The organism is Streptomyces changanensis, assembly GCF_024600715.1.
Taxonomy (GTDB): Bacteria; Actinomycetota; Actinomycetes; order Streptomycetales; family Streptomycetaceae; genus Streptomyces; species Streptomyces changanensis.
In genome coordinates this window covers 3491104-3717391 of sequence record NZ_CP102332.1, presented here as the reverse complement: position 1 = coordinate 3717391, position 226288 = coordinate 3491104, and the positions used below count along the sequence as shown (strand labels likewise).

Below are 226288 nucleotides of genomic sequence, written 5' to 3'. Positions count from 1 at the left end.
CGGCCGCGGCCGCCGACGTACGCCGCCCGCAGCCACAGCAGCGGGGCCGCCCTGCGGCGGGCCAGCAGCAGTCGCCCGTTGCGCACGGCGTCGGGACGCCAGTGGTGCTTGTACGGCTCGTCACCGCGCAGCAGGCTCAGCGTCGTGCGGCCGGTGCCGTCACCGAGCCGGGCGCTGTTGCGCAGCAGCAGCGTCGCGAGGTCCACCTTGAGGGAGCGCAGCATCGAGTCGGCGCCGTACAGGTAGCCCCCGGAGAGCCGCGGCGACAGCAGCGTGAGGTCCACGGCGACCACCTCGTCGCCGAGCAGGAACTCCGTCACGCACGCGTGCCCCGACGCCGCCATGCCCCGTACCGCCCGGCCCAGGTGCTCCGCGAAGCGGGACGTCAGGTGTTCGGCCGTCACACCGCGGCCGACCCACTGGCGGCGGTGCAGGTCCAGCAGGTGGTCCAGGGCTCCCGAGACCTCGTCCGCGGGGACGTGCCGGGCCGTGATGCCCTCCCGGTCGATCTTGCGGAGCTTCGCCCGGGCCCGCTGCGCCCGGGGGGACGGCAGCCGGCGCACCAGGTCGTCGACGGGTAGGCACGGCAGCTCCAGGCACGTGGAGTCCGGGTACCGCCTGCGGGGCCCGGGCCAGCGGGCCAGGAGCCGCTCCGCGGCGGCCCCGGGACGCACCTCCCGCAGGTCCACGACGGCGCCCCGGGTCAGCTCGGGGAGGTCGGCCAGCGCGGCGGCCAGCGCCGGCAGCGCGCCGGGACAGCCCTCGTCCACGAGGACGTCGCCGTAGTCGGTGAGGTCGCCGCCCAGGAATGCCACGGTCGGCGCGCGGCCTGGCGTGAGCCACAGGGGCGCGGCCGCGACGAGCCGCCCGTCGGTGACGCGGCGCACGAGGACGACCCGCAGCCGCCCCGGCACGCCGTAGGACAGCCACCAGGAGTGGAGCCAGGCGTGCGTCTGGAACGGGGTGACGGTGGCACAGCGGTCGTACAGGTCCGCCCAGTCGGTGGCGAGGGCGCCGAAGTGCTCGTCCTCCCGGCAGACGGTGGACGCGACAGCGACCGGGCCGGAGGACGCCGCCGCCGCAGACGTCCCGGAGGTCCCGGCCGTCCTGGTGGGGGTGGGCGCGGTGGTGCGCGTCGTGCTCACACGGCCTCCGGCTGCGGTGCGGGGGCTGCGGCGGTGCCGGAGCGCGGGCCGGGGCCGGGGCCGGGCACGGCGGCGGTGGCCGGGGCCGTACCGGTGGCCGGAGCCGTACCGGTGGCCTGGGCCGCGCCCGTCGCCTGGCCCGTGTCTGTCGCCTGGGTCGTACCGGTGGCCGGGGTGGCGCCGGGGGCCGGGGCCGCGGCGGCCTCGGCCGGCGGTCGGCCGGCGGCCGTGCGGCGGGGGCGGACCAGCAGCGCCAGCCCGCCCAGCAGCCCGCCCGCGCTGCCGCCGACGAGGACGGCGAGCGGCGCCGACGGCGAGACGGGCGCGGTCGGCTTGGTCGCGCGGGCGAACTGGACGACGTTCACGTGCGTACCGGCGCGGGCGTGCGCGCCCTTCTGCACCAGGGCCCTGGCCACGCCGTCCGCCATGGCGGCGGCCGTCCCGGCCCGCTCCGACCGGGCGGTGACGGAGATCATTGGCGCGTCGGGCGAGGTGGCCGCGGTGACGTTCGCGCGCAGCTCCCCCGGTGTCACGCGGGCCCACACGGCGGCGTCGCCGGCGACGGCGACGTCCGTGGCGACCCGCCCGTATGCCTGCGCCAGGCCCATCGCCCCGGCGGGGTCGGACCGCTCCTCGGGGACGACCACGACGTAGCTGGTGGCCGCGTACTCGGGCGTGGCGAGCAGCCCATATGCGCCGCCGGCCGCGGCGCCGGCCAGCACCGCCGCCGGCACGGTCCAGACGCGGCCGGGGCGCGGCGCGCGGGCGGAGGCCCGGCGGGCGAGCCGGACGAGCCGGCGCACTCCGGGGATGGTTCGCGGGGTCATCGGTCACTCGTTTCTCGGTAGAGGGCCATCAACTGCCGGGCGGTACGGGCGATGTCGTACCGGTACGCCGCCGGGGGCACCGGGCCGCGCGCGGCGCCCGCCCCGTGGGCGGCGCGGGTCGCGCGCACGGCGGCGGCCACGTCGGCGACGGTGCCGCCGATGCGGAGGGCCGTGGGCGCCTCCTCGGGCGGCAGGTCGTCGAGGGCGGGGCAGGCCACGTAGCGGACGGGCAGCCCGGCGGCCAGCGCCTCGACGACCGCGAGCCCGAACGCCTCGTCGGCGGACGGGGACACGAAGACGTCCATCGCGGAGAGCAGGGCCGGCAGGTCGCGGGTGACGGCGCCCGCCCACACCACCCGGTCGTCGATCCCGGACGCGCCTGCCAGCCGCTCCAGCCGGGTCCGCTGGCCTCCGTCACCGACGAGGAGGAGCCGTACGTCCGGCGGCAGTTCGGCCAGGGCGCGGACCAGGACGTCGAACCGCTTGCCCGGGACGAGCCGCCCCACCCCGCCGACGACGTACGCGTCCGGCGGGATGCCGAGCCGCCGCCTGGCGGTGGCGCGGGCCCGCTCGTCGTGGGCGAGGGCGGCGGCGTCGACGCCGTTGGGGACGACGTGGATGCGGTGCGGCCGGACGCCCCAGTCCGCGAGCCGCCGGGCCACGGTGTCGGAGACGGCGACGGTGGCGGAGCCGAGCCGCTCGGTCGCCAGGTACAGGGCGCGGGCGCCGGCGCTGAGGGGACGCCCCTCGATCTGCGCGGTGCCCAGCGAGTGCTCGGTCGCGACGACGTGCCGCACCCCGGCGAGGCGCGCGGCGATCCGCCCGTACACGCACGCCCGGTAGAGGTGGGTGTGGACGACGTCGTAGCGGCCGCGGCGGATGAGCCGGACGAGCCGGGGCAGCGCGGACAGGTCGCGGTTGCCGCGCATGCCGAGGTGGACGACGGGGACGCCGTCGGCGCGCAGGGCGGCGGCGACGGGGCCGGGGTCGGTGAGGGTGACGACGCCGCTGTGGACGGGGAGGTGGCGCAGGAGGAGCCGTAGTTGTTGTTCGGCGCCGCCGATGCCGAGGCCGGTGATGACGTGCAGGACCCTCATGACGCACGCGTCCGGACGGCCCGCAGGTCGACGGGGGCGGGTTCGGCGGTGGCCGGGGCGGTGGGAGCCGGGGCGGTGGGGGTCGTTGTGGCGGGGGCCGGGGCCCCTGTGGGAGCCCGTTCCCCGGCCGCGGGCGGCGTCCCGAAGAGGGGCGGCTCCACCGCGGCGGCGGGGCCCCTGGTGGCGGGCGCCCGGGCCGGGGCCGGTCGTCCGGTGGCGGCCGTCGGCTCCCCGGCGGTGGGGAGGCCCGCGGGTGCGCGGCGGCGCAGGGCGTGCAGCCGGTGCTTGGCGTACAGCCGGAGCCCGGTGTCGCGCTGCCCGACGTGGACGCGCGGCAGGGCGTACGGGCCGCTCAGGGCGCCCGGGTCGATGGCGCAGGCGTACGCGTAGCCCGCGTCCCGCGCGGCGGCGGCGACGCGCGGGTCGACGTGCCCGTACGGGTAGCAGAAGCCGGCCGGTGCCTCGCCGGTGAACACCCGCAGCAGCTCCCTGCTGCCGTGCAGTTCCTCGCGCAGGGTGGGGTCGTCGGCGGACGTCAGGGAGACGTGCCACAGCCCGTGCGAGGCGACCTCCATGCCGGCGTCGGCGCAGCGGCGCAGCCCGTCGGCGGTGAGGAGCGGTTTGCGCGGACCGCGCTCGTCCCACGCGTTGTCGCCGCCGAGGCGGCCGGGGAGGGCGAAGACGGTGGCGGTGCAGCCGTGGCGGCGCAGCAGCGGCACGGCCGCGTGCAGGAAGTCGGCGTACCCGTCGTCGAAGGTCAGCCCGACCAGGCCGGCCGCGGTGCCGCGGGCCGTGGCCGCGAGGAGTTCGCGCACGGCGACCCCGCGCAGGCCGCGGGCGCGCAGCCAGCGCAGCTGGGCGTCGAGCCGGGCGGGGGTGACGGTGACGCGGTACGGGTCATCCCGGTCGTCGTCGACCGAGTGGTACATCGCGATCCAGGGGGGCGGGGTCCGACGGAACATGGTGCTGCCTTCGCGGGAGGGGGCTGCGCGGTGCGGTGCCGCGCCGGAGGGGGGCGCGCAGCGCGGCGCGCGCCAGTGCGGGCACGAGCGGCGCGCGCAGCGCGTGGGCGGCGGCGGGGAAGACGGTGAGGACGGCGGCGGCCGCCAGGGCGGCGCCGGCGAGGGGGGCGTCGGGCCAGGAGGCGCAGATCCGGGCGGCGACGGCGGCGACGGCGGCCGCGGCCGTGAGCCGGGCGAGGCCGGCGGCGACCCCGGGGGCGTGGAGCGGTACGTTCCGGCGGCTCGCCCCGGCGAGGAGGAGGGCGGCGGTGAGGGTGATGCCCACGGCGTTGGCCAGGGCGATGCCGGGGGCGCCCCAGCGGTCGGCCCACAGGGCGCCGAGGGCGGTGTTGGCCGCGATGCCGAGGAGCATGGCGCCGGCCGGGAACCACAGGGGCCGGGACGCGGCGAAGTAGCAGCGCACGAGGGCGCCGACGAGGGTGTGGCCGAGCAGGCCGAGGGCGTACACGCGCATGACGGCGGCGGTGGCGGCGGTGTCGGCCGCGTCGAACGCGCCGCGCTGGAACAGCAGGTGCACGATCTGCGGGGCGGCCGCGGCGACGGTCGCGGCGCCGGCCAGGACGAGGGCGCCCGCCCCCAGCAGGTCGCGTTCGGCGCGGCGCCGGGCGGTGTCCCCGTCCCCGGCGGCGAGGGCGCGGGCGACGACGGGGAAGCTGACGGTGCACAGCATCAGCGACAGCACCATCGGCAGCTGGGCCACCTTCTGGGCGTAGTTGAGGTGCGAGATCGCCCCGGCGGGCAGCGGCGCGGCGAGGAAGCGTTCGACGAGGACCTGGCACTGGCGGCTGACGGCGAAGACGACGACCGGCAGGACCAGCGCGAGGGCCACGCCCGCGGCCGCCCCGCCCCCGCCCCGCGACCGCGCGGCCGCCCGCACCCGTGCCACCGCCCGTACCGGCCGCAGGGAACCACCGGCACGCGGCCGGCTGCCGGTGCGCGCCCGGCCACCGGCACGCGTCCGGCTGCGGGTGCGCGGGCGCGCCGGGCCGTCGGTACGGCCGGCTCGCAGCCGCCGTACCAGCGCGGGCGCCTGGACGAGCGCCATGAGCGCCCCGCCCGCCGCGACCCCGAGGGCCGCCGCCCGGACCCCGAGGGCCGGGCCCAGCAGCAGGACCGCGGCGATGATGCCGGCGTTGTGGACGACGTAGATCCCGGCGGGGGCGAGGAACCTGCCGTGCGCCCGCAGGACGGCGCTGACGTACCCGGCGAGCGCGAACGACAGGACGCAGGTGGCCGTGAGCCGGGTGCAGTCGACCGCGAGCCGCTGCTCCGGCAGGCCGGGAGCCAGCAGCGGTACGAGCAGGGGCGCCGCGGCGGCGACCAGCGCGGCGCCCGCGGCGGCGGCCAGGGCCGTCCCCGGGAGCGTCGCGCGGACCAGGCCCAGCACCGGGTCGGGGCCGGTGGCGGCGGCCCGCCGGGCGAGGGCACGGCTGAACGCCGGGACGAGGAGCAGCGCCATGGCGTCCTCGATGAGGAGCGTCGCGGCGAACTCGGGCACGGTCCACGCGATGAGGAACGCGTCGGTGTCCGGCCCCGCGCCGAAGGCGTGGGCGAGCAACTGGTCGCGTACGAGGCCGAGCAGCGCCCCGGCCGCGGTGAGCCCGGCGGTGAGGAGGGCGGCTCGGGCGAGGAACCGACCGGACGGCGCCCATGCCGCCCCGCCCGCCCCGGACTCCCGCCCGCCGGAACCACCGACTCCCGCCACGCCGGAGCCACCAGGCAGTCCCACCACGCCGGAGCCACCAGGCACTCCCGCCGCGCCGGCCGCCGAGGGCGTGCCCGCCCCGGAGCCACCGGCCGCCGCGGGGCCATCCGCCGCCGCAGGCCCGCCCGGGACCACCCGCGCACCGGTCACCGCGGGCGCGGCGGGCCGTTCGGCGGCCCGCCCCGGCCGGGCGCCGCTAGGCACGGGCGTCCCCCCGCGGCGCGTCCGGCCCCGCCAGCGCCCACCAGGCGGCCACGCCCAGGACGACGGCGGTCAGGACGGTCGACGGGCCCCCGATGTCGGCGTACAGGAAGTCGACGAGCTGCCATCCGAGGAGCCCCGTGGCGACGAGCGCGCAGTCCAGGTGGCGCCCCGTACGGCGGGCGGCGGGCAGGCGGCGGCAGGCGCACACGAGGAGGGCCAGCCAGCCGCCCGCGACCGTCAGGAGGCCCAGCAGGCCCTGCTCGCCGAGGATCAGCAGGTACATGTTGTGTGGGGAGAGCAGCGGCTGCCGCCGGAACCCGGCCCCGGCGCCGGCGGTGTCGCTGCCGGACGACAGGGCGAGGGAGGCGTGGCCGTCCCGGTAGTGCGGGAAGCCCTTGAGGCCGACACCGGTGAGGGGCCGTTCCCGCCACATCCCGGCGGCCGCGGCCCACAGGGTGTACCGGTCGGTGACCGACCGGTCGGGCGCGGCGGTGACCTGCGTGATGCTCGCGACGCGTTCCTGGACCATGGCGGAGCCGACGCCGAGCCCGCCGACGAGGACCACGCCGAGCGCCCCCGCCACGAGGGCCGCCGCGAGCACCCGCCGCACCCCGGTCAGGGCGAGTTGCGCCCCGCAGGCGAGGACGGTCGCGATCCACGCGCCCCGGCTGAACGACAGCACCAGCGGTACGACGAGCAGCGCGGCGCAGACCAGGGCGGCGGCCCGGGACCGGCCCCGCGGCGCGCCGAGCGCGAGGCCGACGGCGGCGACGATGCCGTACGAGACGACGGTCGCCATGCCCATCACGTCGCTCGCGCCGAAGGTCCCGACGGCCCGCACGTCCTCGCCCATGTACGAGGCGCCCGTCCCGGTGGCGTACTGCACGACGCCGATGGCGCCCTGGACGAGGGCGAGACCGACGAGGGCCCGGGCGACGGTGACGAGGTCGCGCCGGTCGCGCAGGGTCAGCACCACGGCGGCGGGGACGAGGACGAAGACCTGGAGGTGGCGGACGACTCCGGGCAGGCCGGCCACCGGGTCGTGGGAGGCGACGGCGGCGGCGCAGATCCCGACGACGGGCAGGCCGAGCACGGCGGCGGCGAGCCGCGTCAGGGGCCGTACGCGCGCGCGGGCCAGGCGTACCGCGCACCACACGACGAGGAGACCGGAGGCCGCGTCGGCGGGGGTGGCACCGCCCGGGCCGGAGCCGTCGGCTCCGGTCGGGGCGGCGAGCAGGGTGACGACCACCAGCAGCGGCACCAGGTGCGCCCACCCGCCGCGCGGCGCCGTACGGGCGGCGCGCACCAGCCGGTCGAGGGCGGCGGGACGGGCCCCCGGTGGCCGGGGGCGGGCGCCCCGCGGCGGTGCTTCCGGCGGCCCGGTGCGGGGCCCGTACGCCTCGGACGCGGCCCCGTCCGAGGCGGACCCGTCCGCAGGGCCCCCGCACACGACGCCGGCGCCGGCGCCGGACCCACCCGCGCCGGGCCCGTCCACGACGGCTCCGCCCACGACGGCCCCGCCCTCGGCGGACACGGGCGCGGCGAGGGTGGCGGGGCCGGCGGACGCGGCCATCAGCTGCCCGCCGGGCGGATCAGCGTGGCGGCGGTGCGCAGGAGGATGCGCACGTCCTGCCCGAGCGACCAGTGGTCGATGTAGTGGTTGTCGAAGCGGCACCGGTCCTCGATGGAGGTGTCGCCGCGCAGCCCGTGCACCTGCGCCAGCCCGGTCAGGCCGGCGGGCATGCGATGGCGGGCGGCGTAGTCGCCGTGGAGGCGGCTGAACCGGTCGACGAAGTACGGGCGTTCGGGACGCGGTCCGACGAGGCTCATGTCGCCCCGCAGCACGTTCCACAGCTGCGGCAGCTCGTCGAGCGAGGTGCGGCGGAGGAACGAGCCGACGGTGCCGAGCCGTTCGTCGTGGGCGACGCTCCAGCGGGTGGCGGCCTCGTGCTCGTCCGCGGGGCGCAGCGTGCGGAACTTCAGCAGGGTGAAGAGCCGGCCGCCCTCGCCGACGCGCTCCTGGCGGAAGAGGATCCCGGGCCCGTCGGCGAGGCGTACCGCGGCGGCGCACAGCAGCAGGAGGGGGGCGGCGGCCAGCAGCAGGAGCCCGGCGCCCGCCACGTCCAGGGCCCGCTTGGCGGCCCGCCCCGGGCGCGGCCCCGGGGCCTCCAGGAGGCGGAAGGCGTACCCCCACAGGTGCCGCCCCATGGGGTCGGGCGCCGCTCCGGGGGAAGGGGCCCCCACGCGCGCGGGGGGCCCGACGAGCCAGGTGGCGCACCCGTGCCGGCGCAGGAGGGCCAGTTGCTCGGCGCGGGGCGCGCCCTCGTCGCCGGGGACGAACAGGGCGTCTTGGACGCCGTTTTGGATGACGGCCCGCTGGACCTCCTCCGGGGAGGCCAGCAGCGGCAGCGCCGGCCCCGTCGACGGCTCGGCGCCCGCCGGCTGCGGGATGTCCTGCGCCGGGCCGACGAGCCCGACCGGCCGGACGCCGTACTCGGGGTGCTGCAGCAGCAGTGCGGCGAGGTGCTGCGCGGCCGGCACCGCGCCCACGACGAGCGCGGCGCACGGCTGGTCGCGGGCGACGCGGCGGCGCCGGTGGTGGACGGCCGCCCGGCCGGTGGCGACGACCGCCAGGTGCAGGGCGTACGCGCCGGCCAGCGTGCCCGGCACGAGGACCTGCTCCGGTGACCGGGCAGCGAGCAACGCGGCCGCCGCGCACCAGACGACGGCCAGCCGCCCGGCGAGCGCGGGGAGTTCGTCGAGGAGGCCGGCGTACCGCCCGGCGCGTACGGCGCCGAGCGCGGTCGGCCGGTACAGGCCCGCACACGCGTGCAGGGCGACGGCGCACGCGGTCAGCTGGAGCAGCAGCACGGCGGACCGCTGCCCGGGCGTGAGGACGGTCGCCGCGGGCAGCACGGCCGCGCACTCCACGGCCACGAGCGCGGCGACGAACGGCGCCTGCGGGACCGGGCGGGGCCGCGGCGCGGCGGTCCGCCCACGGGCGCCGCGCTGCGGGGCGAGGACGAGGCCCCCGGCGGCGGGAGCGGGGGCGGCCCGGGTGGTGTGGGCACCGGAGGTGCTGGTGCTTTCCGTGGTCACTGGGGGATCGGCTCTCTGAGCTCGCGGTGGCGCGGGGCGGCGGCCACCTCGCGGTACACGTCGGCGATGGCGGCGCCGGCCCGGCGTACGTCGAAGCGGGTGAGGACGTGCTGGTGCGCCTGGCGCCCGAGGGTCTGCCGGAGGATCGGCCGCTGGAGCAGCCGGACGAGCGCCGCCGCCAGCGCCCGCGCGTCCCCGGACGGTACGAGGCAGTGCGCGGCCTGGCCCGGCGGGAGGCTCTCGCGGGCGCCGTCGACGTCCGTGAGGAGGACCGGCCGGCCGGACGCCATGGCCTCCAGCGGGGCGAGCGCCATGCCCTCCCAGCGGGACGGCAGGACGACGAGGTCGGCGGCCCGGTACCAGGGCCGGACGTCCGCCACCGCCCCGGCGAGGACGACGGACGGCGGCGCCGCGGCGCGCAGGGCCCCGGCGGCGGGGCCGTCGCCGACGAGGACCAGCCGGGCGCCCGGTACGCGCGCGGTGACGGCGTCCCAGGCGCGCAGCAGGACGTCCTGCCCCTTCTGTCGGCACAGCCGCCCCACGCACACGACGACGGGCGCGGCCGGCGGGGTGCCCGGGACGAGCACCGTGCGGGCGACGGCCCGTTCGGCGCTCGTCGGGTAGGGGCCGAACCGGGTGGTGTCGACGCCGTTGTGGACGACCGTCCAGGCGGCGCGCACGCCGGCGCGCTCGCCCCGGCGGCGTTCGGCCTCGCTGACGCAGATCACGCGGTCGGTCCACCGGGCGGCCCACCGCTCCCAGCGCCGGGCCAGCGCGGCGGCCGCCCCGTCGACGGCCTCGAAAGACCAGGCGTGCGGCTGGTAGACGGTCGGCACCTGACCGCGTACGGCGATGCGGGCGGCGAGCCCGGCCTTGGCACTGTGCGCGTGGACGAGGTGCGGCCCCACCCGTTCGACGAGTTCGGCGACGCCGCGGCTCTCCGCGAGGACCCGCCGTCCCGGTTCGCGGGTGGCAGGCCAGGCGTGGAGCTCGGCACCGCGCGCGAGGACGGCGGCGGCGAGCGGGGTGCCGGGCGGGCAGGCGACGGCGACGCGCATGCCCTGCGCCACGTGGGCGCCGACCACGTCGGCGACGACCCGGGCGACCCCGCCGTCCCCGGGCTGGACGACGTGCAGTGCGGTGAGGGGAGGACGCACGCTTGGCCCTTTCTGACGAAGCGGTGGCGGGGTGGGAGGGATCAGCCGGGGGCGTCGGCCTCCAGGAACAGCGCGCCGAGCCAGACGTAGTCGCCGGCCGTGCCGACCCGCACGGAGACGTCGTCGGCACCGCCGACGAGCGCCGCGTCGAGGTCCAGGACGTCGGAGTCGTAGCCGAGGGTGTTGCGGTGGGCGGGCTCGCGGCGGATCCGCTCGGCGCCGGAGTCCGTGACGGTGGAGTTCAGGACGTCGTCCCGGGCGTTCGCGGAATCGTGCAGGGACACCGGGCGGCCGGTGCGCGGAGTGAAGGCGAGGGAATCGCCCGCCATACCGCGATCACCGTCGTAGGCGACGATCCCGAGGCGTCCCGATCCGCCCACGGGAACGCGCATGCGGCCGAGTTCCACGTCCACGGAACGCCGGTCGCGGGTGAGTGTCTCGAATCCGTCCCAGAGGGCGAGGTGGCGCAGCGGGGCGCCTTTCTTCGCGTACGCCACGACGAGCGTCCAACCACCCCAGGCGCCCACTCCCGAACGCCCCATGGCGACGTTGATCTGGGCGACGGTGTACATGCCGGGGCCGGAGCTCCGGACGAGTTCCGTGAGGTCCGCGGTGGCTTGGAAGGCGTCGGCCCCGTCGGCCGTGCGGTGGCCGATGACGGAATCGGCGAGGACGGCCTTGTAGGCGCCGCCGGGTTCCGCGACGAGGACCCGCCCGTTGTCCTCCGGCGGCTTCTGCTCGCCCACGCGGAGGTTGCCGCCCCAGTACAGCCGGGCGTACGTGACCTGGGCGTCCTTCGGCAGGACGAGCTCCGCGCGGCTGGAGTTGAAGGTGTTCGGGTCGTCGTCCACGTCCGTGTAGAACATGTCGAAGGCGTGGTTCGCGGCAGCGCTCTTGCCGCCCCGCGCGGAAAGGCAGGGGAGGTTCGCGGCACGGTCGTTCGCGGCGGATTCCCTACAGGTGATCGCCGAATTCGCGGCGCGCGCCAGACCGCCGTGCTGGACCGCGTGGTACCGCTGGGCGAACGGAATGCGCTGCTGCTCCTTCACGCGGGGCGCGGCGGTGGCGGGGAGTACGGCTGACAGGGCGGCACAAAAAAGGACGCAGACCAGCCCGCGCCGCACGGCGGGCACCACTGGATTCCGCATAGGGGTTCTCCGCGTTGAGGAGTGACGAAACGGATCCCACCGGGATGGATCGACGCAACAGCACGCACGTTATAACCCCATGAGCAAAACACGAAGCATTGAGAACATATAGGGAGCAACACGACCGTTTATCTGACACGTTCGCCACCACCCCGGTCACTCCACGGCATCCCTCGACACCACGCGGCACCCCTTGCATCACGCGGTACACACCCCGGCACCGCGCTCCCGGCCTGGCCCGGCACGTCCGCGTCACCCGTTCGGTGGCGGAACGGCGGGAGCGCTCATGCGTTGTTCATGCCGCCGGCCGCGTCGGCCGCACCGCTTCACCCGAAACCTAGGAGTTCTCCACCATGTCCCGTATCGCGAAGGCTGCCGTCCTGACCTCCGCCGTAGCCGCGTCCGTGGCGGGTGCCGCCGGCGTCGCGAACGCCGACGCCGACGCGCACGCCGCGGCCGTGGGCTCCCCCGGTGTCATCTCGGGCAACATCGTCCAGGTGCCGATCCACATCCCGATCAACCTCTGCGGCAACACCATCGACATCATCGGCCTGCTGAACCCGACCTTCGGCAACGTCTGCATCAACGACTGACGACCCCGCCGGGATCTCCCCCCACGCGATGGCGCCGCCCCGTGATCCTTGCCGGGGCGGCGCCGCCGTGTGTCCGGCCACCCTCTTGGCGGCGCGCCCGCACCGGCCGCCACGACCGGTGCGGCGGCGCGTCACCGCAGCTCAGGGCGGGTGCGTTCACCCGTGGGACGCAGTCACCCTCCGTGTCGTACGCGCTTGCGGGCGCCCGCCGGGCGGCGCACGGTGAGGACACCAGTCCGCCGTCCCACCCGGAAGGAAGAACTCGCGCATGCGCCTCCTGACATCCCGCCGCGTCGCGCTCGCCGCCGTCTGCGCCGCGCTCACCCTCGGCACCGCGGGCCCCGCCCTGGCCGACGCACCGCAGACCCGCCCGGACGCGCCCACCGCCGTCGCCGCCGACACCGACGCCACGGACGACGCCACCGCCGCCGTGCAGGCGGCGGTGGACGAGCTGATCGCCTCCATGACCAAGGACCAGGCGACGACCGGTATGCCCGAGAACCTCCCGGAGTCGGTGCAGAAGCTCATCGACGCCGTCCTCGGCACCGTCGGGGGCCTCACGGGCGTCTCGATGCCCGACCTCCCCGTCGACGTGCCGAGCACGCAGCTCCCGCAGGCCCCCGGCACCGACACGCCCGCGACCCAGGACCCCGCCGCGGGTACCACGACGCCGGGGATCGCCCTGCCGGAGATCACCGTCCCCGAGGTCGTGCGGCCGGACGTCCCGATCACGGGCGTCTCCAGCGACTGGTTCCCGGACGCGGACTTCTTCACCCCGCAGGCGCCCGTCACGCTCCCCCAGCCCCCGGCCGCCACCACGACCGGTTAGCGGTGGGTCCGCGCTCGGGCACGACGCCGTACCGGGCCGGGTCCCGTTCCGCCGAGACGGCGCGGGACCCGGCCCTCCGTTTCGTTTGACGTCCTTTCACACTGGTCGGATTATCCGACTGCCGCACTTCATTCGGGTGCAGTGGCGAGAAATAACCGCCGACGGAGTTTCCGGCGCGCCGAGGGCTCGTTACAGAGGGCAGAGAGCGCCGACCCGCCCCGGCCAAGTACCGGTTCGGCGGCGCGAGTTGCCACGCACGATGCCTTTCCAGGAAGGACTCTCCCGATGAAGCCCACGAAGGTTGCCGCGGTCGTCGCCGGCTCCGTGATGGCGATGGGCATGGCCGCCCCCGCCTTCGCCGCCGACACCCTCACGCCCTCCAGCCTCAACGGGGCGGTCGACACGCTGGGCAAGCGGGGTCTGACCGAGGCGGTTCCCTCCGGCGGGGTCGACAAGGTGGCCGACAACAAGGTCGTCGGCAAGGTGGCCGACACGGCCGGCGGCCTGAACGCCGCCGACAAGGCCGCACCGCTGTTGGGCGGCCTGCCGCTCGGCAAGTAACCCGAGGGAACGGGGGCCTGACGGGGACGACAACGTTTTCCGCCCGGCCCCCCGTTCCCGTGTTCCGGGCACTACTGCAAGCAGACGAATTCCACGCCCTTCCGCGGCGGTGCTCGCTACCGCAACGCAGAAACGAATTCCCGTTCACACGTCCGGGAAGGCGTACGCAGAAGATGAACGTGAAGTCTCAGGTCGGTGCGGGGATCCTCGCCACGTGCCTCGCCTCGGCGGCCGCCGCGGCACTGGCCACCCCCGCGGCCGCCGCGGAAGCGCCGGTGGATCTCCCGCTGCAGTCCCTGGGCGGCGTCCTCCCGGTCACCCCGCCGACCGTGAGCACCGCCATGCCGCTGCTCACGCCCGGCATGCCGCAGGACCTCGGCCACGTCGGCGAGGGCGGCCTCCCGGAGCTCACCCTGCTGCCGCGCACGCCGATCGGCAGCGAGTTCCCCGAGACCCGCGTCGGAGCGCCGATGCCGAGCCTCCTCGGCGGCCGCCCGCTCGGTACGGCCCTGCTGACCTCGCCGCGCTCCGATGTGGAGACGTCCGCGCCGGGCGCCTCCCTCGGCGAGCCGCTCTCCCTGCCGCGGGGAGGGGAGCCGGGCCTGCCGGGCGTCCGGCTGCCGAAGGCGGCCGCCCTCTCCCCCACCCTCTCCGGCGTCCTGGAGTCCGACCTCGGACTGTCCCCGCAGGAGGGGTGAACACGCCGGAGGGTGCGAGTGAAGAAAGCGTTCTTCCCGCCACCCGTCCGACCGCCGCTCGTTACACCCGACGGCTTGTCGCATGGTCACCGACCCGCGGCCCGTCCGCGGGCGCTCCGCACCAACCCGTTACGGTACGGAGAGCGAGCAAGCCGTTACCATACGTGAGAATCCGCGTTGAAGCGGGGTGACGCCCGCTGGTCCGCGGTCGTGTTCCCATCGACAAGGAGTTCCTGAATGTCTCGCATCGCGAAGGCTGCCGTCATCATCGCCGGCACGGGCGCTGTCGTCCTGAGCGGGGCCGGCATGGCCCTCGCCGACGCGGAGGCCAACGCCGCCGCCGTCAACTCGCCCGGTGTCCTGTCGGGCAACGTGCTCCAGGCGCCGATCCACATCCCGGTCAACATCTGCGGCAACACCATCAACGCCGTCGGTCTCCTCAACCCCGCGTTCGGCAACGTCTGCATCAACAACGGCGGCAAGGACCACAAGGAGAAGAGCGACGACGGCAAGGGCGGCCACCACGGCGGCCACTACGACGGCAAGGGCGAGAACGGCTACGGCAGCTGACGCTCCCGTTCCCTCCTGCTCCCCGTGCCGCTCCCCGGTACGGAAGTGGCCCCCGGCGCACCGCCGGGGGCCACTTCCGTACCCGCACCCGTCAGGCGTACCGGTACAGGCGGCTGTGGTCGGCCAGCTGGGCCGGCGTCACGTCCCACGGGGGCATCGGCTCGTTCCGCGCCACGACCCGCCCGTGCTGCGCCGACCCGCGCGGCGGCGGGGCGGCGGGCAGGTAGCGGGCGCCCGGGTTGCGGCGCTGCCAGCGCGACCAGACGGCGTCCACGAACGCGTGGTGCAGCCAGAACACCGGGTCGTTGACCGACGCCGCGCCCAGCATGAGTCCGCCCACCCAGCGGTGCACGCGGTTGTGGTTGCGCAGCCGGGCGCTGCCGCGGCCGGGCACCCACCCCTCCAGCCGGTTGCGGAAGCCACCGGGGCTGGTGGAGTCCCAGGGCGCCACGTCGTACACGGTCTCCCGAGTCGCCCACGCCAGCTCGTCGCGCGTGGGCAGCTCGACGGGGTCCTTGGGGTGGCCGAAGTCGCGCGTGAGGAACCGATCCTCGGTGACGCCGACGTTGACGGTCCAGTCGCCCGTGGCGTACGCGAAGGGGCCGGTCGTGACGCGGAGGTCGCCGCGCCGGCCGTTGCCGCCGAGGAAGTCCTCGCCCCACGGCTGGCCCACCGGGCTGCGGTCGCGGGTCCAGTCCCAGTACGGCACGGTCACGCCCGCGTCGACCTCCTGCAGGGCCCGCTCGAACTCCAGCAGGTACTGGCGGTGCCACGGCAGGAACGACGGCGCCATGTGCGCGGTCCGCAGCCCGCTCTCGCCGTCCGCGCCGTAGTACGCGATGTGCGTGCGGACGAAGTCGTCGTACCGGCCGGCGCGCTTCAGCTCCAGCACCGCGGCGACGAACCTGCGCCGCTCGGCCGCGCTCAGGTCGCGCTGGTCCTTACGCGTGTGCGCCATGGCCGCCCCCCTCCCGGCGCAGCGCCGCGCCGTGCCCGACGGACCGGGCCAGCCGCGCCCCGCCCAGCTCGTCGACGGCGGCGCGGGTCGCGGCGAGCGGCGTCGGGTACGTCTCGTAGTGGTTCACCAGGGTGAGATAGCCGCCGCCCGCGCAGCGCATCAGGTGCAGCGGCCGCCCGTCGACGAGCACCTCGAACTCCGGTACGGCCGCCGTGACGGGCCTGCCCTGGATGCGGCGGCCCCGGTACGTCTCGTCGAAGGCGCCGTGCACGGGCCGCCCGGCGCCCGGGGCCGGCGCGCGCCCGGGCCCGGAGCCGCCGGTCGGCGGCCCGCCTGGGCCGTCGTGCGGGGTGGTGGCGACACGCGCGAGCGCGCCACCGGTGAACGACGCGACGGCGGCGGTGAACAGCGCGCGCAGGACGCCCCGGCGCACCGGTCCCCCGCGCTGTGGTCCGCGGCGCAGGGGCCCCCGGCGCCTGAGGCGGGCGGCGAGGAGTGGCTGCGGGCTCTTGGCGATCATGGGCGATCTCCCGTACGGCTCGTGCGGACGGTGGACTCCCTCCCCCGGGGGACAACGACGCCATCCACGAACCGTTCCGAGCGCGAGGCCCCGAATCCCCGACACGTCAAGGTGAATCGAGCCGAACGGGTATCGGCCGAACGGGTGGATTGTGCCGGGAGTGAGCTCATTCGCCCCACTAGTATCCGGCGCCATGACCTCTTCCCCCGCCGTGACCCCGGACAGGCGACATTCCCCCCTGGGGACGCTCACCGTCATCCCCTGGTGCAGCGAGCCGACCGATGACGACCCGGGTGAGCCGATGCTCATGGTGTACTCGCTCGGCGACGGGCGGGACGGCCCGGAGGCCGGCGAGGAGGCGATGCGGGCGCAGCTGGAGCGGCTGGGCCTGTCGATCGGCGAGCGCCTCGTGGACCTCGGCCGCGACAGCCGGATCCCCATCACCCTGCTGGTGGAGGCCGAACAGGCCGTCCTGACACTGCCGTTCATGAAGGTGCAGTGCCCGGTGCCGCCGGAGTGGCAGCGCGCCGCGCACACCAAGGGCCAGGTCTACCTGATCTTCGCGGTGCGCCCGTGGCCGGAGGCGGTGCCGGGCGTCGAGGTGTCGGAGGAGCGGCTGCGCGCCTTCGTGACCGGCGACGGGCTCCTGGAGGGCAGCGCCCACTGCCTCGCCCCCGTGCTGCGGGTGCGGACCTGACACCGAGAGGACCGGTGAGCACCGTGGCGACCACGCGCGACACGAACACGGGATCCGTCCCCGCCCCCTCCCCCGCCCCGGACGGCGCTCCCGGCGCTCCCGGCGCCCCCACCGGCCGGGCGACCGTCCCCGCCTCCCGTCGCGGCACCGGCCCGGCCGCCGGGCCGCGTGACGCGGACGGGGCGACGGGAGCGGGGCGGGCGTTCGCCTGGCTGCTGGTGGTGACGGGCGCGGCGGGGGTGCTCGCGGCCTGGGTCATCACCCTCGACAAGTTCCGGCTCCTGGAGGACCCGCACTACACGCCGGGGTGCAGCCTGAACCCCGTCGTGTCGTGCGGCAGCGTCATGAAGAGCGCGCAGGCCACGGTCTTCGGATTCCCCAACCCCATGCTGGGCCTCGTCACGTACGGAATGGTCGTCGCGGTCGGCGCCGGCCTGCTCGCCGGGGCCCGCCACCGGCGCTGGTTCTGGCTGGGCCTCCAGGCCGGGACGCTGTTCGGCGTCGGCTTCTGCGCGTGGCTCGCGCAGCAGTCCCTGTACGTGATCAACGCCCTGTGCCTGTGGTGCTGCCTGGCCTGGGTGGCGACGGCCGTCATGTTCTGGGCCGTCACCGCGTACAACGTCGGCCGCGGCCACCTGCCCGCCCCGCGGGGGGTACGGCGCTTCTTCGGCGAGTTCCCGTGGATCCCCCCGGTGCTGCACCTCGGCGTCGTGGGGATGCTGGTGCTGACCCGCTGGTGGGACTTCTGGACCGGCTGACGGCCCCCGGCGGGACGAGGTACGCGAAGCGGGTTGTGGGACCGCTCGGCGTGTTGGGATGCTTCCGTCCATGCCGACCGGCCCCCTGCCTGACCACGCATCGCTCCTCGGGGAGGTGCGGGCCGTACGGCGCGCGGGCCTCGTCCGCCTCCGCGAGCTGGACCTGCCCGCGCTCTCCCGCGCCGCCGCCGCCTTCGACCGCGGCCCCGGCACCACTCCGGTGGAACGGCTGTTGCGCGCCGCGGTGTCCCGGCTGGACGCGGGGACGCTGCGGGACGCCGCCGCCTACGCCCTGGGCCTCGCCCAGGGCACCCGCGACTGGCCCGCCGCCGATCGGCGGCGCAGGGCCGCCGAGGTCTACGGCGTGAGCGTCGAACGCTTCCGCAAGCACCACGAACCCCTGGCGCTCGGTCAGGTCGCCGAGCAGATCGCGGCCGTGGCCGCCGAACGGGCCCCGGCCGCCGCGCCGACCGCGCACCCCGGGGCCACGCACCGCGTGCTGGCGGCGGGCGGGCACCGGGTCACGCTGCACGTCCACCCGGTGGACCTGCTCAACGACGTCGACGTCGTCGTGTCGCCGGCCAACGTGTGGCTCGCGCTGCCCGAGCCGTACAAGTCGTCCGTCCCCGCGTCGCTGCGGCGCGCCGGCGCGGTGCGCGGCCCGACCGGGGAGCTCGTCGAGGACCTGGTCCACGACGGGCTGCGGGCCTGGGCCGCCCGGCACGGCGCCGCCGGCCGGCCGGTCCAGCCGGCGACCGTCGCCGCCACGGAGGCGGGCGCGCTCGCCGCGCAGGGGGTCCGCCGGATCTACCACGCGGCGGTGGCCGTGCCGAGGGCGGGCACCAACGACTACGACGTCCTGCCCGCCGACGTGACCCGCGCGGTGACCCGGGTCTTCGCCCTGCTCCGGGAGGAGTCCGCGCGCTTCGACCCGCCGCTGCGATCGCTGTGCCTGCCCCTGCTCGGGGCCGGGCGGGGCGGACTGACCGCCGCGACCAGCGCCGCCGCCGTCTGGGCGGCCGTCGGGGCGGAACTGGCGCGCGGCGGCCGGTGGGAGGTGCACCTGGTGGTCCTGGACCCGGCTGACGCCGACGCGCTGGCGCGTGTGGTGGAGGGGGGCGGCGGGGCGTGAGTGGTGAGCTGTCGGTGGGGCCGGCGGGGGGCGGGTGGGGGGCGTGAGCGGTATGCCGCCAGTGGGGCCGGAGGGGGGCTCGGGTGGGGCGGGGCGAGAGCGGTCAGCCCCGGGTGGGGCCGCTGGAAGGGGTGCGGCATGAGCGGTGAGGAGCACCGGACCGCCGATCCGTACGAGGTGCTGGCGCGGGCGGCCGCCGAGTGGGACGACCTGGAGCCGCGGCTCGACGCCGCCGGCCGGGCACGACTGGGCGACGCGCTGCGGGGCCTGCGTGAGGGGCCCCGCCCGTGGGACGCGGCCCGCGACGCGGTGCGCGTACTGGCCGCCGCGCTGCCGGGCGGGGCGGGGGCGCGGTTCGTCGCCCCGACGGTGCCGGACGTGCCGCCGGTGCCGGGCCGGCCACCTGTGGAGGGCGGTTCGGGGGCGCCGGGGGGCTCCCCTGTGGAGGGCGGTTCGGGGGCACCGGGGGCCGGGGCCGGGGCGCCGTACTCCGCCTCGTACGCCGGGTTCCGTGCCGTGGACCTCGCCGCGCTGGTGCTCGACGGCACGCGGATGGTCGGTCCCGTGCTCGGGCCGGTGCGCGACCGGCTGCTGGCGGTGCCCGCGCTGTCGGAGGACGCGGTGCGGGAGCGGGGCGGCGACCCGTACGGGCCCGGGCTGGTCCGGCTGCGCGGGCCGGGGGGCGCGGTGCGGCTGCCGCGCTTCCAGTTCGCCGGGGACGCGCTGCCCTGGCCCGTGGTGCTGGAGGTCAACCGCCTGCTGGACGCCGACGACGACCCGTGGGCCGCCGCCGACTGGTGGCTGTCCCGCGACGCCTGGCTCGCCGCACCGCCCGCCGCGCTGCTCGGCACCGGTCGGGACGGCACGCTCGTGGACGCCGCCCGCGCCCTCGTGGACGGGGGGTGAGGGCCGTGCCCAACACGCCGCCGCCCGCCGCGCCCCCCGGTACGCCCGTGAAGGCCACGCTCCCCGCCGGCACCCCGCTGTTCCGGGTGCACCGGTCGGAGTGGGCCGCCACCTCCTTCAACCCCGTCCCCGCCGACCGGCTGTGGGGCGGTGGCCGGTTCGACGCGACCGAGGACGACCCGTACCGCTTCCTGTACGCCGGTGCCACGGCCGCCGCAGCGGTGTGCGAGTCGTTCCTTCGGTCGGTGCCGTACACCGACCCGGGACCCCGGATCGTGCCGCGCGCCGCGGTGCGCGGCCGCCGGCTGGCGTTCCTGCGGCTCGCCGTGGACGTGGACGTCGTGTCGCTGATGTCCGGGCGGGACCTGGCGGCGGTCGCGCAGGACTCCTGGCTGGTCCAGGCGGAGGCGCACGAGTACGCCTTCACGCGCGCGTGGGGGCACTGGATCCGGCGCCACACCGACCCGTGGGCGCGGGGCTTCGTGTGGCCGTCGAAGCGGGAGCCCGCCGACCGGGTCACGGTCCTCTTCGGCGACCGCTGCCCGCCCGGGGTGGTCGAGGAGACCGGTACGCCCGCCGTGGACCTCGCCGGGCGGGACGGCGAGGAGTGGCTGAACGGTCTCCTCGCCCCGTACCACGCCCGGGTCGGCGGCCCCCGCTGAACCGTGCCGGCGGCGGGCGGCCGGGACGGGCGGGACGGACGGCCGGGACGGGCGTCGGGGACGGGCGCCGATACGGGCGTCGGGGGCCGGATGCCACCGGGGACGACGGGCCGGGCTCGCCGCCGGGCGAGGGCGGGCCGGGTCTCAGGTGCCCCGGCCGGAGGGCCGTGGGACGACCGTGCGGACGGGCACGGTGGTCGTCCACCACTGGCCGGGCGCCGGACGCCGGGACGGCCCGGTGTCGCGCGCACCACCGGTACCGCCGGAACCGCCTCCGCCGGCCCCTGCGAGGTGGAGGACGCCGTCGACGGGCGGGCCGGAGGGCGCGTCGCGGGCGTCGGCGTGCGGGTCCCACGGGGGCAGGCGGAAGGGCGCGGTGTTGAGCTCCCCCTCGGCGACGATCAGCTTGAACCAGTCGCGGACCTCGGCGCCCGGGCGCTCGGGGCGGGTCGGCGGGAGGGACAGTTCGACCGGGTCGCCGTCGAAGACGTGGGCCGTGCCGTGCGGGCCGATGAAGTGTCCCTCGTACAGACCGGTGTGGGCGGCGTGGCTGTCGGTCAGGTCGACGAGCACCGCCCACAGCGGGCGGGGCCCGTGGTTGTGGACGCGGATCGCGACCTCGGGGCGGTGCCAGGCGCCCGGGCGGCCGGCGTAGTGGAGGACGAGCTCACCGGCCGCGTCGGGGGTGAGGGCGGGCGCGTACCGGCCTGGCGTCCACGGGCTGACCTCGACGCGGACGAGGCCGGCGAGGGGCGAGGCCGGGTTGTCCAGGGCGTGCAACTGGTGCCAGCGGGCGAGGTGGACGAGGCAGCGGGCGACCCGCCGGGCGTCGGCCGGGCCGGTCAGGGGCAGGGCGGCCACCACGGGCGTGCCGTCGCGACGCAGGACTCGCGCCTCGCCCCCTCCGGTGACGACACGGCGCAGTCCGTCGGGACGGGCCGCGGCGCCCGTGTGGAGGAGCGGCGACGCTCCGCCCCCCGGGCCGGCGGTGGCCAGCGCGGCGGCGACCACGGCCGCGTCGGGGCCCTCCAGCCGTACGGCGAGCGGCGGCAGGGCGAGGGAGGAGGGGGCCACGGGGTAGGCGCGGGTGCGGTCCGGGTGCCAGCCGTCGGGGGTCACGAGCGTACGGAGGGCCTGTACGCGCCGCGCCCGGACGACGGGACCGCCGCCGGTGCCGGTCACGCCGCCGCCGGTGCCGGTCACGCCACGGCCCGTGGGGGTGGCGTCGTGGCCGGTGAGTGTGGCGTCGCCCGTCACCATGAACGCGGTGGCGCCGGCGGTGTCCGTGCCCTCGCGCAGCCCGTGCGCGCCGCCGCAGTCCACCTCCCAGCCGTCCGTGCCGTACCGCAACAGGTGGGGGGCGGGCGGGCGGACCAGTCCGCCCAGCACCGGCCCGTCCGCCGGACCGCCGGGTTCGGCGGGAGCGAGGACGGGGTGCTGGCGCCGCTCGTCGCGCTGTACGCGCGCGTTGGCGGCTGCCAGGACCTCCCGGTACGTGGCTGCGGGCGGTGCCGCCCGCAGTGCGCCCAGCAGGGCGCGGGTGAAGACGCCGTGGCGGCGCCCGGCGAAGTCCCGTTCGTACGCGCGCTGGTCCAGCCTGCTGCCGGCGAGCAGGACGTGCCGGGGCGCCGCGGGGCCGGCGGTGTCACGGGCGACCGGGGCGGCGGGGGGCGCGGGGGCGGGCTCCCGCGTCCACTCGGGCAGCGGGGGCGCGTACCGGGCGACGGCGTCCGGTTCGCCGTCGGGGTCGCGCGTGGCCCCGCCGGAGTAGCAGCAGTCGAGGACGGCGAGGACGTGCGCGCCGCGGGCGGCCACCGCGTCGAGCAGCGCGCCGAGCCGCTTGTCGGGGAGGGGGCCGTCCGCGCAGACGAGGGCCTGGCACCGGCCGGTCGCCTCGACGAGGCGCTCCTGCGGGGTGACCGCCGCGTACTCGGTGCCGTGGCCGGAGAACCACAGGAGGGCCGTGTCGCCGGGGCCCGCCTGCCCCAGGTGCCCGGTGACGGCCGCGGTGACCGCGGCGATCGTCGCCGTACGGTCCGTCAGGGCCCGTACCGAGGGCGGCGCGCCCAGCCGCTCCATCAGCCAGCGGTGGCCGGCCTCGATGTCGTTGAGGCAGCCGGAGAGCCTCGGCCACCGGCCGGCCGGGTAGTCGTCGATGCCCACGAAGAGGGCGTACACCGTCGCCATGCCCGGAGTCTCGCAGGCCGGGTGGCGCCTTCCGGGTCGTTTCCCGGTACTCCTCCGGGCACGTGCGGGGCGCGGGCCGGGCGGGGACCGGGCGGGGACCGGGCGGGTGGGTGGTGGCGGTGCGGGGAGCCGGCAGGGGGACCGGGGCGCGGGAGCCGGGGCCGAGGGGTCGGGGCCGCGGTGGGGAGCGGGGCCGGGGGCCGACGGGCCGTGAGGACGGGGTCGGGGGCCGGGGAGGTCCGTCGGCGGTCGGGTGGTCAGCGTGCGGCGGCGCGCGGCGCGGTGGTGTCGACGGCCATGGTGACGGCGAGCCCGCCCAGCACGGCGCCCATGGCGTAGCGCTGGGTGCGCAGCCACGCCGGGTGGCGGGCGAGGAAGACGGCGACGCCCCCCGCGGCCGCCACGATCGCCGCGTTGACCCCGAGGCTCACGGCGACCTGCACCGAGCCGAGGACGAGCCCCTGGGCGAGGACGTGCCCCTCCTCGACGTCGACGAACTGCGGGATCAGCGACAGGTACATGATGGCGATCTTCGGGTTGAGCAGGCTCGTCATCAGTCCCATCGCGAAGAGCCGGCGGGGCGGATCCGGCGGTACGTCCCGTGGTGTGAACACCGACACGCCACCGGGCCTGAGCGCGCACCAGGCGAGCCAGCCGAGGTAGGCGGCGCCGGCCAGCTTCACGGCGAGGTACAGCTGCGGTACGGCGGTGAACAGCACAGACAGGCCGAGGTTGGTGGCGAGGAGGTACACGAGGAAGCCGACCGCGACACCGCCGAGCGAGACGATCCCCGCGCGGCGGCCCTGCGTGAGGGAGCGCGAGACGAGGTAGATCATGTTCGGTCCGGGCGTCAGCACCATCCCGAGCGCGATGACGAAGACCCCAGCCAGGGCGCTGCCCTCCACCATCGACGCCGTCCTCCCGTGTCGCCCGTTCCCACATCGGACTCCGAGCATATTGACGCGACTTCACTCGGTGCAATAAAAACATTGCTCTCGGTGCAATCCAAGCGGCGTGACGGGAGCGGGAGTTGAGGGAGTACCAGCGGGTGGCGGACGCCGTGGCCGGGGAGATCGCGGCCGGACGCCTGCGCCCCGGGGACCGGCTGCCGCCGCAGCGGCGCTTCGCCCGGGACCATGGCATCGCCGGCTCCACGGCCGCCCGGGTCTACCGCGAACTGGCCCGGCGCGGCCTGACCGTCGGCGAGGTGGGCCGCGGCACGTTCGTCCGCGCCACCGAGGGGCCGGCCGCCGGACCCGCCCTGAGCGACGACCCGGCGGGGCAGCGGGTGAACCTGGAGCTCAACCACCCCGTCGTACCGGAGCAGGCCGCCCTGCTCGCCGAGGGCCTGGGCGGGCTCCTGCGCGCCGACGTGCTGGACGCGGCGCTGCGGCCGGTCGGCCCGGCGGGCACGCCCCGGGCGCGTGCGGCCGCGGCGGCGCTGCTCGCCCGCGCCGGCTGGCGGCCGCGCCCCGAGCGGGTGCTCTTCACCGGCAACGGCCGGCAGGCCATCTCGGCCGCCGTCGCCGCGCTGGTGCCGCCCGGGGGGCGGCTGGGCGCGGAGGAGTTCACGTACCCGGTGCTGAAGTCGATCGCCGGCCGCCTGGGCGTCACCGTCGTGCCGCTGGCCGTGGACGGGGACGGGGTACGGCCCGACGCGGTCACCGCCGCCCACCGCACCGCGCGGCTGCACGCGGTCTACGTCCAGCCCACGCTGCACAACCCCCTCTCCCTCACCATGCCTCCCGCCCGCCGCGCCGAACTCGCCGCGACGCTGCGGCACCTGGACCTCACCGCGGTCGAGGACGCGGTCTGGGGGTTCCTGGACCGGGACACGCCACCGCTCGCCGCGCTGGCACCGGAGCGGACGGTGGTCGTGGACAGCCTGTCGAAGCGGGTCGCGCCCGGACTGACCGCCGGGTTCGCCGTGGTGCCCGACGCGCTGGTGGCCCCTGTCGAGGTGGCCGTCCGCTCCGGCGGCTGGACGCCCTCCGGCTTCGCCCTGGAGGCGGCGGTCCGCTGGCAGTCGGACGGCCGTCTGGACGCCCTCGTCGAGGCCAAGCGCGAGGAGGTCGCACGCCGCCAGGGCCTCGCCCGCCGCCACCTCGCGGGCTTCGCCCTGCGCACCGACCCGCGGTCCTGCTTCTGCTGGTGGAAGCTGCCACCGGCGTGGCGGGCGGACCTCTTCGTGGCCGCGGCGGCCCGGCGCGGCATCGCCGTGACCCCGGGGTCCGCCTTCGCCTCCGACCCGCGCCGCACACCGGACGCGGTCCGCCTGGGCCTGGCCTCACCCCCGCCCGACACCCTGGCGCGCGCCCTCACCACCCTCGCCACCCTCGCCCGCACGACCCCGGAGGACCACGTCCCGTCCTGACGGGCCCGCGCCCGGGGGGCGCCGGACCTCAGGGGCCGGGTGTGAGGGGTCGCGGGGCCAGGCCTCGGGGGGCTCTCCACCCCCCTCCGGCCACCGTCCACGCCCGTGCCCGGGCCCGCCCCCGGGCCAATGGCAGAGCATCGGCTGACGCCCCTGCCCGAGCCCTTCTCGCCCGCACTACGGTGCGCCGAAGGGCGGGCAGGCCGGACGGCAGGACTCGCACATGTGAGCCGCCGTCGGGATGCGAACCCGAGACCTACGCATGACGAGTGTCCGACCTCCTCCGCCAAGGAGCCCACGGGGATCCCCCTCACCACATACCGCGGCTCACACCGGAGCTCGTACGGTGGCGGACGCTGACGGACGGCTACGCACGATTCGCCTTCCGAGACCACGACCGAGACCGCCGAACGCCCCCACCGGCTCGGCGCCGCGCTCATCACCGGGGCGGCGGGGCGGCAACCCTTAACGGTCCTGGCCGGTCTGACAGGCAGCTGGGCAACGGGATGGCGAAGGGAACCGGCCGTGCGGAGAAGACAGTGGACATGGGCGCTGCTCGCCGTGGGCGTGAGTGTGCTTGCCGTGCCGGCGGGGAGCCGGCCCTCGGAGTTGTCGAGGGTGGAGGACACCAGGGGCTTCCGGCTGGATCCTCCTGTGGCCTTTGCCGACTTCCGGATGACTGAGCGGTACAAGGGCTCGTACGTCGGGGTGGTGGGCGGGGTGGTGGGATGCGCCGGCGAGGAATGGGACTGCCTGAAGGACTGGTCGTATGTGACGCGTCCTGGCATCACGCCCGAGGACGCCGACAGGATCGTCCGGAATGCCGTGGGAACGGGTGCCAACTACATACGGCGGAGTGATATCCCAGAAGCACAGAACAGACTGGTCTTCAGGGCTCTGCAGGGTGATGTCCCCGACCCCGAGGGGGCGGCCCGGCGCATGATGCGGTCGATCGAGCGGAACGAACAGGTCCCTTTCCAGCTGGGCCCGCACACGAAATGGGCATGGCCCGCCCAGCACTCCCGAATCGAGGGTGCCCCCGGCACTGCGATGATCTGCCGACACAGCCGCTACAGCGAGGTTGCGGGGACGGAGATCGCGTCATCCGTGGATGCGACCTGTGTCTGGGCGGATCACAGTACGGTGGCCGCGATCAAAGGCTACGACATGCCTCTCGACGATCTGGCGGACCTCGCCGCCGAACTCCACCGCACAGCACGGGTACGCGAGTGAGACACCGGGCCGGCATGGAGAACGGAGAACTGCCCCTGCGTTTCGAGCCGCGGCACGCACCGGAGGCGCGATGAGGACGAAGGCCGACAGCCGTCAAGGGGTGCCAACTGCCGCGGGCCTGCCAGTCGTGACCAATGCCGCAATTGACGAAGGTCCATTCACGCTGGAGCCGACCGTCCCGGCCACACGTACCTTTTCTCTCACCGCGAGCGCTGATTGCTGTAGCGCGCGGCACGGGCGCCGGACGGGCGGAGGCGGGCCGGCGAGAGGAGCGACTGGGCGGAGTTCAAGAAGCTCCTCGAGGAGGCGGGGATCGGTGACCGGAGCCTGTGCGACGGGAGTCGCCACACCTCCGGCACGATCCTGAACGAGCTGGGGGTGGGCATGCCGGCCATCATGGAGATCCTTCGGCACACGCTGATCAGCCGGACCCGCCGCTACGTGAAGGGCAGGTCGACCCTGTCGAAGGACGCGACACGGCGGGCCGGGGACGCCTTCCCGCCACAGCGGGGACCGTCCGAGACCAGAACCGAGACAGGGAGCCGCATCGATCGGGCGCGGCGACGGCGACGCTTCGCGGGAACAGGAAAGCCCAGGTCAGAAGAGTCTGACCTGGGCTTTCGACTGAGCCGCCTTCGGGATTCGAACCCGAGACCTACGCATTACGAGTGCGTTGCTCTGGCCAACTGAGCTAAGGCGGCACACCGCGCCGGACCCCTGGGGGTGCAGCAGCGAGCACAAGTCTACACAGGTGGAGAGGGTGCTCGTGCACGCCTGTTCCCGGGGCACCCGGGGGCCCCGGGGCCTCAGCGGCAGCGCTTCCCGGGGGGCGGGGGCGTGCCCCGCAGGAGGTAGGTGTTGATCGCGGTGTCGACGCAGTCGCTGCCCCGGCCGTACGCGGTGTGGCCGTCGCCGTCGTACGTCAGGAGCGTGCCGGAGGAGAGTTGCGCGGCGAGGGACCGCGCCCAGGCGTAGGGGGTGGCCGGGTCGCGGGTGGTGCCGACGACGACGATCGGGGCCGCGCCTTCGGCCCTGATGCGGTGCGCGGTGCCGGTGGCCTCGACCGGCCAGTACGCGCAGCCCAGGGACGCCCACGCCAGTCCGCGCCCGAAGACGGGCGACGCCTTCTCGAACGACGGTACGGCGGCGGCCACGGCGGCGGGGGTGGTGAAGGCGGAGGGCTGGTCGAGGCAGTTGACCGCGGCGTTGGCAGCCATGAGGTTGGAGTAGTCGCCGTCGGCCTCGCGCTCGTAGTAGCTGTCGGCGAGGGCGAGCAGGCCGGCGCCTTCGCCGTCCATCGCCCGGGTGAGCGCCCCGCGGAGCTGGGGCCAGGCGGCCTCGTCGTACATGGCGGTGATCACGCCGATCGTGGCGAGGGCCTCGCCGAGGGGCCGCCGTGGCTCGCCGGTCGGCACGGGCTTGCGGTCCAGTGCGGTGAGGAACGCCTTCATGCGGGCCGTGGCGTCCTGCACGGAGGCGTTGCCGAGGGGGCAGTCCGCCTGCCCGACGCAGTCGGCGGCGAAGGAGCGGAACGCGGTGTCGAAGCCGGCCGCCTGGTCGCGGTTGGTCTCGCGGGCCGTGCGGGAGGGGTCCATGGCACCGTCGAGGACGAGGCGGCCGGTGCGCTCGGGGAACAGTTCCGCGTAGGTGGCGCCGAGGAACGTGCCGTACGAGGCGCCGACGTAGTTGAGCTTCGCGTCGCCGAGCGCGGCCCGGACGATGTCCATGTCGCGGGCCGCCTCGACGGTGGAGACGTGTGGCAGGACGCGGGCGGAGCGTTCGGCGCAGGCCGCGGCGAACTTCTTGTACGCGGCGGTCAGCCTGTCGGTCTCGCGCCGGTCGTCGGGGGTCTGGTCGACCTGCGTGTAGGCGTCCATGGCGGGCCCGTCGAGGCAGCGGACGGGTGCGCTGCGGGCGACGCCGCGCGGGTCGACGGCGACCATGTCGTAGCGGGCGCGGACGGGGGCGGGGTAGCCGATGCCGGCGTACGCCTGGAGGTAGTCGACGGCGGAGCCGCCGGGGCCGCCCGGGTTGACCAGCAGCGAACCGATCCGCTTGCCCGGGCCGGTCGCCTTCGTGCGGGCCACCGCCAGCTTCACCTGGCCGTCGCCGGGGCGGGCGTAGTCCAGGGGCGCCTTCAGCGTGGCGCACTGGAAGTCGGGCACCCCGCAGTCGCGCCAGGCGGGCCGCTGGGCGTAGTAGGGGCGGAGCGCGGCCGTGGCCGAGGCGGACAGGGCCGCGGGCCCGGCGGCGTGCGACACCGGCTCGGCCGTGGGGGCGCCCCCGCCGGCGCAGCCCGCCGCGAGGAGCAGGGCGAGGGCGGCGGCCGGCGCGGGGGTACGGAACAGTCGGCGGGGATCCATCCACCTGAGCGTAGCCGTACGGTGACGGTCGGTCATACGGGTGACGCGTGGGGCGCCACCCGAACGGGCCAACCCCCGGCTAACCGGCGCGCAGCGCCATCATCATGGCCTCCACCGCGAGAAGCGGCGCGACGTTGCGGTCGAGCGCCTCGCGGCAGGCGAGGACGGCCTCCATGCGGCGCAGCGTGGACTCCGGAGTGCCGGCGCGGGCGATCCGGTCGAGGGCGTCGCGCACGTCCTCGTTGGACAGGGCGGTGGTGGTGCCGAGCTGGAGCGCGAGGACGTCACGGTAGAAGCCGGTCAGATCGCTGAGGGCGAGGTCGAGGGTGTCGCGCTGCGTGCGGGTCCTGCGGCGCTTCTGGCGGTCCTCCAGCTCCTTCATCGCGCCGGCGGTGCCGCGGGGCATGCGGCTGCCCTGACCGCCGCCGAGGGCGGTCTTCAGCTCCTCCGTCTCCTTGACGTCGGTCTCCTCCGCGAGCTCCTTGGCGTCCTCGCCGGCGGCGTCGACCAGCTCCTGCGCCGCCTTCAGGCAGCCTCCGACGTCCTGGACGCGGAGCGGCACGGTGAGGACGGCGGTGCGGCGGGCGCGGGCCCGCTCGTCGGTGGCGAGGCGGCGCGCCCGGTCGATGTGGCCCTGCGTGGCACGCGCGGCGAACGCCGCCGCGGCGGGCTCGACACCGTCGCGCCGGACGAGGACGTCGGCGACGGCGTCGACCGGCGGCGTGCGCAGCGTCAGGTGGCGGCAGCGGGAGCGGATGGTGGGCAGCACGTCCTCCAGGGACGGCGCGCACAGCAGCCAGACCGTCCGGGGCGCGGGCTCCTCGACGGCCTTCAGCAGGACGTTCCCCGCGCCTTCGGTGAGGCGGTCGGCGTCCTCCAGGACGATGACCTGCCAGCGGCCGACCGCCGGGGAGAGCTGCGCCCGGCGCACCAGCTCGCGGGTCTCCTTGACGCCGATGGACAGCAGGTCCGTCCGTACGACCTCGACGTCGGCGTGCGTCCCGACGAGTGCCGTGTGACAGCCGTCGCAGAAGCCGCAGCCGGGCTCGCCGCCGAGTGCCCGGTCGGGACTGACGCACTGGAGCGCGGCGGCGAAGGCCCGGGCGGCGGTGTCGCGGCCGGCCCCGGGCGGGCCGGTGAACAGCCAGGCGTGCGTCATCTTCGACTTGGTCGCGTCGAGCGGCTGGACGCCCTGCGCGTCGGCGGTGACCAGGGCGTCGGCGTCCCGGGCGGCTGCGGCGAGCTGCGCCTGCACACGGTCCTGGCCGACGAGGTCGTCCCATACGGGCACGGGGCACCACCTTCGTGGGGTCGGGGATCCCGCGCGTCGCGGGTCCTGGCGTGACGGGTCCCGTGGGGCGGGGCCCGTTGTGGCGGGTCCCGTGGGGCGGGACCTGGTGTGGCGGGTCCCGGTGGGGCAGGGCCCGTTGTGGCGGATCGCGGCTCCCTCGGGCGCCGGTGTCGGACCGGGACGCTGTCGGATGCCGGTGCCGGACCGGGGCTCCGGATCCGGACGTCGCGGCCCGCCGTACGGCCGCGGGTCCGGGCACCCGGGCCCGGGACCAGGGCTTCACGCCCGGGGCCCGGGGGCCCGACGGCTCGGCGCTCGGCGCTTGCGACCCGGACCGCGGGTCCTGGGCGGTACGGACTCCCGGTCGCGGGCGGTCACCCCTCGCGCCTCCATTGTGGCGGAGGGGTGTGACAGCGCCCGCCTCAGCGGCGGCCGCCGCGTCGGCCGCCCGACCGGCCGCCGTCGTCACCGTCGTCCGGGCGGCCGAGCAGTTCGTCGGCGAGGGAGGGCAGGTCGTCGAGCGGGGTCTCCTCGGCCCAGTCGGGGCGGCGGCGTGCGGCCCGGCCGTCGGGGTCGACCTGCGGGATCTCCCGCGTGCGGTCGTTCGCGCCGGGCGGCTCGGCGGCGGCACCCGGCCGGGCCTCGTCACGGAAGAAGCCCGGCGGTACGCGGTCGTCCGGCCGTTCGTCGCGTACGGGCGGCAGGACGGCCGTCTCCGCGAGGTCGACGGGCGGGCGGGCGGGCTGGTCGTCCTTGCGCATGTCGATGCGCTGCGTCTCCTCCTCCGGCCGGAGCGGGACGGGGTCGTCCTTACGCATGTCGATGCGCTGCGTCCGCTCCTCGGGCCCGGGGACGGCCGGGTCGGCGGCCGTCCCCGCGGCGGCACCGGCGGCGGGTTCGTCGTCCTTGCGGAGGTCGATGCGGGGTGTCGGCACGGTCTGGGTGATCTCGTCCGGCCGGACCACCGGCGTCGGCACCGTCACGTCGTGCGGCGACACCGCGGGCTTGGCGGCCGCGGCGGCAGCCGCTGCGGCCGCGGCGGCGGCTGCCGCCGCTGCCTCCTCCGCCGCCTGGCGGCGGGCCTCCTCGGCGCGCAGCAGCGCCTCCTCGGCCTTGCGCTGCTTCTCCCGGCGGCGCTCCTCGGCCTCGGCGCGCAGCCGCGCCTCCTCCTCGGCCCGCAGGCGCAGGCGCTCCTGCTCCTCGAACCGGGCCTTCTCCTCGGCCTCGCGTCGACGGCGCTCCTCCTCGGCGAGCCGCCGTGCCTCGGCCGCGCGCTGACGGGCCTCCTCGGCCTGCCGCTCGGCCTCGCGGCGGCGGGCCTCCTCCTCCTCGCGGCGCTTGCGCTCCTCCTCCTCGGCGCGCAGCCGGGCGAGCTGCTCCTGGCGCTCGCGCTCCAGGCGCTCCTCCTCGGCCTTGCGCCGCGCCTCCTCCTCGGCCCGGCGGCGGGCCTCCTCCTCGGCGGCCCGGCGCGCCTCCTCCCGGGCCCTCACCTCGGCCTCGGACAGCGGCAGGACCCGGTCGAGGCGGTGACGGATGACGGTGGTGACGGCCTCGGGCTCCTGGCCGGCGTCCACGACGAGGTACCGGGCGGGGTCGGCGGCGGCGAGGGCGAGGAACCCGGAGCGCACGCGCGCGTGGAACTCGGCGGGCTCGGACTCCAACCGGTCCGGGGCCTCCGTGAACCGCTCGCGGGCGGTCTCCGGCACCACGTCCAGCAGCACCGTCAGATGCGGTACGAGGCCACCGGTGGCCCAGCGGGAGATACGGGCGATCTCCGTCGGCGACAGGTCCCGGCCGGCGCCCTGGTACGCGACGGACGAGTCGATGTACCGGTCGGAGATGACGACCGCGCCGCGCTCCAGGGCCGGGCGGACCAGCGAGTCGACGTGCTCGGCGCGGTCGGCGGCGTACAGCAGGGCCTCCGCGCGGTTCGACAGGCCGGCGGACGACACGTCGAGGAGGATCGAGCGCAGCCGCTTGCCGATGGGCGTGGCGCCCGGCTCGCGGGTGACGACCACCTCGTGGCCCTTCGCCCTGATCCACTCGGCGAGGGCCGTGACCTGCGTGGACTTGCCGGCGCCGTCACCGCCCTCGACGGCGATGAAGAACCCGGTCGCCGCCGGGGCCTGGGCCGGGTCCGCGCCGCGCAGCGCGTCGCGCAGGTCCCGGCGGAGCGGTACGCCGGACCGGTCGTCGGTCTTGGCGAGGACGAGCGCGGCGACGGGCAGCAGCAGCGCGCCGACCAGCATGAGGGCGAACGCCGCGCCGCCGTGCGCGAAGACGGCGTCGTCCCCGGCCAGCCGGTGCGGGCCGACGGCGGCGGCGAACAGGGGCGCGGCGAGCGCGCCGAGCGCGATGGCGACGCGGACGACGGCCTGGAGGTGCTCGGTGAGGCGGGGGCGCCGCGGCTCCTCGGTCTCCTGGTCGATCAGGGTGTGGCCGGTGTTCGCGGCGACACCGGCCGAGAAGCCGGCGACGAGCGCGAGGAAGAGGACGGTCGCGGTGTCCGGCACGAGCCCCATGGCGAGCAGCGCGACACCGGTGACGGCGGTCGCGAGGGCGAGGAGCCGGCGGCGGGACAGGGCGGGCAGGACCGCGCGGGCGCCGCGGATGCCCAGGCCGGTGCCACCGGTCAGGGCGAGGACGAGCAGGGCGTACGTGACGGGGCCGCCGCTCAGCTCGGCGGCGTGCAGGACGGCGACGGCCGACGCTGAGGCGATGGCTCCGGCGACGGCGGCGCAGGCGAGGACGAGCAGCGGTATGGCGCCGGTGCGGCCCTTCTCCGGGCGCGAACCGGAAGTCTTCTGCGAGCCGGAACCGGAACCGGAGGCGGCGCCCGCGGCGGCGGAACCGGAGGCGGCGCCCGCGGCGGCGGAACCGGAGGCGGCCGGGCGGCGCAGACCCTCCAGCGGGGAGCGGGGGCGCGGCGACTGGCCGTCGGGCAGTTGGAGGGAGGAGAGGATCGCCAGGGAGGCGGCGAACAGGCCGGCGGCCGTGTACGCGCCGAGGGCCGCCTGGTGTTCGGAGAACCAGTCGACACCGAGGGCGAGCAGCTTCCCGACCAGCGTCGCGACCAGCAGCACCGCCGCCGCGGCCGGGATGGTGGCGAAGGCGGTGCGCAGCGAGAGCCGGCGCAGGGAGCCGAGGTGGTCGGGGAGGGGCCGGACGGCGGCGCCCTCCAGGGGCGGGGCGGGCAGCAGGGTGGGCGCCGCGCTGTCCTTGGCGATCGTCCAGAACCGCTCGGCGGCGCCCGCGAGGAAGGCCGTGACCAGGAGGAGAGTGACGGCGTGCGCGGGGGTCCAGATGATCCAGAGGGGGGCCACGACGAGCAGGGCGACCCGTACGCCGTCGGCCGCGACCATGGTCCAGCGGCGGTCGAGGGGGCCGCTCGCCGCGACCAGCCCGCTCATGGGGCCGAGCAGGACGGCGCCGAGGAGCAGCGTCGACACGGCACGGGCGGCGAACACGGCGGCGACCGCGAAGGCGGCGCCGCGGACGCCGCCGCCGAACGTCTCCGCCGTGACGGCCGCCCGCACGCTCAGCAGGACCAGGACGAGCAGGGCCAGCGCGTCTCCGGTGCCGCCGATGAGCGAGGCGCTCCACAACCGGCGCAGCGGCCGGCTGCGCAGCAGCGCGCGTACGGCTCGCTCGCGGGAGTCCGCGGCGAGTGCGGCGTCGGTGGCTTCGGTGTCCGAGGTGGGGCCCAGGACCGTTGGCTGCTCGGCTCGCGTCATCCCCTCAGCCTATCCGCCCAGGCCGACACTCAGTCTTCCCCGCCCGAACACACGACCGGGACCGGAAGCCAGGCCTCCGGGTCGGCCGGCGGGTCCGTACGGCGACCGGCCGTCGGCAGCCCTCGGTCCGGAGGGCGGGCCGACCGTTCGGCGGCCCGCGGGTCGGGCGGCGGGCCGGTCGGCAGCCGAGCGGCGGGCCCTGCAGCGGATCAGGCGGCGGGCGGACGGCGGACCGTTCGGCGGGCCGCGGGCCGGACAGCAGACCGTTCGGCGGGTCGTGAGGCAGGGCCCGGCAGCAGGCCGCCGTACAGCAGCGTGCCCATCCGGGCCCGCCGCCGCCGTGCGGCGGGGTGGGCCCGGATGGGCACAGGGCGCGGGGCGCCTACGCGTCGGGCGCGGCGGACTCCGCCGCCGTCTTCCTCGTCGTCGCCTTCTTCGCCGCCGCCTTCTTCGCCGTGGCCGTCCCGACCGCCGTCGATGTCGTGGCGGTCGCCTTCTTGGCGGTGGTCTTCTTCGCCGCCGTCTTCGCCGTGGTCGTCTTCTTCGCCGCGGTCTTCTTCGCCGTCGTCTTCTTGGCCGCCGTCTTCTTGGCGGTCTTCTTCGCCGGCGCCTTGGCCCGCTTCTCGGCGAGCAGCTCGAAGCCGCGCTCCGGCGTGATCGTCTCCACGCTGTCGTCGCTGCGGAGCGTCGCGTTCGTCTCGCCGTCCGTGACGTACGGGCCGAAGCGGCCGTCCTTGACGACGACGGGGCGCTCGCTCACCGGGTCGTTGCCCAGTTCCTTCAACGGCGGCTTGGCCGCCGCGCGACCGCGCGCCTTGGGCTGGGCGTAGATCGCGAGGGCCTCGTCCAGGGTGATGGTGAAGAGCTGGTCCTCGCTCTCCAGGGACCGCGAGTCCGTGCCCTTCTTCAGGTACGGGCCGTAGCGGCCGTTCTGCGCGGTGATCTCCACGCCCTCGGCGTCGGTGCCGACGACGCGCGGCAGCGACATCAGCTTGAGCGCGTCGTCCAGGGTCACCGTGTCGAGCGCCATCGACTTGAAGAGGGAGGCCGTGCGCGGCTTCACCGCGTTCTTGCCGGTCTTCGGGGTGCCCTCGGGGAGGATCTCGGTGACGTACGGGCCGTAGCGGCCGTCCTTCGCGACGATCATGTGCCCGGTCGCCGGGTCGTTGCCCAGCTCGAACTCGCCGCTGGGCTTCGCCAGCAGCTCCTCCGCGTGCTCCACGGTGAGCTCGTCGGGAGCGAGGTCGTCGGGGACGTCGGCCCGCTGGTGGCCCTCCTCGTCCTTCGTCCCGCGCTCGATGTAGGGGCCGTAACGGCCGACGCGCAGCACGATGCCGTCGCCGACCGGGAAGGAGGAGATCTCCCGGGCGTCGATGGCGCCGAGGTCCGTGACCAGCTCTTTCAGACCGCCGAGGTGGTCGCCGTCGCCGTTGCCCGCGTCGGCGGCCGCGCCGCCCTGGGCGAACCCGCCGCCGGGCACCGTCTCGCCGAAGTAGAAGCGCTTCAGCCACGGCACGGCCTGCGCCTCGCCGCGGGCGATCCGGTCGAGGTCGTCCTCCATCTTCGCGGTGAAGTCGTAGTCGACGAGCCGGCCGAAGTGCTTCTCCAGCAGGTTGACGACGGCGAAGGAGAGGAAGGACGGGACGAGCGCCGTGCCCTTCTTGAAGACGTAGCCGCGCTCCAGGATCGTGCCGAGGATCGACGCGTACGTCGAGGGGCGGCCGATCTCGCGCTCCTCCAGCTCCTTGACCAGCGACGCCTCGGTGTAGCGGGCGGGCGGCTTGGTGGCGTGGCCGTCGGCCGTGATCTCCTCGCCGGTCAGGGCGTCGCCCTCGGTGACCTGCGGGAGGCGGCGCTCTCGGTCGTCCAGCTCGGCGTTCGGGTCGTCGGCGCCCTCGACATACGCCTTCATGAACCCGTGGAAGGTGATCGTCTTGCCGGAGGCGCTGAACTCGGCGTCCCGGCCGTCCGAGGACCTGCCACCGATCCGGACGGTGACGGAGTTGCCGACGGCGTCCTTCATCTGGGAGGCGACGGTCCGCTTCCAGATCAGCTCGTACAGCCGGAACTGGTCGCCGGTCAGCCCGGTCTCGGCGGGCGTGCGGAAGCGGTCGCCGGAGGGGCGGATCGCCTCGTGCGCCTCCTGCGCGTTCTTCACCTTGCCCGCGTACGTCCGGGGCGCGGACGGCAGGTAGTCGGCGCCGTACAACTGCGTGACCTGCGCGCGGGCCGCGGCGACGGCCGTCTCGGAGAGCGTGGTGGAGTCCGTGCGCATGTAGGTGATGAAGCCGTTCTCGTACAGCTTCTGCGCGACCTGCATCGTCGCCTTCGCGCCGAAGCCGAGCTTGCGGCTCGCCTCCTGCTGGAGGGTCGTGGTGCGGAACGGCGCGTACGGGGAGCGGCGGTAGGGCTTGGACTCGACCGAACGGACGCTGAAGGCCGCGTCGGCGAGCCCGGCGGCCAGGGCGCGGGCGTTCGCCTCGTCGAGGTGCAGCACCTGGTCGCCCTTGAGGCGGCCGTCGGAGCCGAAGTCACGGCCCTGGGCGACGCGGCGGCCGTCGACCGAGGCCAGGCGGGCGGTGAGCGTCGAGGGGTCGGAGACGTCGCCGGGGCGGCCGGTACCGAAGGTGCCGGTGAGGTCCCAGTACTGGGCGGAGCGGAACGCGATGCGCTCGCGCTCCCGCTCGACGACGAGCCGGGTGGCGACGGACTGCACGCGGCCGGCGGACAGTCGGGGCATGACCTTCTTCCACAGGACCGGCGAGACCTCGTACCCGTACAGCCGGTCCAGGATCCTGCGGGTCTCCTGGGCGTCGACCATGCGCTTGTTCAGCTCGCGCGGGTTGGCGACGGCCTGCTGGATCGCGTCCTTGGTGATCTCGTGGAAGACCATCCGGTGGACGGGGACCTTGGGCTTGAGGACCTCCAGGAGGTGCCACGCGATGGCCTCGCCCTCGCGGTCCTCATCGGTGGCCAGGTAGAGCTCGTCCGACTCGGCGAGCTGCTCCTTCAACTTCCTGACCTGGGCTTTTTTGTCGGCGTTGACGACGTAGATCGGCTGGAAGTCGTGTTCGACGTCCACACCGAGGCGGCGCACCTCGCCGGTGTACTTCTCCGGCACCTCGGCGGCGCCGTTGGGGAGGTCGCGGATGTGCCCGACGCTCGCCTCGACTACGTAGCCGGGGCCGAGGTAGCTCTTGATCGTCTTCGCCTTGGCAGGCGACTCGACGATGACGAGTCGGCGGCCGCCCTCTGCGGTCTCGCGTGTCGGGGACAACTCTTCGCTCTTCTCTCCGGTCGGCGCTCGGTGGCATGTGCGGCGCGGCGCGGGACCCGCCTGGGTCGCACCACGGGCACTGCGGGCACTGCGCCACGGCTGTGGCGCTGCTGTCGCTGCGGAGTGTGACGGTACAACCCGCCCCCGTGTCAAACGGCAAAAGACCGCAACGGCCACTCGAACGGTAACCCGAGTTCTGGCATTCCTGCCGCCCGGACTCCCCTCATGACGCGGAGGCCCCCGTTCCGGCTGGTCGCGTCCCGCGGCCGGCGGCGGGGCGGGGCCCGGCCGTTCCGCCGGTCCTCCCGGCACAGCGGCGCGGGGTCGGTCCGCAGCGGCTGCGGCCCTGGTCCGGGCGCTCCGGCCGCTCCGGACGGCCGCCTGTGGGCGTCCGGAGCGCCTCCGGCGGTCGGCGGGTCGCGGGGTGGTGCCCGGCGTGGCCGCTCAGATACGGCCGAAACACCACACTCCGAGCGCGAGGAACGCGGCGCCGGCCACGGTCGCGAAGGCGACGGCTGTGGCCGGGCTCACTCCGTGGGCCACCGGCGCGCGGTGCGTCAGCCGGGCCGCCGTCCACACCAGCAGCCCCGCGCCGAAGACCGTGAACGCCGCGCCGGCGAAGATGGCCGGTCCGCTCTCCATGCCGTACCCCGTTCCGTCCGTACGCGCGTACGGATCCTCCGTCGACGCCACCTGCCGGCGGCGACCCGGCGGCTGCCGCTGGGTCGCGTCGTGGTGGCGGGGATGCGGGTATCCCCGGGGGTGAGGCTGACACCTCCGGACGTCGGGGGCGCGAATCACGGGTGAACGGCACGGGAGCCGGGGCCACCGTTCACCCGCCCGGCGCCGCACGCACCGCACGGCACCGCCAGGCACCGGGACACGGGACCCTGGACGGCAGGCCCCGGACGCCGGGCCCCGCGGGGCGAGCCAGGGGGCCAGGGGGCGGGGCCTCGGGGGCGGACCACGGAACGCCCGGCCCTGGGCCGCCCTCGTGCCACCTCCCGCGGCGCGCGTCACGCCGGTGCGTGGTCGGTCCCCGTACCCACTCGGCGCCGTCAGGACCTCGGGCCGCCCCGCCGTCCCCCGTACGACCGCGTCGCGGCGCCGGTCAGGCCGGCGCTGCCTCCTGTCCGGCGGGCTCCAGGAAGCCCTCCTCCACGAGGAGGCGGATCGCCTTCGGGGTGCGGTCGCGGAGGACGACCGGGTCCTCACCCATGAGCTGGGCGATGGCGTCCAGGATCCGTCCGGCGCTGAGCGACCCGTCACAGACGCCCGCGAAGCCCGCTCCGACCGTGTCGACCTTGGTCGCCCGCCGCATGCCGCGGTTCTGCCGGAGGATGACGTGCTCGGGGTCCTCCGCGCCCGGCAGGCCGACCTGCTCCTGCACCACCTCGGGGGCGAGCACGAAGCGGTCGGCGAGCAGGGCCGCGTCGTCGCGCGTCCGCAGGTAGTCCTGGCGGGCGAAGTGGGCGCGCACCGTCTCGCCGAGCGGCTGCTCGACCGGGTGCGGCCACTCCTCGACGACGACGGACGGCACGTCCGCGCCGGTCCTGCGCAGGGTGATCCAGCCGAACCCCACGGCCCTGGTGCCGCTCGCCTCGAACGCGTCGAGCCACTCCTCGTACCGCGCCGCGTACTCCTCCGGCGTCTCGCGGTGGTCCCCGGCGTCGCGCAGCCACAACTCCGCGTACTGCGTGACGTCCTGGACCTCGCGCTGCACGATCCAGGCGTCGCACCCGGCCGGGACCCAGGAGCGGACGCGTTCCTGCCACTCCTGCCCCTCGACGTGCTGCCAGTTGGCGAGGAAGTGGGCGTAGCCGCCGTCGTTGAGGCGCTCCCCCGCCTGCCGGACGAGCGTGCGGCACAGGTCGTCGCCGCCGCCCATCCCGCCGTCCCGGTAGGTGAGTCGGGCTCCGGGGGAGATGACGAACGGCGGGTTCGACACGATGAGGTCGTACCTCTCCGCCGCCACCGGCTCGAAGAGCGAGCCCGCCTTCAGGTCGACCTCCGGGGCAGCGGAGAGCGCGAGGGTCAGCCGGGTGAACTCCAGTGCGCGCGGGTTGAGATCGGTCGCCGTCACACGCGTGGCGTGCTGCGTGGCGTGCAGTGCCTGGATGCCGGAGCCGGTGCCGAGGTCGAGCGCGGAGGCGACCGGCGTGCGGACGGTGAGCCCGGCGAGCGTGGTGGAGGCACCGCCCACGCCGAGGACGACGCCCTCGCCCTTGCCGCCGGCCCCGCTCGCGCCGCCCACGGCGCAGCCGAGGTCGGAGACGATGAACCAGTCCTGACCTTCCGGTCCGCCGTACGGCCGGACGTCGACCACGGCCCGGACGTCGTCGCCGTCCCGTATCACCCAGCCGTCGGCGAGCGCCTCGTCCAACGGGAGGGCCTCGCCGGCCCGCTCGTACGGCACGGGCCGCTGGAGGAGGAACAGCCGCACGAGCGTGTCCAGGACCCCGTCCCCGCGGGTGGCGCGCAGGGCGGGCACCGTCTCGCTGCGGGCGAGGGCGGCGTAGGCGGTGGCCCCGAGCCGGTCGAGCAGCCCGTCGGCGGTGAAGTCGGCGGCCAGGAAGGCGGTGCGCAGACGGGAGGCGTGGTCCGGCACCGGGAGGCTGGTGGTCAGGCTGGTCGTACTCACATGCTCATTGTGAGGGGCGCCACGGACAAAGACGAACGGCCCGGCTTCCTTGTGGAAAACCGGGCCGGACGGGTGCGCCGGGTACCGCTGTTCGGACGCGCGCGTCCCTCTCGCGTACCGCTACTCGGACGCGCCGCTCGCCGTCGTCGAGGGCTTGGCGGACGCCGTCGAGGGCTTCGCGGACGCGGCCTGGGACGGGGTCGTGCCGCCGCCGGAGGGTGCCGTGGACGGGGACGCCGACGCGCCCGCGCCGGGCTTGGCGGCCGGGCCGCTCGTCTTCGTCGGCGCGACGGACGTCTTCGGCTTCTGGCAGCCCGGCTGCTTGGCCATGGCCTGGCCCAGTTCGCCCGACTGGAGCTTGGCCAGCGCGTCCTGGTCCATCTTCTCGATCCGCTTCAGCCCGTCGGCGACGCCCTGGAGGCCGTCGGCGAACTTCTGCTGGTCCTTCGGGTCGAGGGCGGAGACGCGCTTCTTCAGGTTCTCGTAGGCCGTCGCGGTGGAGTTGAGCTCCTTCACGGCGTCCTGCTGGAGCTTCTCGCCGTTCTCGACGGGCGGGACGCCCGCGTCCTGGACCGCCTTGGCGAGCGCCCGGTCCGTGTCGGCGATGTCCTGGAACGCCTTCGAGTCCGCCGCCTGGACGTCGGCGGGCTTGCCGTCGGCCGCCGTCGAGATGATGGTCTGCTGGGCGTCGGCCCGCTTCTGGATCTGCGGCTTCGCCTGGTCGCAGAACGTCTTGGCCCAGGCGTCCACCTTGCCGCGGTCGTCGTCACCGTCGTCGCTGCAGCCCGACAGCACCAGTACGAGCACCGCACCGCTGGACAGCGCGGCTACAAGCTTCTTGTTCACCGGATTGGTCCCTTCCAAGGCTCTCGGCCCCGGAACATACACGCCAAGTGGGCGACATCCGCGTGTCGTACGACCGCTACATACCTTTTGTAGCCGTTTGCACCAAGAGAGAGAAGGCTCACCGTGGCAGGCCGGCGCCCGGTGCCCGGGGCTCGTCGCACCCCGGGCACCGGGCGCCTGACCTGGTGTCGCACCGTGGACACGACGCCGTCAGCGGGCGGGCGTCACCTCGTCCGGCGGGTTCGCGACACGCCGAGGCGTGTCGTCGTCGTCGCCCCCGGCCACGGAGCGGCGCTTCGACGCGTACACCGCCGCGATGATCACGAGGATCGCCACCGTCGCGATCACGGCCCGCACTCCCGGGCTGGCGTCCGCCCCGTGGCCGAACTGCACGATGGCGGGCGCGATGAGCAGCGCCACGAGGTTCATGACCTTCAGGAGCGGGTTGATCGCCGGCCCCGCCGTGTCCTTGAAGGGGTCGCCGACCGTGTCGCCGATGACCGTCGCGGCGTGTGCCTCGCTGCCCTTGCCGCCGTGGTGCCCGTCCTCGACGAGCTTCTTGGCGTTGTCCCAGGCGCCGCCCGAATTCGCCAGGAAGACGGCCATCAGCAGGCCCGTACCGATCGCACCGGCGAGGTACGCGCCGAGCGCCCCGACGCCCAGGGTGAAGCCGACCGCGATGGGGGCCATCACGGCGAGCAGGCCCGGGGTCGCCAATTCCCGCAGCGCGTCCTTGGTGCAGATGTCCACGACCCGCCCGTACTCCGGCTTCTCGGAGTAGTCCATGATCCCCGGGTGCTCGCGGAACTGGCGCCGCACCTCGTAGACGACCGCTCCGGCCGATCGCGAGACGGCGTTGATCGCCAGGCCGGAGAAGAGGAAGACGACCGCGGCGCCCAGGATGAGGCCCACGAGGTTGTTGGGCTGCGAGATGTCCATGCTGAGCGTCAGCTCGGTCGCCCGGGCCCCGACGTCGGCGACGGCGGTGGCGATGGCGTCCCGGTACGACCCGAACAGCGCCGCGGCGGCCAGGACGGCCGTGGCGATGGCGATGCCCTTGGTGATGGCCTTGGTGGTGTTGCCGACGGCGTCGAGGTCGGTGAGGACCTGCGCGCCGGCGCCCTGGACGTCGCCGGACATCTCCGCGATGCCCTGCGCGTTGTCGGAGACGGGCCCGAAGGTGTCCATCGCGACGATCACGCCGACCGTGGTGAGCAGCCCGGTGCCGGCGAGTGCCACGGCGAACAGCGCCAGCATGATCGACGTACCGCCGAGGAGGAACGCCCCGTAGACGGAGAGGCCGATGAGCAGCGCCGTGTAGACGGCCGACTCCAGACCGATGGAGACGCCCGCGAGGATCACGGTGGCGGGGCCGGTCAGCGCGGACTTCCCGATGTCCTTCACGGGCCGCCTGTCGGTCTCGGTGAAGTACCCCGTGAGCTGCTGGATCAGCGCGGCCAGGACGATGCCGATCGCGACGGCGGCCAGCGCCAGCAGCCGCGGGTCGCCGTCGTGGGCCTGGACGGCGGCGTCGGTGACGCCCTTCAGCTCCGCGAAGGAGGAGGGCAGGTAGACGAACGCGGCGACGGCGACCAGGACGAGGGAGATCACCGCGGAGGCGAAGAACCCGCGGTTGATCGCCGACATCCCACTGCGGTCCGCGCGCCGCGGTGCGACCGCGAACACGCCGATCATGGCGGTGACGACGCCGATCGCCGGCACGATCAGCGGGAAGACGAGGCCGAGGTCGCCGAAGGCGGCCTTGCCGAGGATCAGCGCGGCGACCAGCGTGACGGCGTACGACTCGAAGAGGTCGGCGGCCATGCCCGCGCAGTCGCCGACGTTGTCCCCGACGTTGTCGGCGATGGTGGCGGCGTTGCGCGGGTCGTCCTCGGGGATGCCCTGCTCGACCTTGCCGACGAGGTCGGCGCCGACGTCGGCCGCCTTGGTGAAGATGCCGCCGCCGACACGCATGAACATGGCGATCAGGGCGGCGCCGAGGCCGAAGCCCTCCAGGACCTTGGGCGCGTCGGCCGCGTAGACGAGGACGACACAGGAGGCGCCGAGGAGGCCGAGGCCGACGGTGAACATGCCGACGACGCCGCCCGTACGGAAAGCGATCTTCATGGCCTTGTGCGAGACGGCCGTCAGATCCTTTTCCGACTCGCCGGGCGCGGGGGTCGCCTCACGCGCCGCCGCCGCGACCCGCACATTGGCGCGGACCGCGAGGCGCATGCCGATGTATCCGGTGACGGCGGAGAAAAGGGCGCCGACGAGGAAGAACAGGGAGCGCCCCGCCCGCTGCGACCAGTCGTCCGCCGGAAGGAGCAACAGGAGGAAGAACACGACGACCGCGAAGATCCCCACGGTCCTCAATTGCCGGGCCAGATAGGCGTTCGCGCCCTCCTGGACCGCGGCGGCGATCTTCTTCATGGATTCGGTGCCCTCGCCGGCGGCCAGCACCTGCCGAACCAGCAGCTGGGCGACGACCAGGGCGAGCAACGCCACGGCCGCGATCACGATCACGATGGTCCGGTTCCCATCGGTGAGAACCGCGGCGGCGAGAGAGATCGAGTCGTAGGACTGCTGTGGGTCGAAGAGCCCCGCCATTCGTCCTCCTTGACGTCAGAACTCAAGATGTGGACGGATTGTAGGGAGCGGAACCCGATCAAAACAGGGCGCCGAAGAAAAGAATTGTCCGGGGCTCACCCGTCGGCAAATGATCGAGTCCGAAAATCCACCCGAACGCAGTAATGGGGCGGGGGTGTGGAAAGTGGATCGCGGGGTGAGGGAAAAGGAAAAAGGCCCTGCTCAGCAGGGCCAGGGGAGGGGTTTTCCGGTGTGCCGGAAGGGTCAGGAGGGTTCCACCGAACCCGGCCGGGGCCAGCTCATCCGAATGAGTCCACCGTGTTCGCCGGCGGAGACCTCGACGTCGTCCACGAGCCCGCTGATCACGGCGAGGCCCATCTGGTCCTCGCCCTCCGCGTCGTCGAAGTCCTGCGTGGGCGCGCCCTCGCGCGAGCCGGGGACTCCCGCGGCGTCGGCCGCGGCGACCCCGGCACCGGGCACCTCGTCGCCGACCTCGATGGAGAAGGCCTTCTCCTCCTCGTTCAGGAGGACGCGCACGGGGGCCTCGACGCCGTTGCTGCGGTGCAGGCCGACGGCGCGGGAGCAGGCCTCGCCGACGGCGAGCCTGACCTCGTCCAGCACGGCTTCGTCGACCCCGGCCCGACGCGCCACGGCGGCCGCCACCAACCGGGCGGTCCTGACGTGCTCGGGCTGGGCGCTGAAGCGGAGTTCAACGGTGGCCATGCGGTCCCCCTCGGGCGTACGAGCGTGCGTCTCAGGGACCCCGCCGGGCCGGCTGCCCGGCATCCCTGCCCTTCCTCCGGATGCCCCGGGACCACCCGGTCCATCCCCACCGGCCGAGACTCGTCGGCCGACCTGTGACCCCGCTGATCCCGGGCCGGGCGTGTCCGCGCCCCGTCCGGGGCCGACCGCCGGCCCCGGGCACCCGCACCTCGGGTGCGCGTCCCTGGGCGGGCGCGCCTGCGGGCCTGCGCGCCCCGGGCAGGCGGACGCACCCGGCGGGCACCGGGTGTGGCGGTACGGACGGGGCCCTCGCGGGTCTCGCGCCGTGCCGCCCTCGCCGGGCCTACGGCTTGTCCTACCCGTGCGGGAGCGCTGCCTCACGGATGTGCCGACGAGTGGCCGTAACGCCTCCCCGACGCCCGGCCGAAGCCCGTGCCCGGTACGGCTCGGTCCGGAGCCACGGCCACAGCTGTGGCCGTGCCGCGGCCGCGCCCGGCCCGGAACCCGCGCCCCGCAGCCGGAGCCGAGGGCACCGCATCCGGGACCGGAGCCGCACCCCCGTGGCGGAGGTACGTGCCGGCCCGGGGCGAGTCCGAGGGCTAGCGCCCGGAACCGGGCGCCGAGGCCCTACGAGCCCCGCCTTCCGGCGGCCGGCACCGGGCGGTGACCCTGCCCCGGCAACGACCGGGGCGGGACCTGCCGTCAGGGCGTCAGTCGGTGGCGGCGACGGCCTCGTCGACCGTCGTGTGGATCGGGAACACCTTCGTCAGACCGGTGATCCGGAAAATCTTCAGAATGCGCTCCTGGTTGCAGACGAGGCGCAACGAACCCTCGTGGGCACGCACCCGCTTCAGGCCGCCCACCAGGACGCCGAGGCCGGTCGAGTCCAGGAAGTCCACGCCCTCCATGTCGACGACCAGGTGGTAGCTGCCGTCGTTCACCAACTCGACCAACTGCTCGCGCAGCTTGGGCGCGGTATACACATCAATCTCGCCACCGACCTCGACGACCGTACGGTCGCCACCAGGGCCGGACACATTGCGAGTCGACAGGGACAGGTCCACGGATCCTCCAGCACCTTGCTATCGAGCGGTCGCCCCCGGGTCTCCCCAGCGGAGCCAGGAGGCAGATCGCCAGCCGCGATGGCATTCAATCACTTACCAGCAGCCATGCACGACGCCTTGGGAGCATTGTCCGTCACGCCGGTGACACACTCGGTGTCGATGGCCAGGAATCACCGCCCCAGTCGTCCTCCCGAGAACGGGGACGCCCGCCCCTCTCCCGGAACGGTCCTCGACCGGCTCACCGCGAGGGCGAACCGGGCTGCGCGCATCACTCATACGGAGCACCTGCCCCCGAGGGAGGGGCGCCATGCCGTGTGGCCCGACCGCATCCGCCCGGAAGTGATCAACGCCATTCACCTGGCCGGTGTCGACCATCCGTGGGCGCACCAGGCGGTGGCCGCCGAGCACGCCCTGGACGGCGAGTCGGTCGTGATCGCCACGGGCACGGCGTCCGGCAAGTCCCTCGCGTACCTCGCTCCGGTCCTGTCCGCGCTCCTGGACGGCTCGGAGGCGGCGAACGGCCGGGGCGCCACCGCCCTGTACCTCTCCCCCACCAAGGCGCTCGCCGCCGACCAGCGGCGCGCCGTGAAGGCGCTCGCCGCCCCGCTCGGCACCCGCATCCGGCCGGCCGTGTACGACGGCGACACGCCGGTCGAGGAACGCGAGTGGGTCCGCCAGTACGCCAACTACGTCCTGACCAACCCCGACATGCTGCACCGGGGCATACTGCCGTCCCACCCCCGCTGGTCCTCCTTCCTGCGCGCCCTGCGCTACGTCGTCATCGACGAATGCCACACCTACCGCGGGGTCTTCGGGTCGCACGTCGCCCAGGTCCTGCGCCGTCTGCGCCGCCTGTGCGCCCGCTACGGCTCCGAGCCGGTCTTCCTCCTCGCCTCCGCCACCGCCGCCGAACCGGCCGCCGCCGCGTGCCGCCTCACCGGCCTTCCGGTGCGGGAGGTCGCCGACGACGCCTCCCCGCGGGGCGAGCTCGTCTTCGCCCTGTGGGAGCCGCCGTTGACCGAGCTCCGGGGTGAGCACGGCGCGCCGGTACGGCGCACCGCCACCGCGGAGACCGCCGACCTGCTGACCGACCTGACCGTGCAGGGCGTGCGCTCGGTGGCGTTCGTCCGGTCGCGGCGGGGCGCCGAACTGATCTCGGTGATCGCCCAGGAGCGGCTCGCCGAGGTGGACCGCTCCCTCGCCCGCCGGGTCGCCGCCTACCGGGGCGGCTATCTGCCCGAGGAGCGGCGCGCCCTGGAACAAGCGCTCCACTCCGGCGAGCTCCTCGGTCTGGCCGCGACCACCGCCCTGGAGCTCGGCATCGACGTCTCCGGCCTGGACGCGGTCGTCATCGCCGGGTACCCCGGGACGCGTGCGTCCCTGTGGCAGCAGGCCGGGCGCGCCGGACGGTCCGGCGAGGGCGCCCTGGCCGTGCTCGTCGCCCGTGACGACCCGCTGGACACCTACCTCGTCCACCATCCGGAGGCGCTGTTCCGGCGACCGGTGGAGTCGACCGTCCTCGACCCGGACAACCCGTACGTGCTCGCCCCCCACCTGTGCGCGGCGGCGGCGGAGGTCCCGCTGACCGACGGCGACCTGGAGCTGTTCGGTCCGTCCGCCCCCGGCCTGCTGCCCCAGCTGGAGGGCGCCGGCCTGCTGCGCCGCCGGGCGTCCGGCTGGTACTGGACCCGCCGTGAGCGGGCGGCCGACCTCGCCGACATCCGGGGCGCCGGCGGTACCCCCGTGCGGATCGTGGAAGCCGGTACCGGCCGCCTCCTCGGCACCGTCGACGCGGCGGCCGCCCACACCACCGTCCACGAGGGCGCCGTCCACCTCCACCAGGGCCGCACGTACCTCGTTCGGCGCCTCGACCTGCAGGACTCGGTCGCCCTCGTCGAGGAGGCCGACCCCCCGTACTCCACCACCGCACGCGACACCACCTCCATCTCCGTCCTGGAGACCGACACCCGGATCCCGTGGGGTGACGGCCGGCTCTGCTACGGCTCCGTCGAGGTCACGAACCAGGTGGTCTCCTTCCTCCGCCGCCGGGTCATCACCGGCGAGGTGCTCGGTGAGACGAAGCTCGACCTCCCGCCGCGCACCCTGCGCACCCGGGCCGTGTGGTGGACGGTCACCGAGGACCAGCTCGACGCGGCCCGCGTGAACCCCGAGCAGCTCGGCGGGGCCCTGCACGCGGCCGAGCACGCCTCGATCGGCCTGCTGCCGCTCTTCGCCACGTGCGACCGCTGGGACATCGGCGGTGTGTCGGTCCCCCTGCACCCGGACACGCTGCTGCCGACGGTCTTCGTGTACGACGGGCATCCGGGCGGGGCCGGCTTCGCCGAGCGTGCCTTCCACACCGCCCGGGCGTGGCTCGGCGCGACCCGCGAGGCGATCGCGTCCTGCGAGTGCGAGGCGGGCTGCCCGTCCTGCATCCAGTCACCCAAGTGCGGCAACGGCAACGAGCCCCTCCACAAGCGCGGTGCGGTGCGCCTGCTCACCGAGCTGCTGCGGGCTGCCCCCGAGGACCCGCCGAACCAGGCGGCTCCCTCGGAGGACCCGCCCGGTCCCGAGCACCCGCCGAGCCCGGCGAGTCCACCGAACCCGTCGAACCCGTCGAACCCGTCGAACCCGTCGAGCGAAGAGTGGCCACCGGGCCCGGCCACGCCTCCGGAGGGCCGGCCCGGGACCTGATCTCCGGTGCGTACGGGCCGAACCGCGCTCGGGCCGTCACCTCGGCGATCTCGCCGCGCACGTCGCACCACACCACTTCGGCGCGCTGCGCGCGGGCGGCCCGCGCCGCCGCGCGGCACGCCTCGTCCGCGCCCCGCAACGCCCGGTCGGCCGCCGCGAGGGCCGCCAGATCTGCGGCCCCGCCGGCCCGGTGCCGGGCGGTCACGGCCTGGCCCAGGGCCAGTACCGCCGCGAAGACGACGCACAGCGCTCCCGCCGCCAGGGCCGCCCACACGCTGGCGGAACCCCGGTCGCCACCGCGGGTCAGTTCGGCACGCTCCCGGCGGGAGCGGCCGCCACGGGGCCGGCCGGCGTGTCCTCCGCCAGGGCGACCGCCTCGGCGCGGAGGGTCATCGCCCAGGAGGCCGGTCCGGGCGCAGGGGCCTCCACCCGCACCCGCCACAGCTCCCCGTCCCGTCGCAGCACCACGTCCGCCCCCTGTGGAGCCGAGGCACGGGCGGTTGCCAGCACCGACTGTTCCGGCTCCGACCGGGCCGCCGCCCGGGCTCCCGCGCGGGCCGCGTCCACGCACTGGATCTGCGCGGCCCCCGCGACGATCCCCCACAGTAGGGTCAGGGTGAAGACGACCAGGGCGGGCATCGCCAGAGCCGCCTCGGCCGTCACGGAACCCCGGTCCGTGCCCCTCCCGACAGGTCCGGCGCGCCTCGGACCGGCACGCCTCGGGGCGGGGGGTCCGGGACGGGCGGGCTCTGGGTCGGATCCCGACGGAGCGTCCACCGGCAGGGCCGGCCCCGACAGGGGGTCCGCCGGAAGCGCGGGTCCCGGCCGGGCGTGGCTCAGAAGGGCGCATCGAGGGCCCTCTCGATCACCGACCGCAGCCCGGCCGAGACGGCGCCGCTCGTGACGACCTTGTACAGCACGGCCGCGAAGGCGCACGCGGCGATGGTCCCCATCGCGTACTCGGCCGTGCTCATGCCCGCGTCCCCACGGGCGCCGGCCCGGGCGGCCGACCAGCGCCGCCTCGTCCACTCGGTCCACTTCGTCCACTCCGTCATTCGTCGCCACACGGCGATCTCCCTTCGTCCGTCGTCGTCGTCACATGCCGCGCACCGGCACCGGTGCGGAGCGGGTGCCTCACAAAAGGCGTCCGGCGAGGCCGATGACGACCGGTGCGACACCGACCGCCAGGAAGGCGGGCAGGAAGCACAGGCCCACCGGGGCCGTGATCAGTACCTGGGTGCGCCGGGCACGGGCCGCCGCGGCCCGCGCCCGGTCGGCCCGCAGTCCGGCGGCGAGGCGCGAGACCGGCCCGGCCGCCGGGGCGCCCGTCGCCGCGGCGCGCTCCAGGCAGCGGGCCAATGGCCGTGCCCCCGGCACGTCACCGATCCGGCTCCACGCCTCGCCCGGGTCGCCGCCCAGTGCCAGTTCGGCGGCTGTCCGTCCGAGGCGTTCGCCGAGGGGGCCGCCCATCGAACGGCTCACCGCTTCGGCGGCTTCGCGGGGTCCTGCGCCGGCCGACAGGCAGGCGGCCAGCAGTTCCGCCGCCAGCGGCAGCCGGTGCGCCGCTTCCACGTCGTCGGTGGCCGGGCGTGGCCGCTGCTGCCATCGGTGGACGCCATAGGCCGCGGCAGTACCGACCGCGCAGCCCGCGATCCCTCCGACCAGCGCCCATCCGGCGGCCAGGACCGCCACCGGGGCCATCCATGGGGGGCGGGCCTGCCGGGCGCGTCCGGCGGGCCACCGCGCTGCGCGGGGGCTTCCTGGGCGTGCCGGCACCAGGACGGCCAGTCGTCGGCGGGCCCGCACGGTGCGTCGGGCTCGGGTCACCACCCACGCAGCGCACAGAGCACCGCCCAGGAGCGCCGCGGCTGTCCACAGGCGGTGGACAACCTCTGCGACGTCGGCCCTCACGGTTCCTCACCCGCCTCGACGATGCGCCGGGCCCACCACAGGCCGACCGCTTCCAGCGCACCGCCCAGCAGGAGGCAGGCCCAGCCCGCCGGGGTGTGCAGGAGGACCCGCAGTGGCTGGGCTCCGAGCGCGGCACCCATGGCGAGGGCGGCCACGGGCAGCAGCGCGAGCAGCACGACGGTCGCCCAGGCACCGGACAGTTCCGCCCGGAGGCGTTCCCGCTGCTCCCGCTGGTCGCGCAGGGCGGCCTCCAGCCGGTCCAGCCCGGCGGCCAACCCGGCGCCGCCGTCCACCGCCACCTGCCAGCACGCCGCGAGTCCGGCCAGCCCCTCCGCCCCGTCCGCGTCCGCCGCCCGTCTCAGCGCGTCCGGTACGTCGCCGCCGAACCGTGCGGCGGCCAGCACGGCCGCCTCCTGCTCGCCCAACTCCCCGGTGCTCCGGGCCGCGGAGAACAGGGCCTGTGCGGGCTGGCAGCCGGCGCGCAGTTCGCCCGCGACGGCGGCACACAGCGCGATCACTCCGTCGGTACGCCGGTCGCGCTCCTTGGCACGCGCCCTCGCCCTGAGTCGCCGCCGCACCAGCGGGACCGCGGCGGCACCGGCCGGCAGGGGCAGCGGCGACCCGCCCAGCAGGGCGAGCGCCGCCGCGGCGGGGAGGCACAACCACTCCGGCCCCAGCCGTGACCAGGGCTTGCCGATCGGCCGCCGACGCGCAGTCGCCGGTACGGTGGCGCACGCCCCGCCGGGGAACAGCAGCCTGCCGCGCCGCGCGCCGCGGCTGTGCCCCGCGTGGAGCCACACCGCCGTGCCCAGGCACAGCGCCGCCGCGTACACGGGAACGGTGGTCACCACCGCGCACCTCCGATCAGTGCGCGCAGCCGCTCCCAACCCCGCTCCTCGACGAACCCCGCCGGCGCCCACCGCAGGGCGGGTACCGTCACGACCAGTCCGTCGGCGCCGCGCCGGAGGACGTGGACCTCGGCGACGCGCCGCTGCCCGCCCGGCTCCCGGACGAGGTGCACGACGGCAGACAGTCCGGCGGCCAACTGGCTGTGCAGGGCGGCCCGGTCCAGCCCGGCGGTCGTCCCCAGGGCCTCCAGACGGGCGGGTACGTCTCCGGCCGTGTTGGCGTGCACAGTGCCGCAGCCGCCTTCGTGGCCGGTGTTGAGGGCGGCGAGGAGGTCGGCCACTTCGGCTCCCCGCACCTCGCCCACGACGAGCCGGTCCGGTCGCATCCGCAGCGCTTGGCGCACCAGGTCTCGCAGCGTCACCAGTCCGGCCCCCTCCTGGTTCGGTGGCCGCGCCTCCAGCCGGACCACGTGTGGGTGGTCGGGGCGCAACTCCGCCGAGTCCTCGGCCAGGACGATCCGCTCGCGCTCCCCCACGAGGCTCAGCAATGCCGCCAACAGCGTCGTCTTGCCGGTGCCCGTGCCGCCGCTGACGAGGTAGGACACCCGGTTCTCCACGAGCGCCCGCAGCACGTGGTCACCGCCCGGCGGTACCGTCCCGGCACGGGTGAGCTCGGCGAGCGAGAAGGCGCGCGGCCGTACGGCGCGCAGTGACAGGCACGTCGAGCCGACGGCGACCGGCGGCAGCACGGCGTGCATGCGGGTGCCGTCCGGCAAACGGGCGTCGACCCAAGGACGGGCGTCGTCGAGCCGTCGTCCGGCGACGGCCGCGAGGCGCTGGGCGAGCCGGCGCACGGCCGCCGCGTCGCGGAAGGAGACTCCGGAGAGTTCGAGTCCGTCGCCGCGGTCCACCCACACCCGGTCGGGTGCGGACACCAGCACGTCGGTCACGGCTGGGTCGGCGAGGAGGGGTTCCAGCGGTCCCGTGCCCACCAGTTCGCAGCGCAGTTCCTCGGCGCCCCCGAGCACCTGCGCGTCACCGAGGAGCCGCCCCTGGGCCCGCAGTGCCGCCGCCACACCGGCCGGTGTGGGTTCCGTGCCGCTCGCGGCCAGCCGCTGCCGGACCGCTTCCAGCAGCCCCGCCGTCACGGCCGGGCCTCCGCGGCGAGCGCGCGGTCCCAGAAGGCGGCGCAGAACCGGCCGAGCGGGCCGGAGGCACTGGCCCCCGGCGGGGCGCCCCCGTCCAGTGAGGCGAGGAGGCGCGGTTCGACGGGCACTTCCCCGGCGAGCGGCAGGTCGAGGACGCGGGCGATCCACGCCTCGTCGACCCCGGCGGCGTACGGGCCGCGCACGACCAACCGCAGGTCGTCGAGGACCATGCCGGCCATGGCCGCCACCCGTCTGGCCGCGGCGACCGCCCTCAGCTCACCGGGCACGACGAGCAGGCCCATGTCGAGTTGGGCGAGCGCCTCGACCGTGGCGTCGTCGACCCGGCGGGGCAGGTCGACGACCACGACGCCGCCACATCTGCGCGCCGCCGCGAGGACGGAGCGCATGGCCTCGGGCGGGACCGCGACGGTTTCGCCGCGGTCCCAGCTGAGGAGCCGCAGTCCGTGCAGGGACGGCAGCGACTCCTCCAGTGCGGCTCCGGCGACGCGCCCCTGCGAGGCGGCGAAATCCGGCCACCGGAGTCCTCGCTCGCGCTCGCCGCCGAGAAGGACGTCGAGCCCACCGCCGAGCGGGTCGCCGTCAACGAGCATCGTCCGGCGCCCGCCCCGGGCCGCGGCGACGGCCAGCGCGCACGCCAGGGTGGAAGCCCCCGCGCCGCCCCGGCCACCGATGACGCCGACCGTCAGGGCCTGCCGTCCCACCCCTTCGACGACGTCGGCGATACGGTCGACGAGCCAGCTCTCCGCGTCCGGCAGGCGCAGGACGCTGTCCGCCCCGATCTCCACGGCCCTCCGCCACACGTCCGGGTCGTCCTGGTCCCGGCCGACGAGGAGCACGCCCCGCCTGCGCGCGGCGCCCCGGCAGCGTGCCGCCGCGTCGTCGCCGACGAGGACGAGCGGCGCGGCGTCCCACACCGCTCTGCGTTCCGGAGGCCCGTGGTGCACCTCCGCCTGGGCGCCGGCCGCGGCGCACAGTCTCAGCAGGTCGTCGAGGAGTTCGGCGTCCTCGGTCACGATCAGCGGTTCGGCCCGGCGCCCCGCGCCGGTCTCTGCCCGATCGTGTGTCGTGAGTCCTGTCATGGTCTGTGCGCCCCCTCGTCTTGCCCCGCGCCTGTCCGGCGCCGTGTCCTCGCCGCGCCCCGCGCGTCCTGCACGCGTCCGCTGCGGCGTCGATCGGCGCGCGTCGGCGCCGGCTCGTGTGCCGCGTCGCACGACGGGAGATCGGTGATTCCCCGGTCGCGGCTTCGCGGTCGGATTCACCGTGGCGCGCTTCGGGAAATAATGTGGATCTTGCTCGAAAACTGTGGACAAGCCCCCGCTTGTGAATATCCCGGTCGCCCATACCAGCGACTTCCCCTGAGCAGCGATTCAGCTACTCTGAGTGACGAAATGGGGCCGGCTCAGTCCGGTGCCGTCGCACGGCGGAGGGAGCGAAGACGGGTGCGCACGCGAGGAATCGACACACGAAAACCCCTCCGGACATGCGACGACCCCCGCCGGGGGGGAGAGCGGGGGTCGTCTTCTCCGGCCGACTCGGGGGGGGGGAGGAGCCGGTCCGGGGTAGCACGGTCGCGAACGATCCGTGACTTCCATGGTGTACCCGAGAGCCTTCTCAGGCAAACCCACACGCCCCAGCGTACGCCGAATGGCGGGCACCTATGCTCGGGCTCGTGGAAAACCACTCCTTGCCCCGCACCGCAGCCTTCTTCGACCTGGACAAGACGGTCATTGCCAAGTCGTCGACGTTGACCTTCAGCCGGTCCTTCTACCAAGGAGGACTGATCAACCGCCGTGCCGCCCTGCGCACCGCGTACACCCAGTTCGTCTTCCTCGCGGGCGGCGCCGACCACGATCAGATGGAGCGCATGCGCGCGTACCTCTCCAGGCTCTGCAAGGGATGGAACGTCCAGCTGGTCAAGGAGCTGGTCGCGGAGACGCTGCACGAACTGATCGACCCGATCATCTACGACGAGGCCGCTTCCCTCATCGAGGAGCACCACGCCGCCGGCCGGGACGTGGTGATCGTCTCGACCTCCGGCGCCGAGGTGGTGGAGCCGATCGGCGAGCTGCTCGGCGCGGACCGCGTCGTCGCGACGCGGATGGTCGTCGGCGAGGACGGCTGCTTCACCGGGGAAGTGGAGTACTACGCGTACGGGCCGACCAAGGCGGAGGCCGTCCGGGAACTGGCCGCCTCGGAGGGGTACGACCTGTCCCGGTGCTGGGCGTACAGCGACTCGGCCACGGACCTGCCGATGCTGGAGGCCGTGGGGCACCCGCACGCGGTCAACCCCGACCGTGCGTTGCGCCGGGAGGCCGTGGCACGAGAATGGCCGATTCTCGTCTTCAACCGCCCTGTACGCCTCAAGCAGCGACTGCCCACCTTCCGGATGCCGCCACGCCCCGCCCTCGTCGCCGCTGCGGCGATCGGCGCGGCCGCCGCGACGGCCGGGCTCGTCTGGTACGCGAGCCGGCGCCGCCAGACGGTCGCCCCGCGGACGGTCACGACGGCCACCGCGACGGCGGCGACCACCTCGGCCGCCAGAACCGGATTCGCCCCTGTTTGAAGGGAAAAGTAAAGACCTCCGGCCAGGGCTTCCCTATCGCGGGTCTCGGGAGTACAAAGGAATTACGGCCCGCGAGACCAAGGCATCCGAGAGGATCACCTGTTGAGCAAGAAGGCCCCACGGACCGAACGCACCGAGGCCGAGCACCCACGCGACGTCGACCCGTCGATTACGGGCCAGCCGCACCAGGCGTAGGGCAGAGTTCCCCGCCTGATGGGCACATTTCGAGGACGCATGGTAACTCGGCGGAGGTGCCAGCGGCGGTACCGGATCCGGTACCGCCGCAACCCTGTGCGGGGGCCGGGTCCGGGTCCGATCGTGGGGCGCCGACTACTCTTGGCCGAGCCCGGGCCCGACGGAGAGACCCGTCCCACCCGGCCCACCGGAGAGCCGTGTCCCGCCCGGGCCCGCACCCAGAAGCGCGCCGTCCGGCCCGACGGAGACCGCGTCAGGCGGCGCCGCGCTGGAGGGCCTCGCAGACCGCTGTCGACTCGCGGACGCCGAGCTCAACCGCCCGCCCGCAGTGGGAGATCCAGCGCGCCATGCCCTCCGGCGTGCCGGACAGATAGCCCTCGAAGGCCGCGACGTACGCGGCGCGCCCCAGCTCGGCATGGCCCACCTCGGCCGGGCAGATCGCCTTCGGGTCGAGGCCGCTGCCGACGAGCACGAGACGCTCGGCCGCCCGGGCCACCAAACCGCTGTACGTGGTGAAGGGCCGCAGCGCCAGCAGCTCCCCGTGCACGATGGAGGCCGTGACCAGGGCCGGGGCCGAGCTGCCGGCCACGATCAGGTCGGACAGGCCGTCCAGTCGGGCGGCGACCTCTTCCGCGTCGGGCAGCGGCGCCTCGATCAGTGGCTCGTCCACCGCCTCGCCCCGCTGCCTTGGCCGCCCGACGGAGTCGGCGGACTCGCCCGCCGCCACCAGGTGCAGTCGCGCCAGCACGCGCAGGGGGGACTGCCGCCAGATGGACAGCAGCTGGCCCACCTCGACACCGAGCCGCAGGGCCGCACCGACGGTCCGGGCCTCGGCGTCCGCGCTGAAGTCGCTGCGCCGGCGGACCTCCTCCAGCGCCCAGTCGGCGCCCGCGAGAGCCGCCGAACCGCGCGCGCCACGCAGCGCCGCTTCCGAGGAGATCTCGTTGCTGCGACGCCGCATCACACGGTGGCCGTAGACCCGGTCGACGGCCTGGCGCACGGAGTCCACCGCCTCGGGGACGCCCGGCAGGGCGGCGAGGGCGGCCAGAGGGTCGGCGGCATGCGTACTCATAAGGAGCGAGGCTAACGCGCACCCGCGTCACCGCCCCACTCCGAGTGGTGTTACTCATACGGATCGCCGACGCGGCGCGATCGACCCACTACCCTAGGTGAACATGAAGATCGCTTTCGTTGGTAAGGGCGGCAGCGGCAAGACGACGCTGTCCTCCCTTTTCATCCGCCACCTGGCGAACGCCGCGGCCCCCGTGGTCGCGGTGGACGCCGACATCAACCAGCACCTGGGCGCCGCGCTCGGCCTCGACGAGGACGAGGCCGCCGCCCTGCCCGCGATGGGGGCGCACCTGCCGTCGATCAAGCAGTACCTCCGGGGCAGCAACCCCCGGATCGCCTCCGTCGACGCGATGATCAAAACGACCCCGCCCGGTGAGGGCTCCCGGCTGCTGCGCGTCCGCGAGGACAACCCCGTCCACGAGACGTGCGCACGTCCGCTGCGGCTGGACGGCGGCGAGGTGAGACTCATGGTGACGGGGACGTTCACCGAGGCCGACCTCGGGGTGGCCTGTTACCACTCGAAGGTCGGCGCGGTGGAGTTGTACCTCAACCACCTCGTCGACGGGCCGGACGAGTACGTGGTGGTCGACATGACGGCGGGCTCCGACTCGTTCGCCTCCGGCCTGTTCACCCGTTTCGACATGACGTTCCTGGTGGCCGAGCCGACCCGCAGGGGCGTCTCGGTCTACCGCCAGTACAAGGAGTACGCGCGGGACTTCGGCGTCGCCCTGCGGGTCGTCGGGAACAAGGCGCAGAGCCGGGACGACGTCGACTTCCTGCGCGACGAGGTCGGCGACGACCTGCTGGTGACGGTGGGCCACTCCGACTGGGTGCGCGCCATGGAGAAGGGGCGGACCGGGCCCTTCCACGAGCTGGAGCCGGAGAACCGGGCGGCCCTGCGCGCCCTGCGGGAGGCCGCCGACGCCACGTACGCCCACCGCGACTGGGACCGGTACACCCGCCAGATGGTGCACTTCCACCTCAGGAACGCGGAGAGCTGGGGCAACGCCAAGACGGGCGCCGACCTGGCGGCGCAGGTCGACCCGGACTTCGTCCTGTCGGAAGCGGCGTCCCGTCCTGCGACGCTGCCCCAGTCCGTCTAGCCGTCCCGACGGGTGCCGGACACCGCCGACACGCGGGCCGGGGCGTCGGCCCCGGATCCGCCGCGGGCCGACGCCGGCGCCGGGGACGCGCTCGCGGGCCGTGCGGTGAGGAAGCGGGCCCAGCCCTCGGCCGGGGCCTGCCCGACCTTCAGCGTCCGGAGCTTGGCGAGGACGGTCGGGTCCTGCACGTCGAGCCAGTCGGCGAGCTGACGGAACGACACACAGCGCACCTCGGGCTTGGTGCAGACGTGAGCAATCGTTTCTTCAATGGCACGCATGTACGTGCCGCCGTTCCAGGACTCGAAGTGGTTGCCGATGATCAGCGGCGCGCGGTTGCCCTGGTAGGAGCGGTTGAATGCCTGGATCAGCCCGTCCCGCATCTGGTTGCCCCAGTAGCGGTGCATGGAGGGGTCGCCCTTGCTGGTCCCGGACTGGTTGACCATGAAGTTGTAGTCCATGGAGAGCGTCTCGAAGTCCCGTCCGGGGACGGGCACGAGCTGCATGGACAGGTCCCACAGCTTCCCGTCCTTCTTGGGCCACACCTGGTCGTTGACGCCACTGGTGTCGTAGCGCCAGCCGAGTTCGCTCGCGGCCTTCTTGAAGTTCTCACGGCCTTCGAGGCAGGGCGTGCGGGCGCCGATGAGTTCCTTGTCGTAGTCGAAGGGCAGCGGTTTCTCGCCGGCGAGCCCGGCGTTCGTCCGCCAGTTCTTCACGAAGGACTTGGCCTGCTGGATCTCACTCTTCCAGTCCTCGACGGACCAGGTCCCGACGCCGCGCTCCGGGCCGCAGAAGTGGCCGTTGAAGTGCGTGCCGACCTCGTTGCCCTCCAGCCAGGCGGCGCGCAGCTCGCGGACGGTGTCGCGGATCCCCTCCGTGTCGTTGAAGCCGATGTCCGAGCGGCCCGGGGCATGGCCCGGCGGGTTGTAGAGCGCGGACTTCCCCTCCGGCAGCAGGTAGACCCCGCTGAGGAAGTACGTCATCGTCGCGCCGTGCTCCTTGCCGACGCGGCGGAAGTGGGAGAAGAGCTTCTGGCTGTCCTCGCCGGCCCCGTCCCAGGAGAAGACGACGAACTGCGGGGGTCGGCTGCCGGGCTGGAGCCGCTCTGGCTTGGCCAGCCCGGGCTGGGCGCCGGTGTACGCCGTGGAGCCGTCACCGATCAGCCGGACGGTGTTCCTCGGAGGGGCGCCGGCCTTCTCGGGGCCTCCCGCTCCGGGGCCGGGGGCGGGATCGCCGGAGCCTGCGCACCCCGCCAGCCCGGCGATCAGCGCCGCCGCGACGGCACCGACGGTGATCCTCTTCCTGACAGCCGTCATCGGCCCACCCTTCTGTGCTTCCGGTTGTGTGCGAGCGCCGTCAACGTCGCATCACGATCGGTAAGCGGGCGGCACGACGAGCCGCGATAGAACGATTAATCACCTTTGCGAGTGATTCACTGCACCATTTGCCGGGAAAGTAATGCCTCAATCTTTACTCTGCATTACGATCCGTTTACTGAGAGTTGGCAATCCCTCGATTCGACCCTCGCTTGTCGGCACTCTCCCCGACGGTCGGACCACCGTCCCGGTGCCCGGACGATGTCGACGTCACACATCGTGACCCAGCGACCACACGCTTCAGAGGAGGCGGGACCATGAGCTCTTGCACGCCCCAGCGCACGGACGACCCCGGCCCCGCCGGCGGGGCCCGGCGCTTCCCCCGGGAGCACAGTCCGCCACCGGGCGGGCGGCGGTTCCGGGTGGCGGGGTGCGACGTGTCCGCCTCGATCGCCGTCTTCCTGATCGCGCTGCCCCTCTCGCTCGGCATCGCCCTGGCCACGGGAGCACCCCTGCAGGCCGGCCTCGTGGCCGCAGCGGTCGGCGGCATCGTCGTCGGACTCCTGGGCGGGGCCCCCCTCCAGGTGAGCGGACCCGCCGCCGGACTGACCGTGGTCACGGCCGAGCTGATCCAGCGTTACGGCTGGCGGACCACCTGCGCCATCACCGCCCTCGCCGGCCTCACCCAACTCGCCCTGTCCACCCTGCGCGTGGCGCGGTCGGCACTCGCCGTCTCCCCCGCCATCGTGCACGGGATGCTCGCCGGCATCGGCGTGACGATCGCCCTGGCCCAGCTGCACATCGTCCTCGGCGGCACGCCGCAGAGTTCGGCCGTGGACAACGTCCTGGGGCTGCCGGGGCAGCTCGCCGACCCGCACCTCGCCGCCCTGTCGGTGAGCGCCCTCACGATCGTCGTCCTGCTCCTGTGGCCGCGGCTGCCCGGGCGGGGCGGACGGATCGCCCGGAAGGTGCCCGCCGCGCTGGCCTCGGTCGCCGCGGCCAGCGCGCTGGCCCTGACCGCCGGACTCGGCGTACCCCGGGTGGATCTGCCGTCGTGGAGCAGCCACGCCCTCCCGGGCATCCCGGACGGCCCCGTCCTCGGCATCCTCGCGGGCGTCCTGACCATCACGCTGGTCACAAGCGTGCAGTCGCTGCTGTCGGCCGTGGCGATCGACAAGCTGGTCGCGGCGCGCAAGAACCCCACGGCACGAGTGCCCCGCTCGGACCTCGACCGCGAGCTGGCGGGGCAGGGTGCGGCCAACATCGTCTCCGGCGCCCTGGGCGGCCTGCCCGTGGCGGGCGTGGCCGTGCGGAGCGTGGCGAATGTGTCGGCGGGCGCCGTCAGCCGCAACTCCACGGTCATGCACGGGGTGTGGGTCCTGCTCGCCGCGTTCCTGCTCGTACCGGTGCTGGACCTGATCCCGCTCCCCGCGCTGGCCGCGCTGGTCATGGCGGTCGGCATCCAAATGGTCAGCATCACCCACATCCGCAGCGTCACCCGGCACCGGGAGATGCTGGTGTACGCGGCGACCGTGACGGGGGTCGTCCTCGTCGGGATCCTCCAGGGTGTCGCCCTCGGCATCCTCGTGGCGACCGGGGTGGCCCTCCACCGGCTGGCGAGGACGCGGATCACCCGGGAGCAGCGGGACGGTACGGAGCACGTGCGGGTGCGGGGCCAGTTGACGTTCCTGGCCGTGCCCCGGCTGAGCCGGACGCTGCACCAGATCCCGGGCGACGCGCGGGTCCTCATCGAACTGGACGGGTCCTTCATGGACCACGCCGCCTACGAGACGCTGCACGACTGGCAGATGTCGCACCTCGCGCACGGCGGGGAAGTGGAGCTGACGGGTCGTGCCGGTACGCGTATCGCGGATCCGTCTGCGGGTACGCACACGTGCTGCCGGCCGTGGACCCCCTGGCGCAATCACCACTGCGGCGGGCACCCGGCGGAGCGCGGCCGGACGACGGGGCACCAGCTGGCTCGCGGGCTCAGCTCGTTCCAGCGCAACACCGCCCCGCACGTGCGGGACGAACTCGCGCGGCTGGCCCGCGAGGGGCAGAGCCCCTCGCAGCTCTTCCTGACCTGCGCGGACTCCCGCCTGGTGACCAGCATGATCACAGCGAGTGGGCCAGGCGACCTGTTCACCGTGCGGAACGTCGGCAACCTCGTGCCGCTGCCCGGTGCGGAGAGCGGCGACGACTCGGTCGCCGCCGCGATCGAGTACGCCGTGGACGTGCTGCAGGTGCGGTCGGTCACCGTGTGCGGGCACTCCGGCTGCGGTGCCATGCAGGCCCTGCTGAGCGGCGTCCCGGACGCCACGCTCGACACCCCGTCGGGTGGCCGGGAGCCACAGACGCCGCTGGGGCGGTGGCTGCGTCACGGGCAGCCGAGTCTGGAGCGGGGGCGGAGCGGGGGACGGGCGCGGCCGCGCCTGTCGGGGCGGCTCCCGGCCGACGCGGTGGAGCAACTGTGCCTGACCAATGTGGTGCAGCAGCTGGAGCACCTGAAGCGGCACGACGCGGTGGCCCGGCGTCTCGCCGACGGGTCGTTGCAGCTCCAGGGCATGTACTTCCACGTCGGCGAGGCGCAGGCGTACCTGCTCAGACGGGACGACGCAGGGGACGTCTTCCACCCCGTGTCGCCCCTCGACGGAAGGCGGTCCGACGGAGGCCCGTCCGACGGGAGCCCGTCCCGACACGCCGAGGCCAGGGCCTGACGGTAGGGCGGGCACCCGACGGGGGGGTGTGATCCCCGGAGGGGGCCAGGCCCCTCCCGCAGGGGGCGGGCCCCCGTTGCAAGGCCCCGTCGCCGCGAGCGCGGGCTCCGGCCGCACGGGTCGGGCCCCGCCGCAGCAGGCGAGCCCCCGACCGCAGTGAGCGCCGGCTCCGGCCGCAGGGGCGGGCTGCCGTCTCATGGAGCGGGCTCCCGCTTCAAGGGGGCGGCCCCCGTGGGAAGGAGCGCCCGGCTCCGGCCGCACCCCGCGGGCGCCCACGTCCGCACGGGCGCGCGTGGGGTCGCCACCCGCCGGCCCCGCAGGCCCAGCAGCTCTGCGCTGGGGCCGCGCGCCCCGGTTCGTCGGCTGGCGGCTGGCGGTTGGCGGCTGGCGCCCCGGGGGAAGGCCGGCGGACCAGGGGACTCCGGGCGACGTGGCGCCGCCGGCTTCTCCTCCGAGGCCGCCGGTGAACCGGGGGCCGTGCGGCGCCGTGGTGGTGGGTGGCCCCGTCGCCCGGTGCCCCGGCCCGGTGCGTTCGGGAGCCTCCGGGGGAAGGGGTCACAAGACCGCACAGTCCGTCCGTCCAGCCCCTCCTCACCATCGGCCGCAGAGGTCTAAACCAATCCCCGGGAAACCCTTGTCACCCGGGCATCGGACTGGTGAGCTATGGGCCGGGACACATCGGACGCCCTGGGAATGGGAGATGTCGTGAGCAACGAGAGCCTGGCCAACCTGTTGAAGGAGGAGCGGAGGTTCGCCCCGCCCGCCGAGCTGGCCGCGCAGGCCAACGTGACGGCGGCGGCGTACGAGCAGGCGGGGGCGGACCGGCTCGGCTTCTGGGCCGAGCAGGCGCGCCGGCTCAGCTGGGTCACCGAGCCCACCGAGACGCTCGACTGGTCGAACCCGCCCTTCGCCAAGTGGTTCGCCGACGGCACGCTCAACGTCGCGTACAACTGCGTCGACCGCCACGTGGAGGCCGGTCTCGGTGACCGCGTCGCCCTGCACTTCGAGGGCGAGCCGGGGGACAGCCGGGCGATCACGTACGCGGAGCTCAAGGACGAGGTGAGCCGCGCCGCCCACGCGCTGACCGAGCTCGGCGTCCGCAAGGGCGACCGCGTCGCCGTCTACATGCCGATGATCCCCGAGGCGGCCGTCGCGATGCTGGCGTGCGCCCGGATCGGTGCGGCGCACTCCGTGGTGTTCGGCGGCTTCTCGGCGGACGCCATCGCCGCCCGCATCCAGGACGCCGACGCCAAGCTGGTCATCACCGCGGACGGCGGGTACCGACGCGGCAAGCCCTCCGCCCTCAAGCCGGCCGTCGACGAGGCGCTGACCCGGGTGGAGGGCGTCGAGCGGGTCCTCGTGGTGCGCCGCACCGGGCAGGACGTGGCCTGGACGGAGGGCCGTGACGTCTGGTGGGACGAGATCGTCCAGCGGCAGAGCGCGGACCACACGCCGGAGGCGTTCGATGCCGAGCACCCGCTGTTCATCCTGTACACCTCCGGCACGACGGGGAAGCCGAAGGGCATTCTGCACACCTCGGGCGGCTACCTCACGCAGGCGGCGTACACACACCACGCGGTCTTCGACCTGAAGCCGGAGACGGACGTCTACTGGTGCACGGCCGACATCGGCTGGGTCACCGGCCACTCGTACATCGTCTACGGCCCGCTCGCCAACGGGGCGACGCAGGTCATGTACGAGGGCACCCCGGACACCCCGCACCAGGGCCGGTTCTGGGAGATCGTGCAGAAGTACGGCGTCACGATCCTCTACACGGCGCCGACCGCCATCCGCACGTTCATGAAGTGGGGCGATGACATCCCCGCCAAGTTCGACCTGTCCAGCCTGCGCATCCTGGGCTCGGTGGGCGAGCCGATCAACCCGGAGGCATGGATCTGGTACCGGGAGCACATCGGCGGCGGCCGCTGCCCGATCGTCGACACCTGGTGGCAGACCGAGACCGGCGCGATGATGATCTCGCCGCTGCCCGGTGTGACGGAGACGAAGCCCGGCTCCGCGCAGCGCGCGCTGCCCGGCATCGCGGCGACGGTCGTCGACGACGAGGCGAACGAGGTCCCCGACGGCGGTGGCGGCTACCTGGTCCTGACCGAGCCCTGGCCGTCGATGCTGCGCACCATCTGGGGCGACGACCAGCGGTTCATCGACACGTACTGGTCGCGTTTCGAGGGGCGGTACTTCGCGGGCGACGGTGCCAAGAAGGACGACGACGGCGACATCTGGCTGCTCGGCCGTGTCGACGACGTGATGCTGGTGTCCGGCCACAACATCTCCACCACCGAGGTCGAGTCGGCGCTCGTCTCGCACCCGAAGGTCGCCGAGGCGGCCGTCGTCGGCGCGGCCGACGAGACGACGGGGCAGGCCATCGTGGCGTTCGTGATCCTGCGGGGCACGGCGGCCGCCGAGGCGGAGACGGGCGGCGAGGCTCTCGTCGCGGAACTGCGCAACCACGTGGGTGCCACGCTCGGCCCGATCGCCAAGCCCCAGCGCGTCCTGCCGGTCGCGGAGCTGCCCAAGACCCGGTCCGGCAAGATCATGCGCCGCCTGCTGCGTGACGTCGCGGAGAACCGCCAGCTGGGTGACGTCACGACGCTCACGGACTCGTCCGTCATGGACCTGATCCAGGCGAAGCTGCCCGCCGCCCCGAGCGAGGACTGACCCGGACGGGACGGAGACCCCGGGAGGGCACCCGGCGCACCGTCGCCGGGTGTCCTTTTTGTACGTAAGGTGAGGATCATCGGACAAGTTCCGGCAGCCTCCCTGTAGGGTGGCCGTCGCATCGGAGATGCGACAAAGATCGACAAGAATCGAATGGGGCGCCGGGAAGTCTGGTCGGCATGTGTTTGCCATGTCCGCCTACCCGGAGGTCCCCGCACGTGAGCGCGCCCGAGAAGCCCGACCCCACCGGCACCACCAGCACCGCCGCCTCCGCCACACGCCGGTTCCTCGGCCGGCTGCCGCTCCCCGAGCGGACATTCGTGACCGACGCGCTGCGTGCCGAGACCGTCGGCGGCGTCCTCCTCCTGGTGGCCGCCATCGCCGCACTCGTCTGGGCGAACTCCCCCTTCAGCGCCGGCTACGAGACCGCCCGTGAGTTCCACATAGGGCCGGGGTCGCTGGGGCTGGACCTCTCCCTCCAGCACTGGGCCGCCGACGGACTGTTGGCGATCTTCTTCTTCGTCGCGGGCATCGAGCTCAAGCGCGAGCTCGTCGCCGGCGAGCTGCGCGACCCCCGCGCCGCGGCGCTCCCCGTCGTCGCCGCGCTCTGCGGCATGATCGCGCCGGCCCTCGTCTACGTCGTGGTCAACGTCCTGGGCGACGGCTCACTGAACGGCTGGGCCGTCCCCACCGCCACCGACATCGCCTTCGCGCTCGCCGTGCTGGCCGTCATCGGCACGTCGCTGCCGTCCGCGCTGCGCGCCTTCCTCCTCACCCTCGCCGTCGTCGACGACCTCTTCGCCATCCTGATCATCGCGGTCTTCTTCACCGGCGACCTGAACTTCGCGGCGCTCGGCGGCGCCGTCGCCGGGCTCGTCCTCTTCTGGTTCCTGCTGCGCTCGAACGTCCGCGGCTGGTACGTGTACGTGCCGCTGGCCCTGGTGATCTGGGCCCTCATGTACAACAGCGGCATCCACGCCACCATCGCCGGCGTCGCCATGGGCCTGATGCTGCGCTGCACGCGCCGCGAGGGCGAGGAGCACTCCCCCGGCGAGCACATCGAGCACCTGGTGCGTCCGCTGTCGGCCGGTTTCGCGGTGCCGGTGTTCGCCCTGTTCTCCGCCGGTGTGGCGGTGTCCGGCGGCGCCCTGGGCGACGTCTTCACCCGACCCGAGACGCTGGGCGTCGTCCTCGGCCTGGTGGTGGGCAAGACGGTCGGCATCTTCGGCGGCACCTGGCTGACCGCCCGCTTCACCCGGGCCGAGCTGAACGAGGACCTCGCCTGGGCCGACCTCTTCGCCGTGGCCTCCCTCGCCGGCATCGGCTTCACCGTCTCGCTGCTCATCGGCGAGCTGGCGTTCGAGGGTGACGCCGCGCTCACCGACGAGGTGAAGGCCGCGGTCCTCATCGGCTCCCTGATCGCCGCGGTGCTCGCGTCCGTCCTGCTGAAGCTCCGCGTCCGCCGGTACCGGGACCTGGTCGAGGCGGAGGAGCGCGACGAGGACCTCAGCGGCATCCCCGACGTGTACGAGGTGGACGACCCGGAGCACCACCTGCGCCTCGCGGCCATCTACGAGCGGAAGGCCGCGGAACACCGCCGCCGGGCCGAAGAAGCGGGGGCACCGCGCGGGAACGGCGACCGTCCGGCATGATCTGAGGTCGGACCGTACAGGAGAGAGGGAGCGACACGATGAGCGACCCCGCCGGGAGGACCGGTATCGCCGGGAACGGCGCAGAGCACAGCCTCGGCCAGCTGGTCGCCTCCGCGACCGCCGAGATGTCGGCGCTCGTGCACGACGAGATCGCCCTGGCCAAGGCCCAGCTGCGGCAGGACGTCAAGCGCGGCGCCGTCAGCGGCCTGGGTTTCTCGGCTGCCGGGCTGGTACTGATTTTCTCGCTGCCGATGCTGAGCTTCGCGCTGGCGTACGGCTTCCACGCCTGGACGGACTGGCACCTGTCCCTCTGCTTCCTGCTGTCCTTCGGCGTGAACGTCGTGGTCGCCGCCCTGCTGGCGCTGGTCGGCGCCGCCTTCGCGAAGAAGGCCAAGCGCGGCAAGGGCCCCCAGAAGACCGCCGCGTCCATGAAGCGGACCGCCGCCGTGCTCCAGAACGTCAAGCCGCACCCGCGGACCGCTGCCCCCGTGGTCCAGGAGAAGTCCGCGACTGTGGCACGCTCGTCCGCATGACGGTCCCTGACAGCAGTAGCGGTACCCCCGACCCCGGCCCCGTACGGATCGACGGCCCCTGGACGCACCGTCACGTCGCCGCGAACGGGGCCCGATTCCACATCGCGGAGCTGGGCGACGGCCCGCTCGTGCTGCTCCTGCACGGCTTCCCGCAGTTCTGGTGGACGTGGCGGCACCAGATGACCGCGCTCGCCGACGCCGGGTTCCGGGCCGTGGCCATGGACCTGCGGGGCGTCGGCGGCAGCGACCGCACGCCCCGCGGCTACGACCCGGCGAACCTCGCGCTCGACATCACGGGCGTCGTGCGGTCCCTGGGCGAGCCCGACGCGGCGCTCGTCGGCCACGACCTGGGCGGGTACCTGGCGTGGACGGCCGCGGTGATGCGCCCCAAGCTGGTGCGCCGCTTGGTCGTCTCATCGATGCCGCACCCGCGGCGGTGGCGTTCCGCGATGCTCTCGGACCCCGCGCAGACCCGCGCCGGGTCGTACGTGTGGGGCTTCCAGCGGCCGTGGCTGCCCGAGCGGCGCCTCGCCGCGGACGACGCGGCGCACGTCGGGCAGCTGATCCGGGACTGGTCCGGCGCCCGGGTGCCGGACGACGCGACGATCGACGTGTACCGGCGGGCGATGACGATCCCGTCGACGGCGCACTGCTCGATCGAGCCGTACCGCTGGATGGTCCGCTCGCTGGCGCGCCCTGACGGCCTGCAGTTCAACCGGCGCATGAAGCGCCCCGTCCGGGTGCCGACGCTGCACCTGCACGGCTCCGCCGACCCGGTGATGCGCACCCGCAGCGCGGCGGGGTCGGGCGAGTACGTCGAGGCCCCGTACCGCTGGCGGCTGTTCGACGGTCTCGGCCATTTCCCGCACGAGGAGGACCCGTTGGCCTTCTCGTCGGAACTCGTCAACTGGCTCAAGGATCCCGAACCGGACCGCTGAGCTCCGCAGGCCCGCGGGCCTTGCGGCCGGTCCGCCCCGCGGAAGCCACGGAAAACGCCCGGAAACGGTCGTCCTACGATCGGCCAAATGCCTGGCGCATAGGCCAATTGGCCGCCCGCCAGGCGGTTACCGACCATGGGCCCCGGGCACACGTCGGGGTATGGGCTGGACGCACGACCATGTTGACGCCGCACGCAACCGCCGCTCGGCCACGGCGCCGCCTCCCGAGAGGGCCGGCGGCCCCCGGGACGTGGCACTGGACGCCCGTCTCGGCATCCCGCACATCCTGCGCCGCCGGGCCCGCTGGGTCTCCGCGCGGCTGCGCCACCAGCGCGACTGACGGCACCGCGCCGGCCCGGCTGGGGTATCGGTTACCCGCTACCGGCGCGCGCATACGGACCCGGCCGCGGTACCCGGCTACCGGCTACCGGCTACCGGCTACCGGCTACCGGCTACCGGCTACCGGCTACCGGCTACCGGCGCGAAACGGCTGACGGCGCCCCGCGTGGCGGCACCAGGTCGGGTACCGCCCCGCGGGACGCCGTCAGGGCCCCCTTTCAGGGCACCGTGGTCAGAGCGCGCACCCCTGGCTGTCGACCTGCTGGTTGGCGCTGAGGCCGAGCGTGATGTCCTCGCGGATCTCGTCGACGGTCAGCGCGTACCCCGTGTTGGCGTCGTCCAGGGACCGCGCGAAGATCACGCCGTAGACCTTGCCGTCCGACGTGAGCAGGGGTCCGCCGGAGTTGCCCTGACGGACCGTCGCGAACAGCGAGTACACGTCGCGCCGGACCTCGCCGCGGTGGTAGATGTCGGGCCCGTCGGCGTTGATGCGGCCCCGGACGCGTGCCGAGCGGACGTCGTACGCGCCGTTCTCCGGGAAGCCCGCGACGATCGCGTCGTCGCCGCTGCGGGCGTCGGCCCCGGTGAACTCGAGGGGTGTGGCCCTGAGATCCGGCACGTCCAGGACGGCGATGTCGCGCTGCCAGTCGTACAGGACGACCGTCGCGTCGTAGAGCCTGCCCTCGCCGCCTATCTGGACGGTCGGCTCGTCGACGCCGCCCACCACGTGGGCGTTCGTCATGACGCGGCGCTCGCCGAAAACGAAGCCGGTGCCCTCCAGGACCTTGCCGCAGCTGCGGGCCGTGCCGACGACCTTCACGATGGAGTCCTTGGCGCGGGCGGCGACGGGGCTGTTCACCAGCGCCGGGTCCGGCGGGCGGACCTCGGTGATCGGCTCGTTCGCGAACGGGTTGAAGACCTGCGGGAAGCCGTTCTGCGCCAGTACCGCCGAGAAGTCCTTGAAGAGCGTCGACCCCTGTGCGGGCATGACCCGGGAGACCCCGAGAAGCACCTTGGAGCTGCGGACCTCCTTGCCGAAGGGCAGGGGCGTCTGGGCCAGGGCCGCGCCGATGAGCCAGGCGACGAGCAGCATCGCCACCACGTTGACCAGGGCGCCGCCCGTCGCGTCGAGGGCGCGGGCCGGTGACCAGGTGATGTGGCGGCGGAGCTTGTTGCCGAGGTGGGTGGTGAGTGTCTGCCCCACGGACGCGAAGACCAGGACGATCGCGATGGCGATGATGGCGGCGGTCGTGGAGACCTCCGCGTCACCCGTGAGCGGCCCCCACACGAGCGGCAGCAGGTAGACGGCGACGACTCCGCCGCCGAGGAAACCGATCACCGACAGGATGCCAACCACGAACCCCTGTCGGTACCCGACGATCGCGAACCACACGGCGGCGACCAGCAGCAGGATGTCCAGCACGTTCACCGTCATTAGCCTCGCAGATTCGTCTCCGGTCGCCCCGTACGGCCGCGGAGCCAGCAGTCAGCCTGTCATGCACGCCAGTCGAGCGGGACCTGCCTCCCCCGGTCCCAGGGCTCCTCCCAGCCGGCGAAGTGCAGGATCCGGTCGATCAGCCCCGCGGTGAACCCCCACACCAGGGTGGATTGGACCAGAAACGCCGGACCCCGGTAGCCGCTGGGGTGGATGGCCATCGCCCGGTTGGACGCGTCCGTGAGATCCGCCACGGGCACCGTGAAGACCCGCGCGGTCTCGGCCGGGTCCACGGCGCCGACCGGGCTCGGTTCCCTCCACCACCCGAGTACGGGCGTGACGACGAAGCCGCTCACCGGGATGAAGAGCCGGGGCAGCGCGGAGAAGACCTGGACGCCGGCGGGGTCGAGTCCGGTCTCCTCCTGCGCCTCGCGCAGCGCGGCGCGCAGCGGCCCCACCGACGCCGGGTCGCCGTCCTCCGGGTCGAGAGCGCCGCCGGGGAAGGACGGCTGGCCGGCGTGCGCGCGCAGGCTGCTGGACCGCTCCATGAGCAGCAGCTCCGGGCCGCGCTCCCCCTCGCCGAACAGGATCAGCACGGCGGCCTGCCGACCGCCCTGCGGGGGTGGCAGGAACCGGCTGAGCTGCTCGGGCGCGATCGTGTGCGCCGCCTTGGCGACGGGCTCCAGCCACCCGGGCAGCCCGTCGACGCTGACGGTGACCTGCGGGGGGACGCCTGAGGCGCCCGAGGGGCTGTGGGTGCCCAGGGCGCTGTGGGTGCCCAGGGCGCTGTGGGTGCCCAGGACGCTGTGAGTGCCCAGGACGCTGTGAGTGCCCGAGGCACCGGGGGTGTCGTGGGTCCCTGCGTCGCCGGGGGTGTCGTGGGCGCCGGGAACGCGGGCGGTGCGGGGGGCGCCCGGGGCCCCCACGGCCTCGGGGACCCCCGGTGCACCCACGGCACCCTGGGCCTCGGGGGGCTCCGGGGCCTCGGGGACCTCCGGGGCCTCGGATGCGGTCACCCGGCCGTCATCCGGGGCGTGCGTGGCCTTCGGGTCATCCTGGGCGTGCGCGGCCTCCAGGGCGTGCGAGGTGTCCGAAGCGGCCCCCCGCGCACCGGCCGGGGCACGCCCCGGCGTGTGGCCGGGCGCGCGCCGGGGCGCCACCGCCCCGCCGGGCGCCACCGCGCCCTCACGGCCGCGACCACGGCCGCCTTCGCGGTCCGGGCCGCCGTCCCCGGCGTCGTTCGTGTTCTGCTCCGCGCGCGTCACAGGCACCCCCGACTCACCCAACGCATTCCCGCCACTCGATCGTTCCGCCCGTCTCCGCCGCTCAGGCCCCGGTGGTGCCGGCCGCGGCACCGGGGTCGCCCTCGGGATCGGCCGTGGCCAGGGGCGCGGCGGGACGGCCCGGGTAGTCCGGGGGCGGGGCCAGACGCTGGCCGGGGTAGCCGCCCTTCTCGTACTTGAGCAGCTTCTTGGCCTTCTCCGGGTCGGTCTCCCCCTCGCCGTACGCCGGGCACAGCGGCGCGATGGGGCAGGCGCCGCAGGCGGGCTTGCGGGCGTGGCAGATGCGGCGGCCGTGGAAGATCACCCGGTGCGACAGCATCGTCCAGTCGGACTTGGGGAAGAGGGCGCAGACCTCCGCCTCCACCTTCTCGGGGTCCTCCTCGGCGGTCCACTTCCAGCGGCGGACGAGCCGCCCGAAGTGCGTGTCGACGGTGACGCCGGGGACGCCGAAGGCGTTGCCGAGGACCACGTTGGCCGTCTTGCGGCCCACGCCGGGGAGGGTCACCAGGTCGGCGAGGCGGCCGGGGACCTCGCCGCCGAAGTCGTCCCGCAGGGCCGTGGACAGGCCGATGAGGGACCTGGCCTTCGCCCGGAAGAACCCGGTCGGCCGGATGACCTCCTCCAGTTCCTCCGGCACCGCCGCCGCCAGGTCCTCGGGGGTGGGGTACTTCGCGAAGAGGGCGGGCGTCGTCTGGTTCACCCGCAGGTCGGTGGTCTGGGCGGAGAGGACCGTGGCGACCAGGAGCTCGAAGGGGTTGCGGAAGTCGAGCTCCGGGTGCGCGTACGGGTACACCTCGGCGAGCTCGCGGTTGATCCGCCGGGCGCGGCGGACCAGGGCGGTGCGGGATTCCGGGGCAGACGCCTTCTTTATCCCTTTTGGTCGCTTCTGGGCGTTTTTCTTTGCTGCATTGGACACTTGTTCGCCCACAGCGGAATTCTGCTCCCCGGTCACTCTTCCAGCCCCCTCGGTGTGCGCTCTCACCGGCGAATCGGACACCCGGCCAGCCTAAGCGCCAGGGCCGACATCCGCCCTGAGCACAGGGGATCACGACCCAATCGGGGCCCTGCCGCACGGACACGCACACCGGTACGTCAAACTTGTTGTGATTGATCGCACGACAATGAACCTGCGGGGGCCGACCCTCCGGGGTGCCGCGTCGAGCAGCGTCCCCCGGAAGAGCACCGCCCCGTCCGGCATCATGGGGACCAACGTCCTGAGCAGGTCGACATAGGAGAGAACTCGTGGACGACGTTCTGCGGCGCGCCCCGCTCTTCGCGGCGCTCGATGACGAGCAGGCCGCGGAGCTCCGCGCCTCGATGAGTGAGGTGACGCTCGCCCGCGGCGACGCCCTCTTCCACGAGGGCGACCCGGGCGACCGGCTCTACGTGGTGACCGAAGGCAAGGTCAAGCTCCACCGCACGTCCCCCGACGGCCGCGAGAACATGCTCGCCGTCCTCGGCCCGGGCGAGCTCATCGGTGAGCTGTCCCTGTTCGACCCGGGCCCGCGTACGGCCACGGCGACCGCGCTGACCGAGGTCAAGCTGCTCGGCCTGGGCCACGGCGACCTCCAGCCCTGGCTGAATGCCCGCCCCGAGGTGGCCTCGGCGCTGCTGCGCGCCGTCGCCCGGCGCCTGCGCAAGACCAACGACCAGATGTCCGACCTGGTCTTCTCCGACGTGCCGGGCCGTGTCGCCCGCGCGCTCCTCGACCTGTCGCGCCGCTTCGGCGTCCAGTCGGAGGAGGGCATCCACGTCGTGCACGACCTCACCCAGGAGGAGCTGGCCCAGCTCGTCGGCGCGTCGCGCGAGACGGTCAACAAGGCGCTGGCCGACTTCGCGGGCCGCGGCTGGCTGCGCCTGGAGGCGCGCGCCGTCATCCTGCTGGACGTGGAGCGCCTGGCGAAGCGCTCGCGCTGACCCACAGAGCACCCGCAGAGGGCCGTCCCGCGACACCGCGGGGCGGCCCTCCGGCGTACACCGTCCGGCGTACACCGTCGTCGGCCGTCACCCCGGGCCGCTGCCCCCCAGCCGCCGCCCCGGGCCGCCCTCCTCCGGACACCGACCCCCGGTCGCCGAGCCCCGGCCGCCGAGCCCCGGCCACCGCCGCGGGCCGGCCGGCCCCCGACCGTCGGCCGGCCCGGCGTGCCCCGCCCTCCGGGCCCGGGGCGCGCCGGCCGGACGGGTCAGCCCTTCTTGCCGTCCACGATCACCGGCGTGCCGCTGCCGCCGCCGCACGGCACGGCGTAGACCGGGTTCTTGGCCGCGGCGTCCCGGTAGGCGTCGATGCACTGGTTCATGAGGACCTTGTCGGTGAGCGAGTTGTTGAGGATCTTGTTCGCCCGGGCGATGCCCTCGGCCTCGATGCGGCGCCGCTCGGACTCCGCCGTCGCCGTGCGGGCGGCCTCCTGGGCCCGCTCGGTGGCCTGCTGCTGCTGGATCTTGCGGTCGATCTGGTCCTGGAGCTGGTCCGACGGCTTCACGTTCCGCAGGTTGACGGTCGTCACGTCGATGCCGCGCGGCGCCAGCCGCTCCTTGATCAGCACACCGATCTCGGCGTTGATCTTCTCGCGGGCGGAGGTGTAACCCTCCTCGCTGGTGTAGCGGGCGAAGACGTTGCGGACGATCTCCCGGCTGTCCGGGAAGACCAGCCGCTGCTGGATGGACGCCTCGTTGCCGGCGAGCCGGTACAGCTCCACGGCCTTCGACGGCTTGACCGCCCACTTCACGGTCAGCTCCGCGTACATCACGCCGCCCTGCGTGGAGCGGACCTCGACGACGTCCTTGTCGGAGAGGTTCAGGTCGACCGGGCGCGTGGAGAAGGTCGTCACGTGGGTGAACGGCGAGACGACGTTCACGCCCGGGTGCACCGGCGTACCGACCTTGCCGAACGTCACCGGCACGCCGACCTCGTACGCGCTGACGACGTGCAGGCAGCTGGCCAGCCCCGCGCACAGGGCCGCCAGCAGCGCACCCACCGCGCCCAGCCGGAAGGCCGGGCGTTCCTGGGCACGCCCGACGAAGAACAGCACCACCGCGGCGACGAGCAGCAGGATGGACAGGACGAACACGTGGGCCCCCCGGGGTCCGGACTACGGATGTAAAGGGAGCGTAAAGCACGGCGTGTCGGCTGTACTCGAGCGGGCTGTTGCGGATTCGTACCGACTTCGCGACGCAGCACGGTGTGCCGTACCGGCCACCGCCCGTGCGTCGTGCCGCCGCGACGGCAGGGCGTCAGATCAGGCCGTGCTCGGAGAGGTACTCCAGCTGCGCCCGCACGGACAGCTCCGCCGCGGGCCACAGGGACCGGTCGACGTCGGCGTAGACGTGCGCCACGACCTCGGCCGGGGTCGTGTAGCCGTCCTCGACGGCCGTCTCGACCTGGGCGAGCCGGCTGGCCCGGTGCGCGAGGTAGAACTCCACGGCGCCCTGGGCGTCGTCGAGGACCGGGCCGTGGCCGGGGAGCACCGTGTGCACGCCGTCGTCGACCGTCAGCGAGCGCAGCCGCCGCAGCGAGTCGAGGTAGTCGCCGAGCCGTCCGTCCGGATGGGCCACGAGGGTCGTGCCGCGGCCGAGGACGGTGTCCCCGGTCAGCACCGCGCGGTCGGCCGGCAGGTGGAAACTGAGCGAGTCCCCGGTGTGGCCGGGTGTCGCCACCACCCGCAGCTCCAGCCCGCCGACGGCGACGACCTGCCCGGCGGACAGCCCCTCGCCACCGAGGCGCAGCGCCGGGTCCAGGGCGCGTACGGGGGTGCGGGTCAGTTCGGCGAAGCGGGCGGCGCCCTCCGCGTGATCGGGGTGCCCATGGGTGAGCAGGGTCAGCGCGACGCGCTTGCCGAGGCTCTCGGCGGTGTCGCGCACGGCGCGGAGGTGGCCCTCGTCGAGGGGGCCGGGATCCACGACGACCGCGAGCGGCGAGTCGGGCTCGGAGAGGATCCAGGTGTTGGTGCCGTCCAGGGTCATCGCGGACGGGTTCGGCGCGAGGACGTTCACGGCGCGGTCGGTGGCGGGACCGGAGACCACGGCTCCGCGCGGCTGGCCCGGGAGGGCGGCGGCGTCGGTCACAGGTCACCTCCGGCGCCCGGCCCGGGCACGTGCCGGGTGAACTCGTCGTGGCCGGGCCAGCTCAGCACCACCTCGTCACCTTCCAGTCTGGCGCGCGCCAGCACCGGCGTCAGGTCCTGGCCGCGTGCCGCGTCGAGGGCGGCGAGCGGCGAGTCGTACGGCGCGAGGCTGCGCAGCGTCGCGATGGTGGGCGGCATCATCAGCAAGTCGCCCCGGTCGTACCCGGCCGCCGCGTCCGCCGGGCGGATCCAGACGGTCCGGTCGGCCTCGGTGGAGGCGTTGCGGGTGCGCTGGCCGGTGGGGAGGGCGGCGACGAAGAACCACGTGTCGTACCGGCGCGGCTCGAACTCCGGCGTGATCCAGCGCGCCCAGGCGCCCAGCAGGTCGGAGCGCAGGACGAGGTCGCGCGCGTCGAGGAACTCCGCGAACGACAGCTCCCGTGCCACCAGCGCCGCCCGGGCCTCCTCCCAGTCGTCGCCGGTGGTGTCGCCGACGACCGTGTCCGGCGTGGGCCCCGCGAGCAGGACCCCGGCCTCCTCGTATGTCTCCCGCACGGCCGCGCAGACGACGGCCTGGGCCTCGGCGGCCGTGGCGACGCCGAGACGGGCGGCCCACTCGGCGGGGCTCGGGCCGGCCCAGCGGACGGGGTGCTCGTCGCGCGGGTCGACGGAGCCGCCGGGGTAGGCGTACGCGCCGCCCGCGAAGGCCATGGAGGCGCGGCGGCGCAGCATGTGCACCTCGATGGCGGCGGCCCCACCGGCGTCGCGCAGGAGCAGCACGGTGGCGGCGCGGCGGGGCGCCACGGCCGTCAGCTCACCGGCCGCGAGGGCACGGATGCGGTCGGGCCATTCCGGTGGGTACCACTGACCATTCGGCATGGCCGGAGCCTATGACGATCTGTCCGGATGTTCGAGGGCCCATCGGTCCCCGATCCCGGCCCCGGCCACGCGGACCGGGGCGGTCGCCGGCCGGATCCGGGGCCGCGGACCGGGCGGAGGCCGCCAGCCGGGGCCGCCGGCGGAGAGCCCGCGGACCGAAGCCGGGCCCACGGACCGAAGCCGGGCCCACGGACCGAAGCCGGGCCCACGGACCGGAGCCGAGGCCCCACGCCCCACGGACCCGAGACCGGGCCCCCAGACCGAAGCCGGGGCCGCCGGGCGGCCCGACGGCGACGATCGGGGCCCGGCGGGGTTCAGTCCTCCGGCAGGAGCTCCACCTGGAGCTCGACCTCGACGGGCGCGTCCAGCGGCAGGACCGCCACGCCCACGGCGCTGCGCGCGTGGACGCCGCGGTCGCCGAGGACGTCGCCGAGCAGCTCGCTGGCACCGTTCAGCACGGCCGGCTGGCCGGTGAAGTCGGGTGCCGAGGCGACGAAGCCGACGACCTTCACGACCCGCGCGATGCGGTCGAGGTCGCCCGCCACGGACTTCACCGCGGCGAGGGCGTTCAGCGCGCAGACGCGGGCCAGGTCCTTGGCCTCCTCCGGCGTGACCTCGGCGCCCACCTTGCCGGTGACCGGAAGCTTCCCGTCCACCATGGGCAGCTGGCCCGCGGTGTACACGTACGCGCCGGACCGGACGGCCGGCTGGTACGCGGCCAGCGGCGGCACGACCTGCGGCAGCGTCAGGCCGCGCTCGGCGAGCGCCGCCTCGACGCGCCCGGTCACGCCTTCTCCCGCTTCAGGTACGCCACGAGCTGCTCGGGGTTGTTCGGGCCGGGGACGACCTGGACGAGCTCCCAGCCGTCCTCGCCCCAGGTGTCCAGGATCTGCTTGGTTGCGTGCACGAGAAGGGGCACGGTCGCGTATTCCCACTTGGTCATGGGGCCGACTGTATCCGCTCGCCGGCGCCGCCCCGGGGCAGCCTCCTGCGTGGGCTCCGACGGCACTCGTTACGCTCGCTGTGTGAGCAGGCTCCAGGTCGTCAGCGGCAAGGGCGGTACCGGTAAGACGACGGTCGCCGCCGCCCTCGCGCTCGCCCTCGCGACGGAGGGCAAACGGACCCTCCTCGTGGAGGTCGAAGGCAGACAGGGCATCGCACAGCTCTTCGAGACGGAGGCGCTTCCGTACGAGGAGCGCAAGATCGCCGTCGCACCGGGCGGCGGGGAGGTGTACGCCCTCGCCATCGACGCCGAACGGGCGCTGCTCGACTACCTCCAGATGTTCTACAAACTGGGGGCCGCGGGCCGCGCCCTGAAGAAGCTCGGGGCGATCGACTTCGCGACGACGGTGGCCCCGGGCGTCCGGGACGTCCTCCTCACCGGCAAGGCGTGCGAGGCGGTGCGCCGCAAGGACCGCGAGGGGCGCTTCGTCTACGACCACGTCGTCATGGACGCCCCGCCGACCGGCCGCGTGACGCGTTTCCTGAACGTCAACGACGAGGTGGCGGGGTTGGCCCGGATGGGCCCCATCCACCACCAGGCGCAGGCGGTGATGCGGGTCATCAAGTCCCCGCAGACGGCCGTCCACCTGGTGACCCTCCTGGAGGAGATGCCGGTGCAGGAGACCGCCGACGGCATCGCCGAGCTGCGCGCCGCGGAGCTGCCGGTCGGGGACGTCTTCGTGAACATGGTGCGCCCGCACCTCCTCGACGAGGACGCGGTACGGGCCGCCGCCGGCGACCACCGCGAGGGCGTCGCCCGGGCCCTGGCGGCGGCCGGGGTGGCCCACCCGGAGGAGCTGGTCGGGCCACTGCTCGGCCAGGCCGCGGAGCACGCCCAGCGGGTCGGGCTCGAACGGGAGCAGCGCGAGGTGCTGGCGAAGCAGCAGGTACCGACGTACGAACTGCCGCTGCTCGGCGAGGGCGTGGACCTCGCGGGGTTGTACCACCTGGCGAAGGAACTGCGGAGGAACCTCGGGGTGAGCGCATGACGGCCGCCGGAGCCACACCGACACCGACACCGGCCGGAACCGCGGTGCCGACCACGACACCGGCCGGGGCCTCGGCGCCGGCCACGGAACCGACCCCGACCCCGACCCCGCCGGCGCCCGCGCACCGGCGGCTTGAGGTCGACCGGCTGCTGGACGACCCCGCGACCCGCATCGTCGTGTGCTGCGGCGCCGGCGGCGTCGGGAAGACGACGACGGCGGCGGCGCTGGGGCTGCGGGCGGCCGAGCGGGGCCGCAGGGTGGTCGTGCTGACCATCGATCCCGCGCGCCGGCTGGCGCAGTCGATGGGCATCGAGGAGCTGGACAACGTCCCGCGCCGGGTGGCGGGCGTCGGGGCGGACGCCGGCGGCGAGCTGCACGCGATGATGCTGGACATGAAGCGCACCTTCGACGAGATCGTCGAAGCGCACGCGGATGCGGAGCGCGCCCGCGCGATCCTGGCGAACCCCTTCTACCAGTCCCTGTCGGCCGGCTTCGCGGGCACGCAGGAGTACATGGCGATGGAGAAGCTGGGCCAGCTGCGGGCGCGCGACGAGTGGGACCTGATCGTGGTGGACACGCCGCCGTCCCGGTCGGCGCTGGACTTCCTCGACGCGCCGAGGCGGCTCGGGTCGTTCCTGGACGGCAAGCTCATCAAGGCCCTCATGGCGCCGGCGAGGGTGGGCGGCCGGGCCGGTATGAAGTTCCTCAACGTCGGCATGTCGATGATGACGGGGACGCTGGGCAAGCTGCTGGGCGGTCAGCTGCTGCGGGACGTGCAGACGTTCGTCGCGGCGATGGACACGATGTTCGGCGGGTTCCGCACGCGCGCGGACGCCACGTACCGGCTCCTCCAGGCGCCCGGGACGGCGTTCCTGGTGGTCGCCGCGCCCGAGCGGGACGCACTGCGGGAGGCGGCGTACTTCGTGGAGCGGCTGGCCGCGGACGACATGCCCCTGGAGGGGCTCGTGCTGAACCGGGTGCACGGCAGCGCGGCCACCCGGCTCTCCGCCGAGCGGGCCCTCGCCGCCGCGGAAAATCTTGACGGCGGCCGCATTGTGGATCAGGGGGGCGGGCAGACTCGTCTCGGTGGCCCGACGGCCACCTCCCCCGAGGCCCCCACACCCGAACCGACACCCGGCGTTCCGCCTGCCGTGGCGGAGTTGACGTCCGGGCTCCTGCGCCTGCACGCGGAGCGGATGCAGGTGGTCGCCCGTGAGCAGCTGACGCGCGACCGCTTCACCTCGCTCCACCCGGACGTGCCCGTCGCCGAGGTGGCCGCCCTGCCCGGTGACGTCCACGACCTCGCCGGTCTGCGCGCCGTCGGCGACCGCCTCGCGGCGGAGGGCCCGGCGTCCGGCGACACGCCGGTCGACACGGTCACCTGACGCACCGGCAGCACCCCGAGCCACAGGGGATGACCGGACGGTCCGGCGCCACGACGGCACGGCGGCGACCGGGCGGTCCGGCGGTACGACGGCGTGACAGCGGCACGACGGCGGTACGACGACTGCGCGGCGTGGGCGCCTGGCCTGGGCGGCGCGGCGTGGGCGACGCGGCTCAGCCGACCGCCGCGTACGTCTCGTAGGTCTCGTCGTCGTCCAGTGCGACGGGCAGGATGCCCGCGCTGCGCTCGTACTCCGTGCGCGCGGTCTCCAGGAGCCGCCGCCACGACGTGACGGTCGGCCGGCGGCGCAGCAGGGCGCGGCGCTCGCGCTCCGTCATGCCGCCCCACACGCCGAACTCGACGCGGTTGTCCAGCGCGTCGGCCAGGCACTCGGTCCGCACCGGACACCCGGTGCACACCGCCTTGGCCCTGTTCTGCGCCGCTCCTTGTACGAACAGTTCATCCGGATCCGTAGTGCGGCAGGCCGCCTGCGCACTCCAGTCAGCTACCCAGCCCATGCCGGCGCCGTCCTCTCCCGAATCGAGGCTCCCCCACGGCGGCAGCGGCATATTCACCGCTGCCAGTTGAGGACGTTACGGAAGGTGGGGACGACGCAACACCCCCGTCGGGCCCAATCTTGAATGGCCCGAACGGACTATGCGTCAGCGGCAGATCACCCAGGGGAGTGACCGATAGACATACAAGATGGAATTCTCGAATCAGGGCATTTCCCCCACGCCGCGCAGGGCACAACCTGACACACATCGCGAAAACGGACAGTGACCGGCGCGGATGCTGAACGAGGGGGGTGGGCTCGGGCGTAGTACCAGGGGGTGGCGCCGTGCACGTGCGGAGGGGGTGAGGAGAGGATGCCCTGACCGCGTCACGCGACTGCTGTGACGGTTGTGACCAGCTTAGGCCAAGGCATATACACGTGTCCGGCGATTGAGAACGTAGGCTTCGTCCATGCCACAGAACCGCTCGGGCGGGGGTCTGACCGCGACCCAGCAGGCCGCCAAGTTCCTCGGTGTCAGCGTGCTCTCCGGAGTCGTCCTCGCCGGCATCGCCATGCCCGCGGCGGGTGCCCTGGGCCTCGCGGCCAAGGGGACGGTCCAGGGGTTCGACGAGATCCCGGCCAACATGAAGAGGCCACCGCTGAGCCAGCGCACCCAGATCCTCGACTCCGAGGGCGGGCTCATCGCGACGGTCTACTCGCGCGACCGCAAGGTGGTCCCGCTCGAGGACATCTCGCCGTACATGCAGAAGGCGATCGTCGCGATCGAGGACTCGCGCTTCTACGAACACGGCGCCGTCGACCTGAAGGGCGTCCTGCGCGCGGTCAACCGCAACGCCCAGGAGGGCGGGGTCGCCCAGGGCGCCTCCACCCTGACCCAGCAGTACGTCAAGAACGTCTTCGTCGAGGAGGCCGGCGACGACCGCGACAAGTTCGCGCAGGCCACCCAGCAGACCCTGGGCCGCAAGATCCAGGAGCTGAAGTACGCGATCCAGGTCGAGAAGGAGCTCGGGAAGAAGACGATCCTCGAGAACTACCTCAACATCACCTTCTTCGGGCAGCAGGCGTACGGCATCGAGTCCGCCTCGCAGCGCTACTTCTCCAAGCGCGCCAAGGACCTCACCCTGGGCGAGGCGGCCATGCTCGCCGGTCTCGTCCAGTCGCCGAGCCGGTACGACCCGGTCAACGACGCGCAGGAGGCCACCAAGCGCCGCAACACCGTCCTGGAGCGCATGGCCACCGTCGGCGACATCAGCCGCGCGGAGGCCGAGCGGGCGAAGGCCGAGCCGATCAAGCTGAACGTGACCCGGCCGAAGAACGGCTGCATCACCGCCCGCGACGGCGCCGGCTTCTTCTGCGACTACGTCCGCGAGGTCTTCCTCTCGAACCCGGTCTTCGGCAAGTCCCGCGAGGAGCGCGCCAAGGTCTGGAACCGCGGCGGCCTCACCATCCGGACCACGCTCGACCCGCAGGCGCAGAAGTCCGCCCAGGACTCGATCAAGGAGCACGTCCACCAGGACGACAAGGTCGCCACGGCCGTCACCATGGTCCAGCCCGGCACCGGCAAGATCCTGGCGATGGGCCAGTCGAAGCCCTACGGCTTCGACAAGAACGAGACGCAGATCAACTACTCGGTCAACAAGGGCATGGGCGGCTCCAACTACGGCTTCCCGACCGGCTCGACCTTCAAGCCGTTCGTCGCGGCGGCCGCCCTGGAGCAGGGCAAGCCGGCGTGGCAGGTCTACCCGTCGCCGTACAAGATGCCGTACCCGGACTCGGTGCAGTCGTGCAGCGGCACGCCCTGGCGGAACGTCGGCGGGGACACCGTCGAGAACGAGAACGAGTCGGAGGTCGGCCCGTACGACCTGCGGGACGCCATGGCGAAGTCGGTCAACACCTACTTCGTGCAGATGCTCGGCGAGATCGGCATGTGCCCGGTCGTGGAGATGACCGACAAGCTGGGCGTCGTCATGGGCGACGACGAGAAGCTGCCCGAGAAGCCGTCCGCGCTGACCCTGGGCTCCCAGGGCATGTCGCCGCTGACCATGGCCGGCGCGTACGCGACCTTCGCCAACCGCGGCACGTACTGCACGCCGACGGCCATCGAGTCGATCAGGACCACCGAGGGCAAGAACCTGCGGGTGCCGCGGTCCAAGTGCCAGCGGGCCATGAGCGAGCGGACCGCCGACACCATCAACACCCTGCTGCGCGGTGTGATCGACTCCGGTACGGGCCAGGAGGCCGGCCTGGAGTCGCGTGACAGCGCCGGCAAGACCGGTACGACGGACAGCCGGCGCAACGCCTGGTTCGTGGGCTACACGCCGAACCTCTCCGGCGCCGTCTGGGTGGGCAGCCCCACCCAGGAGGTGAAGATGGAGTACATCACCATCGGCGGCCGGTACCACGACAAGGTCTTCGGTGGCCGGGTCCCCGGCCCGATCTGGAAGGACGCCGTGGCGGGCGCCCTGGAGGGCCACCCCGCGCCGGACTTCGCCAGCGTCCCGATCGGCGGCCCGCAGCAGCCCCAGGTCCCGGGCAAGCCCGGCGACGACAAGCCGGGGCGCACGGGCGGCGGCGGCAACGAGCCCTTCCCCGGCATCTCCTTCCCGTCGGACCTGCTGAGCGGCGGGAACGGGAACGGCAACGGCAATGGCAACGGGAACGGCAACGGCAACGGCCGCCCGGGTGGCGGCGGCGACCGCTGACCCACCGACGTGGGTGAGGGCGTCCACCCCGCGGGGTGGACGCCCTCACCCATGTTCCGGCCACACACCCGGGCCGCGCGTCCCGGCACGGGCCGCGCGTCCCGGCGCACACCGGCTGGCGCGGCGGCACGGGCCACGGGCCCCTGGCCCGCATTCACCGAGCCACGGGCCCTGAGCCCGCAGGCCGGAGCGCCCGGAGCCCCGAGCCCGCAGAGACTGGGGTGCACCGGAGCTCTCAGCCCTCAGAGCCCACAAGGCCGCAGCGCCCGGAGTCCAGGCTCGTGGTCGAGCCCCTCAGCCGGCGAGGAGCTGCTTGACCGCCGTGGCCACCCGGCCGCCCTCGGCCCGGCCCGCCACCTTCGGGTTCACGATCTTCATCACGGCGCCCATCGCACGCGGCCCCTCGGCCCCGCCGGCCCTGGCCTCCTCGACGGCCTGCGCGACGATCTCCCGCAGCTCCTCGTCCGTCAGTTGCCTGGGCAGGTACGCGTCGAGGACGACACCCTCCGCCTGCTCCCGCTCGGCCTGCTCGGTACGACCGCCCGCGGTGAACGCCTCGGCCGCCTCACGGCGCTTCTTCGCCTCCTTGGCGATCACCTTCTGCACCTCGTCGTCGGAGAGTTCGCGCGCCTGCTTGCCCGCGACCTCCTCCTTCGTGATGGCGGCGAGCGTCAGCCGGAGGGTCGAGGAGCGGAGCTCGTCACGCGCCCTGATCGCCTCCGTGAGGTCTTCCTGCAACTTGGACTTGAGCGTGGTCATGCGGCAAGCATGACAGGTGCGCTCCCGCGCCCGCCCGCCCATTTCCCGGGCGTCGCGGCCCCTTCCGCGGTCTGCGACCATGGACCCATGCGCGCGCGATACGGAGTACCCCTCGGCATCACTGCACTGGGCGCGGCCGGCGTGGCCTACGCCGCCGGTTTCGAAGCCCGATCCTTCCGACTCCGACGGGTGTCCGTCCCCGTCCTGCCGCGCGGCGCGAACCCGTTGAGGGTCCTCCAGGTCTCCGACATCCACATGGTGTGCGGCCAGCGCAAGAAGCAGCGCTGGCTCCGGTCCCTGGCCGGGCTGCGCCCCGACCTCGTCGTCAACACCGGGGACAACCTCTCCGACCCGGACGGCGTGCCGGAGCTCCTGGACGCCCTCGGGCCGCTGATGGACTTCCCCGGGGTGTACGTCTTCGGCTCCAACGACTACTACGGTCCCAAGCTCCGCAACCCGGCCCGCTACCTCTTCGAGAAGCTCCAGGGCCGCCACGGCCTCAACGGCAACCCGCCGGCGGTCGGCGCCGTCCACAACCCGTGGGAGGGCATCCGCGACGCCTTCGACGCGGCGGGCTGGCTGGACCTGACCAATGCGCGCGGCCGGCTGAAGGTGGAGGGCCTGGAGCTCGCGTTCACCGGCCTGGACGACCCGCACATCAAGCGGGACCGGTACGAGAAGGTCGCGGGCGGCCCGGAGGCGGACGCCGACCTCTCCGTGGGCGTCGTCCACGCCCCGTACCTGCGCTCCCTGGACGCCTTCACCGCCGACGGCTACCCACTGGTACTCGCCGGCCACACCCACGGCGGCCAGCTGTGCGTCCCCTTCTACGGGGCGCTCGTCACCAACTGCGACATCGACACGGACCGCGCGAAGGGCCTCTCCACCCACCGCGCCGGCGGTCGCACGGCCTACCTCCACGTCTCGGCGGGCTGCGGCACCAACCGCTACACCCCGGTCCGCTTCGCCTGCCCCCCGGAGGCGACCCTGCTGACCCTGACCCCCCGCGACTGACCCCCGCGTCACCGCCCGCCGGCCCCGCCGAAACCGGATTTCGTCTCCGGGCGCCGGTGGGCTAAAGTAAACGACGTCGCCAGGACACCGGTGACATCGGGGTGTAGCGCAGCTTGGCAGCGCGCTTCGTTCGGGACGAAGAGGTCGTGGGTTCAAATCCCGCCACCCCGACAGCTGAAACACAGGTCAGGGGCCTGATCCGCGAGAGCGGGTCAGGCCCCTGAGTGTTTTCCGGGGTCGTCTTGGCCGTCTTCGTCGTCTGGGAGTCGCCGGCGAGCCGGTCGGTCGGGTCGAGGCCGGTGGCCCGTGCCGGAAGCCGGAGAGCGCCTTGCGAGGGAGTTCGTTCCGCCGGTGGCCGGTACGGCGACGCAGCCGGACCTCGCTCCGGGGTGGGTGGGCGGCCTGCCGCACGTGGCCACGTCGGATGGCCGGCCCTCGCCGTCGGGGTCAACCGCCGGGCGTCTGCCCCCGGCCCGGCAGCTGCGGCGTGCTCGCGGCCTCGGCCTCGGCCTTCGCGTCGCTCACTACGGCGGCGGCCTGCTTCGCGACCTCGTCAGCAGCCGCGGCAGCGTCGAGCGAGAGCGTCGAGCCCGCCTCGTGCCCCGGCGCCGCCCCGCCCTCGTCCGGCGCTCCGTCGGCTCGGGCGGTGCCCGCCTCCTCCGGCTGGCCGGCTCCGGGGAGGCCCATCGCCGACCGGTCGCCGAACGCGCTGGTGACGGTGCGAACGGCCTCGGTCAGCTCGCCTGGGATCACCCAGAACGTGTTGTTGTCGCTCTTCGCCAGGTGCGGGAGGGTCTCGAGGTACTTGTAGGCCAGGATCTTCGCGTCGGCGTTGTTGCGATGGACGGCTTGGAAGACGCGCTCCACCGCCTTCGCCTCGCCGTCCGCCCGCAGGATCATGGCTTGCTGCGTGCCCTGTGCTTCCAGGATGTCCTTCTGCTTCGTGCCCTCCGCAGTGAGGATCTTGGCCTGCCGCTCGCCTTCGGCGTGCAGGATGGCCGCGCGCTTGTCCCGCTCGGCCCGCATCTGCTTCTCCATCGCTTCCTTGATCGTGTGCGGTGGGTCGATGGCCTTGATCTCCACCCGGTTGACCCGGATCCCCCATTTGCCGGTGGCGTCGTCGAGGACGGTGCGGAGCCGGAAGTTGATCTCCTCGCGTGAGGTGAGCGTCTGCTCCAGGTCCATGGATCCGATGACGTTCCGCAGCGTGGTCACGGTGAGCTGGTCGATCGCCTGCAGGTAGTCGGCCACCTCGTAGGCCGCGGCCCGCGGGTCGGTGATCTGGTAATAGAGCACGGCGTCGATGTTCACCACGAGATTGTCCTCGGTGATCACCGGTTTGGGATCGGACGAATACACCTGCTCGCGCACATCGAGTTTGGTGTTGACTCGGTCCGCCACCGGCAGGACGAAATTCAGGCCGGGTTGCAGCGTCCGGCGATACCGGCCGAACCGCTCGATGTTGTAGCGACGCGCCTGCGGGACGATCCGCACCGTGGCGGCGACGAGAAAGACGACGACGATCGCCGCCACGAGAATCGGGATGACAACCGGATCCACAATTCCTCCGTCGGGACGTGTTCAGCCGTTCACGGAAGCAGCTCGCGCGGGTAGACCACAGCCGTGGCGCCCTCGATCTCCATGATGTCCACCAGCGTGCCCACCGGGATCACCTGGCTCTCGTCGAGGGCACGAGCGGTCCAATCCTCACCGGATACCCTGATCAGGCCGTGCGTCGCGGTCACCTCCTGCGTGACCTCGGCCCGCTTGCCGATCAGCGCGTCGCTGCCCTCGCTCGTGAGGGGCCCCTGTGCCATATGCCGCAGCGCCACGGGACGGACGAGGACGAGTCCCGCCGCCGCCGCCACCCCGAACGCGACGAGCTGGCCGAAAAGGCCGATGCCCACACCGGCGACCACGGCGGCGACCAGTGCGGCGCCCGCCAGCAACCCGAAAACCAGCGTCAGGGTAAAGAACTCCGCGGCACCGAGCGCCGCGGCGGCGAGCAGCCATACGAACCACGGCATCGAATCAGCCTCCCTCAGGGGACTTATCCACCAATGTACTCCGCGGAATCGGGGCAGTCTCGACTTGTCCTATCGGCTCCGCGCTCGCGGGCAAGCGACCCGTCAGCCGCGTCCGGTGCCTCCCGGCAATGCACCTGAGCTCGTGCCCATGAAGGGACAGCCGCACGACGAACCGGTCTTCATACGCTCCCGCGCTCACTACCACCACAACCGGCGGGACCCGGTCGGCAGGCTCATCGCGGCGGCGCTGTTCGCGTCGGGCTGGTCGCTCCACGACCAGTACGACGGGAGCTGCTGAAGCAAGGTGAGCTCCGCGGCGCGGTGCACGCGGCGGCCGAGGACATGGAGGCGAAGCCCATGAATGAGGCGTCCCTCGCCTTCCGGGGGTACGAGGGCCTGATCCGCGATGCCCTCCACGCCGGCGGCGGAGGCCCGGAGTTCGGTGCCGTCGTCACGGCGGGCGGCGAGGAAGGCGCCGGTGACGGCGCGGGATCCGACCGGTTCGATCTCGACACCGGACACCACCGCGGTCTATTGCATGTCCGTCTGCCCACCGCGCCCGGAGCGTTCCCCGGACCCCCGCTCGCCCGACCGCGAGATCGCCCTGGCCGCGGAGGTCGAGCAGGGCGGTTGCCGATGCGGACCCGGCCGTCACAAGGCCGCCCGCCCTCCGGGCTCCGGGCTCCGGGCTCCGGGCTCCGGGCTCCGGGCTCCGGACGCCCGGCTCGTGGCCGGGGCGGGCATCGGGTCCGGCCGGCCTATCGCGCCGCCCACTCCCGGCGGAGTGTCTGGGGGTGCGGGAGGCGGGCAGGCGGGGGTGATGGGCACTGACGTGTTGGCCAAGATCATGGACGCGGCGCAGGGACTGCTGGTCGACTTCGACGGGCCGGTGTGCGACGTCTTCGGCGGGCGGTCGGCGGCGGTCGCGGAGCGGCTGGTGGAGGTCGTCGCCCGGCGGGACCCCGCGCTGGCGGCGGAGCTGGCGGGGGTCGGGGACCCGGTCGAGGTCGTGCGGCGGGTGCACGCGGAGGACGCCGGGCTCGGGTGCGAGGTGGAGGAGGCGCTCACCGCGGCCGAGGTCGCGGCCGTGGAGGTCGCGGGTGATCCGACGCCGGGGGCGGTCGCCGTGCTGGAGGGGGCCCGGGACGCGGGGCGGCGGATCGCGGTCGTCGGCGACACCTCCGCCGCGTGCATGCGGGCCTTCCTCGACCGGCACGGGTTGTCGTCGTACGTGCTCCACGTCGTGGGCCGGCCGGAACGGCAGCCGGAGCTCACGAAGCCGAACCCGTACCCGCTCATCACGGCCGCGGAGCAGCTCGGCCTGGACGTGACCCTGTGCGCGCTGATCGGCGACTCCGTCACGGACGTCCGGGCCGCGCACGCGGTCGGTGCGGTCGCGGTCGGGTACGCGGACGGGCCGGATCGGCGGCAGGCGCTCGTCGACGCCGGGGCGGAGGCCGTCGTCGGGGAGATGCGGGTCATCGCGGAGGCCATGCCCGCCCCGTCCGACTAGGGGCGGAGGCGGTGGAGGCGGTGCCGGCGCCCGGGTAGCGGCACCGGGCCGGGGGTTGTCGCCCGGACGGGGGGCTTCGGGTCGCCGGGCGGTGGCGCGCGCCGCAGGCTGCTCGTACACGCGACCGGACGGTACGACGAGAGGGCACGGCGATGAGCGACTCAGCGGGTCACCGGCACGATGCGGCCCCGGGGCACCCCCGCGCCCGGCACCAGGGCGGCGCCCCGGCCGCGTCCGGGGGCGCCTGGGCGTCCGCGGGGACCATGTTCGCCGGGGTGCTCCTGCTCGTGCAGGGGGTGCTCGGGATGCTGCAGGGCATCGTGGGCATCGCCGAGGACGACGTGTACGGGGTCCTCGGCAACTACGTCTTCAAGTTCAACACCACCGCGTGGGGCTGGATCCACCTCGTCCTCGGGCTGCTCCTCGCGGTGATCGGCTGGGGCATCCTGCGCGGGGCTTCCTGGGCCAGGGTGGCTGGTGTGGCGCTCGCCTCGCTGGCCGTGATCGTCAACTTCGTCTGGCTGCCCTACCAGCCGGTCTGGGGCTTCATCAGCATCGCGATCGGGGTGTTCGTCATCTGGGCGCTGTGCTCGACGGACCCGGTACCCGGCACTCGCTGAACCGCGCTGGTGGCGGCCCTGTGGACAGGTTGTCCACAGGCCCGGCGGGATGTCGGCCGGACGGTCCATGATGGACGGCATGACTGAGCCGAGCGACGTACCGACGAAGCAGACCCCGCCCGCCGGCGGGCCCGACGTGCCGGACTGGGAGAAGCGGTTCCGCGCGCCGCGGCTCTCCCTGCCGGAGTGGGCGTTCGACGCGCCGCACCGGGCGCTCTTCGTGTCGAACGCGACCGGGACGTACGAGCTGTACGCCTGGGACCGGGAGACCGGCGGACAGCGGCAGGTGACGGACCGGGCGAACGGCACGACGGACGGCGTCCTCTCCCCGGACGGCGAGTGGATCTGGTGGTTCGCCGACACCGACGGCGACGAGTTCGGGGTGTGGATGCGGCAGCCGTTCGCCGGCGGGGCGGACGAACCGGCCGTGCCCGGGCTGGCGCCGTCGTATCCGGCGGGCCTGGCCGTCGGGCGGGACGGGACCACGGTCGTCGGCCGGTCCACGGAGGAGGAGGGCACCACCCTCCACGTGGTCCGCCCCGGGCAGGAGCCCGTGGAGATCTACCGGCACCGCGAGTCCGCCGGCGTCGGCGACCTGTCGCACGACGGGACGCTGGTCGCCATCGAGCACACAGAGCACGGCGACGCGACGCACGCGGCGCTGCGCGTGGTACGGCTCGCCGACGCCGCCGGCGCCTCGGGCGCCCCGCCCGTGACGCAGGTGGCGGAGCTCGACGACACCAAGGGCGGTACGCAGCCGCTGGGCCTGGCGGTGCTCGGCTTCGCACCGGTCGACGGGGACACCCGGCTGCTCGTGGGGCACCAGCGGCGCGGCCGGTGGGAGCCGATGGTCTGGGACGTGGCGTCCGGGGTGGAGACGGACCTCGACCTGGACCTGCCGGGCGACGTGAGTGCCGAGTGGTACCCGGACGGGTCGGGGCTGCTGGTCGTCCACAGCTTCGAGGCGCGCAGCGACCTGTGGCGGTACGACCTGGCGACGCGCCGGCTGTCGCGGGTCGACACTCCGACCGGTTCCGTGTCGGACGCGACGGCCCGCCCGGACGGCGAGGTCGAGTACCTGTGGTCGTCGGCCGCGACGCCGCCGGAGGTGAGGTCGACGTCGGGTGCGGTCGTGCTGGACCCGCCCGGGATGCGGGCGCCCGGGTCCGTCGCCGTGGAGGACGTGTGGGTGGAGGGCCCCGGTGGCCGCGTCCACGCGCTGGTCCATCGGCCGGCGGGGGTGGCCGGCCCGCTGCCGACGGTGTTCGACATCCACGGCGGCCCCACCTGGCACTACAGCGACGCGTTCGCCGCCGGCCCCGCCGCGTGGGTGGACCACGGGTACGCGGTGGTCCGGGTCAACTACCGCGGCTCCACCGGATACGGCCGGGAGTGGACGGACGCGCTCCGGCACCGGGTCGGGCTCATCGAGCTGGAGGACATCGCGGCCGTCCGGGAGTGGGCCGTCTCGTCGGGTCTCGCCGACCCGGAGCGGCTGGTGCTGGCCGGTGGTTCGTGGGGCGGCTACCTGACCCTGCTGGGTCTGGGCACACAGCCCGACGCGTGGGCGGTGGGCATCGCCGACGTGCCGGTCGCCGACTACGTCACGGCGTACCACGACCAGATGGAGGCGCTGCGGCCGCTCGACCGGACGCTCTTCGGCGGCTCCCCGGAGGAGGTGCCCGAGCGGTGGGCGGCGTCGAACCCGCTGAGTTACGTGGACGCGGTGCGGGCGCCCGTGTACATCGCGGCGGGCGTCAACGACCCGCGCTGCCCGATCCGGCAGGTGGAGAACTACGTGGACCGGCTCGCGGCCCGCGGCGCGGTCCACGAGGTGTACCGGTACGAGGCGGGGCACGGCTCGCTGGTGGTGGAGGAACGGATCAAGCAACTGCGCCAGGAGATCGAGTTCGCGGCCCGGCACCTGGCCACCGTGAGCGGGACCCGGCCGGACGGGGGGTGAGGTCGTTCCGTACCGTGGAGGGGTGTACCGGTTCCTGACGACCCCCCGCTGGTGGGGGATCAACGTCTTCGTGCTGCTGGCGATCCCGTTCTGCCTGTTCATGGGGATCTGGCAGCTGGGCAGGTTCGAGGACCGCGTCGACTCGCACCAGGAGGCCGAGAAGCGCCCGGCCGTCCAGGCGGCCGAGGCGCCGGCGCCGCTGGCGGAGTTGCTGCCGGTGGACAAGGAGACGTCGGGACGTCAGGCCGTGGTCAGCGGCCGGTACGGGAAGCAGTTCCTCGTGCCGGGGCGCGAGCTGGACGGCAGGACCGGTTCCTACGTGCTGACGTTGCTGCACACCTCCGAGGACAAGGCCCTGCCGGTGGTGCGGGGCTGGCTGCCGAAGGGTGCCGCCGCCCCGGCGCCGCCCGTCGGCGAGGTCACCGTGACGGGGGCGCTCCAGGCGTCGGAGAGCCCCGGCTCGAAGGGCGTCCACGCGGCGGGCGGGCTTCCGGAGGGCCAGCTCGGCATCATCAGCGCGGCGTCCCTCGTCAACCTGGTGCCGGACGAGGTGTACGACGCGTGGGTGACCCTCGCACGCTCCCCGTCCGGGCTCACCCCGGTGCCCGCGGCGGCGGCCACGGGCACGGGGCTGGACATCAAGGCGTTCCAGAATCTCGGCTACACGGGTGAGTGGTTCGTGTTCGCGGGGTTCGTGCTGTTCATGTGGTTCCGCCTCGTCCGCCGCGAGGCGGAGGCGGAACGGGACCGCGCGCTGGGCCTGGAACCGGAGAGCCAGGGCATCGGCTGATCCCGCCCGGGCCCGAGCCCGAGCTTCGGCGGGCGTTGGGTCACCTGGGCTGGGCGGGCGCTGGGTCGCCCGGGCTGGGCGGGCGTGGGGCCGGCCGGGGGCTGGCAGGCGTTGCGCTGACCGGGGCGTGGATGGGCGTCGGGTCGGCCGGGGCTCGAGGCATGGAGCCGGCCGGGACGCGGATGGTGGTCGGGGCGGCCGGGACGTGGATGGGCGTTGAGCCGGCGGCAGCGCGGCTGGGGGGTTGAGCTGGCGTCAGCGCGGCTGGGGGTTGAGCCGGCCCGAGCATGGGGGCGGCCGTCGCGTCTCCGGGCTGGGCGGGCGTCGGCGCGGGCCGGCGTCGCTCGGGCAGGGCCTGGGACGGGCGTCGGGGCGGTCGGGCCTCGGGCAGGCGACGGCGTTCGGGCCGGCCGGGGGTGTAGGGGCGTTGCCGACGGCTGCGGGCGGGGGCTGGGGCTTGGCCCTTGGTGCGACCGGGGCGGGGGTGGGCCGCTGGTGTGGGCCCACCCGTTTCCGTCCTGGGGGTTACTGGGCCGGGAGGAGACCGGTGCGGTAGATCGTGCCGGTGCAGGCGTCGGGGACGGTCGCCTCCGCCGTGGGGCCGCCCACGTCCGGGGTGTGCGTGACGCTCACGCTGCCGTCGGCCGTGCCCCCTTCGGAGACGAGCTGGGGCTCGGTGGCCGCGCCGGCGCCCGACTCCGCGCCGCCGCCCTCCGCCGCGCCCGTCCCGGTGCCACCGGTCGCGGGCGTGGGCTCCGTGGTCGGGGACGGGGTGGGGTCGGGCGTGTTCCCGCCGTCCGTGGGGCAGGTCTCGGCCGGTACCCAGGCGAACTTCACGTCGTACGCCGCCGACGGCTTCAGGGTCAGGTGGCTGACCGACGCGGAGGGGTCGGGCAGGCCGCCCGCCGCGTCACCGGACGTGTGGGTGACGACGCTGATGCGGTTCTGGTCGGCGGCCCCGTTCGCGCGGAAGCCGACCGTGCCCACGCCGTCGACGACGCAGTCGGTGCTGGAGACGTTGGAGATGCGGAAGGTGCCGTACACCGTGCCGTCGGAGCCGGGGGACCCGGCGTCGGCGGAGACCACGCCGAGCTGGCCCGGGTCGCAGACCGGGAGGGCCGCCGTGGCGGACGTGGACGGGTCCGCGGTGCCGTCGGCGCCGTCGGTCGCGCCGCTGGCGGCCGCCTGCGGCTTCTCCTTCGGGTCCTTGCCGCCCTTGGCCTTGCTCGCGGGCGTGCCCGAGGGGCCGCCGGTGGTCTCCTCGCCGGTGGCGCCCTTGATGGCGTCCCCGGTGCCGCCCTGGACCTGCTCGCCGTGGCCGGCGTTGACGGGGTTGGCATCGGAGGCGCTGTCCGACGCGGCGACGTGGACGAAGGCGGGGACGCCGGTACCCAGCAGGATCACCGCGGCTGCCGCGCCGACGATCGCCTGGCGCTTGCGTGCGCGTCGGGCGGGGACCGCCCTGCGGAGGTGGTCCAGCACGTCGTCGGAGGGCCGGATGTCGCCCACGGCGGTGTGGAGCATGCGCCGCAGCGCGAGCTCGTCGACCAGCAGGCCGTCCGCGTCGGCGTCCGTGGCGGGGGTGTCCCCGTCCCTGGCGTCCGCCCCCGTGCCGTCGGTGCCCGTGGCGTCCGGACCGGCCCCGAGCGCGCCGGCGGTGCCCGGGGCGTCCGTGGCGGGGGTGTCCCTGCCCGGGGCGTCCGCACCCCTGCCGTCGGTGCCGCTGGCGTCCGGGTCGGAGGTGTCCGGGCCGGTGGTGTCCGCGCCGCCGTTGTCCGGGCCGCTCGTGTCCGGCGTGGTGGTGTCCGGGGTGTGCGTTTCGGAGGAGTCCTGTCCGGCGGCGTGCAGATCGCCGTCGTGCCCGTTGTTCACAGTTCCGTTCCCAGTCCGGTCGTCCGACGGCCCGTCCGGCCCGTTGTGCTCGTGGCTGTCCGCGCGGTCGCTCATGCCGTGGCCCCCATGGTGACGCGCAGGGCGGCGATGCCGCGGGAGCCGTACGCCTTCACCGACCCGAGCGATATGCCCAGGGTCTCGGCGACCTGCGCCTCCGTCATGTCGGCGAAGTACCGGAGCACCAGCACTTCGCGCTGGCGGCGCTGGAGCCCGCGCATCGCCTTGATCAGCGCGTCGCGCTCCAACTGGTCGTACGCGCCCTCCTCCGCGCTCGCCATGTCGGGCATCGGCTTGGAGAGCAGCTTCAGCCCGAGTATTCGGCGGCGCAGGGCGGAGCGGGAGAGGTTGACGACGGTCTGGCGCAGATACGCCAGGGTCTTCTCGGGGTCGCGGACCCGGCGCCGCGCGGAGTGCACCCGGATGAACGCCTCCTGGACGACGTCTTCGCAGGAGGCGGTGTCGTCGAGGAGGAGCGCGGCGAGGCCCAGCAGCGAACGGTAGTGGGCGCGGTAGGTCTCGGTGAGGTGGTCGACGGTGGTGCCCGCGGTCATCGCGGCCCCGGTGTCGGTCCCGGCTCCGGCGCCCTCACGCGGGAACGGGACGCCGGCACGGCGCGTGGCGGGCGTGGGCGCGATCACCGGCATGCCGCCGCCGCGCCGACGGTCCCGCGGGGGCCGCTGAGGCGGTCGTACGAGCGGGAAGACCGCCGCGCCACCGCGAAGGGGGCCCGCTGATGTGATGTCGAGAACCTCTGCCACGCCAGTTGGACACGTCGACCCCCGTCAGGGTTGTACGCGCACGGCTCCGCTTTCGACGGTGCGTCGTTCGCCCTCATGCGTATCCGCTCTTCCCCTAAGCCCCGTTCACGCGGTCGCGCCATGGGGCGACCGCGTTCGGACGCTGCCGCCACCCACCGCCGGCGTGGGGGAGGAAGCGTCGTCTGACATGCCAGCGCCCCAGTTCCAGCGGTACGGACCGAAGACCTTTGCGCAGGGCGTTCACAGATCCTACAAAGGCGGGGCCGGGCGCACACCGGGTATCCGCGGTCAGGCCGGCGCCGCGCGTCCGGCGACCGGTTCCGCGGCGATGCCCTCCGCGATCTGCGCGGTGTTCAGCGCGGCCCCCTTGCGGAGGTTGTCGCCGCACACGAGGAACTCCAGGGCCCGTTCGTCGCCCGGGTGCCGGCGCGCCCGGCCCGCCCACGTGGGGTCGGTGCCGACGACGTCGGCGGGGGTGGGGAAGTCGCCGGTCTCGGGGTCGTCCTGGAGGACGACGCCCGGCGAGGTGGCGAGGATCTCATGGGTGCGCGTGACGGTGCCGCCCGTTCGAACCGCGCGTGCACGGCGACGGAGTGGGCGGTGACGACGGGGACGTGGACGCAGGTGGCGGCGGACCGCAGGGCGGGGGGCGAGGATCCGGCGCGTCTCGGCCCGTAGGCGCAGCTCCTCCGAGGACCAGCCGTCCTCCTCGCAGGTGCCGGACCAGGGGACGACGTCGAGGGTGAGCGGGGCCGCGAAGGGACCCGCGTCGTCACCGACGGCCCTGCGCACGTCGCCGGGTGCGGCGCCCTGCCCGGTGCCGGCGACGGCCGCCGACCTGCCCGCGCAGCACGTCGACCCCGGCCTGGTCGGCGCCGCTCGCCGCCTGGTACGCGGAGACGACCGGCTCGTCGAGGCCGAACTCCGCGCGGAGCGCCCCGACGGCCACGATCAGCGCGAGCGTGGTGCAGTCGGGGCTCGCGACGATGCGGCGCGGCCGGAGCCGGGTGGCGTGCGGGTCGACCTCGGGGACGACGAGCGGCACGTCGGGGTCGGCACGGAACGCCGGTGAGGCGACGACGACGGTGCCCCGGGCGGCGGCGATCGGCGCCCAGCGGGCGGCGACCTCCTCCGGGCCAGGAACACGGCGACGCCGGCGCCCCTGAGCGTCTCCTCGCCGAGCGCGAGGACCTCCGCCTCCGCCCCCGTACGGCCGGCCTGCGGCCGATGGGTCCGGCCGTCCCGCCATGACCGTCCCGCCGCCGGCCGTCCCCCCGCAGGTGGCGGGGGGAAGCGCGAGCAGGCGTATCTCGCCCCGGACGTCGGCGCGCTGCGGCAGGATCCGGAGCATCACCTCGCCGGCCGCTCCGGTCGCGCCGACGACCGCGAGCGCCGGCTTCCGGCGCGTCGCGACGTCACGACGTCACGACGTCCCGGCCGCAAGGGTTCGCGCGGTCCGGGTCCCTGCCGTCAGCGGCCCGTGCCGCCGTAGACGACGGCCTCGGCGGACTCGCTGTCCAGACCGAAGGCGGTGTGGACGGCACGGACCGCCTCGTTGACGTCGTCGGCGCGGGTGACGACCGAGATGCGGATCTCGGAGGTGGAGATCAGCTCGATGTTCACGCCGGCGTCGGACAGCGCCTCGAAGAAGGAGGCGGTGACGCCCGGGTTGGTCTTCATGCCTGCGCCGACCAGGGAGATCTTGCCGATTTGGTCGTCGTAGCGGAGGGACTCGAAGCCGATGGCGCCCTTCTGCTTCTCCAGGGCGTCGATGGCCTTGCGGCCCTCGGTCTTGGGGAGCGTGAAGGAGATGTCCGTCAGACCGGTGGACGCCGCGGAGACGTTCTGGACCACCATGTCGATGTTGATCTCGGCGTCCGCGATGGTACGGAAGATCGCGGCGGCCTCGCCCGGCTTGTCGGGCACGCCGACGACGGTGATCTTCGCCTCGGAGGTGTCGTGGGCGACACCGGAGATGATGGCCTGCTCCACCTTGCGGTCCCCTCGCGGTTCGTTGCTGACCCACGTGCCCTGGAGCCCCGAGAAGGACGAGCGGACGTGGATCGGGATGTTGTAACGGCGTGCGTACTCGACGCAGCGGTGCAGCAGCACCTTGGAGCCGGAGCTGGCGAGCTCCAGCATGTCCTCGAAGGAGATCCAGTCGATCTTCCGGGCCTTCTTCACGACCCGCGGGTCGGCGGTGAAGACGCCGTCGACGTCGGTGTAGATCTCGCAGACCTCGGCGTCCAGGGCGGCGGCGAGGGCCACGGCCGTGGTGTCGGAGCCGCCCCGGCCGAGGGTGGTGATGTCCTTCTTGTCCTGGGAAACGCCCTGGAAGCCCGCGACGATGGCGATGTTGCCCTCGTCCAGTGCGGTGCGGATCCGGCCCGGCGTGACATCGATGATGCGCGCTTTGTTGTGGACCGAGTCGGTGATGACGCCTGCCTGGCTGCCCGTGAACGACTGGGCCTCATGGCCCAGGTTCTTGATCGCCATGGCCAGCAGCGCCATGGAGATCCGCTCTCCGGCGGTCAGCAGCATGTCGAACTCACGCCCGGCAGGGATCGGGGATACCTGCTCGGCGAGATCGATCAACTCGTCCGTCGTGTCGCCCATCGCGGATACCACGACGACCACCTGGTGGCCGTTCTTCTTGGCATCGACGATTCGCTTGGCGACGCGCTTGATGCCCTCGGCATCGGCAACGGAGGAGCCTCCGTACTTCTGCACGACAAGGCCCACGTGCGCTCCTCGCTCAGTCCGTTTGCGGTCAGCTCAGTCTAACGAGCGACCGGAGAACGCCCCCGTGGTGCCACATCCTGAGATGTCCCGCTCAGGTGGTGATCATCCGCATCGGACGGGGACGCGGTCCGGTCGCTCCGAGCCGGTACCTGCCCGCCGGCCCGCCCGGTACGCGGAATGTGGGGCGGGTCACGTCGGGGAGGCCGCCGCGTGGACGTCGGTGGCGGCCGGTTCAGCCGCAGGGGACACGGTCGACCCGGCCGTACGGGGCCGGGGCGAGACGGAGCGGCCACCCGGCCGTACAGGGCCGGGGTGGGAGCGGCGGTCCGGGACGGGCCGCGGCGGGGCGCCCGCGCGGACGACGTGGACCCGACGGACCCCGACGGACCCCGGCGGACCCGGCGGGCGACGCGACCCGGCGGACGACGCGGACCCGGCGCGTGGACGAGCCGCGCGGCCGGGTCCGGGGGCGTCGGGGGCTACTTTCGGGAGGGGGAGTGCAGGCCCAGGGGTCCGGCGATCTCCTGCACCATGACGCGGCCGGCCTCCTCGGCGAGGTCGTCGTCGGGCAGGTCCTCGTCCGTGTCGAGGCCGTCCAGGGCTTCCAGGGGCTGGTCGAGGCGGACGTGCGAGACGAGGGACTGCAGGGCGCGGAGGGTGGCGGAGGCGGTGGGGCCCCAGTTGGAGAAGTACGAGAACTGCCACCACCACAGCGCCTCGGAGGTGCGGCCCGCCCGGTAGTGGGCCAGGCCGTGGCGCAGGTCGGTGATGATGTCGGCGAGGTTGTCCGAGATCCGGCACGGGACCGGCGCCTTGCGCGGCTCGTACGGGTCGAAGACCTCCGAGAAGACGTCCACCGGGTCCAACAGCTCGGCGAAGCGCAGGCGCAGCTCGTCCACGTCCACGTCCGGACCCGTGTCCGGTTCGTACGGCTCGTCGGGGACGATGTCCTCGTGCGCGCCCAGCCGGCCGCCGGCGAGGAGCAGCTGCGAGACCTCCAGCAGCAGGAAGGGGACGGCGCTGTCGGGCTCGTCGCCCTTCGCCACTTCCGTGGTGGCCACGATGAAGGACTCGATGGAGTCGGCGACCTGGACGGCGAAGCTGTCCGGGTCGAGCGAGTGGGCGTGGAGCGTGGCGTCAGACATCGAGGAGTCTTCTCCCTTCGAACGCGCGACCGAGCGTGACCTCGTCGGCGTATTCCAGGTCTCCGCCAACGGGCAGTCCGCTGGCGAGGCGCGTGACCTTCAGGCCCATGGGCTTGACCATCCGCGCGAGGTACGTCGCGGTGGCCTCCCCCTCCAGGTTGGGGTCGGTCGCCAGGATCAGCTCGGTGACCGTGCCGTCCGCCAGGCGGGCCAGCAGCTCCCTGATCCGCAGGTCGTCCGGGCCCACGCCCTCGATCGGGCTGATCGCCCCGCCGAGCACGTGGTACCGGCCCCGGAACTCGCGCGTCCGCTCGATCGCGACGACGTCCTTGGGCTCCTCGACCACGCAGATGACCGCGTCGTCCCGGCGGGCGTCACGACAGATGCCGCACCGCTCCTCCTGGGCGACGTTGCCGCACACCGCGCAGAACCGGACCTTCTCCTTGACCTCCAGCAGGGCGTGCGCCAGCCGCCGTACGTCGGTCGGCTCCGCCTGCAGGATGTGGAAGGCGATCCGCTGCGCGCTCTTGGGACCGACGCCGGGCAGTCTGCCCAGCTCGTCGATGAGGTCCTGGACCACGCCTTCGTACAACGGAACGCCTCTCCGGGAGTGCAGTCTTGGTCTTACGGTAGTTGCTGGGGGTGCGCCGCAGAAGCCTCGGCGTGGGTGACACCGTCGGGAAACGCGGCACGGGGGTGCCCACGGGGCGCCCGATGCCGGAGGGCGCCGGGCGGGATCGGCCCGAACCGCCCCGCAGTCCATCGGATCCGCTCGTAGCGGGCGGAACCAAGCAGACTGAGCGGAACCAAGCAGACCGAGCGGACCGAGCGGACCGGGCGGACCGGGCGGACCGGGCGGAACCGCGGGGAACCAGGTCGAGGGAGCCCGGACCGGTCGGTACTTCTCGTCACCCCGCGGCACCGCTGCCGCGGGGCCGGGCCGAAGGGGTCAGAAGGGCAGGCCAGGCATGCCGCCCAGGCCCTGCGCGAGCGGGCCGAGCTTCTCCTGCTGGAGCTGGTGCGCGTTCTCGTTCGCCGCGTGCACGGCCGCCACGACCAGGTCGGCGAGGGTCTCGGTGTCGTCCGGGTCGACCGCCTTCGGGTCGATGACCAGGGCCCGCAGGTCACCGGAGCCCGTGACCGTGGCCTTCACGAGGCCGCCGCCCGCCTGACCCTCGACCTCCGTGCGGGCCAGCTCCTCCTGGGCCTGGGCGAGGTCCTGCTGCATCTTCTGGGCCTGCTGGAGCAGCTGCTGCATGTTGGGCTGGCCACCACCGGGGATCACGGTCACTCCTGCGCGTCGACGAGGTCATCGGTCACGGCCGAGCCTACGTGGTCGCCGCTCGGCACGCCCCACGCACACCGCTGCACTCTTTGGAGTGAACGCCTGGCGCGCCCCCTACCTGATCACGCCGCTCATGCGGGCGGAAATCCACGGATGTCGCCCCCCTGGACCACCATTCGGCGGTAGGAAGGGCTCCGCGCGGCGCACACCCCGGACGCCCCCGACCAGGCGGTACCCGACCGGTACCACCAGCCCCACCGGCCACGACGGCCGTGCCATGCCCGCGCCCGACCCGTCCGCCACCTGCCCCGCCCGCCCCCGTCCCGTCCGTCCTCGCCGTCCGTGCCCCCCCCCGTCCGTGCTCCCCGTCCGTCCGCCCCTCCGGCCGCGCTCGACCCGGCAGCCCCAGTCCGCTCCCCGCCGTCACACCGACCCGCCGCCCGTCCCCTCGTCCCGCCCCGCTCGTCACCGCACCGCCGCCGCCGACCTCCCCCGTCCACCCGCCACGCACGCCACGGAACGTCCGTCACCGCACGTCACGCATTGTCACGCAGAGCGCAGAGGAGTGCCCCGGTGAGCCAGCCGGAGATGCAGCCCGGGGGGCCCGCCCGGGGCGAGGACCTGACGGGACGGCCGTTCCCGCTCGGCGACTGGGGCGAGCCGGCCGAGCGGCTGGACGAGCTGTACCGGTGGGTCGAGGGCAACGCCCTGCGCACCGCCGACTGGTACCTCGCCGACCGGACGTGGAAGCGCCGCGGCGCCCGCGCGCTGCGGGCCGGTACGGCGCTGGGCGCCGTGCTCGGGGCCGCGCTGCCCCTCCTGGACCTCACGGGCGCCCTGGACGGCGCCGCCGGCTGGGGGTACCTCTCCCTGCTGCTCGCCGCGGCGTGCATGGCGTGCGACCGGTACTTCGGGCTGACCTCCGGCTGGATGCGGGACGTGGCCACCGCCCAGGCCGTGCAGCGGCGCCTGGCGACGCTCCAGTTCGACTGGGCGTCGGAGAGCGTGCGGGAGGTGCTGGGGCCCACCGAGGGCACGGCGGGCGAGGCGGCGGAGCGCTGCCTCGGGGTGCTGCGGCGGTTCACCGACGACGTGACGGAACTGGTGCGCGCCGAGACGGCCGACTGGATGGTGGAGTTCCGGGCCGGGCCCGCGCCGCTCGTCACGCAGTCGCTGGGCGCGGCGGCGCACGCGCGCTCCGACGGCGGCGGGACGCAGCCGCAGGGCGGCCGCTTCCTGCTGCCTCCGGCCACCCGTCCCAACATGCCGCGCCAGCGGCCCCCGGAGCCGCGCTGACACCTGCCGCTCCCGGCCCTCCCGCCCCCGGAAATCCTCCCGCCCCCGGTCCCTTCCGGACACTCCTGGGCCCCAGCGGCTCTCCGGGACTCCCGGGGATCCCAACGGCTCTCCCGGGGCTCCCGGGTCTTCCAGCGGCTCCCCCGGGACGCGCGGCGGGCCGGCGGCGGCGCCCGGCCCGCGCGTCAACTGAAGATGATCATGGAGCCCTGGGCGAGGCTCCGCGTCGCCGCCGCGTGCAGCCCCAGCCACACGTGCCGCTCCCGGGCGAAGGGGCTGTCGTCGTACGGGATCGGCGCGGCCGGCTCCTCCAGCGACGTGGGGTGCCGCGGCGGCAGCGGCGCGGCCGGCGGGTTCCCCGGGTCGATGCCGATCGACGGGGCGACGTGCTCCAGCTCCCGCAGCAGCCCCTGCGCCGAGCCGAGCGGTCCGCCGCCGGACAGCAGCTCCTCCGTCGACAGCGGCGTCGGGAAGTCCACGGGCACGTAGGCGCCCGCGTGGTCGTAGTGCCAGACCAGGTGAGACTGCTGTGCCGTCGCCTCGAACATCTCCAGCAGCTGCTCGTAGTCCCCGCCCAGTTCGTCGACGGGCGTCACGGCGAGACCGCAGACCTGGAGCAGGTATGCCCTGCGCAGGAAGTGCAGGGCGTCGTAGTCGAACCCGGCGACCGGCGCGACGTCACCCGACAGGCCGGGCATGTACGCGAAGACCGGCACGGCCGGCATCCCGGCGCCGGTCAACGCCCGGTCGTAGGCGGCGATCTCCTCGGCGAACGGGTTGTCAGGGCTGTGGCACAGCACGTCGACCAGGGGGACCAGCCACAGGTCACAGGCCAAGGTTGACTCACTCTCGGGTCATCGGGGCAACGGATCGTTCGGAGCAACGGATCATTCGGGCCATCGGGTCGTTCGGGTCATCGGGCGTCCGGGACGACGGGCCGTGGGCGGTGGGCCGTTGCGGAGGTCCGGCACAGACTAGTCCGGCGCCGTCGGGTCCCGGCGTTCGGGCAGAGTGATACCCGGTGGCACCATTCGCGAAGCCGGGCGGCCCGCGCGCCGGGGGGAACACGGTGGCCGTGCGGGGAGTTGACCCGGCATGGCGATCATTCACCGGACGACGATGGAACCGACCAAGCTGGAGCTCCTGGCCGGTTGGCTGCCCGCGCAGCCGTGGTACGACGGCACGGGCGGGGAGCCGCGGCTCGACCGGATCGGCGGGTGGCGGCTGGACGACCCGGAGGGGGCGGTGGGCATCGAGTTCATGGTGGTCGGCGACACCTCCGGGGACGCGCCCCGCTCGTACCACGTGCCGCTCACCTACCGGGGCGCGCCGCTCGCCGGGGCCGAGGACGCCCTCGTCGGGACGTCCGAGCACGGGGTGCTGGGCACGCGCTGGGTGTACGACGGCGCCCATGATCCGGTGCTCGTCGCGCAGGTGCGGGCGCTCCTGCGGGGCGACGCCGCACCGCAGGCCCAGAGCGAGAGCGACACCCCCGACCCGACGGTCACCACCCGGTTGGCGGAGGGCGCCGACCCGGACGCGGCGGCGCTCGTCGTGGTCCGCGTCCCGGGGCAGGAGGACACCGCCGGTGCGCTCGGCGAGGTGACCGCGCCCTGGTGCCGCGCGGACGGCGAGTCGAGCCGGGCGCCGTACTTCGTCCTGCGCGACCCCTCCGGTACGGCGTAGCGAACCGGAGGGGGTGCGGGGTGACGTGAGGGAACGGCAGGTGCCATGAGGGCGCCGGGCCGGCCGCGTGCGGGGCCCTGCGAGGCCGTGCGCCGGCACTTCGGCCGATGCGGGGCACGGCCGGCCCGGTGAGGGCGCGTCAGGCGGGTGGGGTCACGTCGGGCGGATGTCGGCGCGTCAGGTGGTGGAGAGCGCGTCAGGCGGGTGGGGCGGGGCGCGGGGCCGGGAGGCGTTCCAGGTGGTCCGCCCAGCGCAGGGCGTGGGCGTTGTACGCGTCCAGGACGGCGCCGACCCGCGCCGGCGCCCCGGTGGCGACCGCGTCGACGAGCTCCTCGTGGCCGCTCCACAGCCAGTCGCCGGGGCGCGGGTCGGCGCGCAGGTGCGGCACGGCGAAGACCCACGCCTGGACGCGCAGCCGGTGGAGGAAGTCGGCGATGTAGTGGTTGGCGACGAGGCCGCCCAGCTCCCGCCAGAAGCGGACGTCGTAGCCGATCAGGATGTCGAGGTCGCCGGCGCGGGCGGCTCGGGCGGCGGCCTCGGCCCGACGGCGCACCGGCCCGAGCGCCTCCGCCGGCAGACAGGACCGCGTGGCCGCGCCGGGCGAGGGCGCGGGCGCCGATGCGGCCGCCGTGCCGGACGGAGCAGGGACGGTCGTCCCCGCGCCCGCCGCGGCCGGGGTCGCCGGCACCGCGCCGGGCGGGGTCGCGGCCGCGGTCGCGGCGCCGGCCGTGGCCGCGCGGGCACCGCCCCGGTGCGCCGCGTGCCGGGGATCGCGTCGCAGGACGCCGTCCACGACCAGGGCGCGGGCCTCCACCATGCCCCGGTAGTCGCCGACCGTGAACTGGTGCACGCGGAAACCTTTGTGCTGGTCGGAGTCGAGCAGTCCCTGCGCCGACAGGTCGACCAGCGCCTCCCGCACGGGCGTCGCGGAGACCCCGTACTGTTCGGCGATCTGTTTGACGGTGAACTCCTTGCCCGGCTGCAGCCGTCCGGCGAGCACCTCGTCACGCAGCGCGTCCGCGATCTGCTGGCGCAAAGTGCTGCGGGTGACAGGTCCGCTCGCGGGCATGGGCAGGTCCCCTCCGTCCGGTTTCGGACACCTTAAGCCAGTCGGAGGGGGTCACCCGTAGGGGTAGGGCGAGGGGGACGTCACACCGGCGGGCCGCACGGGTGGGGCACCGGCGGGTCACCCCGTGTGTTCGTCCGCCACGCACAGCGCCGCGTCGAGCGCCGCGAGACCCTCCTTCGCCTCGGCGTCGGTCAGGGTGCAGGCGGGGACGACGTGCGTCCGGTTCATGGTGACGAAGGGCCACAGTCCCCGCTCCCGGCAGGCGGCGGTGAACGCGGCCATGGGCGCGTTCGCCTCCCCGACCGCGCCGTACGGCACGAGCGGCTCGCGCGTCCGGCGGTCCCGTACGAGCTCCAGTGCCCAGAAGGCGCCGAGGCCGCGCACCTCGCCCACCGACGGGTGGCGTTCGGCGAGCTCCCGCAGCCCCGGGCCGAGGACCTCGGCGCCCAGCCGGTCGGCGGCCTCCACCACGCCCTCCTCCGCCATGGCCCGGATCGTCGCCACGGCCGCCGCGCAGGCCAGCGGGTGCCCGGAGTACGTCAGCCCGCCCGGATAGGGGCGCCGCTCGAAGGTCGCGGCGATCTCCGGGCCGATGGCGACGCCGCCCAGCGGCACGTACCCGGAGTTGACTCCCTTGGCGAAGGTGAGCAGGTCGGGGACGACGTCGTAGTGCTCGGCGGCGAACCAACGGCCGGTGCGGCCGAAGCCCGCCATGACCTCGTCCAGGATGAGGACGACGCCGTGCCGGTCGCAGAGCTCCCGCACGCCGGCGAGGTAGCCGGGGGGCGGGGGCATGATGCCGGCCGTGCCGGGGACCGTCTCCAGGACGATCGCCGCGACCGTACCGGGCCCCTCGAAGACGATCGTGTCCTCCAGGTGCGCCAGGGCGCGCTCGCACTCCTGTGCCTCGTCCGCGGAGTGGAACGGCGACCGGTAGAGGAAGGGCGCCCAGAAGTGGACAACCCCGGCGGCGCCGGTGTCCGAGGGCCAGCGGCGGGGGTCGCCGGTCAGGTGGATCGCCGTGGCGGTGGCGCCGTGGTACGAGCGGTACGCGCTGAGGACCTTGTGCCGGCCGGTGTGCAGCCGCGCCATGCGCACGGCGTTCTCGACGGCCTCGGCGCCGCCGTTGGTGAAGAAGATCCGGTCGAGGTCGCCGGGCGTGCGTTCGGCTATCAGCCGGGCGGCTTCGGAGCGCACGTCGACGGCGAAGCCCGGCGCGAAGGTCGCGAGCCGGCCGGCCTGCTCCTGCACGGCGGCGACGACCTTCGGGTGCTGGTAGCCGATGTTGCTGAAGACGAGGCCGCTCGTGAAGTCGAGGAAGCGGTTGCCGTCGTAGTCCCAGAAGTACGCGCCCTGGGCGCCGGCGACGGCCAGCGGGTCGATCAGCGCCTGGGCGGACCAGGAGTGGAACACGTGCGCGCGGTCGGCGGCCTTGACGGCCGCGCCCTTCCGCGGGTCGGGATGAGGGGTCATGCGGGTGAGCGTAGGCAGCGCCGACCGCGCCGGGACATGGCCACCTTGTCGGGGGCGGCGCCCGCCCGGGTCGGCAGGGTGTCGTGTCCGGGGTCGGCGGCGGGGCCGCGCGGGGAACTGTTGACAGCATGCTGCCTTGGTGACAGCCTTCTGCCATCAGGTGGATCCCGCCACAGCGCGCCCCAGGAGGTCGTCATGACCGGCACCACCGCATCCCCGCGGACCGTGCACCTCGCCGTGTACGACACGCTCGCCGACTGGGAGACCGGGCACGCCACGGCCTGGCTGGCCCGCGGCGGCCTCGCCGTCCGCACGGTCGGCCCGACGGCCCGCCCGGTCACCACGCTCGGCGGGCTGCGCGTCACCCCGGACCTCGCCCTCGCCGACCTGCGCCCCGACGACAGCGCCCTGCTGGTACTGCCCGGCGCCGACCTGTGGGACGGCGACGCGGAGCGGCTCGCGCCGTTCGCCGCCACCGCCCGTGCCTTCCTCGACGCGGGCGTGCCGGTCGCGGCGATCTGCGGGGCCACGGCCGGGCTGGCCCGCGAGGGCCTCCTCGACGACCGCCCCCACACCAGCTCGGCCGCCGGCTACCTGGCCGCGACCGGCTACCGCGGCGCTGCCCACTACACGGAGGCGGACGCCGTGACGGCCGGCGACCTGATCACTGCCGGGTCGACGGAGCCCGTCGCGTTCGCCCGCGAGGTGCTGGGCCGGCTCGGGGTGTTCGAGGGCGAGCTCCTCGACGCCTGGTACCGGCTGTTCCACGACTCGGACCCGGCCGCGTACGAGGTCCTCGCGGCGGCGCAGGGCACGGACGCGTGAGCCCGGACCGCGATGCCCATCACCGCGCCGAGCAGGCGCTGTTGAGCCGTACCGCGCTCGGCGTCTTCCGCCTCAACGGCCAGTTCCTCGCCGTCTCCGAGGAACTGGCCCGCCCCGCCGGGCTCACCGCCGCGTGGTGGCAGGTCCTCGGCGCCGTCCTGCGCGAGCCGCTGCCGGTCTCGGGGATCGCCCGCACGATGGGCATCACCCGCCAGAGCGTCCAGCGCGTCGCCGACCTGCTCGTGGAGCGGGGGCTCGCCGCGTACGCGCCGAACCCGGCCCACCGCCGCGCCAAGCTGCTGCGGCCCACCGAGGAGGGGCGCGCCGCCGTCGCCCGCATCGACCCCGGCCACGCCGACCTGGCGGCCCGGCTGGCGGCCGAGCTCGGGGAGGAGGCGTTCGCCGAGACGGCGCGCGTGCTGGAGCGCCTGTCCCGGGCGATGGACACGGTCGCCGGGCAGCGCGGCGCCAACGGGCCCGTGGGGTAGGGTCGTCCGGGTCGATCGCCGGGACGCGCACGAGCACGTGCACGCGCCGCGGCGGACGGCACAGGACGACAGGCGCAGGACGCCGGACGTCGGGCGCAGGACGCCGGGCGTCGGACCGAAGAGGTCGGGCGCCGGACGCCGGACCGACGACCGCGGAACGAGGAGGTGGGACCCATCAACGCCAGGCAAGGCAGGGCGCTCCCCTCCCACGGCGGTACGGCGACCACGCCGCGGCCGTAGAAGCACCGCCGGGAGCACCCGCGTACGCGGCTCCCGAAAGGCTCTTCCCATGTCCGTTCCCCACGACATCGTCACCACCCTCCGCGCCGCCGGGTGCGTCTTCGCCGAGGACGAGGCGGAGCTGCTGCTCGCCTCCGCCCGCTCCGCCGCCCACCTCGACGCGATGGTCGCCCGCCGCGTCCTCGGTCACCCCCTCGAACACGTCCTCGGCTGGGCGTGCTTCGGCGGCGTCCGCGTCGCCGTGGACGCGGGCGTGTTCGTACCGCGCCGCCGCACCGAGTTCCTCGTCGAGCGGGCCGCCGCGCTGGCCCCGCGCGGCGGCCGCGCCGTCGTCGTCGACCTGTGCTGCGGTACCGGCGCGCTGGGCGCCGCCCTCGTCACCGCCCTGGACGGCGGCGCCGCCGAACTGCACGCCGCCGACATCGACCCGGCCGCCGTGCGCTGCGCCCGCCGCAACGTCGCGCCGCTCGGCGGCCTCGTCCACGAGGGCGACCTGTACGCGGCCCTTCCGGCGGGGCTCCGCGGCCGCGTCGACGTACTGCTGGCCAACGTCCCGTACGTACCGACCGGCGAGGTCGGCCTCCTGCCGCAGGAGGCCCGCCTCCACGAGGCGCTGGTCGCGCTCGACGGCGGGGCGGACGGCCTCGACGTCCTGCGCCGCGTCGCGGCCGGGGCGGGGCGGTGGCTCGCGCCCTCGGGCGTCCTGCTGTCCGAGACGAGCGGGCGTCAGGCGGACGCCGCCGCGGGGGTCCTGGCCGACGCGGGGCTCACGGCGCGCGTCGAGACGGACGAGGAGCTGTACGCCACGGTGGTGACCGGCACCCGCACCGACTGAACGACGCGGCGGGGCGGGGCAGTCGGGCTCGACGGCGCGGGCGGGGGCGGGGCGGGGACGGGCGCGGCGGGCGCGGCGGGCGCGACCGGACGCGGGGGACCGGGCCCGGGCTGCGGGGACGGGCGCGGCGGGCGCGGGCCCCCGGACCCGGCGGGCGCGGGCTGGTCGGCGTGCCGGGCGCGGGCAAATCGGAGCGAACGGGCGGGCGGGGGCTTCGGGGTCGCCCGGGCGGGACCGCGCGCGGCGCCGTTGTGCGACGATGCGGGCCCGGCCCGGCGGCCCCGTCGATCCGCGGGCCCCGTCCAGCCGTTGACAGGAGGTCGGTCATGACAGTCACCGAGCGGTGGTCCGCGGCGGCCCGTGCGGGGCGGCGGTGAGAACCGTGATCGCCGGCCGGCTGGTGGAGCTGCCGGGCACCATCGCCGCGATCCGCGCGGCGCTGGACGAGGACCGGGCGCGTGAGTTCGACGCGGAGATCCCGCACGTGCCCGTGGCGGACCTGCCGGTGACGCTGGCCCGCTGGGCGCTGTCCACGACGGACGCGGACCGGGAGGACGCCGAGCTGTTCGAGCGGCTGGCGCGCGGCGAGGACGTACGGGAGTGACCGGCTACCGGCTCCAGTACGCGCCCCCGGCGGACCTCGCGCTGGAGTCCATGGACCCGTCCCTGCGCGCACGCTTCGACGCGGGGATGCGCACCTCGCTCGCCCCCGACCCGTACGGGCAGGGCTCCGCGCCGATGGGCAGTGACGAGGACCGGCGGGAGGCGACGGTGGCGGGCGTGGTGATCCGGTACTACGTGAGCCGGAGCGTCCTGACGGTCACCGTGGTCCGCGTCGTCTTCCTCTGAGCGGCCCGCCGCATCGGCGGGCGACGTCACCGGGCGCGCCCGTCCGGGCATCCGAGGCCGCGCGCCACGTGGGGCCCGGCTGCGGCTACCGCGTGGCGGGCGCCTTCGCCAGGACCTCGACCAGGCTGGAGGAGCTGTCCGCCCCGCGGCCCGCGTCCACGCCGCGGCGGAAGAGCGCGGCGACCGCGGCGGGCAGCGCGGTGTCGACGCCCGCGTCAGCCGCGGTGTGCAGCACGTGCTCGGTGCTCGCGAGGCCCATGGCGAGGCGGTCGACGTCCCCGCCGTGGTCGCCGGCGTCGACACGCGGCGTGTAGAACTCCACGAACCGGCCCAGGTCCAGGGCGTCCAGGGCGAGCGGCCGGATGTCGGCGGCCGTCAGCCCGTGTGCGCCGGCCAGTGCGAGGGCCTGCCAGTACCCGGACAGGGCGGTCCAGAACATGACCATGTTGAGCTGGTAGAGGAGTGCCGCCGTGCCGGGGTCCTCGCCCCGGTGGTCGATGCCCGTCAGGACCTCCAAGGTGGCGCGGTGGGTGTCGAAGACGTCGCGCGGGCCGCTGTAGAGGGTCGTGGAGGCCGGGTCGCCGATGCCCGCGGGCGGGGTCAGCACCCCGCCGGTGAGGTGCGCGGCACCGCGCTCGGCCGCCCACGCCGCACCGGCACGGGCCTCGGCCGGGGTGCCCGAGGTGAGGTTCACCAGGACGCGGCCCTCCAGGGCGACCGGCCCGACGCCGCCCAGCACGGCGTGGACGGCGTCGTAGCCGGTGAGGCTCAGCACCGTCAGCCCGGACGCGCCGACCGCCTCCTCGGCGGTGGCGGCGAGGCGGGCCCCGCGTCGTACGGGGCCGTCGGCACGGGAGGGGGTGCGGTTCCAGACGGTGACGGGGTGCCCGGCGGCGAGGAACGCGTCCACCATGGCGAGGCCCATGGGCCCGAGGCCGATGACGGAGACGGGAGCGGGGGCAGGGGCCGGGACGGAGGCCGGGGCGGGCGCAGGGGCAGGGGCAGGGGCAGGGGCAGGGGCGGAGGGAGCGGCGGGGGCGGCTTCGGGGTTGCTCACGGGGTTCACCTTTCGACGACACGCGCTAGAACGAACGCTCTACCCAGAGCGATGTCAGGACCGTAGCACGCACTAGAACGAGCGCTCTACCCACTTTGGCCGGTACGATCGGGCCCATGCAGACCGCCCCCGCCACCTCCGCCACCCCCGGCACCCGCGACCGGATCGTCACCACCGCGGCACGCCTCATCCAGCGCCAGGGGTACGTCGGTACGGGCATCAAGCAGATCGCCGGGGAGGCGCGGGCGACCCTCGGCTCCGTCTACCACTTCTTCCCCGGCGGCAAGGAGGCCGTGGCCGTGGAGGCCCTGCGGCACAGCGGCGCGGAGTTCGCCCGCTTCCTGCGCGAGACGCTGGCCCGCGAGGACGACGCGGCGGCCGCGGTGGAGGCGTGCGCGGTGCGACTCGCGGAGGAACTGCGGGCGTCGGGGTGGGTCGACGGGTGCCCGGTCACCGCGGCGGCCCTGGAGACGCTCGGCACGGACACGGACACGGGCATCCAGCAGGCGTGCGCGGACGCTCTGCGCGGCTGGGAGGCACTGGTCGCAGAGAAGCTGCTGACCTGCGGCTTCACGGCGGACGACGCGCGCGAGCTGGCGACGACCGTCATCGGGGCCCTGGAGGGCGCCGAGGTGACCGCCCAGGTCACCCGCAGCGAGGAGCCGCTGCGCGTGACGGGCCGCCACCTCGCCCGCCTGCTGCGCTCGTACGCCTGACGAGTCCGCGAACCGGCGGTGCCGGGAACCCGTTTGACGGCCGGTCCGCGACGCCGTTGGCTGCGGGGATGAGCGAACTGCGTTGCGAGCGGGTGAAGGGCGGATCGGGCGCCGAGGACTGGCGGCAGGTCCACAACGAGATCATTCCGACGCACCTCCTGTCCCCGCAGGACGTCCGCGAGCGCGCCGGGCGCCACCACCTGGAGGTCGCGTACCTCGGCGACGCCGTCGTCGGGTGCAGCACCGTACGGCCGCCGACGGCCGAGCGGCCGGACACGGCGACGGTGATCGCCCGCATCCTCCCGCCGTACCGGCGCCGGGGGTACGGCGGGGAGCTGTACGCGCGCGGGGTGGCGGTGGCCCGGGAGGCGGGGGCGGTGACGCTGGAGACGGCGGTGCCGGCGTCCAACGACGACGGTCTGCGCTTCGCCCTGGGGCACGGCTTCACCGAGGTCGAGCGGTACCTGCTGGACGGCGACACCATCCCCTGGATCGACCTGCGGCTGGGCTGAACCGCCGCGCCGCACGACGCCCCCCGCGAGCCGCCCCCGAAAAGGGATGCGGACGACCGGGGGGCGCGCTACGGTGTGACCCGCAAACGAGACGAGACGTCTCGTCTAGAACCCGTCAAGGGGGCAGCATGCACCAGCACCACGTCGACGTCGCGCCCGGCATCCGCCTGTGGGTGGAGGAGCGGGGCTCCGCGGCCGCCCCGCCACTGCTGCTGATCATGGGCGCGCAGGCGTCGGGCCTCGGCTGGCCCGACGAACTGGTGGACGCGCTCGCCGAGCACCACCGGGTGATCCGCTACGACCACCGCGACACCGGCAGGTCGTCCTGGGCGTACGAGGAGCGGCCCTACGCCATCACCGACCTCGCCGACGACGCGCTCGCCGTGCTGGACGCGCTCGACGTCCGGCGGGCCCACGTCGTCGGCATGTCCCTGGGCGGCATGCTGGCCCAACTCCTCCTGGCCGACCACCCCGACCGGCTGCTCAGCGCCACGCTCATCGGCACCAGCACGCTCAGCACCGCGCCGTACGTCCACCCGGACGGCACCACCACGCCGCCCGAGGAGCTGCCGGGCATCGACCCGAGGATCCTCGACATGTGGGCGAACCGCCCCACGGACCTGGACCCGGGACAGGAGCTGGAGTGGCGGACCGAGCACTGGCGGATGCTGAACGGCGACGGGATCCCGTTCGACGCCGAGGCGGCCCGCGCCATGGAGCGCAGGATCACCGAGCACACCGGTCACACCCGGATCAGCATGGCGCACGGCCGCGCGGACCACTCGGGCATGCTGCGCACCGACGAGCTGGCGCGGAACGAGGTGCCGACCCTCGTCGTCTCCGGCCCAGCCGAGCCGGTCTTCCCGCCGCCGCACGCCGAGCACCTGGCGCAGGTGATCCGGGGCGCGTCGCTGGTGGAGGTCCCCGGCATGGGGCACGCGCTGCCGCGCCAGGTCCTGGAGCCGCTGGCCAGGGCGATCCTCGCGCACACGGGGGCGTGAGGCCGGCGCCCCGCGCCTCCCGCCCGGGCCCGCACGTGCGGAGGGCGGCCACCGCACTCGGTGGCCGCCCCCGATCCGGGGTCCCGGGGCCCGGGGCCCTTCGTCAGCAGTACAGGTTGGCGCCCGGCGCGACGCCGAGGATCTGGGTGAACTGCTGGTACTTGCTCACCCGGCTCTGGACCTGCGCCGGGTTGCGCCCGTCGCACTCCAGGGCGCCGTTGATGGAGCGGATGGTCTGACCGAAGCCGGCACCGGTCACCATGGCGTTGTGGCCGGTCATGGTGCCGGGGCCGTTCTGGGTGTTCCAGTACCAGAGGGCGGTCTTCCAGGCGACCGCGGACTCGCGCTCGACGCGGTGGGGGTTGTTGAGCAGGTCGATGCCGAGGGCGTCACCGGCCGCCTTGTAGTTGAAGTTCCAGCTGAGCTGGATCGGGCCGCGGCCGTAGTACGCGGCCTGGCCGGCGGGACAGCCGTAGGGCTGGTTCCGGTCGCAGTAGTGGGGGTAGTTCGCGGTGTTCTGCTCCACGATGTGGACGAGGCCGCCGGTCTCGTGGCTGACGTTGGCGAGGAAGGCGGCCGCCTCCTGGCGGCTCACCGTGGCGCCGCCGGTGGTCGCGAACGCCGGATAGGCGCCGAGCGCCGCCTTCAGGCCGCTGTAGGTGTAGAAGGGGTTCCGGTTCGGGAACATCTGGTGGAACTGCGCCTCGGACACGACGAAGCCGGAGGGCGCGGGGTCCGTCGGACCCGGATCGGGGGCGCCGGAGCCGCAGGCCCCCTGGTCGGCCCAGACGGCGACCGCGCCCGGACGCTCGTTCTGGGTCCACCACTTGGCCTGCCAGTTGTGGCCGCCGTACGAGGCCGTGTTGCCGCCCACGTACACGGAGGTCGCGCTCCAGGGCGCCGCGCAGTCGGCCGCCGATGCGGAGGGGGCGGGGAGGAGGGCCGTCAGACCTATCGCCGTGGCGAAGGCGGCCAGCAGGGCACCGAGGCGTCGTGACACGTCATCACTCCTTCGGGTGGGGGGAAGCCGGTGGGTGCCGGACACTCTCGGCGATTGGTCTGGACCTGTCAAGAGGTCCAGACCAGACACACCCGCGGGCGCCGCCGCGCCGACACCACGCCGACGGCCGGGGGCGGCCGCCGACGGCCGGGAACGGCCGAGAACGACCCCTCCGTCACGGCACTCCGGCACGACCCCCACGCGTCGCCGGGAGCCGACTCCCGCGAGCCGACTCCGGAGAGCCGCTCCCGCGCCCCGCGCCGCCCCGGACGCCGGGCCGCCGCCCCGGACGCGCGGCCCGGGCGCGTTGCCGACCGTCGCCCCCGCCGCCCTAACCCCGCTCCCCCGCCTCTCCGTCCCCCACCTCCCGATCCGCGACCCCCGCACGGGGCCTGAGTGGACGACACCCGTGTGCGAGGTTCCGGGGCGTGGATCCGCTGACGCCCGACGACCCCGCCGCGATCGGCCCGTTCCGCCTCCTCGGCCGGCTGGGCACCGGCGGCATGGGCAGCGTGTACCTCGCCCGGTCAGCGGGCGGCCGTACCGTCGCCGTCAAGGTCGTCCACCCGGAGCTCGCGGCCCAGGAGGAGTTCCGGCGCCGCTTCACCCGCGAGGTGGCCGCGCTGGAACGGGTCGGCGGCGCCGGCACCGCCCCGGTGCTCGGCTCCGGCGCCGCCGCCGAGGCCCCCCTCCCGGAAGTGAGCCACGGCGAAGCCCCCCGCACCGAGTGGTGCGGGGGGCTTCGCCGTGCGGCCAGGGCCTGCCGGGCCCACCGGGCCTGCCGGGCCCACCGGGCCTGCCGGGCCTACAGGAAGGAGTTGATCTCGATCGTCTCGGTGCGGCCGGGGCCGACGCCGATGGCGGAGATCGGGGCGCCCGACATCTCCTCCAGCGCCTTCACGTAGGCCTGCGCGTTCTTCGGCAGGTCGGAGAAGGTCTTGGCCTTGGAGATGTCCTCGGACCAACCCGGCAGGTACTCGTAGACGGGCTTCGCGTGGTGGAAGTCGGTCTGCGAGTAGGGCAGCTCCTCGACGCGCCGGCCGTCGATCTCGTACGCGACGCAGACGGGGATCTGCTCCCAGCCGGTCAGGACGTCCAGCTTGGTGAGGAAGAAGTCCGTCAGGCCGTTCACACGGGTGGCGTACCGGGCGATGACCGCGTCGAACCAGCCGCAGCGGCGGTCGCGGCCGGTGGTGACGCCGCGCTCGCCGCCGATGCGGCGCAGCGCCTCGCCGTCCTCGTCGAACAGCTCCGTCGGGAACGGGCCGGCGCCGACGCGGGTCGTGTACGCCTTGAGGATGCCGATGACCCGGCTGATCTTCGTCGGGCCGACGCCCGCGCCGGTGCAGGCACCGCCGGCGGTCGGGTTGCTGGAGGTGACGAAGGGGTACGTGCCGTGGTCGACGTCGAGCAGCGTGCCCTGGCCGCCCTCGAAGAGGACGACCTTGCCGGCGTCGATGGCGTCGTTGAGGATCAGCGTCGTGTCGGCGACGTAGGGCCGGATCTGCTCCGCGTAGCCGAGCATCTCCTCGACGATCTTGTCGGCCTCGATCGCGCGGCGGTTGAAGACCTTGGCGAGGAGCTGGTTCTTCTGCTCCAGCGCCGCCTCGACCTTCTGGGCGAGGATCGACTCGTCGTAGAGGTCCTGGACGCGGATGCCGACGCGGTTGATCTTGTCGGCGTACGTCGGGCCGATGCCGCGGCCGGTCGTGCCGATCTTCCGCTTGCCGAGGAACCGTTCCGTCACCTTGTCGAGGGTGACGTTGTACGGCGTGATCAGGTGGGCGTTACCGCTGATCAGGAGCTTCGAGGTGTCGACGCCCCGATCGTTCAGCCCGCTCAGCTCGGAGAGCAGGACCGCCGGGTCGACGACGACACCGTTCCCGATCACCGGGGTGCATCCCGGGGAGAGGATTCCGGAGGGAAGGAGATGCAGCGCGTACTTCTGGTCGCCTACGACGACCGTGTGACCGGCGTTGTTGCCGCCCTGGTAACGCACCACGTAGTCGACGGATCCACCGAGGAGATCGGTGGCCTTCCCCTTGCCCTCGTCACCCCACTGAGCACCGAGCAGCACAAGTGCGGGCACAGGCGTACACCCCTTCCGGGCGGGGCATGTCCAAGGCCAGGGGCGGAGAACGTCGTACGGCGGTGTACGACGCGCAGCCTGAGCCGTTGGACCGGTGCCCCGGAATAGACGAAGCCCCTGGCGCAATAGCGCAAGGGGCTCTTGCACAAAGATGCTACCCGAGGAAGGACCGAGGTGTCGGCTCCCGACCAGCTGCTGGTGGTCATCGACCCGGTCGCGCGCCGCACCGACGGCGAGTCCGTACGGATCGCGAAGGACGTGCTGTGCGCCGGGGCGGCCGCCCGGGTGTGCCTCCCCGACACCCCGGACGAGTTCGCGAGGGCCCTGGCCCGGCGGGGTTCCCGGCGGCCCGTGGTGATCGGCGACGACCGGGCGCTGGTGCGTGCGGTGGGCCTGCTGCACGGGGCCGGCGAGGCGGGCGGGCCCGCCCTGTCGCTGGTGCCGGTGGGGCCGCGCGAGTCGGTGCGGCTGGCCGTGTCGCTCGGCGTGCCACCGGGGGCGGTGACCGCGGCGCGGGCGGTCCTCGACGGGGTGGAGCGACGGCTTGACCTGCTGGTGGACGACGGGGGCGGGGTGGTCGTGGGCGGGCTGCGCATCCCCGACGGGCCGCCGCGCCCCAGGCCGCCGGGGGCCCCGGAGTCGCGGTTCCGGCCCGGCGGCGGGGACCCGCTCGCGCCGACGGTGTGGGGCACGTGCCGGTCGCTGGTGCGGACCCTGGTGGGCCCGGTGCCGCCGCGGGTCCCGCAGACGCGGGGGCACCGGTTGCGGGTGGAGGCGGACGGGCGGCTGCTGCGTGACGTGGACGACCCGGTGGAGGGCGTCACTGTGGTGTCGCGGGACGGTTCGGCGGAGGTCGTGGTGCGTCCGCGGGCGGCGGAGCCCCTGCGGTGGGCGGCCCGTACGGTCACGGTGACGGGCGTGGCGGGGCAGGGCTTCCACTACCGGGCGGACGCCGAGCCCTCCGGCCCGGTACCCGAGCGGACGTGGACGGTCCGCCCGGCGGCCTGGGCCCTGCTCGTACCGGCCCCGGCCCCGGCGCCGGCGCGGGAGGGCCGGTAGGGCCCGGTACGGGGCCCGGCCGTCCCGGGCCGTCGCCACGGCGTGCGGGGACCGCGTCGGAGCGGTCCGGAGCGCGCACCCGCACAGCAGTGACGCCCACGGCTCGGGGCGCCCGTTGGCCGCGCCCGGGGGCCGCTGGGCGCGGCGGGCGCCCGGGGGGCCGCTCGGCCCGGGGGACGCCCGGGGCGCGCGCCCGGAGGCCGCCCGCGCTCGCGGGCCGCGGCCGCCGTCGCCCCGCCGGTCGGTCCGTCGGAGAGCCGGACGTCGGTCCGTCGGGGAGCCGGACGTCAGTCCGGTGGGGAGCCGGCCGACTGGCGCTGTCGCCACCGGGCCATGATCTGCGTCATCTCGTCGTGGAGGAACCGGAAGAACTCCGCCGTCTCCGCGATCCGCGCGCCCGCCGCCGTGTCGGCGCCGAGCGTCTCGGCGCCCTCACAGAGGGTCTTCCGCCAGCGGAGGAGGACCTCGTCGCGGCGGGTGAACACCTCGTACCACCCGCCCTCGTGGAGCACGTACCGCTCGCGGCGGGAGCCCGGGTCGCGTTCGCGGCCGATCATGTTGACCTGTGTCAGGTAGCGCACGGCGCCCGAGACGGCGGCGGGGCTGATCCTCAGCTGCTCGCCGAGTTCGGCGGCGGTCAGGGCCGCCTTGTCGGAGACGAGCAGCGCGGCGAACACCCTGGCCGCCATCCGCTGCATCCCGGCCTGCGTCAGCTCCCCGGCGAAGCGCTCGACGAAGCGGCTCACCGCCTCCTCGTCGCGCTCCGGCCGTTCCGCGAGCCGCTCGTCGGTCCCCATGCGCCCATCGTCTCCCGTCGTCCCTCGAACGGACCCGATTTTATACGCTTCCTTAACTTCACAATTTTGTGAACACCGGCGTAGCGTCGAAGCATGACGAACGCCATCAGCGTCGCCGGACTGCACAAGTCCTTCGGGCGCACCCACGCGCTCGCCGGCCTCGACCTGACCGTCGCGCCCGGTGAGGTACACGGCTTCCTCGGGCCCAACGGCTCCGGCAAGTCGACGACCATCCGCGTCCTCCTCGGGCTGCTCCGCGCCGACTCGGGCACCGCCCGGCTCCTCGGCCGCGACCCGTGGCAGGACGCCGTCGAGCTGCACCGCCGCGTGGCGTACGTCCCCGGCGACGTGACGCTCTGGCGGAACCTCTCCGGCGGCGAGGTGATCGACCTGTACGGCAGGCTCCGCGGCGGACTGGACCGGGCGCGCCGCGCCGAGCTGGTCGAGCGGTTCGAGCTGGACCCGACGAAGAAGGGCCGCACGTACTCCAAGGGCAACCGCCAGAAGGTGGCCCTCGTCGCCGCCTTCGCCTCCGACGTGGACGTGCTGGTCCTCGACGAGCCGACCAGCGGCCTCGACCCGCTGATGGAGGGCGTCTTCCAGCGGTGCGTGCGCGAGGAGCGCGACCGGGGCCGCACCGTCCTGCTGTCGTCGCACATCCTCAGCGAGGTGGAGAGCCTCTGCGACCGGGTGAGCATCATCCGCAAGGGCCGCACCGTCGAGTCCGGCTCCCTCGCCGAGCTGCGCCACCTGACCCGCACCAGCGTCGAGGCCGAGCTGGCCGCCCCGCCGAACGGCCTCGCGGACCTGCCGGGCGTCCACGACGTGCGCGCCGAGGGCACCCGCGTACGGCTCCAGGTCGACACCGACCGGCTCGGCCCGGTCCTGCGCGCCCTCACCGACGCCGGGGTGCGGACGCTGACCAGCACCCCGCCCACCCTGGAGGAGCTGTTCCTGCGCCACTACGGGAACGACGCGGACGAGGCGGTGACCCGGTGAACACGGCCACCACCGCCACCACCGCCACCTCCACCCCGGCCTCCGGGAACACCCGCGGCGACGGGGGCGCCCGCCACCTCGCCGGCACGGGGGCGCTGCTGCGGCTCGCCCTGCGCCGCGACCGGGTCATGCTGCCCGTGTGGGTACTCGTCCTCGGCACCATGGTCGTCAGCGGGGCCGGCTCGATCGAGGCCCTCTACGGCACGGCCGCCGAGCGCGCCGAGGTCGCCGCGTCGATGACCGCCAACAGCTCCCTGCGGTCGATGTACGGCCCGGTGTTCGGCGACTCGACGGGCGCGCTCGTCGCCTGGCGGTTCGGGGTGTTCGCGGCGGTCCTCGCGGCGGTGATGAGCCTGGTCGTCGTCGTCCGGCACACCCGCGAGGAGGAGGAGACCGGCCGCCAGGAACTGCTGTCGGCCGCCATGGTCGGGCGGCGGGCCCCGCTGACCGCCGCCCTGCTCGCCGCGCTCGTGGGCAACACCGCCCTCGCCCTCGTCATCACCGCGGGGCTGGCCGGGCGGGGCGCCGGCAGCGCCCTCGCGCTGGGCCTCGCGGTCGGGCTGACCGGCATGGTCTTCGCCACGACGGCGGCGATCACCGCGCAGCTCACGGAGGGCGCCCGGCTCGCGAAGGGCCTCGCGGCGGCCGTGCTGGGCGCCGCCTTCGTGCTGCGCGCGGCGGGTGACGCGGGCAGCGCCGACGGCGGGTCGGTCCTCACCTGGCTGTCGCCGGTCGGCTGGGCGGAGAACGTCCGGGCGTTCGCCGGGGACCGCTGGTGGGTGCTGCTGCTGCCGGTCGCCGCGGTCCTGGTCCAGGGCGCCGCCGCGTACGGGCTGACCGGGCGCCGCGACATCGGCATGAGCTTCCTGCCCTCCCGGCCCGGCCCCGCCGAGGGGCGGCTCGCCACGGCGGGCGCCCTGGCGTGGCGGCTCCAGCGTGGCGGGCTCGCCGGGTGGACGGTCGGCTTCCTCGTCGCCGGACTCGTCTTCGGCGGGATGGTCGAGGGCGCCGCCGACCTCGTCGGGGACAACGAGCAGGCACGGGCGATCTTCCAGCGGATGGGCGGCGCGCAGGCCGTGAGCGACGCCTTCCTCGCCGCGCTCCTCGGGATGTTCGGGATGGTCGCGTCGCTGTACGCGGTCGGGTCGGTGCTGCGGCTGCACGGCGAGGAGACCTCGCAGCGCGCCGAACCGGTGCTCGCGGGTGCGGTCGGGCGGCTGCGCTGGGCCGCCGGGCACCTGGTGGTCGCGTTCGCCGGTGCGGTCGTGCTGCTGTTCGCGGCCGGGCTCGGGATGTACCTCTCGTACGGGCGGGACTTCGGCGCCGTGATGGGCGCGGCGGCCGTCCAGCTGCCGGCGGTGTGGCTGCTGGGCGGGGTGGCGGTGCTGCTGTACGGCGCCGCGCCGAAGGCGGCCGTCGCGGCGTGGGGCGTGGCCGGGCTGTCGCTCGCGATCGGCTGGATCGGACCGGCGCTGGACCTGCCGCGGGCCGTGCTCGACCTGTCACCGTTCGGGCACCTGCCGAAGCTGCCGGGCGCCGACATGGCGTGGCCGCCGGTGCTGGTCCTGCTGGCCGGGGCGGCGCTGCTGGTCGCGGCGGGGCTCGCGGGGCTGCGGCGCCGGGATCTCGTCACGGGGTGACGGGCCCCGTCGCGGAGGGGGGCGGGCCCGGTCACGGGGGTGGCGGGCCCCCGTCACAGGGCGACGCGCAGCTCCTCCAGGCCCCGGATCACGTACCCGGGCCGCCACCGCGGCTCCTCCACCGGGCGCAGCCGCGGGGCCCGGCGCAGGAGCTCGCGGAAGGTGGCGGTGAGCTCCAGCCGGGCCAGCGGCGCGCCCAGGCAGTAGTGGACACCCGCCCCGAAGCTGACGTGCGGGTTGTCGGCGCGGCCCAGGTCGAGGCGGTCGGGGTGGTCGAAGCGGGCCGGGTCGCGGTTGGCGGAGCCGAAGAGCAGCGCCACCTCGGAGCCGCGCGGAACGGTCACGTCACCGATCTCGATGTCGTCCAGCACCCAGCGCTCGAACATCTGGAGCGGCGTGTCGTGGCGCAGCAGCTCCTCCACGGCCGTGGACAGCGCCACCCGGCCGGCGCGCAGCTCCGCGAGCCGGTCCGGGTGGCGGAACAGGGTCCACCAGCCGTTGACGGTGGTGTTGACGGTCGCCTCGTGGCCCGCGTTCAGCAGCAGCACGCACGTCGACACCATCTCCTGCGCGGTCAGCCGGTCGCCCTCGTCGTGGGCGGCGATCAGCGCGGACACCAGGTCGTCGCCGGGGTCCTGCCGCCGCCGGGCGATCAGCTCCCGCAGGTACGCCGAGAACTCGACGGACGCGGCGACCGCCCGGCGGGCCGTCTCCTCGTCGGGGTTCAGCTCGAACATGCCGCAGATCGCCGCCGACCAGGGGCGCAGCAGGGGGCGGTCCGCGACGGGGATGCCCAGCATCTCCGCGATGACCGCCACCGGCAGCGGCTCGGCGACGCGGGTGAGGAGGTCGCCGCCGCCGTCCGCGAGGAGGCCGTCCACGAGCTCCGCGGCGAGCCGCTCGACGACGGGCACCAGCCGCTCGACGGTGCGGGGCGTGAACGCCTTCGCCACCAGGCGGCGGATGCGGGTGTGGTCCGGCGCCTCCAGGTCGAGCAGACCGTGGCCGTTGAGCACGTGGAACGGCTCGTGCGCGGCGGGCGGCGGGGTCCGGCCGAACTCCTCGTGCGTGAAGCGGTGCAGGTACGTCCGCCCCAGGCGCCGGTCGCGCAGCAGGGCGGAGACGTCCGCGTGGTGCGGCACCAGGTACTGGCGGGTGGGCTCGTACCAGTGGACGCGCCCCCGGGCACGGAGCTCCGCGTACGCGGGGTACGGATCCGCGACGAACCCGGGCGCCAAGGGGTCGAACGACATGACCATGGCGGGACGCTACCCCACGGCCACCCCCCGGGCGAGACCCCCGGAGACCGGGCGAGACCCCCGGAGGCCGGGCGAGTCCTCCGGAGGCCGGGCGGGACCCCGCGGCGGCGACCCGTCCCGGCGCGTGGCCGGCGGGCGCGCGGACGGGCCCGGCCCGTGGCCGCCGACCGCGGCGCACGAGCCCCGGCGCCGCCCCCTGGGTCGTGTCTTCACGGATCTTGCCGGGCTCGCGGGGTCTGGCACGCACGCTCGCCGATCCGGCCTGATCCGAAAGACAGGCCCTAGCCCGGGGTGACCAGGCGGGCCTCGTAGGCGAAGACCGCCGCCTGGGTGCGGTCGCGCAGGCCGAGCTTCACCAGGATCCGGCTGACGTGCGTCTTGATCGTCGACTCCGCCACCACCAGGTGCGCGGCGATCTCCGCGTTGGACAGGCCCTGCGCGATCAGCACCAGGACCTCCGTCTCGCGTTCCGTCAGGTCGCCGACCTGGGACAGCGCGGCCGGTCGCGGCGACTCGGCGCGCTTGGCGAACTCGGTGATCAGCCGGCGGGTGACCGTCGGCGCGAGGAGCGCCTCGCCCTCCGCCACCACCCGCACTCCGTCCGCCAGTTGCCGGGCCGAGGCGTCCTTCAGCAGGAACCCGGACGCGCCGGCGCGCAGGGCCTGGTAGACGTACTCGTCGAGGTCGAAGGTGGTCAGGACGAGCACCTTCGCGTCACCGTCGGCGGCGACGATCTCCCGGGTCGCGTCGATGCCGTTCATCTCCGGCATGCGGATGTCCATGAGCACGACGTCCGGGCGCAGCGCCGCCACCTGGCGGATCGCCTCGCGGCCGTTCACGGCCTCGCCGACGACCTCGATGCCGGGCATCGCGTTCAGCAGGACCGAGAAGCCCTCGCGGACCATCACCTGGTCGTCCACCACCAGGACCCTGATCGTCACGCCGCCGCCTCGTCCTTCGTCACCGGCACGAACGCCGTCACCTCGTAGCCGCCGTCGTCCGTCGGCCCGGCGGTCAGCTCGCCGTTCAGCATCGCCACCCGCTCCCGCATGCCGGTGATGCCGTGGCCCGCGCCCGGGGAGGGCTTGACGAGGCCGCGCGGCGGGCCGTTCACGACCCGCAGGCCGAGCCCGCCCAGCACGTACGCGATCTCCACGCGCGCCGCCGCGCCCGGCGCGTGCCGCAGGACGTTGCTGAGCGCCTCCTGCACGATGCGGTACGCGGACAGCTCCACGCCCTGCGGCAGCTCGCGCGCGGCGCCGGTGACCGCCTTGTCGACGATCAGACCCGCGTCGCGGACATTGGCCAGCAGCCCGTCCAGGTCGGCGAGGGTCGGCTGCGGGGCGTCGGGGGCCTCGTAGTCCTCCGCGCGGACGACGCCCAGGACGCGCCGCAGCTCGGCCAGGGCGGCCACCGCGTTCTCGCGGATCGTCACGAACGCCTGCTCCAGCTCGGGCGGCGGGTTCTCCACCCGGTACGGGGCGGCCTCCGCCTGGATGGCGACGACCGACATGTGGTGGGCGACCACGTCGTGCAGCTCGCGCGCGATGGTGGTGCGCTCCTCCAGCAGGGTCCGCATGGACCGCTCGTGCGCGGTGACCGTGCGCTCCGCGGTCACCTCCTCCTTCGCCTCCCGCCGCACGTGCAGGACGGTCACCGTGAGGAGGACGAGCGCGGAGACGAAGAGCAGCGCCGCGGTGGTGGAACCGTCGTCCCCGCCGAGGACCGCGCCCGAGAAGAACCCGTACGCCCCGGTCACCACCCACATCCAGGCGGCCGTGCGCGGCTGGGTCCGCGCGGCGACGACGGTCAGCACGATGACGTGCGAGACGAGCGTGACGGGCGTCCACGGCCGGCCGTCCCACGGTCCGGCGATCACCGCGCACAAGGTCGCGGCGAAGAGCGACCCCCAGAACGCCGCCACCGGCCGCACCAGCGTCAGCAGGATGGCCGCCGCGGGGATGAAGCCGACGATGAACGGCCCGCGCTCGAACGCCACGCTGAGCACCAGCAGCGCCGCCGCGCAGACCGCCGCGTGCGGGAGCCACACCACGTACCGGCGTATCCCCTCCGGCAGCCTGCGCGTCACGGGGCCGTCGGGGGACATGGGCGGGAGGGGGCGGTAGCTCGTGGCGTCCTGGATGAGGTGTTCGCGCAGACCCCGGAGGATCCCCACGGCGTGGTGGAGCTCCGGGCTGCGGGCGCCCTGGATGCGCTGCGTCGTCTCGGTCACGTCAGCAACCGTACGGGGGGACCGCACCCGTGGCGTCGGCTGTGAGAGGGGTTCCGGCGGGTCCGTCTGGAGTACTACGCGGTGTCCTCCCGGTGGGGTCGGAACGCCGCCGCGTGCTCCCGGGCCCACTCGGCGAACGTCCGCGCCGGCCGGCCCGTGACGCGTTCCACCGTGTCCGTCACGGTCCGCCCCTCGGCCGGGGTGTCGCCGTAGACGTCCAGGAGGAAGGCGATCGTCTCCTCCGGGAGCCCCTCGGCCCGCCAGCGGGCGGTCGCCTCCCCGGGGTCCAGCTCCACCAGGCGCACCGCCCGGCCGCGGGCCGCCGCTATGGCCTCCACCCGTTCCCGCAGGGTCAGCGCCTGCGGGCCGGTGAGGAGGTACTCGTGCCCGGCGTGGCCGTCCTCGGTGAGCGCCGCCGCCACGACCGCGCCGATGTCCGCCTCGTGCACGAGGGCGCTGAGCCGGTCGGGGAACGGTTCGCGGACCTCGTCCCCGCGGCGGACGGGCTCGGCCCACTCCAGGGTGTTCGCCATGAACTCGACGGGCATGGCCACCGTCCAGGGCAGGCCGCTCGCGCGCACCGCCTCCTCGACGGGCGTGGGGCCGCCGCCGTGCAGGACGGTGAGGCGGCGCACCCCGGCGGCGCGGGCCAGCGCCACGAGGTCGGGCCCGGTCTCCAGCGGGGCCAGGGCGGCGCCCCCGAAGGTGATCAGGTGCAGGCCGGTGACGCCGTCGAGGGCGCCGGACGCGGCGAGCGAGGCCGGGTCGGTGAGGTCGCCGCGCACGACCTCGACGGTGCGGGGAAGGTCCGCGGCGGCGGGGTCGCGGGTCAGGGCGCGGACGGGCGCGCCGCGGCGCAGCAGCTCGGCCACGACGTGGCGGCCGACGGTTCCGGTGGCTCCGGTGACGAGGAAGGTCATACGGGCACGCTAGGAGCCATCGCGGACGATCACGGTCCGCGACCCCCGCCCCTCTCCCACGGCCGTCACCTCGGGTGCGGTGCCACCGGGCCCGGTCACCACGCCAGTTGGGCGATCTCCTCCGCGACGACCGCGCAGGCGTCCGCCGCCGGGTCGATCAGCGGGAAGTGGCCCACGTCGTCCAGGACGGTGAGGCCGACCGGCTCCCCGGCCCGCTCCGCCGCGTCGGCGTACGCCTCGGCGACGGACAGCGGCACGACGGTGTCCTCGCGGCCCTGTACGACGGTCGTGGCGATGCTCGTGGGCAGCAGCAGCGCGGGGTCCGCCGCGGCCGTCCGCTCCTTGGCGTGCGCGTCCCCGCCCAGCAGCTGGGTGACGGCGCCGCCGCACACGTCGAGCTCCACGGCCCGCGCGAAGTGCGCGATGGGGGCGAGGGCGACGACGCCGCGCAGCTCGGGCGGTCCGGGCAGCCGCCAGGGCGAGCCGGCGGGCAGGACGTGCCGGGCGGCGGCCCACAGGGCGAGGTGCCCGCCCGCCGAGTGGCCGGTGACGACCGTCCGGCGCGGGTCGGCCCGCGGCACGTGCTCGGCGGCGAGCGCGGGCAGCGCGTCGAGCGCCGCGGCCACGTCGTCGAACGTCTCCGGCCAGCGCCCGGCGACCGGCCCGGTTCCCCGCCCCCCGGTACCGCCCGGCCCGGCCCCGCGCGGTGCGGGGAGCCCGCCGCCCCGCCGGTACTCGACGCTCGCGACGGCGAACCCGCGCCGGGCCAGGAAGTCCGCGAAGGGCGAGACGTGCCGCCGGTCGTACGGCGCCCGCCACGCCCCGCCGTGCAGGACGACGACGAGGGGGACCCGGTCGTGCCGGCCCCGGGGCGCGTGGAAGTCCACGACCTGGTCGGGGTGCGGGCCGTACGGGGCGGTGGAGTCGGGGTCGACGGCCGGATGCGACAGGGCCGACGCCTCCTCGGCGGCGTCGCGCGCGGCGGGGTCGGGCATGGTGCTCAACCTTTCGGTGACGGGGCCGAATTGGCCTGACCTGCGGGGACCGTATCAGGCGTGACGGCCCCCGCAGATCGGCCCGAACGGCGGCGCTACCGGCCGGCACACACCTCCGCGAGCACGCGGGCGGCGCGCTCGGTGTCGGCGAACCCGACGTACAGCGGCGTGAAGCCGAAACGCAGCACGTCGGGGCGGCGCAGGTCACCCACGACACCGCGGGCGACCAGCTGTTCCATCACCGCGGGGGCGTCGTCGCACGAGAGGGCGACCTGGCTGCCGCGCTCGGCGTGCGCGGCCGGGGTGAGGCGGGTGAGGCGCCCCTCGGGGACGTACGCCCGGACGCACTCCAGGAAGAAGTCCGTCAGGGCGAGGCTCTTCGCCCGCACCTGCGGCACCGGCACCCCGTCCCACACGTCGAGGGACGCCTCCAGGGCCAGCATCGACAGGATGTCGGGCGTGCCGACCCGGCCGCGCCGCGCCCCGTCCGCCGCCGCGTACCCGGGGGTCATCGCGAAGGGGTCGGCGTGCGAGTTCCAGCCGGGCAGCGGGGAGTCGAAGCGCTCCTGGTGGCGTCGGGCGACGTACAGGTAAGCGGGCGAACCGGGGCCGCCGTTGAGGTACTTGTACGTGCAGCCGACGGCCAGGTCCACGCCGTGCGCGTCGAGGTCGACGGGGAGGGCGCCCGCGCTGTGGCACAGGTCCCACACCGCGACGGCGCCCGCGGCGTGCGCGGCGGCGGTGATGCCGGGCAGGTCGTGGAGCCGGCCGGTGCGGTAGTCGACGTGGTTGACGAGGACGGCGGCGGTGCGCGGGCCGACCGCGCCGGCGACGTCGCCCGGGGCGACCGGCACCAGGCGGCGGCCGGTCATGCGGGCGGCGGACTCGGCGATGTACCCGTCGGTGGGGAAGGTCGTCGCGTCGACGACGATCTCGTCCCGGCCGTCGTCGCCGGCCAGCCGGACCGCCCCGACCAGCGCCTTGAAGACGTTGACGCTGGTCGAGTCGCCGACCACGACCTGGCCGGGGGCGGCGCCGAGGAGCGGGGCGACGCGGTCACCGATCCGCTCGGGCGCGGTCCACCAGCCGCTCTCGTCCCAGGAGCGGATGCGCAGCTCGCCCCACTCGTGGCCGATGACGTGCGCCATCCGCGCGGGGACGTGGCGGGGCAGGGCGCCCAGCGAGTTCCCGTCGAGGTAGACGACGCCGTCGTCCAGGGCGAACAGGTCGCGGCGGTCGGCGAGCGGGTCGGCGGCGTCGAGTTCCGCGGCCCGCGCCTGAAGGGTCCGCGGGGGGAGGAGGGTCTCAGACATGGCTGCGCGCCGTCCACAGCTCGGGGAAGACGTGCTTGCCGGCGCGCTTCTCCAGCCAGGCCACCCCGGCGGAGCCGCCCGTGCCGGTCTTGGCGCCCATGGCCCGGCGGGTGGCGACGAGGTGGTCGTTGCGCCAGCGCCACACCAGTTCGGCGACGTCGGTGAGGGCCTCGCCGAGCTCGACCAGCTCGGCGTGGTCGCGGGGGGCGGCGTACAGCCCCGCCCAGACCTGCTCGACCGCCGGCGACGGCTCGTACCGCTGCGTGAGGTCGCGCTCCAGGACCTCGGCGGGGACGGGCAGGCCGCGGCGGGCCAGCAGCCGCAGCACCTCGTCGTACAGGCCGGGCTCGGCGAGGGCCTTCTCCAGCTCGGCGTGGACGCGCGGGGAGCCGCGGTGCGGGACGAGCATGGACGCCGACTTGTCGCCGAGGAGGAACTCCATGCGGCGGTACATCGCGGACTGGAAGCCGGAGCCCTCGCCGAGCATCTTGCGGTACGCGTTGAACTGCGCGGGCGTGAGGCGGGCGATCGGGTTCCAGGAGGCGTTCAGCGCCTCCAGCTCGTGCGTCGAGCGGCGCAGGGCGGTCAGCGCCTCGGGGATCCGGTCGTCGCGCAGGGCGCGGCCCGCGGTCTCCCACTCGTGGACGATGACGGTGAACCACAGCTCCATGACCTGGGTGGTGACCAGGAAGACCATCTCTCCCGGGTCGTCGGAGCGCAGGTGCTGCAGGTGGGTGAGGACGTCCGCCTGCACGTAGTCCTCGTAGGGAGTGGTGCCCGCGAAGTCCAGGTTCGGCATGTCCGAACCGGTCTCGTGCGCAGGGGGGGTAGTGGGCGAAGTAGACATCGCTGTCTCCGTCGGTGCGTGCTACCGGGTAGCGGTCTGCTCCTTCCGTTCGGCGGTGGAGCCCCGGTCCCCTCGGGACCGGGCGCAGTCGGCGCACGCGGTCCCGGTCGCATCATGGCACGATCGGACCGGTGATGTAACGGCCGTCCTCGTCATGGGGCCAGGCGTTGGAGACGCAACCGCGCAGCCCCTTGATCTGCTGCATCATCACGGGCGCGGGCTCGCCGGGGCCGGGGCACGTCATGTGGGAGCGCAGCCCGATCTCGTGGCCGATCTCGTGGTTGATGATCAGGTGGCGGTACTCGGCGGGGGTGCCGGTGAAGGTCGGGGAGCCGAGCAGCCACCGTTTGAGGTTGACCACGACGCCCTCGGTGGTCTCGCAGTTGTACTCGCCGCGGGTGTCGAGGCCCTGCGCGAGGCAGAGCCGGTCGGCGGTCTTCGGCGTGGCGATCCGGATGACGAAGTCGGCGTCCTCCGTGACCAGTTGGAACCTCCCTCGGCCGTGGGCGGCCCAGCCGCGCGGGTGGGCGAGGATCCGTTCGATCTCGTGCGCGGCGTCGGCGGCGGGGATGCCCGTGCCGTCCTCGACCTGCACGCGGTAGCGGCGGAGGGTGCCGGTGCCGACCTCGGCACCGGTGGCGCGCGCGGTGGTGAAGGTCCCGGCGCCCGTCAGCGGTACGGAACGGGGCGGCGCGGCGCGGCCGGGGCGGGAGGGGGACGGCGCGGCCGGCGGGGCGGCGGGCCGCGCGTCGGTCTCCGGCGGGGCCGGGGCGGCGGGTGACCGGTCCGCCCGCGGGGCCTGCGGGGCGGCGGGGGCGACGGCGGCGACGGGCTGCTCGTCGGCGTGCCAGTGGGCGAGGGCGGCGCCGGCGCCCAGGGAGAGGATCCCGAGGGCGAGGGTCACCGGTGCGATACGGCTCAGCGGCCCGCGGCTCCTGCCACGGCCGCGGCCGCTCGGGCGGCGCGCGCGTTTTCGCGGCGCGGCGGTTCCACGCTTGCCCACGGCAGAGCTCTCCCCGTGTCCTGGCCGGGTGGGGGGAGGTCCGGCGCCTGATTCGATGGTCTGTGCGATCGTACCGGCCGGTCACCACACGGTCCGGTCCCACCTCGCCGCCCGGTCCCGCGGCACCGGCGCGCCACCGCCCCCCGCGAGCCCGTGCCCCCGGCCCGGGCCCGGCCCGGAGGATCCCGTTCCGCCGGAGGACGGAAACGGGCCCCGCCTCCGGCGTGTCGCCGGGACCGGGGCCCATCGAAAGCGGGGCCCGCCAGGGCCGGGGCCCAGCGCCGCACCGGGGGCTGGACCCACCGGGCCTCAGGCGGTGTCGCGCGCGGCCCCGGTCCCCCTGGGCGGCGTCAGCCCAGCGTGTCCGCGGCGAGCGGCGACGAGTCGCGCAGGAACGTCGCGCAGCGCTCGTACTCCTCCTTCTCGCCGATCGCCTGCGCGGCCCGCGCCAGGGCGTGCAGGGCGCGCAGGAAGCCGCGGTTCGGCTCGTGCTCCCACGGCACGGGACCGTGGCCCTTCCAGCCGTTGCGGCGCAGGGCGTCCAGGCCCCGGTGGTAGCCGGTGCGGGCGTACGCGTACGACTCGACGACCCGGCCGCCCTCGTAGGCGGCGTCGGCGAGGCGCGCCCAGGCGAGCGAGGACGTCGGGTACTGCGCGGCGACCTCCTCCGGCGCGGTCCCGGCCTCCAGCAGCTCGCGCGGACCGGGCTCGTCGGGCAGGTGGGTGGGGGGCGGTCCCCCCAGCAGGTTCTCGTGAATGGCCATGGCCCCAGTGTCCTACGGCGGCCGGGTCACTCCGCGAGACGGGTCAGGGTGCGGACCAGCGCGTCGACGCCCCGCTCGGCCTTGGCGCGCGGGCAGCCGAGGTTGATCCGCACGAATCCGGCCGTGCCGTACACCGTGCCGCGCCGGACGGCGACCCGTTCGCGCCGGACCAGCTCCTCGTCGAGCGACCCGTCGTCCACGCCGAGCGGCCGCAGGTCGACCCAGGCGAGGTACCCGGCCTGCGGCGGCGCGTACAGGGCGCGGCCGGGGAAGGCATCCTCCAGCCGGTGGGCGAGCAGCCGCAGGTTCCCCGCGACGTACGCGCGCAGCTGGTCCAGCCAGGGCCCGCCGTGCCGGTAGGCGGCGGTGTGCGCGGTGAGGGAGAGCACGGACGGCGCGGTGAGGCCCTCGCCGTACTCCAGCCGGCGGTCGAACGCGGCCCGGTCGGCCGGGTCGCCGAGCACGCCGTACGCCCCGTTCAGCGCGGGGAAGTTGAACGCCTTCGACCCCGAGGTGAGCAACGCCCAACGACCCCCGACCGGCGCGACGGCCGGCCACGGCACGTGAGGGTGGCCGTCGTGGGCGAGGTCGCCGTGGATCTCGTCGCTGACGACGGCCACCCCGTGCGCGGCGGCGAGCACCGCGAACCGCTCCAGTTCGGCCCGGCTCCACACCCGGCCCGTCGGGTTGTGCGGCGAGCACAGCAGCAGCACCCGGCTGTCGGGGCGCGCCAGCTCCCGTTCCAGGGCCGCCCGGTCGCCGACCGGGACGCCCCGCGCCTCCCGTCCGAGCCCGGCGAGGGTCTTGGTGAAGCCGTCGTACGTCGGCACGTGCACCACGACGCCGTCACCCGGCCGGGTCCACATCCGCAGCAGCTGCGCCAGGCCGTTCACCACGGACGGGCCGAAGACGAGCGCCGCCGGGTCGAGCTCCAGGTCGTACCGCCGGCCGTACCACTCGCGCACGGCGTCCGGGAAGGCCGTGTACCGCCAGTCGGCATACCCGAACACCCCCTGCGCGACGCGTTCTCGGACAGCGTCGAGCACTTCCGGCGGTGAGCGGAAGTCCATGTCGGAGATGGTGAACGGGACCAGGTCCGGCACCCCGTACAGGTCCGGCAGCACGTCCCACTGGAACGAGCCGGTGCCGCGTAGCGGCACCTCCGTGTCGAAGTCGTACACCCGGTCCTGCGGCATGCTTCCCCTTCCGGCGCGCTTCCGGCGTTCCGGTGTCGCTCCCGGCCGGCGCGGCGTCGCTCCGGACCGGCGCGGCGTCGCTCCCGGCCGGCGCGGCGCTGCCTCCCACGGGTGCGGCGTCGCGTCCGCGCGGCCGGCCACGGGCACGGGCCCGGCACCGCGCGCTCGCGGTGCCGGGCCCGGCCGGTCGCCGTGGCGGCGACTACTTCAGCCTGGTGCCCGCCGAGCGGAGCGCCTGGCAGGCCTCGGCGACGCGCGCGGCCATGCCCGCCTCGGCCAGCTTGCCCCAGGTGCGCGGGTCGTACGTCTTCTTCGAGCCGACCTCGCCGTCGACCTTCAGGACGCCGTCGTAGTTCTTGAACATGTGGTCCGCGACCGGACGGGTGAAGGCGTACTGGGTGTCGGTGTCGAGGTTCATCTTCACGACGCCGTTCTCCAGCGCGGTGGCGATCTCCTCGGCGGTCGAGCCGGAGCCGCCGTGGAAGACGAAGTCGAACGGGTCGGCCTTGCCGAAGCGCTCGGCGACGCCCTGCTGGAGGTCCTTCAGCAGCTCGGGGCGGAGCACGACGTTGCCCGGCTTGTACACGCCGTGGACGTTGCCGAAGGAGGCGGCCAGCAGGTACCGGCCCTGCTCGCCCAGGCCGAGGGCCTCGGCGGTGCGGACGGCGTCGTCGACGGTGGTGTACAGCTCGTCGTTGATCTCGTGGGTGACGCCGTCCTCCTCGCCGCCGGTCGGGGTGATCTCGACCTCGAGGATGATCCGGGCGGCGGCGGCCTGCGCGAGGAGTTCGCGGCCGATGGCCAGGTTGTCGGCGAGGGTCTCCGCGGAGCCGTCCCACATGTGGGACTGGAACAGCGGGTTCTCGCCCTTGGCGACGCGCTCGGCGGAGACCGCGATCAGCGGGCGGACGTAGCCGTCGAGCTTGTCCTTCGGGCAGTGGTCGGTGTGGAGGGCGATGGTGACGTCGTACTTCGCGGCGACGATGTGGGCGAACTCGGCGAGCGCGACGGCGCCGGTCACCATGTCCTTGTTGTGCTGGCCGCCCAGGAACTCCGCGCCACCGGTCGAGATCTGGATGATGCCGTCGCTCTCGGCCTCGGCGAAGCCGCGCAGGGCGGCGTGCAGGGTCTGCGACGACGTCACGTTGATGGCCGGGTAGGCGAACTTGCCTGCCTTCGCCCGGTCGAGCATCTCGTTGTAGACCTCGGGGGTTGCGATGGGCATCTGTCCGCTCCTTGTGATCTGCGGTTGCGTAGCGTTGCTGATCCCTGACCTGGGGGCGACGTCATCGTCGCACCCATCTTCCCAGACGGCCCCGCGGGCTCCACCCCCCGGACGCCGCCGTGACGCACGACGCGTGCGCCGTTCCGGGGGAACGGCGCACGCGTCGAGGAAGCCGCAGGTCGAGCGGCCGGGAGTCAGCCGAGGCCCAGCTCGTCCAGGGCGAAGGCGTACCGGTAGGGCACCCCGGCGGTCCCGCTGATCTTCTCGCCGGCGCCGGTCGCCCGGTCCACGATCGTCGCGACGGCGACGACCTCGGCACCCGCCTCGCGGACCGCCTCGACGGCGGTCAGCGGGGAGCCGCCGGTGGTGGAGGTGTCCTCCACCACCAGGACGCGGCGGCCCTTGATGTCCGGGCCCTCGACGCGGCGCTGCATGCCGTGCGCCTTGGCGGCCTTGCGGACGACGAACGCGTCCAGGGCGCGGCCGCGGGCGGCGGCGGCGTGCAGCATCGACGTGGCGACGGGGTCGGCGCCGAGGGTCAGGCCGCCCACCGCGTCGAAGTCGAGGTCGGCGGTCAGATCGAGCATGACCTGACCCACGAGCGGCGCGGCGGCGCCGTCCAGCGTGATCCGGCGGAGGTCGACGTAGTAGTCGGCCTCCAGACCCGAGGAGAGGGTCACCTTGCCGTGCACCACGGCCTTGTCCTTGATCTGCCGGAGCAGATCGGCTCGTACGTCAGTCATGCCCACGAGCTTAAGCGGCACCGTCCGCACCGGGCACGACCGGCCGCTCGCACCCCCGTACCGGCCGGTCCTGTCCCGCACCGGCCGGTCCCGTTCGGGGCGGCCGGTCCCACCCCACCGCGCCGACCGCTCGCCTCCCGCACCGGCCGGTCCCGCCCCGTGGCGAGGCGGAGGCGGCGGAGGCGGCGGCGGCGGAGGCAGCGGCGGCGGCCCGAGCCGGAGGTGGCGCGGCCCGCGCGTCAGAGGCGGCGCCAGGTCCACGTGGTGGCGACCTCCAGCGGGTCGATGGGGGTGACGAGCCGCGGGTGGGTGTTCAGCCCGTTCGGCGGACCCGACTGCGGCTCGACGCAGACGGCGGCCTCCTGCTCGTCGTAGACGACGACCCACGGGGAGCGGCTCGCCACCTCGAGCTCCAGCACCCCGGGCCAGGTCAGCGTGGCGCTGACGCCGTCGGGCATGCCGAAGCAGTCGTCCCAGGGGCCGGGCCGGGGCTCGACGCGCCGGCCGGTGGGGAGGTGGTCGTCGCCGCGCTCCTCCTGCCAGGCGGGGGCGAAGTCGAGGGCCACCTCGCTGCCGTCGACGGTCCGGTTGAACCACGGGTGCCAGCCGGCCTGCGCGGGGAACGAGTCGTCGTACGTCTCGACGCCCAGCCGCAGCGTGAGCGAGGAGTCGGTCAGCTCGACGGTCTGCGTGACCCGGCCGGTGTACGGCCACGGGTCGGCCAGGTCGTACGTGAAGACCGCCTCCGTCGCGTCCGCGCGGGCCGTGCGCCACGCGGTGTCGCGGCCGGTGCCGTGGATGGCGTGCGGGGGCGCGTTGAGCGGCAGTCGGTGCCGGGTCGCGCCGTTGAGGAAGGCGCCCCGGTCGGTGCGCCCGCACCAGGGCACCATCGGGAAGCAGCCGTACCGCTCGCCCTGCCGCAGCAGTTCCGCGCCGGCCACGCGCAGGCTGCCCAACCGGCAGCCGTTGGCGGGCGTGATGGTCAACTCGACGTCTCCGGCGGCCAGCCGGACGTTCTCACTCATGCTCACCCCACCGACCCTAGGGGGTGACTCGTCCGTCGGGCCGGATCAGGGAGCGACTGTCCGGTGGCGTGGGCGACCGACGACGCCGCGCTGGGGCATGTCCCGTGCCCGAACGGCGCGGGAGAGCGTGCCGTGCCGGACGCGCGAGCCCGGCCTGACCGGCAGGACACCGCCCCGGAGGAGTCCGGGACCCTCAGCCGCGGCGGCGCAGGGCGCGGCCGACGACGACCGCCGAGGCGATGGCGAGCGCGGCGGCGGGGGCGAGCCAGCGCAGCGCGGCTGAACCGACACGGTGGTCGGGGCCGGGCACGGGGGCGTACCTGCCGCGGGGCGGGGAGTGGTCGACCTCCTCGGCGCTGCGGCCGATCATGGTCCGCCGGGCGTGCGCGGCCTCGACGGCGGGCTCGCCGGGGACCGTCTCGTCGAGCGGGAAGCCGTCGACGGCGAACGGGTCCAGGGCGGCCGGGTCCAGGGAGGGCGGCGGGACCGGCGTGTCGAAGACGGTGGGGCGCCGCCCGGCCTCGTCGTCGGCCGCGTCGTCACCGGCGGCGGTGTGGGCGGCGTCGGCGGCGTCGCCCGCGGCGGCGTCCGGGGCGGCGTCCGGGGCGGCGTCGACGGCGGTCGGCTCCACGGCGCCGTCGTCGACCCCGTCGTGGTCCACGTCGCCGGGACCGCCCGCGTCGTCCGCGTCGTCCGGACCGGTCACGCCGTCCTGCGGGCCCGCGGTGGCGGCCGGGGCGGCCGGAGCCGCCGCGCCGCGGGCGAGGGCCTCGCCGAGACGGTCCAGCAGGCGCTGGGCCGCCGCGGTGACCGCGTCGTCCGGCAGCTCGGCCAGGCGCCCCTCGGCGCCGGCGGAACCGGTGAACACCAGGGTGGTGCCGTCCTCCGCCGGGGTGAGCCGGGCGGTCAGCGCGACCTTCACCGCCCCGCCGCCGCGCACTTCGGAGCCCTCGCCCTCGACGGCGTACGCGCCGTCCTCCCGGGCGGTGAGGTGCAGCTCGCCGCGGTAGGTGATGGTGTGCCCGCCGACGCGCACCCGGAGGCGGCCGGACAGCGGCCCCGCGGCGCCGTCCGCGTCCTGTTGGAGCCCTGGGACGCAGCGGGCGACGCGGGCCGGGTCGGCCAGCAGGTCGCGGAGGGGCGGCTCGGCAACCGGAACGAACACCTCATGCTCCATGGGAGCGAGCCTACCCACGCCGGGCCGTCCCGTCCCCGCTCGCGCGCCACCGATCACCCGCCACCCGCACTCCCCCGGCGACCCGCCACCCGCGTCCCCGGCGACCCGCCGCCCGCGTCCCGGGCGACCCGGCGCCCGGGACGAGGCCGGTCCCACCGGCCCGGCCCGGCGGGCCGCCGGCCCCGTCCGGTCTCGGTCATCGGCCGTAGCGGGGGTGGGTCAGGGTCGACGGGGGCAGGGCCGGCACGCGGGTCCGTTCCGCGCGGCGTGCCGCGGCCGCCAGGACGTCCGGCGTCGGCGCGCCCCGCGCCGCTGCCCCCGGGGCGGGCGCGAGGGCGGGTGGGCCCGGAGCGCGGGACGAGGCGGGCGCGGCCAGGAGGAGGCCCCAGTCGTGCGCGGGGCGCGCGGACCCGCCGGACGCGCGGCCGGGGCCGCCGGCGGAACCGGTCGGCGGCCCCGTGACGGCGTACGGCCGGGTGGCGAAGCCCGCGGCGCGCAGCGTCGCCTCCACCGTCCAGTAGACGGAGGGCCGCGCGGCGACCGGCCCGGCGTGGACGGCGAGGCGGCCGCCGGCGGCGAGCACGCGCGCGGTCAGGCCGTAGAACTCCTGCGAGTACAGCTTCGCGCCGGCGGTGCTCCCCGGGTGCGGCAGGTCCGCGAGGACGACGTCGTACGACGCGGTGCGCGGCGCGGTCCTGAGCCAGCGGAACGCGTCGGCGTGGACGACCCGCAGCCGGGGGTCTTCGTACGCGTGGTCGTTCAGCCGGGCCAGGGCCGGATCGGTGCGGGCGAGTCGGACGACGCCCGGGTCCACCTCGACGACGGTCACGTGCGCCACGTCGGCGTAGCGGAGCACCTCGCGCGCGGCGAGCCCGTCGCCGCCGCCGAGGACGAGCACGCGCGTGTGGCGCCCGCGCATGGCGGGGTGGACCAGGGCCTGGTGGTGGCGGTACGCGCCGCCGCTGATCCGCAGCCGCCCGTCCAGGTACAGGTCGGGCGGTCCGTCCCGGGCGCCGGTCAGCACGACCTCCTGCACGGACGTGCGGACGGCGACGCGGACGTGCGCGCCGTAGACGGCGCGGCGGGCGGCCCGCTCGAAGTCCTCCACCAGCAGCGCGGCGACGGCGAGCAGGCCGAGGACGGCGGCGTTGACGCAGACGAGCAGCAGCCGTTCGCGGCCCGACAGGTCGCGGGCGAAGAGCCACAGCACGATGGCCCCGCCCACCACGGCGTTCACCACGCCGGTCAGGAGCGCGCCGGTGAGCTGACCGAGCCAGGGCAGCAGGACGAACGGGAAGGCGAGCCCGCCGACCAGCGCGCCCACGTAGTCGGCGGCGAACAGGTCCGCGACCGTGCCGTCGGCGTCCTGGCGGGCGCGCGGCGAGACGCGCTGGATCAGCGTCATCAGCAGCGGTATCTCGGCGCCGATCAGCACGCCGGTGGCGAGGGAGAGCACGACCAGCGTGTGCCGCGCGCCGCCCAGCCAGGCGAACGAGGCGTGCAGCGCGAGCCCGGAGCAGCCGCCGACCAGGGCGAGCAGCGCCTCCAGCAGCCCGAAGCCCACGGCGGCCCGGCGGCGCAGCCGTTTGGCGAGCAGGGAGCCGACGCCCATCGCGAAGACCATGACGGCCAGGACGACGGACGCCTGGGTGACGGAGTCGCCGATCAGGTACGAGGCGAGGGCGACCAGTTGGAGCTCGTAGACCAGTCCGCAGGCGGCGCAGACGAAGACGGCCGCGAGGACCAAGGGGCGGCCGGCGCGCGGCCCCGGCGGCCCGGGCGCCGCGTCCTCGCAGGAGGGCGGCGCCGCGGTCGGCGAGGCGGGCGCTTCGAGCATGCGCCCACGCTACGTCGCGCTCCGCTCACTCTTGGTCACCCACACGAGTGCTACCGGGGCGTCCGAGGCATGGAACGCCCACAGCCCGTGCGGACCGGCCCCGGGCCGCCACCGGAGCAGCCCCGGCCGGTCGGCAGCCGGCCCCCGCCGGTGGCGCCATCAGCAGGCCACCGACGGCGCCCCCGCGTACCGGTACCCCGTCAGCCACCGGCGGCCCCGCGTACCAGCGGGCCGTCGGACGCGGCACCGCCCTCGCGGCGCGGCCGGGCGGCCCCGTCGTCCGGGCGCCGGGCCCGGGGGGCGCGCCGCACGCTGGTCCGCGTCACCACGAGCTGTCCCTCCTGCGGGTAGGCGTGCCACGTGCGCCACCGCACCCCGCCGTCGTACCGCTGCGCCAGCATCGCGGTGAACGCGTGCGGCGAGCCGGGAAACGTCCCGGCCAGGCCGTGCGGGTGGTCGGCGACGAGCGCGAGCAGTTCCTGCGCGCGCCCGGCGAACGCGCCCCGCGACAGCGTCTCGACGCGCGCCGCGAACTCGTACTCCATACCGCCGATCCGCTCCGCCGCGCCCAGCGGCAGGGGCGTGCTGCCGCCGGGCATGCAGGCGACGGTCTCCGAGCATCTGGTGTCCCCTTCCTCCAGGAGGACCTGGTGGGACGCGCCGAGCAGTCTCAGTTGCAGCGTGGCGCCGGACAGTTCGAGGTCCAGGACGGCGAGGGCGGGCAGCGGCTCGCGCCCCAACGCCCAGGCCAGGTCGGCTGCGCGCGTGTCGGTGTACGCGGTCTGCAGGGTGGTGAGCATGAGTCAGCTCCGCAAGCACGGTGACGTGACGGGTGGACCGGGGGCGTCGTCCCGGAAGACGTTCAAAGGACGTTCAGGGGGCTGGAGGTACCGGCTCGGGGTCCACACGAGGTCCGAGGGCTCGATGTCTCGACAGCGAGGCAATCATGAACCCCGCGAGGCCCACAGCGTCTTTACCCAACTTTGCGCCGGTTCCATCCCCTCGGGGGCCTGACGGTTCAGGTGTTCACCAGAAACCGCGGGAAGAGGCGCGCAAACACACAACGGGGGCACGCCCGGCGGAAGTTCTCCCCGCCGGGCGCCCCGCCGCGGATGCGGACCGGCTGCCCCGTGTCAGCCGCCTCCGCACCCGCCCCCTCCTCCGCCCCCGTCGCAGGAGCCGCCGGACGAGCCGCCGCTCCCGCCGCCGTCGCACGACGGCGCGTCACCCCGGCCGCCGGTGCCGCCCCCCGGGCCGTCACCGCCGCCCGGGACGCCGCTCCCGGCGTCGAACCAGACGCCACCGCCGCTCGCCGTGTCGGACCGGACTCCCCCTGCGCCGGTGCTTCCGGCGCCGGTCCTCCCGGCGCCGGTGCCGGCGGTCCGGCGGCGGGCCGTCCGGCCCCCACCGGTGCCCCCGCCCCCCGTGGTGAGGGCCACGAACCCCACCGTCAGCAGCAGCAGCGCGCTGCCCACGACGACCATCCCGGTCATGTCGTCCGCCCCCCGCCGGTCAGGAACCGCCGCCGCAACCGCCGCCCCCGCCGCACGACGAGCCGCCGCCGCAGGAGTGGCCCCCACCGCCGTCCCACCAGCCGCCCGCGCCGCCGCCGGTCGACGACGAGCGCCGCCCCCGCCGGCTTCGCCGCGACGCGCCGCCGCGGGCGCCTCCCGCCGAGACGACGCGGATGATCACCGCCATCAGCGCCAGTCCCCCGAAGACCGCCATGAACTCCATGTCCGATCACCCTCCCCCGTGTGTGGTGTGCCTGGGGAATGCCCGTCCGCCACCCACGCCGAATCGCGAATTGAGCAACTCCAGAGGTTTCCGCACCGGACGCCGTACGGCCCGCGCGCGCCCTTGAGGCCGCCCGCGCTTCACCGCAGGATGGCGCCCATGACCAGAGCACCGCTCAACCGCCGTCTCGCCCCGTTCGGCACCACGATCTTCGCCGAGATGTCCGCGCTGGCGACCGCCACCGGCGCGATCAACCTCGGCCAGGGCTTCCCCGACACCGACGGCCCCGTGGAGATCCGCGAGGCGGCCGTCCGCGCCCTGCGCGAGGGCCGCGGCAACCAGTACCCGCCCGGCCCCGGCGTCCCGGAGCTACGCACCGCGATCACCGAGCACCAGCGGCGGCGGTACGGCCTCTCCTACGACCCCGACACGGAGGTCCTGGTCACCGTCGGGGCGACGGAGGCGGTCGCCGCGTCCCTGCTCGCGCTGGTCGAGCCGGGCGACGAGGTCATCGCCCTGGAGCCGTACTACGACTCGTACGCCGCGTGCGTCGCCATGGCCGGCGGCACCCGCGTCCCGGTGACCCTGCGCCCCGACCCGGCCGGCGGCCGTTTCGTCCTCGACCTGGACGAGCTGCGCGCCGCCGTCACCGACCGCACCCGGCTCATCCTGCTCAACACCCCGCACAACCCCACCGGCACCGTCCTCACCCGGGACGAGCTGGCCGCGGTGGCGGCGCTCGCGGTGGAGCGGGACCTGCTCGTCGTCACGGACGAGGTGTACGAGCACCTGGTCTTCGACGACGCGGAGCACGTGCCGATCGCGTCGTTCCCGGGGATGCGGGAGCGGACCGTGACGATCTCGTCGGCCGGCAAGACGTTCTCGTTCACCGGGTGGAAGGTCGGCTGGCTCACGGCGTCGCCCGAGCTGACGGCGGCGGTGCGGACGGCGAAGCAGTACCTGACCTTCGTGGCGTCGGGGCCGTTCCAGTACGCCGTCGCCGAGGCGCTGCGGCTGCCGGACGCGTTCTTCGCGTCGCTGCGCGCCGACCTCGCCGCCAAGCGGGACATCCTCACCGAGGGGCTGACGGCGGCGGGCTTCCGGGTGTACCGGCCGCGCGGCACGTACTTCGTGACGGCCGACGCCGCCCCGCTGGGCGCACAGGACGGGGTCGCCTTCTGCCGGTCGCTGCCGGAGCGGTGCGGGGTCGTCGCCATCCCGAACGCCGTCTTCTACGACCACCCGGAGACGGGGCGGACCCTGGTGCGGCTCGCCTTCTGCAAGGGCGAGGCCGTGCTGCGGGAGGCGGCCGAGCGCCTGGCCCGGCTGTGACGGCCACGGCGGGGCGCCCGGCCCGGCCCTGAACGGGTCCGGCCGGGGCCGCGGCCCGTCATGGGCCGCCGCCCCGGCCGGACCCGGGTACCGCGGGACGCCCGAGGGGGCGCGGGTGCTCAGACCTCGTCGCCCTCGGTGGGCGTGCCGGGCTCCAGGCCCAGCTGCTCCAGCAGCCACTTGTCGAACTCGATCGACGCGCGCACCCAGCTGACCGTGGACGACACGAAGTGCTCCAGGCTGACGCCCGTGCCGATCAGCATCTGGGCCTCGCCGATGAGCCGGACGGTGGCGCCGCCCTGCTCGTCCTCGTGGAGGTGCGTGTACACCTTGGGCCACAGGGTGCGGCGGTTCCAGTCGTCGATCGTCTCCAGGATCTTCGTACGGTCCTCGACCGGGTGCGGCCGGTCGTAGAACGTGCGGACGGAGAAGACCTGCTGCTCCGCCTCGCCGCGGAACATGAAGTAGGTGCGGAACTCCTCCCACGGCGCCGCGAGGTCACCCTCGTCGTCGACGACGTACTTGAGCTCCATCTGCTCCAGGAGCTGCTTCACCAGGTCCTGGTCGGGGACGATGGGGCCCGCCGGTCCTTCGGCCTGAGGCTGGGGCTGTCCCCCGAAATTCGGAATCGAGGACGGGTCGATGCTCACCGGGTAATTCCCTTCGTACGGATAGCCGCCATCCTCCCCCATCGTGGGCGGTCGGTGGCAAGCCCGACCGGCCCCGATCCGCTGCGGGCTGACACGGGCCCGCCCGGGCCACCCGTACGGGGGCGCCGGCCGCCCCCGTACGGCACGGGCCGTGGGGCCCGCGGTCAGCGGACCGGTTCCACCGACAGGCCGTCGTCCGTCCGGTCGACGCGGACCGTGTCGCCGTCCGTGATCGCGCCGGACAGGATGGCGCGGGCGAGGCGGTCGCCGATGGCGGTCTGCACCAGGCGGCGCAGCGGGCGCGCGCCGTAGGCCGGGTCGTTGCCCTCGACGGCGAGCCACTCCAGGGCGTCGGGCGTGACGTCCAGGGTGAGCCGCCGCTCGGCGAGGCGGCGGGCCAGGCGGCCGATCTGGAGGCGGGCGATCCGGGCCAGCTCGTCGCGGTTCAGCGCGGCGAAGACGACGATGTCGTCCAGCCGGTTGAGGAACTCGGGCTTGAAGGAGGCCCGCACGACCTCCAGCACCTGCTCCCGCTTCTCGGCCTCCGTCGTCGTCGGCTCGATCAGGTACTGGCTGCCCAGGTTGGAGGTGAGCACCAGGATGGCGTTGCGGAAGTCGACCGTGCGGCCCTGGCCGTCCGTGAGCCGCCCGTCGTCGAGGACCTGGAGCAGGACGTCGAAGACCTCCGGGTGGGCCTTCTCCACCTCGTCCAGCAGGACGACGCTGTACGGGCGGCGGCGCACCGCCTCGGTCAGCTGCCCGCCCTCCTCGTAGCCGACGTAGCCGGGGGGCGCGCCGACGAGGCGGGCGACGGAGTGCTTCTCGCCGTACTCCGACATGTCGATGCGGACCATGGCCCGCTCGTCGTCGAAGAGGAAGTCGGCGAGCGCCTTGGCCAGCTCGGTCTTGCCGACGCCTGTCGGGCCGAGGAAGAGGAACGAGCCGGTCGGCCGGTCGGGGTCGGCGATGCCGGCCCGCGTGCGGCGCACGGCGTCGGAGACGGCCCGGACGGCCTCGCTCTGGCCGATCAGGCGCCGGCCCAGCTCCTCCTCCATGCGCAGCAGCTTCTGCGTCTCGCCCTCCAGGAGACGGCCGGCGGGGATGCCGGTCCAGGAGCCGACGACGTCGGCGATGTCGTCCGGGCCGACCTCCTCCTTGACCATGGTGTCCTTGGCGGCCTCCTGCTCGGCCTCGCTGGCCTCCTCCAGCTCGCGCTCGACGGCCGGGATCTCGCCGTAGAGCAGCTTGGAGGCGGTGTCGAAGTCGCCGTCGCGCTGGGCCCGCTCGGCCTGGCCGCGCAGGTCGTCCAGCTTCTCCTTCAGCTCACCGACGCGGTTGAGGCCCTGCTTCTCCTTCTCCCAGCGGGCGGTCAGGCCGCGCAGCTCCTCCTCCTTGTCGGCGAGGTCGCGGCGCAGCTTCTCCAGCCGCTGCACGGAGGCCGGGTCGCTCTCGTTCTTCAGCGCCAGCTCTTCCATGCGCAGGCGGTCGACGGCGCGCTGGAGCTCGTCGATCTCGACGGGCGAGGAGTCGATCTCCATGCGGAGCCGGGATGCCGCCTCGTCGACGAGGTCGATGGCCTTGTCGGGGAGGAAACGGGAGGTGATGTACCGGTCGGAGAGGGTCGCGGCGGCGACGAGCGCGGAGTCCGCGATCTGTACCTTGTGGTGCGCCTCGTACCGGCCCTTGAGGCCGCGCAGGATGGCGATGGTGTCCTCGACGGTCGGCTCGGCGACCAGGACCTGCTGGAAGCGGCGCTCCAGCGCGGGGTCCTTCTCGATGCGCTCGCGGTACTCGTCGAGGGTGGTCGCGCCCACCATGCGCAGCTCGCCGCGGGCCAGCATGGGCTTGAGCATGTTGCCCGCGTCCATCGCGGAGTCGCCGCCGGCGCCCGCGCCGACGACCGTGTGCAGCTCGTCGATGAAGGTGACGACCTGGCCGTCGCTCTCCTTGATCTCCGACAGGACGGTCTTCAGCCGCTCCTCGAACTCGCCGCGGTACTTCGCGCCGGCGACCATGGCGCCCAGGTCGAGGGAGACCAGCCGCTTGTCGCGCAGCGACTCGGGGACGTCGCCCTTCACGATCCGCTGGGCGAGCCCCTCGACGACGGCGGTCTTGCCGACGCCGGGCTCACCGATGAGGACGGGGTTGTTCTTGGTGCGACGGGAGAGCACCTGCACGACGCGGCGGATCTCCTGGTCGCGGCCGATCACCGGGTCGAGCCGGCCCTCGCGGGCGGCGGCGGTGAGGTCCGTGCCGAACTTCTCCAGCGCCTTGTACTGCCCCTCGGGGTCCGGCGTGGTGACGCGGCGGCTGCCCCGCGCGCGGGTGAAGGCGGCCAGCAGCTTCCCGGCGGTCGCGCCCTGCCGCGTGAGGAGCTCACCCGCGGCGCCGCCCTTGGCCGCGACGCCGACGAGCAGGTGCTCCGTGGAGAGGTACTCGTCGCCGAGCTCGCGCGCCCGGGCCTGGGCGTCGGCGACCACGGCGAGCAGGTCGCGGTTGGGTTGCGGCGGGGCGACGGTCGACCCGGTGACGCTGGGGAGGCCGGCGAGCAGCCGCTCCGCCCCGGCGCGCACGGCCGCCTGGTCGGCGTCGACGGCGGCGAGCAGGTCGGTGAGGTTCTCGTTGTCCTGGCCGGAGAGCAGCGCCAGCAGCAGGTGCGCCGGCGTCAGGTCGGCGTGCCCGCCCGACACGGCGCGGTTGGTCGCGGCGTTCAGCGCGTCCCGGCTCTTGTTGGTCAGCTCGGCGTCCACGGGTACTGGGTCCTCCTCGGCTGCTGATGCGTCGTACCGGCCTTATGACTCAGCCAACGTCGACAAAGTTGAGTCTATTCCACTCAAGGTGGTGGGTGCCAGCAGCCGCCGGTAGGTTCCGGACATGGCCATCGACCTGCGGGACCCCGGCGCCTCCTACGTCAGCTTCTGGCGCGAGCGCCACATGTGCACCCTGACGACCCACCGTCCCGACGGTTCGCCGCACGTGGTGCCGGTCGGCGTCACCTACGACCCGGACGGCGGCGCGCGGGGCGTGGCCCGGGTGATCACCAACAAGCACAGCCGCAAGGTGGCGAACGTGCTGGCGGCGGGGTCCGACGGCGCCCGGGTCGCGGTGTGCCAGGTGGCCGCGGGCCGCTGGGCGACGCTGGAGGGCCTGGCCGTGGTCCGCACGGAACCGGACGTCGTCGCGGACGCCGTCGCGCGGTACGCGGAGCGGTACGGGCGCACCCCGACGCCGAACCCGGACCGGGTCGTGATCGAGATCACGCTCACCCGCGCGATGGGACGGGCCTAGACCGAGGGACGCGCGGGGCCCGGCGGGCGCGCGGGGCACACACCGCGGGGTGGGCGCCCGGGGCGCGCGGCGCGGGGTGGGCGCCCGGGGCGCGCGGGACGCGGCCGGATCGCGGGGCGCGCGGCGCGGGCCCGGATCGCGGGGCGCGCGGCGCGGGCCCGGATCGCGGGGCGCGCGGGACGCGGACAGCACAGCGGCGCCATCGTGTTTCAGGTCCACGATGGCGCCGCTGTGTGGGGGAAGCACCTGAGCGATCTACAACGACGGGGGAATCGCTCAGGCGCTGCGGGGGGTGGCGGTGGGGGCCTCGGCCTCGACCAGCTGATGGTCACGCTGGTCGAGGTTGACGAAGATCATTCCGTAGCGGATGGCGCAGCGGACGGGCTGCGGCGCACCGCGCGGCCGACGGAGGCACCGGTAGGCGCGGATGTCCTCGTCGTCGCCGCGGGTGATGACGATCGGCTCCCCGAAGAGGGTGACCATCAACGAATCGCCACCCTGGGGGACTGCGGTGACGAGGTCGATGAAGTGCCACCCGGAACGGTAGGCGGACGCCATCTCGCGGCGGAATCGGGAGTCGTCGGGGACGTTCATGCGGCGACACCCGTCGGCGTGGAGTCGGCGCTGTCCCAAGAGGGCTCCCCGAAGGTCGTCGGGGCGACCTCCCACGAAGGCTCAGGGATGCCCGCCGGCCCGACCTCCCACGCAGGCTCACCTGCGACGACGCTGTTCGCGGACACCGTGTCCCACGACGGCTCGCCGCTGAGGGCGGCGACACCGCACGCGGCCGCCGCGGCGACAGCTATGGCGCTAAGTGCACGAACCATCCTGGTCATGGACGATCTCCACCTCTTTTTGTCCTTACCTCCTCCCCCGCGTCTATGACGATGGCTCACTCCGAACGCTTCCACCAGCCAGTACAGGCATCATGTTCCTGAAATACAGGACCCTGAGGGGGGTGCAGATGCGGTCTAAGGTGGACAATCCGGAAACCGGGCACAGTCATGACGAGCTGTGCGAAGCCGGAAAGCACCTGTACGCGGCCGCCCTGCGCGCCGGCCGGATAGCCCGTACGGAGGTCGACGCGGCGCCCTGCCTCATCGACCTCGCCCTGCTGCATCCGGATCCGGACGATTCCCAGTGGCTGCGGCCCGTGCCTCCGTCCATCGCCCTCAACCAGCTGATACACCCCATCGAGCGGGAGATCCAGCAGCGCAGGCAGCGGGCCCTGTCGTTGGCCGATGCATTCGAGCCGTTCATGACGATCCCCGCGGCGGCCCCGTGCACCAGTGCGGCGATCAACGTCCTGGAGGGTCTGGCGGTCATCAACGCCGAACTGGACCGCGTGACGGACGAGTGCGCGGTCGAACTCCTCACCATCCAGCCGGGCAGCGGACGGAAACCCGAGACTGTCAAGGCCGCCTTGCGGCGGGTGGAGCCCCTGCTGGGCCGCGGTGTCCGAATGCGGACCCTCTACCAGCACACCGCGCGGCACCACTCGGCGACCATGGGGTACGTCGAGCGGATCACGCCGTACGGGCTGGAGGTCCGCACGCTGGAGGAGATCATCGACCGGTTGATCATCGTCGACCGCAAGGTCGCCTTCATACCGGCCCGCAGCGACCGCCAGGTGGCCCTGGAGCTGCGGCACGAGGGACTGGTGCAGTACCTCGTCGGCGTGTTCGAGCAGTTCTGGCTGCACGGCATCCCGTGGGAGGAGGAGGTCGTCTCGTACGCCCCCGCCCTCAACGGCATAAGCGGCATCCAGCGGTCCATCGCCAAGCTCCTCGTCGAGGGCCACGTCGACGAGGCCATCGCCCGCCGGCTCGGCATGAACGTCCGCACCTGCCGCGCCCACATCGCCAAGCTCGCCTCCACCCTGGGCAGCGGCAGCCGCGCCCAGCTCGGCTACCTCATCGCCCGCTCCGGCATCCTCGACCAGGACCAGGACCTCACCCCCCGCACCCCGGGACCGGAGGAGCCACCGCGCGGCCACGACTGACGCCCCGCCGGCCGCGGACACCCGCAGGGGGCGGGCACCCGCACCCGCACGGCCCCTGACTCGCACGAGGGCGGCCCTGACCCGCATGAGGGCCGCCCCCGGACCCGCATGGTCCGGGCCCCCCGCACGAGGGCGGCTCCTGACCCGCACGGCCCGGCCCCGGCACGCGGAAGGCCCCCTCCGGAGAGGGGGCCTTCGAAACGTCCACGGGCCGGACGCCGCACGCCGAACGCGCCGAACCGACCGCCGCACTGGGTGGCTACTCGCCGCCCCGGCGCGTACCCGGGCGCCACACGACCAGCGCGCCCGTCTGCTGCACCTCCTGGTACGGCACCAGGTCGCGCCGGTACGAGGCGTGGACCTGGGCCTCGCGCTGGCGTATCGCCGCCGCCGCACCCTCGACCGCCGCCGACAGCTCGGCCACCCGCGCCTGCAGCGCGGCGACCTGGTTCTCCAGCTCGATGATGCGCTTGATTCCGGCCAGGTTGATGCCCTCGTCCTGCGACAGCTGCTGCACCTGCCGGAGCAGCTCGATGTCGCGGGCCGAGTAGCGCCGTCCCCGCCCGGCCGTACGGTCCGGCGAGACGAGTCCCAGCCGGTCGTACTGGCGCAGCGTCTGCGGGTGCAACCCGCTGAGCTGGGCCGCCACCGAGATGACGTACACCGGAGTCTCGTCGGTCAGTTCGTACGGGTTGCGTCGGCGTGCGTCCATTGCGTCAAGCCCCCTTCGCGGCCTGGAAGAGCTCCGCCCGCGGGTCCTCGTCCGCGGTCACCCGACGGTACGCCTCCAGGGCCTCGCGCGCCTCGGCGCTCAGCCCCTCGGGCACGGCGACCTCGACGGTCACCAACAGGTCGCCCCGCGTGCCGTCCTTGCGGACGGCGCCCTTGCCGCGGGCGCGCATGGTCCGGCCGTTGGGCGTGCCGGCCGGGATCTTCAGCGTGACCGCGGGCCCGCCGAGGGTCGGCACCCTGATCTCGCCGCCCAGCGCCGCCTCGGCGAAGGAGACGGGGACCGTGACGGTGAGGTTGTCGCCCTTGCGGCCGAAGACGGGGTGGCTGTCGACGTGGACGATCACGTACAGGTCGCCGGCCGGTCCGCCCCGCTCGCCGGGGGCGCCCTTGCCGCGCAGCCTGATCCGCTGGCCGTCGGAGACGCCCGCCGGGATGCGCACCTGCATGGTGCGCGACGACTTGGCGCGGCCGCTGCCGTGGCAGACGTCGCACGGGTCCTGGGCGATGAGCCCGCGGCCCTTGCAGTCCACGCACGGGTCGGTCAGCGAGAACGAGCCGCTGCCGCCGCGCGAGACCTGGCCGGTGCCGACGCAGGTCGGGCAGACCCGCGGGGTGCCGTTCTTGTCGCCGGTGCCGGAGCACGCCTGGCAGGGCTGCTGGCTGGACATGCGCAGCGGGACCGTGGCCCCGTCCACCGCCTCGGTGAAGCTGAGCGTCACCTCGGACTCGATGTCCTGGCCGCGGCGCGGCTGTGTCCGCGTGCCCGGGCCGGCACCGGTGCCGCCCCGGTTGAACAGGCCGCCGAAGACGTCCCCGAGCCCGCCGCCGAAGCCGCCGGCGCCACCCGCGCCGCCCTGGGCACCGCCGAAGAGGTCACCCAGGTCGAAGTTGAACGAGCCGCCGGCGCCGCCGGGTCCGGGGCGGAAGCCGCCGTTGCCGAAGAGGGCGCGCGCCTCGTCGTACTCCTTGCGCTTCTTGGGGTCGCCGAGGACGTCGTTCGCCTCGGAGACCTCCTTGAAACGCGCCTCGGCCGCCACGTCGCCCTTGTTGGCGTCCGGGTGGAACTCCCGGGCGAGCTTGCGGTACGCCTTCTTGATCTCGGCCTCGGTGGCGTCCTTGGGGACGCCGAGGACCTTGTAGTAGTCCTTCTCGACGAAGTCCTTCGTGCTCATCGACGTCCCTCCTCCCGGACGATCACTGCGTCAGCCACCGGGCCGGCGGTCCGAAGACCGCCGGCCCGCCGGCTGTCAGCCCTCGTCGGGGCCACCGTTCTCCTCGTCGCCCGGCTGCTCGTCCTTCGCGGCCGGCGCCGCGCCCGGCTGGGGCTCGGCCACGGCGACGCGCGCGGGCCGGATGGTCCGCTCGCCGATGCGGTACCCGGGCTGCAGGATCGCCACGCAGGTCGTCTCGGTGACGTCCGGCGCGTACGAGTGCATGAGCGCCTCGTGCACCGTCGGGTCGAAGGGCTCGCCCTCCTTGCCGAACTGCTGGAGGCCCATCTTGGCGACGGTGGTCTCCAGCGACTCGGCGACCGACTTGAAGCCGCCCACCAGCTCGCCGTGCTCCCGGGCGCGGCCGATGTCGTCGAGCACGGGCAGCAGCTCGGTCAGGAGCGTCGCGACGGCGACCTCCTTGACCGCGGCCCGGTCCCGGTCGACGCGGCGGCGGTAGTTCTGGTACTCCGCCTGGAGCCGCTGGAGATCCGCGGTGCGCTCGGCGAGCGCACTGCGGGTCTGGTCCAGCTGGGCGGTCGCGCCGACCGACTGGTCCGTGTCGTTCGCGTCCCCGGCCGGGGCCGCCGCGCCCTCCTCCACGGGAGGGGTCTCGGCGGCCTCGGCGGCGTCGTCAGGGGTGGCGCCGGAGGGGACGTCGGGCTTCTCCTCGAATCCCGGGGTCTCCTCCGTCATGCGGCCCCACCCTTCGGCTTCTCGTCGTCGACGATCTCGGCGTCGATGACGTCGTCGTCGCCCTTGGCGCCGGTGTCGCCGGCGTCCGCCTGGGCGCCGCCGGCCGCCTGGCCGGCCTGGGCGTCGGCGTACATGGCCTGGCCGAGCTTCTGGGAGACGGCCGCGACCTTCTCGGTGGCGGTGCGGATCTCCGCGGTGTCCTCGCCCTTCAGCTTCTCCTTGAGCTCGCTCACCGCCGTCTCGACCTCGGTCTTGACGTCACCGGGCACCTTGTCGGCGTTGTCGGCGAGGAACTTCTCCGTCTGGTAGACGAGCTGCTCGCCCTGGTTGCGGGTCTCGGCGGCCTCGCGGCGGCGGTGGTCCTCCTCCGCGTACTGCTCGGCCTCCTGGCGCATCCGGTCGACCTCGTCCTTCGGCAGCGAGGAGCCGCCGGTGACGGTCATCTTCTGCTCCTTGCCCGTGCCCAGGTCCTTCGCGGTCACGTGCATGATGCCGTTGGCGTCGATGTCGAAGGCGACCTCGATCTGCGGGACGCCGCGCGGGGCCGGCGGGAGGCCGGTCAGCTCGAACATGCCGAGCTTCTTGTTGTACGCCGCGATCTCGCGCTCGCCCTGGTAGACCTGGATCTGCACGGACGGCTGGTTGTCCTCGGCCGTCGTGAAGATCTCGGACCGCTTGGTCGGGATCGTGGTGTTGCGCTCGATGAGCTTGGTCATGATGCCGCCCTTGGTCTCGATGCCGAGGGACAGCGGGGTGACGTCGAGGAGCAGGACGTCCTTGACCTCGCCCTTGAGGACGCCGGCCTGCAGGGCGGCACCGATGGCGACGACCTCGTCCGGGTTGACGCCCTTGTTGGCCTCGCGGCCACCGGTCAGCTCCTTGACGAGCTCGGCAACGGCCGGCATGCGGGTCGAGCCACCGACGAGGACGACGTGGTCGATCTCGGAGAGCTGGATGCCCGCGTCCTTGATCACGTTGTGGAACGGGATCTTGCAGCGCTCCAGCAGGTCCGCGGTGAGCTGCTGGAACTGGGCGCGCGTGAGCTTCTCGTCCAGGTGCAGCGGGCCCTCGGCGGACGCCGTGATGTAGGGCAGGTTGATCGAGGTCTCGGTGGACGAGGACAGCTCGATCTTGGCCTTCTCGGCGGCCTCGCGGAGGCGCTGGAGGGCCATCTTGTCCTTGGACAGGTCCACGCCGTGCCCGGAGTGGAACTGCTTGACCAGGTACTCGACGACGCGCTGGTCCCAGTCGTCACCACCGAGGTGGTTGTCGCCGTTGGTGGCCTTCACCTCGACGACGCCGTCGCCGATCTCCAGCAGCGAGACGTCGAAGGTGCCGCCACCGAGGTCGAAGACGAGGATCGTCTGGTCGTCCTTGTCGAGGCCGTACGCCAGGGCGGCGGCCGTCGGCTCGTTGACGATGCGCAGGACGTTCAGGCCCGCGATCTCGCCGGCCTCCTTGGTGGCCTGGCGCTCGGAGTCGTTGAAGTACGCCGGGACGGTGATGACCGCGTCCGTGACCTTCTCGCCCAGGTACGCCTCGGCGTCCCGCTTCAGCTTCTGCAGGATGAACGCGGAGATCTGCTGCGGGTTGAAGTTCTTCCCGTCGAGCTCGATCTTCCAGTCCGTGCCCATGTGGCGCTTGACCGAACGGATGGTCCGGTCGACGTTGGTGACGGCCTGCCGCTTGGCGACCTCGCCGACGAGGACCTCGCCGTTCTTGGCGAAGGCGACGACGGACGGCGTGGTCCTGGCGCCCTCGGCGTTGGTGATGACGGTGGGCTCGCCGCCTTCCAGAACGCTGACGACGGAGTTAGTCGTGCCCAGGTCGATGCCGACCGCACGTGCCATTTCGATTCCTCCAACTGACTTGAGTGGAACAGGCTCAAGGATGCACGACCCACGCACTCACGTCAACAGACCTGAGTCGAGCGCGCTCAACTTTTATCCAGCCCTTATGCGCAAGAGTCCCCCGACACGCGGCCCGGCGGGCCCGACGGACACCCCTACCCCGCCTATTGTTCAGCACACCGGCACTATCCGGACATAAGCCGTGAACCGATACGAACCCTGAGCAATGCGGAAAGACGAGGTGGCCACCATGCACCCCAAGCGCGTCCTGGACCTGGTCCTCGGCTCCGTCCTGCTGACGCTGGTCGCGCCGCTCCTGCTCGCCGCGGCGGGGGCCCGGGCGCTCGGCCGCCCCGCCGGCGGCCTCCTCGTCCACGAGACGGCCGTCGGCCTGCACGGCCGCCCGTTCACCCTGCGCACCCTGCCGGTGCGGCGACTGCGCCTCGACGCGCTCTCCCGGCTGGTCCACGTCGTGCGCGGCGAGATGTCCCTGGTCGGCCCCGCCCCGCTCCCGCCCGGCGCACCCGGCGCCGACGCACCCTGGCGCGGCGCGGTACGCCCCGGCCTGACCGGGCCGGCCCAGGTGAGGCGGGGTTCGCCGCTGCCCTGGGACGAGCCGCTGCTGCTCGACCAGCACTACGTGGAGCACCATGGGGTGGGAACGGACGTGGCGCTGCTCCTGCGGACCCCGGTCGCCCTGCTCACCGGCCCGCGACCCCGGGACTGAACGGACGGCGCCGGTCAGGCTCACCTGAGCGACGCAGATCACCGCGCACGCGGCTACAGTGCGGCGGAATATCTGGGTACGCTCAGCACCGAACCCAATAAGTTACCGCTTAGTAGTACCGGATCCCCCACCTCGCAGGCCCGAGGAGCCCCCATGCAACTCGCCGCGATCATTGTGTCGCTGACCCTGACCGTGGTCGGCGTTGCGCTCTTTGCCCGAGCGATCGCGCACATCTACCGGTTCGTGAGGCTCGGCCAGCCCGTGCCGGCGGGCCGCCGCACCGACGACTGGAAGGCCCGCACGGTCACCGTGGTCCGGGAGTTCCTCGGCCACACCCGGATGAACCGCTGGGGGATCGTCGGCTTCGCGCACTGGTTCGTCGCGGTCGGCTTCCTGACCCTGCCGCCGACGCTGGCGCAGGCGTACGGCCAGCTCTTCCAGGCCGACTGGATGCTGCCGGTCCTCGGCGGCTTCCTGCCGTTCGAGATGTACATCGAGGCCATCGGCCTGATGACGGTCCTCGGCATCGTCGTCCTGATGGTGATCCGCCTGCTGAGCCTGCCGTCCCGCGCCGGCCGCAAGTCGCGCTTCGCCGGCTCCAAGGCGTGGCAGGCGTACTTCGTCGAGTACGTCATCCTCACCATCGGCCTGGTCATCCTGGTCCTGCGCGGCCTCGAGGGCGCCCTCCACCACGTGGACTCCTACGAGGCGGCGTACTTCGTCTCGTACCCGCTCGTCCTCGCCTTCGACGGGCTGTCCACGGGCACGCTGCAGACCCTCGTCTACCTCGCCGCCATGGTGAAGATCAGCGTCTCCCTGATCTGGATGATCACGGTCTCGCTCAACACCAACATGGGCGTCGCCTGGCACCGTTTCCTCGGCTTCCCGAACATCTGGTTCAAGCGCAACGCCACCGGCGAGACCGCCCTGGGCGCCCTGCAGCCGATGACGTCCGGCGGCAAGGAGATCGACTTCGAGACGGTCTTCGACGACGAGGAGGGCGCCGAGGAGACCGTCTTCGGCGTCAGCCAGGTCGAGCACTTCTCCTGGAAGGGCATCCTCGACTTCGCGACCTGCACCGAGTGCGGCCGCTGCCAGTCGCAGTGCCCCGCCTGGAACACGGGCAAGCCGCTCTCCCCGAAGCTCCTCATCATGTCGCTGCGCGACCACGCCCACGCCAAGGCCCCGTACCTGCTGGCCGGCGGCGGCAAGACCGCGGACGGCGAGGAGAAGGCGTCCGCCGAGGCCCTGAAGGACGTCCCGGCCGCCGCCCTGGCCGAGGCCGAGCGCCCCCTCATCGGCACCGCCGAGGAGAACGGCGTCATCGACCCGGACGTGCTGTGGTCCTGCACCACCTGCGGCGCCTGCGTCGAGCAGTGCCCGGTCGACATCGAGCACATCGACCACATCGTCGACATGCGCCGCTACCAGGTCATGATCGAGTCGTCGTTCCCGTCCGAGGCGGGCACGATGCTCAAGAACCTGGAGAAGAAGGGCAACCCCTGGGGCCTGGCGAAGAAGCAGCGCGTCGAGTGGACCAAGGAGGTCGACTTCGAGGTCCCGATCGTCGGCAGGGACGTCGAGGACCTCTCCGAGGTCGACTACCTCTACTGGGTCGGCTGCGCCGGCGCCCTGGAGGACCGGGCCAAGAAGACCACCAAGGCCTTCGCCGAGCTGCTGCACATCGCGGGCGTCAAGTTCGCGATCATGGGCGGCGACGAGAAGTGCACCGGTGACTCCCCCCGCCGCCTCGGCAACGAGCCGCTGTTCCAGCAGCTCGGCCAGGAGAACGTCGCCATGCTGAACATGGCGTTCGGCGAGGATGACGAGGACGAGTCGACGAGGAAGCCCAAGTCGGCCAAGAAGATCGTCGCGACCTGCCCGCACTGCTTCAACACGATCGCGAACGAGTACCCGCAGCTGGGCGGCGAGTTCGAGGTCATCCACCACACGCAGCTGCTCCAGCACCTCATCGACGAGGGCCGGCTCACCCCGGTCACCCCGGTCGACGGGCTGATCACCTACCACGACCCGTGCTACCTGGGCCGCCACAACAAGGTCTACACGCCGCCGCGCGAGATCATGTCGGCCGTCCCGGGCCTGCGCCAGCAGGAGATGCACCGCCACAAGGAGCGCGGCTTCTGCTGCGGCGCCGGCGGCGCGCGGATGTGGATGGAGGAGCGCATCGGCAAGCGCATCAACACCGAGCGCGTCGACGAGGCCCTCTCCCTCAACCCGGACATCGTCTCCACCGCCTGCCCGTTCTGCCTGGTCATGCTCACGGACTCCGTGAACGGCAAGAAGAACGACGGCAAGGCGAAGGAGTCCCTCCAGGTCGTGGACGTCGCGCAGCTGCTGCTGGATTCGGTCAAGACGCCGGCCGCCCCCGAGACGGACGCCCCGGAGTCGGACCCGACGCAGGAGCCGCAGCCGGCGCAGTAGCCGCGCCGCGCACAGCCCACCACGAACGGCCGGGCCGCCCCCACGGGCGGACCCGGCCGTTCGGCGTACCGGCGTACCGGTGGCGGGCGGCGGGCGGGGGGCGGCGGGCGGCGGGCGGCGGGCGGCGGGCGGCGGGCGGCGGGCGGCGGGACAGGTGTACGGGGCCGGGGCGGCCGCGACGCCCCCGTGCCACCCGACCCCCGTGCCACCCTGGCCACCACGCCACCCCATCCCGCCCACCCCGCCCCCTCCCACGGCCGCCTGACGCCCCCTAGGGGATGTCACAGGTCGGCAGCAAACGGCCCCCCGGCGACCGGCCGTGTACGCCCGTACGCGCGGAACCGGGTACGTTCGTTGACGTGGCTGGATTCAGGATCGGACGCGGCCGGGACAACCGCACCCCGCACCAACGACCGCGGCAGGCGCCGCAGACGCGGCAGGGACCGCACGGCGGCGCGGCGGCGCCCCCTCCGTCGTACCCGTCCCCGTCGCCGTCCCCGCAGCAGCAGTGGTCGCAGGGAGGCCGCCCCTACGCCGGGCCGGGCGGGCCCGGCGGGACCCGCGGACACGGCGGCCAGCAGGGCGGCGAGCCGTACGGGGAGCCGGAGTACTTCGGCGACCCGTACCAGCAGCACGCGCCCCAGCAGCCGTACGGCTCCCACCCGCACGCCGCGAACAACCCGGGCCACACCCAGGTGTTCAGCGTCGGCGAGGACCCCTACGGCCCGGCGGACACCTACCAGGCGGGCTCCGCCGCGCCCTCGGGCCCGCGACTGCCGTGGAAGCAGCTGCTCAGTGGCATCGTCATGCGGCCCGGCCCGACGTTCTGGCAGATGCGCGACCACCCCGTGTGGCCGCCGGCGCTGATCGTGACGTTCCTGTACGGCCTGCTGGCCCTCTTCGGCTTCGACAAGGCCCGGGAGGAGGCGATCAGCGCGACGATCTCCACCGCGATCCCGTACGTCCTGCTGACCGGGGTCATGTTCGTGGTCGGCGGCCTCATCCTCGGCGCGGTCACGCACACGCTCGCCCGCCAGCTGGGCGGCAACGGCGCCTGGCAGCCGACCGTGGGCCTGTCGATGCTCATCATGGCGATGACGGACGCCCCGCGGCTGCTGTTCGCGCTCTTCCTGGGCGGTGAGAACTCGCTGGTCCAGGTCATCGGCTGGCTGTCCTGGCTGGCGGCGGGCGCGCTCTTCACGTCGATGGTGAGCAAGTCGCACGACCTGCACTGGCCGAAGGCCCTGGGCGCGTCGTCGATCCAGCTGGTGGCACTGCTGTCGCTGATCAAGCTGGGCACGCTGTAACGGACGCCGCCGCGGCGCGCCGCACGAACGGAAGAGGGCCCCGCATGGGGCCCTCTTCCGTGTGACGACCGTCCCTCAGGCGTCCAGGACCTGCCCGGACCGCCGCACGACGGGCTTCTCCACGCTCCACGGGAAGTTGATCCAGTCGTCCGTGCGCTTCCAGACGTACTCGCACTTCACCAGCGAGTGCGACTTCTCGTAGATGACGGCGGAGCGCACCTCGGCGACGTGCTCCAGGCAGAAGTCGTGCACGAGCTTCAGCGTCTTGCCGGTGTCGGCGACGTCGTCGGCGATCAGCACCTTCTTGTTGCTGAAGTCGATCGCGTTCGGCACGGGCGCGAGCATGACCGGCATCTCCAGCGTGGTGCCGACGCCGGTGTAGAACTCGACGTTCACCAGGTGGATGTTCTTGCAGTCCAGGGCGTAGGCGAGCCCTCCCGCGACGAACACGCCACCGCGCGCGATGGAGAGCACCACGTCGGGCTCGTAGCCGTCGTCCGCGACGGTCTGGGCGAGCTCGCGCACGGCGCGCCCGAACCCTTCGTAGGTGAGGTTCTCCCGTACACCACTCATGCTCACACCTGCGTCCGATGGAAGTTCTGGAAGGACCGCGAGGCCGTGGGCCCGCGCTGCCCCTGGTACCGGGACCCGTACCGCTCACTGCCGTACGGGAACTCGGCCGGCGAGCTGAGCCGGAACATGCACAGCTGGCCGATCTTCATCCCCGGCCACAGCTTGATCGGCAGGGTCGCGAGGTTCGACAGTTCCAGGGTCACATGTCCGGAGAACCCCGGATCGATGAACCCGGCCGTGGAGTGCGTGACGAGCCCCAGCCGGCCCAGCGAGCTCTTGCCCTCCAGACGGGAGGCGAGGTCGTCGGGGAGGGAGATGACCTCGTACGTCGAGGCCAGCACGAACTCCCCGGGGTGCAGGATGAACGCCTCGTCCCCCTCCGGCTCGACCAGCCGGGTGAGGTCGGCCTGCTCCACGGCGGGGTCGATGTGCGGGTAACGGTGATTCTCGAACACCCGGAAGTAGCGGTCGAGCCGCACGTCGATGCTCGAGGGCTGCACCATGGACACGTCGTACGGGTCGATGCGCACCCGGCCGGATTCGATCTCGGCCCGGATGTCCTTGTCTGAGAGAAGCACGCCCCGAGGATACGCAGAGCGCGCGGGCCCGCCCCAATCGGACGGACGCGCGCGCCCCGGACACGAACCGGCAGCCGGGGGCCACCCTGCCGATCACACCGGCCCGACCCCCGCGCCGCCCTACCCCTGCTCCACCTCGGCCCTACCCCTGCTGCACCTCGGCCCTACCTCTGCTCGGCGAGCCCCACCGGCACGGCATGCCGCAGCCGCGCGCACCGGGGACACCGGATGAGCCGTCCGGGCCCGATCCGCCCGGCGCCGAGGTTCTGCATCGGGAACGTCGCGGTACTGAACACATGCCCCTCGGCACAGCGGACGACGGTTCGCTCCATGGTGTCCATCAGGCCCTTTCCCCAAGACAAGCGGTGGACGAGAAGGCCACATTAGGGGATCAACAGGACACCACTCCACGCGGCACTCCGCCCCGCACCCTACGCCCCAACTCCCGCTCCCCGACCACCGGATCACCCCACCGCCCGACACGAGAACGACACGGCGCGATACATCGGGGGCCGGCAATGAGGTACAGTGAGCGACGATGCGGCACGGATCACCGGCCGCTGCGCGGGTGTAGTTTAATGGTAGAACATGAGCTTCCCAAGCTCAGAGCGCGGGTTCGATTCCCGTCACCCGCTCCACGCAGAAGGCCCAGGTCATCGACCCGGGCCTTTCTTGTTGTCCGGACTCTCGACGCCGCTCTAAGCGTCCGGTGCCGGATCCGTGCCAGAAGGGCCGCCGCCCTTCTCCGAGGCGCCAGGGCCACGCGTACGCAGGCGTCGATGCCGTCGGCGAGTTCCCGCTGATGCTCCAGTGGCGAGTGCTGATAGATCATCGCGGCCCGTACCGAGGACTGCCCCATGGACACCATGAGGTCCTTCAGCTTCGCCCCGGTGTCCCTTGAAATGACCGTTCCACGCGGTACTCGCGACACAGGGACGCGAGGCTGTCTCGAATCGCGAGACCCATTTCCCATGACCCGCGCCACTCCCCGTTATCTCGGCGTGCATTCCCGGGAAGCGACCTGGTGCCAAGCTCGGGGAAAGTAGGGTGCGTTGTCGGACCTGACGGGGGAGAGGGCGATGCAGTACTGCGAGCGCCATGAAATGCACAACTGTGCGGACTGCGCTCCGCGCGCACCTCGCAGGGGCGCGCCCACCAGCGAATGGGGCGAGTGGCCGACGGGCGCGATCATCATCCACGCCAGCGGTAAGGCCCACCTTCCCGGCTGCGGGCACATCGTCCCTGCCGACATCCGACCACCCGTCTATGGCTGGGTGCTCACCCCCTCACCCGGAGCATGGCGTCGCCTGGCGCCCTCCTACCCGCTCCACGCCACGCAGGGCAACACCGATCGGGCGGCCGTGAGCCGCTGCGAGACCTGCGACGCGACGCAGTAGGGACAACCGAGAGGACTGCTACGCATGGCCCACCAACCGGACCGGACCTGCGGGCGACCGACCCGTTCGGGCAACCCGTGCAAGATCCGGATATCAGGTTCGGACGTGGCGTGCGGCACACACGCCACCGAGCAGGACAAAGTCGTAGCCGAGGCCCACCGGCGCGGGTGGAGTGAGGGCTACGAGTCGGGAAGCGAAAGCAGCGCGAGCTTCTCCAAGTCCCGCATCGAGCGGCTGGAGCAGCGCGTCAAGGAGCTTGAGGAGCAACTGGACAGTACGCGGCGCGTGTACGAGGTCAACGGCTGCCAGGTCGTCGAGGTTGGCGGGTATGGATACCGCTGGCGCGGGAGCGACCCGCTCGAAGTCGGCGACCGCGTGCTGCTACCCGAAAATTACGTGAGCCGTCTCAAGAATGGCCCGGGCCCCACAGTAGGTGTGGTCAACAAGCTAGGCACCACCTACCGAGGTTCCCTGTCCGACATCGTGGGGCGGGCACCGGCAACCGGCGAGGCCAGCTGACGGAACCCCCTGCCACAACGTGTCAGCAGAGGCGGTGAACAGCGGTCAGCAGCGGGCACGGGAAGACAGCAAGAGCCTCACTGGCAGTGGACGTATCCGCAGTTAGCGGGTGCCGATACGGATCGGGGGCGGATCCCTCCCCCGATCCGTGGCGACGGCCCCCGGTCCGTGACGAAGGCCCCGGTCGGTGACCAGGGCCCCGTCGTGCGTCGTTCGGTCCCCCGCGGGACGGGGTCAGGCGGTCGGGGCCGCCTGTACCGGGACGAGCGTCGCTTCCGTCCTGGGTGGCGGGGCCGTGTCGGCGGCGCCACCTCGGCGGGTCGCGCGGCGCCACCACCCGGCCAGGGAACGGTAGAAGCCGTCCGGGAGGAAGACGGCGTCCGCGACGATCATCGCGGCGGAGAAGAGCGGGAGGCCCATGAGTACCGCGATGCTCACGTGCATGACGAGCAGCATGGCCAGCACGGGGTACTTGAGCCTGCCGAACAGGACGAAGGGGAAGGCCACTTGGAGCAACACCGTCAGGTAGCAGGCGGCGGTGATCAGTACCTCGTGCTCGTCCACCATGCCGGACAGCGCGGGCCACGGCTGGAACAGGTGGAGGTTGAGGGCGTAGTGCAGGGCGGTGCCGTTGCCCCACGTACCGCCCTGCACCTTGTACAGGCCCGCGGATCCGTAGAGGAAGCAGACCTGGGCGGCGATGACGAGCATCCCGCAGTTGTGCAGGACGGTGACCGCGGTCAGCCGGGCGTCGCGGACGTGGCACCGGAGCGCAGCCGCGCCCCGGGCGGGACGGTGTCCCTCCCCTTTCCCCGCGGCCGCTCGGAGCGCGGCCCTGCGGGCGTCGAGGGACCAGCGCCGGCCGCAGGCGGTGAAAACGAGGTAGACGGCCATGAGGAGGATGAGGTTGTCCCCGCCGTCCGTCATGAAGATCGCCCGGGCGTGGAACGACGCCACGACGGCGGCGAACAGCACGGACACCGCCCTGGTGCGCCAGCCCAGCATGAAGAGCGCGGACGTGGCCACGGCCGCCGCGTAGCAGAACTCGAAGTACGCCCGGCTGTCCGACAGCGTGAGGACGCTCGCCCACCCCGTCTGGTCGAACAGGGCCCTCGCCAGCGCGGGCGTCCACGGCGAGCCGGGGCCCCAGATCTCGTCGCGGTGCGGGAACTCGCGCAGCAGGAAGACGAGGTAGAGCAGGCCGTACCCGATGCGCAGCACCGCCGCGGCGTACAGGGACACGGGACGCCCGATCAGGAGGGCGTAGAGGGCGGGCACCCGGTCCAGCGCCCGTTGCGGTGCTCCGGCGCGGTGCTCCGACGGTGCGGGTGCCGGGGTGGGGGCCGAGGTGGGGGTCGGGGTCGGGGTCGGGTCAGTGAGCGTCACGGGGGGCCACCTCCCACCAGGGCAGATGACGGGTCTCCACCGGGGTGGGGGCGGTCGTACGGCCGTTCGCCGTCGCACCCGGGGGGGCGACGGGCACGGTGACGACCCGCAGCTGGACGGAGTCGAACCGCCCACCGCGGTGCTCGGCGACGCGCTCCGCCGCGATGTTGCGCAGGTACTGCTGGATCATCACTCCGCGCTCCGAGCGCGGCTGGTCGTCGCTGCCCAGCGTTTCGAGGTAGGAACTCCAGGCGCGGCGGAGCATGTTCTGCGTCGTGTGGCTCGGGAAGGGGTTGTGGGCGAGCGCGGAACGGTCGACACCGCTGAGGTCGAACCATCCGCTCACCCGCACGGTGCCGTCCGGGTCGGTGCGCATGGTCCGCACCGAGATCTGCCGGTTGACCGACTCCGGATCCGGGGCGAAGAGCCGCCAGTTCTGCTCGAAGACGGGGAAGACCCACGCCTCGACCTGCTTGGCGTACTGCCGCGAGATGGCGTTCGCGGGCGCCACGTGCAGGAACACCAGGGCCAGGTGGATGAGCGTCACCGCCAGGCACAGGACCACGACGGCCCCGGTCACCGCCTTCAGCACGCGGCCCACCGGCCCAGAGCCGTCAGGAGGACCAGGGGGAGCAGCGCTGCGGCCCCCCTCGGCCGGTCCGGCTCCCGGGCGTTCCGATGCCTTCGCGTCCGCGGCCGCGTCTGCTGACGCTGACGCTGACGCTGATTCCGACGGTGACTCCGACTCCGACTCTGGTTGTGACTCGACGCCGACCAGCACGGCCCCACCCGGCCTTCCCATCCCGACTGTTCCTGTCCGCTGACTGCTTCTTCCGGATTCCGTGCGTGGCGCGCGACGGGATCGAGGACGATCCGCCGCGCGCCACCTTCCCTCTCACGTCACGTGTACGGGCACCTGCGCAGGGGCCGACCCGCCACGGGAACGTGCGGGGGGTTCACTGCCGTGCTGCCGCGCACCGCGTGCGGGGTTCACCAGTCGCCGAACCCACGGGGGTTCTCGGGCTTGCCGGGCTTCCCGTCGTCGACGTGGCCGGGCTTGCCGGGCTTCCCGTCATGACCGTGGCCGGGCTTGCCGGGCTTCCCGTCGCCAGGCTTGCCGTCATGGCCGTGGCCGGGCTTGCCGTGCCCCGGCTTCCCGGGCTTGCCGTCATGGCCGTGACCCGGCTTCCCCGGCTTCCCCGGCTTTCCGGGCTTCCCGGGCTTCCCGGGCTTGGGGGGCTTCGGCGGCTTCGGTCCGCCGCCACCCGTGGTGCCGCCCTGGGTACCGCCGATCGTCGTGCCCGTCGTACCGCCCGTGGTGCCGGCGATGATGCCGCCCGTGGTGACTCCACCGAGGATGCCGCCGACGGTGCCGCCGGTACCGCCGGTCGTCCCACCGGTCGTCACGCCGCCGAGCACACCGCCCACGGTGCCGCCGGTGACGGTGCCGCCGTTGGCGGTGCCTCCGTTGGTCCCTCCGGTGGTGCCGGCGATCACGCCGCCCGTGGCGGTGCCGCCGTTCGTCCCGGCCGTGGTGCCGCCGTTCGTCCCGGCCGTGGTGCCGCCGTTCGTGCCCCCGGCGCAGGCGGGCCGGGTGATCGTGTTGGTGTCCAGCGTCACGGACCCGTTGCGGGCCAGCGCCCGACCGACGAGGTCGGCGCCCGTGGTGGCGGTGATGGACGTCATGGCCATGATGGTGCCCACGAAGTCGGAGTCGGTGCCGAGGGTGGCCGAACTACCGATCTGCCAGAACACGTTGCACGGGGACGCGCCGTTGACGAGGCTGACGTTGCTGGCGGAAGCCGTCGTCAGGCCCGAACCGACCTGGAAGACCCAGACGGAGGCGGGGTTGCCCTGGCCGTCCAGGGTGAGCGTCCCGGTGAGACCGAGCGTGGACGACGCCGTGTAGACGCCCGGGACCAGCGTCAGACCGCCGGCGTCCGGAGGAAGCGCGGCGTCGGAGGGCTGTCCGGCCGCGTTGTTGTACGCCGCCACGAGGTCGCTCTTGGCCCCGGCGGCCACGGCGTCCGCGGAGTGCAGCGTCCCGTTGACCAGTCCCGGCGGGAAGCCGGAGATGGCCGTTCCCGGGTGCACCCCCACGTCCCCTGTGATGACCGTGGGTCCGGTGTTGGTGACCGACTCACCGGCCAGGACGGCGAAGCTGTCCGCGGTACCCAGGGGTACGGGCTGGGCGATCGCGTTCGCCTGGGTCGGCGTCACCGCTACGACGACGGCGGCGACCAGGGCGGTGAGCACCGCCGTCGACCAGGCCGTCGTTCTGCGCCATTGCGGCGCGTCAGAGAAGTTCAGCGTCATGGGAAAGCCAGCTCCTGAAGGGATGGTGGCGCTTTCAGCGAATACCGGGTCGCCCAGATCGTCCAGAATGACCCGTTCTGTCGGTTGGCATATTACGCAGACACCTCATCCCCGTTACGAGCCGTGAGGGTGATGTCGCCGAAGCCCTCCATACGCATCGTGGAAGATATGACTAAATGCCTGGATGACTGGCGCCACGCTCTCGGCCACCGTCACGGTCGAGGTGGCGCCGACTGCGAGCGGACGCGCCGGCCGCCCCGACCGGCACCCGACGGCGTGTCATGCGACGCACCACGCCCGGGTGGCACCGGTGGTCGCGGTACCCGTCGGGCGATGGCGGCGGCCTCGGGGAGGGCGGTGGTGGCGGTGGCAGTCGGCTCGGCGCCGTCGGTGAAGGGGGCGGACTCGGCGACGCGGTGACCGCAGGGAAGGCGGCGAAGGCCGCGCGCTCGGCCGAATCGGCCGAGGGGAGCGGCGGGGGCCGCGGGGAGGGCGAGCGGGTCCGGCGTGGGTCGCGCGACGCGCGAGGGCCGGAAGGCTCGCCGCTCCCGGTCCTGGGGCGTTACCCGCGCGGGGGCGTTACCCGCGCGAGCCGGGTTCTACGGCGTGGGTCGCGCGCGTGCGACCGGTGCCGGTGTCCAGGAGGATCTGCGCGGCCTCCGTGACGTTGTCGGCCCGTACCGCTCTCGCCATCGCCGTACGGGCCGCCTCCGGGCTCGCGTGCGGCGGGACGACCAGCAGGGAGAAGTGGTCCCGGGGGCCCCGGGTGACGAGGACGGTGTCGTCGCCGACCGGGAAGGAGTCGATGTGCACGACGCGGTCGTCGACGATCAGCCGCGTGGGCAGTTCCTCCCAGGCGGCCGCGTCCAGGCCGACGCGCTCGACGGATCCGAGGTGTTCGACCAGTGCGGAGACCAGGCCGGGGAGCTCCGCCCCGACGTCCCGGGAGCGCGGCCACCAGGCGCCGTCGAGGATGCCCTCGCGCGCGTGCGTCGTCTCCAGCCGCAGCAGCACCGTTCCCGGCCGCACCGCGTGGTGGATCGCGTCGGGCAGCGACGGATGTGCGCGGGGTGTGTCGGAGTCGGCCATGGCGTGTGCGCCCGTCTTCGGGGGGTCCGGCGCGGCCGCCGAACGGTGTGACCTCGTCCTCTCACCGTACTCCGGCCGGTCACCGTGCTCCCGCCGGCCGGAGGGGAACGCCCGGCCGTGAGCCGGTCCGCGGGGCCGCCGACCGGAGTACGGTGGAGGTACCGGGAGTACTCCGCACGCCGGCTTCCGATGCCGGTGCCGTTCTCGGTGAGCGACAACACCGGGACGTCGTCGAGGACGCTTCCGGAGACGGGTCCGCGTCATGACCGCGACCATCGCACGTACGAATGCCGCCGGACGACGGCCCGCGCCCTCGTTGCCGGCCCGCCTGTCCCTCGCCCCGAAGAGCCCGGTCCCGGGCCTCCTGGACGGCGCCTGGTGGCCCCGCTCGCGTGACCTCTCCGATGAGCTCCGCGCCCTGACCGGCGCGCTGGACGGCCCCTGGGGCCGGGTCACCCGGGTCACGGTGAACCCCGCCCATTGGCCCGTCGTCCCGCACAAGGTGCCCGTGACCGGGCACACCGTGCACGTGGGCTGGTTCGCCGACGAGCAGGACCCGCACAAGCTGATCCTCCTGTCCTACACCCGCGGCCGTCTCGACCTGCTGGTGATCCCGCCGGAGACCGACCCGGCCATGGCCGTCCGGCTCATGAGCGCGGCCGCCACCCCGGGAGGACTCCTCACCGCGAGCCGGATGATGGCCGGCGAGGAATCGACCCGCGGAGCGGCGGAGGCCCGGGGCCGGGAGAAGACCCGGGGCCGGGAGGAGACCCGGGGCCGGGAGGAGGACTGGGACACCGACGGCGGCGCCGGGCCGGTGACCCGGCAACCGGCCAGCCCGCTCGGCTCCGTCCGGCCGGCCCCGCACGTCCCGCGGAGGTGAGGACATGGAGACCGCCATCGCCGCAGCCGTGATCATCATTCTCATCGGCATGGGGATGCTCCTGCTCCACCGGCTCACCGTCCGGCACGAAGAGCGGATCGCCGCCTTCCATTACAGCGACACGCTGCCGGGCATCGGCCGCCACCGCGGCAGGAACGACAGGGGCGTCAGGAACCGGGGCCAGGACCAGGACGGAGACAGGGACGGGGACGGGGACCGGCGAGACACCGGGCCCGCCGGACGGCCCACGCCTCCGGAGGGGGGCCGCGAGCCCGGCGCCGGGGGCCGCGCGTGACGCCGGCCCTCCCGACGCCGCCAGACAGCAGCCGGACCGGACGACGGGACCGTACGCGGGCGGGGGCGGGGGCGCAGACGGAAAGGCCCCGGATGCCGGAAATGCCCCTGCGGCCTACCCTGGAAGTGGGCCGGCGCACTCTCACGTGCGACCGACCCGGAAGGGCGGCCCCGGTGTGTATACGCCGGGGTCGTTGTGTCGATGTCATCCCGCCCTCAGGGAGCAGGACATGATCCAACCAGCCGACATCCGCGAGTGGCGCGGCCTCGACGTCATCGACCCGAAGGGGCACAAGATCGGCGAACTCGAAGCGGTCTACGTCGACACCACCACCGACGAACCCGCCATGGCCACCGTCCGCATCGGCCTCCCCTCCCGTCGGCGCCTGGTCTTCGTCCCCATCGGCGAGGCCGTCGTCGGGCCGGGGTACGTCCGGGTCGCCCACGCCAAGAGCCTGGTGAAGAACGCGCCCGCCATCGGCACCGACGACGTCCTGCCCGCCGAGGAGGAAGAGGCCGTCTTCAAGCACTACGACCTGACCTACCGGCCGGGCGTCGGCGGCGAACGCCAGCTCGCACGTCGCTGACCGCCCACCCCGGGCCCCGCGCCTTCGGGCGCCCCGCACCTTCGGAGGTGTCATCGGTATGGCCCTGCTCCTGTTCCTCCTCCTCGTGGCAGTCGCCCTCGGGCTCATCGGCGTGGTCGTGGAGGGGCTGTTCTACCTCCTGATCATCGGCATCGTGATCGTCGTGGCGGAGGTCGTCTACCTCGCCGTACGGACGAAGACCGCAGGACGCCGCCGCACCCGGTGACGTGCCCGGCGGTGACGGCCGAGGACGGGCCCAAGGGCTGCCGGCCGCCGGCTGCCGGGACGCCACGTCCTCCCGGGCCCGAGCGCATCCTCCCTGATCGGACCACAGGGGCCGGTACCGCGCACTACGCTCGTCGCGGGAAGACGTCGCGGGTCGCAACGCCGACAAGAGGGACGTCCGCATCGGAGGAGGGGCCGGCCCTTGCGCGCGCAGGAAATCACCTTTTTGAAGCTCGTCCAAGGGGAGAAGCAGTTCCAAGTACCGCTCTACCAGCGGACGTACAGCTGGACCCGGCCCCAACTGCAGCGGCTCTGGGACGATCTCGTGGACCTGGTGGAGCAGCAGCTCGAGGGCGGTAGCCCCGCCTCGCACTTCCTCGGCTCCGTCGTCCTCGCGCCCGGACAGCTGCAGGCGGGGGGCGTGCAGCGGTGGCTCGTGGTGGACGGCCAGCAGCGACTGACCACGATCATGCTGGCGTTCACGGCGCTGCGCGATCACATCCGGGACTCGTCCGTGGAGGGTTCCGCGCGCACCGCCGACCGCATCCACCGCCAGTACCTGGTCAACGAGTTCCTGGAAGGCGACGAGCACTTCCGACTGCTGCCCACGCAGGCCGACCGGCCGTCCTACGGCGCCTGCGTCTCCCACAGCCCGCGCTCGGGCGGAGCGGACAACGTCGGGGCCGCCCACCGCTTCTTCCGTGGCGTGCTGGCGAGCGGGCAGGAGCAGTACGGCGAAGGCTGGACCACGGCCGTGGAGATAGCCCTGCGGGACCTGCTGTCCATCGTGGAGATCACGGCGGAGCGCGGCGACAACGTCTACCGGATCTTCGAGTCCATCAACAACACCGGTGTCGGCCTCAGCCAGAGCGACCTCCTGCGCAACTACGTGTTCATGCTGCTCCCCGGCCGCGGCGAGCGGGTCTACGAGCAGCTGTGGCTGCCCATGCAGCAGCAGCTGGGCCCGAAGAACCTGGAGCTCCTCGTCTGGCTCGACCTCGTCGTGCGCGGCGAGAGCAAGACGAAGCAGACCGACATCTACCGCGTCCAGCAGCAGCGGCTCGAACCACTCGCGGGCAACGAGGAAGCGCTGGAGAAGGAGATCTCCGAACTCGCCCGACGCGCCGAGTTGCTGAGGCGGATCCTCGATCCCTCCCTCGAACCGAACGAGGCACTGCGCCGCCGGCTGCGGCACCTGGCCAGCTGGGGCGGGCGCATCCACTATCCGATCGCCCTCCACCTCCTCGACCTCGTCGACGCCGGGAACGCCGGCGCCGACGAGGCGGCCGAGGCCCTCGGCTACGTCGAGGGCTTCCTGGTGCGGCGGATGCTGTGCCAGGCGAGCACGCAGAGCCTCAACCGGCTCTTCATGTCGATGCCGGGAGACATGGAGCGCGACCGGCCCCCCGCCGAGGCGGTGCAGCGGTACCTGTCCAGCCGGCGTCGCGGCTGGCCCACCGACGCGGAGGTCGCCGAGGCGGTCCGCAGCAAGCCGTTCTACTGGAACGGGCAGGCGCAGCAGCGCGCGTACGTCCTGCAGCGGCTGGAGGAGAGCTACGGCTCGGCGGAGCCGGTGGACTACGGCAGGGCCAAGCTGACGGTCGAACATGTGCTGCCGCAGCGGCCGGCGCAGGCGTGGCTCGACATGCTCGCCGAGGACTCGGACGACGGCCAGACCCCTCAGGAACTCCACGACCTGCTCGTGCACACCCTCGGCAACCTGACGCTCTCCGCCGAGAACTCCAAGCTGTCGAACCACCCCTTCCAGCGCAAGCAGCAGATCCTGGAGGCGAGTTCCCTGCGGATGAACCAGGAGATCGCCGCGACGCCCCGGTGGGGACGCAAGGAGATCCTGGAGCGGGCCGACAACCTCGCCGCGCGCGCCGTCGCCCTGTGGCCCGGCCCGGAGGGAGAGCAGCACGCGGACAGCGCGGAGTGGAGTGGCTGGGCCGATCTGCGCGCCGCGCTCATCGCCATGCCCACCGGCACCTGGACCACGTACGGGGACATCGCCGAGCTGATCGGCAGCCATCCGGTCCCGGTCGGGAACTTCCTCGCCACGAAGGCCGGCGTGCACGGGGCGTACCGGGTGCTGACCGCCGCCGGGCGGGTTTCGGCGTCGTTCCGCTGGCCCAGCGACGAGCACGGTGGCAACCCGCTCGCGCTGCTGCACGCGGAGGGCGTCCCCTTCGACGCCAGCGGCAGGGCCCGCGGCTCCCACCGCCTGACCGCGGAGGACCTCGCCTCGCTCCTCGGCAAGGAAGTGCCGGAAGTCGGCTCGACGAACGGGTCCTCCGAGTCGGTGGCCGCCGGCCGGTCCGTGCAGGCGCGCGCCGCCCGCTTCGCCGAACTGCTGCGGGAGAACCGGCCGGACGCCGCCGACGCCATCCTGTCCTTCCTCCACTCGTGGGAGGAGCTCGCCCCCGGTTGCCACCTCGACTACGGCAAGGCGGCGGAGACCAGCTGCTTCCTGATGCTGCGCAGGGACACGGCGTCCCGCGCCGGCGCGATCTGGCCGTTCACCCTGTACCCGGTCTTCGGCACGGTGGAGGTCGTCTTCCAGTACATGCGGTCCCGGCCGCCCTTCGACGACAGCGGACTGCGTCGGGAGTTCATGTCCCGGCTGAACGCCGTCCCGGGCGTCGAACTGGCCGAGGCGAAGCTGGAGCTGCGCCCGTCGTTCCCGCTGGAGGTGCTGGCCGGCCACCCGGAGGACGTCCACGCCGCGCTGTCCTGGTTCGTACGGCAGGTCACGCTCCACGAACCGCAGGACGGTCACGGGGAGTGAGGCGCGGAGTCCCCGTGGGGCGGGGGGTGCCGGAGTAGGGTGTAGGGGAGTTCGCGGGCGGTTCGCCGGGAGCACCGTCGCGTTGTCGGCGGCCGGTTCGGCGGGGCAGGCACGAGGGTGCGGTGTCCTGGTGTCGGCCATGTTCATGAGCACACGGAGGCTTCAGGATGGACTCCTCGCAGAGCAGGCCCCCCGCCGGGCACGCCGAGGTGCGGATCGTCGCCGCGGAGCCCGAGGTGGCCCGGCGCGTCGCGGAGGTGCTGCGGCGGGCCTTCTCCGCCGGCGAGCAGCGCAGCTATCCGGCCGACGCCGAGGGTGGGACCCGGCTGCACCTCACGGTCGACACCACCCAGACGTCGGAGCCGGCCCGTTCGTGGCTGGCCGCCAGCGAGTCCACCGAGGGCCGCGCACAGTCCGACGAGGTGTGACGCGAACCCGGCCGTCGGAGCCGGAGGCGGGGCCCGGCCCCCGCGCCGGTCGGGTCAGGAGCCGGCGGGTCAGGGCCGGTCGAGTCGGCGCTTGGTGGGTCAGGGCCGGTCGGGTCGGGGCTTGGTGGGTCAGGACCTGGTGGGTCAGGGCCTGGTCGACAGGTGTCGGCGCCACCAGGTGACCGTGGAGCCCACCTGCGCGTCGAGCGGAGTGGCGCGGGTCGTGAAGGTCGCTTCGTAGGCCGTGGAGTCGACGGTGAACGGGCCGTCGAACTGGTGGCGGATCTCCTTCAGTTCCCGCAGCTGCGGGAAGAAGAGCGACGCGAGGGCCAGAGCCGTCGGAGGCAGCCCGCGCACCGGGACCGGGGCCGTGCCCGCCTCGCCGGCCAGGCGGTCGACCATGGCCCTGACGGAGAGCGGCGGCAGCGTCGGGACGTGCCAGGCGCGTCCCCAGGCCCGCTCGTCCGACGCCACCTCGACCAGGGCCGCGGCGACGTCGGGCAGGTACGTCCAGCTGTGTGGCGCGGCCGGGTCACCGAGGGCGGAGACCGGCTTCCCGCACAGCAGACGCGGCATGACCCGGGACGCCAGGTGGCCGCCGTCGGTCACGCCCGGGCCGAAGAAGTCCGACGCCCGTACCTCGACCGCCCTGATCCGGCCCCGCTCGTGGAGGTCCCGGGCGCGCTGCCAGGACTCCGCGCGCACCCGCCCCTTCGGGCCGGTCGCCGCGAGCGGGAGGTCCTCGGTGAGGGGGCCGTCGACGGGGCCGTAGCCGTAGAGGTTGCCCAGCATGACGAGGACGGCGCCGGTCGCCTCGGCCGTCGTGCGCAGGGACGCGGCGAGCGGCGGCCAACCGGTGGCCCAGCGGTGGTAGGGCGGGGCGGCGCAGCCGTAGAGGGCGGTCGCGCCCCGTACGGCCTCGACCAGCCGGGCTCCGCCCGCCGCGTCGAGCGCCACGTGCTCGATGCCCGGCTCCGGGGCGCGGCCCGACCTCGTGACGACCCGTACCGCATGCCCCCGCGCCGCGAGCAGGCGGGCGGTGGCCGCCCCCGCGGGCCCGAATCCGACGACGACGTGAAGGGTCACCCAGGCAGCCTAGGCGTTCTCGACGATCTTCGTGAGCGATTCGGGGAGGAGGGGGAGACCCCGGAGGCGAGGAGGGAGGGGAAGCAGGGAAGGGAGGGGCGCGGGGGTGGGAGGGGTGGGGTGGGGGCGGTTTCCGGGGCGGCGGGTTCGGGGCTCGATGGGCGGATGGGGAATATCTGTCATCGCGGTGCCAGAGTTTGCCGGACCGCGCGATGAGTATTTTCGGGAAAACACGGCGTGGGAAATATGGAACACCCGCCGGCCGTCGAAGCGTGCTACTGTCGATACCAGTTGCAGTTGTGGTTCCCAAACTTCAAGTGCCCCCGGCAGCCTTCGGGCAGCCGGGAGCGCTTTGTATTTCCGGTCATTTCCGGTGGGGTAATCATCGCGGCGACACGGAATCCGCGCAGTGTGGATCCCGATGTGCCCCAAAGGAGATATGACATGGCTACTGGCACCGTGAAGTGGTTCAACGCGGAAAAGGGCTTCGGCTTCATCGAGCAGGACGGTGGCGGCGCTGACGTGTTCGCCCACTACTCGAACATCTCGGCGCAGGGCTTCCGCGAGCTCAACGAGGGCCAGAAGGTCAGCTTCGACATCGCGCAGGGCCAGAAGGGCCCGACGGCCGAGAACATCGTCCTCGCCTGACACGCGACGAGCACGACGTAGCTGGGGCCCGCATCCTTCGGGGTGCGGGCCTCAGCTGCACGCATATCCCGCGGTGTCCACACCTGCGGGAAGATCATCGGTCGGTCCGCGCATCCCCATCGCGCCGGACCCGCCCCACAGAGCCGCCGAACGGCGGCCCGCGCACCGGACACCGTCCGCACGGCGTGTCACCAATTCAGCGCCCCCGACCTTCCGCCCGGCACTCCACCGGGCGTATTCGTCGCCGCGCTCACCCCGGCCCATTCTCGCTATTCTCCGTGCTGCTCCCATGCTGCGGGAATTCCTTGATATGTGCCGCATCGAGGAAGGTTCCGCATGAATCGCACACGTAGGAACGACCGTTTTTCCCGCACCCGTGACGGCGGTGTCGGCTCCGGCGGAGGCGCCCGGCGCTTCGGCCAGTCGGGCCGCTCCGGCGGCGAGGGCCGCACCGGCGGGCAGGGTCGCGGGGGCGGTCAGGGCCGCCGGCGCGCCACCGTCCACGGGGAGTTCGCGCTCCCCGAGACGATCACTCCCGCCCTGCCGTCGGTCGAGGCGTTCGCCGACCTGGACATGCCCGCGCAGCTGCTCGCCGCGCTCGGGACCCAGGGCGTGACCGTGCCGTTCCCGATCCAGGGCGCGACCCTGCCGAACAGCCTCGCCGGCCGGGACGTCCTCGGCCGCGGGCGCACCGGGTCCGGCAAGACGCTCGCCTTCGGGCTGGCGCTGCTGGCCCGTACCGCCGGGCAGCGCGCCGAGCCCCGCCAGCCGCTCGCCCTGGTCCTCGTGCCCACCCGCGAGCTGGCCCAGCAGGTGACCGACGCGCTCACCCCGTACGCCAGGTCGCTGCAGCTGCGGCTCGCCACGGTCGTCGGCGGCATGTCGATCGGCCGGCAGTCGAGCGCCCTGCGCGGCGGTGCCGAAGTGGTCGTCGCCACGCCCGGACGGCTCAAGGACCTGATCGGGCGCGGTGACTGCCGCCTCGACCAGGTGGGCATCACCGTGCTGGACGAGGCCGACCAGATGGCGGACATGGGCTTCATGCCGCAGGTCACCGCCCTGCTCGACCAGGTGCGTCCCGGCGGGCAGCGGATGCTGTTCTCCGCGACGCTCGACCGCAACGTCGACCTGCTGGTCCGCCGCTACCTGACCGACCCGGTCGTGCACTCCGTCGACCCGTCCGCCGGCGCCGTCACCACGATGGAGCACCACGTGCTCCACGTGCACCGCGCCGACAAGCAGGCCACCACGACGCACATCGCCGCGCGCGACGGCCGCGTGATCATGTTCCTGGACACCAAGCACGCCGTGGACCGGCTCACCCGCGACCTGCTGGGCAGCGGTGTACGGGCCGCCGCGCTGCACGGCGGGAAGTCGCAGCCGCAGCGCACCCGCACGCTGGCGCAGTTCAAGACCGGGCACGTCAGCGTGCTCGTCGCGACGAACGTCGCCGCCCGCGGCATCCACGTCGACAACCTCGACCTCGTCGTGAACGTCGACCCGCCGACCGACCACAAGGACTACCTGCACCGCGGCGGCCGCACCGCCCGCGCCGGCGAGTCCGGCAGCGTGGTCACCCTCGTCACCCCCGACCAGCGGGGCGGCATGGCCCGGCTCATGTCGGACGCCGGGATCCGCCCGCGGATCGCCGAGGTCCGCTCCGGTGAGGCCGAGCTGACCCGCATCACCGGCGCGCAGGCGCCGTCCGGCATCCCCGTGGTCATCACCGCGCCCGTGCCCGCCCGCTCCGAGCGCGACGCCGGGTCCCGCCCGCGGCGCAGCCGCCCCTCGCAGTCCTCGCGCCGGGCCGGTCGCCGCCGCACCGTCGCCGGACCGGCCGCCTGAGCCCCCGGCACGGCCGGCCCGACCCGCGGACCGGGTCCGGGCGGGCCCGTCCCGGTCGGCTCACGTCCGGGTCCGTCGGCGCAGGCCGACTGACCCCGGCGGGGCCGGCCGGCGCCCGCCCCCTTCCCGCAGGAGGTACTCCGTGACACCGGCTCCCCCGCTCCCGCTCCCCGCCCCCGGCGGCGCCGCGGCCTCCCGGACGGTGGTCGCGGCCCCGTACGAGGCCGGACCGCGGGTCTGGTACGACATGACCGTCGAGGTCGCCCTGTCGGTCATGGCCGGTGCCCGCTCCGGGTACCTGCTCCTCTGCGACGACGACGGCCGCTGCACCGGCGTGGTCACCCGGCGGCGGCTCGACGCCGTCCGCGACAGCCCCTCGTACACCGACCGGGTGCGTCTGCGTGACGTCCTCGGCGGACACGGACCGTCCACTTCGCCGGTCGCGACGAGGACCCCCCTCCCCCTCCTCTCCCTGTGAGGCTCCCGTGCGCTGTGTCATTGCCCGCTTCCCGTTCTACCTGACCAAGGCCGGCGTGCTGGAGACCATGAAGGGCATCAAGCCCGAACCGGTCACCGGTGAGTCCGTCACCATCGGACGCCGCCGCTACCCCGTCATGCAGGTGGGCGCCGTCATCACCCGCCAGGACCGGCGCGACTTCAGCGCCGGGGAGGTCGCCCGGGCCATGGCCCACCTCGGCTTCACCTGCCGGCCGGCCCCGGACCCCCAGGCGGAGCCCGACCTCGCCGCCGCCGGGCGGGTCGAGCGGGCCTCCGCCCTGCTCGGCGCTCCTCCCGCGGCGGTCTGACCGCCGGACAGGACCACACGCCCGTCGGCCCGTCCGGCCGACGGGTAGGACCCACACCCCCTTCGGCCCACCCGGCCGTCGGGCAGGACCCACACCCCCGTCCGCCGGCCCGGCCGGCGGGCGGAACCACAGCCCCACCGGCGCGTCCACCGCGCCGGTGGGGCTGTGGCCGTTCCCGGGCGGTCGTCCCCGGCTGACGGGCGATCACCCCCCGGGGCCTCGGGCGCCACCTCCCGTCACCGCCGTTCCGCAGCGGAGCGCGGGCGGGCACGGACCGGGGCGTGGATGGGCCGCCCGGCGGTGGCGCACCGGGCGGGGGCAGGGGTTACCGGGACGGCCCGGTGGAGCCGATCGGCGACCGCGGCGGCGACGTGGCCGGGGCGGGGGCGGCCCGGCCGGTCACCGGTGGTCGGGCACGTACTTGTAGCCGACGCGGCGGACGGTGACGATCCGGTCCCGGTGCGCGGGGCCGAGCTTGCGCCGCAGCCGGGCCACGTGGACGTCGACGGTGCGCCCGTCGCCGATGTACCCGTAGCCCCAGACCCCCGACACGAGGGACTCTCGCGAGTGGACCATGTGCGGGTGGGCGACGAGGTGGGCGAGGAGCCCGAACTCGAGGTAGGTCAGGTCCAGTTCGACACCGTCGACGTGGACGGTCCGCCGGTCGGGGTCGACGCGGACCGCGTCGTCCGCGTACACCTGCCCGGAACCGGTGACGGATCCGGCGGTGGGGCCGGCGGCGGATCCGGCGGTGGGGCCGGTGGTGGGGCCGGCGGTGGGACCGGGGACGGGCGGCCGGGCCGTGACCGGGGCCGCCCGGGGGGCGAGCCGGTGGACCTCCGGTCGTACGCCGTGGGTGGTCAGCAGCGCCATGGGGTCGACGCCGTCGGGCAGGAACACGAGGTAGCCGACGTGCGGTTCGGCGGGACGGGGCCCCACCAGGCGCAGACGGGGGGCGGTGGTCGGGTGGTCGGCGGCGAACGGTGCGGTGGTCACGGTGAACCCCTTCGGTCGGTCGGGGGTGATGCCACGTGGGCACCCACGGGCGGGGGGCGCTCGCGCTGGCGCACGGGTACCGGCCCCGGCCCCTGCGGTCCGACAGGACGCGGACCTACGGGACGGGGACGGCGTGGCGCCCGGGCGGGGCGAGGGCGGGACGTCGCCGCGGGCTGCGGAGGCGGTGGCGGTCGACGGGAAGCGCGGCGCGGCGACGGTGCCGCGGGCACGGGGAGGGGGCGGGGCGGACCCGGTTACGCGCAGCGGCAGATGGCACTGGCGACGCGACGGAGGTCGACATGCCTGCGGCGTACGAGCGGCTGCTGCGTCGAGGACATGGGGACATCCTCGGGCCGCCCGGCACCACCGTCAAGGCTTCCCTACCTTTTTCCTAGGGAATGAGAGGGCGTGACGGTCCACCCGACGCGTCCGGGCACGGCCGGCCTGGGCCGCGGCCCGGGTGGACGGCGGGCGGACGGGTGGGGGGCGAGCCGGCAGACGGGCGGGCGCCGCCAGACGGGCCGCCAGGCAGACGGGCAGGCCCCGCCGGGCGGACGTGCGGACGGACGGGCGGACGAACGGACGGGCGGGCGGGCGGGCGTACGGGCGGGCGGGCGGACGGGCGGACGGGCGGACGGGCGGACGGGATAATGGACCCATGCGAATCTCGGCCAAGGCGGACTACGCGGTGCGCGCCGCGCTGCTGCTCGCCACCGCCGGTCCGACGGCGCACCTGAAGGCCGAGGCCATCGCGGAGGCGCAGGACATCCCGCACAAGTTCCTCGAAGGCATCCTCAACGACATGCGCCGTGGCGGGCTCGTCGTCAGCCAGCGCGGTGTCAACGGCGGTTACCGGCTGGCGAGGCCCGCGCGGGACGTCAGCATCGCCGACGTGGTGCGGGCCGTCGACGGGCCCCTGGTCTCCGTACGCGGGGTCCGCCCGCCGGAGCTCTCCTACAGCGGCCCCGCCGAGTCGCTGCTGCCCCTGTGGATCGCCCTGCGGGCGAACGTGCGGAGCATCCTCGAAGGGGTCTCCCTCGCCGACGTGGCGGCGGGCGAGCTGCCCCCGTCCGTCGGCGCGTTGGCGGAGGACCCGGCCGCCTGGTCCAACCCCTGAGGCGCCACCCCGCCCCCGCGCCCCTTCCCCCAGGGCGTGGCGAGGGGGCACCGCCCGCCGGACGACCGCCCGGTTGCGTGGGCGGTGACGGCCCGTCAGTATTCCTACCCATCCGGTAGGGGACCGGGTGGTCTGGAGGCGGCCGTGAAGACGCTGGTCCTGCTGGCCCTGGCGGGGCTCGGCGCGCAACTCGTCGACGGTGCCCTGGGAATGGCCTACGGCGTCACGTCGACGAGCCTGCTGCTCGCCTTCGGTACGCACCCGGCCGGCGCCTCCGCGACCGTCCACCTCGCGGAGATCGGCACCACGCTCGCCTCCGGGGCGGCCCACTGGCGGTTCGGGAACGTCGACTGGAAGGTCGTCGCCCGGATCGGCGTTCCCGGCGCGGTCGGTGCCTTCGCCGGCGCGACCTTCCTGTCCGGCCTCTCCACCGCCCTCGCCGCGCCGCTGACGGCGCTGATCCTGCTGGGCCTCGGCCTCTACGTGCTCGGCCGCTTCACCCTGCTCGGCCTGCCCACCGGCAACGTCGGCAAGCCCCTGCGCAGACGCTTCCTCGCACCGCTCGGCGTGGCCGCCGGGTTCCTCGACGCGACGGGCGGCGGCGGGTGGGGCCCGGTCGGCACCCCGGCCCTCCTGGCCGGTGGCCGCCTGGAGCCGCGCAAGGTCATCGGCTCGGTCGACACCAGCGAGTTCCTGGTCGCGGTCGCCGCGAGCCTCGGCTTCCTCGTCGGGCTCGGCTCGCAGGGCATCGACCCCACCTGGGCCGCCGCCCTGCTCGCGGGCGGCCTCGTCGCCGCGCCGCTCGCCGCCTGGCTGGTACGCCACCTCCCGGCGCGCGTGCTCGGGGCGGCCGTGGGCGGTCTCATCGTCCTGACCAATGTCCGGACGCTGCTGCGCTCCGACGGCGTCTCGGCCGGGGGCGCCACGCAGGGAGCGGTGTACGCGCTGGTGTGCGCCGTGTGGGCGGCGGCCGTGGCCCACGCCGTCCGCGCACACCGCCGCCAGAACGCCCCCGACGCCGCTGCTGACATCGCCGACTCCGCCGCGGACATCGCCGCGGACGCGGATACAGATGTGGATGCGGATGCGGCCGGGACGCCCGTGGTGGCGGTGGGGGCAGTGGGGGCGCCCGAGCCGGAGGCCGCCGGCGCGGTGCACGCCCCCGACGCCGCCCGGCGCGGCCCCACCGGCCGGAGCGGACCCACCGCCCGGCGGGTCACCTCCGCCCGGCGGGTCACCTCCGCCCGGCGGGTCACCTTCGTCCGGCGGCTCCGCTCCGGCCGGGGGCCTGTTGCGTCCCGTGGGCTCCCTCCGGCCGGTGGGTCCGCTCCGGCCGGTGGGTCCGCTCCGGCCGGTGGGGGGTGATGACCGGTGCGGCGCCCGCCGCGCGGGCCGCGCGCAGCAGGCGGTCGACCGCCCCGGAGGGGACGAGCCGCAGCCGCCGCCGGTCCCGCTGCCACCACGCAACGACATCGAGGAGCGCCGAGTCGCAGAAGGTGACCGCCGTGGCGTCCAGGACGAGTCCGCGGTACCCGTAGACGACCGCCACCGTCAGCACCACCCTCAGCGGGGCGGCGCTGTACCGGTCGACTTCGCCGGCGAGCCGGATGGTGAGCGTGTCGGCGGCGGTCGTACAGGAGCGGACACCGGCGCCACCGGGCGCCGCGGGCCGGGCAGGCAGCGCATACGGGGCGACGGGCCCGGCGGGGGCGACGGGCGCGGGCGGCAGCGCGGATGCGGGACCGGGAGTGCCGGGCGTGCCGGCGAGGGGCGCGCGAGGCGCCAGGGAATCAAGGCCCTCAAGGGGCTCAAGGGGCTCAAGGGGCAGTATCGGGCAGGTCGTCGAGTCGTTCACGGGGTGATCAACACCGGTCGGGCGGGCTCCGGACACGGCTGCCGGGGCCGGTTCACCCCCGCGTGCCGCGACGAGGCAGGAGATCGCCCGGCGCGAACCGGCTGATCGACGCCGCCGCGTACCCGACGAGGTCCGGGGGGCGGGGGCCCGACGGGGTCGAACTCTCCCCGGAGGAGGGGTTCGAGGCGGTCGGCCAGGTCGTGTCCCGGCCTGGCCCGTGCGACCGCCGCACACCACGGGTGGGGCGACGGCTCGGGCCACCGGCAGGCGCCGACCCGGGGCGCCGTGCACACCGGGGACGACCGGCGCCGGCTGATGGCGGAGCGTGACGACGGGGGTACGGGGTGGGGTGCGGGCGGCGTCCCGGGCGGGCCGGGCGGAGCCGGCTTGGGTGCGGGGGCACCACTTCGCCGCCGGGGATTGTAGGTTCGGGGCATGACGAAGCCTGATGCACTGCTCGTGAACGTCGCGGCCACCGTGGAAACGGAGCAGTCCAATCAGATGTCCCTCACCGTCGTGGTCAACGGTGCGGTCATCACCGGGCGGCTCGCCCCCGAGGCCGCGTGGCGGCAGCGGGTGGCGGAGGTCCTGCGGGACTCGGAGCGACTCGGCGCGTTCGCCGCGGGGTTCGCGTCGCCGCCGGAAGAGGCGCGTCCCGAGAAGGACGCGGCCCCGACGTATCTGCACTTCCACGTGGCGCGGATTCTCCAGGGCACCCTGGGGATCCCGGAGACGGGCGGAATGTACCGCGTGGCCATCGCGGACGTGAACGCGTGGACGGTGGGTGACTTCAGCTACACGGACGACTGAGCGGCCGGGGCGGCCGGACCCCGGCCGCCCCCACCACGTCTCGTCCCCCGCGTCACGCGATGTCGTGCGGCGCGCGCCGCACGGTGCCGGAGGCATCACGCCGTACGCCTCCGCGTACGGGCACGCCGCGCACGCGGCCCGTCCGCGCACTCGGCCCCCGTCCGCACACGCGGCACGGCTGCGCACGCAACGTCCTCGCACACGGTACGGCTCCGCCACGGCACGCTTCGGCGTGCCCTGCGGCGCGGCACGCCATGTGCGACGCGTCACATGTCGACGTACGTCAAACCGGTCGGCCGGCACCGGGCCGGGGCCGCGGCGTGCGTGCGGTCAGCCCAGCGGGTCGGCGGAGGGCGTCGGGGCGGTGACGCAGGTGAAGCCGAGGCGTCGCAGGGCCCGGGTCACCTCGGCGGCGGTGAAGTCGCGCCGGTCCTGCCGGGTGATCACCTCACCGACCTGCTTGACCGGGTAGGTGTGGTCGCCGATGACCGCGCAGGGCCCCACGGCGGGCTCGGGCGTGACGCCGGCCATCAGCGTCTGCACCTCGCTTGGGACGAAGTCGAAGGGGAAGCTGGCGATCACACAGCGCATGGCGGCCTCGCAGGGTCGTGTCGTCGGTCGGTGGACGGGTCGGGACGTCCGGGTGGGGTGCGCGGCGGCGTGTGTGGGGTGCCGCCGCGCGGGGTCACCGCTGGGTGCTCGCTGCGCCACGCGCCGGGCGGCGGCCCCGCCGTGCCCCGCCGCGTCGTCCGCGGCCGGCGGCGGCGGGCTTCGCCGCCGTGGCAGGTGCGGGAGTGGGGACCGTGACGACGACCGGTATGCCGGACGGCGTACGGGCGCCGGTGATGCGGGTCAGCTCGGCCTCCCCGGAGCGGACGGAGGTGGTGCGCGGCTTGATGCCGGCGTGCACCATCAGGCGGTCGACGTCGCGCCGCTGGTGCGGGAGGACCAGCGTGACGACGCTGCCCGACTCGCCGGCGCGGGCGGTGCGGCCGCCGCGGTGCAGGTAGTCCTTGTGGTCGCCGGGCGGGTCGACGTTCACGACGAGGTCGAGGTCGTCGACGTGGATGCCGCGGGCGGCGACGTTCGTCGCGACCAGCACCGAGACGTGGCCCTCCTTGAACTGGGCGAGGGTCCTGGTGCGCTGCGGCTGGCTCTTGCCGCCGTGCAGCGCGGAGGCCCGCACGCCGCTCTTGAGGAGGTGCTTGGTGAACCGGTCGACGCCGTGCTTGGTGTCCAGGAACATGATCACGCGACCGTCACGGGCGGCGATCTCGGTCGCCGTCGCGTTCTTGTCGGTGTCGTGGACGTGCAGGACGTGGTGCTCCATCGAGGTGACCACACCCGCCGACGGGTCCACGGAGTGGACGACCGGGTCGGTGAGGTAGCGCCGCACGAGGGCGTCGACGTTGCGGTCGAGGGTGGCGGAGAAGAGCAGCCGCTGCCCGTCGGGCCGGGTCTGGTCGATCAGGCCGGTGATCTGCGGCAGGAAGCCCATGTCCGTCATCTGGTCGGCCTCGTCGAGGACGGTGACGCTGACGTCGTCCAGCTGGCAGTCGCCGCGCGTGACGAGGTCCTTGAGGCGGCCGGGGGTGGCGACGAGGACGTCCGTGCCACCGCGCAGGGCGGCGGTCTGGCGGCCGATCGACACGCCGCCGACGACGGTCGCCTGGCGCAGGCCGAGCGCGCGGGCGTACGGGGCGAGCGCGTCGGTCACCTGCTGGGCGAGTTCCCGCGTGGGGACGAGGACCAGCGCCGACGGCCGGCGGGGCTCGGCGCGGGTCCCGGCGAGCCGGCCGAGCACGGCGAGCCCGAAGGCGAGGGTCTTGCCGGAGCCGGTGCGGCCGCGGCCGAGGACGTCGCGGCCCGCCAGGGAGTTGGGGAGGGTCGCCGCCTGGATGGGGAACGGCGCGGTCACGCCTTCGGCTTCGAGCGCCCGCAGCAGCGGCGCGGGCAGGCCGAGGTCGGCGAAGGACTCGACGGGCGGCAGCGACGGCGTGTGGGTGACGGGCATGGCGAAATCGCCGGGCGGTGGCGGGGTGGAGCGGTTGCCGCCCCGCGTCCGCGCGCTTTTCGCGCCCTTCGGACTGTTGTCCGTCCGGTCATTCCGCACGCGTCCGGCGGGTGCCGGGGCAGCCTGGCGGGTTCCCGAGTGATTGCCCCGGGAGCGGGGAGTACGGGCCATGGAGACATTCCTCAAACAGGGGATCGAGGAATTCACGGCCCTCGATTCAGCCGGGCGGGCGGCACGCCGAGCCGAACGGCGGCGCCGGGGAACGGCGCGGGGCCCGCACCCATGGTGCGGGCCCCGGCGGCGTCGTAACGCCTACGTCGTCAGGCGGGGAGGATGTTCTCCGCCTGCGGGCCCTTCTGGCCCTGCGTGACGTCGAAGGTGACCTTCTGGCCTTCCTGCAGCTCGCGGAAGCCGGAGGTCGCGATGTTGGAGTAGTGGGCGAACACGTCGGCGCCGCCACCGTCCTGCTGGATGAAGCCGAAGCCCTTTTCAGCGTTGAACCACTTCACTACGCCAGTAGCCATGATTATCTCCTCAGGGGGATATTCGGACCCACACCGTGTGAGCCGCGCGTCGCCGCGATGATTACCCCGCCGGAAGAACCGGCCACACAAAAGTGCTCCTCCGCCCGTGGGGGGCGGGGGGGCACATGAAGCTCTGGGAACCACAACTGCAACTCCTTCGAGGCTAGCACGGCATTGCCGCACGGACCCATAATTCCCGGCGTCGAATTGTCTGCGGGAGAAAAGCTGCCGCCGCCCCGCCCGCGAATCTGCACCGGCCGGAACAGACATTCGCCACCCGCGGCGGTTACGGTTCGCGCGTGAGGGGGGTGCCGTCCCGGTGGCCGCCCGGCACGACGCCCGAGACGAAAGGCGCGCATGGCTCCAGGAGCGCGACGCAGCACCCCCGCCGACAACCTCGACGACGACGACTACCCCGCGTACAGCATGGGGCGCGCCGCGGAGCTGATCGGGACGTCCCCGGCCTTCCTCCGCGCACTCGGAGAGGCGGGGCTCATCACACCGCCGCGGTCCGGCGGCGGGCACCGCAGGTACTCACGGCGCCAGCTGCGCATGGCCGCTCGGGCCCGCGAGCTGGTGGACCAGGGCACGCCCGTCGAGGCGGCGTGCCGGATCATCGTCCTGGAGGACGACCTGGCCGAGGCCCTTCGCATCAACGACGAACTCCGTCGGGACGACCCCGAGGACACCGGGCCGGGAGACGGTGCCGGGCCGGGAGAGGGTGCCGGGCCCCCGGACGTCTCCGGATCCGGTGACGGCTCCGGCTCGTCGGGGGCCGGCCCGGGCGACTGAGCCGGCGGATCGGCCCGGCGAAGTGGCCCCGCTCGCGCCGGCTCGGGACGGGCGGCCCCGCACGGCGTGCGCCGCCGAGCCAGGGGACGTCAGGCCTGCGGAGACCGGGCCCCAGGGCCGACTCGCGGCTCTGTGGTACCTCGCCACCCGGCGGGCTCCGGCCGGAGACCACCTGAAGACCGGGGTCCGGCGGGCTGCGGGTCGGCGACGACTTGGCGGACCGGCCCGGCAGGAGCGGGCGTCGGGTCCGGCGGGACCGGAGCGGCAGGCGTGGTCAGACGCGCCGGTCGTGGTCAGACGTGCCGGGGGCGTCAGACGTGCCGGTCGTCGCGGTCAGACGCGCTGGTCGCTGTGGCCGCAGAGCCACGCCAGCGCGTCGTGCACCCCGCGGACGTACTCCCGTGCCTCGTGCGGGCACGCCGGGTCGTCGAGCAGGACCGCCGCCGCGTCGACCTCCGCCGTCAGCCGCCACACGTCAGGCACGTCGCGGCCCCGTACGCCCGTGATGGGCCCCTGCGGGGCGCGGGCCAGCGCCCACCGGTACGCCTCGGTGGCGCCCTCCCGCAGGGCGCGGGGCCTGTCGCTGTCCCGGAGCGCCCGGCCGCCGCCGGCGTCCCGCCCGGGCCCGGTCGCCTCCGCGGCGAGGGTCCGGTACGCGGACTCGACCTCGTCGACGGGGCGGACACCGATCCGGGGGGTTTCCGTTCGCACCGCATGGCGCGTCGTCATACGCGTACACCCCATCCTCCGTGCTTTCCCGCTCTTCCGTGCTTTCCCGCTCTTCTTCTCCGGGTCCCCGCCTTCGCCCGGGATATACGCGCCGATGCGCCGCGGCTGCGCGCGAGGGCCCTGGCTTTCCGGCGGGTGTCACCCGTTCGGGTCGACGCCGTCCGCCGACGAGCGCATGGTGGTTGCAGGACCCAGGCACGTCCCCGGCTGCACCGGGACCCGCCCGCAGGCGCCCGACCAGGGCCCCGGCCGGCGCCGCGTCCCGTGCCGCGGCGTGTTCGGCACGGCGAAAGGGGTGCGGCCATGACCGGCTGGGCTTCGTGGACGACGGTCAACGTGATCGCGGGAACGGGGGGCGTCCGCACGGAGGAACTGGGCGTCCTCACCGGGGACCTCACCGTGCACACGACGTGGTACGGCACCGAGGCGGACGTCGCGGTCCAGTACAGCGGCGGTTCGGAGTGGTACACGATGTCCGGCAGCCCGGTCCCGTGCCACTCCGAGGAGGAGAGCCGCTCCCTGCACCAGACGGCGGTCGAGGCGGTGCAGGAGGGCCACGGCGCCGTCGTGACCCGTCTGAAGCAGACACGACCGGGTTGACTGCGCCCGAAGACGCGAAGAGGGGAGGGACCCCGCGGCGTGGATGTGGGCCGGGGCGCGTGGGCGCGGCCCCGTGCGCGCGCGGGGCGCTTCTTCGCCCGCCTCCCGGAGCCGTCCGGCCGGCCCGGGTGGGTACGGATCCCCTGGGCCCCGGTTCCGGCCCCCGGCCCCCGGCCCCCGGCCACCCGCGTCACCAGGTCGCGCCGGCGGGTTCCCGGACCGTGGGCGTTCAGGCGGTTGAAGAAGGTCGTGGCGGCGATCATGGCGGCGATCATCAGGCTCAGGGCCGACATCTGCCGCTCGTCGAAGTGGTCGGCGGCCACGTCCAAGACGTCGTCCCGTACTGCCTGACCCTCGCGGTCGGCGAGGCGCGTGGCGGCCTCGGCGAGGGCCAGGGCCGCGCGCTCGCTGTCGTCGGTGAAGAACGGGGCCTCGCGCCAGGCGGCCACCTGGTGCAGCCGCTCATCGGTCTCCCCCGCCTTCCGCGCGCTCACGACGCCCCCCGTACTCGCAGGCGCCGCAACCGTTGATCTGGCTGGCGTTCACGGTCATCGAGGGGCGCGATACGCGCCTCGACCTCCTCATCGACCCCACCCGTCTCGCCGCCCTGGACGTGCCGGCCCTCACCGGCTGACGGCTGCGGGGCCCGGGACCGGGGGTTCGGGGGCCGGGGATTCCGGGGCCGGGGATTCCGGGTTCGGGGCTCGTCGGTCCGGCGGCCCGGCAGTCCGGCGGTTCGGCAGTCCGGCAGTCCGTCTCAAGTACCCCGTGGGCCCTTCCGGGTACGTCGCGGTGACGACGGGCGCACACCCGTGTAGCACTCAGGTATGACCCCTGACCAGCGCGGAGGGGGACTCGTGGAACCTCCCCGCCCTCATACCGTCTTGACCGGTAAGGAACGCACAGGGAAACGGGTGTGACAGTGGGTCAGACAACGCAGACGGTGGGGGCGGACCGGCGCGGAGCGGGGGCGGCCGGGCGGCCGCGGGGGAAGGCGTTCGCGCCCGAGTACCAGGGGGCGCTCGGGTCGCTGTCGGTGAACTCCTCGCTCACCGACGTCCTGGAGAAGGGCGTGCGGGAGCTCCGCGCCGCCGAGGCGGCCGGCGAACTGCGCGAGGTGGCGCGGTGCGGGCTCGCGGTGGCGGAGGCGTGCCGGCGGCTCGGGCGGATCGATGAGGCCGACGGGGCGTGGAAGGCCTCCTACCGGGCCGCGCGGGAGGCCGGCGACCTCGGCGCGATGGCCTGGGCGATGTGGAGCGGCGGCACGCTCGCCCGGCAGCGGGGCGCCCTGGCGCTGGCGTACCGGCTGCTGCGGCTCGCGGCCGAGCTGGGCGAGCGGGGCGGGGACGTCGTCGTCCGCGGCTACTCCCTCGCGGGGCTCGCCGAGACCGGGCGGATACAGGGTGACTACCAGGCCGTCGGCGAGCTGCACGAGCAGCTCCTCGCGGAGGCCCGCCGCCGCGGTGAGGCCCGGCACACCGTGTGGGCGCTGGAGGGCATCGCGCAGATGCACCGCAACACCGGCTCGTACGACCGGGCCCTGGAGCTGTTCGAGGAGGCCGCCGAGACGGCCGGCCGGGCCGACGACCGGCGGGGCCGGGCGTGGGCGCTGCGCGGCATAGCCGACGTCGTCTCGGTACGGGACGGGGACGTGGAGCGGGCGCTGGCGCTGCTCTCCGAGGCCGAGGTCGCCTGCCGTGAGATGGAGCTGTCGAGCGCGCTCGCGTACAACCACAAGATGCGCGGCAACGTCCTGTACCGGGCCGGTCGGTACGCCGAGGCGCGGGACAGGTACGCGGGGGCGCTGGAGGAGTTCCGCGCCATGGACGAGCCGCGCGGCACGGCGCTGTCCCGGCTGGGGCTCGCCAAGGCCCTCGCCCGGCTCGGCCGCGACACCGCGGAGACCGCCGCCGAGCTCGCCGAACTGCGCGACACGCTGAACCGCATCGGGCTGCGCCACGCCCGCGACATGGTCGAGAAGGCGGCCGCCGAACTGGGCGCCGGACCACTGCCGTCCGGCGAGGAGGAGGCCCCGCGATGACCTCCGTACCGGTGACCGCTTCGGCCCGCAGCGCCCCGCCTGCTCCCCCGCTGCCCCTCACGCCCTCCGCACGACGCGGCGGGGACGGGGACCGAGACGAAGACGGGAACGGAAGCAGGTGCCGGGGCGGGGGTGGGGACGGGGACGGGGTGTACGCGGACATGGTGGACGCTTCCGACGCGGTGGGCGCTGCGGCTGCGGCGGGGGTCCTGGCGCGCTGCCGTGCGCTGGTGCGGCCCGCCCTGGCCGACGCCGTGGGGGGACTCCACCCCTGGACCGGGGAGATGGCCGCGTTCTCGCTCGGGTGGAGCGATGTCGCCGGCACGCCCGACCCGGGGGCGTCGGAGGGCAAGGGCGTACGGCAGGCCCTCGCCGTGCTGGGGGCGGAGGCCGCCGGCGCCGACGGGCGCGTCGCGGTGGCCGGCGCGGTCGCGGTGGAGCTCGTGCACGCGTTCTCGCTGCTGCACGACGACATCATGGACGGCGACGCGATGCGCCGGCAGCGCGAGACGGTGTGGAAGGCGTACGGCACCGGGCCCGCCGTCCTCGCCGGCGACGCCCTGTTCGCGCTCGCCGTGCAGTCCCTCGCCGAGGCCCCCGGCGAGCACACCGGCGCCGCGGTGCGCCGTCTGTGCGACACCCTCACCGACCTGGTGCGCGGCCAGGCGGAGGACCTGTGCTTCGAGGACCGGCCCTGGACCGGGCCGGGCGCGGTGCGGCCCGACGAGTACCGCGCCATGGCCGAGCACAAGACCGGCGCCCTCCTCGGCTGCGCCGCCGCGCTGGGCGCGCTCCTGGGCGGGGCGCCCGAGGCGACCGTCACCGCGCTGGACCGGGCCGGGCGGCACCTGGGCGTGGCGTTCCAGGCGGTCGACGACCTGCTGGGGATCTGGGGCGACCCCGCCGTGACGGGCAAGCCGGTCCACGGCGACCTGCGGCGGCGCAAGAAGACGTACCCGGTGCTCTCCGCGCTCACCGCCGGGGGCCCCGCCGCCCGCGAACTGGCCGCGCTCCTGGAGACCCCGGGCGCCGCCGGCGACGGCCCGGACGCGGCCGGTACGCACGGGGACGGCACCGCCGCGCGCGCCGCGGAGCTGGTGGACCGGGCCGGTGGGCGTACCGCGACGCTGGAGGAGGCCCGGCATCACCTCGCCGCGGCCCGCGCCTGTCTGCACGACGCGCCCCTCACCCCGGGCGCCGCCGGTGACCTCGACGCTCTGGTGGCCTTCCTCCTGCACCGCGCGGTGTGAGACCGCCCCGCCCGGTCGCCGTCACGGGACCGGGCCGGGGCCCAGGCCCGGGGGGGCGGCGCGGGACGGTGCCCGGCGTGCGGCGCGCAAGGCGGTGCCCGGTGGGGCGGCGCGGGACAGGGCCCCCGTGGGGGCGGGCGGCGCGGGACGGGTGCCGACGGTGCGGGCGGGATACGAGGCGGGACCGGCTCGGGGGATAGGGGGCGGGGCGGGCGGCTGGACTGGGCGGACGGCGGGGTTGGGCCGGGCTGGGCGGCGGGGTTGGGCCGGGCTGGGCTGGACGGGGCGGGAGCCGTACGCGTCGGGTCGTCAGACGTCCACCGTCACGGCGCAGGACCAGCCGTGCGGGCCCGGTCCCATGCGGAGCACGTGCCACGACACGGCGCTCGGCACCGCTCCGGTGATCGGCACCCGCCGCAGCGCCGCCACGGCGAGCCGGACGTCGAGGCCGCCCTCGTCGGTCGTCTCCACCTCGACGTCCACGGGAACCTCACCGAACTCGTCCACCCGGAAGACCACCTCGTCCAGGAGGTCGGCCAGCAGGTCGTCGTCGGCCACCTCGTCCAACCGCACCCGCCGCACCGCGTCCGCGTGGGCCGCCGACACGTCGGCGAACGACTCCACCAGTGCGAGCACCGCCTCCCCGAGGCACTGCTCGCGGCTGGCGCCCCACGCCTCGATGCGCACGTCGGCCGTGTGCGGCAGCGCCCGGTGGCCGCCTCCGCCGGAACGCGGTACGGGGACCTCACCGTTCATGACGGCCGCCGGCAGGGACGGGGGCGGCGGACACCGCCATGACCGGAGCGGACACGGACAGGAGCGGGGCCGGACGCGCGATGCGGGCCGGACCTGCGAACCGGGTCGAGTGGGCGAACCGGGTCGGGGGTGCGTGCGCGCGCGCCGGTCGGCGCGCGGCGGGGCGGGGCGGCGGCGTGGTCGTCGGACGGGGCGTTCCTGGGAGCAGCGGTGCCGGGAGCCATGGGCCCGCAGTACCCGCAAGGGGTCCGGGTATGCCGGGGCGGAGCGGAAAAATCATGGTCTGAGGTGATGCACGTCACACGAACGGAGTTATCCTGACGCCGGACCCGTGAGTCGGACGGAACCCCGGCCGGAGCAGCCGGTTCCGGCGGGAGCCGGCAGCCATCGCCGGGGGCCGACTCCCGCGGTTCGCCCCGCCCCGGCCCCGGGCCCCTCCTCCCCGGGTACCGGGGCCCGTGCCTTCCGGACGGGCGGTGCCGTTGTCGTTGGCGACGCGCCGCCCGCGCGTCGTACCCGACCCGGAGGAGCCCCCCGTGCGCAGCAACCCCAGCCGCAGTACCCGCAGGACCGGCCGTCTCGTCACCGGCGCCGCCCTCGGTGCCGCCGCCGTCGCGCTGGCCGGTGCCGGTACCGCCCACGCCGACGCGACGGCGCAGGGCGTGGGCAGTGAGGCCATCCCGCTGGGCGCGGCCGGGACGGCCCTGCTCGGCCACACCGGCACCGTGACCGGCACCGGCATGAGCGGCGCCACCACGTACGCGCAGGGCCTGGGCCAGCTCGCGGGCGTCGCCGGCGGCATGAGCTGACGGCGCCACGGCGCCACGGCGTGGCAGGGGGGGGCCGGCTGCGGTACGGCGTGGCGGGGGTACCGCCCGGCGGAGGTACCGCGTCACCGGTACCGGTGACGGTGTGCGGCTGCCCGGAGGCCATGCCGGGCGGGAGGGCGGTTGCCCGGGTGCCACGCCGGGCGGCGGCGCCCCTCTGCCCCGCGCCCGGGTCTACGCGACGGGCTGGAGCGTCCAGCCGTGCGGTGCGGTCGGATCGGGGGCCTGGAGGCTCATCGCGGCGCCGTTCTCCGGTCCTGCCGGTGCCAGGACCAGCCCCCACCCCTTGAGGCTGAGGGTGTGCGTCGTCGCGTCGGCGGACGGGGCGGGCAGCCAGCGCTGGGCGTCGCTGTCGACACAGGGGCGCTGGACGACGGCGGCGCCCGCCCCGACCGGCTCGACCGGCTGGAGGCAGAGCCCCGAGTGGACCGCCTTGATCTGCACGTGCCCGTCGCCCAGGTCGGCCACGAGCCACTGCTGGTTGGCCTGGGCGTGGCGCTCCCAGACGATGACCGGGGCACCGTCGTTGGTGGCGGCGGCCGACACGTCGGCGGCCCGGCCGGTCGCCGCGTCGAACAGGACGAACTGTCCCGCCGGGACCGGCGGCCGCGACTCCGTCGCGGAGGCGGACGGCGTGGGAGCGGGCGTGGGAGCTGCCGGGGGCGCGGTGGCGGCGCCCGATCCTGCGGTCGCCGTACCGGCCGCGGCGGGCGCGGGGTCCCCGTCGCCGCCGCTGAGCACGGCTCCGATCCCCAGGCCCAGGACGGCGCACGCGGCGATGGCCGCACCGACGAGGACCACCCGCGACGGGCCGCGACGGCGGGCGTCGTCGGGCGCCGTACGGGATGTGGCGCGGGGCGTCGTTCGGGGCGTGTGGTGCGGGAGTTCGTCGACGACGCGCGGCAGGGGCCGCGTCGACTCCGCCGGGGGCGGCGGCCCGTATCCCTCCGCGCCGTAGGCGGGGGTGGGGGGCAGGACCTGCGTCGCGTCGGAGGCGGACGGGGCGTGGGCGGGGACGGGACGGAGGACCTGCGTGGCGTCGGAGACAGAGGTCTCGTACGCGGGGGTGGGTGGGAGGAGCTGTGTCGCGTCCGAGGCGGACGCGTCGTAGGCGGGGGTGGGGGGCAGGACCTGCGTCGCGTCGGAGACCGAGGCGGAGTCGGCGGTGGGGGCATACCCGGGTGCGTCGTATGCGGGTGCGTCGTATGCGGGTGCGTCGTATGCGGGTGCGTCGTATGCGGGTGCGTCGTATGCGGGTGCGTCGTATGCGGGTGCGTCATACGCCGGTACGTCGTACCCCGGTACGCCGTGGCCCGGGACGCCGTGGCCCGGGACGCCGTACCCCGGGACCCCGTACCCCCGGGCGTCGTACCCGCCGGGTACGTCGTGTCCCGGGACGTCGTGGACCGGGGTGTCATACCCCGGGGCCTCATGGCCCGGCTGCGGGTGGGGGTGGCCGGTCGGTGGAAGGTACCGCGTCGCCTCCGGGTCCCAGGTCCGCGGGTCGCCGCTGTCCGGTCGGTGGTTCACCATGCTCCTCAACCCATGCCAGGGCCCGCGCCGTCGGGCTCGCGCGCCGTCCGGCGAAGGTACAGTGCGACGATCGTACGAATCGATCCACGGGGGCTTCCATGGCACTGTTCGGCAACGCGCACACCGTCGACCCGGCGAGCGCCCAGCAGGAGTACGCGCGGCTCTTCGGCCCCGACGAGCGGGTGTACGCCGCGTTCCTGCTGATCCGGGACACGATCCTGTTCACCGACCGCCGACTGATCATGGTCGACAAGCAGGGCATCACCGGCAAGAAGGTCGAGTACCACTCGATCCCCTACCGCAGCATCACGCACTTCGCGGTCGAGACGGCCGGGACCTTCGACCTCGACGCCGAGCTGAAGATCTGGATCTCCGGCAGCCCCACGCCGGTCCAGAAGACCTTCACCAAGGGTGTCGACATCTACGAGGTGCAGGCCATCCTCACGCAGTTCGTGGCCCGTTAGGCCGGTCGGGTCGCCCCCACCCGGGGGAGAAGTCGCACGGTTGTCCGGCGCGCGGATCGCCGCTGCACGGTTCCGAGCGTCCCCCGTACGTACTCTGGCCGTCCAGCGTGAACGCGTGGACGGCGACGAGTAGGCGGGCGCGGTGATGGCGAACGATCAGCGGTGGCACATGAGGATCGGCGAGGTCGCGGAGCTGACCGGGCTGCCGCTGCGCAGCATCCGTCACTACGAGGACGCGGGCCTCGTCGCCCCGTCCGCGTGCAGCAGGGGCGGCCTGCACCTGTACACCCCGGCCGACGTGGAGCGGCTCGGGGTCGTGCGCCGCATGCGGCGGCTCGAGTTCACCCTGGACGAGATCCGCGAACTGCTGGGCATCGTCGACCGGATCGCGGTGGTCGACGACCCGCCCGGTGACGAGGAGCTGGAGACGCTGCGGGCGCGCCTGGAGGTGTACCGGCGGACCGTCGACACCCGGTGCGCGGTCCTCGGCGCCCGTCTGCGCGAGGCCGAGGACTTCGCGGCGACCCTCCGCGCGGTCGCCGACCACCTCGACCACGACCGCGTCGGCTGACGGCCCGTCGGTGAGGGGCGACCGCGTCGGGTGCCGTCCGCGTCGGTCGCCTCCCGCGGCGTCCGCGTCGGCGTCGGTCCTTCGTGGTGCCGACGCCGACGCGGGTGGGGTGCCGCCCCGCCGGGTCAGCCCAGGATCAACGCGCGGGCCGTGCTCACCGTCATACCGTCCGACGCCGCGTCGGCGCCCGTCGGCGCACCGTCGCCCGGCTGCGGCACGCTCGTCATCTCCACCCGCACGATCACGCTGTCACCGGCGCGGAAGGCGCCCGGACCGTCGGCCGTGACCGTGTCGGTGCGCGCGTGCCGCGCCCCGTCGCAGACCTGCGACTCCGGCACCCGGGTCACCGCCGACGCCGTCCCGCTGGTCCGGTCCTCCAGTCGCACGGCAAGGCGCACGGGCCCGGCCCCGGTCGGGCACGCGTACGTGTAGGCCACGTGCGCGGCGCGCTCCGACGCCGCCGCGACGGCCGCCTCGACGCGTACCCCGCCGCCCTGGGGCAGCGCCGCACCCGTCACCGCCAGCGCGCACACGACGGCCGGCCCGGCCGTGCCGGCGCTCCTCGCCCACCACTTCCGCGCCGCGGGCGTACCGGTCGTTCCCCTCATCACGATCTCCTTTCGCCTGTGCGGCGGAATGTACCGATATGAGGGTTGCTCGGTGAGGGTGGCGGCCTCGGTCGGTCACCCGTTCGGGGCCGGGGCGGACGGGACGGGACGGGCGGCCCAGCCGGATGGGTGAGCCGGCGGGGAGCGGGGTGGCCGGGCCCGGCAGGGGGGGCTCGGTGGGCGTGGGCAGGAGGCGGGAGGCGGGAGGGGAGAAGAGTGGGGGAGGGAGGGGCGGGGTCCGGCGGTCGTGGTCAGCTCTCGGCCGTGAGGGCGGGCATCTCGCCCTCCGTCCTGGTCACGTCGATCACCGAGAACGCCGCGCCCTGCGGGTCGAGCAGCGCCGCGAACCGGCCGAACGGGCTGTCCATCGGCCCGAACACCACCTTCCCGCCGTGCGTGGTGGCCCGGCCGATCGCCGCGTCGACGTCCTCGACGGTGAAGTAGACGTTGATGTACGGCGGCACCTCGGCCGGGAAGTCGCCGTCCATCCTCATACGGCCCAGGACTGGGGCGTCGTCGAGCTCGAAGACCTTGAAGTCCATGTGGGCGTCCTCCAGCCGCTTCACCGTGAAGGGGAAGACGGCCGGGAAGAAGGCGTCGGACGCCGCGACGTCGCGCGTGTAGACCTCGGCCCAGCAGTAGGCGCCGGGCACGGCCCGCACCTCGAACCCCTCGTGGGTACCGGCCTCCCAGACGCCGAAGGTGACACCGCCGGGGTCCCGGGCGAGCAGCATCGAGCCGAAGTCGCCCACGGCCATGGGTTCCATGAGCACCTCACCGCCGTTCTCGCGCACCTTGCGCGCGGTCGCCGCGACGTCCGGCGAGGCGAGGTACAGGCACCAGGCGGGCGGCGGTGTCCCGCCGTCCTGCCCCGGCATCGGCGGGACGACGGCGGCGACGGCCCGGCCGTCCGCGTACGCCTGGACGTAGTTGCCGTACTCGGTCTGGGCATGGCCGAACGTCCAGCCCAGCACGTCGGCGTAGAAGCGCTTCGCGCCCTCGACGTCGGTGAACATCGCGTCGGCCCAGCAGGGCATGCCCTCGGGTTGCACAGCCATGGCGGTCTCCTCGTGGTGCGCGGGCGGCGGCCCCCCGATTGCCACGTTAGCCACCGGCCGGACCGGACGCGCGCGGAGCCGCGGGGGCGGCGCCGGCCCGACCGGGCAAGGGTGCGGGTGCGGCGCGGGCACTGGCGCGGGCGCGGCGCGGGCACCGGTGCGGGCGCGGCACCGGACGCGGCCGGCGCGCGGCCGGCTGATCGGCTGGTCGGGCGGGCCTGCGGCCGGGTGGCGGCGGCAGGCGGGCCGGGAGCCGGGCCGGCAGGCGGGCAGGCAGGCATGCAGGCATGCAGGCATGCAGGCATGCAGGGTCAGTCGAGGCCCGGGGCGCCCCAGACGGGGAACCAACGGCCCAGGTCGGCCTCCACGCGCAGCTCGTCCGCCAGCACGGCCCGCACCTGGAGCTCCAGCGCCGTGTCCCGCCGCTCCCCCACGAGCGGCGCGAAGGGGTAGAACGACCCGCGCTTGTACAGGTACACGAGCGCCAGGCGCCGCCCGTCCCGCGGGTCGCGGAAGCCGACGAGGGAGCAGAGCAGGTGCGGCCCGAAACCGGCCTCCCGCAGCAGCGTGTTCACCGCGTGCAGGTCGGTGACCAGGGCGGGCAGCCCGTCCGGCGGGTGCCGGGCCAGCAGCCAGCCGTACCCGTACGCGTCACGGCTCGGCTCCACCGGCACGCCGCCGCGCCCGGTGTCCGCGTCGAGCAGCTCCCGCACCTCGTCGCGGACCCGCGCGAACGCCCCGCCCTCCACCCCGGCGAAGCAGACCGACCCGGCGCCCGTGGGCGTGAAGCCCGTCGCCGCCTCCAGCGTCAGCGCCGCGCCCGGCAGGGCGAACAGCCGGTCCAGGTCGGGCCGCGCCGGCCGGGAACGGCCCAGCAGCGCGTCGAGGAAGCCCATGGCGCCGCCGCCCGCGCCCTACCGGCCCAGCTGGGCGGAGATCCGCGCCAGCTGGTCGAGGCGCTGTTCGAGCGGCGGGTGGGAGGCGAGCAGCCGCCCGATGCTCTGGCGCGAGGAGAAGGCGGGCGCGAACCAGAAGGCGTTGTACGGCTCCGCCCGACGCAGGTCCCGGGTGGGGATCTGCCCCATCTGGCCGGTGACCTTCGTCAGCGCCGCGGCCAGCGCGGAGGGCCGCCCGGTCAGCAGAGCCGCGGCCCGGTCCGCGGAGAGCTCCCGGTACCGGGACAGCAGCCTGGTCAGCAGGAACCCCACCGCGTACACGACGGCGCTGACCACCGGCACCAGCAGTACGGCCACGGCGGCGCCCCCTTCACGGCCGTGCCCACCCCGCCCGAAGCCGCCCCACAGCGCGACCCGCGCCATCGCCCCGGCGACGACGCCCAGGAACGCCGCCACGGTCATCACCACCACGTCGCGGTGCGCGACGTGGGACAGCTCGTGCGCGAGGACGCCCTCCAGCTCCTCCGGCTCCAGCCGCCGCAGCAGGCCGGTCGTCACGCAGACCAGCGCGGTGTCCCGGCTGCGGCCGGTCGCGAACGCGTTCGGCACGTACGTCGGTGTCGGCTACCGCCACCCGCGGCTTCGGCATGTCGGCGAGCGCGCAGATCCGGTCGACGGCCCCGTGCAGCTCCGGCGCCTGCTCCGCGGTCACCTCGCGGGCGCCCATGCTGTACGCGGCGAGCCGGTCGCCGAACCAGAACTGGGCGACGAACAGCGCGCCCGCGATCACCACGACCACCGGCCACGAGCCGCGCAGGAACGCCACGAGCACCCCGACGACGACCACGTACAGCAGCCCGATCAGGAACATGGTCGTCACCATGCGGGTGGTGAGGCCCCGGTCGGCGACGTACCGGGAGTGGCTGCGGCCGTCGCTGCGGCCGCGGCTCCGCGACGCTGACATGGCACGCCTCTTTCCTCGCGCCGGCACCCCTCTTGTGAGGATTCTTCCCTTTTGCGGCTTCGCGAAGCGCGCAGAGGCGGCGTGGGCGGGAGGGGTGGGGCGAAAGAGGGCGGAGGGGTGGGGGGGAAGAGGGCGGAGGGGTGGGGGGAGCCGGGGGGCGGAGCGGGAGGGGTGGCGCGGCGCGGGTGGTGGGGTGGGTGGTGGGGGCGCGGCCCTCCGCTCCCTGGCCGCGCGAAAGGCCGCACCCGCGTCGCGCGCCGCCCGGGGCGCACGGGGCCCACCACGGACAAGGGACTCCCCTCGTGGCCCCCTGTCCGTGTTTTTTCGAGTTAACAGTGACGTAGAGTGTTTGCGCAAGCCCGATCCGCTCCTGAACCGCCCGGGGCGGGGTCGGTACAGTACGGGCCCGTTGACTTGACCGCGCAGGCGCGGCGGACGCGAACGTGGGGACCGGGATGGACGACGGCAACGGCGGGGAGCGCACGGCACCCGAGCTGAGAACGCTCCAGCAGAAGGTCGCGTACATGGTGGAGAAGACCTTCCCCGGCCAGAAGGTCTCCGGGCGGGCCTTCTCCGAGATCGTCAGGGAGCGCGGCGGCGCCCTCTCGCACAGCTACTTCTCCAACATCCTCGCGGGCAAGGTGACCCACCCGTCCGAGGAGATCCTCAAGGCGCTCGGCCTCGGTTTCGGCGTCGACTGGCGGTTCTTCAAGGAGGAGTCGGAGGTCGTCGACGACGTCGTGGCCGGGCTGCAGTTCCTGGCCAAGCGCCGCACCGGCGAGATCAGCGGCATCGCGGGCCGCGGCGTCGACGACGCCGGACTCCCCGCCGAGCTGCTGGAGTTCGCGCTCTCCCTCCTGAAGGAGGCGCGGGCCGACGGCCCCACCACCCCCGACGGCCCCACCAGCACCCCTGAACAGGGGGTCCATTGACGAACACGCGTCCCCACCACGTTCGTTAAACTCGCCGATCGCAGGTCACACCCACGTGACTCCGATCAAGAGGTCCCCATGTCCAAGCGGTCCATGCGCGCGCTGCGGAGAGAGTGCGAGGCCGGGCTGGCCGACCTCCCCATCCCCGCGCCGTTCGGCATCCCCGAGCTGGTCGCCAACATGGAGGCCGCCCGCGGCCGCCGCATCGTCCTCCAAGAGCTCCCTGAACGGCTCGCCCGCGTCAACTCCGCCTGCGGACTGCGCCTCACGTCCGGCGACACGAGCTTCGTCCTCTACCGGCGCCGGCCCACGACGTACCAGACGCACCACGTCATCCTGCACGAGCTGTGCCACGAGTGGTTCGACCACGGCACCTCGCTCGACGCCGAGCAGCTGCGCCGGCTGCTGCCCGTCTTCGACACCTCGCTGATCGACCGCGTGATGCGGTCCGGCACCACGGTCCAGGCCCGCGCCCAGTACGACACGCACGACGAGCGGGTCGCGGAGTTCGGCGCGTCACTGATCCCGCGGATGGCGCGCGAGGTCCCCGGCGACGACATGGTGGACCGGCTGGCCGACTCCCTGTCGAGACCCGTCGCCCACCGGCGCAGGGAGCTCCTCTCGCGCCGCCGGCCCTTCCCGCGGGGCCTCTTCCGGCGTTGACGCCGCCGGTACCCGCCCCCTCCCGCGCCGAGCCCGTACCCGACCCGCACCCCCGCGAGGACCGCATTGAGCCCCCTGGACCTGGCCGGCTACCTGATAGCCGGACTGATGACCGCCGTCGCGTTGTGGCGGATGCCGGCGGCCCTCTGGGGCGACGAGGAGGACCGGCGCCGCCGCGCCCTGTGGGGCTGCTACGCCGGGTTCGCCGCCGCCCTGTGGACCAAGACCCGCGTCGTGCGCACCGCCCTCAACAACAGCCCCGTCGTCGACCTGGCGGTGCTCATCAAGCACTACACCGCGACCATCGCCATCCTCGCCATCCTCGGGTACATCGTCGCCATCTACGGCACCTACCCGGAGGGCGGGCCGGTACCGCGCCACGTGCGCTTCGCCCGGCTGGTGCAGCGGCTCGCGGCCAAGGCGTCGGCCGCGACCCTCCTCCTGCTCACCGTCCTCTTCTTCACCGTGGTCGACCGGTCCGTCCCCTCCGACCGCTTCGTCTCCGACCACGCCGGCCAGTGGGGCGCGACGCTCTACATGACCGTCTTCTACCTGTACCTCGGCGCCGCGTCCGCGGTCTGCGCCTACCAGTGGGCGCTGGCCACCGCCCACGCCCGGCTGCGGCACCTGCGCGTCGGGCTCGGCATGATGACCGCCGCGATGTTCATCGGCGTCGGCTACACCGTCAGCCGCGCCCTCTTCCTGTGGGTCAGCGTCGCCGTCGAGCCGTCGGACGGCTTCGCGACCGCCTTCGACAAGACGACGGAGGCCGCGCAGGTCCTGCTGTTCGCGCTCTTCGCCGTCGGCGCGTCGATCCCGGCGTTCGGCACGGGATGGCGGCGGGCACGGCTGTGGCGGGCGCAGGTGGCGCTGCACCCGCTCTGGCGGGAGCTCATGGCGGCCTTCCCCGACCAGCCGTTCGCCCCGCCCGCCTCGCTGGCCCGTGAACTCACCCGCTTCGACACCCCCGCCGACCTGCGGGTCGACCGGTGGGCGGCCGACATCGCCGACGCGGTGGAGAAGCTCCGCCACTACGCCCCCGAGGACCTGCTGCGGGCCGCCCGCGAGGCCGCGGGCTCGGCGGGACCGGTGGCCGACGCGTACTGGATCAAGGCGGCGCTCGCGGCGAAGGCGTCCGGCGCCCCCGCGGGCGGCGCGGCCGACTTCGAGACCCGCCAGGCCGCGGACCAGGACGGCGAAGTGGCCTGGCTCGTGCGCGTGGCCGAGGCGTACCGGTCCGTGCCCGAGGAGAGCGCGAGGCGGTTGCTGGCATGAGCACCAGAGAGGGGAGCGGGGTGGAGGTTGCGGGGGAGAGCCCGGTCCAGGCTGTGGCGGGAGGTGCCGTGGGGGTTGCGGGGGAGAGCCCGGTGCAGGCTGTGGCGGGAGGTGCCGTGGGGGTTGCGGGGGAGAGCCCGGTGCAGGCTGTGGCGGGAGGTGCCGTGGGGGTTGCGGGGGAGAGCCCGGTGCAGGCTGTGGCGGGAGGTGCCGTGGGGGTTGCGGGGGAGAGCCCGGTGCAGGCTGTGGCGGGAGGTGCCGTGGGGGTTGCGGGGGAGAGCCCGGTCCAGGGTGAGGCGGCAGGCGCCGGGGTTGCCCGTGGGGTCACCGACGTCCTCCAGCCGCGCAACGTCCTGCTCGCCGGCATGACCGCCGTCGGCGCGGCGGCCGCCGGCCACTGGACGGGCGTCCTGTGGGGCCTGCTCGGCGCCCTGTGCGCGGGAATCGTCCCGGCGGCGTACATCGAATGGGAACGCGGCCGGGGCCGGTGGGGCGACCGGCACGTCGTGGACCGTACGAAACGGGCGCCCATCTTCTTCGTCATCCTCGGCTCCATCGGTACCGGCTCGGTCGCGATGCTCCTCGGCGGCGCGCCCGCCGGCATCCTCCTGGCGATGCTGGCGCTGTGGGTGATGACGGTCGGGCTCCTCGCCGTCAACACCGTGTGGAAGATCTCCGTCGACTCCGCGGTCGCCTCCTCGGTGGTCACGCTGCTGGGCTGCGTCCACTCCCCCTGGTGGCTCGCGGCGTACGCGATGACGGCGGCGGTGTGCTGGTCGCGGGTGGCGCTGCGGTACCACACGGTCGCGCAGACGGCGGCGGGTGCGGCGCTCGGGGCCGCTACGGGGCTGGCGTACCTCCTGACGTGAGCCCGTCCCGGTCGCTTCGGGTGGTTGTGGGGGGTCCGGGGGTGTCATCCGTGGGTGGGGCCGTGGGTCGGCGCGCCGGGCGCGCGCCCCTCGCACGGGGGACCCGCCGCATCGCGGCCCGTACCGGTGGGCAGCCATGGCCGCGACCCGAAGCCTCCTGGAAGCAGGTCCCACCCATGCGCCGTCGTCACACCGCCGCCCTCGCCGCCGCCCTCGCCGTGGCCGCGGCGTGCCTCCTGCCGACCACCGCGGCGGCCACCGCCGGACCCGGCCCCCTGCCCCCCGTCCTGCCCGCCGCCGAGTCCCTCGTCACGGAGGGCGTCTCCGTGGAGGGGCCGCTGATCAACAACGTCACCCTGCCGTTCGGCCTCTGACCCGGCCGGCTCAGCCGCAGAGCGCCGTACCGAGCGCGGCACCGGCGAAGGCGCCGCCGAGGGAGACGGCGGGGGTCACCGCGACGTTCGCGGTGGCAAGGCCCGCGGCGCCGCTCCGGGCGAGGCGCAGCGTCTCGTACGAGAAGGTCGAGTACGTGGTGAGGGCGCCGCACAGCCCCGTGCCCCAGAAGGCGTACGCGGGTGACGCGACGGCCGCGCCCGCGAGCACGCCCAGGCCCAGGGAACCCGCGAGATTGACCGCCAGCGTGCCCCACGGGAAGCCCGCGCCGTACCGGGCGCTCACGGCGCGGTCGGTCAGGTAGCGCAGGGGTGCCCCCAGGGCGCCGCCCGCCATGACCAGGAGCCACGTCATGCGGCCGGCCCCCGGTCGTCGGTCGGGCTCCTTCGCGCGAGCACCGCCCGTGTGGCCCACGCCGCCGCGGTCACGGCGAGCAGCGCGGCCACCAGCGTGCCTCCCAGGTACGCCAGGGCTGTCGCCGTCCGGCCGCTCTCCAGCAGGGCACGCGTCTCCAGGGCGTACGCCGAGACGGTGGTGAACCCGCCCAGCACGCCCGTCGCGAGCAGCGGGCGCAGCAGCCGGTGGGGGTGCGACCGCGGCGACGCGTCCAGCGCCGCCGTCAGCACGCCCATGAGGGCGCAGCCGGCGACGTTCGTCCACAGGGTCGCCCAGGGGAAGTCGCCGGGTGCCGTGGGCCACAGCAGCCACAGGCCGTACCGGGCCCCCGAGCCGAGCGCACCGCCCAGCGCCACGGCGCCGAGCAGCGGCCAGTCCGCGGTGGCCACCGCGCGTGGACGGGTCGGGAGCGGGTTCATGACCGACGAGCCTAGTCGCGGGAGCGTCGCGGTCCGGTGCGGCGCCGGTGTCGGTGCAGGGTCGCGGAGACCGGTGGGTGGGGCGGGACCGCGGCGGGTCACCTCCTCGGGGTCGGCGGCCTCGGGTACCGCCGAAGTGACCCCGCTGTCGCCGCCGACCCCTGCGGGGGCAACCCACCACGGCCCCGCCACTCGCCGTGGGCCGTTACCCGGCGTGGCCGCCCATCCGGGAGCCGCCGTTCGGGAGTCGGGGCCGGAGAGCCGTCACCCGGGCCGTGGCCGGGGCGTTCGTCCGGGGGCCGCTGTCCGGGGCGGCTCGGGGGTGGGTGCTGCGGGGCTTCTCGCGGGTCAGCCGGTGGCGAGGAGGCGGTCCACCAGCGCGTCGACGTCCAGCCGCTCCTCGCCCTCCGGCACCACCTCGTAGGTACGCTCCAGGAAGCGCGCCAGCGACTCCTCGCCCACCGTGAAGTCCGCCTCGCCGCACAGCTCTATGTGCACGCCGGGCCATATCCGCACGTCACCGTCGCCGACCTCGTGGCGCATGCCCTCGCGCAGCATCTCGCGGTCGAGCCGCCACTCCGCGTACACGTACTCGCCATCCGTGAACGCCACCCTGACCGCGTACGGGTCCTCCTCGTCGTAGGTCATGTGCGCCAGGACGGGCAGTTCGTGAAGGCGCATGAAGAGCTTGTCGTGCAGGACCGCGTTCATGGGTTCCTCCCGAGGTCGACGAGGCGGGCTCCGCCTCCCAAGTGCCCCGCAGGAGCGGCCCCTATCCCGTCACGCCCGATCCGGCCGTCCGCTCTGTGGCGGACGCACGTGAGATGCGTCGCATGTCGGCTTTGGGGCTCTTGCGGCCGCCGACGCACCGCCTACCGTGGGCGGGTGCCCCACCTGTCGCCCCTCTCCACCGTCACGACGTCCTACGCGCCGCGCCTCGCCGAGTTCGCCTTCGAGCCCGGCTTCGTCGCGGCCGTCGACCAGCACGTCGCCGCCCTGCGCGAGCGCATCGGCGCCGTGGGCCCCGAGCTGGTGCCCGGGGCGCCGGACCGGGAGGCGCTGTCCGACTACGCGCTCGGCTTCCTCGACGCCCTGGCCGAGACCGGTTGGGACGAGCCGGTCGGGCACGACTTCGCCGTGTGCCGGCTGACGGCCGTCTGCTGGCTGGTCCTGCGGTACGGCCTGATGGAGGACAGGGAGGCGGACGCGGCACGGGGCCGGCCCGCGCACGAGCCGACCCCTGACCTGGACGCGGACTGACCCGTCACATGGGGTCCATACCGGTCCCGCCCATGTCCCTGCTGCTCCCCTGGCGCTGGCGCTCCTGCTCGCGCTGCTGCGCCAGGGCGTCCTCGCGGCCGGCCATGTAGGCGCCGGCGCCCGTGCGGGCCTTCGCGGACTCCTGCTCGGCGGAGCTCATCCAGCGCTCCATCCGCTGCCGCATCGGGACGATCGCACCGCCGCCGACGCCGACGATCAGGATGCCGGCGGCCGCCGCGAGCACCGCGTACAGCACCGGCTGGGTCACGGACGTCGCGATGCCCGCCTGGCCCAGCGCCGCGATCACGCCGAGCGCGACGATCACGCCCCAGACGACGGTGGCGACGGTGTTGCCGTAGGAGACGCTCGACAGCACGCCGCGGACGACGTTGCGCACGGCGTTGGCGATGGCCATCGCGACGACGACCAGGACGAGCGCGACCAGGGCGCGCGGCAGCCAGGCGACGATACCGTCGATCATGCCGCTGATCGGGTTCGGGCCGAAGACGCCGAAGGCGAGTTGCAGCGTCACCAGCAGCAGCCCGTAGTAGACGACCTTGGCGATGATTCCCGTCGCGTCGTACTGCGAGTTCTCCAGCATGCGGTGGGAACCGGCGCGCTCGCTGAGCCGCTCGAAGCCGACCTTCCGCAGGACCTTGTCCACCACCTTCGCGATGAGCTTGGACACGATCCAGCCGATGGCCAGGATGACCAGGAACGCGATGAACTTGGGGACGAACTGGGCGACCCTCGACCAGGCGTCGGATATGCCCTGCTGGAAGTCCACCGCGAGGGTGGCGGTCGAGACGTTCTGGGACATGAGTGGCCCTCCACTCGACGAGCCCCCCGCGGACGCTTACTCCTCCGTGGATATCAGCGCGGTGGCCCGGCCGCCCGCCCCCGGGGGTCTGGTGCCCGCCATTCGGATGACGCGGGCGCCGTGTCCGGGCACGGCCCGGTGTGACGCGTAGGCGCCGGTACGCGTCCGTACGCGCCCGGGGACGTAGGCCGGTCGGCGCACGCCGGCGCGCGCGGGAGCCGTCCTCTCCCTACCTTGACTGAATGATCGTCAGTTCTTCGGCCCGCTTCACAGCAGGGGTGACCGCTCTCCTGCTGCTGTTCCTGCTGCTGCCGCTGCTCGTGATGTCCGCGGCCGCCTCCGTCGCCGCCCCCCGGCCCGAGGAGCCGATGCCGCCCCGGCCGAGCGCCCGCGTCGACGCCGCCGTCCTGCGCCGGCCCGGCACCCAGGTGCGGCTGCCGCCCGGCGGTACGGCCCCGCCGACCGTGTCCGCGCGCTCCTGGCTGGTCGCCGACGCGTCCACGGGCGACGTGCTGGCCGCCCGCGACGCCCACCGGCGGCTGCCGCCCGCCTCCACCCTCAAGGCGCTGTTCGCGCTCACCGTGCTGCCGAGGCTGGGGCGCGAGACCCGGCACACGGTGAGCGAGAAGGAGCTCGCCGGCATCGGCGACGGCAGCAGCCTCGTCGGCGTGAAGGAGAACCTGACGTACCGGGTCGCCGACCTGTGGCACGGGGTGTTCCTCCACTCCGGCAACGACGCGGTACGGGTCCTGGCCGGGATGAACGGCGGCTGGGAGAGGACCGCCCGGCAGATGGAGGCCACGGCGCGCTCGCTCGGCGCGCTCGACACGAAGGTCGTCTCGCCGGACGGCTACGACGCGCCGGGGCAGGTCTCCTCCGCGTACGACCTGGCCGTCTTCGGCCGCGAGGGGCTGCGTCACCCGGACTTCGCGCGGTACTGCGCCCTGCCGTACGCGTCGTTCCCCGCGGGCGGCTGGTCCTACGGCATCCGCAACACCAACCGGCTGCTGACCGGGGAGGACGGCGTCGCCCGCTACCCGGGCGTCATCGGCGTGAAGAACGGCTACACCAGCGGCGCCGGGCACACCCTCATCGCGGCGGCCCGCCGCGACGGGCGCACCCTGGTCGTGACGGTCATGAACCCGCGCGACGGCGGTGCCCAGGCGGTCTACGAGGAGGCCCGGAGACTGCTCGACTGGGGGTTCGGACCGGGCGGGAAGGTCCAGCCCGTGGGATCGCTGCTGCCGCCGGCCCTGCCCGTGACGATGGCGGCGGGCGCCACGCGGGCGGCGACCCCGGCGGCGCCGCCGGCCGCGGCGGGCCCGGCGGCGGGGTCGCGCACCCGCGCCCCGGCGCCGTCGGGCGCCGGACCGTCGGGCGCCGGACCGGCCGCCGGACCGGGGGGCGGGGCCTCACCGGTCGCGTCGCCCGCCCCGGCCGGCGCCGTGTCCCCGTCGGGGACGGGCGACGCCACCGGGCGGGCCGCAACGGGAGGACCGGCGGGTACGGCCGGCGTGGTGCCGGACGCGCTCCTGCCGGTCCTCGTGGTCGGTTCGGCCTGCGCGGCCGCCGCGACCCTGTGGATGGTGCGGCGGCGGGCCCTGCGCTGAACCGGCCGGGCTGCCGTTACGCCGCCGGCTCGGCGGGGCCGCTGCCGTACGGGCGGGTGATGATCTCCATGGCCTGGCGGGACGGGTCCATGAAGTACAGGCCCCGCCCGCCGTCGTTGCGGTTGATCTCGCCCGGCCGCTCCTGACGCGGATCCGCCCAGTAGGCGACGCCGGCCTCCTGGATCCGCGCGAACGCCGCGTCGAACTCGGCCTCCGAGATCAGGAACGCGTAGTGCTGGGTGGTGAGGTGCTCCTCGGGGACCGTCGCGAAGTCCAGGGTGACGCCGTTCGCGGTCTGCACCGGGAGGAAGGGGCCCATTTCCGGGCCGACCTCCAGGCCGAGGATGTGGGCGAGGAACTCGGCGGACTCGCGCTTGTCCCGCGCGGCGACGATGGTGTGGTTGAGCTCGACTGACACGTGAATGCTCCAGTGGGCATGTCACGGGCACCTCCATGCCTCACCCGGCCGGTGACCGACACGCGATGCCCTGTGGCGAGCCTAGGAAGATCGCCCGCTGCCCGTCGAGCGCTTTTCGGCCAGGCTCAGCGCCCGCCGCTGGAGCCCCTCCAGCGGGCCCGCGGCGAAGCGGCGCAGCCACAGCGTCGAGGCGACGAGGAGCAGCAGGGACACGCCGGCCCACAGGCCCATCACCCACCACGGCCGCCACGCGCCGTCCAGCCGCTCCGCGAGACCGAGGCCGAACCCGTACGCGACGAGCGCGCACAGCACGTTCTGCAGCACGTAGCCGGAGAGGGCCGTGCGACCCAGCGACGTCAGGCCGCGCGTCAGCGGGCCGGGCCGCCGCACCCGGTCCACGACCGCGCCGATCAGCCCGAGGTACCCCACCGCCACGAGCGGGGCCGCGCCGTACCGGCCCAGCAGGAACCAGTCCGGGCCGGCCGCCGCGCAGGCCACGTTGAGCGGCACGCCCAGCCCCAGTCCCCAGCGCAGCATCCGCCGCCGGATCCGGCGCCCCGCGTCGTCCCCGCCGAAGGCGCCCGCCCGCAGCAGCCGCACGCCCAGCAGGAACAGGAACAGCAGGAGCCCGAACGTCAGCACGGGCTCCATCCGCAGCGCGAGCGCGTTCTGCAGGCGGAACGCGACCTGGTCGCCCCAGCCGCCGTGCGCGTACAGGTCCACGACGCGCCGCGACACCCCGCCGTCCGTGCCGGAGCCGTCCGGCGCCGCGGCCGCCAGCGCCGCGGTCAGCAGGGCCATCAGCGCCAGGTGCACGCCGACCGCCCACCCCATGGCGCGGCGGCGGGCCCGGTCCGAGCGGGCCAGCAGCCAGGCGGTGAGCAGGGCCGTCACCGCGTACCCCATGAGCACGTCCCAGGCGAAGACCAGCACGAAGTGCACCGTGCCCTCGGCGAAGAGGAACAGCGCCCGCCACCGGTACCGGCCCGGCCAGGGCAGCCGGCGCCGCCGCGCCGAGTCGTACTGGATCGCCAGGCCCGCGCCGAACAGGATCGTCAGCAGGGACAGGAACTTCCCGTCCGCGACCAGCCGGAACACTCCCTCGGCGACCTCCCCGGCCGAGCCGGAGAAGGCCCCGCCGGAGGTGCCCCCGGACAGCACGGCCCACTCGCCACCCGGCTGGGTGAAGATCCACACGTTGGTCATCAGCGTGCCGATGATGGCGATGCCGCGCGCCACGTCCAACAGCGGCAGCCGCCGGCCGGCGGTCTTCTCCGGCGCCGTCGCCGCGCCGTTCCCCGTCGTCGTCATACCTCCCATCGTCGGGACGGGAGGGGACGTGTTCGTCGTGACCGGGGACGATCCCGCGCTGCACCGAAGGATGTAGCGGTGGGGCGGGGAGCGGCGGTCAGTACGGGGCCTTCCGGCCGGAGAGGTACGTCCGCAGGCGTCGCGTGTCCTGTTCCCCCCAGCCGTCGGGCGGGACGACGGCCGCCCACGCGTCCACGGCGGCCGACCCGTAGCGGTGGCCGTGCGGGGCCTGCACGCCGTAGCTGACGGCCATGTCGACGGTGGTCTGCCAGAACGCGACGAACGGGAACCAGTTGATCTCCGGCGTGATGTCGGGGCCCAGTGGCTCGTCCATCCACGCGGGCCGCTCGAACAGCAGGTCCGTCGACCACCAGACGACGGGGTCGGACGCGTTCTGGAGGTAGACCAGGCGCGGTCTCGCCCACGGCGCTCCGGCCGGGCGCCGCAGGTCGACCGCGGGGAACTGCGCGACCCGCACGTGCCGCCCGTCCCGGTACTGCGGCCGCCACACCGGGCTGCCCGGGTCGCGCTCCTCGCGCAGCCGGCGGGTGGCGGGCGAGAAGCCGGGCGTGCCGAGCAGCACCCCGCCGTCGGTGGCGGCCAGCAGCTCGTCGACGGAGCCGTACGACGCCTCGACGGCGTACGCGCCGAGGCTCTCGCCGGTGACGACGAGCCGCGGGCGCGCCCCGGCGGGCAGGGTGTCCAGCCGGGCGCGCACGGCGTCGACGAGCGCGCGGGTCGCCTTCCCGGCCTTCTCCTCGTCGACGAGGAGCGACAGCCACGACGGCAGGTACGAGTACTGGACGGCGACGATGGCGGTGTCGCCGCCGTGCAGGTACTCCAGCGCCTGGGCGACGTTCGAGTCGACCCAGCCGCTGCCCGTGGTGCCGGCGACGGCCAGTACCCGGCGTCGGAACGCGCCCGTCCGCTCCAGTTCGCGGACGGCCAGCCGGGCCTGCGCGCGGAACGGCTCGTCCTCGTCACCGCGGGCGGCGAACGCGCGCGGCAGCCGGGAGCTGACGTACACGCGCACCGGGTCCCGGGCCGGGCCGCCGGTGAAGGCGGCGAGGTCGCGGCGGGTCGGCACGGTGCCGGTGAAGTTGCGGCCCTGGTAGCCGAGGTCCTGCCAGCGCACCAGGGAGCCCGGTCCGCCGGAGACGTACGGGGAGCGGGGCCGGGTGACGCCCTCCTTGGTGCCGCGGTCGGTCGCCGCCGCGATCCGGTCGGCGACGTCGACGACGCCCCGGTCGAAGACGACGTCCCGGACGCCGACCGTCACGATCGCGCCGGCGAGGGCGAGGCCCACGGCCACCGCGACGGGCCGCGGCAGCCAGCCGCCCAGGGCCCGGATCAGCCGGCGCGTCCCCAGCCGGACGAGGCGGGCGGCGAGGAGGAGCAGCACGCACAGGGCGACCGCGACGAGGGCGATCATCACGCCGTGCCAGGTGACCGAGGGGGGCAGGCCCTGGAGGCGGCGCAGCCGGCGCTGCATGTCGGCGCTCTCCGAGAGGAGCCAGCCGGTGAGGGCCGGGGCGAGCAGCCAGTACGCCTGCGCGCCACGGAGGCGCACGGCCCGCCCTGACGCCGCGCGGGGCCGCCAGGGGAGCAGCCGCGCGAGGCCGGCGAGGGTCGCGCCGAGGGCGTAGCCGATGACGGCCGTGATGCCGCCGACGACTCCCTGGAGGATCCACGGGCGGGGGACCAGGGAGGGCGTCAGCGACAGCCAGAAGAAGACGGTGGCGACGCACAGCGCGGTGAGGTCCGGGCGGCGCCGCACGATCCGCCGCGGCCCGGCCCGCGCGCGGTGGGGGCCGGGGGGCTTCGAGGGCGAGTGGGGGTCGGCGGACGCGTGGGGGTCGGCGGGCTTCGGGTTCGGGGGCGGGTGGGGGTCGGCGGACGTGTGGCGGGGGGCGGTTCGCGTCCGGTGGGGGGCGTCGGGGGCGTCCGGTTCCGAGCGCGGGTCCGGGGCGGGGCCGGGGTCCGGGCCCGGGCGGCGGAGGCGGGGGCCGGCGGTCAGCGCCGCGGCGGCGTACCACCGCCGCGGCGCCGCCGCGGACCGCCCCCCGGCGCTCATGCGCCGAACGGCAGCCGCACGTTCGCGACGAACGCGAGGAGGTTGGCCCGCATCCGGTCGACCCGCTCCTCCACGGTCAGTGACTCCTCGACGGTGCGGGTCCGCAACGCGGGCTGCCGCCGGCCGCGCACGTACAGCGGGCAGGCGAGGTCGGCGCAGACGTACAGGCCCACCGTGTTGCCGTCGCGGCCCGCGGCGCCCGCGCGCGGGGCGGCGAGCAGGGTGACGCCGGACGAGGCGTGCGCGGTGAGGCAGACGCGGCAGAGGCTGGACTTCACCGCGCTGGTACGCGACCGCTCCGGCGCCCGCAGCGCCACGCCGACCGGATCGCCGTCGGGCGTCGCGGACGGCACGACGAGGTAGGCGCGCAGGGGCGCGCCGGGGTCGCGCCAGCCGAGGAAGTCCAGGTCGTCCCAGGGCAGGTCGCCGAAGTCGGCCGGCAGCTTGAGACGGGCGGCCTCGCCCTTCGAGCAGTTGACGAAGGACGCGCGGATCTGTTTGTCGGAGAGGGGTTCCACGTGTCCGGACCGTACGGGACCGCCGCCGCGGGCGCAGTCGAATTATCGTTTGAGGCACGCTCCGTGGGTACTCGGCGACCATGAGTACACACACCGCACCCAGCACCGGCGGCGGCCCCACCCGGTCCTCCGCCGCGTCCCAGCCCCTTCCCCTCTCCGGCGACGACCAGGGCCGGATCCGCACGTGCAGACCGGCCCGCGCGGACCGCGAGCCGGAGGACCCGGCGGCCCTGGAGTGGAACATCGTCCTGGGCGAGGACTGAACCCCCGGGGTACCGCCCCCATGAGCGGGGCTACTCCACCAGGTGGGCGTAGGAGCGCGGATGCTTCGCCAGGTACGCCCGCAGGGTCATGGGCGCGTGTCCCGCGAGCCGGCGCACGGTGTCGGCGACCGCGCCCAGCTCGCCCCGGGCGACGGCCTCGTACGAGGTGACCCAGCCGGTGACCCGCCACTCCTCGGCCCCGTACGCGGCGCGCGACGCGTACGCCTCGTCGCGGGTCTCGGGCAGGTAGCGGATCGTGCGGCCGGTGGCCCGCGACATCTCCTCGGCCGCCTCGGCGAGGGTGAACGCCTCGCCCCCGGTGACGTCGTAGGTGGCGCCGTCGTGCCGCCCCGGCGCGAGCAGTACCACCGCGGCCACGTCCGCCACGTCCTCATGGGCGACCGCGGCGACGCGGCCGTTCCCCGCGGGCCCGCGGATGACGCCGTCCCGCCCGGTCATCGCCGGGATGCCCGCCAGGTACCAGCTGTCGCGCAGCGACGTCCACGCCAGTCCCGCGTGGGCGCGCAGGTACTGCTCGGTGTGCCAGTGGTCGCGGGCGAAGGTGAACGTCGCGTCGGGCGCGGCACCCTGGAACGACAGGTACACGATCCGGCCGACGCCCGCGGCGACCGCCGCGTCGACCACCGTGCGGTGCTCGGCGACGCGGCCCGGGTTCTCGTGGCCGGATACGAGGAACAGCGTGTCGGCACCGTCCAGCGCGGCCCGCATGGCCGCGCCGTCCCCGTACGCGGCGGGCGGCGCCTTCACCGCCCCCGGCACGCCGTCGGGCAGCCGCGCCGGATCCCGCCCGACCAACCGCACCGGGACCCCGGCGGCCCCGAGCCGGTCGGCGACCCGCCGCCCGACCCGGCCGCTCGCCCCGGTGACGGCGATGACCCCGGTCCCACTGACTCCGTCCATGCCGGCAGTCTCCGCCACCCCCACCGACCCGGCACCCCCACCTGATCCGACCGGACGCACCGGTCGGACGGGTGCCCTCCGGTGTGTTCCGGTGCCTGCCGGTACGCACGGGTGGCCCTCCGGTGCGTGCCGGTGGCTTTCCGGTGCCTGCCGGTGCACACCGGTGGCCCTCCGGTGCCTGCCGGTGCGCACCGGTGGCCTTCCGGTGCCTGCCGTCCGTCGCGTGCGGTCGGTGCGGCGGGGTGGTTGGGAGGGGTCAGTCGTCGGTGAGGTGTTTGTGGAGGTGGACGTCCTCGTGGCCGCCGGGGACGCCCGGGGTGCGGCCCGTCTCGGTGTAGCCGAGCTTCCGGTAGAAGTCGGGGGCCTGGAAGGTGTACGACGACACCGCCACGTGGCGGCAGCCGCGCCGACGCGCCTCGGCCTCGGCGGCGCGGACCAGTCGGGTGCCGAGGCCGGTGCCGCGCTGGTCGTCGCGGACCCACAACATGTGGATCTCGCATCCGGTGCCCCAGGTCCAGCCGGTGACGCCGCCGACGACCGCGCCGGTGTCGTCGGTGGCCCGCACGGACAGCTCGCCCTCGTCCGCCACGCCGGTGGCGCGGGCGTTGAACTCCGTGAGGGCCCTGTCGAGCAGCTCCGACAGCTCCTTGTCCTCACCGCCGACGCTCAGCCTCACTCGTCGCCACCCCCTTCGAGGTCGCCCTCCGTCTCCAGGAACACCTGCTTCAGCCGCTCCAGGACCGCCGGGTCGGGCTTGGCCCACATACCGCGCGACTCGGCCTCCAGCAGCCGCTCGGCGATGCCGTGCAGCGCCCACGGGTTGGCCTCCTGGAGGAAGGCGCGGTTCTCCGGGTCGAGGACGTACGTCTCGGTGAGCTTGTCGTACATCCAGTCGGCGACGACGCCGGTCGTGGCGTCGTACCCGAAGAGGTAGTCGACCGTCGCGGCCAACTCGAACGCGCCCTTGTAGCCGTGGCGGCGCATCGCCTCGATCCAGCGCGGGTTCACCACGCGGGCGCGGAAGACGCGGGACGTCTCCTCGACGAGGGTGCGGGTGCGGACGGTCTCGGGGCGGGTCGAGTCGCCGATGTACGCCTCGGGCGCGGTGCCCTTGAGCGCGCGGACGGTGGCGACCATGCCGCCGTGGTACTGGAAGTAGTCGTCCGAGTCGGCGATGTCGTGCTCGCGCGTGTCGGTGTTCTTGGCCGCCACCGCGATGCGCTTGTACGCCGTCTCCATCTCGGTGCGGGCGGGCTTGCCCTCCAGGCCGCGCCCGTACGCGTAACCGCCCCACACCGTGTACACCTCGGCGAGGTCCGCGTCGGTGCGCCAGTCGCGGGAGTCGATCAGCTGGAGGATGCCCGCGCCGTACGTGCCGGGGCGGGAGCCGAAGATGCGGGTGGTGGCGCGGCGTTCGTCGCCGTGCTCGGCGAGGTCGGCCCGCGCGTGGGCGCGGACGAAGTTGTCGGCGGCCGGCTCGTCGAGGGAGGCGGCGAGGCGGACGGCGTCGTCGAGCAGCCCGATGGTGTGCGGGAACGCGTCGCGGAAGAAGCCCGAGATGCGCAGCGTCACGTCGATGCGGGGGCGGCCCAGCTCGGCGGTCGGGATGGCCTCCAGGCCGGTGACGCGGCGGGACGCGTCGTCCCAGACGGGCCGGATGCCGAGCAGGGCGAGCGCCTCGGCGACGTCGTCGCCCGCGGTGCGCATCGCGCTGGTGCCCCACAGGGACAGGCCGACGGAGGTGGGCCAGTCGCCGTTGTCGGCGCGGTACCGCTCCAGGAGGGAGTCGGCGAGCGCCTGACCCGTCTCCCACGCGAGGCGGGAGGGGACGGCCTTGGGGTCGACGGAGTAGAAGTTCCGGCCGGTCGGCAGGACGTTGACCAGGCCGCGGAGGGGGGAGCCGGACGGTCCGGCGGGGACGAACCCGCCGTTCAGGGCGTGGACGGCGTGGTCCAGCTCGTCGGTGGTGGCGGCGAGGCGCGGCACGACCTGGCGGGCGGCGAAGTCGAGGATGTCGGCGACGGCCCGGTCGTGGCCCTCGGCCACGGAGGCGACGGCGGCCGGGTCCCAGTCGGCGGCCTCCATCGCCTCGACCAGGGCGCGGGCCTTGGCCTCCGCCTCGTCGGCGGCTGTGCGGGTCGCGGCGGACTCGTCCAGGCCGAGCGCCTCGCGCAGGCCGGGCAGGGACTGCGTACCGCCCCAGATCTGGCGGGCGCGGAGGATCGACAGGACGAGGTTGACGCGCTCCGGGCCGGTCGGGGCGCCGCCGAGGACGTGCAGGCCGTCGCGGATCTGGGCGTCCTTGACCTCACAGAGCCAGCCGTCGACGTGGAGGAGGAAGTCGTCGAAGCCGTCGTCGTCCGGCCGGTCCTCCAGGCCCAGGTCGTGGTCGAGCTTCGCGGCCTGGATCAGCGTCCAGATCTGCGCGCGGATCGCCGGCAGCTTGGAGGGGTCCATGGAGGAGATCTGCGCGTACTCGTCGAGCAGCTGCTCCAGGCGCGTGATGTCGCCGTACGACTCGGCGCGCGCCATCGGCGGGACGAGGTGGTCGACGAGCGTGGCGTGGACGCGGCGCTTGGCCTGGGTGCCCTCGCCCGGGTCGTTGACGAGGAACGGGTAGATCAGCGGGACGTCGCCGAGGGCCGCGTCGGGGCCGCAGGCGGCGGACAGGCCGGCGTTCTTGCCCGGCAGCCACTCCAGGTTGCCGTGCTTGCCGAGGTGGACCATGGCGTCGGCGCCGAAGCCACCGTCGGCCTGGGGGGTGCCGATCCAGCGGTAGGCGGCCAGGTAGTGGTGCGAGGGCGGCAGGTCGGGGTCGTGGTAGATCGCGATCGGGTTCTCGCCGAAGCCGCGCGGCGGCTGGATGAGGATCAGCAGGTTCCCGCGCCGGAGGGCGGCGAGGACGATGTCGCCGTCGGCGTTGCGGGAGCGGTCGAGGAACATCTCGCCGGGCGGCGGGCCCCAGTGCTGCTCGACCTGCGCGCGCAGCTCCTCGGGGAGTGTGCCGTACCAGCGCTTGTAGTCGGCGGCCGGGATGCGGACCGGGTTCCTGGCCAGCTGCTCCTCGGTCAGCCACTCCTGGTCGTGGCCGCCGGCCTCGATGAGGGCGTAGATCAGCTCGTCGCCGTCACCGGAGGCGAGGCCCGGGACGTCCTCGTCGCCGAAGTCGTACCCCTCCTCCCGCAGCCGGCGCAGCAGCGCGACGGCGGAGGCGGGGGTGTCGAGGCCCACGGCGTTGCCGATGCGGGAGTGCTTGGTCGGGTACGCGGAGAGGACCAGCGCGAGGCGCTTCTCGGCGTTCGGGATGTGGCGGAGGCGCGCGTGGCGCACGGCGATCCCGGCGACGCGCGCGGCGCGCTCGGCGTCGGCGACGTACGCGGGCAGGCCGTCGGCGTCGATCTCCTTGAACGAGAACGGCACGGTGATGAGCCGGCCGTCGAACTCCGGCACCGCGACCTGGCTGGCGGCGTCGAGCGGCGAGAGGCCCTCGTCGTTCTCCTCCCAGGCGGCGCGCGAACCGGTCAGGCACAGGGCCTGGAGGATCGGCACGTCGAGGGCGGCGAGCGCGCCCGCGTCCCACGACTCGTCGTCGCCGCCCGCCTGTGCCTCGGCCGGCTTGGTGCCGCCGGCGGCGAGGACGGTGGTGACGACCGCGTCGGCCGTCCGCAGGCTCTCCAGGAGCTCCGGCTCGGGCGCGCGCAGGGACGCCACGTACAGCGGGAGGGCCTGGCCGCCCGCGTCCTCGATGGCGTCGCAGAGGGCGCCGACGAAGGCGGTGTTCCCGCTCATGTGGTGGGCGCGGTAGTACAGCACGGCGACCGTGGGGCCGGTGGTGCTCCGCGCGGTGCGCTCCAGCGGGCCCCAGGTGGGGGCGGCGGCCGGGGGCTCGAAGCCGTGGCCGGTGAGCAGGACGGTGTCGGAGAGGAAGCGGGCGAGCTGTTCGAGGTTGTCCGGGCCGCCGTGGGCGAGGTAGGCGTGCGCCTCGGCCGCGATGCCGATCGGGACGGTGGAGGTCTCCATCAGCTGGGCGTCGGGGGCCTGTTCGCCGGTGAGGACGACGAGCGGCTTGCCGGACTCGCGGAGGGTCTGCAGGCCCTCCTCCCAGGCGCGGATGCCGCCGAGGAGGCGCACGACGACGAGGTCGGCGCCGTCGAGGAGGCCGGGCAGGTCGTCGACGGGGAGGCGGGCGGGGTTGGCGAACCGGTACTCGACCGGGCCACCGGCCGCGCGGGCGCTCAGGAGGTCGGTGTCGGAGTGCGACAGCAGCAGGATCACGGCGTGCCGGGCCTTCCTCGGGGTGTCCTCGCCCCGGGTGGTCGTGGGTGGCGGGAGTTCCTGACTCGCGGAGCCCCTCGGGGCCCCGCTCACAGTGGCGGGACCGCGCCGGATTCGCACCGGGCTTCCTCCCTAGGGTCCTGGGACCCTGTGCCGTCTGCATAGTAGAGGCTGCGCGTATGCTCGCCGCCATGCCGCCCAGCTCATCAAAGCCCCGGAACGGGGGCGAAACCCACATACCGGAACGCGTCCGCGACCGCGGCGACGCGTGCCCCGGCGCGCTGCGGCTGCACCGCGCGGACGACGGCGGACTGGCCCGGCTGCGGCTCCCCGTCGGCGTCCTGACGAGTCATCAGATCACGGCCCTGGCCGACGCCGCCGACCGGTTGGGCGACGGCCACCTCGGCGTCACCTCGCGCGGCAACCTCGATCTGCGCGGACTGCCCGACGACTGCGGACTGGCCCTGGCGGAGCTGTTGGACGCTGCCGGGCTGCTGCCGTCCGCGGCGCACGAGCGGATCCGCAACATGGTCGTCTCGCCGCTCGCCGGGCTCGACGGGCGGGGGCACGCGGACGCGCAGGCGTGGGCCCGCGAGCTGGACGCGCTGCTGTGCGCCGAGGCGTGGACCACGGCCCTCTCGGGGCGCTTCCTGTTCGCCGTGGACGACGGGCGCGGTGACGTGGCGGGGCTGGGCGCCGATGTGACGTTGCTCGCAGAGCCGGACGGCCGCGCTGTACTGCGTGTCGGGGACGCGGGCGGGGCGGCTGCGGTCGGCGGGGCGGTCGGGGGCGGCGGGACGGCTGAGGGCGGCGGCGGGACGGCTGCGGCTGGCGGGGCGACGGCGGGCGGCGCGGTCGGCGGGACGTGGCGGGTGGCGGGCGCGGACGCCCCTCGGGCGGCGCTTGCCGTGGCGCGGGCGTTCCTCGCCGTCGCCCGGGAGGCCGGTACGGGTGCCTGGCGGGTGGCCGAACTGCCCGCGGACTGCGGCCTCGGCACCGCCGTGACCCGGCACCTGGCGGACGCGGGCGTGGTGGCGTGGCCGGAGGCGGCGTGGCCGGCGCCGGGGACGGCGACTGGGGCGACTGGGGCGATTGCGGGCACGGGTACGGGTACGGCTACGGACGCGGCGCCCGAGCCGGGGGTCGTCGGGGAGGGCGGAGCCGTGTCGGTCGTGGCGCCGCTGGGGCGGGTCACCACCGCGCAGTTCCGCGCCCTGGACCCGGGTCCGGCCGGCGAGGTGCGGGTCACGCCGTGGCGCGGCTTCGTCGTCACCGGGCTGCCCGGGCGGGCGGCGGCCGTGGAGCGCCTCGCGGCGCTGGAGGCGGCGGGGTACCTCGTGCGGGCCGGTTCGCCCTGGCTGTCGGTCAGCGCCTGCACCGGGCGGCCCGGTTGCGGCAAGGCCCTGGCCGACGTACGGGCCGACGCGCGGCCCCTGGAACACGGGCTGCCGGTCCACTGGTCCGGCTGCGCCCGGCGCTGCGGGCATCCGCAGGGCGACTGGGTGGACGCGCTGGCCACCAGTGACGGTACGTACGAGATCACCGTACGGACCGCCCCGGGCACCCGGCCACCAGCCCCGGCCGCAAGCCCCACAGACACCACCCACAACACCTGACCCACCAGGCAACCCAGGCACCACACGCACAACGCACACGCACAGGCACAGGCACAGGCACAGAGATGAGCGGGAGCACAGTGTTCGACTACGAGAAGGACGGCGCGGAGATCTACCGCCAGTCCTTTGCCACGATCCGCGCCGAGGCGGATCTCGCGGGGCTGCCCGCCGACGTCAGCCAGGTCGCCGTGCGGATGATCCACGCCTGCGGCATGGTCGACCTCGTCCGCGACCTGGCCTACACGCCCGAGGTCGTCTCCCGCGCCCGCGCCGCGCTGCGCGCCGGCGCGCCGATCCTGTGCGACGCGCAGATGGTCGCCAGCGGCGTCACCCGCAAGCGGCTTCCCGCCGCCAACGACGTCGTCTGCACCCTCTCCGACCCGTCCGTGCCGGACCTGGCCGCGAAGCTGGGCACGACCCGCAGCGCGGCCGCGCTGGAGCTGTGGCGCGACCGCCTGGACGGCGCGGTCGTCGCCATCGGCAACGCGCCGACCGCCCTGTTCCGCCTCCTGGAGATGATCCGCGAGGGCGCGCCCCGCCCGGCCGCCGTGCTCGGCATCCCCGTCGGCTTCATCGGCGCGGCCGAGTCGAAGGACGCGCTGGCGGCGTCGGACCTGGACCACATCGTCGTACGGGGCCGGCGCGGCGGCAGCGCCATGACCGCCGCGGCGGTCAACGCGATCGCGAGTGAGGTCGAATGAGCGGCAAGCTGTACGGCGTCGGGCTCGGCCCGGGCGACCCGTCGCTGATGACCCTCCGCGCGGTCGAGGTCATCGCGGAGGCGGACGTCGTGGCGTACCACTGCGCCCGGCACGGCCGCTCCATCGCCCGCTCCATCGCGGCGCGCCACATCCGCGAGGACCACGTCGAGGAGCGGCTGATGTACCCGCTCACGGTCGAGACGACGGACCACCCCGGCGGCTACCGCGGCGCGCTCGACGACTTCTACGAGGAGGCGTCCGCCCGGCTCGCCGCACACCTCGACGCGGGCCGGACCGTGGCGGTGCTCGCGGAGGGCGACCCGCTCTTCTACGGCTCGTACCAGCACATGCACAAGCGCCTCGCGCACCGCTACGAGACCGAGGTCGTGCCCGGCGTCACCTCCGTCAGCGCCGCAGCGGCGACGATCGGCAAGCCGCTGGTGGAGGCCGAGGAGGTGCTCACCATCATCCCGGGCACCCTGCCCGAGGAGGAGCTGACGGCCCGCCTGGCGGCGACCGACTCGGCGGTGGTCATGAAGCTGGGCCGGACGTTCCCCACGGTGCGCCGCGCCCTGGAGCGCGCGGACCGGCTGGCCGACGCCCACTACGTGGAGCGCGCCACCATGGAGGGCCGGCGCACGGCGCCGCTCGTCGAGGTGGACCCGGATACCGTGCCGTACTTCTCCGTCGCGGTGCTGCCGTCCCGCGTCGACACCGGCCCCGCCGCACCCGAGCGGGGCGAGGTGGTGGTCGTCGGCACCGGCCCGGCCGGCCCGCTGTGGCTGACCCCCCAGACGCGCGGCGCGCTGGCCTCGGCCACCGACCTGGTGGGGTACACGACGTACCTGGACCGGGTGCCGGAGCGCGCCGGGCAGCGGCGCCACGGCTCCGACAACAAGGTCGAGTCCGAGCGCGCCGAGTTCGCCCTCGACCTGGCGCGGCGCGGGCACCGCGTGGCGGTGGTGTCGGGCGGCGACCCGGGCGTCTTCGCCATGGCGACGGCCGTCCTTGAGGTCGCGTCGCAGGAGGGGTACGCGGACGTGCCGGTACGCGTCCTGCCCGGGGTGACCGCGGCCAACGCGGCGGCGGCGAAGGCGGGCGCTCCCCTCGGCCACGACTACGCCACCCTGTCCCTGTCCGACCGGCTCAAGCCGTGGGAGGTCATCGCGGAGCGACTGCGCGCCGCGGCCGCCGCCGACCTGGTGCTCGCCCTGTACAACCCGGGCTCCCGCAGCCGTAACTGGCAGGTCGCCAAGGCCCGTGAACTGCTCCTCGAACTGCGCGCCCCCGACACCCCGGTGGTCGTCGCCCGGGACGTGGGCGGCCCGGCGGAGTCCGTACGGGTGATCCCGCTCGCCGACCTGGACCCGACCGAGGTCGACATGCGCACCCTGCTGCTGATCGGCTCGTCGCAGACCCAGGCCGTACGGCGGGGCGATGGCGGCACGGTCGCGTGGACCCCCCGGCGGTACCCGGAGACGCCCCCCACCGGCGCCTGACCCCGTGCCCGCCCCGTCCGGCAGGCGACGCCGGCTCCACCGGTGTGCCGGGCGGGCGGCGCGGCCGGGTCCCGGCAGACACCACCCCGCCGGGACCGGGTCCCGGCAGACGCCACCCCGGCGGGTGTCGGCCGCCGCCGGCGCACCCCCGGCCGCCGTACCGGCCATACCCCCCGGCGACCGGTTCGGCGCGGGCTCAGCGCCCTGGGCGGTGCGCCCAGGCGGCTGCCTCCTCGACCGTCGCGGCCACCGGGACGCCGTCGGGCACCGGCGGGCGGCGCACGATCACGACGGGTATCCCGGCCTCGCGGGCGGCCGTGAGCTTGGGGGCGGTGGCCGCGCCGCCGCTGTCCTTGGTGACGAGCACGTCGATGGCGTACGCGCGCAGGACCTCCCGCTCCCCCTCCAGGGTGAAGGGACCCCGGTCCAGCAGGACCTCCGCCCGCGGCGGGAGCGGGGGCTCCGGCGGGTCCACCGACCGCACCAGGAACCAGGCGTCCGCCACCTCCGCGAACGCCGCCAGGCCCATGCGCCCGGTCGTCAGGAACACCCGCCGTCCCAGCTCCGGTACCGCCCCCGCCGCCGCCTCCAGGGAGTCGACCGGGTGCCAGTCGTCACCCTCCACGGGGGTCCACCCCGGGCGGCGCAGGGCGAGCAGGGGAACATGGGAGGTGGCGGCGGCCCTCGCCGCGTGGAAACTGATCGTCCCGGCGAAAGGGTGAGTGGCGTCGATGACCGCGTCCACCTGGTGCTCGCGCACCCAGCGGGCCAGGCCCTCGGCACCGCCGAACCCGCCCACCCGCACCTCCCCCGGCGGCAGCCTGGGGGCGGCCACCCGCCCGGCGAGCGAACTGGTCACCCGGACGCCGTCCGCGTCCAGCGTCTCCGCCAGGCGGCGGCCCTCGGTGGTACCGCCGAGGATCAGCACGTGCATCGGGAACCGTCCATGAGTGCGAGCGGGGGGCGCAGCGCCCAACTCAAGCACACCGGTCTCCGGTCCGGCTGGACGACCGGGGCGTGCGCGACCGCGGCGACGACCGCCGCGTACACCGCGCTCCTCACCGGCGAGTTCCCGGACCCCGTCACGATCACCCTGCCCAAGGGGCACACGCCCGCCTTCGCGCTCGCCGCGGAGGAGCACGGCGGCTCGTACGCCATGGCCGGGATCGTCAAGGACGCGGGCGACGACCCGGACGTGACGCACGGGGCGCTCGTCCGCTCGACGGTCCGGCTGCTGCCACCCGGCTCGGGGGTCGTCTTCCGCGCCGGTGCCGGGGTCGGCACGGTGACCCGGCCGGGGCTCCCCCTGGAGGTGGGCGAGCCGGCGATCAACCCGGTCCCGCGCCAGATGATCCGCGACCACGTGGCGCGGGCCGCCGCCCGCCACGGTGGGACGGGGGACGTGGAGGTCACCGTCTCCGTGGACCACGGCGAGGAGATCGCCCGCTCCACGTGGAACCCGCGCCTGGGCATCCTGGGCGGGCTTTCGATCCTCGGGACGACCGGGATCGTCGTGCCGTACTCCTGCTCCGCCTGGATCGACTCCATCCGGCGCGGGGTCGACGTGGCGCGGGCGGCGGGTCGCACCCATCTGGCGGGCTGTACCGGGTCGACGTCCGAGAAGACCGCCGTGTCCCTGTACGGCCTGCCCGAGGACGCGCTCCTCGACATGGGCGACTTCGCGGGGGCCGTGCTGAAGTACGTGCGCCGGCACCCGGTGGAGCGGCTGACGATCTGCGGCGGGTTCGCGAAGCTGTCCAAGCTGGCGGCGGGCCACATGGACCTGCACTCGGCGCGCTCGCAGGTCGACAAGGGGCTGCTCGCCGAGCTGGCGCGGTCGGCCGGCGCGGACGAGGCCCTCGCCGCCGAGGTGGCCGCGGCCAACACGGGGCTGGGCGCGCTCCACCTGTGCTCCGCCGCGGGCGTCCCGCTGGGCGACCGGGTCGCCGAGGTCGCCCGGGACCAGGCGCTGGCGGTGCTGCGGGGCGCGCCGGTCATGGTGGACGTGGTGTGCATCGACCGGGCGGGAACGGTGGTGGGCCGCAGCACGCCCCGCTAGCCCGGAAGGGGATGGGGCGGCGGCTGTCCGTGCGCCCGGCGAGACTCCCGGCGCCCTGTCAGTGGGCTCTGCGACGATCGAGCCGAGTGATCGCACGATGCCGGAGAACCCCGACTCAAGGAGCCGAGCGATGTCGACCGCCCCCGCTGACAGCCACGACGTGATCCAGGTCCGTGGAGCCCGCGAGAACAACCTCAAGAACGTGTCGGTGGACCTGCCCAAGCGTCGGCTGTGCGTCTTCACCGGCGTCTCCGGATCCGGCAAGTCGTCGCTGGTGTTCGGCACGATCGCCGCCGAGTCGCGGCGGCTCATCAACGAGACGTACACGGCGTTCCTCCAGTCCTTCATGCCCAGCAGCGGGCGGCCCGACGTCGACCGGTTGGAGAACCTGAGCGCGGCGATCATCCTGGACCAGGAGCGCATGGGCGCCAACGCCCGCTCGACCGTCGGCACGGCGACGGACGCGTACGCGATGCTGCGGATCGTCTTCAGCCGGCTCGGCACGCCGCACGTGGGTGGCGCCGGGGCGTTCAGCTTCAACCTGCCCGACGGGATGTGCCCGCGCTGCGAGGGCATGGGCCAGGTGTCGGACATCGACGTCGACCGGCTCGTGGACCGGGACCGGTCCCTCAACGAGGGCGCGATCACCGTGCCGAACTTCGCGGTGGACTCCTGGTACTGGCAGGTGATGGCGCACTCCGGGTTCCTCGACCCGGACAAGCGGCTCGCCGACTACACCGAGCAGGAGTGGGAGGACTTCCTGCACCGCCCGGCGACGAAGGTGAAGGCCGGCAGCCAGACGCTCACCTACGAGGGACTCGTGGTGAAGGTGCGGCGGCTGTTCCTGGCGAAGGACCGGGAGTCGATGCAGGCGCACATCCGGGCCTTCGTCGACCGGGCCGTGGTGTTCACCGACTGCCCCGACTGCGGAGGCAGCCGGCTGAACGCCGCCGCCCTGTCGTCGCGGATCGACGGCCTCTCCATCGCCGACTGCGCGGCGATGCAGATCAGCGATCTGGCCGCGTTCGTCCGGCGGATCGGCGACCCGTCCGTGGCGCCGCTGCTGCAGAACCTGCGGGCGCTGCTGGACTCGCTCGTGGAGATCGGGCTGGGCTACCTGTCGCTCGACCGCCCGTCGGGCACCCTGTCGGGCGGTGAGGCGCAGCGCGTGAAGATGGTCCGCCACCTCGGGTCCTCCCTCACCGACGTCACGTACGTCTTCGACGAACCGACCATCGGCCTGCACCCGCACGACATCCAGCGGATGAACGACCTGCTGCTGCGCCTGCGCGACAAGGGCAACACCGTGCTCGTCGTCGAGCACAAGCCGGAGGTCATCGCCATCGCCGACCACGTCGTCGACCTCGGCCCCGGCGCCGGCACGGCGGGCGGCGAGATCCAGTACAGCGGCGACGTCGCGGGGCTGCGCGCCTCGGACACGCTGACGGGCCGCCACCTGTCGCACCGGGTCGCGCTGAAGGAGACCGTGCGGACCCCGACGGGGCACATCTCCATCGAGGGGGCGAGCCGGCACAACCTGCGCGACGTCAGCGTCGACATCCCGACGGGTGTCCTCACGGTGGTGACCGGCGTCGCCGGCTCCGGGAAGAGCAGTCTCGTCCACGGCCACCTGCCCGGTCGCGAGGGCGTGGTCGTCGCCGACCAGTCGCCGATCCGCGGCTCGCGCCGCTCGAACCCGGCCACGTACACGGGGCTCCTCGGCCCCATACGCACGGCCTTCGCCAAGGCCAACGGGGTGAAGGCCGCCTTGTTCAGCGCCAACTCGGAGGGGGCCTGCCCGCGTTGCAACGGCATCGGACTGGTCTACACGGACCTGGCGATGATGGCGGGCGTCGCCTCGGTCTGCGAGGCGTGCGAGGGCCGCCGCTACACGCCGGAGGTCCTCACCCACAAGCTGCGCGGCAAGGACATCAGCGAGGTCCTCGCCCTGTCCGTGGACGAGGCGTACTCCTTCTTCCCCTCCGGCGCGCCCCACACCCTGCTCGGCCGTCTGCACGACGTGGGCCTGGGCTACCTGCGGCTGGGCCAGCCGTTGAACACGCTGTCGGGCGGCGAGCGCCAGCGGTTGAAGCTCGCCGTCCACATGGCGGAGAAGGGCGCGACCTACGTCCTGGACGAGCCGACGACGGGCCTGCACCTCGCCGACGTGGACCAGCTCCTCGCCCTCCTCGACCGGCTGGTCGACGCGGGCAACACCGTCGTCGTCATCGAGCACCACCAGGCGGTCATGGCCCACGCCGACTGGCTGGTCGACCTCGGTCCGGGCGGGGGCCACGACGGCGGCCGGGTCGTCTTCACCGGTACCCCCGCCGAGCTGGTCGAGAAGGGCGACACCCTGACGGCCCAGCACCTCCGCCGGTACGTCGACGGATCCCGCTGAGCCCACGGCCGCGCGCCCCGGTGTGACCCCACAGGCCCAAGCCGCCGTGCACCGGGGCGTCCCGCGCACGATCATCGGTCCATGGACACCCGCGATCCCGAGATCCACCTCGCCCAGCAGCCCGACGCGGACGCCCTCCTGGCCCGCAGCCCCCTCGCGGCGCTCATCGGCATGCTGCTGGACCAGCAGGTACCGATGGAGTGGGCGTTCTCCGGGCCGTACACGATCGCCACGCGCATGGGCGGTGACGACCTGGACGCCCGGGAGATCGCCGCCTACGACCCGGAGCGGTTCGCCGAGCTGCTCTCCACCAAACCGGCCGTGCACCGCTACCCCGGCTCGATGGCGCAGCGGGTCCAGCAGCTGTGCCGGTACCTCGTCGACGAGTACGACGGGGACGCCGCCGCCGTCTGGGCCGACGCCGCCGGCGGCAAGGAGCTCCTCGCCCGGCTGCAGGCGCTGCCCGGCTTCGGCCGGCAGAAGGCGCAGATCTTCCTGGCGCTCCTCGGCAAGCAGTACGGCGTGCGCCCCAAGGGCTGGCGGGAGGCGGCCGGCCCGTACGGCGAGGTCGGCTCGTACCGGTCGGCGGCGGACATCACGGGTCCCGAGTCGCTCGCGAAGGTGCGGGCGCACAAGCAGGAGGCGAAACGCGCGGCGAAGGCCGCGAAGGAGAACAAAGAGGCTTAGACGTCGACACATGCGCCCACCATGGCCGCTCACGAGGAAGTCGTCCGCCGGATCATCCACAACCCCCTCAATTCCTATGATTAATCGGGTGAGTTGTGGCACATGTGTTCACAGAAGCCCGGCAGATCGCTAGCTTCCCCTCAACCTCGTCCGTACGGGAAGGACCTCTGTGAACGCATCCCCTCGCAGAGCCGTGGCCACCCTGGCCGCAGCCGCACTCGCCACTCCGCTTCTGCTGGCCTCTGCCTCTCCCGCCTCCGCCGGTCGCGCGACCCCGGCCAAGGAGGCGTCCCAGCTCGCCCGGAAGCTGGTCGAGTCGGCCTCCGCCGACAGTGCCCACCGGCACCTGCGGAAGTTCCAGCAGATAGCCGACACCGCCGGGGGCAACCGCGCCGCCGGCACATTGGGCTACGACGCCTCGGCGGCGTACGTGTACCAGCAGTTGAAGAAGGCCGGGTACGACGTGTCGTACCAGGAGTTCAGCTTCATGTACACGGAGACGCAGGCGCAGAAGCTCTCCGTCGTGTCGCCCGACCCGCGTGACGTGACCGTCTCCGCGATGACGTACACGAAGTCGACGCCGGTCGGCGGTATCACGGCCGCCCTCGCCGCCGCCCCGGTGGACGCCGACGGCTCGCACGGCTGCGAACCGGCCGACTTCGCGACCGGCACCTTCACCGGCAAGGTGGCGCTGGTCAAGCGCGGCGGCTGCACCTTCGCCGCCAAGCAGGCCAACGCCGCCGCGGCCGGCGCGGTCGGCGCCCTCGTCTACAACAACGTCGAGGGCAGCCTCGGCGGGACGCTCGGCTCCGCCGACGCCGGCAAGATCCCCACGGGCGGCGTGAGCCAGGCGGACGGCGAGGCGCTCGCCGCGGCCGTGGCCGCCGGCCCGGTGCAGGTGAAGCTCGACATCCGCCAGATCCAGCAGATGCGGACCACGCGGAACGTCATCGCCGAGACCCAGCGGGGCAACGCCGCGAACACGGTGATGCTCGGCTCCCACCTGGACTCGGTCACCGCCGGCCCCGGCATCAACGACAACGGCTCCGGCTCCGCGGGCCTCCTGGACGTGGCCCTGAAGTTCGCCCCGCACAAGCACAAGGCGACCAACAAGGTCCGCTTCGCCTGGTGGGGCGCCGAGGAGAACGGTCTGCTCGGCTCGGAGCACTACGTCGGCGCGCTCGACGACCTGAGCCGCAAGGAGATCAAGCTCTACCTCAACTTCGACATGATCGCCTCGCCGAACTACGGCCTGTTCGTCTACGACGGCGACAACTCGGACGGCGTCGGCGCCCCGGCCGGCCCGGCGGGCTCCGCCCAACTGGAGCGGGACATCAACACCTTCCTCGACGGCCGGGGGACCCCGCACGAGGGCACCGACTTCACCGGCCGCTCCGACTACGGCCCGTTCATCGAGGTGGGCATCCCCGCCGGGGGCACGTTCACCGGCGCCGAGGGCGTGAAGACGGCGGCGCAGGCGAAGAAGTTCGGCGGTACGGCGGGTGTCGCGTACGACCCCTGCTACCACGCGGCCTGCGACGACCTCGACAACATCGACATGCGGGCGTTCGACGTCAACATCGACGTCATAGCCAATGCCGTGGGCACCTACGCCCACGACATCAGCTCGCTGCGCAAGCCGGTCGAGACGGTCCCGACGGACGGCGACGCCGGCAGCGGCGGCGGCCTCCACGACGACCACGGCCACGAGCCCACCGAGTAACGCACCCGGGCACCCGGCGACGGGCGCGCCGCCGCGGGGCCGACGTCCCGCGGCGGCGCACACCCCTCCCGCGCCCGCCCGCCGCGGGAAGCTGCGGACCCGCGCCCGCCGGCACCGAGCCCGCGCACACCCTCCGTCCGCACGGGGCGGGCTCGCGCCCGGAGCCGCCAGGCGGCGCACTTCCACCGCCGCGCACCCGGCGTACGCTTCGAGCGCACCGCCCAATGCGGCGAAATGTCCGGATCCGTCGGCTATGCCACCCCCCGTCCGAGCGGGCGCCACCCTCGCGTGGCTGCGCCGGGAGCCGCTCGCCCGGTAGGCTTTCCGTGTGATCTTCAAGCGCATCGGTAACGGGCGGCCGTATCCCGACCACGGCCGGGAAAGCACCCGGCAGTGGGCGGATGTCGCGCCGCGTCCGGTCCGCCTCGATCAGCTCGTGACCACCAAGGGTCAGCTGGACCTCGAAACACTCCTCGCCGAGGACTCGACGTTCTACGGCGACCTCTTCGCGCACGTCGTGAAGTGGCAGGGCGATCTGTACCTCGAGGACGGCCTCCACCGCGCCGTGCGCGCTGCGCTCCAGCAGCGGCAGGTGCTCCACGCCCGCGTGCTGGAACTCGGCTGACCCTTTCCGGCACGTTTGCCACCCGTCCGGCCCTCAGCTGCTGATCGTTTAGTAGGCATAGTCGGCGGGCCGCATTACGCTGCGCCCATGAGCATGCTCACTCCCCCCGGCATGGGCGGAAAGTACCGCATCACGGGCACCGCTTACCCCCGCATGCGCCGGCCGCGCCGCCGTGGCCGCATCGTGGCCGCCGGTATCGCCGCCACCGCCGCTCTCGGCCTGGCCGGCTGGGGGACGCTCCAGCTCATCGACGTGTTCGGCGGCGGCAGCGGGGACACCGCACGCTCCACCACCGCCGGGCCGGCCTGTGCGACCGCGAGCCCGTCACCGGCCGCGGCGGTCGCCACCTCCTTCCCGAAGCCCGCCGACATCACGGTGAACGTCTACAACGCCACGCCGCGTAGCGGCCTCGCCAAGACCACCGCGGACGAGCTCAAGAAGCGCGGCTTCGCGATCGGCAAGGTCGGCAACGCGCCGGTGACGTACGACAAGAAGGTGCCGGGCGCCGGGATACTGCTGGGCGCGCCGGGTGCGGCGAAGGGTGCCTTCCCCGTCCTCGGTACGCACCTGAAGGGCGCCACCACCAGGACGGACGCGCGCGCCACGGCGGACGTGGACCTGATCATCGGTACGGGCTTCCGCACCCTCGCCGCACCGCAGGACGCGACCGCGGCGATGACGGCGCTGCTGCACCCGGCGCCCAAGACCGCCACCTGCGCCCCCGAGAAGGGCTGACGGCCGGCCGCCGGAGCAACGCCCACGCCTGCCGACCGGTGGCAGGCGTGGGCCGAGCGCCGGGGGTGGAGCGCAGGGGAGAAGAAGCACCCGGGAAGAGCACCGGGGAGGAAGCACCCGGGGAGGAAGCACCCGGGGTGTGGCACGCCGGGGAGGGAGCACCCGGGGAGGAAACACCCGGGGTGTGGCACGCCGGGGACTGGCACGCCGGGGCGCCCCGGTCCGTCCGGTCGGGGCGCCCGGGTGGTCCTACTCCGCGGTGCCGTACATGCGGTCGCCCGCGTCGCCGAGGCCGGGAACGATGTAGCCGTGCTCGTTGAGCCGCTCGTCGACCGAGGCCGTGACGACCGTGACCGGCGCGCCCGCCAGTTCCCGCTCCATGACCTCGACGCCCTCCGGCGCCGCCAGCAGCACGACCGCCGTCACGTCGTCGGCGCCCCGCCTGATCAGCTCCCTGATCGCGGCGACGAGCGTGCCGCCCGTGGCCAGCATGGGGTCGAGCACGTACACCTGGCGGCCGGAGAGGTCCTCGGGCATGCGCGTGGCGTAGGTCGACGCCTCCAGCGTCTCCTCGTTGCGGATCATGCCGAGGAAGCCCACCTCGGCGGTCGGCAGCAGCCGGACCATGCCGTCGAGCATGCCGAGGCCGGCGCGCAGGATCGGCACCACGAGGGGGCGCGGGTGCGACAGCTTCACGCCGGTCGTCGCCGTCACCGGCGTCTCGATGTCGACCTGCTCGGTGCGCACGTCCCGGGTGGCCTCGTACGCGAGCAGGGTGACCAGCTCGTCGGCGAGCCGCCGGAAGGTCGGGGAGTCGGTGCGCCTGTCGCGCAGCGTGGTGAGTTTGTGCGCCACCAGCGGGTGGTCGACGACGTGGATCCGCATGCGCACAACAGTAGCCCGCACTGGCATCAACCCACGCAGCCGAGGGAAGGTGGAGTCGGACGAACGCAGCCCTGGGGTGGTGGTGTGGCCATGCCTGACCGGGAAGGACCCGACGGCCGGAAGGCCGCGGACGACACGGAGCGCAGGCGCCGCCGAGCGCAGTTCCTGCGGGAGCTGAACGAGGCACGGGCACTGCGCGAGCGCGTCCAGCCACGCCGCGCGCGGGCGGCACGCATGCGGCAGGCGATGCGCATGCGGACGTTCCGCTGGTGAGGCCGTGAAGCCGTGAGGCCCCGGCGGCCCGCCACCCGGGCCCGCCGCGGGCGTCCGCCGGGGGGCTCGCCGAGCGGCCACCGGGACGACCCACCGAGCCGCCGGGAAGGGCCCCCGGGCGGTCGCCGGGAAGGGCCCGCCGAGTGGGCGCCGGGAGGGACCCGTCGGGCGGCCACCGGGAAGGGCCGGCCGCCGCGGGGGTGCCCGGGAGGGCCCACCCCGGGCGGCCCGTGACCGTGCGTGGTCATCGGCGGCGAGAGGGGCCGGGGGGTGACGCCGACCGGGTCGCGGCCTCAGACTGGTGCACGACGCAAGAGCGGAACACCTCTCCTCAAGGCTCCGCATCTGCCACGATGCCGAGTGGGCGGGCCATTCAGGAGCGTGCCGCCCGATCGTCACACCTCTGATCAGTGGGAGAGTCACGGTGTACTTCGCCGCACTGCTCACGCTCACCGAAGACGGGTGGGTAGCGAGCGACACAGAGCTCGACGATGTGGAGACCCTGGCGGATCTGATCGGCCTGGCCCGCGAAGCCTCGCCGGACGACGACCCGGTGCTCGTCTTCATCGAGCAGGAGGACGCGTGGTTCGGCATCGTCCGCGTGGAGGGCGAGGAGGACCCTCGCATCTTCGTGTCGGACGGGGCGGCCGCCGCCCGCTCCTCGTACGGGGAGATCCTGACCAAGGAACTGCTGGGCGCCGACCGGGACGACGAAGCGGCCGACCTGGACGCGCTGGACCTGGACGGCACCGAGGACGGGGAGCCGGCCGACACGGAGGACGAGACCGAGGAGGAGACGGAGGCGGTGGCCGGGACCGTACCCCCCGCCGCGCCGGTCGGGGACCGGCTGATCCTGGACGACCTGGGCCTGTCGGAGAAGGAGCTGCTGGCCCTCGAAACCGACGCGCTCTCCGAGATCACGGACGCGCTCGGGGCCTCCGAGGTGCTGGAGACCGTCCGCTAGTGCACGATCCGGCGACTCCCGACCGCATAGCGAGGAAGACCGCGGCCCCCGACCCCGTGCGCGCCCCTTGGCGGGCGGCCATGGAGCGGGCGCTGGCGGAGGCCGCGCGGGCCGCGCTGGCCGGCGACGTGCCGGTCGGCGCGGTGGTGCTCGGACCGGACGGCTCGCTCGTCGCGACCGGGCACAACGAGCGCGAGGCCACCGGCGATCCCACCGCGCACGCCGAGGTGTTGGCGCTGCGCCGCGCCGCGGAGCGGCTCGGCGCGTGGCGGCTGACGGGCTGCACCCTCGTCGTGACGCTGGAGCCGTGCGTGATGTGCGCGGGCGCGCTCGTCCAGTCCCGCGTCGACCGGGTGGTGTTCGGGGCCCTCGACGAGAAGGCGGGCGCCGTCGGCTCGCTGTGGGACCTGGCGCGGGACCGGCGGTTGAACCACCGTCCGGAGGTGGTGCACGGGGTGCTCGCCGAGGAGTGCGCCGAGCAGCTGACCCGCTTCTTCCGCGACCGCTGAGGCCGACCCGGGCCCCGCGGGCGGGCGATCGGCGCGCCTTCCGATACGGATTTCGGCGTCGGGGCTCCTTTGGGCTAAGCTCTCTCTCGGTAGCGTGTCCGAGCGGCCGAAGGAGCTCGCCTCGAAAGCGAGTGTGGCGCAAGTCACCGAGGGTTCAAATCCCTCCGCTACCGCTCTCATCGAAGGGGCGGCCCCACGGGGCTGCCCCTTCGGCGTTCCCCACCCCACTCCCGGGCACGGCCTCCCGGCCGCCCGAGGACGGCCCCAGAGCGGGCCCGGGACGGACCCGGGACGGACCGGGGCGGCTTTCCGGTCGCGCCGCCCCGGGCGGTAAAGGGCCTCGATCGCCGAGGTCTTGGCCCCTGATCGCTCGGTTAGACTCACCCGACCGCCAGGGGAAGCACAGGGGAACGGGGAGACGGCGACGATGGCGCAGGCGAAGAAGATCACGTCGTTCGTGCTCGCCGTGTTCGTGCTCTACACGATCATCCAGTCACCCGAGCGTGCCGCCGACCTGGTCCAGATAGGCTTCGAGGGCATTTCGAGCGCCGCTCAAGCGGTCGGCCAGTTCATGACCGCGCTCATCAACTAGGAGTCCGCGTGATCCGCCACCTGGTCCTCTTCAAGCTCAACGAGGGTGTACAGCGGGACGAGCCCCGTGTGGAGGCGGGAGTACTGGCCTTCCAGGAGCTCGGCGACCTCATCCCGGAGCTGACGGCCTGGGAGTGCGCCTGGAACATCACCGACCGGCCGATCGCGTACGACTTCGCCATCAACTCCGCCGTCGAGGACCTGGACGCGCTCAAGCGGTACATCGAGCACCCCGCGCACCAGGCGGCCGCCGGGCAGTGGCGGGAGTTCGCCACGTGGGTGATCGCCGACTACGAGTTCTGACGGCGCTCGCACCCCCTGCGCACCCGGGAGCCCCGCACGTGACCGTGCGGGGCTCCTTCGCGTACGGCCGCTCCGGCCTCAACACGGTGTCACCGGGTGCTTGCGCACAGTGGACATGTCTTGTGATGCTATGACCGCTTTTGACGGATGAGTTGATCGAAGTTGATCGTAGCCGCGAAGGGGTGGCGTGAACGTGCCGGCCAGTACCACGCCTCACCAGGTGCCTCCCCAGAACGAGCCGAAGTGCGAGACCCGGAGCGAGACCCGGGGCGGAGCCCCGGGCAGCCCCAGGAGCGCGTCCGGAAACGAGCCGGACGGGCCCCCGGACACCGATCCGGCGAAGCCCGCGCCCACAGCCTCACGCGCAGCCGCTGCCGCCGAGGTGGCGGTAGCCGCGGCGGAGCCGGCGGCAGGACCGGGCGCCGAGCCCGACACGAGGCCCGCCCCCGCGACCGGAAGCGCCCTCGAGCCGAACACCGAGCCCGCCGTCGAGCCCGGCATTGAGCCCGACGCCGAGTCCGGCACCGCGGCCGAGGCCGCGACCGACACCGAGCCCGACGCCGAGTCGGATGCCGACTCCCGCCCGCGCCGGGCGGCGGACACCCGGGCGCTCACCCAGGTGCTCTTCGGCGAGCTGAAGAAGCTGGAGCGCGGCACCCCGGAGCACGGCCGGGTGCGCGCGGCTCTCATCGAGGCGAACCTCCCGCTCGTGCGCTACGCCGCCGCCCGTTTCCGGTCCCGCAACGAGCCGATGGAGGACGTCGTCCAGGTCGGCACGATCGGCCTGATCAACGCCATCGACCGGTTCGACCCGGACCGCGGGGTGCAGTTCCCCACCTTCGCGATGCCCACGGTCGTCGGCGAGATCAAGCGGTACTTCCGCGACAACGTCCGCACCGTGCACGTGCCGCGGCGGCTCCACGAGCTGTGGGTGCAGGTGAACGGCGCCACCGAGGACCTCACCACCCTCCACGGCCGCTCCCCGACGACCGCCGAGATCGCCGAGCACCTGAAGATCTCCGAGGACGAGGTCCTGTCCTGCATCGAGGCGGGCCGCTCGTACCACGCGACCTCCCTGGAGGCCGCCCAGGAGGGCGACGGGCTGCCCGGACTGCTGGACCGACTCGGCTACGAGGACCCCGCCCTCGCCGGCGTCGAGCACCGCGACCTCGTCCGGCACCTCCTCGTCCAGCTGCCCGAGCGGGAGCAGCGGATCCTGATGCTCCGTTACTACCGGAATCTGACGCAGTCGCAGATCAGCCAGGAACTCGGCGTCTCGCAGATGCACGTGTCAAGACTCCTCGCCCGCAGCTTCGCCCGGTTGAGGTCCGCAAACAGGATCGATGCATAGCTGGAACGGGTAGACCTGTTTGGCCCACAATCAGCCGTTCCAAAAGCCGCACACCCCCTGTTTCCAGCACAGACTTCCCCCACCCATGTCGACAAGTCACTACAGCGTGTTGCCGACATGTGACATTCTGCTGGAACCGCGTTTGCCGCAGTCTCGGCGCCGGTATTCACGTGGAGGCTGCGTTCCTCCGATGGTCGCGGCTCCCGCGACCATCCGCGACCTCAAGGGGGTGGCATGTCCGCAGAACAGGGCAGCTCGAAGGTGTTGACGCTCACCAAGAGCGAACCGGCCGCGCTTCTCGACTCCTCGGAAGCCATCGACACGCGTACGCTCTCCCGCTCCCTGTTCCTCCGCCTCCGCACGCTGGACGCGGCGGGCGCGGCGACGGACAGCCCGGAGCGTACGTACGTGCGTGACACGCTCATCGAGCTCAACCTGCCGCTCGTGCGGTACGCGGCGGCCCGCTTCCGCTCCCGGAACGAGCCCATGGAGGACATCGTCCAGGTCGGCACCATCGGCCTGATCAAGGCGATCGACCGGTTCGACTGCGAACGCGGCGTCGAGTTCCCGACGTTCGCGATGCCCACGGTCGTCGGCGAGATCAAGCGCTTCTTCCGCGACACCTCCTGGTCCGTGCGCGTGCCGCGCCGCCTCCAGGAGCTGCGCCTGGCGCTCACGAAGGCCAGCGACGAGCTCGCGCAGAAGCTGGACCGCTCCCCCACCGTTCCCGAGCTCGCCGCCGTCCTCGGGGTGTCGGAGGACGACGTCGTGGACGGCCTCGCCGTCGGCAACGCCTACACCGCGTCGTCGCTCGACTCGCCGTCGCTGGAGGACGACGGCGGTGAGGGCTCGCTCGCGGACCGCCTCGGGTACGAGGACACCGCGCTGGAGGGCGTCGAGTACCGGGAGTCGCTGAAGCCGCTGCTGGCCAAACTCCCCACGCGGGAGCGGCAGATCATCATGCTGCGCTTCTTCGCGAACATGACGCAGTCGCAGATCGGCGAGGAGGTCGGCATCTCGCAGATGCACGTCTCCCGCCTCCTGACCCGCACGCTGGCGCAGCTGCGGGAGGGGCTCATCTCGGACTGAGCCGAGCCCGCGGGCCACGCGGACCACGCGATCGACCCGGCGGCGGGTCGATGGCGTGGCCCACGGTGCGCCGGGGGCGGTCGGTGCGCCCGTAGGCAGCGCTCAGCCGGTGCGCCCACGCGCCCGGCCGGCATGCCGGAACGTCCCGCCGGCACCCCCCGAGCGCCCAGCCGGTACGCCGGGGAGCGAGGAGTGCGCCGGCACGCGAGGGGCCGGCGCCGGACGGCGTGCGGGCGTACGGCGTCCGGCGGGTGACGTGCGACGTGCGGGCGTGCGGCGTCCGGCCGGTGACGTACGACGGGTGACGTGCGGGTGGTCAGGACAGGGCGAGCCAGGCGACCGCGGCGATGACCGCGAGGGCCGCCACCACGCCGACGATCAGGCCGACGCGCGGGCCGGACGACTGGACGACGGCCTGCTGCTGCCGCTGCGGGGCGCCCTCGTCGACGAAGGCGCGGAACATCTGGGTCGAGCCCGCGGGGTCATAACTGCCCTCGGGGCCCTGGGGGGCGTGCGGGTTGTGTGCCATGGGGCAGGACCCTAGCGAATCCGGCCGTCCCGCCCCACCCCGGGCGCCCCCTGAATGGATCTTGACCTTTCTTTGCCAGGTCTTTGGCCGCTTACGCCCCCATTTCATTTGCCTGTAGCAACCATCCACACATATGGTTGCTCTAAGCAACAAGATGCGGAGGTGCCGACGGTGGCAGCACGCGGTCAGTACGAAGAGCTGGCCCGCCAGCTCAGCGCCGTCGGAGCCGTCAAGCGCGGCATC

The 226288-nt window shown here is 74.3% G+C and carries 212 protein-coding genes, 4 tRNA genes, 6 pseudogenes and 1 riboswitch (2 of these 223 running past the window's edge); of the genes and pseudogenes, 101 read left to right on the top strand and 121 right to left on the bottom strand.

Features of this window, described 5'->3' with window-relative positions:
* The 9 genes and pseudogenes from NRO40_RS16555 to NRO40_RS16515 form a co-directional block, all read right to left on the bottom strand.
* Positions 1-1145, bottom strand: the 5' portion of a protein-coding gene (locus NRO40_RS16555) for a GNAT family N-acetyltransferase (protein WP_058940882.1). The gene continues 115 nt to the left of window position 1, outside the view; 1145 of the gene's 1260 nt are visible here — the first part of the coding sequence; its start codon is at positions 1143-1145; the stop codon falls past the left edge of the window.
* A complete protein-coding gene (locus NRO40_RS16550) occupies positions 1142-1972 on the bottom strand; it encodes a YveK family protein (protein WP_058940881.1) in 831 nt (276 codons plus the stop codon). The genes NRO40_RS16555 and NRO40_RS16550 overlap by 4 nt, the downstream gene beginning before the upstream one ends.
* Complete coding sequence (locus NRO40_RS16545; RefSeq protein WP_058940880.1) at positions 1969-3069, bottom strand: glycosyltransferase; 1101 nt, start codon at positions 3067-3069, stop codon at positions 1969-1971. Before NRO40_RS16545 ends, NRO40_RS16550 begins: the two co-directional genes overlap by 4 nt.
* 242 nt (positions 3070-3311) lie before the next feature.
* A pseudogene (locus NRO40_RS16540) lies at positions 3312-4031 on the bottom strand (polysaccharide deacetylase family protein); the annotation flags it as partial.
* On the bottom strand, positions 3967-5796 hold the full coding sequence (locus tag NRO40_RS16535; RefSeq protein ID WP_232790971.1) for a lipid II flippase MurJ: 1830 nt from the start codon (positions 5794-5796) through the stop codon (positions 3967-3969). The gene NRO40_RS16535 and the pseudogene NRO40_RS16540, both read right to left, overlap by 65 nt.
* Positions 5797-5992: 196 nt before the next feature.
* Entirely contained in the window at positions 5993-7573 is a 1581-nt protein-coding gene (locus tag NRO40_RS16530) for an O-antigen ligase family protein (protein ID WP_079046851.1), read from the bottom strand.
* Positions 7573-9099 carry an exopolysaccharide biosynthesis polyprenyl glycosylphosphotransferase gene (locus NRO40_RS16525; protein WP_058940879.1) on the bottom strand — a complete coding sequence of 509 codons (1527 nt, stop codon included), beginning with the start codon at positions 9097-9099 and terminating at the stop codon, positions 7573-7575. The genes NRO40_RS16530 and NRO40_RS16525 overlap by 1 nt, the downstream gene beginning before the upstream one ends.
* The gene (locus NRO40_RS16520) at positions 9096-10256 is read right to left on the bottom strand and encodes a glycosyltransferase (protein WP_058940878.1); all 1161 of its coding nucleotides are present in this window, start codon (positions 10254-10256) and stop codon (positions 9096-9098) included. The genes NRO40_RS16525 and NRO40_RS16520 overlap by 4 nt, the downstream gene beginning before the upstream one ends.
* 41 nt (positions 10257-10297) lie before the next feature.
* On the bottom strand, positions 10298-11404 hold the full coding sequence (locus tag NRO40_RS16515) for a hypothetical protein (RefSeq protein ID WP_058940877.1): 1107 nt from the start codon (positions 11402-11404) through the stop codon (positions 10298-10300).
* A 353-nt stretch (positions 11405-11757) separates the two neighbouring features.
* On the opposite strand from NRO40_RS16515, the gene NRO40_RS16510 reads away from it, so the two are divergent.
* From NRO40_RS16510 to NRO40_RS16490, 5 genes are all read left to right on the top strand, one after another.
* A complete protein-coding gene (locus tag NRO40_RS16510) occupies positions 11758-11997 on the top strand; it encodes a chaplin (protein ID WP_058940876.1) in 240 nt (79 codons plus the stop codon).
* A gap of 268 nt (positions 11998-12265) precedes the next feature.
* Entirely contained in the window at positions 12266-12826 is a 561-nt protein-coding gene (locus NRO40_RS16505; protein WP_058940875.1) for a hypothetical protein, read from the top strand.
* 285 nt (positions 12827-13111) lie between these two features.
* A complete protein-coding gene (locus NRO40_RS16500; protein WP_058940874.1) occupies positions 13112-13387 on the top strand; it encodes a hypothetical protein in 276 nt (91 codons plus the stop codon).
* 179 nt (positions 13388-13566) lie between these two features.
* Complete coding sequence (locus NRO40_RS16495; protein WP_257375438.1) at positions 13567-14085, top strand: hypothetical protein; 519 nt, start codon at positions 13567-13569, stop codon at positions 14083-14085.
* 237 nt (positions 14086-14322) lie between these two features.
* Positions 14323-14655 carry a chaplin gene (locus NRO40_RS16490; protein ID WP_058940872.1) on the top strand — a complete coding sequence of 111 codons (333 nt, stop codon included), beginning with the start codon at positions 14323-14325 and terminating at the stop codon, positions 14653-14655.
* Positions 14656-14746: 91 nt separating this feature from the next.
* On the opposite strand, the gene NRO40_RS16485 is transcribed toward NRO40_RS16490, so the two are convergent.
* Both NRO40_RS16485 and NRO40_RS16480 read right to left on the bottom strand, forming a co-directional pair.
* Positions 14747-15613 (bottom strand): tyrosinase family protein, encoded by an 867-nt coding sequence (locus NRO40_RS16485; protein ID WP_058940871.1) that lies wholly within the window; start codon positions 15611-15613, stop codon positions 14747-14749.
* The gene (locus NRO40_RS16480; protein ID WP_257375437.1) at positions 15597-16133 is read right to left on the bottom strand and encodes a tyrosinase cofactor; all 537 of its coding nucleotides are present in this window, start codon (positions 16131-16133) and stop codon (positions 15597-15599) included. The genes NRO40_RS16485 and NRO40_RS16480 overlap by 17 nt, the downstream gene beginning before the upstream one ends.
* A 193-nt stretch (positions 16134-16326) precedes the next feature.
* Here NRO40_RS16480 and NRO40_RS16475 point away from each other — a divergent pair, with 193 nt between their 5' ends.
* From NRO40_RS16475 to NRO40_RS16455, 5 genes are all read left to right on the top strand, one after another.
* Positions 16327-16830 (top strand): DUF5949 family protein, encoded by a 504-nt coding sequence (locus NRO40_RS16475; RefSeq protein ID WP_058940870.1) that lies wholly within the window; start codon positions 16327-16329, stop codon positions 16828-16830.
* Positions 16831-16853: 23 nt separating this feature from the next.
* Entirely contained in the window at positions 16854-17588 is a 735-nt protein-coding gene (locus tag NRO40_RS16470) for a vitamin K epoxide reductase family protein (protein WP_232790970.1), read from the top strand.
* Between the two features lie 70 nt (positions 17589-17658).
* A complete protein-coding gene (locus tag NRO40_RS16465; protein WP_058940869.1) occupies positions 17659-18720 on the top strand; it encodes a hypothetical protein in 1062 nt (353 codons plus the stop codon).
* Positions 18721-18858: 138 nt separating this feature from the next.
* The gene (locus NRO40_RS16460; RefSeq protein ID WP_058940868.1) at positions 18859-19626 is read left to right on the top strand and encodes a hypothetical protein; all 768 of its coding nucleotides are present in this window, start codon (positions 18859-18861) and stop codon (positions 19624-19626) included.
* 5 nt (positions 19627-19631) lie between these two features.
* Positions 19632-20288 (top strand): RES family NAD+ phosphorylase, encoded by a 657-nt coding sequence (locus NRO40_RS16455; protein WP_058940921.1) that lies wholly within the window; start codon positions 19632-19634, stop codon positions 20286-20288.
* 144 nt (positions 20289-20432) lie between these two features.
* Here NRO40_RS16455 and NRO40_RS16450 read toward each other — a convergent pair whose 3' ends face one another.
* A complete protein-coding gene (locus NRO40_RS16450; protein ID WP_058940867.1) occupies positions 20433-22475 on the bottom strand; it encodes a caspase family protein in 2043 nt (680 codons plus the stop codon).
* A gap of 257 nt (positions 22476-22732) precedes the next feature.
* On the bottom strand, positions 22733-23383 hold the full coding sequence (locus tag NRO40_RS16445) for a LysE family translocator (protein ID WP_058940866.1): 651 nt from the start codon (positions 23381-23383) through the stop codon (positions 22733-22735).
* A 122-nt stretch (positions 23384-23505) separates the two neighbouring features.
* On the opposite strand from NRO40_RS16445, the gene NRO40_RS16440 reads away from it, so the two are divergent.
* The 3 genes and pseudogenes from NRO40_RS16440 to NRO40_RS30815 form a co-directional block, all read left to right on the top strand.
* The gene (locus NRO40_RS16440; protein ID WP_058940865.1) at positions 23506-24849 is read left to right on the top strand and encodes an aminotransferase-like domain-containing protein; all 1344 of its coding nucleotides are present in this window, start codon (positions 23506-23508) and stop codon (positions 24847-24849) included.
* Between the two features lie 618 nt (positions 24850-25467).
* On the top strand, positions 25468-26082 hold the full coding sequence (locus tag NRO40_RS16435; RefSeq protein ID WP_157901792.1) for a hypothetical protein: 615 nt from the start codon (positions 25468-25470) through the stop codon (positions 26080-26082).
* A 279-nt stretch (positions 26083-26361) separates the two neighbouring features.
* Positions 26362-26517: pseudogene (locus NRO40_RS30815) on the top strand (tyrosine-type recombinase/integrase); the annotation flags it as partial.
* A gap of 192 nt (positions 26518-26709) precedes the next feature.
* Here NRO40_RS30815 and NRO40_RS16430 read toward each other — a convergent pair.
* The 11 genes from NRO40_RS16430 to NRO40_RS16380 all read right to left on the bottom strand — a co-directional run bounded on the left by NRO40_RS16430 (position 26710) and on the right by NRO40_RS16380 (position 44610).
* A tRNA-Thr gene (locus NRO40_RS16430) sits at positions 26710-26783 on the bottom strand.
* Between the two features lie 105 nt (positions 26784-26888).
* Positions 26889-28445 carry an alpha/beta hydrolase gene (locus tag NRO40_RS16425; protein WP_058940862.1) on the bottom strand — a complete coding sequence of 519 codons (1557 nt, stop codon included), beginning with the start codon at positions 28443-28445 and terminating at the stop codon, positions 26889-26891.
* 79 nt (positions 28446-28524) lie between these two features.
* Complete coding sequence (locus NRO40_RS16420; protein ID WP_058940861.1) at positions 28525-29736, bottom strand: DNA polymerase III subunit delta'; 1212 nt, start codon at positions 29734-29736, stop codon at positions 28525-28527.
* 422 nt (positions 29737-30158) lie between these two features.
* Positions 30159-33470, bottom strand: coding sequence for a dTMP kinase (gene tmk, locus NRO40_RS16415; protein WP_058940860.1), 3312 nt, complete (start codon positions 33468-33470; stop codon positions 30159-30161).
* Positions 33471-33852: 382 nt separating this feature from the next.
* Entirely contained in the window at positions 33853-36747 is a 2895-nt protein-coding gene (topA, locus tag NRO40_RS16410) for a type I DNA topoisomerase (protein WP_058940859.1), read from the bottom strand.
* Between the two features lie 444 nt (positions 36748-37191).
* Positions 37192-37389 carry a hypothetical protein gene (locus tag NRO40_RS16405; RefSeq protein ID WP_058940858.1) on the bottom strand — a complete coding sequence of 66 codons (198 nt, stop codon included), beginning with the start codon at positions 37387-37389 and terminating at the stop codon, positions 37192-37194.
* A gap of 469 nt (positions 37390-37858) precedes the next feature.
* On the bottom strand, positions 37859-39388 hold the full coding sequence (locus NRO40_RS16400) for a DUF7059 domain-containing protein (RefSeq protein WP_058940857.1): 1530 nt from the start codon (positions 39386-39388) through the stop codon (positions 37859-37861).
* Positions 39389-39508: 120 nt separating this feature from the next.
* Positions 39509-40234 (bottom strand): prolipoprotein diacylglyceryl transferase, encoded by a 726-nt coding sequence (locus NRO40_RS16395; protein WP_058940856.1) that lies wholly within the window; start codon positions 40232-40234, stop codon positions 39509-39511.
* A 210-nt stretch (positions 40235-40444) separates the two neighbouring features.
* Positions 40445-42844, bottom strand: a complete 2400-nt coding sequence (locus tag NRO40_RS16390) for a sodium-translocating pyrophosphatase (RefSeq protein ID WP_058940855.1) — start codon at positions 42842-42844, stop codon at positions 40445-40447.
* A gap of 243 nt (positions 42845-43087) precedes the next feature.
* A complete protein-coding gene (locus tag NRO40_RS16385; RefSeq protein ID WP_058940854.1) occupies positions 43088-43546 on the bottom strand; it encodes an ATP-binding protein in 459 nt (152 codons plus the stop codon).
* Positions 43547-44256: 710 nt separating this feature from the next.
* A complete protein-coding gene (locus NRO40_RS16380) occupies positions 44257-44610 on the bottom strand; it encodes an STAS domain-containing protein (RefSeq protein ID WP_003967428.1) in 354 nt (117 codons plus the stop codon).
* Between the two features lie 78 nt (positions 44611-44688).
* Here NRO40_RS16380 and NRO40_RS16375 point away from each other — a divergent pair, with 78 nt between their 5' ends.
* Positions 44689-47304: a DEAD/DEAH box helicase gene (locus tag NRO40_RS16375; protein WP_232790969.1), complete on the top strand. Its 2616-nt coding sequence runs from the start codon at positions 44689-44691 to the stop codon at positions 47302-47304.
* Positions 47305-47344: 40 nt separating this feature from the next.
* On the opposite strand, the pseudogene NRO40_RS16370 reads toward NRO40_RS16375, so the two are convergent.
* The 7 genes and pseudogenes from NRO40_RS16370 to ssd form a co-directional block, all read right to left on the bottom strand.
* Positions 47345-47578, bottom strand: a pseudogene (locus tag NRO40_RS16370) (Rv3654c family TadE-like protein); the annotation flags it as partial.
* 29 nt (positions 47579-47607) lie between these two features.
* A complete protein-coding gene (locus tag NRO40_RS16365; RefSeq protein ID WP_058940853.1) occupies positions 47608-47967 on the bottom strand; it encodes a TadE family type IV pilus minor pilin in 360 nt (119 codons plus the stop codon).
* Positions 47968-48140: 173 nt separating this feature from the next.
* On the bottom strand, positions 48141-48359 hold the full coding sequence (locus NRO40_RS16360) for a DUF4244 domain-containing protein (protein WP_058940852.1): 219 nt from the start codon (positions 48357-48359) through the stop codon (positions 48141-48143).
* Positions 48360-48438: 79 nt separating this feature from the next.
* The gene (locus NRO40_RS16355) at positions 48439-48996 is read right to left on the bottom strand and encodes a type II secretion system F family protein (protein WP_408057013.1); all 558 of its coding nucleotides are present in this window, start codon (positions 48994-48996) and stop codon (positions 48439-48441) included.
* 215 nt (positions 48997-49211) lie between these two features.
* Positions 49212-50063 (bottom strand): type II secretion system F family protein, encoded by an 852-nt coding sequence (locus NRO40_RS16350; RefSeq protein WP_058940850.1) that lies wholly within the window; start codon positions 50061-50063, stop codon positions 49212-49214.
* The gene (locus NRO40_RS16345) at positions 50060-51211 is read right to left on the bottom strand and encodes a TadA family conjugal transfer-associated ATPase (protein ID WP_058940849.1); all 1152 of its coding nucleotides are present in this window, start codon (positions 51209-51211) and stop codon (positions 50060-50062) included. The genes NRO40_RS16350 and NRO40_RS16345 overlap by 4 nt, the downstream gene beginning before the upstream one ends.
* On the bottom strand, positions 51208-52311 hold the full coding sequence (gene ssd / locus NRO40_RS16340) for a septum site-determining protein Ssd (protein ID WP_058940848.1): 1104 nt from the start codon (positions 52309-52311) through the stop codon (positions 51208-51210). The genes NRO40_RS16345 and ssd overlap by 4 nt, the downstream gene beginning before the upstream one ends.
* 578 nt (positions 52312-52889) lie before the next feature.
* On the opposite strand from ssd, the gene NRO40_RS16335 reads away from it, so the two are divergent.
* Positions 52890-53795, top strand: a complete 906-nt coding sequence (locus NRO40_RS16335) for an HAD family hydrolase (RefSeq protein ID WP_058940847.1) — start codon at positions 52890-52892, stop codon at positions 53793-53795.
* 448 nt (positions 53796-54243) lie between these two features.
* Here the strand turns inward: NRO40_RS16335 and NRO40_RS16330 are convergent, their stop codons facing one another.
* The gene (locus tag NRO40_RS16330; protein WP_058940846.1) at positions 54244-55062 is read right to left on the bottom strand and encodes a Fic family protein; all 819 of its coding nucleotides are present in this window, start codon (positions 55060-55062) and stop codon (positions 54244-54246) included.
* 103 nt (positions 55063-55165) lie between these two features.
* Here NRO40_RS16330 and NRO40_RS16325 point away from each other — a divergent pair, with 103 nt between their 5' ends.
* Positions 55166-56164 carry an ATP-binding protein gene (locus NRO40_RS16325; RefSeq protein ID WP_058940920.1) on the top strand — a complete coding sequence of 333 codons (999 nt, stop codon included), beginning with the start codon at positions 55166-55168 and terminating at the stop codon, positions 56162-56164.
* Here the strand turns inward: NRO40_RS16325 and NRO40_RS16320 are convergent.
* The gene (locus NRO40_RS16320; RefSeq protein WP_058940845.1) at positions 56161-57477 is read right to left on the bottom strand and encodes a polysaccharide deacetylase family protein; all 1317 of its coding nucleotides are present in this window, start codon (positions 57475-57477) and stop codon (positions 56161-56163) included. The genes NRO40_RS16325 and NRO40_RS16320 overlap by 4 nt on opposite strands.
* 317 nt (positions 57478-57794) lie before the next feature.
* On the opposite strand from NRO40_RS16320, the gene NRO40_RS16315 reads away from it, so the two are divergent.
* From NRO40_RS16315 to NRO40_RS16290, 6 genes are all read left to right on the top strand, one after another.
* Positions 57795-60194, top strand: coding sequence for a SulP family inorganic anion transporter (locus NRO40_RS16315; protein WP_058940844.1), 2400 nt, complete (start codon positions 57795-57797; stop codon positions 60192-60194).
* A 663-nt stretch (positions 60195-60857) separates the two neighbouring features.
* Positions 60858-62870 carry an acetate--CoA ligase gene (gene acs, locus NRO40_RS16310; RefSeq protein ID WP_257375436.1) on the top strand — a complete coding sequence of 671 codons (2013 nt, stop codon included), beginning with the start codon at positions 60858-60860 and terminating at the stop codon, positions 62868-62870.
* Positions 62871-63049: 179 nt separating this feature from the next.
* Positions 63050-64522: a Na+/H+ antiporter NhaA gene (gene nhaA / locus NRO40_RS16305; protein WP_079046847.1), complete on the top strand. Its 1473-nt coding sequence runs from the start codon at positions 63050-63052 to the stop codon at positions 64520-64522.
* Between the two features lie 38 nt (positions 64523-64560).
* Positions 64561-65055, top strand: coding sequence for a phage holin family protein (locus NRO40_RS16300; protein ID WP_058940842.1), 495 nt, complete (start codon positions 64561-64563; stop codon positions 65053-65055).
* The gene (locus NRO40_RS16295; protein ID WP_058940841.1) at positions 65052-65993 is read left to right on the top strand and encodes an alpha/beta fold hydrolase; all 942 of its coding nucleotides are present in this window, start codon (positions 65052-65054) and stop codon (positions 65991-65993) included. Before NRO40_RS16300 ends, NRO40_RS16295 begins: the two co-directional genes overlap by 4 nt.
* Before the next feature lie 160 nt (positions 65994-66153).
* Positions 66154-66333 (top strand): hypothetical protein, encoded by a 180-nt coding sequence (locus NRO40_RS16290; RefSeq protein ID WP_058940840.1) that lies wholly within the window; start codon positions 66154-66156, stop codon positions 66331-66333.
* A 231-nt stretch (positions 66334-66564) separates the two neighbouring features.
* Here the strand turns inward: NRO40_RS16290 and NRO40_RS16285 are convergent, their stop codons facing one another.
* The 3 genes from NRO40_RS16285 to nth all read right to left on the bottom strand — a co-directional run bounded on the left by NRO40_RS16285 (position 66565) and on the right by nth (position 69978).
* Positions 66565-67761, bottom strand: a complete 1197-nt coding sequence (locus NRO40_RS16285) for a MarP family serine protease (protein WP_058940919.1) — start codon at positions 67759-67761, stop codon at positions 66565-66567.
* Between the two features lie 65 nt (positions 67762-67826).
* Positions 67827-68531 (bottom strand): NUDIX hydrolase, encoded by a 705-nt coding sequence (locus NRO40_RS16280; protein WP_058940918.1) that lies wholly within the window; start codon positions 68529-68531, stop codon positions 67827-67829.
* Positions 68532-69093: 562 nt separating this feature from the next.
* Positions 69094-69978 (bottom strand): endonuclease III, encoded by an 885-nt coding sequence (nth, locus tag NRO40_RS16275; protein ID WP_058940839.1) that lies wholly within the window; start codon positions 69976-69978, stop codon positions 69094-69096.
* Between the two features lie 314 nt (positions 69979-70292).
* On the opposite strand from nth, the gene NRO40_RS16270 reads away from it, so the two are divergent.
* Entirely contained in the window at positions 70293-70967 is a 675-nt protein-coding gene (locus tag NRO40_RS16270; protein ID WP_010473292.1) for a Crp/Fnr family transcriptional regulator, read from the top strand.
* 266 nt (positions 70968-71233) lie between these two features.
* Here NRO40_RS16270 and NRO40_RS16265 read toward each other — a convergent pair whose 3' ends face one another.
* The 5 genes from NRO40_RS16265 to NRO40_RS16245 all read right to left on the bottom strand — a co-directional run bounded on the left by NRO40_RS16265 (position 71234) and on the right by NRO40_RS16245 (position 74933).
* Positions 71234-72118 carry a prohibitin family protein gene (locus NRO40_RS16265; protein WP_058940838.1) on the bottom strand — a complete coding sequence of 295 codons (885 nt, stop codon included), beginning with the start codon at positions 72116-72118 and terminating at the stop codon, positions 71234-71236.
* A 163-nt stretch (positions 72119-72281) separates the two neighbouring features.
* Entirely contained in the window at positions 72282-73112 is an 831-nt protein-coding gene (locus tag NRO40_RS16260; RefSeq protein ID WP_058940837.1) for an MBL fold metallo-hydrolase, read from the bottom strand.
* On the bottom strand, positions 73109-73990 hold the full coding sequence (locus tag NRO40_RS16255) for an NUDIX hydrolase (protein ID WP_058940836.1): 882 nt from the start codon (positions 73988-73990) through the stop codon (positions 73109-73111). Before NRO40_RS16255 ends, NRO40_RS16260 begins: the two co-directional genes overlap by 4 nt.
* 314 nt (positions 73991-74304) lie before the next feature.
* Entirely contained in the window at positions 74305-74778 is a 474-nt protein-coding gene (locus NRO40_RS16250) for a RidA family protein (protein WP_058940835.1), read from the bottom strand.
* Positions 74775-74933, bottom strand: coding sequence for a DUF4177 domain-containing protein (locus tag NRO40_RS16245; RefSeq protein ID WP_003967454.1), 159 nt, complete (start codon positions 74931-74933; stop codon positions 74775-74777). Before NRO40_RS16245 ends, NRO40_RS16250 begins: the two co-directional genes overlap by 4 nt.
* Before the next feature lie 82 nt (positions 74934-75015).
* Here NRO40_RS16245 and NRO40_RS16240 point away from each other — a divergent pair, with 82 nt between their 5' ends.
* Positions 75016-75981 (top strand): ArsA family ATPase, encoded by a 966-nt coding sequence (locus NRO40_RS16240; RefSeq protein ID WP_058940834.1) that lies wholly within the window; start codon positions 75016-75018, stop codon positions 75979-75981.
* The gene (locus NRO40_RS16235; protein ID WP_079046845.1) at positions 75978-77366 is read left to right on the top strand and encodes an ArsA family ATPase; all 1389 of its coding nucleotides are present in this window, start codon (positions 75978-75980) and stop codon (positions 77364-77366) included. The genes NRO40_RS16240 and NRO40_RS16235 overlap by 4 nt, the downstream gene beginning before the upstream one ends.
* A 172-nt stretch (positions 77367-77538) precedes the next feature.
* Here NRO40_RS16235 and NRO40_RS16230 read toward each other — a convergent pair whose 3' ends face one another.
* On the bottom strand, positions 77539-77883 hold the full coding sequence (locus NRO40_RS16230; RefSeq protein ID WP_058940833.1) for a WhiB family transcriptional regulator: 345 nt from the start codon (positions 77881-77883) through the stop codon (positions 77539-77541).
* 448 nt (positions 77884-78331) lie between these two features.
* Here NRO40_RS16230 and NRO40_RS16225 point away from each other — a divergent pair, with 448 nt between their 5' ends.
* Entirely contained in the window at positions 78332-80584 is a 2253-nt protein-coding gene (locus NRO40_RS16225; RefSeq protein ID WP_058940832.1) for a transglycosylase domain-containing protein, read from the top strand.
* Positions 80585-80878: 294 nt separating this feature from the next.
* Here the strand turns inward: NRO40_RS16225 and NRO40_RS16220 are convergent, their stop codons facing one another.
* Positions 80879-81343, bottom strand: coding sequence for a GatB/YqeY domain-containing protein (locus NRO40_RS16220; RefSeq protein ID WP_058940831.1), 465 nt, complete (start codon positions 81341-81343; stop codon positions 80879-80881).
* An 87-nt stretch (positions 81344-81430) separates the two neighbouring features.
* Between NRO40_RS16220 and NRO40_RS16215 the strand changes: the two genes are divergently transcribed.
* Complete coding sequence (locus tag NRO40_RS16215) at positions 81431-82357, top strand: metallophosphoesterase (protein ID WP_058940830.1); 927 nt, start codon at positions 81431-81433, stop codon at positions 82355-82357.
* A gap of 97 nt (positions 82358-82454) precedes the next feature.
* Positions 82455-82528 (top strand) — tRNA-Pro (locus tag NRO40_RS16210).
* Between the two features lie 276 nt (positions 82529-82804).
* On the opposite strand, the gene NRO40_RS16205 is transcribed toward NRO40_RS16210, so the two are convergent.
* From NRO40_RS16205 to NRO40_RS16195, 3 genes are all read right to left on the bottom strand, one after another.
* Complete coding sequence (locus NRO40_RS16205; protein WP_058940829.1) at positions 82805-83917, bottom strand: SPFH domain-containing protein; 1113 nt, start codon at positions 83915-83917, stop codon at positions 82805-82807.
* Positions 83918-83946: 29 nt separating this feature from the next.
* Positions 83947-84384 carry an NfeD family protein gene (locus NRO40_RS16200; protein WP_058940828.1) on the bottom strand — a complete coding sequence of 146 codons (438 nt, stop codon included), beginning with the start codon at positions 84382-84384 and terminating at the stop codon, positions 83947-83949.
* A gap of 198 nt (positions 84385-84582) precedes the next feature.
* On the bottom strand, positions 84583-84906 hold the full coding sequence (locus NRO40_RS16195) for a hypothetical protein (RefSeq protein ID WP_157901791.1): 324 nt from the start codon (positions 84904-84906) through the stop codon (positions 84583-84585).
* A 298-nt stretch (positions 84907-85204) separates the two neighbouring features.
* Here NRO40_RS16195 and NRO40_RS16190 point away from each other — a divergent pair, with 298 nt between their 5' ends.
* From NRO40_RS16190 to NRO40_RS16175, 4 genes are all read left to right on the top strand, one after another.
* The gene (locus tag NRO40_RS16190) at positions 85205-85897 is read left to right on the top strand and encodes an HAD family hydrolase (RefSeq protein ID WP_232790967.1); all 693 of its coding nucleotides are present in this window, start codon (positions 85205-85207) and stop codon (positions 85895-85897) included.
* A 152-nt stretch (positions 85898-86049) separates the two neighbouring features.
* Entirely contained in the window at positions 86050-86517 is a 468-nt protein-coding gene (locus NRO40_RS16185; protein WP_408057012.1) for a DUF7144 family membrane protein, read from the top strand.
* Positions 86518-86596: 79 nt separating this feature from the next.
* Positions 86597-88480: a S9 family peptidase gene (locus NRO40_RS16180; RefSeq protein WP_232790966.1), complete on the top strand. Its 1884-nt coding sequence runs from the start codon at positions 86597-86599 to the stop codon at positions 88478-88480.
* A gap of 22 nt (positions 88481-88502) precedes the next feature.
* Positions 88503-89270, top strand: coding sequence for an SURF1 family protein (locus tag NRO40_RS16175; RefSeq protein WP_058940825.1), 768 nt, complete (start codon positions 88503-88505; stop codon positions 89268-89270).
* Positions 89271-89795: 525 nt separating this feature from the next.
* On the opposite strand, the gene NRO40_RS16165 is transcribed toward NRO40_RS16175, so the two are convergent.
* The 9 genes and pseudogenes from NRO40_RS16165 to NRO40_RS16125 all read right to left on the bottom strand — a co-directional run bounded on the left by NRO40_RS16165 (position 89796) and on the right by NRO40_RS16125 (position 97093).
* Positions 89796-91217, bottom strand: coding sequence for a hypothetical protein (locus NRO40_RS16165; RefSeq protein ID WP_107115011.1), 1422 nt, complete (start codon positions 91215-91217; stop codon positions 89796-89798).
* Positions 91214-91921 carry a SigE family RNA polymerase sigma factor gene (locus NRO40_RS16160; RefSeq protein WP_079046843.1) on the bottom strand — a complete coding sequence of 236 codons (708 nt, stop codon included), beginning with the start codon at positions 91919-91921 and terminating at the stop codon, positions 91214-91216. The genes NRO40_RS16165 and NRO40_RS16160 overlap by 4 nt, the downstream gene beginning before the upstream one ends.
* 288 nt (positions 91922-92209) lie before the next feature.
* A complete protein-coding gene (locus NRO40_RS16155) occupies positions 92210-92713 on the bottom strand; it encodes an Asd/ArgC dimerization domain-containing protein (protein WP_232790965.1) in 504 nt (167 codons plus the stop codon).
* On the bottom strand, positions 92694-92966 hold the full coding sequence (locus tag NRO40_RS16150; protein ID WP_232790975.1) for an aspartate-semialdehyde dehydrogenase: 273 nt from the start codon (positions 92964-92966) through the stop codon (positions 92694-92696). Before NRO40_RS16150 ends, NRO40_RS16155 begins: the two co-directional genes overlap by 20 nt.
* Before the next feature lie 21 nt (positions 92967-92987).
* Positions 92988-93170, bottom strand: a pseudogene (locus tag NRO40_RS30700) (hypothetical protein); the annotation flags it as partial.
* A gap of 221 nt (positions 93171-93391) precedes the next feature.
* On the bottom strand, positions 93392-94663 hold the full coding sequence (locus NRO40_RS16140) for an aspartate kinase (RefSeq protein WP_058940822.1): 1272 nt from the start codon (positions 94661-94663) through the stop codon (positions 93392-93394).
* Positions 94664-95142: 479 nt separating this feature from the next.
* Positions 95143-95808 (bottom strand): DUF5063 domain-containing protein, encoded by a 666-nt coding sequence (locus NRO40_RS16135; protein ID WP_058940821.1) that lies wholly within the window; start codon positions 95806-95808, stop codon positions 95143-95145.
* Positions 95801-96400: a recombination mediator RecR gene (gene recR / locus NRO40_RS16130; protein ID WP_058940820.1), complete on the bottom strand. Its 600-nt coding sequence runs from the start codon at positions 96398-96400 to the stop codon at positions 95801-95803. The genes NRO40_RS16135 and recR overlap by 8 nt, the downstream gene beginning before the upstream one ends.
* 357 nt (positions 96401-96757) lie before the next feature.
* Positions 96758-97093 carry a YbaB/EbfC family nucleoid-associated protein gene (locus NRO40_RS16125; protein ID WP_058940819.1) on the bottom strand — a complete coding sequence of 112 codons (336 nt, stop codon included), beginning with the start codon at positions 97091-97093 and terminating at the stop codon, positions 96758-96760.
* A 573-nt stretch (positions 97094-97666) separates the two neighbouring features.
* Between NRO40_RS16125 and NRO40_RS16120 the strand changes: the two genes are divergently transcribed.
* Positions 97667-98389 (top strand): SLATT domain-containing protein, encoded by a 723-nt coding sequence (locus NRO40_RS16120; protein ID WP_408057011.1) that lies wholly within the window; start codon positions 97667-97669, stop codon positions 98387-98389.
* A 185-nt stretch (positions 98390-98574) separates the two neighbouring features.
* On the opposite strand, the gene NRO40_RS16115 is transcribed toward NRO40_RS16120, so the two are convergent.
* On the bottom strand, positions 98575-99225 hold the full coding sequence (locus NRO40_RS16115; RefSeq protein ID WP_058940818.1) for a hypothetical protein: 651 nt from the start codon (positions 99223-99225) through the stop codon (positions 98575-98577).
* Between the two features lie 259 nt (positions 99226-99484).
* Here NRO40_RS16115 and NRO40_RS16110 point away from each other — a divergent pair, with 259 nt between their 5' ends.
* The gene (locus tag NRO40_RS16110; protein WP_058940817.1) at positions 99485-100075 is read left to right on the top strand and encodes a maltokinase N-terminal cap-like domain-containing protein; all 591 of its coding nucleotides are present in this window, start codon (positions 99485-99487) and stop codon (positions 100073-100075) included.
* A gap of 196 nt (positions 100076-100271) precedes the next feature.
* Here the strand turns inward: NRO40_RS16110 and NRO40_RS16105 are convergent, their stop codons facing one another.
* Both NRO40_RS16105 and NRO40_RS16100 read right to left on the bottom strand, forming a co-directional pair.
* Positions 100272-101144 (bottom strand): GntR family transcriptional regulator, encoded by an 873-nt coding sequence (locus tag NRO40_RS16105; protein WP_058940816.1) that lies wholly within the window; start codon positions 101142-101144, stop codon positions 100272-100274.
* A gap of 117 nt (positions 101145-101261) precedes the next feature.
* Complete coding sequence (locus NRO40_RS16100) at positions 101262-102617, bottom strand: aspartate aminotransferase family protein (RefSeq protein ID WP_058940815.1); 1356 nt, start codon at positions 102615-102617, stop codon at positions 101262-101264.
* A gap of 195 nt (positions 102618-102812) precedes the next feature.
* On the opposite strand from NRO40_RS16100, the gene NRO40_RS16095 reads away from it, so the two are divergent.
* The 5 genes from NRO40_RS16095 to NRO40_RS16075 all read left to right on the top strand — a co-directional run bounded on the left by NRO40_RS16095 (position 102813) and on the right by NRO40_RS16075 (position 105854).
* Positions 102813-103442, top strand: a complete 630-nt coding sequence (locus NRO40_RS16095; RefSeq protein WP_058940814.1) for a DJ-1/PfpI family protein — start codon at positions 102813-102815, stop codon at positions 103440-103442.
* Positions 103439-103930: a MarR family winged helix-turn-helix transcriptional regulator gene (locus tag NRO40_RS16090; protein WP_058940813.1), complete on the top strand. Its 492-nt coding sequence runs from the start codon at positions 103439-103441 to the stop codon at positions 103928-103930. Before NRO40_RS16095 ends, NRO40_RS16090 begins: the two co-directional genes overlap by 4 nt.
* 289 nt (positions 103931-104219) lie before the next feature.
* On the top strand, positions 104220-105005 hold the full coding sequence (locus NRO40_RS16085) for a putative protein N(5)-glutamine methyltransferase (protein ID WP_058940812.1): 786 nt from the start codon (positions 104220-104222) through the stop codon (positions 105003-105005).
* Between the two features lie 373 nt (positions 105006-105378).
* Positions 105379-105609: a hypothetical protein gene (locus tag NRO40_RS16080; RefSeq protein WP_228978058.1), complete on the top strand. Its 231-nt coding sequence runs from the start codon at positions 105379-105381 to the stop codon at positions 105607-105609.
* A gap of 50 nt (positions 105610-105659) precedes the next feature.
* The gene (locus tag NRO40_RS16075; RefSeq protein WP_058942469.1) at positions 105660-105854 is read left to right on the top strand and encodes a hypothetical protein; all 195 of its coding nucleotides are present in this window, start codon (positions 105660-105662) and stop codon (positions 105852-105854) included.
* A gap of 85 nt (positions 105855-105939) precedes the next feature.
* On the opposite strand, the gene NRO40_RS16070 is transcribed toward NRO40_RS16075, so the two are convergent.
* Positions 105940-106794: an NAD(P)-dependent oxidoreductase gene (locus NRO40_RS16070; RefSeq protein WP_269803091.1), complete on the bottom strand. Its 855-nt coding sequence runs from the start codon at positions 106792-106794 to the stop codon at positions 105940-105942.
* A 233-nt stretch (positions 106795-107027) separates the two neighbouring features.
* Between NRO40_RS16070 and NRO40_RS16065 the strand changes: the two genes are divergently transcribed.
* The 3 genes from NRO40_RS16065 to NRO40_RS16055 all read left to right on the top strand — a co-directional run bounded on the left by NRO40_RS16065 (position 107028) and on the right by NRO40_RS16055 (position 109140).
* A complete protein-coding gene (locus tag NRO40_RS16065) occupies positions 107028-107627 on the top strand; it encodes a TetR/AcrR family transcriptional regulator (RefSeq protein WP_058942459.1) in 600 nt (199 codons plus the stop codon).
* Positions 107628-107695: 68 nt separating this feature from the next.
* Positions 107696-108139 carry a GNAT family N-acetyltransferase gene (locus NRO40_RS16060; protein WP_058942458.1) on the top strand — a complete coding sequence of 148 codons (444 nt, stop codon included), beginning with the start codon at positions 107696-107698 and terminating at the stop codon, positions 108137-108139.
* A 128-nt stretch (positions 108140-108267) separates the two neighbouring features.
* Positions 108268-109140 carry an alpha/beta fold hydrolase gene (locus NRO40_RS16055; RefSeq protein ID WP_058942457.1) on the top strand — a complete coding sequence of 291 codons (873 nt, stop codon included), beginning with the start codon at positions 108268-108270 and terminating at the stop codon, positions 109138-109140.
* A gap of 103 nt (positions 109141-109243) precedes the next feature.
* On the opposite strand, the gene NRO40_RS16050 is transcribed toward NRO40_RS16055, so the two are convergent.
* Positions 109244-110140: a glycoside hydrolase family 19 protein gene (locus NRO40_RS16050; protein WP_058942456.1), complete on the bottom strand. Its 897-nt coding sequence runs from the start codon at positions 110138-110140 to the stop codon at positions 109244-109246.
* A 428-nt stretch (positions 110141-110568) separates the two neighbouring features.
* Here NRO40_RS16050 and NRO40_RS30810 point away from each other — a divergent pair, with 428 nt between their 5' ends.
* Positions 110569-111045, top strand: a complete 477-nt coding sequence (locus tag NRO40_RS30810) for a protein kinase family protein (protein ID WP_408057010.1) — start codon at positions 110569-110571, stop codon at positions 111043-111045.
* Here NRO40_RS30810 and NRO40_RS16040 read toward each other — a convergent pair.
* Positions 110946-112229 (bottom strand): adenylosuccinate synthase, encoded by a 1284-nt coding sequence (locus NRO40_RS16040; protein WP_058942454.1) that lies wholly within the window; start codon positions 112227-112229, stop codon positions 110946-110948. The two genes, NRO40_RS30810 and NRO40_RS16040, sit on opposite strands and share 100 nt — an antisense overlap.
* A 174-nt stretch (positions 112230-112403) precedes the next feature.
* On the opposite strand from NRO40_RS16040, the gene NRO40_RS16035 reads away from it, so the two are divergent.
* Positions 112404-113288, top strand: a complete 885-nt coding sequence (locus tag NRO40_RS16035; RefSeq protein WP_058942453.1) for a hypothetical protein — start codon at positions 112404-112406, stop codon at positions 113286-113288.
* Positions 113289-113575: 287 nt separating this feature from the next.
* On the opposite strand, the gene NRO40_RS16030 is transcribed toward NRO40_RS16035, so the two are convergent.
* Positions 113576-114085: a GbsR/MarR family transcriptional regulator gene (locus tag NRO40_RS16030; RefSeq protein ID WP_058942452.1), complete on the bottom strand. Its 510-nt coding sequence runs from the start codon at positions 114083-114085 to the stop codon at positions 113576-113578.
* 93 nt (positions 114086-114178) lie between these two features.
* On the opposite strand from NRO40_RS16030, the gene NRO40_RS16025 reads away from it, so the two are divergent.
* Positions 114179-115084, top strand: coding sequence for an ABC transporter ATP-binding protein (locus tag NRO40_RS16025; protein ID WP_058942451.1), 906 nt, complete (start codon positions 114179-114181; stop codon positions 115082-115084).
* Positions 115085-115212: 128 nt separating this feature from the next.
* A complete protein-coding gene (locus NRO40_RS16020) occupies positions 115213-116724 on the top strand; it encodes an ABC transporter permease (RefSeq protein WP_107115102.1) in 1512 nt (503 codons plus the stop codon).
* 53 nt (positions 116725-116777) lie between these two features.
* Here the strand turns inward: NRO40_RS16020 and NRO40_RS16015 are convergent, their stop codons facing one another.
* From NRO40_RS16015 to NRO40_RS15935, 17 genes are all read right to left on the bottom strand, one after another.
* Positions 116778-117983, bottom strand: a complete 1206-nt coding sequence (locus NRO40_RS16015) for a cytochrome P450 (protein ID WP_058942449.1) — start codon at positions 117981-117983, stop codon at positions 116778-116780.
* Positions 117984-118264: 281 nt separating this feature from the next.
* The gene (locus NRO40_RS16010; RefSeq protein WP_058942448.1) at positions 118265-118924 is read right to left on the bottom strand and encodes a response regulator; all 660 of its coding nucleotides are present in this window, start codon (positions 118922-118924) and stop codon (positions 118265-118267) included.
* Positions 118921-120216, bottom strand: coding sequence for a sensor histidine kinase (locus NRO40_RS16005; protein ID WP_058942447.1), 1296 nt, complete (start codon positions 120214-120216; stop codon positions 118921-118923). The genes NRO40_RS16010 and NRO40_RS16005 overlap by 4 nt, the downstream gene beginning before the upstream one ends.
* A 74-nt stretch (positions 120217-120290) precedes the next feature.
* Positions 120291-121136: an NmrA family NAD(P)-binding protein gene (locus NRO40_RS16000; RefSeq protein ID WP_058942446.1), complete on the bottom strand. Its 846-nt coding sequence runs from the start codon at positions 121134-121136 to the stop codon at positions 120291-120293.
* A gap of 95 nt (positions 121137-121231) precedes the next feature.
* On the bottom strand, positions 121232-122131 hold the full coding sequence (locus NRO40_RS15995) for an alpha/beta hydrolase family protein (RefSeq protein WP_058942445.1): 900 nt from the start codon (positions 122129-122131) through the stop codon (positions 121232-121234).
* Positions 122132-122226: 95 nt separating this feature from the next.
* Positions 122227-123444 carry a kynureninase gene (gene kynU / locus NRO40_RS15990; protein ID WP_058942444.1) on the bottom strand — a complete coding sequence of 406 codons (1218 nt, stop codon included), beginning with the start codon at positions 123442-123444 and terminating at the stop codon, positions 122227-122229.
* Positions 123437-124291, bottom strand: coding sequence for a tryptophan 2,3-dioxygenase family protein (locus NRO40_RS15985; protein ID WP_079047082.1), 855 nt, complete (start codon positions 124289-124291; stop codon positions 123437-123439). The genes kynU and NRO40_RS15985 overlap by 8 nt, the downstream gene beginning before the upstream one ends.
* 112 nt (positions 124292-124403) lie before the next feature.
* Entirely contained in the window at positions 124404-125195 is a 792-nt protein-coding gene (locus NRO40_RS15980; RefSeq protein WP_232791082.1) for a DUF3152 domain-containing protein, read from the bottom strand.
* Positions 125196-125644: 449 nt separating this feature from the next.
* Positions 125645-126058 (bottom strand): DUF3151 domain-containing protein, encoded by a 414-nt coding sequence (locus NRO40_RS15975; RefSeq protein WP_058942441.1) that lies wholly within the window; start codon positions 126056-126058, stop codon positions 125645-125647.
* A 26-nt stretch (positions 126059-126084) separates the two neighbouring features.
* The gene (locus NRO40_RS15970; RefSeq protein ID WP_058942440.1) at positions 126085-127254 is read right to left on the bottom strand and encodes a MalY/PatB family protein; all 1170 of its coding nucleotides are present in this window, start codon (positions 127252-127254) and stop codon (positions 126085-126087) included.
* A gap of 202 nt (positions 127255-127456) precedes the next feature.
* Positions 127457-128497 carry a class II fructose-bisphosphate aldolase gene (fbaA, locus tag NRO40_RS15965; protein WP_269803090.1) on the bottom strand — a complete coding sequence of 347 codons (1041 nt, stop codon included), beginning with the start codon at positions 128495-128497 and terminating at the stop codon, positions 127457-127459.
* A 176-nt stretch (positions 128498-128673) separates the two neighbouring features.
* Complete coding sequence (gene pyrE / locus NRO40_RS15960; protein ID WP_058942468.1) at positions 128674-129222, bottom strand: orotate phosphoribosyltransferase; 549 nt, start codon at positions 129220-129222, stop codon at positions 128674-128676.
* Between the two features lie 239 nt (positions 129223-129461).
* Complete coding sequence (locus tag NRO40_RS15955) at positions 129462-130247, bottom strand: aldose epimerase family protein (protein ID WP_198549344.1); 786 nt, start codon at positions 130245-130247, stop codon at positions 129462-129464.
* A 193-nt stretch (positions 130248-130440) separates the two neighbouring features.
* Positions 130441-131424 (bottom strand): SRPBCC domain-containing protein, encoded by a 984-nt coding sequence (locus NRO40_RS15950; RefSeq protein ID WP_058942437.1) that lies wholly within the window; start codon positions 131422-131424, stop codon positions 130441-130443.
* 196 nt (positions 131425-131620) lie between these two features.
* Positions 131621-133261, bottom strand: a complete 1641-nt coding sequence (locus tag NRO40_RS15945) for a polyamine aminopropyltransferase (protein ID WP_058942436.1) — start codon at positions 133259-133261, stop codon at positions 131621-131623.
* A 200-nt stretch (positions 133262-133461) separates the two neighbouring features.
* Complete coding sequence (locus tag NRO40_RS15940; protein ID WP_079047081.1) at positions 133462-134061, bottom strand: DUF2617 family protein; 600 nt, start codon at positions 134059-134061, stop codon at positions 133462-133464.
* 712 nt (positions 134062-134773) lie between these two features.
* Positions 134774-134998, bottom strand: coding sequence for a hypothetical protein (locus NRO40_RS15935; protein ID WP_079047080.1), 225 nt, complete (start codon positions 134996-134998; stop codon positions 134774-134776).
* Positions 134999-135148: 150 nt separating this feature from the next.
* On the opposite strand from NRO40_RS15935, the gene NRO40_RS15930 reads away from it, so the two are divergent.
* A complete protein-coding gene (locus NRO40_RS15930) occupies positions 135149-136330 on the top strand; it encodes a pyridoxal phosphate-dependent aminotransferase (RefSeq protein ID WP_058942434.1) in 1182 nt (393 codons plus the stop codon).
* A 119-nt stretch (positions 136331-136449) separates the two neighbouring features.
* Here the strand turns inward: NRO40_RS15930 and NRO40_RS15925 are convergent, their stop codons facing one another.
* Positions 136450-136980 carry a type III secretion system chaperone family protein gene (locus NRO40_RS15925; RefSeq protein ID WP_058942433.1) on the bottom strand — a complete coding sequence of 177 codons (531 nt, stop codon included), beginning with the start codon at positions 136978-136980 and terminating at the stop codon, positions 136450-136452.
* A gap of 164 nt (positions 136981-137144) precedes the next feature.
* Complete coding sequence (gene clpB, locus NRO40_RS15920; protein WP_058942432.1) at positions 137145-139730, bottom strand: ATP-dependent chaperone ClpB; 2586 nt, start codon at positions 139728-139730, stop codon at positions 137145-137147.
* A 124-nt stretch (positions 139731-139854) separates the two neighbouring features.
* Between clpB and NRO40_RS15915 the strand changes: the two genes are divergently transcribed.
* Positions 139855-140268: a pyridoxamine 5'-phosphate oxidase family protein gene (locus NRO40_RS15915; protein ID WP_058942431.1), complete on the top strand. Its 414-nt coding sequence runs from the start codon at positions 139855-139857 to the stop codon at positions 140266-140268.
* 276 nt (positions 140269-140544) lie between these two features.
* Here the strand turns inward: NRO40_RS15915 and NRO40_RS15910 are convergent, their stop codons facing one another.
* A complete protein-coding gene (locus tag NRO40_RS15910) occupies positions 140545-140862 on the bottom strand; it encodes a Rieske (2Fe-2S) protein (RefSeq protein WP_058942430.1) in 318 nt (105 codons plus the stop codon).
* Positions 140863-141232: 370 nt separating this feature from the next.
* Between NRO40_RS15910 and NRO40_RS15905 the strand changes: the two genes are divergently transcribed.
* Positions 141233-142270, top strand: a complete 1038-nt coding sequence (locus NRO40_RS15905; protein ID WP_198549346.1) for a helix-turn-helix transcriptional regulator — start codon at positions 141233-141235, stop codon at positions 142268-142270.
* A gap of 259 nt (positions 142271-142529) precedes the next feature.
* Here the strand turns inward: NRO40_RS15905 and NRO40_RS15900 are convergent, their stop codons facing one another.
* The 4 genes from NRO40_RS15900 to dnaK all read right to left on the bottom strand — a co-directional run bounded on the left by NRO40_RS15900 (position 142530) and on the right by dnaK (position 146759).
* Positions 142530-142982 carry a heat shock protein transcriptional repressor HspR gene (locus NRO40_RS15900; protein WP_058942428.1) on the bottom strand — a complete coding sequence of 151 codons (453 nt, stop codon included), beginning with the start codon at positions 142980-142982 and terminating at the stop codon, positions 142530-142532.
* 4 nt (positions 142983-142986) lie between these two features.
* Positions 142987-144174 carry a molecular chaperone DnaJ gene (gene dnaJ / locus NRO40_RS15895; protein WP_058942427.1) on the bottom strand — a complete coding sequence of 396 codons (1188 nt, stop codon included), beginning with the start codon at positions 144172-144174 and terminating at the stop codon, positions 142987-142989.
* Positions 144175-144249: 75 nt separating this feature from the next.
* Positions 144250-144909 (bottom strand): nucleotide exchange factor GrpE, encoded by a 660-nt coding sequence (gene grpE, locus NRO40_RS15890; protein ID WP_058942426.1) that lies wholly within the window; start codon positions 144907-144909, stop codon positions 144250-144252.
* On the bottom strand, positions 144906-146759 hold the full coding sequence (dnaK, locus tag NRO40_RS15885; RefSeq protein WP_058942425.1) for a molecular chaperone DnaK: 1854 nt from the start codon (positions 146757-146759) through the stop codon (positions 144906-144908). The genes grpE and dnaK overlap by 4 nt, the downstream gene beginning before the upstream one ends.
* A 250-nt stretch (positions 146760-147009) precedes the next feature.
* Here dnaK and NRO40_RS15880 point away from each other — a divergent pair, with 250 nt between their 5' ends.
* The 3 genes from NRO40_RS15880 to NRO40_RS15870 all read left to right on the top strand — a co-directional run bounded on the left by NRO40_RS15880 (position 147010) and on the right by NRO40_RS15870 (position 151235).
* Positions 147010-147486 carry a sugar transferase gene (locus NRO40_RS15880; protein ID WP_232791081.1) on the top strand — a complete coding sequence of 159 codons (477 nt, stop codon included), beginning with the start codon at positions 147010-147012 and terminating at the stop codon, positions 147484-147486.
* A 153-nt stretch (positions 147487-147639) separates the two neighbouring features.
* Positions 147640-149928: a (Fe-S)-binding protein gene (locus tag NRO40_RS15875; protein ID WP_058942465.1), complete on the top strand. Its 2289-nt coding sequence runs from the start codon at positions 147640-147642 to the stop codon at positions 149926-149928.
* 359 nt (positions 149929-150287) lie between these two features.
* On the top strand, positions 150288-151235 hold the full coding sequence (locus tag NRO40_RS15870) for a Yip1 family protein (protein ID WP_058942424.1): 948 nt from the start codon (positions 150288-150290) through the stop codon (positions 151233-151235).
* 75 nt (positions 151236-151310) lie between these two features.
* Here the strand turns inward: NRO40_RS15870 and NRO40_RS15865 are convergent, their stop codons facing one another.
* Both NRO40_RS15865 and dcd read right to left on the bottom strand, forming a co-directional pair.
* The gene (locus NRO40_RS15865) at positions 151311-151808 is read right to left on the bottom strand and encodes a phosphoribosyltransferase (RefSeq protein WP_058942423.1); all 498 of its coding nucleotides are present in this window, start codon (positions 151806-151808) and stop codon (positions 151311-151313) included.
* 2 nt (positions 151809-151810) lie between these two features.
* On the bottom strand, positions 151811-152386 hold the full coding sequence (dcd, locus tag NRO40_RS15860; protein ID WP_058942422.1) for a dCTP deaminase: 576 nt from the start codon (positions 152384-152386) through the stop codon (positions 151811-151813).
* 564 nt (positions 152387-152950) lie between these two features.
* Between dcd and NRO40_RS15855 the strand changes: the two genes are divergently transcribed.
* Positions 152951-153024, top strand: a tRNA-Gly gene (locus NRO40_RS15855).
* Positions 153025-153140: 116 nt separating this feature from the next.
* Here the strand turns inward: NRO40_RS15855 and NRO40_RS30945 are convergent.
* Positions 153141-153284: pseudogene (locus NRO40_RS30945) on the bottom strand (tyrosine-type recombinase/integrase); the annotation flags it as partial.
* A 523-nt stretch (positions 153285-153807) separates the two neighbouring features.
* Here NRO40_RS30945 and NRO40_RS15845 point away from each other — a divergent pair.
* Positions 153808-154302, top strand: coding sequence for a hypothetical protein (locus NRO40_RS15845; RefSeq protein WP_232791080.1), 495 nt, complete (start codon positions 153808-153810; stop codon positions 154300-154302).
* A 234-nt stretch (positions 154303-154536) separates the two neighbouring features.
* Here the strand turns inward: NRO40_RS15845 and NRO40_RS15840 are convergent, their stop codons facing one another.
* The 4 genes from NRO40_RS15840 to NRO40_RS15825 form a co-directional block, all read right to left on the bottom strand.
* Complete coding sequence (locus NRO40_RS15840) at positions 154537-155589, bottom strand: HTTM domain-containing protein (protein WP_058942463.1); 1053 nt, start codon at positions 155587-155589, stop codon at positions 154537-154539.
* A gap of 85 nt (positions 155590-155674) precedes the next feature.
* Entirely contained in the window at positions 155675-156280 is a 606-nt protein-coding gene (locus tag NRO40_RS15835; protein ID WP_232791079.1) for a DUF5819 family protein, read from the bottom strand.
* A gap of 398 nt (positions 156281-156678) precedes the next feature.
* Complete coding sequence (locus NRO40_RS15830; RefSeq protein ID WP_058942421.1) at positions 156679-158004, bottom strand: ice-binding family protein; 1326 nt, start codon at positions 158002-158004, stop codon at positions 156679-156681.
* A 579-nt stretch (positions 158005-158583) separates the two neighbouring features.
* Positions 158584-159093, bottom strand: a complete 510-nt coding sequence (locus NRO40_RS15825) for a DUF5994 family protein (RefSeq protein ID WP_058942420.1) — start codon at positions 159091-159093, stop codon at positions 158584-158586.
* 262 nt (positions 159094-159355) lie between these two features.
* On the opposite strand from NRO40_RS15825, the gene NRO40_RS15820 reads away from it, so the two are divergent.
* From NRO40_RS15820 to NRO40_RS15795, 6 genes are all read left to right on the top strand, one after another.
* Complete coding sequence (locus NRO40_RS15820) at positions 159356-159976, top strand: DUF5994 family protein (RefSeq protein WP_058942419.1); 621 nt, start codon at positions 159356-159358, stop codon at positions 159974-159976.
* Between the two features lie 4 nt (positions 159977-159980).
* Entirely contained in the window at positions 159981-160271 is a 291-nt protein-coding gene (locus NRO40_RS15815; protein WP_058942418.1) for a hypothetical protein, read from the top strand.
* Positions 160272-160500: 229 nt separating this feature from the next.
* Positions 160501-160857 carry a PRC-barrel domain-containing protein gene (locus NRO40_RS15810; protein WP_058942417.1) on the top strand — a complete coding sequence of 119 codons (357 nt, stop codon included), beginning with the start codon at positions 160501-160503 and terminating at the stop codon, positions 160855-160857.
* Positions 160858-160915: 58 nt separating this feature from the next.
* Positions 160916-161083: a hypothetical protein gene (locus NRO40_RS15805; RefSeq protein ID WP_198549343.1), complete on the top strand. Its 168-nt coding sequence runs from the start codon at positions 160916-160918 to the stop codon at positions 161081-161083.
* Between the two features lie 201 nt (positions 161084-161284).
* Positions 161285-163870, top strand: a complete 2586-nt coding sequence (locus tag NRO40_RS15800; RefSeq protein ID WP_058942416.1) for a GmrSD restriction endonuclease domain-containing protein — start codon at positions 161285-161287, stop codon at positions 163868-163870.
* 167 nt (positions 163871-164037) lie between these two features.
* Positions 164038-164298: a hypothetical protein gene (locus NRO40_RS15795; protein ID WP_058942415.1), complete on the top strand. Its 261-nt coding sequence runs from the start codon at positions 164038-164040 to the stop codon at positions 164296-164298.
* A gap of 144 nt (positions 164299-164442) precedes the next feature.
* Here the strand turns inward: NRO40_RS15795 and NRO40_RS15790 are convergent, their stop codons facing one another.
* Complete coding sequence (locus tag NRO40_RS15790) at positions 164443-165384, bottom strand: NAD-dependent epimerase/dehydratase family protein (RefSeq protein ID WP_058942414.1); 942 nt, start codon at positions 165382-165384, stop codon at positions 164443-164445.
* A gap of 444 nt (positions 165385-165828) precedes the next feature.
* Between NRO40_RS15790 and NRO40_RS15785 the strand changes: the two genes are divergently transcribed.
* The 4 genes from NRO40_RS15785 to NRO40_RS15770 all read left to right on the top strand — a co-directional run bounded on the left by NRO40_RS15785 (position 165829) and on the right by NRO40_RS15770 (position 168683).
* Positions 165829-166032, top strand: a complete 204-nt coding sequence (locus tag NRO40_RS15785; protein WP_058942413.1) for a cold-shock protein — start codon at positions 165829-165831, stop codon at positions 166030-166032.
* A 336-nt stretch (positions 166033-166368) separates the two neighbouring features.
* Positions 166369-167877, top strand: a complete 1509-nt coding sequence (locus NRO40_RS15780) for a DEAD/DEAH box helicase (RefSeq protein ID WP_058942412.1) — start codon at positions 166369-166371, stop codon at positions 167875-167877.
* A gap of 247 nt (positions 167878-168124) precedes the next feature.
* Complete coding sequence (locus NRO40_RS15775; RefSeq protein WP_232791083.1) at positions 168125-168355, top strand: CBS domain-containing protein; 231 nt, start codon at positions 168125-168127, stop codon at positions 168353-168355.
* 7 nt (positions 168356-168362) lie between these two features.
* Complete coding sequence (locus NRO40_RS15770) at positions 168363-168683, top strand: SCO5918 family protein (RefSeq protein ID WP_058942410.1); 321 nt, start codon at positions 168363-168365, stop codon at positions 168681-168683.
* A 399-nt stretch (positions 168684-169082) separates the two neighbouring features.
* Here the strand turns inward: NRO40_RS15770 and NRO40_RS15765 are convergent, their stop codons facing one another.
* Positions 169083-169679 carry a winged helix-turn-helix domain-containing protein gene (locus tag NRO40_RS15765; RefSeq protein ID WP_058942409.1) on the bottom strand — a complete coding sequence of 199 codons (597 nt, stop codon included), beginning with the start codon at positions 169677-169679 and terminating at the stop codon, positions 169083-169085.
* Between the two features lie 254 nt (positions 169680-169933).
* The gene (locus NRO40_RS30805; RefSeq protein ID WP_408057087.1) at positions 169934-170017 is read right to left on the bottom strand and encodes a putative leader peptide; all 84 of its coding nucleotides are present in this window, start codon (positions 170015-170017) and stop codon (positions 169934-169936) included.
* A 320-nt stretch (positions 170018-170337) separates the two neighbouring features.
* On the opposite strand from NRO40_RS30805, the gene NRO40_RS15760 reads away from it, so the two are divergent.
* Positions 170338-170796, top strand: a complete 459-nt coding sequence (locus NRO40_RS15760) for an RrF2 family transcriptional regulator (RefSeq protein WP_058942408.1) — start codon at positions 170338-170340, stop codon at positions 170794-170796.
* Between the two features lie 144 nt (positions 170797-170940).
* Complete coding sequence (locus NRO40_RS15755; RefSeq protein ID WP_257375435.1) at positions 170941-172161, top strand: sulfite exporter TauE/SafE family protein; 1221 nt, start codon at positions 170941-170943, stop codon at positions 172159-172161.
* Here the strand turns inward: NRO40_RS15755 and NRO40_RS15750 are convergent.
* Positions 172049-172651, bottom strand: a complete 603-nt coding sequence (locus NRO40_RS15750) for an STAS domain-containing protein (RefSeq protein ID WP_257375434.1) — start codon at positions 172649-172651, stop codon at positions 172049-172051. The two genes, NRO40_RS15755 and NRO40_RS15750, sit on opposite strands and share 113 nt — an antisense overlap.
* Before the next feature lie 435 nt (positions 172652-173086).
* Here NRO40_RS15750 and NRO40_RS15745 point away from each other — a divergent pair, with 435 nt between their 5' ends.
* Positions 173087-173461: a hypothetical protein gene (locus NRO40_RS15745; protein WP_058945415.1), complete on the top strand. Its 375-nt coding sequence runs from the start codon at positions 173087-173089 to the stop codon at positions 173459-173461.
* Between the two features lie 330 nt (positions 173462-173791).
* Here the strand turns inward: NRO40_RS15745 and NRO40_RS15740 are convergent, their stop codons facing one another.
* The 3 genes from NRO40_RS15740 to NRO40_RS15730 form a co-directional block, all read right to left on the bottom strand.
* A complete protein-coding gene (locus NRO40_RS15740; protein WP_058945416.1) occupies positions 173792-174052 on the bottom strand; it encodes an SCO5918 family protein in 261 nt (86 codons plus the stop codon).
* A 94-nt stretch (positions 174053-174146) separates the two neighbouring features.
* Entirely contained in the window at positions 174147-175646 is a 1500-nt protein-coding gene (locus NRO40_RS15735) for a DEAD/DEAH box helicase (RefSeq protein WP_058945417.1), read from the bottom strand.
* Positions 175647-175795: 149 nt separating this feature from the next.
* Positions 175796-175999, bottom strand: a complete 204-nt coding sequence (locus NRO40_RS15730; RefSeq protein WP_010468045.1) for a cold-shock protein — start codon at positions 175997-175999, stop codon at positions 175796-175798.
* 357 nt (positions 176000-176356) lie between these two features.
* On the opposite strand from NRO40_RS15730, the gene NRO40_RS15725 reads away from it, so the two are divergent.
* Complete coding sequence (locus NRO40_RS15725) at positions 176357-176791, top strand: MerR family transcriptional regulator (RefSeq protein WP_058945418.1); 435 nt, start codon at positions 176357-176359, stop codon at positions 176789-176791.
* 333 nt (positions 176792-177124) lie between these two features.
* Here NRO40_RS15725 and NRO40_RS15720 read toward each other — a convergent pair whose 3' ends face one another.
* Positions 177125-177502, bottom strand: a complete 378-nt coding sequence (locus tag NRO40_RS15720) for a hypothetical protein (RefSeq protein ID WP_157901968.1) — start codon at positions 177500-177502, stop codon at positions 177125-177127.
* 321 nt (positions 177503-177823) lie between these two features.
* Here NRO40_RS15720 and NRO40_RS15715 point away from each other — a divergent pair, with 321 nt between their 5' ends.
* The 4 genes from NRO40_RS15715 to NRO40_RS15700 all read left to right on the top strand — a co-directional run bounded on the left by NRO40_RS15715 (position 177824) and on the right by NRO40_RS15700 (position 181411).
* Positions 177824-178120, top strand: coding sequence for a hypothetical protein (locus tag NRO40_RS15715; protein ID WP_058945420.1), 297 nt, complete (start codon positions 177824-177826; stop codon positions 178118-178120).
* 221 nt (positions 178121-178341) lie between these two features.
* Positions 178342-178650, top strand: coding sequence for a hypothetical protein (locus NRO40_RS30800; RefSeq protein WP_157901969.1), 309 nt, complete (start codon positions 178342-178344; stop codon positions 178648-178650).
* Positions 178651-179063: 413 nt separating this feature from the next.
* Positions 179064-180161 (top strand): tetratricopeptide repeat protein, encoded by a 1098-nt coding sequence (locus NRO40_RS15705; protein ID WP_257375571.1) that lies wholly within the window; start codon positions 179064-179066, stop codon positions 180159-180161.
* A 161-nt stretch (positions 180162-180322) separates the two neighbouring features.
* The gene (locus NRO40_RS15700; protein ID WP_058945010.1) at positions 180323-181411 is read left to right on the top strand and encodes a polyprenyl synthetase family protein; all 1089 of its coding nucleotides are present in this window, start codon (positions 180323-180325) and stop codon (positions 181409-181411) included.
* A gap of 309 nt (positions 181412-181720) precedes the next feature.
* Here NRO40_RS15700 and NRO40_RS15695 read toward each other — a convergent pair whose 3' ends face one another.
* Positions 181721-182167, bottom strand: coding sequence for an archease (locus tag NRO40_RS15695; RefSeq protein ID WP_058945008.1), 447 nt, complete (start codon positions 182165-182167; stop codon positions 181721-181723).
* Between the two features lie 536 nt (positions 182168-182703).
* Between NRO40_RS15695 and NRO40_RS15690 the strand changes: the two genes are divergently transcribed.
* Positions 182704-182976, top strand: coding sequence for a hypothetical protein (locus NRO40_RS15690; RefSeq protein ID WP_058945007.1), 273 nt, complete (start codon positions 182704-182706; stop codon positions 182974-182976).
* Positions 182977-183168: 192 nt separating this feature from the next.
* Here NRO40_RS15690 and NRO40_RS15685 read toward each other — a convergent pair whose 3' ends face one another.
* Positions 183169-184527, bottom strand: a complete 1359-nt coding sequence (locus NRO40_RS15685) for an RICIN domain-containing protein (protein ID WP_058945006.1) — start codon at positions 184525-184527, stop codon at positions 183169-183171.
* 98 nt (positions 184528-184625) lie between these two features.
* On the opposite strand from NRO40_RS15685, the gene NRO40_RS15680 reads away from it, so the two are divergent.
* Both NRO40_RS15680 and NRO40_RS15675 read left to right on the top strand, forming a co-directional pair.
* Positions 184626-184991, top strand: coding sequence for a PH domain-containing protein (locus NRO40_RS15680; RefSeq protein ID WP_058945005.1), 366 nt, complete (start codon positions 184626-184628; stop codon positions 184989-184991).
* 145 nt (positions 184992-185136) lie between these two features.
* Complete coding sequence (locus NRO40_RS15675; RefSeq protein ID WP_058945004.1) at positions 185137-185562, top strand: MerR family transcriptional regulator; 426 nt, start codon at positions 185137-185139, stop codon at positions 185560-185562.
* A gap of 125 nt (positions 185563-185687) precedes the next feature.
* Here NRO40_RS15675 and NRO40_RS15670 read toward each other — a convergent pair whose 3' ends face one another.
* The 4 genes and pseudogenes from NRO40_RS15670 to htpX all read right to left on the bottom strand — a co-directional run bounded on the left by NRO40_RS15670 (position 185688) and on the right by htpX (position 189007).
* Entirely contained in the window at positions 185688-186170 is a 483-nt protein-coding gene (locus tag NRO40_RS15670; protein WP_058945003.1) for a hypothetical protein, read from the bottom strand.
* A 251-nt stretch (positions 186171-186421) separates the two neighbouring features.
* Positions 186422-187228, bottom strand: coding sequence for a VOC family protein (locus NRO40_RS15665; RefSeq protein ID WP_058945002.1), 807 nt, complete (start codon positions 187226-187228; stop codon positions 186422-186424).
* A gap of 311 nt (positions 187229-187539) precedes the next feature.
* Positions 187540-188124 (bottom strand): PspA-associated protein PspAB, encoded by a 585-nt coding sequence (pspAB, locus tag NRO40_RS15660; protein WP_058945001.1) that lies wholly within the window; start codon positions 188122-188124, stop codon positions 187540-187542.
* 18 nt (positions 188125-188142) lie between these two features.
* Positions 188143-189007: pseudogene (gene htpX, locus NRO40_RS15655) on the bottom strand (zinc metalloprotease HtpX).
* A 536-nt stretch (positions 189008-189543) separates the two neighbouring features.
* On the opposite strand from htpX, the gene NRO40_RS15650 reads away from it, so the two are divergent.
* From NRO40_RS15650 to NRO40_RS15630, 5 genes are all read left to right on the top strand, one after another.
* Positions 189544-190020, top strand: coding sequence for a hypothetical protein (locus tag NRO40_RS15650; RefSeq protein WP_058945000.1), 477 nt, complete (start codon positions 189544-189546; stop codon positions 190018-190020).
* Between the two features lie 78 nt (positions 190021-190098).
* The gene (locus NRO40_RS15645; RefSeq protein ID WP_058944999.1) at positions 190099-190683 is read left to right on the top strand and encodes a hypothetical protein; all 585 of its coding nucleotides are present in this window, start codon (positions 190099-190101) and stop codon (positions 190681-190683) included.
* A 66-nt stretch (positions 190684-190749) separates the two neighbouring features.
* The gene (locus tag NRO40_RS15640) at positions 190750-191958 is read left to right on the top strand and encodes an MAB_1171c family putative transporter (RefSeq protein ID WP_058944998.1); all 1209 of its coding nucleotides are present in this window, start codon (positions 190750-190752) and stop codon (positions 191956-191958) included.
* A gap of 260 nt (positions 191959-192218) precedes the next feature.
* A complete protein-coding gene (locus NRO40_RS15635; protein WP_058944997.1) occupies positions 192219-192827 on the top strand; it encodes a hypothetical protein in 609 nt (202 codons plus the stop codon).
* A gap of 176 nt (positions 192828-193003) precedes the next feature.
* Positions 193004-193201 carry a hypothetical protein gene (locus NRO40_RS15630; protein ID WP_058944996.1) on the top strand — a complete coding sequence of 66 codons (198 nt, stop codon included), beginning with the start codon at positions 193004-193006 and terminating at the stop codon, positions 193199-193201.
* 10 nt (positions 193202-193211) lie between these two features.
* Here the strand turns inward: NRO40_RS15630 and NRO40_RS15625 are convergent, their stop codons facing one another.
* The 3 genes from NRO40_RS15625 to NRO40_RS15615 all read right to left on the bottom strand — a co-directional run bounded on the left by NRO40_RS15625 (position 193212) and on the right by NRO40_RS15615 (position 194746).
* The gene (locus NRO40_RS15625; protein ID WP_058944995.1) at positions 193212-193574 is read right to left on the bottom strand and encodes a fluoride efflux transporter FluC; all 363 of its coding nucleotides are present in this window, start codon (positions 193572-193574) and stop codon (positions 193212-193214) included.
* Entirely contained in the window at positions 193571-194035 is a 465-nt protein-coding gene (locus NRO40_RS15620; RefSeq protein ID WP_058944994.1) for a FluC/FEX family fluoride channel, read from the bottom strand. The genes NRO40_RS15625 and NRO40_RS15620 overlap by 4 nt, the downstream gene beginning before the upstream one ends.
* 348 nt (positions 194036-194383) lie before the next feature.
* Positions 194384-194746, bottom strand: coding sequence for an SsgA family sporulation/cell division regulator (locus tag NRO40_RS15615; RefSeq protein WP_058944993.1), 363 nt, complete (start codon positions 194744-194746; stop codon positions 194384-194386).
* 174 nt (positions 194747-194920) lie between these two features.
* On the opposite strand from NRO40_RS15615, the gene NRO40_RS15610 reads away from it, so the two are divergent.
* Positions 194921-195295, top strand: a complete 375-nt coding sequence (locus NRO40_RS15610; RefSeq protein WP_306674874.1) for a DUF6401 family natural product biosynthesis protein — start codon at positions 194921-194923, stop codon at positions 195293-195295.
* A 4-nt stretch (positions 195296-195299) separates the two neighbouring features.
* Here NRO40_RS15610 and NRO40_RS15605 read toward each other — a convergent pair whose 3' ends face one another.
* The gene (locus NRO40_RS15605; protein WP_058944992.1) at positions 195300-196115 is read right to left on the bottom strand and encodes a mechanosensitive ion channel family protein; all 816 of its coding nucleotides are present in this window, start codon (positions 196113-196115) and stop codon (positions 195300-195302) included.
* Positions 196116-196357: 242 nt separating this feature from the next.
* On the opposite strand from NRO40_RS15605, the gene NRO40_RS15600 reads away from it, so the two are divergent.
* Positions 196358-197725 carry a D-alanyl-D-alanine carboxypeptidase family protein gene (locus tag NRO40_RS15600; RefSeq protein WP_257375433.1) on the top strand — a complete coding sequence of 456 codons (1368 nt, stop codon included), beginning with the start codon at positions 196358-196360 and terminating at the stop codon, positions 197723-197725.
* Between the two features lie 16 nt (positions 197726-197741).
* On the opposite strand, the gene NRO40_RS15595 is transcribed toward NRO40_RS15600, so the two are convergent.
* The 4 genes from NRO40_RS15595 to NRO40_RS15580 form a co-directional block, all read right to left on the bottom strand.
* Positions 197742-198143 carry a VOC family protein gene (locus NRO40_RS15595; RefSeq protein WP_058944365.1) on the bottom strand — a complete coding sequence of 134 codons (402 nt, stop codon included), beginning with the start codon at positions 198141-198143 and terminating at the stop codon, positions 197742-197744.
* Positions 198144-198224: 81 nt separating this feature from the next.
* Positions 198225-199454, bottom strand: coding sequence for a DUF418 domain-containing protein (locus tag NRO40_RS15590; RefSeq protein ID WP_058944366.1), 1230 nt, complete (start codon positions 199452-199454; stop codon positions 198225-198227).
* Positions 199455-199551: 97 nt separating this feature from the next.
* Positions 199552-201528, bottom strand: coding sequence for an alpha/beta hydrolase (locus tag NRO40_RS15585; protein WP_079047388.1), 1977 nt, complete (start codon positions 201526-201528; stop codon positions 199552-199554).
* A complete protein-coding gene (locus NRO40_RS15580) occupies positions 201525-202046 on the bottom strand; it encodes an FBP domain-containing protein (RefSeq protein WP_058944367.1) in 522 nt (173 codons plus the stop codon). Before NRO40_RS15580 ends, NRO40_RS15585 begins: the two co-directional genes overlap by 4 nt.
* Positions 202047-202126: 80 nt before the next feature.
* On the opposite strand from NRO40_RS15580, the gene NRO40_RS15575 reads away from it, so the two are divergent.
* On the top strand, positions 202127-202309 hold the full coding sequence (locus NRO40_RS15575) for a hypothetical protein (protein WP_058944368.1): 183 nt from the start codon (positions 202127-202129) through the stop codon (positions 202307-202309).
* Between the two features lie 30 nt (positions 202310-202339).
* Here the strand turns inward: NRO40_RS15575 and NRO40_RS15570 are convergent, their stop codons facing one another.
* From NRO40_RS15570 to cobN, 3 genes are all read right to left on the bottom strand, one after another.
* Entirely contained in the window at positions 202340-203230 is an 891-nt protein-coding gene (locus NRO40_RS15570) for an NAD(P)H-binding protein (protein WP_058944369.1), read from the bottom strand.
* 256 nt (positions 203231-203486) lie between these two features.
* Entirely contained in the window at positions 203487-203906 is a 420-nt protein-coding gene (locus tag NRO40_RS15565) for a GNAT family N-acetyltransferase (protein ID WP_058944370.1), read from the bottom strand.
* On the bottom strand, positions 203903-207505 hold the full coding sequence (gene cobN, locus NRO40_RS15560) for a cobaltochelatase subunit CobN (RefSeq protein WP_058944371.1): 3603 nt from the start codon (positions 207503-207505) through the stop codon (positions 203903-203905). The genes NRO40_RS15565 and cobN overlap by 4 nt, the downstream gene beginning before the upstream one ends.
* Positions 207506-207541: 36 nt before the next feature.
* Positions 207542-207674: riboswitch (cobalamin riboswitch) on the bottom strand.
* Between the two features lie 10 nt (positions 207675-207684).
* Between cobN and NRO40_RS15555 the strand changes: the two genes are divergently transcribed.
* From NRO40_RS15555 to NRO40_RS15545, 3 genes are all read left to right on the top strand, one after another.
* Positions 207685-209121: a cobalamin biosynthesis protein CobG gene (locus tag NRO40_RS15555; RefSeq protein WP_058944372.1), complete on the top strand. Its 1437-nt coding sequence runs from the start codon at positions 207685-207687 to the stop codon at positions 209119-209121.
* Between the two features lie 65 nt (positions 209122-209186).
* Positions 209187-209822 (top strand): precorrin-8X methylmutase, encoded by a 636-nt coding sequence (locus tag NRO40_RS15550; RefSeq protein WP_079047389.1) that lies wholly within the window; start codon positions 209187-209189, stop codon positions 209820-209822.
* Complete coding sequence (locus NRO40_RS15545) at positions 209819-211321, top strand: precorrin-2 C(20)-methyltransferase (RefSeq protein ID WP_058944374.1); 1503 nt, start codon at positions 209819-209821, stop codon at positions 211319-211321. The genes NRO40_RS15550 and NRO40_RS15545 overlap by 4 nt, the downstream gene beginning before the upstream one ends.
* 196 nt (positions 211322-211517) lie before the next feature.
* Here the strand turns inward: NRO40_RS15545 and NRO40_RS15540 are convergent, their stop codons facing one another.
* The gene (locus NRO40_RS15540) at positions 211518-212255 is read right to left on the bottom strand and encodes a cobalt-precorrin-6A reductase (RefSeq protein ID WP_058944375.1); all 738 of its coding nucleotides are present in this window, start codon (positions 212253-212255) and stop codon (positions 211518-211520) included.
* 12 nt (positions 212256-212267) lie between these two features.
* Between NRO40_RS15540 and NRO40_RS15535 the strand changes: the two genes are divergently transcribed.
* The 6 genes from NRO40_RS15535 to NRO40_RS15510 all read left to right on the top strand — a co-directional run bounded on the left by NRO40_RS15535 (position 212268) and on the right by NRO40_RS15510 (position 219551).
* Entirely contained in the window at positions 212268-213380 is a 1113-nt protein-coding gene (locus tag NRO40_RS15535) for a cobalt-precorrin-5B (C(1))-methyltransferase (protein ID WP_058944376.1), read from the top strand.
* A gap of 130 nt (positions 213381-213510) precedes the next feature.
* Positions 213511-215781, top strand: coding sequence for an ATP-binding cassette domain-containing protein (locus tag NRO40_RS15530; RefSeq protein WP_198549435.1), 2271 nt, complete (start codon positions 213511-213513; stop codon positions 215779-215781).
* An 81-nt stretch (positions 215782-215862) separates the two neighbouring features.
* Positions 215863-216468, top strand: a complete 606-nt coding sequence (locus tag NRO40_RS15525) for an HhH-GPD-type base excision DNA repair protein (RefSeq protein WP_058944377.1) — start codon at positions 215863-215865, stop codon at positions 216466-216468.
* A 169-nt stretch (positions 216469-216637) separates the two neighbouring features.
* The gene (locus tag NRO40_RS15520; RefSeq protein WP_408057009.1) at positions 216638-218191 is read left to right on the top strand and encodes a M28 family metallopeptidase; all 1554 of its coding nucleotides are present in this window, start codon (positions 216638-216640) and stop codon (positions 218189-218191) included.
* A 328-nt stretch (positions 218192-218519) separates the two neighbouring features.
* Positions 218520-218816 (top strand): type II toxin-antitoxin system VapB family antitoxin, encoded by a 297-nt coding sequence (locus NRO40_RS15515; protein WP_003955420.1) that lies wholly within the window; start codon positions 218520-218522, stop codon positions 218814-218816.
* Positions 218817-218903: 87 nt separating this feature from the next.
* On the top strand, positions 218904-219551 hold the full coding sequence (locus tag NRO40_RS15510; RefSeq protein WP_079047390.1) for a LytR C-terminal domain-containing protein: 648 nt from the start codon (positions 218904-218906) through the stop codon (positions 219549-219551).
* 249 nt (positions 219552-219800) lie between these two features.
* Here the strand turns inward: NRO40_RS15510 and upp are convergent, their stop codons facing one another.
* Positions 219801-220436 (bottom strand): uracil phosphoribosyltransferase, encoded by a 636-nt coding sequence (gene upp / locus NRO40_RS15505; RefSeq protein ID WP_058944380.1) that lies wholly within the window; start codon positions 220434-220436, stop codon positions 219801-219803.
* Between the two features lie 90 nt (positions 220437-220526).
* On the opposite strand from upp, the gene NRO40_RS15500 reads away from it, so the two are divergent.
* From NRO40_RS15500 to NRO40_RS15465, 8 genes are all read left to right on the top strand, one after another.
* Positions 220527-220709, top strand: coding sequence for a hypothetical protein (locus tag NRO40_RS15500; RefSeq protein ID WP_058944386.1), 183 nt, complete (start codon positions 220527-220529; stop codon positions 220707-220709).
* A 424-nt stretch (positions 220710-221133) separates the two neighbouring features.
* Positions 221134-221673 (top strand): tRNA adenosine deaminase-associated protein, encoded by a 540-nt coding sequence (locus tag NRO40_RS15495; protein ID WP_058944381.1) that lies wholly within the window; start codon positions 221134-221136, stop codon positions 221671-221673.
* A gap of 80 nt (positions 221674-221753) precedes the next feature.
* Positions 221754-222182 (top strand): tRNA adenosine(34) deaminase TadA, encoded by a 429-nt coding sequence (gene tadA, locus NRO40_RS15490; RefSeq protein ID WP_058944382.1) that lies wholly within the window; start codon positions 221754-221756, stop codon positions 222180-222182.
* A gap of 88 nt (positions 222183-222270) precedes the next feature.
* Positions 222271-222355, top strand: a tRNA-Ser gene (locus NRO40_RS15485).
* A gap of 254 nt (positions 222356-222609) precedes the next feature.
* Positions 222610-222774, top strand: coding sequence for a hypothetical protein (locus NRO40_RS15480; RefSeq protein WP_198549436.1), 165 nt, complete (start codon positions 222610-222612; stop codon positions 222772-222774).
* A gap of 8 nt (positions 222775-222782) precedes the next feature.
* Positions 222783-223076 (top strand): Dabb family protein, encoded by a 294-nt coding sequence (locus NRO40_RS15475; RefSeq protein WP_058944383.1) that lies wholly within the window; start codon positions 222783-222785, stop codon positions 223074-223076.
* A gap of 499 nt (positions 223077-223575) precedes the next feature.
* Complete coding sequence (locus NRO40_RS15470; protein WP_058944387.1) at positions 223576-224427, top strand: RNA polymerase sigma factor SigF; 852 nt, start codon at positions 223576-223578, stop codon at positions 224425-224427.
* A gap of 234 nt (positions 224428-224661) precedes the next feature.
* Positions 224662-225516, top strand: coding sequence for an RNA polymerase sigma factor SigF (locus NRO40_RS15465; RefSeq protein ID WP_058944864.1), 855 nt, complete (start codon positions 224662-224664; stop codon positions 225514-225516).
* Positions 225517-225832: 316 nt separating this feature from the next.
* On the opposite strand, the gene NRO40_RS15460 is transcribed toward NRO40_RS15465, so the two are convergent.
* A complete protein-coding gene (locus NRO40_RS15460) occupies positions 225833-226045 on the bottom strand; it encodes a hypothetical protein (protein WP_079047468.1) in 213 nt (70 codons plus the stop codon).
* A 171-nt stretch (positions 226046-226216) separates the two neighbouring features.
* On the opposite strand from NRO40_RS15460, the gene NRO40_RS15455 reads away from it, so the two are divergent.
* On the top strand, positions 226217-226288 hold the start of the coding sequence (locus NRO40_RS15455; RefSeq protein WP_058944865.1) for a MarR family winged helix-turn-helix transcriptional regulator. The gene runs 432 nt beyond the window's last position; 72 of the gene's 504 nt are visible here — the first part of the coding sequence; its start codon is at positions 226217-226219; the stop codon falls past the right edge of the window.

Bases quoted from the DNA above. Each gene is read 5' to 3' on its own strand.
- NRO40_RS16550 (WP_058940881.1), bottom strand. From the start codon at position 1,972: ATGACCCCGCGAACCATCCCCGGAGTGCGCCGGCTCGTCCGGCTCGCC.
- NRO40_RS16545 (WP_058940880.1), bottom strand. From the start codon at position 3,069: ATGAGGGTCCTGCACGTCATCACCGGCCTCGGCATCGGCGGCGCCGAA.
- NRO40_RS16530 (WP_079046851.1), bottom strand. From the start codon at position 7,573: ATGGCCGCGTCCGCCGGCCCCGCCACCCTCGCCGCGCCCGTGTCCGCC.
- NRO40_RS16515 (WP_058940877.1), bottom strand. From the start codon at position 11,404: ATGCGGAATCCAGTGGTGCCCGCCGTGCGGCGCGGGCTGGTCTGCGTC.
- NRO40_RS16510 (WP_058940876.1), top strand. From the start codon at position 11,758: ATGTCCCGTATCGCGAAGGCTGCCGTCCTGACCTCCGCCGTAGCCGCG.
- NRO40_RS16505 (WP_058940875.1), top strand. From the start codon at position 12,266: ATGCGCCTCCTGACATCCCGCCGCGTCGCGCTCGCCGCCGTCTGCGCC.
- NRO40_RS16500 (WP_058940874.1), top strand. From the start codon at position 13,112: ATGAAGCCCACGAAGGTTGCCGCGGTCGTCGCCGGCTCCGTGATGGCG.
- NRO40_RS16490 (WP_058940872.1), top strand. From the start codon at position 14,323: ATGTCTCGCATCGCGAAGGCTGCCGTCATCATCGCCGGCACGGGCGCT.
- NRO40_RS16485 (WP_058940871.1), bottom strand. From the start codon at position 15,613: ATGGCGCACACGCGTAAGGACCAGCGCGACCTGAGCGCGGCCGAGCGG.
- NRO40_RS16480 (WP_257375437.1), bottom strand. From the start codon at position 16,133: ATGATCGCCAAGAGCCCGCAGCCACTCCTCGCCGCCCGCCTCAGGCGC.
- NRO40_RS16475 (WP_058940870.1), top strand. From the start codon at position 16,327: ATGACCTCTTCCCCCGCCGTGACCCCGGACAGGCGACATTCCCCCCTG.
- NRO40_RS16465 (WP_058940869.1), top strand. From the start codon at position 17,659: ATGCCGACCGGCCCCCTGCCTGACCACGCATCGCTCCTCGGGGAGGTG.
- NRO40_RS16460 (WP_058940868.1), top strand. From the start codon at position 18,859: ATGAGCGGTGAGGAGCACCGGACCGCCGATCCGTACGAGGTGCTGGCG.
- NRO40_RS16450 (WP_058940867.1), bottom strand. From the start codon at position 22,475: ATGGCGACGGTGTACGCCCTCTTCGTGGGCATCGACGACTACCCGGCC.
- NRO40_RS16445 (WP_058940866.1), bottom strand. From the start codon at position 23,383: ATGGTGGAGGGCAGCGCCCTGGCTGGGGTCTTCGTCATCGCGCTCGGG.
- NRO40_RS16425 (WP_058940862.1), bottom strand. From the start codon at position 28,445: ATGGATCCCCGCCGACTGTTCCGTACCCCCGCGCCGGCCGCCGCCCTC.
- tmk (WP_058940860.1), bottom strand. From the start codon at position 33,470: ATGACGCGAGCCGAGCAGCCAACGGTCCTGGGCCCCACCTCGGACACC.
- NRO40_RS16405 (WP_058940858.1), bottom strand. From the start codon at position 37,389: ATGGAGAGCGGACCGGCCATCTTCGCCGGCGCGGCGTTCACGGTCTTC.
- NRO40_RS16390 (WP_058940855.1), bottom strand. From the start codon at position 42,844: ATGGCGGGGCTCTTCGACCCACAGCAGTCCTACGACTCGATCTCTCTC.
- NRO40_RS16385 (WP_058940854.1), bottom strand. From the start codon at position 43,546: ATGGCCACCGTTGAACTCCGCTTCAGCGCCCAGCCCGAGCACGTCAGG.
- NRO40_RS16375 (WP_232790969.1), top strand. From the start codon at position 44,689: ATGGCATTCAATCACTTACCAGCAGCCATGCACGACGCCTTGGGAGCA.
- NRO40_RS16360 (WP_058940852.1), bottom strand. From the start codon at position 48,359: ATGACGGAGTGGACGAAGTGGACCGAGTGGACGAGGCGGCGCTGGTCG.
- ssd (WP_058940848.1), bottom strand. From the start codon at position 52,311: ATGACAGGACTCACGACACACGATCGGGCAGAGACCGGCGCGGGGCGC.
- NRO40_RS16335 (WP_058940847.1), top strand. From the start codon at position 52,890: ATGCTCGGGCTCGTGGAAAACCACTCCTTGCCCCGCACCGCAGCCTTC.
- NRO40_RS16330 (WP_058940846.1), bottom strand. From the start codon at position 55,062: ATGAGTACGCATGCCGCCGACCCTCTGGCCGCCCTCGCCGCCCTGCCG.
- NRO40_RS16325 (WP_058940920.1), top strand. From the start codon at position 55,166: ATGAAGATCGCTTTCGTTGGTAAGGGCGGCAGCGGCAAGACGACGCTG.
- NRO40_RS16320 (WP_058940845.1), bottom strand. From the start codon at position 57,477: ATGACGGCTGTCAGGAAGAGGATCACCGTCGGTGCCGTCGCGGCGGCG.
- NRO40_RS16315 (WP_058940844.1), top strand. From the start codon at position 57,795: ATGAGCTCTTGCACGCCCCAGCGCACGGACGACCCCGGCCCCGCCGGC.
- acs (WP_257375436.1), top strand. From the start codon at position 60,858: ATGGGCCGGGACACATCGGACGCCCTGGGAATGGGAGATGTCGTGAGC.
- nhaA (WP_079046847.1), top strand. From the start codon at position 63,050: ATGTGTTTGCCATGTCCGCCTACCCGGAGGTCCCCGCACGTGAGCGCG.
- NRO40_RS16300 (WP_058940842.1), top strand. From the start codon at position 64,561: ATGAGCGACCCCGCCGGGAGGACCGGTATCGCCGGGAACGGCGCAGAG.
- NRO40_RS16295 (WP_058940841.1), top strand. From the start codon at position 65,052: ATGACGGTCCCTGACAGCAGTAGCGGTACCCCCGACCCCGGCCCCGTA.
- NRO40_RS16290 (WP_058940840.1), top strand. From the start codon at position 66,154: ATGGGCTGGACGCACGACCATGTTGACGCCGCACGCAACCGCCGCTCG.
- NRO40_RS16255 (WP_058940836.1), bottom strand. From the start codon at position 73,990: ATGCCGAATGGTCAGTGGTACCCACCGGAATGGCCCGACCGCATCCGT.
- NRO40_RS16245 (WP_003967454.1), bottom strand. From the start codon at position 74,933: ATGACCAAGTGGGAATACGCGACCGTGCCCCTTCTCGTGCACGCAACC.
- NRO40_RS16235 (WP_079046845.1), top strand. From the start codon at position 75,978: ATGACGGCCGCCGGAGCCACACCGACACCGACACCGGCCGGAACCGCG.
- NRO40_RS16230 (WP_058940833.1), bottom strand. From the start codon at position 77,883: ATGGGCTGGGTAGCTGACTGGAGTGCGCAGGCGGCCTGCCGCACTACG.
- NRO40_RS16225 (WP_058940832.1), top strand. From the start codon at position 78,332: ATGCCACAGAACCGCTCGGGCGGGGGTCTGACCGCGACCCAGCAGGCC.
- NRO40_RS16220 (WP_058940831.1), bottom strand. From the start codon at position 81,343: ATGACCACGCTCAAGTCCAAGTTGCAGGAAGACCTCACGGAGGCGATC.
- NRO40_RS16215 (WP_058940830.1), top strand. From the start codon at position 81,431: ATGCGCGCGCGATACGGAGTACCCCTCGGCATCACTGCACTGGGCGCG.
- NRO40_RS16200 (WP_058940828.1), bottom strand. From the start codon at position 84,384: ATGCCGTGGTTCGTATGGCTGCTCGCCGCCGCGGCGCTCGGTGCCGCG.
- NRO40_RS16190 (WP_232790967.1), top strand. From the start codon at position 85,205: ATGGGCACTGACGTGTTGGCCAAGATCATGGACGCGGCGCAGGGACTG.
- NRO40_RS16185 (WP_408057012.1), top strand. From the start codon at position 86,050: ATGAGCGACTCAGCGGGTCACCGGCACGATGCGGCCCCGGGGCACCCC.
- NRO40_RS16180 (WP_232790966.1), top strand. From the start codon at position 86,597: ATGACTGAGCCGAGCGACGTACCGACGAAGCAGACCCCGCCCGCCGGC.
- NRO40_RS16165 (WP_107115011.1), bottom strand. From the start codon at position 91,217: ATGAGCGACCGCGCGGACAGCCACGAGCACAACGGGCCGGACGGGCCG.
- NRO40_RS16135 (WP_058940821.1), bottom strand. From the start codon at position 95,808: ATGTCTGACGCCACGCTCCACGCCCACTCGCTCGACCCGGACAGCTTC.
- NRO40_RS16110 (WP_058940817.1), top strand. From the start codon at position 99,485: ATGGCGATCATTCACCGGACGACGATGGAACCGACCAAGCTGGAGCTC.
- NRO40_RS16105 (WP_058940816.1), bottom strand. From the start codon at position 101,144: ATGCCCGCGAGCGGACCTGTCACCCGCAGCACTTTGCGCCAGCAGATC.
- NRO40_RS16100 (WP_058940815.1), bottom strand. From the start codon at position 102,617: ATGACCCCTCATCCCGACCCGCGGAAGGGCGCGGCCGTCAAGGCCGCC.
- NRO40_RS16095 (WP_058940814.1), top strand. From the start codon at position 102,813: ATGACCGGCACCACCGCATCCCCGCGGACCGTGCACCTCGCCGTGTAC.
- NRO40_RS16085 (WP_058940812.1), top strand. From the start codon at position 104,220: ATGTCCGTTCCCCACGACATCGTCACCACCCTCCGCGCCGCCGGGTGC.
- NRO40_RS16075 (WP_058942469.1), top strand. From the start codon at position 105,660: ATGGACCCGTCCCTGCGCGCACGCTTCGACGCGGGGATGCGCACCTCG.
- NRO40_RS16065 (WP_058942459.1), top strand. From the start codon at position 107,028: ATGCAGACCGCCCCCGCCACCTCCGCCACCCCCGGCACCCGCGACCGG.
- NRO40_RS16060 (WP_058942458.1), top strand. From the start codon at position 107,696: ATGAGCGAACTGCGTTGCGAGCGGGTGAAGGGCGGATCGGGCGCCGAG.
- NRO40_RS16055 (WP_058942457.1), top strand. From the start codon at position 108,268: ATGCACCAGCACCACGTCGACGTCGCGCCCGGCATCCGCCTGTGGGTG.
- NRO40_RS16030 (WP_058942452.1), bottom strand. From the start codon at position 114,085: ATGGGGACCGACGAGCGGCTCGCGGAACGGCCGGAGCGCGACGAGGAG.
- NRO40_RS16025 (WP_058942451.1), top strand. From the start codon at position 114,179: ATGACGAACGCCATCAGCGTCGCCGGACTGCACAAGTCCTTCGGGCGC.
- NRO40_RS16020 (WP_107115102.1), top strand. From the start codon at position 115,213: ATGCTGCCCGTGTGGGTACTCGTCCTCGGCACCATGGTCGTCAGCGGG.
- NRO40_RS16015 (WP_058942449.1), bottom strand. From the start codon at position 117,983: ATGGTCATGTCGTTCGACCCCTTGGCGCCCGGGTTCGTCGCGGATCCG.
- NRO40_RS16000 (WP_058942446.1), bottom strand. From the start codon at position 121,136: ATGACCTTCCTCGTCACCGGAGCCACCGGAACCGTCGGCCGCCACGTC.
- NRO40_RS15995 (WP_058942445.1), bottom strand. From the start codon at position 122,131: ATGCCCGACCCCGCCGCGCGCGACGCCGCCGAGGAGGCGTCGGCCCTG.
- kynU (WP_058942444.1), bottom strand. From the start codon at position 123,444: ATGTCTGAGACCCTCCTCCCCCCGCGGACCCTTCAGGCGCGGGCCGCG.
- NRO40_RS15985 (WP_079047082.1), bottom strand. From the start codon at position 124,291: ATGTCTACTTCGCCCACTACCCCCCCTGCGCACGAGACCGGTTCGGAC.
- NRO40_RS15975 (WP_058942441.1), bottom strand. From the start codon at position 126,058: ATGGCCATTCACGAGAACCTGCTGGGGGGACCGCCCCCCACCCACCTG.
- NRO40_RS15970 (WP_058942440.1), bottom strand. From the start codon at position 127,254: ATGCCGCAGGACCGGGTGTACGACTTCGACACGGAGGTGCCGCTACGC.
- pyrE (WP_058942468.1), bottom strand. From the start codon at position 129,222: ATGACTGACGTACGAGCCGATCTGCTCCGGCAGATCAAGGACAAGGCC.
- NRO40_RS15955 (WP_198549344.1), bottom strand. From the start codon at position 130,247: ATGAGTGAGAACGTCCGGCTGGCCGCCGGAGACGTCGAGTTGACCATC.
- NRO40_RS15950 (WP_058942437.1), bottom strand. From the start codon at position 131,424: ATGGAGCATGAGGTGTTCGTTCCGGTTGCCGAGCCGCCCCTCCGCGAC.
- NRO40_RS15945 (WP_058942436.1), bottom strand. From the start codon at position 133,261: ATGCTCGAAGCGCCCGCCTCGCCGACCGCGGCGCCGCCCTCCTGCGAG.
- NRO40_RS15940 (WP_079047081.1), bottom strand. From the start codon at position 134,061: ATGCTCACCACCCTGCAGACCGCGTACACCGACACGCGCGCAGCCGAC.
- NRO40_RS15935 (WP_079047080.1), bottom strand. From the start codon at position 134,998: ATGGAGTTCATGGCGGTCTTCGGGGGACTGGCGCTGATGGCGGTGATC.
- NRO40_RS15930 (WP_058942434.1), top strand. From the start codon at position 135,149: ATGGCGCCCATGACCAGAGCACCGCTCAACCGCCGTCTCGCCCCGTTC.
- NRO40_RS15915 (WP_058942431.1), top strand. From the start codon at position 139,855: ATGGCCATCGACCTGCGGGACCCCGGCGCCTCCTACGTCAGCTTCTGG.
- NRO40_RS15910 (WP_058942430.1), bottom strand. From the start codon at position 140,862: ATGAACGTCCCCGACGACTCCCGATTCCGCCGCGAGATGGCGTCCGCC.
- NRO40_RS15905 (WP_198549346.1), top strand. From the start codon at position 141,233: ATGCGGTCTAAGGTGGACAATCCGGAAACCGGGCACAGTCATGACGAG.
- NRO40_RS15900 (WP_058942428.1), bottom strand. From the start codon at position 142,982: ATGGACGCACGCCGACGCAACCCGTACGAACTGACCGACGAGACTCCG.
- dnaJ (WP_058942427.1), bottom strand. From the start codon at position 144,174: ATGAGCACGAAGGACTTCGTCGAGAAGGACTACTACAAGGTCCTCGGC.
- grpE (WP_058942426.1), bottom strand. From the start codon at position 144,909: ATGACGGAGGAGACCCCGGGATTCGAGGAGAAGCCCGACGTCCCCTCC.
- dnaK (WP_058942425.1), bottom strand. From the start codon at position 146,759: ATGGCACGTGCGGTCGGCATCGACCTGGGCACGACTAACTCCGTCGTC.
- NRO40_RS15880 (WP_232791081.1), top strand. From the start codon at position 147,010: ATGCACCCCAAGCGCGTCCTGGACCTGGTCCTCGGCTCCGTCCTGCTG.
- NRO40_RS15875 (WP_058942465.1), top strand. From the start codon at position 147,640: ATGCAACTCGCCGCGATCATTGTGTCGCTGACCCTGACCGTGGTCGGC.
- NRO40_RS15865 (WP_058942423.1), bottom strand. From the start codon at position 151,808: ATGAGTGGTGTACGGGAGAACCTCACCTACGAAGGGTTCGGGCGCGCC.
- NRO40_RS15845 (WP_232791080.1), top strand. From the start codon at position 153,808: ATGGCCCACCAACCGGACCGGACCTGCGGGCGACCGACCCGTTCGGGC.
- NRO40_RS15830 (WP_058942421.1), bottom strand. From the start codon at position 158,004: ATGACGCTGAACTTCTCTGACGCGCCGCAATGGCGCAGAACGACGGCC.
- NRO40_RS15825 (WP_058942420.1), bottom strand. From the start codon at position 159,093: ATGGCCGACTCCGACACACCCCGCGCACATCCGTCGCTGCCCGACGCG.
- NRO40_RS15820 (WP_058942419.1), top strand. From the start codon at position 159,356: ATGACCGCGACCATCGCACGTACGAATGCCGCCGGACGACGGCCCGCG.
- NRO40_RS15815 (WP_058942418.1), top strand. From the start codon at position 159,981: ATGGAGACCGCCATCGCCGCAGCCGTGATCATCATTCTCATCGGCATG.
- NRO40_RS15810 (WP_058942417.1), top strand. From the start codon at position 160,501: ATGATCCAACCAGCCGACATCCGCGAGTGGCGCGGCCTCGACGTCATC.
- NRO40_RS15805 (WP_198549343.1), top strand. From the start codon at position 160,916: ATGGCCCTGCTCCTGTTCCTCCTCCTCGTGGCAGTCGCCCTCGGGCTC.
- NRO40_RS15795 (WP_058942415.1), top strand. From the start codon at position 164,038: ATGGACTCCTCGCAGAGCAGGCCCCCCGCCGGGCACGCCGAGGTGCGG.
- NRO40_RS15785 (WP_058942413.1), top strand. From the start codon at position 165,829: ATGGCTACTGGCACCGTGAAGTGGTTCAACGCGGAAAAGGGCTTCGGC.
- NRO40_RS15780 (WP_058942412.1), top strand. From the start codon at position 166,369: ATGAATCGCACACGTAGGAACGACCGTTTTTCCCGCACCCGTGACGGC.
- NRO40_RS15775 (WP_232791083.1), top strand. From the start codon at position 168,125: ATGACCGTCGAGGTCGCCCTGTCGGTCATGGCCGGTGCCCGCTCCGGG.
- NRO40_RS30805 (WP_408057087.1), bottom strand. From the start codon at position 170,017: ATGTCCTCGACGCAGCAGCCGCTCGTACGCCGCAGGCATGTCGACCTC.
- NRO40_RS15760 (WP_058942408.1), top strand. From the start codon at position 170,338: ATGCGAATCTCGGCCAAGGCGGACTACGCGGTGCGCGCCGCGCTGCTG.
- NRO40_RS15745 (WP_058945415.1), top strand. From the start codon at position 173,087: ATGACGAAGCCTGATGCACTGCTCGTGAACGTCGCGGCCACCGTGGAA.
- NRO40_RS15740 (WP_058945416.1), bottom strand. From the start codon at position 174,052: ATGCGCTGTGTGATCGCCAGCTTCCCCTTCGACTTCGTCCCAAGCGAG.
- NRO40_RS15735 (WP_058945417.1), bottom strand. From the start codon at position 175,646: ATGGCCCGTACTCCCCGCTCCCGGGGCAATCACTCGGGAACCCGCCAG.
- NRO40_RS15730 (WP_010468045.1), bottom strand. From the start codon at position 175,999: ATGGCTACTGGCGTAGTGAAGTGGTTCAACGCTGAAAAGGGCTTCGGC.
- NRO40_RS15725 (WP_058945418.1), top strand. From the start codon at position 176,357: ATGGCTCCAGGAGCGCGACGCAGCACCCCCGCCGACAACCTCGACGAC.
- NRO40_RS15715 (WP_058945420.1), top strand. From the start codon at position 177,824: ATGACCGGCTGGGCTTCGTGGACGACGGTCAACGTGATCGCGGGAACG.
- NRO40_RS15700 (WP_058945010.1), top strand. From the start codon at position 180,323: ATGGTGGACGCTTCCGACGCGGTGGGCGCTGCGGCTGCGGCGGGGGTC.
- NRO40_RS15695 (WP_058945008.1), bottom strand. From the start codon at position 182,167: ATGAACGGTGAGGTCCCCGTACCGCGTTCCGGCGGAGGCGGCCACCGG.
- NRO40_RS15685 (WP_058945006.1), bottom strand. From the start codon at position 184,527: ATGGTGAACCACCGACCGGACAGCGGCGACCCGCGGACCTGGGACCCG.
- NRO40_RS15680 (WP_058945005.1), top strand. From the start codon at position 184,626: ATGGCACTGTTCGGCAACGCGCACACCGTCGACCCGGCGAGCGCCCAG.
- NRO40_RS15675 (WP_058945004.1), top strand. From the start codon at position 185,137: ATGGCGAACGATCAGCGGTGGCACATGAGGATCGGCGAGGTCGCGGAG.
- NRO40_RS15670 (WP_058945003.1), bottom strand. From the start codon at position 186,170: ATGAGGGGAACGACCGGTACGCCCGCGGCGCGGAAGTGGTGGGCGAGG.
- NRO40_RS15665 (WP_058945002.1), bottom strand. From the start codon at position 187,228: ATGGCTGTGCAACCCGAGGGCATGCCCTGCTGGGCCGACGCGATGTTC.
- pspAB (WP_058945001.1), bottom strand. From the start codon at position 188,124: ATGGGCTTCCTCGACGCGCTGCTGGGCCGTTCCCGGCCGGCGCGGCCC.
- NRO40_RS15650 (WP_058945000.1), top strand. From the start codon at position 189,544: ATGGACGACGGCAACGGCGGGGAGCGCACGGCACCCGAGCTGAGAACG.
- NRO40_RS15645 (WP_058944999.1), top strand. From the start codon at position 190,099: ATGTCCAAGCGGTCCATGCGCGCGCTGCGGAGAGAGTGCGAGGCCGGG.
- NRO40_RS15630 (WP_058944996.1), top strand. From the start codon at position 193,004: ATGCGCCGTCGTCACACCGCCGCCCTCGCCGCCGCCCTCGCCGTGGCC.
- NRO40_RS15625 (WP_058944995.1), bottom strand. From the start codon at position 193,574: ATGACGTGGCTCCTGGTCATGGCGGGCGGCGCCCTGGGGGCACCCCTG.
- NRO40_RS15620 (WP_058944994.1), bottom strand. From the start codon at position 194,035: ATGAACCCGCTCCCGACCCGTCCACGCGCGGTGGCCACCGCGGACTGG.
- NRO40_RS15615 (WP_058944993.1), bottom strand. From the start codon at position 194,746: ATGAACGCGGTCCTGCACGACAAGCTCTTCATGCGCCTTCACGAACTG.
- NRO40_RS15605 (WP_058944992.1), bottom strand. From the start codon at position 196,115: ATGTCCCAGAACGTCTCGACCGCCACCCTCGCGGTGGACTTCCAGCAG.
- NRO40_RS15600 (WP_257375433.1), top strand. From the start codon at position 196,358: ATGATCGTCAGTTCTTCGGCCCGCTTCACAGCAGGGGTGACCGCTCTC.
- NRO40_RS15590 (WP_058944366.1), bottom strand. From the start codon at position 199,454: ATGACGACGACGGGGAACGGCGCGGCGACGGCGCCGGAGAAGACCGCC.
- NRO40_RS15585 (WP_079047388.1), bottom strand. From the start codon at position 201,528: ATGAGCGCCGGGGGGCGGTCCGCGGCGGCGCCGCGGCGGTGGTACGCC.
- NRO40_RS15575 (WP_058944368.1), top strand. From the start codon at position 202,127: ATGAGTACACACACCGCACCCAGCACCGGCGGCGGCCCCACCCGGTCC.
- NRO40_RS15570 (WP_058944369.1), bottom strand. From the start codon at position 203,230: ATGGACGGAGTCAGTGGGACCGGGGTCATCGCCGTCACCGGGGCGAGC.
- NRO40_RS15555 (WP_058944372.1), top strand. From the start codon at position 207,685: ATGCTCGCCGCCATGCCGCCCAGCTCATCAAAGCCCCGGAACGGGGGC.
- NRO40_RS15550 (WP_079047389.1), top strand. From the start codon at position 209,187: ATGAGCGGGAGCACAGTGTTCGACTACGAGAAGGACGGCGCGGAGATC.
- NRO40_RS15545 (WP_058944374.1), top strand. From the start codon at position 209,819: ATGAGCGGCAAGCTGTACGGCGTCGGGCTCGGCCCGGGCGACCCGTCG.
- NRO40_RS15540 (WP_058944375.1), bottom strand. From the start codon at position 212,255: ATGCACGTGCTGATCCTCGGCGGTACCACCGAGGGCCGCCGCCTGGCG.
- NRO40_RS15535 (WP_058944376.1), top strand. From the start codon at position 212,268: ATGAGTGCGAGCGGGGGGCGCAGCGCCCAACTCAAGCACACCGGTCTC.
- NRO40_RS15530 (WP_198549435.1), top strand. From the start codon at position 213,511: ATGTCGACCGCCCCCGCTGACAGCCACGACGTGATCCAGGTCCGTGGA.
- NRO40_RS15525 (WP_058944377.1), top strand. From the start codon at position 215,863: ATGGACACCCGCGATCCCGAGATCCACCTCGCCCAGCAGCCCGACGCG.
- NRO40_RS15510 (WP_079047390.1), top strand. From the start codon at position 218,904: ATGAGCATGCTCACTCCCCCCGGCATGGGCGGAAAGTACCGCATCACG.
- upp (WP_058944380.1), bottom strand. From the start codon at position 220,436: ATGCGGATCCACGTCGTCGACCACCCGCTGGTGGCGCACAAACTCACC.
- NRO40_RS15500 (WP_058944386.1), top strand. From the start codon at position 220,527: ATGCCTGACCGGGAAGGACCCGACGGCCGGAAGGCCGCGGACGACACG.
- tadA (WP_058944382.1), top strand. From the start codon at position 221,754: ATGGAGCGGGCGCTGGCGGAGGCCGCGCGGGCCGCGCTGGCCGGCGAC.
- NRO40_RS15480 (WP_198549436.1), top strand. From the start codon at position 222,610: ATGGCGCAGGCGAAGAAGATCACGTCGTTCGTGCTCGCCGTGTTCGTG.
- NRO40_RS15465 (WP_058944864.1), top strand. From the start codon at position 224,662: ATGTCCGCAGAACAGGGCAGCTCGAAGGTGTTGACGCTCACCAAGAGC.
- NRO40_RS15460 (WP_079047468.1), bottom strand. From the start codon at position 226,045: ATGGCACACAACCCGCACGCCCCCCAGGGCCCCGAGGGCAGTTATGAC.